Origin of the sequence: Pseudoalteromonas prydzensis (assembly GCF_001661495.1) — a bacterium.
Taxonomy (GTDB): Bacteria; Pseudomonadota; Gammaproteobacteria; order Enterobacterales; family Alteromonadaceae; genus Pseudoalteromonas; species Pseudoalteromonas prydzensis.
Genome location: NZ_BDDT01000003.1, coordinates 115,344 through 346,029, shown reverse-complemented (window position 1 = coordinate 346,029; position 230,686 = coordinate 115,344). Strand labels below are relative to the sequence as shown.

General features: G+C 40.8%; 206 protein-coding genes, 2 tRNA genes and 1 pseudogene (2 of these 209 only partly in view). 90 read left to right on the top strand and 119 right to left on the bottom strand.

Annotation, left to right across the window (positions count from 1 at the left end; genetic code table 11):
• On the top strand, window positions 1-55 hold the 3' portion of the coding sequence (locus tag A7968_RS08890; protein WP_193330427.1) for a TetR/AcrR family transcriptional regulator. 353 nt of this gene lie to the left of the window's left edge; only the last 55 of its 408 coding nucleotides appear in the window; its start codon lies beyond the left edge, outside the window; the stop codon is at window positions 53-55.
• Window positions 56-467: 412 nt separating this feature from the next.
• On the opposite strand, the gene A7968_RS08885 is transcribed toward A7968_RS08890, so the two are convergent.
• Both A7968_RS08885 and A7968_RS08880 read right to left on the bottom strand, forming a co-directional pair.
• Window positions 468-734 carry a hypothetical protein gene (locus A7968_RS08885; RefSeq protein ID WP_064666226.1) on the bottom strand — a complete coding sequence of 89 codons (267 nt, stop codon included), beginning with the start codon at window positions 732-734 and terminating at the stop codon, window positions 468-470.
• A gap of 59 nt (window positions 735-793) precedes the next feature.
• Complete coding sequence (locus A7968_RS08880; protein WP_064666225.1) at window positions 794-1,291, bottom strand: GNAT family N-acetyltransferase; 498 nt, start codon at window positions 1,289-1,291, stop codon at window positions 794-796.
• 85 nt (window positions 1,292-1,376) lie between these two features.
• On the opposite strand from A7968_RS08880, the gene A7968_RS08875 reads away from it, so the two are divergent.
• The gene (locus tag A7968_RS08875; protein WP_064666224.1) at window positions 1,377-1,586 is read left to right on the top strand and encodes a hypothetical protein; all 210 of its coding nucleotides are present in this window, start codon (window positions 1,377-1,379) and stop codon (window positions 1,584-1,586) included.
• Between the two features lie 330 nt (window positions 1,587-1,916).
• On the opposite strand, the gene A7968_RS08870 is transcribed toward A7968_RS08875, so the two are convergent.
• Complete coding sequence (locus tag A7968_RS08870) at window positions 1,917-2,180, bottom strand: Txe/YoeB family addiction module toxin (RefSeq protein WP_064666223.1); 264 nt, start codon at window positions 2,178-2,180, stop codon at window positions 1,917-1,919.
• Window positions 2,173-2,427 carry a type II toxin-antitoxin system Phd/YefM family antitoxin gene (locus A7968_RS08865; protein ID WP_064666222.1) on the bottom strand — a complete coding sequence of 85 codons (255 nt, stop codon included), beginning with the start codon at window positions 2,425-2,427 and terminating at the stop codon, window positions 2,173-2,175. Before A7968_RS08865 ends, A7968_RS08870 begins: the two co-directional genes overlap by 8 nt.
• A 329-nt stretch (window positions 2,428-2,756) precedes the next feature.
• On the opposite strand from A7968_RS08865, the gene A7968_RS23535 reads away from it, so the two are divergent.
• The gene (locus tag A7968_RS23535; RefSeq protein WP_244270405.1) at window positions 2,757-2,858 is read left to right on the top strand and encodes a group II intron maturase-specific domain-containing protein; all 102 of its coding nucleotides are present in this window, start codon (window positions 2,757-2,759) and stop codon (window positions 2,856-2,858) included.
• A gap of 273 nt (window positions 2,859-3,131) precedes the next feature.
• On the opposite strand, the gene A7968_RS08860 is transcribed toward A7968_RS23535, so the two are convergent.
• From A7968_RS08860 to A7968_RS08845, 5 genes and pseudogenes are all read right to left on the bottom strand, one after another.
• Window positions 3,132-3,569: a hypothetical protein gene (locus A7968_RS08860; protein ID WP_064666221.1), complete on the bottom strand. Its 438-nt coding sequence runs from the start codon at window positions 3,567-3,569 to the stop codon at window positions 3,132-3,134.
• A gap of 74 nt (window positions 3,570-3,643) precedes the next feature.
• Window positions 3,644-4,081 carry a hypothetical protein gene (locus tag A7968_RS08855; protein WP_157586695.1) on the bottom strand — a complete coding sequence of 146 codons (438 nt, stop codon included), beginning with the start codon at window positions 4,079-4,081 and terminating at the stop codon, window positions 3,644-3,646.
• A 231-nt stretch (window positions 4,082-4,312) separates the two neighbouring features.
• Window positions 4,313-4,414 (bottom strand): annotated as a pseudogene (locus tag A7968_RS23890) (transposase); the annotation flags it as partial.
• Window positions 4,415-4,674: 260 nt separating this feature from the next.
• Window positions 4,675-5,097, bottom strand: coding sequence for a hypothetical protein (locus A7968_RS08850; RefSeq protein ID WP_064666219.1), 423 nt, complete (start codon window positions 5,095-5,097; stop codon window positions 4,675-4,677).
• Complete coding sequence (locus A7968_RS08845) at window positions 5,090-5,464, bottom strand: hypothetical protein (RefSeq protein ID WP_064666218.1); 375 nt, start codon at window positions 5,462-5,464, stop codon at window positions 5,090-5,092. The genes A7968_RS08850 and A7968_RS08845 overlap by 8 nt, the downstream gene beginning before the upstream one ends.
• Before the next feature lie 380 nt (window positions 5,465-5,844).
• Between A7968_RS08845 and gloA the strand changes: the two genes are divergently transcribed.
• Complete coding sequence (gloA, locus tag A7968_RS08840; RefSeq protein ID WP_064666217.1) at window positions 5,845-6,372, top strand: lactoylglutathione lyase; 528 nt, start codon at window positions 5,845-5,847, stop codon at window positions 6,370-6,372.
• A gap of 73 nt (window positions 6,373-6,445) precedes the next feature.
• Here gloA and htpX read toward each other — a convergent pair whose 3' ends face one another.
• The 5 genes from htpX to bioB form a co-directional block, all read right to left on the bottom strand.
• The gene (gene htpX / locus A7968_RS08835; protein WP_064666216.1) at window positions 6,446-7,309 is read right to left on the bottom strand and encodes a protease HtpX; all 864 of its coding nucleotides are present in this window, start codon (window positions 7,307-7,309) and stop codon (window positions 6,446-6,448) included.
• Window positions 7,310-7,448: 139 nt separating this feature from the next.
• Window positions 7,449-8,132 carry a dethiobiotin synthase gene (bioD, locus tag A7968_RS08830; protein ID WP_064666215.1) on the bottom strand — a complete coding sequence of 228 codons (684 nt, stop codon included), beginning with the start codon at window positions 8,130-8,132 and terminating at the stop codon, window positions 7,449-7,451.
• Window positions 8,133-8,150: 18 nt separating this feature from the next.
• Window positions 8,151-8,969 carry a methyltransferase domain-containing protein gene (locus A7968_RS08825; RefSeq protein WP_064666214.1) on the bottom strand — a complete coding sequence of 273 codons (819 nt, stop codon included), beginning with the start codon at window positions 8,967-8,969 and terminating at the stop codon, window positions 8,151-8,153.
• Window positions 8,966-10,120 (bottom strand): aminotransferase class I/II-fold pyridoxal phosphate-dependent enzyme, encoded by a 1,155-nt coding sequence (locus A7968_RS08820; protein ID WP_064666213.1) that lies wholly within the window; start codon window positions 10,118-10,120, stop codon window positions 8,966-8,968. Before A7968_RS08820 ends, A7968_RS08825 begins: the two co-directional genes overlap by 4 nt.
• A 56-nt stretch (window positions 10,121-10,176) precedes the next feature.
• On the bottom strand, window positions 10,177-11,217 hold the full coding sequence (gene bioB / locus A7968_RS08815) for a biotin synthase BioB (RefSeq protein WP_064666212.1): 1,041 nt from the start codon (window positions 11,215-11,217) through the stop codon (window positions 10,177-10,179).
• Between the two features lie 95 nt (window positions 11,218-11,312).
• On the opposite strand from bioB, the gene bioA reads away from it, so the two are divergent.
• A complete protein-coding gene (bioA, locus tag A7968_RS08810; RefSeq protein ID WP_064666211.1) occupies window positions 11,313-12,602 on the top strand; it encodes an adenosylmethionine--8-amino-7-oxononanoate transaminase in 1,290 nt (429 codons plus the stop codon).
• Between the two features lie 53 nt (window positions 12,603-12,655).
• On the opposite strand, the gene A7968_RS08805 is transcribed toward bioA, so the two are convergent.
• Window positions 12,656-13,090 (bottom strand): AAA family ATPase, encoded by a 435-nt coding sequence (locus A7968_RS08805; protein ID WP_064666210.1) that lies wholly within the window; start codon window positions 13,088-13,090, stop codon window positions 12,656-12,658.
• A 287-nt stretch (window positions 13,091-13,377) separates the two neighbouring features.
• Here A7968_RS08805 and asnS point away from each other — a divergent pair, with 287 nt between their 5' ends.
• From asnS to A7968_RS08790, 3 genes are all read left to right on the top strand, one after another.
• A complete protein-coding gene (gene asnS / locus A7968_RS08800) occupies window positions 13,378-14,775 on the top strand; it encodes an asparagine--tRNA ligase (protein ID WP_064666209.1) in 1,398 nt (465 codons plus the stop codon).
• Window positions 14,776-14,922: 147 nt separating this feature from the next.
• On the top strand, window positions 14,923-16,464 hold the full coding sequence (locus A7968_RS08795; protein WP_064666208.1) for a methyl-accepting chemotaxis protein: 1,542 nt from the start codon (window positions 14,923-14,925) through the stop codon (window positions 16,462-16,464).
• Window positions 16,465-17,237: 773 nt separating this feature from the next.
• Window positions 17,238-18,119, top strand: a complete 882-nt coding sequence (locus tag A7968_RS08790; RefSeq protein ID WP_064666207.1) for a hypothetical protein — start codon at window positions 17,238-17,240, stop codon at window positions 18,117-18,119.
• A 409-nt stretch (window positions 18,120-18,528) separates the two neighbouring features.
• Here A7968_RS08790 and A7968_RS08785 read toward each other — a convergent pair whose 3' ends face one another.
• Window positions 18,529-19,533 carry a transposase gene (locus tag A7968_RS08785; RefSeq protein WP_193330426.1) on the bottom strand — a complete coding sequence of 335 codons (1,005 nt, stop codon included), beginning with the start codon at window positions 19,531-19,533 and terminating at the stop codon, window positions 18,529-18,531.
• Between the two features lie 194 nt (window positions 19,534-19,727).
• Here A7968_RS08785 and A7968_RS08780 point away from each other — a divergent pair, with 194 nt between their 5' ends.
• On the top strand, window positions 19,728-20,165 hold the full coding sequence (locus A7968_RS08780) for a DUF4265 domain-containing protein (protein WP_157586693.1): 438 nt from the start codon (window positions 19,728-19,730) through the stop codon (window positions 20,163-20,165).
• Window positions 20,166-20,425: 260 nt separating this feature from the next.
• Window positions 20,426-21,361, top strand: coding sequence for a substrate-binding domain-containing protein (locus A7968_RS08775; protein WP_084448113.1), 936 nt, complete (start codon window positions 20,426-20,428; stop codon window positions 21,359-21,361).
• Window positions 21,362-21,521: 160 nt separating this feature from the next.
• Here A7968_RS08775 and A7968_RS08770 read toward each other — a convergent pair whose 3' ends face one another.
• The 8 genes from A7968_RS08770 to A7968_RS08735 form a co-directional block, all read right to left on the bottom strand.
• Entirely contained in the window at window positions 21,522-21,944 is a 423-nt protein-coding gene (locus A7968_RS08770) for a DUF6559 family protein (RefSeq protein ID WP_064666203.1), read from the bottom strand.
• 476 nt (window positions 21,945-22,420) lie between these two features.
• Complete coding sequence (locus A7968_RS08765; protein WP_064666202.1) at window positions 22,421-23,182, bottom strand: SDR family oxidoreductase; 762 nt, start codon at window positions 23,180-23,182, stop codon at window positions 22,421-22,423.
• Window positions 23,183-23,185: 3 nt separating this feature from the next.
• Entirely contained in the window at window positions 23,186-24,076 is an 891-nt protein-coding gene (gene mmsB / locus A7968_RS08760; protein ID WP_064666201.1) for a 3-hydroxyisobutyrate dehydrogenase, read from the bottom strand.
• 4 nt (window positions 24,077-24,080) lie between these two features.
• The gene (locus tag A7968_RS08755) at window positions 24,081-25,226 is read right to left on the bottom strand and encodes an enoyl-CoA hydratase/isomerase family protein (protein ID WP_064666200.1); all 1,146 of its coding nucleotides are present in this window, start codon (window positions 25,224-25,226) and stop codon (window positions 24,081-24,083) included.
• Complete coding sequence (locus A7968_RS08750) at window positions 25,226-26,005, bottom strand: enoyl-CoA hydratase (protein WP_064666199.1); 780 nt, start codon at window positions 26,003-26,005, stop codon at window positions 25,226-25,228. The genes A7968_RS08755 and A7968_RS08750 overlap by 1 nt, the downstream gene beginning before the upstream one ends.
• Before the next feature lie 10 nt (window positions 26,006-26,015).
• A complete protein-coding gene (locus A7968_RS08745; protein WP_064666198.1) occupies window positions 26,016-27,173 on the bottom strand; it encodes an acyl-CoA dehydrogenase family protein in 1,158 nt (385 codons plus the stop codon).
• A gap of 112 nt (window positions 27,174-27,285) precedes the next feature.
• On the bottom strand, window positions 27,286-28,776 hold the full coding sequence (locus A7968_RS08740) for a CoA-acylating methylmalonate-semialdehyde dehydrogenase (RefSeq protein ID WP_064666197.1): 1,491 nt from the start codon (window positions 28,774-28,776) through the stop codon (window positions 27,286-27,288).
• Window positions 28,777-28,880: 104 nt separating this feature from the next.
• Complete coding sequence (locus tag A7968_RS08735) at window positions 28,881-30,062, bottom strand: thiolase family protein (protein ID WP_064666196.1); 1,182 nt, start codon at window positions 30,060-30,062, stop codon at window positions 28,881-28,883.
• 330 nt (window positions 30,063-30,392) lie between these two features.
• Between A7968_RS08735 and A7968_RS08730 the strand changes: the two genes are divergently transcribed.
• The 9 genes from A7968_RS08730 to A7968_RS08690 all read left to right on the top strand — a co-directional run bounded on the left by A7968_RS08730 (window position 30,393) and on the right by A7968_RS08690 (window position 40,037).
• The gene (locus A7968_RS08730; RefSeq protein ID WP_016709690.1) at window positions 30,393-30,827 is read left to right on the top strand and encodes a MerR family transcriptional regulator; all 435 of its coding nucleotides are present in this window, start codon (window positions 30,393-30,395) and stop codon (window positions 30,825-30,827) included.
• Window positions 30,828-30,887: 60 nt separating this feature from the next.
• Window positions 30,888-32,063 carry an isovaleryl-CoA dehydrogenase gene (locus A7968_RS08725; RefSeq protein ID WP_064666195.1) on the top strand — a complete coding sequence of 392 codons (1,176 nt, stop codon included), beginning with the start codon at window positions 30,888-30,890 and terminating at the stop codon, window positions 32,061-32,063.
• 11 nt (window positions 32,064-32,074) lie between these two features.
• Window positions 32,075-33,688 (top strand): carboxyl transferase domain-containing protein, encoded by a 1,614-nt coding sequence (locus A7968_RS08720; protein ID WP_064666194.1) that lies wholly within the window; start codon window positions 32,075-32,077, stop codon window positions 33,686-33,688.
• Between the two features lie 10 nt (window positions 33,689-33,698).
• Entirely contained in the window at window positions 33,699-34,469 is a 771-nt protein-coding gene (locus A7968_RS08715; RefSeq protein WP_064666193.1) for an enoyl-CoA hydratase/isomerase family protein, read from the top strand.
• A gap of 8 nt (window positions 34,470-34,477) precedes the next feature.
• A complete protein-coding gene (locus A7968_RS08710) occupies window positions 34,478-36,454 on the top strand; it encodes an acetyl/propionyl/methylcrotonyl-CoA carboxylase subunit alpha (protein WP_064666192.1) in 1,977 nt (658 codons plus the stop codon).
• Complete coding sequence (locus tag A7968_RS08705; protein ID WP_064666191.1) at window positions 36,447-37,361, top strand: hydroxymethylglutaryl-CoA lyase; 915 nt, start codon at window positions 36,447-36,449, stop codon at window positions 37,359-37,361. The genes A7968_RS08710 and A7968_RS08705 overlap by 8 nt, the downstream gene beginning before the upstream one ends.
• A 38-nt stretch (window positions 37,362-37,399) precedes the next feature.
• Window positions 37,400-38,098 carry a CoA transferase subunit A gene (locus tag A7968_RS08700; protein WP_064666190.1) on the top strand — a complete coding sequence of 233 codons (699 nt, stop codon included), beginning with the start codon at window positions 37,400-37,402 and terminating at the stop codon, window positions 38,096-38,098.
• A gap of 10 nt (window positions 38,099-38,108) precedes the next feature.
• Complete coding sequence (locus A7968_RS08695) at window positions 38,109-38,765, top strand: CoA transferase subunit B (RefSeq protein WP_064666189.1); 657 nt, start codon at window positions 38,109-38,111, stop codon at window positions 38,763-38,765.
• Window positions 38,766-39,131: 366 nt separating this feature from the next.
• A complete protein-coding gene (locus A7968_RS08690; RefSeq protein WP_064666188.1) occupies window positions 39,132-40,037 on the top strand; it encodes a LysR family transcriptional regulator in 906 nt (301 codons plus the stop codon).
• Between the two features lie 31 nt (window positions 40,038-40,068).
• On the opposite strand, the gene msrA is transcribed toward A7968_RS08690, so the two are convergent.
• Window positions 40,069-41,358: a peptide-methionine (S)-S-oxide reductase MsrA gene (gene msrA, locus A7968_RS08685; protein WP_064666187.1), complete on the bottom strand. Its 1,290-nt coding sequence runs from the start codon at window positions 41,356-41,358 to the stop codon at window positions 40,069-40,071.
• 172 nt (window positions 41,359-41,530) lie between these two features.
• On the opposite strand from msrA, the gene A7968_RS08680 reads away from it, so the two are divergent.
• From A7968_RS08680 to A7968_RS08655, 6 genes are all read left to right on the top strand, one after another.
• On the top strand, window positions 41,531-43,048 hold the full coding sequence (locus A7968_RS08680; protein WP_064666186.1) for a leucyl aminopeptidase: 1,518 nt from the start codon (window positions 41,531-41,533) through the stop codon (window positions 43,046-43,048).
• Between the two features lie 158 nt (window positions 43,049-43,206).
• Window positions 43,207-43,872: a 5-oxoprolinase subunit PxpB gene (gene pxpB / locus A7968_RS08675; RefSeq protein WP_064666185.1), complete on the top strand. Its 666-nt coding sequence runs from the start codon at window positions 43,207-43,209 to the stop codon at window positions 43,870-43,872.
• Window positions 43,869-44,798 carry a 5-oxoprolinase subunit C family protein gene (locus tag A7968_RS08670; protein ID WP_064666184.1) on the top strand — a complete coding sequence of 310 codons (930 nt, stop codon included), beginning with the start codon at window positions 43,869-43,871 and terminating at the stop codon, window positions 44,796-44,798. Before pxpB ends, A7968_RS08670 begins: the two co-directional genes overlap by 4 nt.
• A 126-nt stretch (window positions 44,799-44,924) precedes the next feature.
• Window positions 44,925-45,593 carry a pyroglutamyl-peptidase I gene (gene pcp / locus A7968_RS08665; protein ID WP_084448111.1) on the top strand — a complete coding sequence of 223 codons (669 nt, stop codon included), beginning with the start codon at window positions 44,925-44,927 and terminating at the stop codon, window positions 45,591-45,593.
• A 155-nt stretch (window positions 45,594-45,748) separates the two neighbouring features.
• Window positions 45,749-47,419 (top strand): asparagine synthase B, encoded by a 1,671-nt coding sequence (asnB, locus tag A7968_RS08660; RefSeq protein WP_064666183.1) that lies wholly within the window; start codon window positions 45,749-45,751, stop codon window positions 47,417-47,419.
• Complete coding sequence (locus A7968_RS08655; protein ID WP_064666182.1) at window positions 47,400-48,227, top strand: PhzF family phenazine biosynthesis protein; 828 nt, start codon at window positions 47,400-47,402, stop codon at window positions 48,225-48,227. The genes asnB and A7968_RS08655 overlap by 20 nt, the downstream gene beginning before the upstream one ends.
• A gap of 4 nt (window positions 48,228-48,231) precedes the next feature.
• Here the strand turns inward: A7968_RS08655 and egtD are convergent, their stop codons facing one another.
• Both egtD and egtB read right to left on the bottom strand, forming a co-directional pair.
• Window positions 48,232-49,206: an L-histidine N(alpha)-methyltransferase gene (gene egtD / locus A7968_RS08650; protein ID WP_064666181.1), complete on the bottom strand. Its 975-nt coding sequence runs from the start codon at window positions 49,204-49,206 to the stop codon at window positions 48,232-48,234.
• Window positions 49,203-50,387 carry an ergothioneine biosynthesis protein EgtB gene (gene egtB, locus A7968_RS08645; RefSeq protein WP_064666180.1) on the bottom strand — a complete coding sequence of 395 codons (1,185 nt, stop codon included), beginning with the start codon at window positions 50,385-50,387 and terminating at the stop codon, window positions 49,203-49,205. The genes egtD and egtB overlap by 4 nt, the downstream gene beginning before the upstream one ends.
• A gap of 349 nt (window positions 50,388-50,736) precedes the next feature.
• Between egtB and A7968_RS08640 the strand changes: the two genes are divergently transcribed.
• Window positions 50,737-52,311 (top strand): BCCT family transporter, encoded by a 1,575-nt coding sequence (locus tag A7968_RS08640; protein WP_064666179.1) that lies wholly within the window; start codon window positions 50,737-50,739, stop codon window positions 52,309-52,311.
• 48 nt (window positions 52,312-52,359) lie between these two features.
• Here A7968_RS08640 and A7968_RS08635 read toward each other — a convergent pair whose 3' ends face one another.
• The 8 genes from A7968_RS08635 to A7968_RS08600 all read right to left on the bottom strand — a co-directional run bounded on the left by A7968_RS08635 (window position 52,360) and on the right by A7968_RS08600 (window position 63,392).
• Entirely contained in the window at window positions 52,360-53,061 is a 702-nt protein-coding gene (locus A7968_RS08635; protein ID WP_064666178.1) for a 3'-5' exonuclease, read from the bottom strand.
• 1 nt (window position 53,062) lies between these two features.
• Window positions 53,063-54,961 carry a DUF294 nucleotidyltransferase-like domain-containing protein gene (locus A7968_RS08630; protein ID WP_064666177.1) on the bottom strand — a complete coding sequence of 633 codons (1,899 nt, stop codon included), beginning with the start codon at window positions 54,959-54,961 and terminating at the stop codon, window positions 53,063-53,065.
• A 90-nt stretch (window positions 54,962-55,051) separates the two neighbouring features.
• Window positions 55,052-58,126 (bottom strand): efflux RND transporter permease subunit, encoded by a 3,075-nt coding sequence (locus A7968_RS08625; RefSeq protein WP_064666176.1) that lies wholly within the window; start codon window positions 58,124-58,126, stop codon window positions 55,052-55,054.
• Window positions 58,127-58,131: 5 nt separating this feature from the next.
• Window positions 58,132-59,148 carry an efflux RND transporter periplasmic adaptor subunit gene (locus A7968_RS08620; RefSeq protein WP_064666175.1) on the bottom strand — a complete coding sequence of 339 codons (1,017 nt, stop codon included), beginning with the start codon at window positions 59,146-59,148 and terminating at the stop codon, window positions 58,132-58,134.
• 486 nt (window positions 59,149-59,634) lie between these two features.
• Window positions 59,635-59,955 carry a hypothetical protein gene (locus tag A7968_RS08615; RefSeq protein WP_064666174.1) on the bottom strand — a complete coding sequence of 107 codons (321 nt, stop codon included), beginning with the start codon at window positions 59,953-59,955 and terminating at the stop codon, window positions 59,635-59,637.
• 641 nt (window positions 59,956-60,596) lie between these two features.
• Window positions 60,597-61,805 (bottom strand): ABC transporter permease subunit, encoded by a 1,209-nt coding sequence (locus A7968_RS08610; RefSeq protein ID WP_064666173.1) that lies wholly within the window; start codon window positions 61,803-61,805, stop codon window positions 60,597-60,599.
• On the bottom strand, window positions 61,798-62,586 hold the full coding sequence (locus tag A7968_RS08605; protein ID WP_064666172.1) for an ABC transporter ATP-binding protein: 789 nt from the start codon (window positions 62,584-62,586) through the stop codon (window positions 61,798-61,800). Before A7968_RS08605 ends, A7968_RS08610 begins: the two co-directional genes overlap by 8 nt.
• Window positions 62,583-63,392, bottom strand: a complete 810-nt coding sequence (locus A7968_RS08600) for a DUF3025 domain-containing protein (protein ID WP_064666171.1) — start codon at window positions 63,390-63,392, stop codon at window positions 62,583-62,585. The genes A7968_RS08605 and A7968_RS08600 overlap by 4 nt, the downstream gene beginning before the upstream one ends.
• Before the next feature lie 108 nt (window positions 63,393-63,500).
• Between A7968_RS08600 and A7968_RS08595 the strand changes: the two genes are divergently transcribed.
• Window positions 63,501-65,126, top strand: coding sequence for a M28 family metallopeptidase (locus tag A7968_RS08595; protein WP_064666170.1), 1,626 nt, complete (start codon window positions 63,501-63,503; stop codon window positions 65,124-65,126).
• A gap of 69 nt (window positions 65,127-65,195) precedes the next feature.
• Window positions 65,196-66,368 carry a putative manganese transporter gene (locus A7968_RS08590; protein WP_064666169.1) on the top strand — a complete coding sequence of 391 codons (1,173 nt, stop codon included), beginning with the start codon at window positions 65,196-65,198 and terminating at the stop codon, window positions 66,366-66,368.
• A gap of 57 nt (window positions 66,369-66,425) precedes the next feature.
• On the opposite strand, the gene A7968_RS08585 is transcribed toward A7968_RS08590, so the two are convergent.
• From A7968_RS08585 to seqA, 6 genes are all read right to left on the bottom strand, one after another.
• Entirely contained in the window at window positions 66,426-68,018 is a 1,593-nt protein-coding gene (locus A7968_RS08585; protein WP_064666168.1) for a dihydrolipoyllysine-residue acetyltransferase, read from the bottom strand.
• An 8-nt stretch (window positions 68,019-68,026) separates the two neighbouring features.
• Window positions 68,027-69,004 (bottom strand): alpha-ketoacid dehydrogenase subunit beta, encoded by a 978-nt coding sequence (locus tag A7968_RS08580; protein WP_064666167.1) that lies wholly within the window; start codon window positions 69,002-69,004, stop codon window positions 68,027-68,029.
• A complete protein-coding gene (locus tag A7968_RS08575) occupies window positions 69,004-70,218 on the bottom strand; it encodes a thiamine pyrophosphate-dependent dehydrogenase E1 component subunit alpha (protein ID WP_064666166.1) in 1,215 nt (404 codons plus the stop codon). The genes A7968_RS08580 and A7968_RS08575 overlap by 1 nt, the downstream gene beginning before the upstream one ends.
• A gap of 260 nt (window positions 70,219-70,478) precedes the next feature.
• Window positions 70,479-71,531 (bottom strand): succinylglutamate desuccinylase, encoded by a 1,053-nt coding sequence (gene astE / locus A7968_RS08570; RefSeq protein WP_064666165.1) that lies wholly within the window; start codon window positions 71,529-71,531, stop codon window positions 70,479-70,481.
• 72 nt (window positions 71,532-71,603) lie between these two features.
• Window positions 71,604-73,241, bottom strand: a complete 1,638-nt coding sequence (pgm, locus tag A7968_RS08565; RefSeq protein WP_064666164.1) for a phosphoglucomutase (alpha-D-glucose-1,6-bisphosphate-dependent) — start codon at window positions 73,239-73,241, stop codon at window positions 71,604-71,606.
• A 10-nt stretch (window positions 73,242-73,251) separates the two neighbouring features.
• Complete coding sequence (seqA, locus tag A7968_RS08560) at window positions 73,252-73,836, bottom strand: replication initiation negative regulator SeqA (protein WP_064666163.1); 585 nt, start codon at window positions 73,834-73,836, stop codon at window positions 73,252-73,254.
• A 139-nt stretch (window positions 73,837-73,975) separates the two neighbouring features.
• On the opposite strand from seqA, the gene A7968_RS08555 reads away from it, so the two are divergent.
• From A7968_RS08555 to fur, 5 genes are all read left to right on the top strand, one after another.
• The gene (locus A7968_RS08555) at window positions 73,976-74,740 is read left to right on the top strand and encodes an alpha/beta fold hydrolase (protein ID WP_064666162.1); all 765 of its coding nucleotides are present in this window, start codon (window positions 73,976-73,978) and stop codon (window positions 74,738-74,740) included.
• A gap of 99 nt (window positions 74,741-74,839) precedes the next feature.
• On the top strand, window positions 74,840-75,061 hold the full coding sequence (locus A7968_RS08550) for a DUF2788 domain-containing protein (protein WP_064666161.1): 222 nt from the start codon (window positions 74,840-74,842) through the stop codon (window positions 75,059-75,061).
• A 2-nt stretch (window positions 75,062-75,063) separates the two neighbouring features.
• Window positions 75,064-75,342, top strand: a complete 279-nt coding sequence (ybfE, locus tag A7968_RS08545; RefSeq protein ID WP_016709654.1) for a LexA regulated protein — start codon at window positions 75,064-75,066, stop codon at window positions 75,340-75,342.
• Between the two features lie 14 nt (window positions 75,343-75,356).
• Complete coding sequence (gene fldA, locus A7968_RS08540; RefSeq protein WP_064666160.1) at window positions 75,357-75,884, top strand: flavodoxin FldA; 528 nt, start codon at window positions 75,357-75,359, stop codon at window positions 75,882-75,884.
• Window positions 75,885-76,070: 186 nt separating this feature from the next.
• Window positions 76,071-76,511, top strand: a complete 441-nt coding sequence (gene fur / locus A7968_RS08535) for a ferric iron uptake transcriptional regulator (protein ID WP_016709652.1) — start codon at window positions 76,071-76,073, stop codon at window positions 76,509-76,511.
• A 98-nt stretch (window positions 76,512-76,609) separates the two neighbouring features.
• Here fur and glnS read toward each other — a convergent pair whose 3' ends face one another.
• Window positions 76,610-78,271: a glutamine--tRNA ligase gene (gene glnS, locus A7968_RS08530; RefSeq protein ID WP_064666159.1), complete on the bottom strand. Its 1,662-nt coding sequence runs from the start codon at window positions 78,269-78,271 to the stop codon at window positions 76,610-76,612.
• Between the two features lie 230 nt (window positions 78,272-78,501).
• On the opposite strand from glnS, the gene A7968_RS08525 reads away from it, so the two are divergent.
• Window positions 78,502-79,572, top strand: a complete 1,071-nt coding sequence (locus A7968_RS08525) for a DUF3083 family protein (RefSeq protein ID WP_064666158.1) — start codon at window positions 78,502-78,504, stop codon at window positions 79,570-79,572.
• A gap of 35 nt (window positions 79,573-79,607) precedes the next feature.
• Here the strand turns inward: A7968_RS08525 and argA are convergent, their stop codons facing one another.
• The 9 genes from argA to sdhC all read right to left on the bottom strand — a co-directional run bounded on the left by argA (window position 79,608) and on the right by sdhC (window position 91,007).
• Entirely contained in the window at window positions 79,608-80,948 is a 1,341-nt protein-coding gene (gene argA / locus A7968_RS08520) for an amino-acid N-acetyltransferase (protein ID WP_064666157.1), read from the bottom strand.
• A 193-nt stretch (window positions 80,949-81,141) separates the two neighbouring features.
• Complete coding sequence (gene sucD, locus A7968_RS08515) at window positions 81,142-82,014, bottom strand: succinate--CoA ligase subunit alpha (protein ID WP_064666156.1); 873 nt, start codon at window positions 82,012-82,014, stop codon at window positions 81,142-81,144.
• Complete coding sequence (gene sucC, locus A7968_RS08510) at window positions 82,014-83,180, bottom strand: ADP-forming succinate--CoA ligase subunit beta (protein ID WP_016709647.1); 1,167 nt, start codon at window positions 83,178-83,180, stop codon at window positions 82,014-82,016. Before sucC ends, sucD begins: the two co-directional genes overlap by 1 nt.
• A gap of 178 nt (window positions 83,181-83,358) precedes the next feature.
• The gene (odhB, locus tag A7968_RS08505) at window positions 83,359-84,879 is read right to left on the bottom strand and encodes a 2-oxoglutarate dehydrogenase complex dihydrolipoyllysine-residue succinyltransferase (RefSeq protein WP_064666155.1); all 1,521 of its coding nucleotides are present in this window, start codon (window positions 84,877-84,879) and stop codon (window positions 83,359-83,361) included.
• Between the two features lie 3 nt (window positions 84,880-84,882).
• The gene (locus A7968_RS08500; protein ID WP_064666154.1) at window positions 84,883-87,705 is read right to left on the bottom strand and encodes a 2-oxoglutarate dehydrogenase E1 component; all 2,823 of its coding nucleotides are present in this window, start codon (window positions 87,703-87,705) and stop codon (window positions 84,883-84,885) included.
• An 86-nt stretch (window positions 87,706-87,791) separates the two neighbouring features.
• On the bottom strand, window positions 87,792-88,508 hold the full coding sequence (locus A7968_RS08495; RefSeq protein WP_064666153.1) for a succinate dehydrogenase iron-sulfur subunit: 717 nt from the start codon (window positions 88,506-88,508) through the stop codon (window positions 87,792-87,794).
• Window positions 88,509-88,518: 10 nt separating this feature from the next.
• Window positions 88,519-90,291, bottom strand: coding sequence for a succinate dehydrogenase flavoprotein subunit (sdhA, locus tag A7968_RS08490; protein WP_064666152.1), 1,773 nt, complete (start codon window positions 90,289-90,291; stop codon window positions 88,519-88,521).
• Window positions 90,292-90,639, bottom strand: coding sequence for a succinate dehydrogenase, hydrophobic membrane anchor protein (gene sdhD, locus A7968_RS08485; protein ID WP_064666151.1), 348 nt, complete (start codon window positions 90,637-90,639; stop codon window positions 90,292-90,294). It lies immediately after the preceding gene.
• Window positions 90,630-91,007 carry a succinate dehydrogenase, cytochrome b556 subunit gene (gene sdhC, locus A7968_RS08480; RefSeq protein WP_084448108.1) on the bottom strand — a complete coding sequence of 126 codons (378 nt, stop codon included), beginning with the start codon at window positions 91,005-91,007 and terminating at the stop codon, window positions 90,630-90,632. The genes sdhD and sdhC overlap by 10 nt, the downstream gene beginning before the upstream one ends.
• A gap of 408 nt (window positions 91,008-91,415) precedes the next feature.
• Between sdhC and A7968_RS08475 the strand changes: the two genes are divergently transcribed.
• The 3 genes from A7968_RS08475 to A7968_RS08465 all read left to right on the top strand — a co-directional run bounded on the left by A7968_RS08475 (window position 91,416) and on the right by A7968_RS08465 (window position 94,472).
• Window positions 91,416-92,702 (top strand): citrate synthase, encoded by a 1,287-nt coding sequence (locus A7968_RS08475; RefSeq protein WP_064666149.1) that lies wholly within the window; start codon window positions 91,416-91,418, stop codon window positions 92,700-92,702.
• Between the two features lie 128 nt (window positions 92,703-92,830).
• Window positions 92,831-94,045 (top strand): aminotransferase class V-fold PLP-dependent enzyme, encoded by a 1,215-nt coding sequence (locus A7968_RS08470; RefSeq protein ID WP_064666148.1) that lies wholly within the window; start codon window positions 92,831-92,833, stop codon window positions 94,043-94,045.
• 13 nt (window positions 94,046-94,058) lie between these two features.
• The gene (locus A7968_RS08465) at window positions 94,059-94,472 is read left to right on the top strand and encodes a SufE family protein (RefSeq protein ID WP_064666147.1); all 414 of its coding nucleotides are present in this window, start codon (window positions 94,059-94,061) and stop codon (window positions 94,470-94,472) included.
• On the opposite strand, the gene tcdA is transcribed toward A7968_RS08465, so the two are convergent.
• From tcdA to A7968_RS08430, 7 genes are read right to left on the bottom strand one after another with little or no spacing between them, the layout of a single operon-like run.
• Window positions 94,469-95,269, bottom strand: a complete 801-nt coding sequence (gene tcdA / locus A7968_RS08460) for a tRNA cyclic N6-threonylcarbamoyladenosine(37) synthase TcdA (protein WP_064666146.1) — start codon at window positions 95,267-95,269, stop codon at window positions 94,469-94,471. The two genes, A7968_RS08465 and tcdA, sit on opposite strands and share 4 nt — an antisense overlap.
• Window positions 95,270-95,941, bottom strand: coding sequence for a TIGR01621 family pseudouridine synthase (locus A7968_RS08455; RefSeq protein ID WP_064666145.1), 672 nt, complete (start codon window positions 95,939-95,941; stop codon window positions 95,270-95,272). It abuts the gene before it with no gap.
• Complete coding sequence (kdsB, locus tag A7968_RS08450; protein WP_064666144.1) at window positions 95,934-96,707, bottom strand: 3-deoxy-manno-octulosonate cytidylyltransferase; 774 nt, start codon at window positions 96,705-96,707, stop codon at window positions 95,934-95,936. Before kdsB ends, A7968_RS08455 begins: the two co-directional genes overlap by 8 nt.
• The gene (locus tag A7968_RS08445) at window positions 96,695-96,892 is read right to left on the bottom strand and encodes a Trm112 family protein (RefSeq protein WP_064666143.1); all 198 of its coding nucleotides are present in this window, start codon (window positions 96,890-96,892) and stop codon (window positions 96,695-96,697) included. Before A7968_RS08445 ends, kdsB begins: the two co-directional genes overlap by 13 nt.
• Window positions 96,882-97,862, bottom strand: coding sequence for a tetraacyldisaccharide 4'-kinase (gene lpxK / locus A7968_RS08440; protein ID WP_064666142.1), 981 nt, complete (start codon window positions 97,860-97,862; stop codon window positions 96,882-96,884). Before lpxK ends, A7968_RS08445 begins: the two co-directional genes overlap by 11 nt.
• Window positions 97,855-99,603, bottom strand: a complete 1,749-nt coding sequence (gene msbA / locus A7968_RS08435) for a lipid A export permease/ATP-binding protein MsbA (RefSeq protein WP_064666141.1) — start codon at window positions 99,601-99,603, stop codon at window positions 97,855-97,857. Before msbA ends, lpxK begins: the two co-directional genes overlap by 8 nt.
• A gap of 58 nt (window positions 99,604-99,661) precedes the next feature.
• Window positions 99,662-101,941, bottom strand: a complete 2,280-nt coding sequence (locus tag A7968_RS08430) for a DNA internalization-related competence protein ComEC/Rec2 (RefSeq protein WP_064666140.1) — start codon at window positions 101,939-101,941, stop codon at window positions 99,662-99,664.
• On the opposite strand from A7968_RS08430, the gene A7968_RS08425 reads away from it, so the two are divergent.
• Window positions 101,921-102,427, top strand: coding sequence for a DUF2062 domain-containing protein (locus A7968_RS08425; protein ID WP_064666139.1), 507 nt, complete (start codon window positions 101,921-101,923; stop codon window positions 102,425-102,427). The two genes, A7968_RS08430 and A7968_RS08425, sit on opposite strands and share 21 nt — an antisense overlap.
• Before the next feature lie 84 nt (window positions 102,428-102,511).
• Here the strand turns inward: A7968_RS08425 and A7968_RS08420 are convergent, their stop codons facing one another.
• The 21 genes from A7968_RS08420 to A7968_RS08325 all read right to left on the bottom strand — a co-directional run bounded on the left by A7968_RS08420 (window position 102,512) and on the right by A7968_RS08325 (window position 131,500).
• Window positions 102,512-104,251, bottom strand: a complete 1,740-nt coding sequence (locus A7968_RS08420) for a DUF3466 family protein (RefSeq protein WP_064666138.1) — start codon at window positions 104,249-104,251, stop codon at window positions 102,512-102,514.
• A gap of 11 nt (window positions 104,252-104,262) precedes the next feature.
• Window positions 104,263-106,182, bottom strand: coding sequence for an ATP-binding cassette ATPase Uup (gene uup / locus A7968_RS08415; RefSeq protein WP_064666137.1), 1,920 nt, complete (start codon window positions 106,180-106,182; stop codon window positions 104,263-104,265).
• Between the two features lie 15 nt (window positions 106,183-106,197).
• Window positions 106,198-106,434: a glutaredoxin family protein gene (locus A7968_RS08410; protein WP_064666136.1), complete on the bottom strand. Its 237-nt coding sequence runs from the start codon at window positions 106,432-106,434 to the stop codon at window positions 106,198-106,200.
• A complete protein-coding gene (gene rlmKL, locus A7968_RS08405; RefSeq protein WP_064666135.1) occupies window positions 106,427-108,544 on the bottom strand; it encodes a bifunctional 23S rRNA (guanine(2069)-N(7))-methyltransferase RlmK/23S rRNA (guanine(2445)-N(2))-methyltransferase RlmL in 2,118 nt (705 codons plus the stop codon). Before rlmKL ends, A7968_RS08410 begins: the two co-directional genes overlap by 8 nt.
• Before the next feature lie 90 nt (window positions 108,545-108,634).
• Entirely contained in the window at window positions 108,635-109,165 is a 531-nt protein-coding gene (locus A7968_RS08400; RefSeq protein WP_064666134.1) for a cell division protein ZapC domain-containing protein, read from the bottom strand.
• Window positions 109,166-109,286: 121 nt separating this feature from the next.
• A complete protein-coding gene (pyrD, locus tag A7968_RS08395; protein ID WP_064666133.1) occupies window positions 109,287-110,297 on the bottom strand; it encodes a quinone-dependent dihydroorotate dehydrogenase in 1,011 nt (336 codons plus the stop codon).
• Between the two features lie 114 nt (window positions 110,298-110,411).
• Window positions 110,412-115,253, bottom strand: coding sequence for an NAD-glutamate dehydrogenase (locus A7968_RS08390; RefSeq protein WP_064666132.1), 4,842 nt, complete (start codon window positions 115,251-115,253; stop codon window positions 110,412-110,414).
• A 210-nt stretch (window positions 115,254-115,463) separates the two neighbouring features.
• Window positions 115,464-117,788 (bottom strand): efflux RND transporter permease subunit, encoded by a 2,325-nt coding sequence (locus A7968_RS08385; RefSeq protein WP_064666131.1) that lies wholly within the window; start codon window positions 117,786-117,788, stop codon window positions 115,464-115,466.
• Window positions 117,788-118,789, bottom strand: coding sequence for a WD40/YVTN/BNR-like repeat-containing protein (locus A7968_RS08380; RefSeq protein ID WP_064666130.1), 1,002 nt, complete (start codon window positions 118,787-118,789; stop codon window positions 117,788-117,790). The genes A7968_RS08385 and A7968_RS08380 overlap by 1 nt, the downstream gene beginning before the upstream one ends.
• 132 nt (window positions 118,790-118,921) lie before the next feature.
• Window positions 118,922-120,286 carry a DUF1329 domain-containing protein gene (locus A7968_RS08375; RefSeq protein WP_064666129.1) on the bottom strand — a complete coding sequence of 455 codons (1,365 nt, stop codon included), beginning with the start codon at window positions 120,284-120,286 and terminating at the stop codon, window positions 118,922-118,924.
• Between the two features lie 10 nt (window positions 120,287-120,296).
• The gene (locus A7968_RS08370; protein ID WP_064666128.1) at window positions 120,297-122,399 is read right to left on the bottom strand and encodes a DUF1302 domain-containing protein; all 2,103 of its coding nucleotides are present in this window, start codon (window positions 122,397-122,399) and stop codon (window positions 120,297-120,299) included.
• Window positions 122,400-122,644: 245 nt separating this feature from the next.
• On the bottom strand, window positions 122,645-122,866 hold the full coding sequence (locus tag A7968_RS22875) for a DUF2835 domain-containing protein (protein WP_084448106.1): 222 nt from the start codon (window positions 122,864-122,866) through the stop codon (window positions 122,645-122,647).
• Window positions 122,867-122,869: 3 nt separating this feature from the next.
• Entirely contained in the window at window positions 122,870-125,464 is a 2,595-nt protein-coding gene (gene pepN / locus A7968_RS08365) for an aminopeptidase N (RefSeq protein WP_064666127.1), read from the bottom strand.
• 44 nt (window positions 125,465-125,508) lie between these two features.
• The gene (gene nhaC / locus A7968_RS08360) at window positions 125,509-126,972 is read right to left on the bottom strand and encodes a Na+/H+ antiporter NhaC (protein WP_192541006.1); all 1,464 of its coding nucleotides are present in this window, start codon (window positions 126,970-126,972) and stop codon (window positions 125,509-125,511) included.
• A gap of 161 nt (window positions 126,973-127,133) precedes the next feature.
• Window positions 127,134-129,173: a carboxy terminal-processing peptidase gene (gene prc, locus A7968_RS08355; protein ID WP_064666125.1), complete on the bottom strand. Its 2,040-nt coding sequence runs from the start codon at window positions 129,171-129,173 to the stop codon at window positions 127,134-127,136.
• A 28-nt stretch (window positions 129,174-129,201) separates the two neighbouring features.
• The gene (gene proQ, locus A7968_RS08350; protein WP_064666124.1) at window positions 129,202-129,852 is read right to left on the bottom strand and encodes an RNA chaperone ProQ; all 651 of its coding nucleotides are present in this window, start codon (window positions 129,850-129,852) and stop codon (window positions 129,202-129,204) included.
• 15 nt (window positions 129,853-129,867) lie between these two features.
• Entirely contained in the window at window positions 129,868-130,146 is a 279-nt protein-coding gene (locus tag A7968_RS08345; RefSeq protein ID WP_064666123.1) for a hypothetical protein, read from the bottom strand.
• Complete coding sequence (gene msrC, locus A7968_RS08340) at window positions 130,143-130,604, bottom strand: free L-methionine (R)-S-oxide reductase MsrC (RefSeq protein ID WP_064666122.1); 462 nt, start codon at window positions 130,602-130,604, stop codon at window positions 130,143-130,145. Before msrC ends, A7968_RS08345 begins: the two co-directional genes overlap by 4 nt.
• A gap of 125 nt (window positions 130,605-130,729) precedes the next feature.
• Complete coding sequence (locus A7968_RS08335; RefSeq protein ID WP_064666121.1) at window positions 130,730-131,125, bottom strand: hypothetical protein; 396 nt, start codon at window positions 131,123-131,125, stop codon at window positions 130,730-130,732.
• A 142-nt stretch (window positions 131,126-131,267) separates the two neighbouring features.
• Window positions 131,268-131,358, bottom strand: a tRNA-Ser gene (locus A7968_RS08330).
• Window positions 131,359-131,409: 51 nt separating this feature from the next.
• Window positions 131,410-131,500: transfer RNA gene (locus A7968_RS08325), tRNA-Ser, on the bottom strand.
• 252 nt (window positions 131,501-131,752) lie between these two features.
• Between A7968_RS08325 and A7968_RS08320 the strand changes: the two genes are divergently transcribed.
• The 6 genes from A7968_RS08320 to A7968_RS08295 are packed head-to-tail and all read left to right on the top strand — an operon-like array spanning window position 131,753 to window position 134,480.
• A complete protein-coding gene (locus A7968_RS08320) occupies window positions 131,753-132,418 on the top strand; it encodes a Bax inhibitor-1/YccA family protein (protein ID WP_064666120.1) in 666 nt (221 codons plus the stop codon).
• A gap of 55 nt (window positions 132,419-132,473) precedes the next feature.
• A complete protein-coding gene (gene tusD / locus A7968_RS08315; RefSeq protein ID WP_064666119.1) occupies window positions 132,474-132,827 on the top strand; it encodes a sulfurtransferase complex subunit TusD in 354 nt (117 codons plus the stop codon).
• Window positions 132,824-133,180, top strand: coding sequence for a sulfurtransferase complex subunit TusC (gene tusC, locus A7968_RS08310; RefSeq protein WP_064666333.1), 357 nt, complete (start codon window positions 132,824-132,826; stop codon window positions 133,178-133,180). The genes tusD and tusC overlap by 4 nt, the downstream gene beginning before the upstream one ends.
• Window positions 133,177-133,443, top strand: coding sequence for a DsrH/TusB family sulfur metabolism protein (locus A7968_RS08305; RefSeq protein ID WP_064666118.1), 267 nt, complete (start codon window positions 133,177-133,179; stop codon window positions 133,441-133,443). The genes tusC and A7968_RS08305 overlap by 4 nt, the downstream gene beginning before the upstream one ends.
• A gap of 3 nt (window positions 133,444-133,446) precedes the next feature.
• Window positions 133,447-133,776 (top strand): TusE/DsrC/DsvC family sulfur relay protein, encoded by a 330-nt coding sequence (locus A7968_RS08300; protein ID WP_064666117.1) that lies wholly within the window; start codon window positions 133,447-133,449, stop codon window positions 133,774-133,776.
• Between the two features lie 2 nt (window positions 133,777-133,778).
• Entirely contained in the window at window positions 133,779-134,480 is a 702-nt protein-coding gene (locus A7968_RS08295; protein WP_064666116.1) for a pseudouridine synthase, read from the top strand.
• Window positions 134,481-134,537: 57 nt separating this feature from the next.
• On the opposite strand, the gene A7968_RS08290 is transcribed toward A7968_RS08295, so the two are convergent.
• Window positions 134,538-135,812 (bottom strand): sensor domain-containing diguanylate cyclase, encoded by a 1,275-nt coding sequence (locus tag A7968_RS08290; protein WP_064666115.1) that lies wholly within the window; start codon window positions 135,810-135,812, stop codon window positions 134,538-134,540.
• 443 nt (window positions 135,813-136,255) lie between these two features.
• Between A7968_RS08290 and A7968_RS08285 the strand changes: the two genes are divergently transcribed.
• The 3 genes from A7968_RS08285 to A7968_RS08275 all read left to right on the top strand — a co-directional run bounded on the left by A7968_RS08285 (window position 136,256) and on the right by A7968_RS08275 (window position 138,444).
• On the top strand, window positions 136,256-136,822 hold the full coding sequence (locus A7968_RS08285) for a hypothetical protein (protein ID WP_064666114.1): 567 nt from the start codon (window positions 136,256-136,258) through the stop codon (window positions 136,820-136,822).
• 102 nt (window positions 136,823-136,924) lie between these two features.
• Entirely contained in the window at window positions 136,925-137,836 is a 912-nt protein-coding gene (locus tag A7968_RS08280; RefSeq protein ID WP_064666332.1) for a M14 family metallopeptidase, read from the top strand.
• 185 nt (window positions 137,837-138,021) lie between these two features.
• Window positions 138,022-138,444: a hypothetical protein gene (locus A7968_RS08275; RefSeq protein ID WP_064666113.1), complete on the top strand. Its 423-nt coding sequence runs from the start codon at window positions 138,022-138,024 to the stop codon at window positions 138,442-138,444.
• Here A7968_RS08275 and ccoG read toward each other — a convergent pair.
• Complete coding sequence (gene ccoG / locus A7968_RS08270; protein WP_064666112.1) at window positions 138,441-139,823, bottom strand: cytochrome c oxidase accessory protein CcoG; 1,383 nt, start codon at window positions 139,821-139,823, stop codon at window positions 138,441-138,443. The two genes, A7968_RS08275 and ccoG, sit on opposite strands and share 4 nt — an antisense overlap.
• A gap of 144 nt (window positions 139,824-139,967) precedes the next feature.
• Window positions 139,968-141,386 carry a sigma-54 interaction domain-containing protein gene (locus A7968_RS08265; RefSeq protein ID WP_064666111.1) on the bottom strand — a complete coding sequence of 473 codons (1,419 nt, stop codon included), beginning with the start codon at window positions 141,384-141,386 and terminating at the stop codon, window positions 139,968-139,970.
• 178 nt (window positions 141,387-141,564) lie between these two features.
• On the opposite strand from A7968_RS08265, the gene A7968_RS08260 reads away from it, so the two are divergent.
• Both A7968_RS08260 and A7968_RS08255 read left to right on the top strand, forming a co-directional pair.
• The gene (locus A7968_RS08260) at window positions 141,565-142,503 is read left to right on the top strand and encodes an ABC transporter ATP-binding protein (protein WP_064666110.1); all 939 of its coding nucleotides are present in this window, start codon (window positions 141,565-141,567) and stop codon (window positions 142,501-142,503) included.
• Complete coding sequence (locus tag A7968_RS08255; protein WP_064666109.1) at window positions 142,500-143,708, top strand: ABC transporter permease; 1,209 nt, start codon at window positions 142,500-142,502, stop codon at window positions 143,706-143,708. Before A7968_RS08260 ends, A7968_RS08255 begins: the two co-directional genes overlap by 4 nt.
• 66 nt (window positions 143,709-143,774) lie before the next feature.
• Here A7968_RS08255 and A7968_RS08250 read toward each other — a convergent pair whose 3' ends face one another.
• Window positions 143,775-144,323 (bottom strand): TIGR00645 family protein, encoded by a 549-nt coding sequence (locus A7968_RS08250; protein ID WP_064666108.1) that lies wholly within the window; start codon window positions 144,321-144,323, stop codon window positions 143,775-143,777.
• 217 nt (window positions 144,324-144,540) lie between these two features.
• Between A7968_RS08250 and A7968_RS08245 the strand changes: the two genes are divergently transcribed.
• Window positions 144,541-144,783, top strand: a complete 243-nt coding sequence (locus A7968_RS08245; protein WP_064666107.1) for a hypothetical protein — start codon at window positions 144,541-144,543, stop codon at window positions 144,781-144,783.
• 116 nt (window positions 144,784-144,899) lie between these two features.
• On the opposite strand, the gene topA is transcribed toward A7968_RS08245, so the two are convergent.
• Both topA and A7968_RS08235 read right to left on the bottom strand, forming a co-directional pair.
• Complete coding sequence (topA, locus tag A7968_RS08240; RefSeq protein ID WP_064666106.1) at window positions 144,900-147,602, bottom strand: type I DNA topoisomerase; 2,703 nt, start codon at window positions 147,600-147,602, stop codon at window positions 144,900-144,902.
• Window positions 147,603-147,861: 259 nt separating this feature from the next.
• Window positions 147,862-151,287 carry an Ig-like domain-containing protein gene (locus tag A7968_RS08235; RefSeq protein ID WP_064666105.1) on the bottom strand — a complete coding sequence of 1,142 codons (3,426 nt, stop codon included), beginning with the start codon at window positions 151,285-151,287 and terminating at the stop codon, window positions 147,862-147,864.
• Between the two features lie 205 nt (window positions 151,288-151,492).
• On the opposite strand from A7968_RS08235, the gene A7968_RS08230 reads away from it, so the two are divergent.
• Window positions 151,493-152,824 (top strand): dicarboxylate/amino acid:cation symporter, encoded by a 1,332-nt coding sequence (locus A7968_RS08230; protein ID WP_064666104.1) that lies wholly within the window; start codon window positions 151,493-151,495, stop codon window positions 152,822-152,824.
• An 87-nt stretch (window positions 152,825-152,911) separates the two neighbouring features.
• On the opposite strand, the gene sohB is transcribed toward A7968_RS08230, so the two are convergent.
• Window positions 152,912-153,928, bottom strand: coding sequence for a protease SohB (gene sohB, locus A7968_RS08225; protein WP_064666103.1), 1,017 nt, complete (start codon window positions 153,926-153,928; stop codon window positions 152,912-152,914).
• A 95-nt stretch (window positions 153,929-154,023) separates the two neighbouring features.
• Window positions 154,024-156,486 (bottom strand): VolA/Pla-1 family phospholipase, encoded by a 2,463-nt coding sequence (locus A7968_RS08220; protein WP_064666102.1) that lies wholly within the window; start codon window positions 156,484-156,486, stop codon window positions 154,024-154,026.
• 230 nt (window positions 156,487-156,716) lie between these two features.
• On the opposite strand from A7968_RS08220, the gene A7968_RS08215 reads away from it, so the two are divergent.
• Entirely contained in the window at window positions 156,717-157,460 is a 744-nt protein-coding gene (locus A7968_RS08215) for a YciK family oxidoreductase (RefSeq protein WP_064666101.1), read from the top strand.
• 296 nt (window positions 157,461-157,756) lie between these two features.
• Window positions 157,757-158,206 carry a hypothetical protein gene (locus A7968_RS08210; RefSeq protein WP_064666331.1) on the top strand — a complete coding sequence of 150 codons (450 nt, stop codon included), beginning with the start codon at window positions 157,757-157,759 and terminating at the stop codon, window positions 158,204-158,206.
• A 1-nt stretch (window position 158,207) separates the two neighbouring features.
• On the opposite strand, the gene icd is transcribed toward A7968_RS08210, so the two are convergent.
• Window positions 158,208-159,467 (bottom strand): NADP-dependent isocitrate dehydrogenase, encoded by a 1,260-nt coding sequence (gene icd / locus A7968_RS08205; protein WP_064666100.1) that lies wholly within the window; start codon window positions 159,465-159,467, stop codon window positions 158,208-158,210.
• 170 nt (window positions 159,468-159,637) lie between these two features.
• Between icd and A7968_RS08200 the strand changes: the two genes are divergently transcribed.
• The gene (locus tag A7968_RS08200) at window positions 159,638-160,450 is read left to right on the top strand and encodes a M61 family metallopeptidase (protein ID WP_064666099.1); all 813 of its coding nucleotides are present in this window, start codon (window positions 159,638-159,640) and stop codon (window positions 160,448-160,450) included.
• Here the strand turns inward: A7968_RS08200 and A7968_RS08195 are convergent.
• The 5 genes from A7968_RS08195 to A7968_RS08175 all read right to left on the bottom strand — a co-directional run bounded on the left by A7968_RS08195 (window position 160,439) and on the right by A7968_RS08175 (window position 169,393).
• Window positions 160,439-163,141 (bottom strand): 7TM diverse intracellular signaling domain-containing protein, encoded by a 2,703-nt coding sequence (locus A7968_RS08195; protein ID WP_064666098.1) that lies wholly within the window; start codon window positions 163,139-163,141, stop codon window positions 160,439-160,441. The two genes, A7968_RS08200 and A7968_RS08195, sit on opposite strands and share 12 nt — an antisense overlap.
• Window positions 163,142-163,171: 30 nt before the next feature.
• The gene (locus A7968_RS08190) at window positions 163,172-165,442 is read right to left on the bottom strand and encodes a TonB-dependent receptor (protein WP_064666097.1); all 2,271 of its coding nucleotides are present in this window, start codon (window positions 165,440-165,442) and stop codon (window positions 163,172-163,174) included.
• Between the two features lie 109 nt (window positions 165,443-165,551).
• Complete coding sequence (locus A7968_RS08185) at window positions 165,552-167,795, bottom strand: NAD(P)-binding protein (protein WP_064666096.1); 2,244 nt, start codon at window positions 167,793-167,795, stop codon at window positions 165,552-165,554.
• Window positions 167,796-167,805: 10 nt separating this feature from the next.
• A complete protein-coding gene (locus tag A7968_RS08180) occupies window positions 167,806-168,762 on the bottom strand; it encodes an acetoacetate decarboxylase family protein (protein WP_064666095.1) in 957 nt (318 codons plus the stop codon).
• A 49-nt stretch (window positions 168,763-168,811) separates the two neighbouring features.
• The gene (locus A7968_RS08175) at window positions 168,812-169,393 is read right to left on the bottom strand and encodes a dienelactone hydrolase family protein (protein ID WP_064666094.1); all 582 of its coding nucleotides are present in this window, start codon (window positions 169,391-169,393) and stop codon (window positions 168,812-168,814) included.
• 421 nt (window positions 169,394-169,814) lie between these two features.
• On the opposite strand from A7968_RS08175, the gene A7968_RS23315 reads away from it, so the two are divergent.
• On the top strand, window positions 169,815-169,982 hold the full coding sequence (locus A7968_RS23315; protein WP_167850818.1) for a hypothetical protein: 168 nt from the start codon (window positions 169,815-169,817) through the stop codon (window positions 169,980-169,982).
• A 127-nt stretch (window positions 169,983-170,109) separates the two neighbouring features.
• On the top strand, window positions 170,110-170,967 hold the full coding sequence (locus tag A7968_RS08170; protein ID WP_064666093.1) for a TIGR02285 family protein: 858 nt from the start codon (window positions 170,110-170,112) through the stop codon (window positions 170,965-170,967).
• A gap of 34 nt (window positions 170,968-171,001) precedes the next feature.
• Here the strand turns inward: A7968_RS08170 and A7968_RS08165 are convergent, their stop codons facing one another.
• From A7968_RS08165 to A7968_RS08150, 4 genes are all read right to left on the bottom strand, one after another.
• Window positions 171,002-171,580, bottom strand: coding sequence for a YceI family protein (locus tag A7968_RS08165; RefSeq protein ID WP_064666092.1), 579 nt, complete (start codon window positions 171,578-171,580; stop codon window positions 171,002-171,004).
• A 3-nt stretch (window positions 171,581-171,583) separates the two neighbouring features.
• The gene (locus A7968_RS08160) at window positions 171,584-172,138 is read right to left on the bottom strand and encodes a cytochrome b (RefSeq protein ID WP_064666091.1); all 555 of its coding nucleotides are present in this window, start codon (window positions 172,136-172,138) and stop codon (window positions 171,584-171,586) included.
• A 349-nt stretch (window positions 172,139-172,487) separates the two neighbouring features.
• The gene (locus tag A7968_RS08155; RefSeq protein WP_064666090.1) at window positions 172,488-172,994 is read right to left on the bottom strand and encodes a hypothetical protein; all 507 of its coding nucleotides are present in this window, start codon (window positions 172,992-172,994) and stop codon (window positions 172,488-172,490) included.
• A gap of 74 nt (window positions 172,995-173,068) precedes the next feature.
• A complete protein-coding gene (locus A7968_RS08150; protein WP_064666089.1) occupies window positions 173,069-173,575 on the bottom strand; it encodes a hypothetical protein in 507 nt (168 codons plus the stop codon).
• Between the two features lie 357 nt (window positions 173,576-173,932).
• Here A7968_RS08150 and A7968_RS23795 point away from each other — a divergent pair, with 357 nt between their 5' ends.
• Window positions 173,933-174,052: a group II intron maturase-specific domain-containing protein gene (locus A7968_RS23795; RefSeq protein WP_371850146.1), complete on the top strand. Its 120-nt coding sequence runs from the start codon at window positions 173,933-173,935 to the stop codon at window positions 174,050-174,052.
• Window positions 174,053-174,357: 305 nt separating this feature from the next.
• Here A7968_RS23795 and A7968_RS08145 read toward each other — a convergent pair whose 3' ends face one another.
• From A7968_RS08145 to rnm, 4 genes are all read right to left on the bottom strand, one after another.
• Window positions 174,358-174,669: a hypothetical protein gene (locus A7968_RS08145; RefSeq protein WP_157586689.1), complete on the bottom strand. Its 312-nt coding sequence runs from the start codon at window positions 174,667-174,669 to the stop codon at window positions 174,358-174,360.
• A gap of 331 nt (window positions 174,670-175,000) precedes the next feature.
• Window positions 175,001-175,828, bottom strand: a complete 828-nt coding sequence (locus A7968_RS08140; RefSeq protein WP_064666087.1) for a segregation and condensation protein A — start codon at window positions 175,826-175,828, stop codon at window positions 175,001-175,003.
• 9 nt (window positions 175,829-175,837) lie between these two features.
• A complete protein-coding gene (locus A7968_RS08135) occupies window positions 175,838-176,458 on the bottom strand; it encodes an L-threonylcarbamoyladenylate synthase (RefSeq protein ID WP_064666086.1) in 621 nt (206 codons plus the stop codon).
• Window positions 176,451-177,308 carry an RNase RNM gene (gene rnm / locus A7968_RS08130; RefSeq protein WP_064666085.1) on the bottom strand — a complete coding sequence of 286 codons (858 nt, stop codon included), beginning with the start codon at window positions 177,306-177,308 and terminating at the stop codon, window positions 176,451-176,453. Before rnm ends, A7968_RS08135 begins: the two co-directional genes overlap by 8 nt.
• A 425-nt stretch (window positions 177,309-177,733) precedes the next feature.
• Here rnm and A7968_RS08125 point away from each other — a divergent pair, with 425 nt between their 5' ends.
• From A7968_RS08125 to trpA, 6 genes are read left to right on the top strand one after another with little or no spacing between them, the layout of a single operon-like run.
• Window positions 177,734-179,302 (top strand): anthranilate synthase component 1, encoded by a 1,569-nt coding sequence (locus A7968_RS08125; protein WP_064666084.1) that lies wholly within the window; start codon window positions 177,734-177,736, stop codon window positions 179,300-179,302.
• A 1-nt stretch (window position 179,303) separates the two neighbouring features.
• Entirely contained in the window at window positions 179,304-179,921 is a 618-nt protein-coding gene (locus tag A7968_RS08120; RefSeq protein ID WP_064666083.1) for an aminodeoxychorismate/anthranilate synthase component II, read from the top strand.
• 53 nt (window positions 179,922-179,974) lie between these two features.
• The gene (trpD, locus tag A7968_RS08115) at window positions 179,975-181,003 is read left to right on the top strand and encodes an anthranilate phosphoribosyltransferase (RefSeq protein ID WP_167542970.1); all 1,029 of its coding nucleotides are present in this window, start codon (window positions 179,975-179,977) and stop codon (window positions 181,001-181,003) included.
• Window positions 180,996-182,360, top strand: coding sequence for a bifunctional indole-3-glycerol-phosphate synthase TrpC/phosphoribosylanthranilate isomerase TrpF (trpCF, locus tag A7968_RS08110; RefSeq protein WP_064666081.1), 1,365 nt, complete (start codon window positions 180,996-180,998; stop codon window positions 182,358-182,360). Before trpD ends, trpCF begins: the two co-directional genes overlap by 8 nt.
• 7 nt (window positions 182,361-182,367) lie before the next feature.
• Window positions 182,368-183,552, top strand: coding sequence for a tryptophan synthase subunit beta (trpB, locus tag A7968_RS08105; protein WP_064666330.1), 1,185 nt, complete (start codon window positions 182,368-182,370; stop codon window positions 183,550-183,552).
• The gene (gene trpA / locus A7968_RS08100) at window positions 183,549-184,379 is read left to right on the top strand and encodes a tryptophan synthase subunit alpha (RefSeq protein ID WP_064666080.1); all 831 of its coding nucleotides are present in this window, start codon (window positions 183,549-183,551) and stop codon (window positions 184,377-184,379) included. Before trpB ends, trpA begins: the two co-directional genes overlap by 4 nt.
• Before the next feature lie 36 nt (window positions 184,380-184,415).
• Here trpA and A7968_RS08095 read toward each other — a convergent pair whose 3' ends face one another.
• Both A7968_RS08095 and A7968_RS08090 read right to left on the bottom strand, forming a co-directional pair.
• A complete protein-coding gene (locus tag A7968_RS08095) occupies window positions 184,416-184,994 on the bottom strand; it encodes a type 1 glutamine amidotransferase domain-containing protein (RefSeq protein WP_064666079.1) in 579 nt (192 codons plus the stop codon).
• Window positions 184,995-185,132: 138 nt separating this feature from the next.
• Window positions 185,133-185,402, bottom strand: a complete 270-nt coding sequence (locus A7968_RS08090) for an HU family DNA-binding protein (protein WP_064666078.1) — start codon at window positions 185,400-185,402, stop codon at window positions 185,133-185,135.
• Window positions 185,403-185,576: 174 nt separating this feature from the next.
• Here A7968_RS08090 and A7968_RS08085 point away from each other — a divergent pair, with 174 nt between their 5' ends.
• Together A7968_RS08085 and A7968_RS08080 are read left to right on the top strand one after the other, a co-directional pair.
• Entirely contained in the window at window positions 185,577-186,170 is a 594-nt protein-coding gene (locus A7968_RS08085) for an inner membrane-spanning protein YciB (RefSeq protein WP_064666077.1), read from the top strand.
• A gap of 60 nt (window positions 186,171-186,230) precedes the next feature.
• Window positions 186,231-186,872: a CPBP family intramembrane glutamic endopeptidase gene (locus tag A7968_RS08080; RefSeq protein WP_064666076.1), complete on the top strand. Its 642-nt coding sequence runs from the start codon at window positions 186,231-186,233 to the stop codon at window positions 186,870-186,872.
• A gap of 74 nt (window positions 186,873-186,946) precedes the next feature.
• On the opposite strand, the gene A7968_RS08075 is transcribed toward A7968_RS08080, so the two are convergent.
• Window positions 186,947-188,371, bottom strand: a complete 1,425-nt coding sequence (locus A7968_RS08075) for a sodium-dependent transporter (protein WP_064666075.1) — start codon at window positions 188,369-188,371, stop codon at window positions 186,947-186,949.
• Between the two features lie 212 nt (window positions 188,372-188,583).
• On the opposite strand from A7968_RS08075, the gene A7968_RS08070 reads away from it, so the two are divergent.
• The 5 genes from A7968_RS08070 (at window position 188,584) to A7968_RS08050 (ending at window position 191,773) form a co-directional block, all read left to right on the top strand.
• A complete protein-coding gene (locus tag A7968_RS08070) occupies window positions 188,584-188,886 on the top strand; it encodes a YciI family protein (protein WP_064666074.1) in 303 nt (100 codons plus the stop codon).
• A gap of 217 nt (window positions 188,887-189,103) precedes the next feature.
• Window positions 189,104-189,367, top strand: a complete 264-nt coding sequence (locus A7968_RS08065) for a PepSY domain-containing protein (RefSeq protein ID WP_064666073.1) — start codon at window positions 189,104-189,106, stop codon at window positions 189,365-189,367.
• 3 nt (window positions 189,368-189,370) lie between these two features.
• On the top strand, window positions 189,371-190,045 hold the full coding sequence (locus A7968_RS08060) for a response regulator transcription factor (protein WP_016709350.1): 675 nt from the start codon (window positions 189,371-189,373) through the stop codon (window positions 190,043-190,045).
• Entirely contained in the window at window positions 190,039-191,376 is a 1,338-nt protein-coding gene (locus tag A7968_RS08055) for an ATP-binding protein (protein ID WP_064666072.1), read from the top strand. The genes A7968_RS08060 and A7968_RS08055 overlap by 7 nt, the downstream gene beginning before the upstream one ends.
• Entirely contained in the window at window positions 191,363-191,773 is a 411-nt protein-coding gene (locus A7968_RS08050; protein WP_064666071.1) for a hypothetical protein, read from the top strand. The genes A7968_RS08055 and A7968_RS08050 overlap by 14 nt, the downstream gene beginning before the upstream one ends.
• A 58-nt stretch (window positions 191,774-191,831) precedes the next feature.
• Here A7968_RS08050 and A7968_RS08045 read toward each other — a convergent pair whose 3' ends face one another.
• Entirely contained in the window at window positions 191,832-192,872 is a 1,041-nt protein-coding gene (locus A7968_RS08045; protein WP_064666070.1) for an AI-2E family transporter, read from the bottom strand.
• Window positions 192,873-193,002: 130 nt separating this feature from the next.
• On the opposite strand from A7968_RS08045, the gene A7968_RS08040 reads away from it, so the two are divergent.
• From A7968_RS08040 to A7968_RS08005, 8 genes are all read left to right on the top strand, one after another.
• A complete protein-coding gene (locus tag A7968_RS08040) occupies window positions 193,003-193,896 on the top strand; it encodes a TIGR01777 family oxidoreductase (RefSeq protein WP_064666069.1) in 894 nt (297 codons plus the stop codon).
• 118 nt (window positions 193,897-194,014) lie between these two features.
• A complete protein-coding gene (locus A7968_RS08035) occupies window positions 194,015-195,145 on the top strand; it encodes a GGDEF domain-containing protein (protein WP_064666068.1) in 1,131 nt (376 codons plus the stop codon).
• 268 nt (window positions 195,146-195,413) lie between these two features.
• Window positions 195,414-198,386 (top strand): TonB-dependent receptor, encoded by a 2,973-nt coding sequence (locus A7968_RS08030; RefSeq protein ID WP_064666067.1) that lies wholly within the window; start codon window positions 195,414-195,416, stop codon window positions 198,384-198,386.
• 94 nt (window positions 198,387-198,480) lie between these two features.
• Window positions 198,481-200,034, top strand: coding sequence for a tryptophan halogenase family protein (locus A7968_RS08025; RefSeq protein ID WP_064666066.1), 1,554 nt, complete (start codon window positions 198,481-198,483; stop codon window positions 200,032-200,034).
• On the top strand, window positions 200,031-201,521 hold the full coding sequence (locus A7968_RS08020; RefSeq protein ID WP_064666065.1) for a tryptophan halogenase family protein: 1,491 nt from the start codon (window positions 200,031-200,033) through the stop codon (window positions 201,519-201,521). Before A7968_RS08025 ends, A7968_RS08020 begins: the two co-directional genes overlap by 4 nt.
• A 358-nt stretch (window positions 201,522-201,879) precedes the next feature.
• Window positions 201,880-203,208 carry a GH1 family beta-glucosidase gene (locus A7968_RS08015; protein ID WP_064666064.1) on the top strand — a complete coding sequence of 443 codons (1,329 nt, stop codon included), beginning with the start codon at window positions 201,880-201,882 and terminating at the stop codon, window positions 203,206-203,208.
• Window positions 203,209-203,275: 67 nt separating this feature from the next.
• Complete coding sequence (locus A7968_RS08010) at window positions 203,276-204,802, top strand: MFS transporter (RefSeq protein ID WP_064666063.1); 1,527 nt, start codon at window positions 203,276-203,278, stop codon at window positions 204,800-204,802.
• Between the two features lie 68 nt (window positions 204,803-204,870).
• Window positions 204,871-205,872: a LacI family DNA-binding transcriptional regulator gene (locus A7968_RS08005; RefSeq protein WP_064666062.1), complete on the top strand. Its 1,002-nt coding sequence runs from the start codon at window positions 204,871-204,873 to the stop codon at window positions 205,870-205,872.
• A gap of 22 nt (window positions 205,873-205,894) precedes the next feature.
• Here A7968_RS08005 and A7968_RS08000 read toward each other — a convergent pair whose 3' ends face one another.
• A complete protein-coding gene (locus A7968_RS08000; RefSeq protein WP_064666061.1) occupies window positions 205,895-206,839 on the bottom strand; it encodes a LysR family transcriptional regulator in 945 nt (314 codons plus the stop codon).
• A 132-nt stretch (window positions 206,840-206,971) separates the two neighbouring features.
• Between A7968_RS08000 and A7968_RS07995 the strand changes: the two genes are divergently transcribed.
• On the top strand, window positions 206,972-207,919 hold the full coding sequence (locus tag A7968_RS07995; RefSeq protein WP_064666060.1) for a sodium-dependent bicarbonate transport family permease: 948 nt from the start codon (window positions 206,972-206,974) through the stop codon (window positions 207,917-207,919).
• A gap of 43 nt (window positions 207,920-207,962) precedes the next feature.
• Here the strand turns inward: A7968_RS07995 and A7968_RS07990 are convergent, their stop codons facing one another.
• From A7968_RS07990 to A7968_RS07980, 3 genes are all read right to left on the bottom strand, one after another.
• Window positions 207,963-210,878, bottom strand: a complete 2,916-nt coding sequence (locus tag A7968_RS07990; RefSeq protein ID WP_064666059.1) for a UvrD-helicase domain-containing protein — start codon at window positions 210,876-210,878, stop codon at window positions 207,963-207,965.
• An 82-nt stretch (window positions 210,879-210,960) separates the two neighbouring features.
• Complete coding sequence (locus A7968_RS07985; protein WP_064666058.1) at window positions 210,961-211,476, bottom strand: M23 family metallopeptidase; 516 nt, start codon at window positions 211,474-211,476, stop codon at window positions 210,961-210,963.
• A 47-nt stretch (window positions 211,477-211,523) separates the two neighbouring features.
• A complete protein-coding gene (locus A7968_RS07980) occupies window positions 211,524-212,441 on the bottom strand; it encodes a Gfo/Idh/MocA family protein (protein ID WP_084448104.1) in 918 nt (305 codons plus the stop codon).
• 304 nt (window positions 212,442-212,745) lie between these two features.
• On the opposite strand from A7968_RS07980, the gene A7968_RS07975 reads away from it, so the two are divergent.
• The gene (locus A7968_RS07975) at window positions 212,746-213,915 is read left to right on the top strand and encodes an MFS transporter (RefSeq protein ID WP_064666057.1); all 1,170 of its coding nucleotides are present in this window, start codon (window positions 212,746-212,748) and stop codon (window positions 213,913-213,915) included.
• Window positions 213,916-213,989: 74 nt separating this feature from the next.
• On the opposite strand, the gene A7968_RS07970 is transcribed toward A7968_RS07975, so the two are convergent.
• Window positions 213,990-214,397 carry a hypothetical protein gene (locus A7968_RS07970; protein ID WP_064666056.1) on the bottom strand — a complete coding sequence of 136 codons (408 nt, stop codon included), beginning with the start codon at window positions 214,395-214,397 and terminating at the stop codon, window positions 213,990-213,992.
• Between the two features lie 298 nt (window positions 214,398-214,695).
• On the opposite strand from A7968_RS07970, the gene A7968_RS07965 reads away from it, so the two are divergent.
• Together A7968_RS07965 and A7968_RS23115 are read left to right on the top strand one after the other, a co-directional pair.
• Window positions 214,696-215,484 (top strand): hypothetical protein, encoded by a 789-nt coding sequence (locus A7968_RS07965; RefSeq protein ID WP_064666055.1) that lies wholly within the window; start codon window positions 214,696-214,698, stop codon window positions 215,482-215,484.
• A 174-nt stretch (window positions 215,485-215,658) separates the two neighbouring features.
• The gene (locus tag A7968_RS23115) at window positions 215,659-215,835 is read left to right on the top strand and encodes a DUF6435 family protein (RefSeq protein WP_157586687.1); all 177 of its coding nucleotides are present in this window, start codon (window positions 215,659-215,661) and stop codon (window positions 215,833-215,835) included.
• Window positions 215,836-215,965: 130 nt separating this feature from the next.
• Here the strand turns inward: A7968_RS23115 and lepB are convergent, their stop codons facing one another.
• Window positions 215,966-216,613 (bottom strand): signal peptidase I, encoded by a 648-nt coding sequence (gene lepB, locus A7968_RS07960; protein WP_084448102.1) that lies wholly within the window; start codon window positions 216,611-216,613, stop codon window positions 215,966-215,968.
• A gap of 190 nt (window positions 216,614-216,803) precedes the next feature.
• On the opposite strand from lepB, the gene A7968_RS07955 reads away from it, so the two are divergent.
• Together A7968_RS07955 and A7968_RS07950 are read left to right on the top strand one after the other, a co-directional pair.
• Complete coding sequence (locus tag A7968_RS07955) at window positions 216,804-217,502, top strand: flagellar brake domain-containing protein (protein WP_064666053.1); 699 nt, start codon at window positions 216,804-216,806, stop codon at window positions 217,500-217,502.
• 13 nt (window positions 217,503-217,515) lie between these two features.
• Window positions 217,516-217,974 carry a GNAT family N-acetyltransferase gene (locus A7968_RS07950; protein ID WP_064666328.1) on the top strand — a complete coding sequence of 153 codons (459 nt, stop codon included), beginning with the start codon at window positions 217,516-217,518 and terminating at the stop codon, window positions 217,972-217,974.
• Window positions 217,975-218,051: 77 nt separating this feature from the next.
• On the opposite strand, the gene A7968_RS07945 is transcribed toward A7968_RS07950, so the two are convergent.
• From A7968_RS07945 to aceK, 4 genes are all read right to left on the bottom strand, one after another.
• A complete protein-coding gene (locus A7968_RS07945) occupies window positions 218,052-218,306 on the bottom strand; it encodes a DUF2999 family protein (protein ID WP_064666052.1) in 255 nt (84 codons plus the stop codon).
• Window positions 218,307-218,369: 63 nt separating this feature from the next.
• A complete protein-coding gene (locus A7968_RS07940) occupies window positions 218,370-219,332 on the bottom strand; it encodes a zinc-binding dehydrogenase (protein ID WP_064666051.1) in 963 nt (320 codons plus the stop codon).
• Between the two features lie 27 nt (window positions 219,333-219,359).
• Window positions 219,360-219,752, bottom strand: a complete 393-nt coding sequence (locus tag A7968_RS07935) for a hypothetical protein (protein WP_064666050.1) — start codon at window positions 219,750-219,752, stop codon at window positions 219,360-219,362.
• An 83-nt stretch (window positions 219,753-219,835) separates the two neighbouring features.
• Complete coding sequence (gene aceK, locus A7968_RS07930) at window positions 219,836-221,626, bottom strand: bifunctional isocitrate dehydrogenase kinase/phosphatase (protein WP_064666049.1); 1,791 nt, start codon at window positions 221,624-221,626, stop codon at window positions 219,836-219,838.
• A gap of 104 nt (window positions 221,627-221,730) precedes the next feature.
• Here aceK and A7968_RS07925 point away from each other — a divergent pair, with 104 nt between their 5' ends.
• Window positions 221,731-222,678, top strand: coding sequence for a LysR family transcriptional regulator (locus A7968_RS07925; protein WP_064666327.1), 948 nt, complete (start codon window positions 221,731-221,733; stop codon window positions 222,676-222,678).
• A 121-nt stretch (window positions 222,679-222,799) separates the two neighbouring features.
• On the opposite strand, the gene rluB is transcribed toward A7968_RS07925, so the two are convergent.
• The 3 genes from rluB to A7968_RS07910 form a co-directional block, all read right to left on the bottom strand.
• Window positions 222,800-223,669, bottom strand: a complete 870-nt coding sequence (gene rluB / locus A7968_RS07920; protein ID WP_064666048.1) for a 23S rRNA pseudouridine(2605) synthase RluB — start codon at window positions 223,667-223,669, stop codon at window positions 222,800-222,802.
• Window positions 223,666-224,268: an SMC-Scp complex subunit ScpB gene (gene scpB / locus A7968_RS07915; RefSeq protein ID WP_064666047.1), complete on the bottom strand. Its 603-nt coding sequence runs from the start codon at window positions 224,266-224,268 to the stop codon at window positions 223,666-223,668. Before scpB ends, rluB begins: the two co-directional genes overlap by 4 nt.
• 144 nt (window positions 224,269-224,412) lie before the next feature.
• Window positions 224,413-224,844, bottom strand: a complete 432-nt coding sequence (locus A7968_RS07910) for a hypothetical protein (protein WP_064666046.1) — start codon at window positions 224,842-224,844, stop codon at window positions 224,413-224,415.
• 248 nt (window positions 224,845-225,092) lie between these two features.
• On the opposite strand from A7968_RS07910, the gene xthA reads away from it, so the two are divergent.
• Genes xthA through rlmA form a run of 3 tightly spaced genes read left to right on the top strand, consistent with a single transcriptional unit; the run spans window position 225,093 to window position 227,381 of the window.
• Window positions 225,093-225,899: an exodeoxyribonuclease III gene (gene xthA / locus A7968_RS07905; RefSeq protein WP_064666045.1), complete on the top strand. Its 807-nt coding sequence runs from the start codon at window positions 225,093-225,095 to the stop codon at window positions 225,897-225,899.
• Between the two features lie 4 nt (window positions 225,900-225,903).
• Window positions 225,904-226,575: an energy-coupling factor ABC transporter permease gene (locus tag A7968_RS07900; RefSeq protein ID WP_227008912.1), complete on the top strand. Its 672-nt coding sequence runs from the start codon at window positions 225,904-225,906 to the stop codon at window positions 226,573-226,575.
• The gene (gene rlmA, locus A7968_RS07895) at window positions 226,572-227,381 is read left to right on the top strand and encodes a 23S rRNA (guanine(745)-N(1))-methyltransferase (protein ID WP_064666044.1); all 810 of its coding nucleotides are present in this window, start codon (window positions 226,572-226,574) and stop codon (window positions 227,379-227,381) included. The genes A7968_RS07900 and rlmA overlap by 4 nt, the downstream gene beginning before the upstream one ends.
• Here the strand turns inward: rlmA and yfbV are convergent.
• On the bottom strand, window positions 227,365-227,811 hold the full coding sequence (gene yfbV / locus A7968_RS07890) for a terminus macrodomain insulation protein YfbV (RefSeq protein WP_064666043.1): 447 nt from the start codon (window positions 227,809-227,811) through the stop codon (window positions 227,365-227,367). The genes rlmA and yfbV overlap by 17 nt on opposite strands.
• 325 nt (window positions 227,812-228,136) lie before the next feature.
• Between yfbV and A7968_RS07885 the strand changes: the two genes are divergently transcribed.
• Together A7968_RS07885 and pta are read left to right on the top strand one after the other, a co-directional pair.
• Window positions 228,137-229,351, top strand: a complete 1,215-nt coding sequence (locus A7968_RS07885; RefSeq protein WP_064666042.1) for an acetate kinase — start codon at window positions 228,137-228,139, stop codon at window positions 229,349-229,351.
• A gap of 2 nt (window positions 229,352-229,353) precedes the next feature.
• On the top strand, window positions 229,354-230,686 hold the 5' portion of the coding sequence (pta, locus tag A7968_RS07880) for a phosphate acetyltransferase (RefSeq protein WP_064666041.1). It continues 818 nt past the right edge of the window; 1,333 of the gene's 2,151 nt are visible here — the first part of the coding sequence; its start codon is at window positions 229,354-229,356; its stop codon lies beyond the right edge, outside the window.

Below are 230,686 nucleotides of genomic sequence, written 5' to 3'. Positions count from 1 at the left end.
ACCACAGCCTGACAAAATGTTACGGCTGTTGACCAACAAACTATCTATTCTTTAGGACAACTTATTTCACTCTGTGGGTTTCACTTTTAGCATTAAATTTAAAGTGAAACCTACCATCTGATTACATTAAAAGCGTAACTAAATGTGATAGCGCTTTTTTAATGGTTAAGTACCTTGTTTAATCCTGCTTAATAAACAAGGTACAGACAACACGACTAGTTAATAACCGTAATTATTAGCCGTGTAAATCAAACTCAGCTTCTAAACCCCCAACTAATTCACTGCCATTAATTGTTAAAAACACTGACTAGCTAACTTTGACTTATTAAGCTCATAATCCCCTTTGATAGTTTTAGTTAAAAAATACTGCTATGCAACGTTATCCAGATCTACACATAGTATGATGTGTTCTTTTTAATTGGTAAGTTAATCTGACTTCTTACTAACTTGTTCTTTAGTTCAGCATATTAGTTTATCGATGAATTATAGAAATCGAGTGCCTGCTTAACACTAACCACTGGGTTTTCCCAGTGCTCTAAACCATCATTAATTCTGCTATCCCAGATAATATCATTAGCATGTATGTTAAGACTATTCTTAAGGCCAGCAAAGGCACTTAACATTAATGGGTTTTCCGCGCCTCCGACTGTTATATAGAGCGACAGCGGTATGTTATCTTCTATAGTGAGGCTTCGTTGCGATAAGAATTGCTCAAACTCTTTTACAACTGTCATGTCGTCATACCAAGCAGCCGGACTAAATGCAAAATACCCGTTATGTAACAAAGTATGATTTAAAATTTATACAGCCAATGTTCACTCGCTACATGAGTGAATTTAAAACGGCGAAGTAGTTGCTGGCTTTGGCTATTTTCTGACGCCACTTTCGCCTGTAAATTAGTAATGCTCACATCATTGCCTAACTGCGCAACAACGGCTGTTATATTTGTTAGCATAAATGCTAATGCTTCAGACATAAACCCATCCCCCCAATAATCTACAGACAACTCAAACCCTAACCAAGCACTGCCCTCTGTAATATCATATAAACCAATGCAGCCAATCAAGGTCGACGTATTTAATAAGTACATTCCTAAGCGCAGCGTATTTCCTTCATACATGCCAGTAATATCATCTTGGATCAGTTGTTTTACGTCATTACGTGTAAGTGGCATTGCATAGTCATTATATTGCGCAACTAACGGCTCAGACAAAATAGCCCACAACGCGCTACAGTCCTTATGTTTAATTGGCTTTAATGTAATTCGGCTTAGTGCAAACTCATTGTTCATAAATAAAATTAAATTACGGCTTTAAAGCCCACTATTATTGCCTTAAGATACCGCGCATACAAGTTAATAACACAGCAATCAAATTATGAGCGATGAATTTAAAGTAATACAACCAACAACCACTGTTTATTGCCCTAAGCGTGGTGAAGGCTGGACTTTAACGGGCATAACGAGCATTGATGAGTTTACCTCAGTGATGTTTGATGGTGTACGTTACACATTGCCAGCAAGGGAAATTGTTGAGCAACTACTGCCAAACCAAGCTGCTAGACAAAAACAAGATATAGCAGAATAACTTATCAACAAACAAAAGGAATTAACATTGCGTTAGACAATGACTATTTAACGTCATTAAGAGATCTTAGCCTTTAAGTTAATCCTCATTTGCTTCTATTTCTCTGCTCTTTGTGCAAAAAGTATTTAATTGAATTGTTCACAAAGAGGTTAAGAGACGCTGCGCTTTAGAGTAAAACAAATTTACGCGGTTGGGGAATTACCTAATAGCCATAGTATGTGGTATGACTAGTGAACCGCCCATTTCACTTCCCGCTAATAGGAGGCATATGATGTGGGGTTGGAAAAGACATCCGGCTGCCCGATTAGTTGCCTGACGTTAAGATCTGTTTTAATAATGATAGCGGCACGAAATTATTGTGACAGCCTGATTATCTACTACATAAATAAGTCGATTGGTATCATCAATGCGGCGAGACCAAAAACCTGATAAATTTTCTTTTAGTGGCTCAGGTTTACCAATGCCCTCAAACGGAGAGCGCTTTACATCGTTGATAAGTTTATTGATACGTTTTAGCGTCTTCTTGTCTTGAGTTTGCCAATACAAGTAGTCAGTCCAAGCATCGTCAGTCCAAGACAGTAAACGACTACTCATCAATTAGCTCTCGTGCTGTTGTTTTGCCAGCACGATACTGCGCTATTGAACGATTTAAATGCTCTGCATTTTCAGGTGAACGAAGCAAGTGAACGGTCTCCATAAGGCTATTGTAATAATCTAAAGACATAACCACTGCATCCTCAGAATCACGGCGAGTAATTACTGTTGTATCAGCATCATTAACTACTCCGTCCAAAACAGCTTTAAGACCATTTCTGGCTTCAGTAAAAGATACAATTTTCATCAGAACCTCTACATGTATATTTGATGGAACAAGTATAGGCTTAGAAAATTAACATGTACAGCAAGTTGAACACGTCACATTTATATGGCAGCTAATAAGCCTGTAGAATAATTTGTTTTAAATTTATTTTTATTAGTGGTTTAGCCATGCCAATACTAAGCGCTAAGTTTCCCTCATTTACTTCTCATTCCCTTCTCTTTGTGCAAAAAATTTAGTGAATTATTCACAAAGAGGTTTAGAGACGCTGCGCTTTAGAGTAATAAAGATTCTAGACCCAGAAGTATTTACGCGGCTGGGGACACTACTACCGAATAGCCACGCTTATAACAGTGGATTTAGATCATTGGATCCGCCGTAGGATAAGAATGTGCTACTGGCGGCAATGGCGCTCTTTAGAAAGGTATAGCTCGCACCAAAAGTACGCAGTTTAATGAAACTGGGTGTCAGCGAACGGCTCGCCATAGCCTGCGGTATCACCAGGACCAAAAGTAGGCGCTTGGAAGCGAAGGCCCTTGTAGAAGCTCAAAACCAAAAGGCATTAACATTGCGCTAGGCAATGACTATTTAGCGTCACAAGGTTTAGTGTCATTGAAAGATATTTGGATCAATATTCATTACGGAGATGAACCGCCCATTGCACTTCCAGCTAATAAAAAGCGCATGATGGGTGGTTTTGAGGCTGGAGGAGACCTCCGGCTACCCGATTATATTACTTTTTTAGCCAAGCCTTGGTTGATTTTATGTTGCATATAAATAACATGAAAAATTGATGTAATAAAAGGATTTAACCAAAGGTTGTCGCCTTTATTAGAGCCCGCTATTAAATTAATACGATTACGAACCATGACAATCCAAGTTACATCGAAAGCACTAGATATAGCATGAATACCAATTGAGCTTTTTAGAATCGTAAGATCATGATAATTAGCTAAACCATAAATTAAACTAACTAATGAAATAACGAATAAAACAATGGTTGTTGTAATAAATAAGTTAGATATTTTAAGTTCGGTATGTTGATTGATTTGGCTTGTAAAACGATAGAGCTTATAAATTAAATACGAGCCTATAGTTAGCACACATAAAACCAGAGTCTTAGGTACAGAGTCTTTTTCAAATATATCCGAAAATCCTTTTTTCATTTATTCTCCAGAGCTGAAAGTAGACTGGGTCTATGTAGCAATATAACGAGTAAAAGTCCCGCAGTCTTTGTTTGTTAGGTTTCAGACAATGAGCTGACAGAAGAAACAATGCCATTTTTAATTGTAATTGAAACACCTGGGCATTTAGCATTACTCTCTTCGCAAGAATAATTCAGTTTTCTTTCTAAGAGATTTTTGTTGATGTCATTTACAAATGAAAGTTTACTCCCTCTCGTTAATCCAAAAGCAGCAAAAGCTAAGCACTCCGGATCCCCGACCCTAACTTCAGATTTTGCAGCTCTAATAGCTTGTTTTTTGGTTAGATACCCTAATGCAATTAGTCTATCCATATTTTGTGCCATGAACATATCTTTGTTTAACCACGTCATAGCGCACTCTTTATAAGTGCCTTCACTCTTTTTCAGATTCCAACCACTTTCATATGCACTCTCTGGTGTTACTGAACAAGCGCTCAGTAAAGTTAATACGCATAAAGATAATGTTTTTTTCATAGATTGATATTCCACCATACTTATTTGAAACCTAACGAGCCTATAGAATTACTCGTTTTTAATTTATTTTATTGATGCATTAACCATAGCTGAGTTCCTATTTTGATTCAATCGGTTACTTCGATTTTACGTAAAATATAAAAAGAGGATTTACTGTTGCTTTAATGGGCGTTTTGGAAGGTATGACAGGTGTTTAAGTGGCTTATTTGGAGAGGTAGCAGCTTACCTTTATTAATGCATCGTGTTTTGCAGCTTTTCTATATTATAAACTAAGCAATACAGTTACCATTGGGCATTCACTTTCGTTTGACCGCGTAAAGTTAATTTATTCAGCGAAATTGATCGGAATGAATTTATTTTGGCAAGATAAGTCAGGCTTGACTCCTTACCTAATGAAAGAGCCATAACAATTTACCGTGGGTGAATAATATCTATTAGATCACAGTAACCCTGTGGGTTCAAGGTTAAAAAACAATCAAGTGAAATGTGTAGAACCAGTTCCTAAAAAGAGTAATTCTACAACCTCAACGCTTAACATATGGGGATTTTAGGAGCGCTTTTCCAGCGAGTAAATTCCCACCATGATGTTTTTGTTATATTTTGGTGTCAACAAAGTACTCCTTTACTGGGCTAAAATAGATTAAAGCAACAACAGCACCGCTCATGAGCATCGAGAGATCATAAAGTAAATCCTCTAAGCCACTTGTAACAATTAACCCGCCCATAAAGTATGTTGGTAAAGCCAACACAAAGCTTGCGACATAAATATGCCTTGCCCAAGACTTGAAGAATAATAACCCTGCATAGGAGGCAACAACTGCCACAGCCACTAGAATACCTATTGGCAGCAGCAACATATCAGAAAAATATTGTTCAGGGCTGGCCATCTCAAGTTCAATTATGTAGTCATTAACAATGTCTACGTTTTGACTAGGAAACCAGAAACTTACAACCAAAGCTAAAATAGCAAAGATTACAGAGCTGAATAGAAAAAGTCGGAATTGGTTTTTACTCAAAATCAACCTCTACTGTTACAGACATGCCACACCCCGTACCGTAGCTAAAACTTAAATAATGCTGTTGTGAGCTTTTATTGTCTGTAACGAACCATACTTTAGTAACACCATCATCTTCATATGTACTTAATGTAGCGAAAAACGTTGGTTGTTCGAGATTGCTCACGAATAGTGAGACTGAATCAAAGCGTTGACCATCAATACTTTTTGGCAACTCTGCAATTACGTCGTATGCACCGCTATTCAGAGTAGTTTCTACCTTGAAAAGACTACCGTATTTTTTATTCCACTCTTGCGCTTCTGTATGAAAGCAAGTTGTTGAATTAGCAAAACAGCTAAAAAAACACAATGCAAAAATAGCTCTCAATGTTCAATCCCTAGAAAAATATAACAACTTTGCCTACGACATTTATCGCTTTACAAACCGACAAATGCACATATATTACATTGCATTTATCTTAGCCCTCAAATAAACACCTGTAAATAACTAGTTAACTTCGTCTCATTTTTATAAATGTAGCAATATCCCAAAAAAGTGAAGATCAGTAATATCGGACAAAACAAAATTACTGTATATACATATAGCACATATTAATTATGCCATTTTTCGCTTATAAAGCATTCGGCTCACTGCTTGGTAATTTAGCTCGATGGTTTTAATTTTTGCTGCTGTTGATTATGATGAGCGTATACCCTGCCTTTTTAAATCCATTAAGGTTTTTCCGTCATTTCACTAAGGATTATCTCATGTCTCGCTATAACGAATCTCCAGAGCAAGTTGCACAGGCCACCGAGGGCTATGTGATGCAGCAAACTATGTTGCGTATTAAAGATCCCAAACCGTCGCTGGCATTTTATCAAAACGTATTAGGTATGAAGTTGTTAGGAAAGTATGACTTTCCGGGTATGAAATTTACCCTGTACTTCTTAGGCTATGAGCAAGACTTGCCAGAAGGCGATGATAAAGAAAAAACCCAGTGGGTGTTTCGCCGCCCTGCTTTAATAGAGCTTACTCATAACTGGGGCACTGAAAGCGACGATAGCTTTGCGGGCTATGTTAGCGGTAATGAGGAACCAAAAGGCTTTGGTCATATTGGTATTAGCGTACCCGATGTATACGCGGCGTGTAAGCGCTTTGCAAAATACGATGTGGAGTTTGTGAAAAAACCAGATGATGGCTCAATGAAAGGCCTCGCCTTTATTAAAGACCCCGACGGTTACTGGATTGAAATACTCTCGCCGGAGGGCATTACTGAGATTATTCAATCGCAATAAAAACCATTAAAAATAAAAAAGCCTGCAAATGCAGGCTTTTTGTTTACAAGTACTGTGAAAAACTTGAATTTTTTTAACGACGTAGTGCGTCTATTCGTGCGTCAAGCGGTGGGTGAGATGAAAACAACTCAGCCATGCCTTTACCACTGGCAATACCAAAGGCCATCATTGAGCCTTCTAATTGCGATGGGTGGTTTTGCTTTAATCGCTCAAGGGCTGAACGCATTTTATCTGCGCCTACCAACTGAGCTGCGCCGTTATCGGCTGCAAATTCACGTTTTCGGCTGTAATGGGCAACCACTATGCTTGCCAATACACCAAATAATACTTGGAATAACATATCGAATAAGAAGTAAGTCCAGCTGCTGCCGCCCTCTTCTTCATCGCTATTGATAAAGTTATCTACAATGCCAGCCAGCACTTTCGCGGCAAAAATAACAAAAGTATTAACCACACCTTGAATAAGCGTTAGCGTTACCATGTCGCCATTAGCAACATGCGATACTTCGTGCGCCAGTACGGCTTCTGCTTGATCTTGGCTCATGTTATGTAATAAACCCGTACTTACCGCCACCAACGAATTATTTTTACTTGGGCCGGTTGCAAAGGCGTTCATTTCTGGGCTGTCGTAAATCGCCACTTCTGGCATGTTAATGCCAGCTTTTTTAGCTTGAGCAGCCACAGTGTTTACCAGCCATTGTTCGGTTTCGGTACGAGGTTGGGTGATCACTTGCGCACCGGTTGATTTTTTTGCGATCCATTTCGACATAAATAACGAAATAAACGATCCACCAAAACCAAATACAGTCGCAATTAGTAAAATTCCGCCAAGGCTACGATGGCTTAAGCCCAGCGCACTCATTATGATTGAAAGCACCACACCTAATACCAACATAACCGCGAGGTTAGTTAATAAAAACAAAAATACACGTTTCATACGAGTTCTCCAAAAATAACATTTATTGCTGAGCGATTTACTATGTTTGATCGGCTTTGAGCAATCACTGCGTTATGACACACTATGTCATAACGTCAGCGCTATTCTGTGACAAACTATGTCACAACACAAGGGTTATTTATGGATTTATTGATAATTTTTCAAGCAGGGTTTTATAAATTTGTAATTTAGGGGTTTGCTCTGTGTATGGGCTAATGGCAAGCAGTGGAAATGGTAAACGTGTTTTCAGTGAATCTAGGTTTGCTTGGTATTCATCCATAGTGGCATCAACTTGGTTAGCAATCCAGCCAATGCAATTAACACCCATACTTTGCATATGTGCTGCCGTGAGTAATGCATGATTTATACAGCCTAGTTTCATCCCGACCACTAATATTACTGGCAGTTGCTCTGCTTTTACCCAGTCGTATAAATACTCGTTATTATTAATAGGTAAAGCCCAACCACCCGCGCCTTCTGTAAGCAAGTAATCGGCGCCTTGTTGCTTAACATGTTGATAAGCCATGCTCAGCTTTTCTACTGTTATGTTTATACCCGCTTGCTCTGCAGCTATGTGGGGAGCTATTGGCGGCGCAAATGCAAATGGGTTAATTATGTCGTATTTAGCGCTGACTGTGGCACTTTCCATTAGCATTAGCGCATCGGCGTTTACGAGCTGCTCAAACGCCATTTCACACCCAGAGGCAATCGGCTTAAAACCTATTGCGCGCTTTTTATGTTGTGCGAGTAACTTTAACAGCAAACTGGTTACATGAGTTTTACCGGCGTCGGTATCGGTACCGGTAATAAAAAACTGGTTCATGGCATGGCCTTATTATTTTTACTGGGCTTTTTCTAATGATAACAATACTACATGGTAAGATACATGGGCTTTATTGTTTACAAGCGGATAGGCATCACAGACTTTTTTTAGTGCTGATTTAGTTAATAAACCACGACGACTTGTTGCATGATTTTGTGTGGTGGCACCAATGGCTTTAATCGATTTTATAGCCGCTAATGCACTGCTGTGTTGATCGGTATAAATGACTTTTTTTGAGGCGTTGATCTTAAACCCTGCCTTTTCGACCGATTGGTTTATATTATTATGGCTTGCAAACTGATTAATATGATTATGTGAATCAAGCGCTGCAAAGGCGGTTTTTATTTCGTTTAATGACCCTGCAACAACCGTACTAATATAGGCTTGCCCGCCTGGTTTTAATGCTTGGTAAAGCGAGTGCATTAAGATTTCAAAATTAGCAGACCACTGCAGCGCAAAATTACTAAATAGCACATCAATACTGTTAGCTTGCAGCGGTAAGTTATCCATATCGGCGCACAGTTTAGGGGTGTTTAAATTACTGCTTTTTAGCATGTTAAAACTTAAATCTATGGCAACAACTTGGCCAAATAATGCCTTTAAAGCCTGACTATTTACAAGCGGCCCTGCGCCTAGGTCAACACAGAGCTTTTTAGGGTTTGCACTAATAAGTTTAAATAAATCATTTGCCGCTTGTTTTTGCACATTGGCATGCTGGCTGTAACTATTTGCTGCTTTTGAAAAGTTATGCGCTGTGGTTTTTTTTAAAGCCTGAGTAGCTAAATACACTGTAGTGGGGCTAAGTGGCTTAGTTTTAATTGCCTGCGGGCTTATCATGAAATGACCTTTTGTAAACTACCAACGAGCTGTTTTATATCGTCATGGGTGTGGGCTGCACTTAAGGTAATACGCAAACGCGAGGTATTGTGTAAAACGGTTGGCGGGCGAATAGCCGTTAGCCAAATACCTTGCTGCTTTAATTGCTCACTGGCTTTTAACGTTTGCTCAGCGCAGCCTAAAACGATTGGCTGAATCGCGGTATTGGAGTCCATTAGTGCAATGTGCTGCTCTTTTGCTAAGCGTTTAAACAGCGCAATATTGGCGTTTAATTTAGCTCGCTTATCGTTAGCGTCTCTTATGCTTTTAATACGCGCCAAAGTATGAGAGGCAATAAACGGTGACATAGCGGTTGAATAAGTATAATCACGATTAAACTGCAGCATGTACTCTATAAAATGCTGCGAGCCTAATACGCACGCCCCGCTACTAGCAACCGCTTTACCAAAGGTGATCACTAAAATATCAGGCATACACGCTTCATTTATTAATGACTCACAACTACCCAGCCCGGTTTTACCCAGCACACCAAAACCATGAGCGTCGTCTATCATTAACCAGGCATTATGCTGTTTTGCTAAGGCGAATAGCGCTTTAATTGGCGCGATATCGCCATCCATCGAGAACACGCCCTCTGAAATGATTAGCTTATTGCGCGCTTTTGATTTCTCTAATCGTGAACGTAAATGGTTTATATCGTTATGGTTAAAGCGTATTAAAGCTGCGTTGGCGTGTAATGCACCATCAATTAAACTGGCATGGTTTAACTTATCTTGAAAAATAGCACTGTGTTGCGCCGTCGCTTTATCTTGAAACAACGCCTTAATAACACTGCTATTTGCGCTGAAGCCTGAATTAAACAGCATGCCAGCTTGATAACCCAAAGCACTACATAAAGCTTGCTCAAGCGCTTGCTGTGGTTGTTGATAACCCGTAACTAATGCTGAGCTGTGGCTACCTAACAATGGCGCGCTGGTTAACTCCACCGGTGAATCACCAAACCCTAAGTAATCGTTACTCGCAAAGTTAAGGTAGCTTTTATCATTAACCGTGATTGTGCGCGCCGTTGCGCTTTGTACTACATAGCGTTTACGCAGTAGCTGCTCTGCTTTGCGTTCATCTAAATGGGTGTTTATAAATTCAAATGACATAAATGCCTCTAACCTTCAACGCGATACTTTAAACCATTACCCTATTACTGAGCGCTTTAGGCTTCGTAAAACATCTCTGAGGTTGCTTTATCTGCTACCGCTGACGATAACGACGCTTCATAGGCTTCGTCTGAATAATCGTGGCGTTTTTCAGGGTTCATGCCTAATTTTTTAATCAACTTCATATCCGCATCGGCTTCTGGGTTTTCTGTGGTTAATAGTTTATCACCATAGAAAATTGAATTTGCACCGGCAAAAAAGCACATTGATTGCATTTGTTCATTCATCGCATTACGCCCTGCTGATAACCGTACATAACTGTGTGGCATCATAATACGCGCTGTGGCAATGGTACGAATAAACTCAAAGTGATCTAAATCGTCAACATTTTCCAGTGGCGTACCTTTTACTTTTACCAGCATATTAATTGGCACACTCTCTGGTTGTTGCGGTAGATTAGCTAGCTGCATTAATAAACCAAAACGATCGGCAGCTTGTTCACCCATACCAACAATACCGCCTGAGCACACTTTCATACCGGCATCGCGCACATTACCGATTGTATCAAGACGATCTTGAAACGTACGGGTAGTGATAATTTGCTCGTAATATTCTGGCGAGGTATCGAGGTTATGATTGTAATAATCAAGGCCGGCATCGCGCAGTACATGGGCTTTTTGATTATCCAGCATACCTAGTGTCATACAGGTTTCCAGGCCAAGCTCTTTCACTTCTTTCACCATTTGCGAAATATACGGCATGTCTCTGTCTTTAGGGTCCGACCATGCAGCCCCCATGCAAAAGCGAGTCGCGCCTTTTTGTTTTGCTAACCGCGCTTGTTCAACCACTTTTTCTACTTCTAGCAGACGTTCGCGTTCTAAATCAGTTTTATAGTGACCCGATTGCGGGCAATATTTACAGTCTTCTGGGCAGGCGCCTGTTTTAATTGACAGTAAAGTCGATATTTGCACTTCATTAGGATTAAAATTAGCACGATGTACCGACGCGGCCTTAAACAATAAATCGTTAAACGGCATTTCAAATAAGGCTTTTACTTGTTGATGTGTCCAATCGTGGCGAACAGCTGCAAACTCCATAACTCTCTCTTTTTATTTTTCATGACGGTGATATTGGCTTAGTCTACGACTTGCCGTAACATTGTCAACGAACTCAACCAGCATTAAGTTTACCAATGAATAAAAAACACACGATAGACCTTGATTTTGACCGCCAGCACATATGGCACCCTTATACATCGATGACCCAACCTTTGCCTGTGTACCCTGTTAGTCACACCCAAGATAATCGTATTTTCTTAGCCACGGGTGAAGTGCTCATAGATGGTATGGCTTCTTGGTGGAGCGCCATCCATGGTTATGGCCACCCGGTATTAAAAAATGCCGCGATCGAGCAAGTTGATAAAATGAGTCATGTGATGTTTGGCGGGCTAACCCACGCGCCTGCAGTAGAGCTGTGTAAAAAGCTCGTCGCAATCACACCAAGCAAATTACAAAAAGTGTTTTTAGCGGATAGCGGCTCAGTGTGTGTTGAAGTGGCGATAAAAATGGCGTTGCAGTACTGGCTCAGCCAAGGTATCACCAGCAAGCAAAAACTAATAACGCCGTTAAAAGGCTATCATGGCGATACCTTTGCAGCGATGAGTGTATGTGATCCTATCAACTCAATGCACTCACTATACCAAGGGTTTTTACCCGAGCATGTATTTGTGCCAGCGCCAGTAAGCCAATTTAGCCAAACCTTTGATCAGCAAGAAGCACAACGACTTACTGAGTATTTCGCACAGCATCATCAACACATAGCAGCGTTTATTATTGAACCAATCGTGCAAAATGCCGGTGGCATGAACTTTTATCACCCTGAGTATTTAAAAACCGTGCGTAAGTTATGCACAGAATATGACGTACTGTTAATTTGTGACGAAATAGCCACTGGATTTGGCCGTACTGGTAAGTTATTTGCTGTAGAACATGCAGATATAGAACCTGATATTTTATGTATTGGCAAAGCACTCACAGGTGGCATGATGACCTTATCAGCCACCTTAACCACAGATAAGATAGCCATTGGTATCAGCGAAGGTGAAGCCGGTGTATTAATGCATGGGCCAACCTTTATGGGTAACCCACTGGCCTGTGCAGTGGCTTGTGCAAGTATTGATTTATTAATTGAACAAGATTGGCAAGCGCAAATAACTCATTTAAACGATGCGCTGCAAGCATTACAGCGTTGCAGTGAGCTTGAGCAGGTTGTTGAGGTAAGAACACTTGGCGCAATTGGTGTGGTTGAACTAGATACTGTAATAGATGTTGCCAAGATCCAAGCTTTCTTCATCAGCCAAAATGTCTGGATCCGCCCATTTGGTAAGCTTATCTATTTAATGCCACCGTATATAAGCAGCGAGCAAGATATAACCATGTTGGCAAATGCGATTTATAACGCAATTGCAGGCAACCATTACTGAGCACCTCTAACTGATAAAGCCAGCACCCAAACTACAACCAGTTTGGGTGAGTGTTACCACTCAAACATGTAAGCCATTTTGCTGATCATTTTTAATGGAATATTATGACTATTACGCTTGGCGTAAAGGTGTTGCATTGATTTATCTTTCACTTCACCCACTATCACTTCTTTAACTTGGTAGCCCAGTGCAACCGCAGCTTGGCTATAAGCAATAAATTCCCATTTTTTGATGTTAGTATTATCAACAATAATAAGTGGGATTTCTTGCGCTAACGCATTTATAAAACGGGCTAAATTTAAATTGTGGTATTGCGACAGTTTGAACTTATCAAACTGATAGTCACCTTGTTCATTATAAAAATAATCATCGGTCGAACAAATTAAGTATTGGCTTGGATCGCCCGCTACCATTTCATCAGCTAGGTTTTGCGCATAATAAGACTTACCGCACCCTGGTAAACCACGTAAAATAAAGACTTGTTTCATAATACCTATATGTTTAGCAAGTTAGTTTAAATATCGTAATTTCACATAATGCCACAAAACCGGTTTTGATCGCAGTGAAAATCACCTTTAAATTATGATCTAAGTTGTTTTTTATCACGAAAAATTAAAGTGACGGGTTTTTAACGACAAAAAATCATAAAAATGCAAAAGAATAAGCAAAGAGTTACCTTTGAATGTTTTTTTATTTTACATTCAAAGGTAAGATACACCGTTCAAGTGCAATAGCGCACATATTAATGTAGGCAACTTATATCATTGGAGTGAAGATGAGCCACTTAGCGATTTCAGAGCTATTAAAAGGCAAGGTTGCGGTAGACAGCCAAGTAACAATTAAAGGCTGGATCCGTACACGCCGCGATTCAAAAGCAGGAATTTCATTTTTAGCCGTTCATGACGGTTCGTGTTTTGATCCTATTCAGGCGGTAGTACCTAATTCACTTAATAATTATGATGAAGTTACTAGCCTAACAGCCGGTTGCTCTGTGTCAGTTACCGGTGTTTTAGTACAATCAGCAGGCCAAGGTCAATCTTTCGAAATTCAAGCAAATAGCGTACAGGTACTTGGCTGGGTAGAAAACCCAGATTCATACCCAATGTCGGCAAAACGCCACAGCATTGAGTATTTACGTGAGCACGCTCACCTTCGCCCACGTACCAATATGATTGGTGCGGTAACACGCGTACGTAACTGTTTAGCGCAAGCTATTCACCGTTTCTACCATGAGCAAGGTTATTACTGGATCAGCACGCCTATCATCACTGCAAGTGACTGTGAAGGTGCGGGCGAAATGTTCCGCGTATCAACACTTGATATGCAAAACCTGCCGCGTACTGATAAAGGCGATGTTGATTACAGCGAAGATTTCTTCGGTAAAGAAGCATTCCTAACGGTATCAGGTCAGTTAAATGGTGAGACTTACGCCTCAGCAATGTCAAAAATTTATACCTTTGGCCCTACTTTCCGTGCAGAAAACTCAAATACTTCACGCCACTTGGCAGAGTTTTGGATGGTCGAGCCGGAAGTTGCTTTCGCCGATTTAGAAGATATCGCCAAATTGGCTGAAAACATGCTGAAGTATGTGTTCAAAGCGGTACTTGAAGAACGCCGTGACGATATGGAGTTTTTTGCGCAACGCGTTGAGAAAACAGCCATTACCCGTCTTGAAGAATTTGTTGAGAAAGACTTTGCACAAGTTGATTACACTGATGCAGTCGAAATTCTTAAAAGCTGTGGTAAGAAATTTGAATACGCCGTTGAATGGGGTGTTGACTTACAATCTGAGCACGAGCGTTACTTAGCAGAAGAGCACTTTAAAGCACCAGTAGTTATTAAAAACTACCCACGTGATATTAAAGCATTCTACATGCGCCAAAATGAAGACGGCAAAACCGTTGCTGCAATGGATGTTGTAGCACCAGGTATTGGTGAAATCATTGGTGGTTCACAACGTGAAGAACGCCTTGATGTACTTGATGCGCGCTTAGAAGAAATGGGCTTAAACAAAGAAGACTACAGCTGGTACCGTGATCTGCGTAAATACGGCACTGTACCACACTCAGGTTTTGGCCTAGGTTTTGAACGTTTAGTTGCCTATGTAACAGGTATGGGTAACGTGCGTGACGTAATCGCCTTCCCTCGTACTAAAGGCAGTGCAACTTACTAAAATTAGCGAATGCTAATTTGCTATAAAAGCCAACCTTAGGGTTGGCTTTTTTAATGGCAAACTTTTAACCATATAAGACCTTTTAGTAATTGATTTTGTCTGTTTTATATTCAAGACTAAAAATTACAATAAAAAAAGGCCAATGGCATGAATCTAAACTCACTGTTTTATATATTCTTCTATTTCACTATTGCGGCACTGTATTTTTTTGCACAGCTCACTTTACCAAGCCTAGTAATACTTACGGCATTAAGCGTATTAATGTTTTTTAGGGAAAAGCTTTTTGCTAAAAAAACTCACACAGAGCCAGACACTCAGTTACAAGCCGCTATTACACAAGTTGCAGATAACATAACAAAGGCAACATCAACCAATGCAATTGGCGCAGCAGAAGTGGCGTTTTATATTGATAGTTTAGCCAAAGAAATTGACGGCTGTTATAGCGAAAGTGAATCCGTAAGCCAAGCAACCCAAGCGTTATCTCACAATAGTAGCGAGCTGACTAATAACATAACCACAGTTAGCCAAGCCATGATACAAACATCACAAGCATCTACCTCTGCTGATCAACGCCTGCAGTTGGCCACAGAACAAATAGATTCATTATCAAGCTCAATCGACAAAGTGTCTAAACAACTCGATCTATTATTAAAAAGTGCCACTGATATTCAAAGTATTACCCAAGTTATTCAAACCATCGCAGAGCAAACCAACCTACTTGCATTAAATGCAGCCATTGAAGCGGCACGCGCAGGAGAACAAGGCAGAGGTTTTGCGGTGGTTGCCGATGAAGTACGTAATCTTGCCAATAAAACCAATCAAGCGACTAAACAAATTGCTGATATGTTGACTGAAATAAATGCTAATAGTATGCAAACAAATGACGATATGAAGCAAGTATCAACCCGCAGTGAGTCAGTAAAGCAACAACTAGAGAATGTCACTCAATCATTTTTAGCAATCAATCACGATATTAGTGAGTCATCTTCAACACTTGAGAACATGCAGCAAGCAGTCAGTGCTTTTCAAAATGCAACCACACAAATTAATACCTCAGTGGTTAGTATTAGCCACCTACTCGCCGAAGTGTCTACAAAAAGTACTTCAATCTCAGATCAAGCCTCTAATTTATCACTGGGATCAGAAACTATTTTTAGAGAGCTTAATAAAGTCGAACATAACGCATTCTTTAAACCTATTTTAGCCGCGGCACTTGAGGCCAGCTCTGCCATTTCAATTAAATTTACCGAGCTACTAGCAACATCACAACTGAGCGAAAAGCAGTTGTTTTCTCAAGATTACAGAGAAATACCTAATACAAACCCGACTAAATACAGTACCGACTACGACAGCTTAACCGATAAAGTTTTACCGCCAATTCAAGAACCGATCCTTGAAAATAAACAAATCCTGTTTGCCGGTGCAGTCGACAAAAAAGGCTACTTCCCTACCCACAATAAGCGCTACAGCCAGCCACTAACCGGCAACTACCAGCAAGATTTAGTAAACAACCGCACTAAACGTATTTTCAACGATGCCACCGGCAGCCGCTGTGGCAGCCATACCGAGAGCTTTTTATTACAAACCTACAAACGTGATACCGGTGAAATTTTACATGACTTATCGGTACCCATTTATGTAAATGGCAAACACTGGGGCGGTTTTAGAATTGGGTTTAAAAGTAGTTGAAATTAAGCTGTAAGCCTTAAGCGGTAAGCGGTAACAGCGTTAACAGCGTTAACAGCGTTAAACGTATCATCGTGGGTTGTGATTGAGAGCAACAAAACCCAAGCTTAAAAAATTAATAACAGCTTGGAGCGATTAGCGGTTATTGGGATTGGTTAAATATAAGTTAATTGAATGGTCAAACTGCTCTTCGCGCATATATTCATGAAAATGAGCGACACGCGCATATTGCTCTATTTAACTTACCTTTAAAGCTTTAAAAAACTTAGTGGTAGTAATGCGTTAGGTTATTTGTTAAAACTGTATAAATAAGCGTTCCGCCGGCAAAAATATCCGCGATGAGCGCACTAGTAAATGTTACATTTATCAAGGAAGCTAGGCTACATGGCAAAAATAAATCCTTTCAAACCAAATAGTCCGGTTCCTCCGGGTATGTTTGCCGGCCGGCTAGCCGAAATCGAAGCCCTCGAAATGGGCTTCATCAAACTAAGCACGGCAATAGTTCAAATTTTCTGATTACTGGTGAGAGAGGAATAGGTAAATCCTCTCTCATCGGTTATATAAAACCAACCGCACAAGGGCTTATCAAAAGCTCTGATTACGACAATTTCAACTTTATTGTTGTTAATACAGTCATATCCAATAAATCGACGCTTATTAGTTTTATCAAACTTCTTGAACGTAATCTAAAAAGAGAACTGGAAAAAATAGGTAAAGCTGAAAAAGTAAGAGCTTTTTTCAGTGATACGTGGTCATTTGTTCAAAGATTGAAAATCATGGACTCCGGTATTGACAAAGCCCAAGCAAGTGATGATTTAGATCTTATTATTGACGATTTTTCCTACTCTTTAGCAGAAACGTCAAAACGGATCACCAATCCCGAAAATGGCGAAATAGCAAAGGATGGAATCCTGATTGTTGTGGACGAAGCAGATAATGCATGTCCAGATTTGCATATTGGTTATTTCTTCAAAGTAGTAACAGAGCTCTTGCAGCAAAACGGTTGTGAAAACGTAATGTTTATTGTTGCAGGGTTACCAGATGTTGTTGAGAAACTAACAGTCTCGCATGAGTCATCAATGCGAGTTTTCACTCAGTTGGTCATCAAAGAGTTAAAGCCTGATGATCGAAAATATGTAGTGAATCGCGGCTTGGAAGTGTGTAATGAACATAATGATGAACAAACAACCATATCCACAGATGCTAGAAATATGATTTCAACCCTTTCTGAAGGATATCCTCATTTCATTCAGCAGTTCTCCTATTCAGCATTTGAAGCGAATACAGATGGAGAAATAAGTGAAGACGATGTAGGCACAGGTGCATTCAGGCAAGGTGGTGCACTAGATGCAATAGGCTCTAGATATTATCAGAGCTTATATAACGAACAAATAAAATCTGATGAGTATCGTGAAGTTCTTGAAATAATGGCAGAAAACATGAATTCGTGGATTAAAAAGAGTGATATCCGTGATAAATTTTCCGGCAACGACCATACGGTAAGCGATGCACTGAAAGCACTTACCACAAGAAAAATCATCCTTAAAAACCCATCAAAGCTCGGTGAGTATCGCCTTCAACATAAAGGATTCGCTCTCTGGATTAAGTTATTTGGCCGCAGAAAAAATGTAACAAGTCAAAGTACTCCGACGCAGTAAACTGCGCCGGTGTTGGAATCGTTAGATTTCTATGGCTCTATAACATAAGGAAAAATCTAAAGTGACAAATCGAATAATAGTTACATCGCAGGGACAAGTTACTAGTGGAGTAGATCAATTTACAAACGGCTTGACTACTTATCTAGGGGAGCTTGGCTTACCAACTAGTCAAGTTTTAGAAGTGATAAAAGAATGATAAAAGGACAGGCATGTTTTAATTATTGCCTAACATCAAAAATTCTTTGAAATTACTAATCCCCCAACATATATGCACTATCAAATTCACCATTTGATGATTATTAAAAATTTTACATTCTTGGATAGGATATTAAGCTGCAGAGCAAGGCTTGGCTAAATACGGTTACTTTTTTGATGAGGTTGTTTTTTCAATTAATTGACGAACTTAGTGCTAACCTACCCCTTTGTACCATTTGACATCGTTGGTTGCCGCGTGCAGCTTTAACCGTTGTTTACTGCCTGCGAAATTTGAGTACTGTTGCCTAAATCGCATTATTGATTCAAGCCATTGCGCTTCTTCTATATTTAAAGTGAGTAGCACTTTTGGCATAGCTTTCTTTATATGCCCTTTTTTCTTTGGATCTATGTGACGGCCACTCCAATCAACTAATTCAATGTAATCAATTAAGGCAAAAGGGATCGTGTTTTTGATGTGGTTACCACCAAATGGCTTTAGCTGTGATGGCTGACTTTCATGCTGAATATTATCTTTTTGTTTGAGGGGCTGATCTACTTTAGCTTTGTCCATAGTGAAAGCTCTGAAATGCGCTATACGCTCTTGAATTGAGGTAAAATCACTGTCTTCAAGCGTATCGGCTATGTTTGCTCTGATAGGATTCAAATCAACGTAGGCCATGCAACTGATCACTGCGGTTTCATCTAATAATGCTTGTGATTTATAGCGCCCTTCCCAGTATTTACCAGTGCAGCTATCTTCCTTATTGGCTTCGCGAGCAATGTATTCATTGAGGTTTTTCATATACCAGCTTATGTCATAGAGTCTTTCTCGCCATTTTGCGATAATCTCATTGAAAAAGAGGAAACTTACCTTATCTAATTCCTCTCCATTTAAGTAGCGATCAACCAAAACATGGCCCTTATAAAGCTGATACCAACGATTAATTACTTCATCATCAGACCAATCAAGTGCTTGGCGCCGGTTAACGTTCACAACAAGATGGTAGTGATTACTCATAATCGCGTAGGCTGCTATTTCTATGGCAAATACACTACTTAAAAACTTTATTCGCTCTACTAACCACTCCCGACGATGATCAAAGTTTTTACCTGTGTATTTATCGTCACCACACAAAAACGCTCGCCTAACGCATCGTGAGATTAAGTGATAATAAGGTGTGGACGCTAAATCAATCAGCTTTTTTCTTGCACGAGTCATACATATCAACTTTAGTTTATCTGTATATAAAAACAGTAGTTGATACTACGAATTTTGCAAAAAATACGTAAAGAAAAGTGCCTGTCCTATTTTGTTACTCTATTTTATTAATTTTGTTAGATGCTATAGTGTAAATTATTTAGCTAAAAAAGCCTTTAAGAGTGATTAGCAGCGTTGGTGAAAAAGGAAGTTCAGTGTCTACCGAAAAAGTAATGTTCGCTTTAGATATCGAAAATAGTTGGCCTCCAGTAAGTGCTGAAGGTGCTTGGTGTGAGCGAGTTAACGGCAACTATAAGCTAGTTAATACGCCTTTCTTTATCCCTGGTTTGGCATTTGGTGATATATTTACAGCTACTCCTGATGAAGTAAATGCACATATATTCGAATTCGAAATTATTAAAGAGTCAGGTCATTCTGTAATTTGGGTAATGAATAATAATGATATAGACACGACATTTTTCGTCGATATGCTCAAACGACTTGGCTGTAAGGTCGAAACTCTAAACCAGTTTTCTTTAATGTCTGTCGATGTACCACCAGAACTAGATCTCGATGCGCTAGACCCACTTTTAGACTTTTATGAAGAAGAAGGCTTAGAGTATGCATTTCCTGTCTGGAGGCATGATGAATAATTTCACCTAATCGGTTAACCTGAGGTCTCCTCCAGCCCCCATATCACCCATCATGCACTTTTTATTAACAGGAAGTGGAATGGGCGGTTTATCTCCCGTAATGAATATCGATCCAATTATCTCTCAACGCCACTCAATCTTGTTAAGCCAGTTTCTATAATTTTGTAAAATATATACCTATATTTTTATTCTTTTAGTTTTCATTTTACACTTTAAAATTTGTCGTTCTGCGCTACAGTTAACCTAAATTGCAATAGCAAATGCAGATCATGTACCGAAACTTTTTAATTGTCGCAAGCTTGTTTACCGCCTCCTGGAGTGCGGTATGCGAAGAACTACCACAACGCACACCAATTTTAATTGCAGGCTCAACTTCTGTAATACATATGCTTGAGCCATTAAAAGCGAGGTTTAATCAACAATCTACCACCATCATGCAATTACGAGGCATGGGTAGCGATCAAGGTATCAAAGCCATTGGTGAGAATTTGGTAGATATAGGTGCAGCCTCTCGCTATTTGACTAAATCTGAACAACAGCAATGGCCCTATTTAAAACAGATCGTTTTAGCCCAAGATGGTATGGTTTTTTTTACTAATACAGCAAATCCAATCACCAATATAAGTACCCAGCAATTAACCCATATCTATTCGGGGAAATATATTTTATGGAGTCAAATAAACGACGATATTGAACCGAAATCAACATTGGATGATCAAATCCAACTGTTCAGTAAAGGTGTCAAGCATGGCACATTTGATGTGTTTTTAGAGTTTTTAAAACTAGACTATATAAACGAGCCAGGCACTGATACCGTTAAATTTAAAGTGGCTGGTAACCGTGGGTTATTTTTACAGCAAGACGTATACATGTATGACGAATTCAATCAGGCGTTAGGCATAGTTCAACGTTTTCCCAATGCAATTGCCTATGATTCATTTGGTGCAATTACACAGTTCACTGATAAAAACTCGATAGATAAAATTAGGATCCTAAGTGTTGACGGTATCAAAGCTACAGAGCAAACAATCAAAAGTGGCGAGTATAGCTTTGTAAGACCTTTAGTATTAATTGTTAATACTCAATCTACGCAATCACTTGAAAAAGCAAAGTTATTAGTGGATTTTTTAAATACAACCTTTAGCCAAGATCTGCTAGAGAAACAAAAGTACGTGATGCTCGATTTTGATCTCTAAAACTTATATTTCTATAAGGTCACGATGCAAGCCTACATTTGGCGCGGTTTCGCTCTAGCGCTAAATCTATTTTTAATCAGCGAGTTAAGGCCGTAACAAGATAAGTGAAAAGAATATTTATTTTTTGGCTGAGTTAAAATAAATGTTTGTTAGGTGGCGATTAATCACCGCCCCCTCCACCATCTCCCCCACCGAAACCTCCTCCGCCATCTCCACCAAAATCTCCAGTTGAGAAACTAGAAGCTGAATTTGTTGATTCGACTAAAAGAGTAGAAAATGAAAAGTCGGATGCGCCGTTAAAAAGAGTGTCAGAAATTTCACTACGCATCGCAGCATAATCACAATTTTCACCTGCGTTATCATGGATCTCTTTAAACTCTTCTGGGGAGCAATACATTGCATATGCGTAGCAATTATCAGTGACAATAACAGCACCACTGTTACCTAATTTCTTACGCTTAATAGCATAATCTACTTGCACTTTTGAGTAATGTTGTTTGTAACCATAATGAGCTTTTAAGTCTTGAGGCAACTTTCTTGCATATTTTTTAATTTTTCGATTTTTAAAAAAACGTTGAAACATACCACTGTTCCTTCATGTCATTGAACGACGCACTTATCAGTTTACCCAGTGCAACGCTTTGTTTCTTCCATAATCGACTATAATTCGTGCGACTACCGCTTTAACTAGCGCGAAAATACATTTGTTTTATTAATAAACTGACACATTACTAGATATTCCAATGAATTTACCTTATCTATTAAATACGCCAATGTAAACAATTAGTTAGCTAAGCTTCAGATTTTATAAATGCGCAAATACACTAAAACGGTGGCAACAGTAAAATTTGGCAAACCACAACAACTGGTTATTTATAGTACAATGTAAATCTGAGACTTATTATAAGTAAACGCTGAATTAACCCTATTTTGGTAACTTAATTATTTTAAGGCAAGCTATTAACTAAGTTACTAACCTTTTCCTAGACTCTAAATTTTGAGCAAAAAAAAAGCACAGCCCATATGAGCTATGCTTTTTAATCAAAAATACGTGTTCGGTTATAGACGAATACCGCCGTCTATCTCAACCACGCGACCGGTGAAGAAGTCATTTTCGATAATGTACTGTGCAGTATGCGCAATTTCATCTGCCTCACCAAAGCGCCCTACTGGCGTGACTGCAAGCATACGCTGTTTGGCTTCTGGCTTCATGGCGTCAGTCATATTGGTACGAATAACGCCCGGTGCAATGGCACCAACACGAATACCAAAACGGCCAAGCTCTTTTGCCCAACCTGTGGTCATCGCAACCACACCCGCTTTAGAAGCAGCGTAGTTAGTTTGACCAATGTTACCCGCACGAGCCACACTCGACATATTAACTATCACGCCGCCTTTACCCGATTCAATCATATGGCACGCAGCTTCACGCCCCGCTAAAAACACGCCGGTTAAGTTTACATCAATCACTGACTTAAATTGATCTAGGGCCATTTTAGCAACCACTTTGCCTTCTTTGGCTTTGATAAACATACCATCGCGTAAAATACCGGCATTATTTATCAATACACCAATATGACCAAAATCTGTATTGATGGTATTAAAGGTATTTACCACCGCATCTTCGTCAGTGACATTGGCAACATAGGATTTTACAGTTACACCATGTTGTCTAAGCTCAGCAACGGCGGCATCTAATAAATCTTGTTGCATATCAATTAACGCGATATTAGCACCAAGCTCAGCCAATTTATGCGCCATTGCAAAGCCTAAGCCTTGCGCACCACCGGTGATCACCACGGTATTATTTTTAATTTCCACCTGTTACTCCTTCGAGAATAATTTAAATATGGCGCTAAAATCATCGCTGCCCGCACCTTGGTGTTGCAACATGGTATAAAGGTTTTTTGCCATAGAACCCATTGGGGTTGATGAATTACTTTGCTGCGCCGCTTCCATCGCAAGGCCTAAGTCTTTAGCCATTAAATCAACCATAAAACCTGGTTTGTAATTATTACTGGCAGGGGCTGTGTCCATTACGCCTGGGCAAGGATTGTAAAGCTCAAGGGTCCAGTTACGGCCTGAGCTTGCAGTCATAATATCGCTGAGCACTTTTGGATCTAAGCCATTGTTAATACCCATTTGTAGTGCTTCGCTGGTGCCTGCCATTAAAATGCTTAACAACATGTTATTACAAATTTTTGCTACTTGCCCTGCGCCAATATCGCCAGCATGAAAGATATTTTTACCCATATCAGCAAGTACTGGTTGAGCCTTAGCAAATTGCTCATCGCCACCACCGACAATAAAGGTCAATGTGCCAGCCGTTGCACCGGCAACGCCACCAGACACTGGCGCGTCAACAAAGGCAATACCGTGTTCACTAAGTTCAGCACCGACTTCGCGCGCCGATGCAGCATCAATCGTTGAGCAATCAATGACCAATGTGGTTTTAGCTAACACATGGACAAGACCGGTGTCACCTAAATAAAGCGACTTAACGTGCTTACTGGCAGGTAGCATGCTGATCAATACATCAACATCCGTTGCGCAATGTTTAGCATCATTCGCGGCGATCGCGCCATTATCAGCAAGTAGATTTACGACCGACTGGTTTAAATCAAATACTTTAACCTGATGGCCAGCCTTAACAAGGTTTGCCGCCATTGGCCCACCCATATTACCTAAACCAATAAAACCAATAGAAAGTGACATAACATTATCCTTGTGTAAGTTGTTTTAGTGGATGCGTGTCAGCAGTCCAACGCGGTGTGAAAAAGCTTTCTACCAGCTCATCAGGCAGCTCTGCTATTGATTTGAACTGCCAATTAGGCGCGCCGTCTTTATCAATTAACAACGCTCGCACACCTTCTTGAAATTCACCAACTTCGCCGCAGCGCACAGACATGCCTAGCTCCATTTGAAAACACTGACCTAAGCTCTTGCCTTTTGAATTAGCAAGCTGGCGCTCAACTAAGGCACAACTTAATGGACAGCCATGCTTCAATGATTTTTGTGCACGAGTAAGCCATGTATCGTCAGTTTCAAGGTTTAAAATGTAGGCAACTTTATCAGCTAACGCACTGAATTCACCCAAGCGCTGTATGGTCGCTAAATTCGCTTTTACATTGCCTTTAGGCATACGACCTGACGTATTATCTAATTCAGTCAATAGGTTAGATAACTTTTCGTGATTAAGAGCAGCGGTCTTTCCCCATTTTATTGCAACTAGCTGCGCAATTAAGGTGTCATATTTATCAGCTTTAACAAAATGATCAGCCAATGAAACAAACAAGGCATCGTCACAATTAATCGACGCTGCGGTTAACCCCAAAAATTCCCCAACGTGATCAGGCATTTTATGTAAAAAGTAGCTGCCGCCTACATCTGGGTATAAACCAATGGTAAGCTCGGGCATCGCAATACGTGATGTCTCAGTTACCACTCGGTGGCTAGCACCGGCCATTAAGCCTAAGCCACCGCCCATCACAATCCCGTTACCCCAAACCAGGATAGGTTTGTCGTAACAATGAATTAAATGATCAAGACGATACTCTTGGGTAAAAAAGTCTTCAATAAGATCAGCAGGCTCGCCACTTTTCATAGCGTTGTGCAGGCTTACTACATCACCACCGGCGCAAAATGCTTTCTCCCCTGCACCTTTAATAATGACCATTGCAATGTTGCTATCTTCAGCCCAAGCTAAAAGCTGCGGCTCTAATAGTTTGATCATTGCAAAATTGAGTGCGTTTAACGACTTTGGCGCATTAAGTGTAGCAAAACCAATTAATGAGCCGTTGGCAGCGGCCGCGGTTTCAAATACCACTGGCGCATCAGGCGAATTTAATTGTGTTAAGTCAACCATTAGCCGTTCACCCAGTTTGCTTTGCGTTTTTCTAAGAAAGCATTTACGCCTTCGCGCTGATCTTCTGTATCAAATAAACCAACAAACAATTCACGCTCAAGTGGTAAAGCATGTGCCATTGGCTGTGTACGGCCTTTTTGGATTAGCGATTTACAGGCAGATACTGCTACAGGGCTTTGCTCTGCCACTTGATTAGCCAGTTTAAGTGCCGCTGCAAAACTTTCACCTTGCGCCACAACTTCTTCAACTAAGCCTATTTGCAGCGCTTTATCGGCTTTTAAACGCTCGCCACATAAAATCATCCGTTTTGCCCAGCCTTCACCGACTAACCAAGCAAGATTTTGCGTGCCACCAGCACACGGTAGTAAGCCGACCTTTGCTTCAGGTAAAGCCATTTGTGCTTGCTCTTCAGCAATACGAATATCACAGGCAAGGGCAACTTCTAAGCCACCACCCATGGCATAGCCATTAATTGCAGCAATTGATACACCTCTAAACGCGGTTAACGCTTCAAAAGCTTCACCAAACACTTGTGACATAGTGGCGGCAACACCTTTATCACCATCAGCAAATACATTTAAGTCAGCACCAGCACTAAAAAACTTCTCGCCTTCACCGGTGAGCACTAACGCATAGATATTTTTATTGTCGTTAAGCTCATTCACAGTGTTTTTTAATGCAATTAACGTGTCTTTCGTCCAGGTATTCGCTGGCGGATTAGACATAGTTAATATCGCTACGTGACCTTCAATGGTTAAATCAATACTTGGGTTTGACATAACTGGCTCCTTATAAAATATCAGCGGCTGATTCGGCTAAAATACGACGTGCGATGATCACACGCATAATTTCGTTAGTGCCTTCTAAAATTTGGTGTACGCGTACATCACGCACGTGACGCTCAAGTGGGTATTCTTTAATGTAACCGTAACCACCATGAATTTGCAGCGCATCGTTACACACTGTAAAACCTACATCGGTTGCAAAACGTTTTGCCATGGCGCAATACGTGGTTTTTTCGCTGTCATTATTATCAAGTTTAAAAGCCGCTAAGCGCACCATTTGCCGTGCAGCAACAAGTTCGGTGTTCATATCGGCAATTTTAAATTGCAGCGCTTGAAAAGCAGCCAGTGGTTTACCAAACTGAGTACGCTCTTTTAAGTATTCACGAGCAGTTTCGAGTGCTGCTTGTGCCGTACCAATTGAGCAAGTAGCAATATTGATGCGCCCGCCATCAAGACCTTGCATGGCAAACTTAAAGCCTTCACCCTCAGCGCCTAGTAAGTTATGCGCCGGTATACGTACATCTGCAAAACTAATTAGTCGTGTTGGCTGGGCATTCCAGCCCATTTTCTCTTCTGCTTTACCATACTCAACGCCTTTAGCGTCAGCCGGTACAACAAACGCTGAAATACCCGCTGCGCCTTCACCGCCAGTGCGTGCCATAACGACTAATACTTCAGTTTCACCAGCACCTGAGATAAACATTTTTGAGCCGTTAATTACATACTCATCACCGTCACGCACAGCTTTGGTTTTTAGTGATGCAGCATCAGAGCCTGAACCAGGCTCGGTCAAACAATAAGACGCTAATAATTCACCCATCACTAATTGCTCGCAGTACTGCTGTTTAGTTTGCTCAGTACCAAAACTTGCAATCATCCAGGTCGCCATATTATGAATGGTCAACATTGCGGTGGTTGCAGTGCAGCCCATCGCCAATTGTTCAAAAATAATGCTCGAATCAAGGCGAGATAAGCCTAAACCGCCTGCTTCCTCAGGGGTGTATAAACCGCAAAAGCCAAGCTCACCGGCAGCTTTAATGGTATCTTTTGGAAAAATATGCTCTCGGTCCCATTTTGCTGCATGAGGGGCAAGCTCTGATTGCGCAAATTGGCGCGCCGTATCAGCAAAGGCTTGTTGATCTTCAGTTAAGTTAAAGTCCATTGGCGACCTCTTTATAAATATGTGTTGTCAAAAGATTAGTGAAGAGTAACGAAGGCTCAAATATGTGTGTGGAGTGCCTTCGTTACCCCTCTTTTTTATTATGGGAAACTAATTATTTAAGATTAATACTCATGTTTGGACCTGAGGCAATCTCGTCTTCAAACCAACGTGAAGTAATGGTTTTGGTCTCAGTGTAAAAACGAATACCTTGCTTACCATATGTATGCGTATCGCCATAGAATGAACCTTTCCAACCGGTGAACGAAAAGAATGGCAGTGGTACAGGAATTGGTACGTTAATACCCACTTGACCGACTTCAATCTCATGTTGGAACTTACGCGCAACCGCACCACTTGAGGTGAATAACGAGGTGCCATTACCAAATGGTGAATCATTAATAAGGGCAATTGCTTCATCTAGCGAATCAACAAACATACACGCCAGTACTGGACCAAAAATTTCTTCTTTGTATAAGTCCATCTCGGTCGTGACATCGCTAAACAGAGTTGGTCCAACCCAGTTACCTTGCTCATAACCTTCAACAGTAAAGTCAGAACCATCAATTAAGCAGGTTGCGCCTTGCGCTTTACCACTTTCAATTAATGATAAAATACGCGCTTTAGCTGCCGCTGAGGTTTGTGGGCCATAGGCTGCATCTTTGTCATCCCATACACCTGGACGAACATTAGCAAAACCGGCTTTAATATCTTCAACCCAATCTTTCGCTTGACCTACAAACACCGCCACTGAAATCCCCATACACCGCTGACCTGCCGCACCGACAGAAGCACCCACAAGGTTATTAACAACGTGTGAGCGACTAGCATCAGGCATGATCACCATGTGGTTTTTAGCACCAACACACGCTTGTACACGTTTTAAATTAGCTGTGCCTTTAGAGTAAATGTATTCACCTACGCCACATGAACCTACAAACGAAATTGCACGAACGGCTGGATCTTCTAATAAACGATCAACTTGTGGTTTAGTACCATGAACAACTTGTAATACACCTGCTGGGGCACCTGCTTCGATGAATAACTCAGCTAAACGCATTGGTGTAAGCGGATCTTGCTCTGATGGTTTTAAAATAAAGGTGTTACCACAGACAATCGCCAGTGGAAACATCCACAGTGGGATCATAGCAGGGAAGTTAAACGGCGTAATACCCGCACACACACCCAGAGGCTGCATGTATGAATAAGTATCGATTTTACGAGCCACGTTTTCCATGGTCTCACCCATCATTAATGAAGGGGCATTCGCTGCTTGTTCAACAACTTCAATACCACGCCATACGTCACCTTTAGCATCTTCGAATGTTTTACCTAACTCGTGGCAAATAATGGTGGCAAGTTCATCGTGATGCTCTTTTAACAGCGCTGCGTACTTCATCATGATACGCGCACGCTCAGTAATTGGTACGTCTTTCCAGGTTTTAAATGTCTCGCTTGCTGATGCAATTGCGGCATCCATTTCTGCGTCTGTTGTACAAGGTACTTGTGCAAGCACTTCTTGGTTTGCTGGATTAATAACGTCAATCAGTTGATCTGATGTTGATTGGATAAATTCGCCGTTGATCAGTAATGGTACTTGGTGCATAACGCACTCCTCCCCAGAGGGTAATTAATTAAGCCGCAGTAGTTATTGTTGAAAGAGCCTGCGGCTGTGAGAGTTTAAATTTAACTAATTTGTACAGTTCAACTTTAAATAGCTTCTACAGCTAATGCGACTGCTTCACCACCGCCAATACATAATGACGCCACGCCTTTTTTAAGGCCGCGGTTTTTCAATGCATGTATTAGGGTAACTAAAATACGTGCGCCGCTTGCTCCAATTGGATGACCTAGTGCACAGGCACCGCCATTAACGTTAACTTTGCTTTCATCAAGCTTTAACTCGTTGATAGCAAGCATAGTCACCATGGCAAAGGCTTCGTTAATTTCCCAAAGGTCAACGTCGTTCGTTGTCCAGCCTGCTTTTTCAAGTAAGCTATTCATAGCGCCTACCGGTGCAAGGGTAAATTCACTTGGTTTTTGTGAATGGGTGCTGTGAGCAACAATACGACACAGTGGTGTTAGCCCTTGCGCTTTTGCATGGGTTTCACTCATTAAAATAAGTGCGGCACCACCGTCTGAAATTGACGATGAATTAGCGGCGGTAATGGTGCCGTCACGTTTAAACGCAGCGCGCAGGCCTGGAATTTTTTCAGGACGGGCATTGCCCGGTTGTTCATCAATACTGATGGTAACATCGCCTTTACGGCCGCTGATTGTGTGCGGAGCAATCTCGCTTGTAAAACTGCCGTTTGCAATCGCCGCATTGGCTTTGCTTAATGAACCCAGTGCAAAGGTGTCCATTTGTTCACGGCCAATCCCGTATTCATCAGCGGTGTCTTGTGCAAAACAGCCCATCGCTTTGTTATCGTAAGCATCTTCTAGGCCATCACTCATCATGTGATCTTTTATTTCACCGTGGCCCATACGCATTCCGCCGCGGGCTTTAGGAATAAAATACGGTGAGTTAGTCATGCTTTCCATGCCACCGGCAACCGCGCTATTAATTGAACCCGCTTTAATTAAGTCGTGTGCAAGCATTGCTGCTTTCAAGCCAGAGCCACACACTTTATTAATGGTGGTGGCGCCGGTGCTGCGCGCAAGCCCTGCTTTTAACATCGCTTGACGTGCTGGCGCTTGACCTAAGCCTGCGGGTAGTACACAGCCCATGATCACTTCATCAATCGCGGTATCACTTAAACCAGTATCGGCTAAAGCACTGGCAATGGCGGTTGCACCTAACTCAGTGGCTGATGCATCACTAAGGGATCCCATAAAACCGCCCATCGGGGTACGTTTTGCTGCTACAATAACAACGGCTTCGGTAGTCATAAAAAGGCTCCATTTAATATCAGGTGTAATCACAACTGTTTGAGCTACACCTATTCATTTATAATTTGATTTGTCTATGAGCATACATAATATTTACGTTTACGCCAACGTAAATCTAAAATCAAGATTTTTGCGGCAAGTAAAACTGTAAACTTATCTTTATTTTTGCGTAGCCATTTGCAAACACTGGGGCTATAACACCTGTAAATACGGGTAAACATCCTGTTTTATATTAGAAATGCATTAGTCTAAAGTATAACTGCCATTATCCACTTTACCTTTACGTAAACTTCACTTATATTGGAGTTATTCGAATGAGGTAACTAGACTATGAATCAAGATAATCAAACAAACTTTGCAAGTTCAGCCGCTGAGCCTGCCAGCCACGAGCAAACCTTTAGCATCAGTGAATTAGCTAAAGAATTTGACATCACTACCCGCTCAATTCGCTTTTACGAAGATCAGGGCTTAATTTCACCTGAGCGTAATGGCCAAACCCGTATTTATTCAAAACGTGACAAAGTGCGTTTAAAGCTGATCTTACGTGGTAAGCGTTTAGGTTTTACCTTGGCTGAAACAGGCCGTTTGTTTGAACTGTATGACGCTGATAAATCGAGCGCAAAACAGTTAGTGACCATGCTTGACTTAATTTCTGAAAAAAAAGCCGATCTCAGTCAGCAAATGGATGACATTAAAGTTGTCTTGATGGAATTAGTAACCGCTGAGCGTCGTTGTCGCGATACCTTAAATCAATTAGATGAATAACCCAGTTTAAACAATTAATAAAAGACTATTCATTAACAGTCTCTCACACAGGAATGAATCATGAGCACTATTTCACTATATAAAGAAATGAACTTTGGCCTTGGCGAAACCGCAGATATGATCCGCGATCATGTTAATAGCTTTGCCAGCCAAGAGATTGCCCCTTTAGCAGAGAAAACCGACCTTGATAATGCGTTTCCTAATCAACTTTGGCCACAACTTGGCGAAATGGGTGTATTAGGTATGACCGTATCTGAAGAATTAGGTGGTGCAGGTTTAGGTTATTTAGAACATGTTATCGCGATGGAAGAAATTAGCCGTGCGAGTGCCTCTATTGGCTTAAGTTATGGTGCTCATTCAAACCTGTGTGTAAATCAAATTAATCGTAATGGCACACAAGCACAAAAAGAAAAATACTTACCCAAACTTATCAGTGGTGAACACATTGGTGCCCTTGCGATGAGTGAGCCAAACGCCGGCTCTGATGTTGTTTCTATGAAACTCAAAGCAGAGAAAAAAGGCGATAAGTACACTCTTAACGGTAACAAAATGTGGATCACCAATGGTCCAGATGCGCATACTTTAGTGATCTACGCAAAAACAGATTTAAATGCCGGCGCTAAAGGCATTACCGCGTTTATTGTTGAAAGCAACTTCCCTGGTTTCTCAACGGCGCAAAAACTCGACAAACTAGGGATGCGTGGTTCAAATACCTGTGAATTAGTGTTCGAAAACTGTGAAGTGCCAGCAGAAAACATTCTTGGTAACCTAAACGAAGGCGTAAAAGTGTTAATGAGCGGCCTTGATTACGAGCGCGTGGTACTCGCTGCGGGCCCGCTAGGTATTATGCAAGCCTGTATGGACATTGTGGTGCCATATATTCATGAGCGTAAGCAGTTTGACACGCCAATTGGCCAGTTCCAGCTCATTCAAGGCAAAGTTGCCGATATGTACACGCAAATGAATGCAGCGCGATCATACGTGTATACCGTAGCCAAAGCCTGTGACCGTGGTGAAACCACCCGTAAAGATGCCGCTGGCGCTATTTTATATGCAGCTGAGCTGGCGACTAAAATGGCACTGGATGCGATTCAAATTCTCGGTGGAAATGGTTATATCAACGAGTACGCTACGGGTCGTTTACTGCGTGACGCGAAGCTTTATGAAATTGGTGCCGGCACCTCGGAAATTCGCCGTATGCTCATTGGTCGTGAATTATTTACTGAAAGCCGTTAAGGATAAGCGCTATGACAATTTTGAAATCAAGCGTTAATCCTCACGATCCACAGTTTTTACAAAATCATAAAAACATGGCGACTTTAGTGGATGATTTACGTAATAAAGTAAACGAGATCAGCCAAGGCGGTGGCGCTGCGTTAATCGAACGCCATCAAAGCCGTGGCAAAATGTTCGTGCGTGAGCGCATTAGCACTTTGCTTGATGAAGGCTCACCATTTTTAGAAATTTCACAATTTGCTGCCTTTGGTGTGTACGAACAAGCAATTCCATGCGCCGGTGTAGTTGCCGGTATTGGCCGTGTTAAAGGCGTTGAATGTATGATCATCGCCAATGACGCGACTGTTAAAGGGGGCACATACTTCCCACTGACAGTTAAAAAGCATTTACGCGCGCAAGATATTGCCGAGCGATGCCACCTACCTTGTATTTATTTAGTTGATTCAGGTGGTGCCAACCTGCCTGAACAAGATGATGTGTTTCCAGACAAACTGCATTTCGGGCGTATTTTTTATAACCAAGCGCGTATGTCTGGTAAAGGTATTCCACAAATTGCCGTAGTTATGGGTTTATGTACCGCAGGTGGTGCATATGTTCCTGCAATGGCCGATGAAAGTATTATCGTTAAAGAGCAAGGCACAATCTTTTTAGCCGGCCCGCCACTTGTAAAAGCAGCAACCGGTGAAGAAGTCACCGCAGAAGAACTCGGTGGCGCTGACGTGCACTGTAAAACATCTGGTGTTGCTGATCACTATGCTGAAAACGATGCTCATGCATTATCTATTGCCCGCCAATGTATTGAACGAATTAATTATCAACGCCCTACTTCTCCTTTACTTAGCCAAGAGCCAGTAAAAGCACCGCGTTATGACATTAACGAATTATACGGCATTGTTGGTACTGATCTGAAAAAGCCATTTGATGTGCGTGAAGTCATAGCCCGTACCGTGGATGACTCTTCATTTGATGAGTTTAAACGTTACTTTGGCGATACCTTAGTGACAGGTTTTGCAAAAATTTATGGTCACCCTGTTGGCATCGTTGCCAATAACGGCATTTTATTTAGTGAATCAGCGCAAAAAGGCGCACACTTTATTCAACTATGTGCCCAGCGCAAAATTCCACTGGTGTTTTTACAAAATATCACCGGCTTTATGGTGGGTAAAAAGTACGAAGCAGAAGGTATTGCTAAACACGGCGCTAAAATGGTGATGGCAGTATCCTGTGCTGATGTGCCTAAGTTTACCGTTCTTATAGGCGGCTCTTATGGCGCCGGTAACTATGGTATGTGTGGCCGTGCGTTTGAACCAACCATGATGTGGATGTGGCCAAATGCCCGCATTTCAGTGATGGGTGGTGAGCAAGCCGCAGGCGTGATGGCGCAAGTAAAACAAGATGGTTTAGCCCGTAAAGGCCAAACTATGACTGACGAGCAAATCAGTGAGTTTAAACAGCCTATAATCGATCAGTACGAGCAACAAGGCCACCCTTATTATGCCAGTGCACGGCTTTGGGATGATGGCATCATCGACCCTGCTGATACACGCAACGTACTTGGCCTAGCACTGAGTGCTGCAGCCAATGCACCACAACGTGATTCACAATTCGGCGTCTTTAGAATGTAAGGAATTGACCATGTCAGTAACACTACAAATAACTAAATCAAATGTGGCTGTACTCGTTTTAAGTCGCCCTGAAAAACGCAATGCCTTTAACGAGCAAGTAATTCAAGAGCTGATCCAATGCATCGAACACGCTAATAGCTTAGACGTACGAGCACTGGTATTAAGAACAGAAGGCGATCATTTTTCTGCTGGCGCTGATCTTAATTGGATGAAATCCATGGCAAATAATGATTTCAGTGAAAACCTCGCTGATTCAAAGCAACTTGCCAAGCTGATGCATGTATTAGCCACGAGCCCGCTTCCTACAATTTGTGCCGTACAAGGTGCCGCTTTTGGTGGTGCACTTGGCTTGATCGCTTGTTGCGATATTGCAATTTGCCAAGACAACGCACAGTTTTGTTTAAGCGAAGTCAAATTAGGGCTGATCCCTGCGGTCATCAGCCCTTATGTGATCCGTGCAATTGGCGAACGCGCCGCGCGTCGTTACTTTTTAACCGCTGAAATTTTTGATGCTCATACGGCGAAACAACTTGGCCTTATTCATCAAGTTACTGGCAAGTTAGAGTGTGCAGTTGATCAACTACTTGAAACCTTACTAGATAATGGCCCTGTAGCGGTACGCGCTGCGAAACAGTTAATTAACGATGTGGCAGGCCATGATATTAACGGTCAAATTATTAATTTAACCGCCGAGCGAATTGCAGAAATTCGCGTATCAGAAGAAGGCCAAGAAGGCTTAACTGCCTTTTTTGAAAAGCGCCCACCAAATTGGCAGAAATAGGGGTCACCATGAGCACACAATCATTGAAAAAAATTCTTATTGCTAACCGTGGTGAAATTGCCTGTCGGGTAATGCGCACTGCCAAGCAAATGGGTTTAACAACGGTCGCTGTCTATTCAGACGCCGATAAACACGCACAACACGTAAAATTAGCCGACGAAGCCTACCATATTGGCGCAGCACCGAGTAAAGACTCCTACTTAGTTGCAGATAAAATTCTTAAAGTAGCACTGGCTGCAGGTGTTGATTGTATTCACCCAGGCTATGGCTTTTTATCTGAAAATAGTGAATTTGCCAAAGCCTGTGAACAACACAACATTGCTTTTATTGGTCCACCAGCGTCGAGCATTGAAGCCATGGGTTCAAAAACCCGTGCGAAAGAGATCATGGCAGCGGCCAATGTACCATTGGTGCCAGGTTATTACGGCGATAAACAAGATCCAGAGTTTTTACACGCTGAAGCTGAAAAAATTGGCTACCCTGTGCTTATCAAAGCAGCATTTGGTGGTGGCGGTAAAGGCATGCGTATTGTCGAGCATGCAAAAGACTTTATCAGTGCCCTACAAGGCGCTCAGCGTGAAGCAATTGCAGGCTTTGGTAATGACTTAGTGCTACTTGAACGCTATGTAAATAAACCGCGCCACGTTGAAGTACAAGTATTTGCTGATAACCATGGTAACTGCGTGTATTTAGGTGACCGTGATTGTTCGTTACAACGTCGTCATCAAAAAGTAATTGAAGAAGCACCAGCTCCAGGCTTAAGCGACGCGTTACGCAAAGAAATGGGCGAAGCTGCGGTTCGTTGTGCTTTAGCAATTAATTATCGCGGTGCTGGTACGGTGGAGTTTTTATTGTGTGGCGATGAGTTCTTCTTTATGGAAATGAACACGCGTTTACAGGTAGAGCACCCAGTAACTGAAATGGTTACCGGCGTTGACTTAGTTAATTGGCAAATAAATATTGCCGCAGGTCAACCGCTTCCACTTGCGCAAACTGATATTCAATTACACGGCCATAGTTTTGAAGCGCGTATTTATGCTGAAGATCCAAGTAATGACTTTATTCCTTGCTCTGGCACCATTAATAGCTTGTATATACCAGCTCAATCAGAATATGTACGTATTGATACCGGTGTAATGCAAGGGGATGAAATTAGCCCGTTTTACGATCCGATGATCGCAAAACTTATTGTTCACGATGAAAACCGTGAACAAGCCTTAGCCCGTTTAAGTACTGCACTTGAGCAATTTCATTTAGCCGGATTTAGCTGTAACGTGAGCTTTTTACATACACTTGCTAATCACCCTACGTTTAAACAAGGCGCGCCTGATACCCACTTTATCGAAGAACAAGGTGAAGCCTTGATTGAAGTGGATAAAAAGCACCGAGATTTTAGCCAAGTTATTGCTGCATTTAGCTATTTATCTTCGCTTAAGCAACACGATAAATACTCAGCTTGGGATAACTTAACCGGTTTTAAACTTAACAGTGCAACTACCATTACAGTTCCATTTGTTGAACAGCAGATCACGGCGACAGCAACCGCTGATGGTTATATTATTCACGTTAATGAAGTTGACTATACAACCTCTGGCAACCTTGAAAATAACCACTGTAGTGTATTTATAAATGGCGAGAAACACACATCTCATGTAGCTATGCATGATAACACCATCACAGTGATGTATAAGGCGCTACAAAGCCGTTTTGACATTATTGATAAGCATTATGTCAGCGAACACGAAAGTGATGCACTGCCACTTGCAGCTCCGCTCAATGGTACTGTTGTGAAGCATTTAGTGGATGTAGGTAGCCAAATCACTAAAGGTGATGCCGTGGTGATCATTGAAGCGATGAAAATGGAATACACTCTTACCGCCCCACATGATGGCGTGCTGCAAAGTTATTGTTTTGCTGAAGGCGAATTAGTAAGTCATGGTGCGCTGTTGGCAATAGTCACCGATGAGAGTGCAGCTGATGAGTAATTCAAATCAATTACCAAGCAATGTGCGTATTGTTGAAGTCGGTGCACGTGATGGTTTACAAAACGAAAGTGCTGTAAGTACTCAAAGTAAGGTTACACTTATCAATGCACTCGCCGCTGCGGGTATTAAAGATATTGAAGCTGGTGCCTTTGTATCACCTAAATGGGTGCCGCAAATGGCCGATTCTAGCGAAGTAATTAGCGCACTTGAATTACCTGATTGCAATCTCACTGCCCTCACCCCAAATTTAAAGGGTGCAGAAGCCGCGCATGCTGTAGGTATTAAAGAATTTGCTATATTTACTGCAGCCAGTGAATCGTTTTGCCAAAAGAATATCAACTGCTCGATTGATGAAAGTATTGCACGTTTTACGGACGTCTTAGCGTTTGCCAAAGCACATAACATTAGAGTACGCGGATATGTAAGCTGCGTATTAGGTTGTCCGTACGAAGGTGATATTGACCCTCAGGCAGTGCTGGCGGTAACAGAAAAGTTATTAGCACTTGGCTGTTATGAAATTAGCCTTGGCGACACAATTGGTGTGGGTACTGCCAAAAAGGTCGATCAGCTACTAGACTTACTTCTAACTCATATTGATAAGTCATTGTTAGCTGTTCACTTTCACGACACTTATGGGCAAGCGCTCACAAATATTTACACCGCTTTAAAGCGAGGTATAGCAACGGTTGACAGTGCAGTTGCAGGCCTTGGTGGCTGCCCTTATGCCAAGGGGGCGTCAGGAAATGTTGCCACTGAGGATGTGGTTTACTTACTACAAGGGCTTGGCATTGAGCATGGAATTGATTTAGAAAGACTGGCTAAGGCTGGTTGGGCTATTTGTAGTGCATTAAACAAACAACCTGTAAGCAAGGTTTCCCTTGCCCTTAAAAATCAAGCTGCTGTGTAATAACAGCAGTTTTAAACATAATTATAAGGAGTGGGCCCATGGCCGGTTTCGATAAAGTGGTTTCGAGTTATGAAGCTGCAATGGAAGGTTTAAAAGATGGCGATACTATTATCGCTGGTGGCTTTGGTTTATGCGGTATCCCAGAGGGATTAATTGGCGAAATCAAACGTAAACAAACTAAAGATCTCACTGTGGTTTCAAATAACTGTGGTGTTGATGACTTTGGTTTAGGGATTTTATTACACGACAAACAAATTAAAAAAATCATTGCTTCGTATGTTGGTGAGAATGCCCTTTTTGAACAACAATTATTAAGCGGTGAAATAGACGTTGTATTAACTCCACAAGGTACCTTAGCTGAAAAAATGCGCGCTGGCGGTGCTGGCATTCCTGCGTTTTATACTGCGACAGGCTACGGCACACCGGTTGCTGAGGGTAAAGAAGTTAAAGAGTTTGCTGGCCGCCCGTATATTTTAGAGGAATCAATCACTGGCGAGTTTGCCATTGTAAAAGCGTGGAAAGCCGACCGTTACGGTAATTTAGTGTTTCGACACACGGCAATGAACTTCAACCCAATGGCTGCAACTGCGGGTAAAATTACCGTTGCTGAAGTTGAAGAAATTGTTGAACCAGGCGAACTTGAGCCAAGCCAAATTCATACCCCAGGTATTTTTGTTAATCGCGTTATCAAAGGCAGCTTTGAAAAACGCATTGAACGCGTCACCACCAGCGATTAGGAGCAACATCATGGCATTATCACGTGAACAAGTCGCAATGCGTGTTGCGCAAGAATTACAAGACGGTTACTACGTAAATTTGGGTATTGGTATTCCTACCCTCGTTGCTAACTATGTACCTGATGGTATTGAAGTCATGCTACAGTCTGAAAATGGCTTATTAGGCATGGGACCATACCCTACTAAAGCTGAGCTTGACGCCGATATGATCAACGCGGGTAAAGAAACCGTGACAGCAGCCACAGGTGCAGCCATATTTAATAGTGCAGATAGTTTTGCAATGATCCGCGGAGGTCATGTAGACTTAACAGTCTTAGGTGCATTTGAAGTTGACCAGCACGGCAACATCGCATCGTGGATGATCCCAAAGAAGCTTATAAAAGGCATGGGCGGCGCGATGGACCTTGTCGCTGGCGCTAAGAATATAATAGTTACTATGACTCATGCCAGTAAGCATGGTGACTCAAAATTACTCGAAAGTTGCTCTTTACCGTTAACTGGTGTTAACTGTGTAAAGAAAATAGTAACGGATTTAGCCGTGTTAGAAGTTAAAGACGGCGCATTTCATCTGCTAGAGCGCGCTCCTGGCGTATCTGTGGATGAAATCATAAGTAAAACGGCAGGAAAATTGCTCGTTAATGGTGACGTGCCAGAGATGGTGTTTTAATTTACCTCTCACTCACCTTGTACCGACCTCATTCCCAGTGCCAATGGCGCTGAGTTACCCAAAATCCCTCGCAAGAGGGATTTTTTTTCGCCATTAAACTGCACCAAATTACAGCAAAACATTTTTTTGTGCCCCATAACTGTGATTTGTACTACAATTGGATAACTCAGCTAGTTGTTGTAGACAAAAAGTCAAAGCACCGATTAACCTGATAACTAATATCACACAAATTAAATAACCCTAAATTGGTTGTTTTTTAATTATAAATGCAGAAAATAGCTATGTTGCAAACTAATTTTGCTAATGTCTCGCAAGTTGGGATAGTTATTGCTTTACTAACGTTATTGAGAATTACTAACATCGATTATGCAAACACCTATTAGAGGATTACGTTCATTTTGTTTTGCGGCAAGAACGTTAAGCTTTAAAGAAGCCGCTAACTTACTTTACCTTACGCCATCAGCTGTTAGTCACCAAATCAAGCAGCTAGAAGAGCAGTTAGGTATTGAGCTATTCGAACGCCAAACTCGCTCTATCAATTTAACCGCGGCGGGTAAAAACTTTTATGATTCGGTGTCACCGCTGATCAAAGCGCTTGAAAAAACCATCACTGAATTTAGTCAGTTGCAAGAGAATGTCACTATCAGTATTACTTTACCTGAGTTTTTTGCCAGTGAACTATTGATGCCAAAACTCAGTGAGTGGACCACCGAGCACCCGAAAACCAATTTACAACTTAATACCATGAAAACGCGTAAAGAATTGGCTATAAACAGTGATCTATCGATTGTACTGTCGTCATCAAAACCCCTTGAGGGCGTGGTTCATGAGCTGTTTTCGTTACAATATTCTCCGGCCTGTAATAAAGAAAATTGGCAACAATGGCATGAAAATCCCCTTGAAGCGTTACAGCAAGTGCCACTGATTTTACATAAAGCCCGTCCTTGGGCATGGCACCAATGGGCTGAACATGTAGGCCTTGATGACTTTTCACCAAAACAAATTATCCAAATCGATAGTATGTTTGGTGTTGCCCGCGCAGCCCAACAAGGCATGGGGATCGCACTTATCCCCTTACCTATTAGTCAAACTTGGTTTGATGAAAGCTGGCTATTTAACTTCACCGAAGAACCATTAGTGACTAAAGACAAGTATTACTTAGTCCAACATGATCCGAGTGAGACCAACGCCTCACTTGAACTATTTATAAAGTGGTTACTAGATACTTTTAAACACTTAAGTGATATTCATAAAATAAAACCCAGTGCATGACTGGGTTTTGATTTTGGGTAAACAAGCCGTGTTAGCTTTGCTTACGAGCCACAAACTCTAAAACAGTTGCATTTATACAATAACGATCCTGCCCTTTAGGGCCTTCACCTGGAAACAAATGCCCTAAATGAATACCTGACGATTTTGATTTTATTTCAATCCGCTGCATGCCATAACTGTTGTCATCATGCAGTGTAACTGTGCCTTTCACTGGATGCGTAAATGACAACCAGCCAGTACCCGATTTAAATCTGTCACGCGTGTCAAATAAAGGGACTCCACTGAGTTTATCAATAAAAATACCGTCGGGCGTATTTTTAAATATATCGTATTGCTTACAAAATGGGCTATCTGTACTGGCATTAAATGCCACCGAGTAAGCCTCACTATCACCTAATTTAAAAGCTCCCAGTGCTTTATAAAATTCAGTTGCTGACACATACCCTTGACGACCATAAATCTCTTTGCCATTTTCTAAAAACAAGATAGTGGGAGTTGCCCACGTTGGTGTTTTAATCGTTAAGCCATCAAGTTGATCAGCCTTACGATAGGTTAACGCAATACTGCCTTTGTACTCATTGCTAACATCCTTTTTAAACTTCTCACAATATGGGCAATAATCACGTGAATCAATCACAACAATCTGTTTTCCAACTAATAATGCCGTGTTATCGACTGCATCTTCGGTAACTTTTTCAAATACCACGCCCGTTGAGTGATCCGGGCAATAGCCATTTGGATTCTTAACTAAATAATCTTGATGGTATTCCTCTGCTGGAAAAAACTCAGTCAGCGGTTTAACGATAGTTTGAATTTCTCCAAACCCAGCTGCGGTTAGTTTACTTTGATATTGCGCTCGTAATTTTTCAACCACTTCTGCTTGCTCTGTAGTAGTGGTTAAAATAATTGAACGATATTGAGTGCCGATATCATTACCTTGGCGATTTTTTTGGGTTGGATCATGACTTTCAAAATAATTTTTCAGTAATGTTGCGGCGCTTATAATATTACTATTGTAAGTGACTTGAACGACTTCAGCATAATTGTTCTCATCGAAGCGACGTGATTGTTTAGTTATGTTGCGGTAAGTTGCTTTGAACCCTTTACCATCTGCATAACCAGATTCTGCATCGATCACACCAGCTAGTGCTTCATAGCGTTTTTCAGCGCCCCAAAAGCAGCCAGAGCCAAGCACAATAGTTTCTAAATGCATGGTGGCTTGCACATCACGGTCTGTTTCATTTTCAAGCGACAGCGCATAACTGGCCACGCTGAACAAAACGCTGCAAGTGGCTAATTTAAGCCAATTCATTGATGTCATCATTCCCCTACCTCACTCTATTAATTGCTTCATTTTAGTAGACCTTAGAGCAGATACTATTATTTCATTCGTTTGTATTATTTTATCGCTCATTATCGCAGCTTTACCGAATTCGACTTAACCTGTGAACCTAAGTAAGGTAAAAAGGCTTTTATTTAATTTAGGTTTAACAATGAAGACGCTTTTCAATCTATCGGCACTCACACTTGCTGTAACAATCAGTACGCAAACCACAGCCGCAGAGTTTAGTTTTACAAATAAAATTGATGATAACGCCAACGCATTAGTACTGTTTTATGCCCAAGATGGCAGTAATAAGCGGTTCAAATCCCTTAATAAAACACTAAATAACCAATTACAGCGTGCCATTGACAGTAATGACTTTAGTGGCAAATACGCCAGTGTTGTTGAAGTATTAGCCCCGTATAACAGTGACTTTAACCGTGTGCTTATCGTGGGCACAGGCAAGCAAGATAAACTTGATAAAGCGTTAATGAGTAAATTAGGTGGCAATATTCACGCACAATTACTTGCTAATAAAACAGCGACTGCAACCATCGCTAGCGACGAGTTGGCTGGTGTAAATAGTAATAGCGTATTAGCGGCTAACTTTGCTCATGGTGCGAACTTGCGTGACCACCGCTTTGAAAAATACAAACAAACACCAAATACTGAAACAATCAGCTATAGCTTTGATGTCGATAACATCAAACAAACAAAGCGTGAATACACACAGCTTGAAAGTATTCAGGCAGGCGTATTTCTAGCTCGCGACCTTACCTCAGAAGTTGCCACTGAAATGACCCCAGTGGATTTTGCTAATGCAGCTAAAGAGCTGGAGTCTTTAGGTGTTGAAATCACTATTTTAGAGCCACAGCAATTAAAAGAACTCGGTATGGGCGCACTTGAAGCCGTAGGCCGTGGTAGCCAGCAAGGTGCTCGTTTAGTGGTTGCGCATTACAAAGGTTCAAACGACACACCTATCGCGCTAGTCGGTAAAGGGATCACCTTTGATTCAGGCGGCTACAGTTTAAAAACTGGCGCATCGATAGCGCGTATGAAGTCAGATATGGCAGGCGCCGCAGCCGTACTTGGTACAGTTAAAGCTATGGCATTAGCAAAAGCAGATAAAAATGTAGTGGCTGTAATGGGCATGGCTGCCAACATGGTGTCGCAGTTTGCAGTCGCACCTGGCGATGTGGTGCGCACCGCTGAAGGCTTGAGTGTTGAAATTGTTAACACCGATGCGGAAGGTCGTTTAGTGCTAAGCGATGCTATGTGGTATGCCAGAGAATATTTCAAGCCACAAGTAATGATTGATGTTGCAACCCTTACCGGCTCTAAAATTAAAGCTGTAGGCAATGATTATGCAGGTGTTTTTTCAGATGATGACGAACTAGTTCAGCAACTAACTTTAGCTGGTAAACAAGTTAATGAAAATTTATGGCGCTTACCTTTAGGCTATAAAGACACATTATCATCGGATATTGCGGATCTTAAAAATTTAGGTTCAAGTGGCCCTGGCGCAACAACTGCAGCCAGTTTTTTACAACATTTTGCCGGTGATACCCGTTGGGTTCATATCGATATCGCAGGTAATGCGTTAGCGAGCAAAGGTAAGGATGAAATCTCAGCCGGCGGGACTGGCTATGGTGTTCGTCTATTAAGTGAGTGGCTGCTGAGCAACTAAGCTGTGTTATTACGCATAAGCAGATAGGTTAAGCTTATGCGTAAGTCCCCAGAAAATAACTTGAGTATTAAAATCCAGCAATCTAATCGCATTGCTGTAAACATTTAATACTGAGTGTGCTAGGTTGGAATGATTAAGAATTAATAAAATAATCAGCCATGAACTCACAAGCCCCCGTATCGATTTCAATACTCAGTAGCAATAGCCTGTTTTTGGATGCAACACACTTAAGCGAAGACAGCTTAATGACTCAAAAAAGGATCTGGGCATTGGTGAGCCAATGTAAAGAAAGTAACGCCTTTCTTGATATTGTACCAGCAATGAACTCGCTCACCGTTTACTTGCTAAATACCCATGAACTGGCTAAATGGCAAACTACCTTAGCAACCTGGTGGGACGAAATTGACGCACAACAATATCAAGGTGCACATCATAAAATACTCACTCATTATGGCGGTGAATATGGTCCTGATGTGGACTTTGTTGCTGATGCGCATGGCCTTACGCCAAAACAAGTGATTGAAAAACACAGCAGTGCTCATTATCAAGTTCTGTTTTTAGGGTTTCAACCAGGCTTTGTTTACTTGCATGGTTTAACCACCCAATTGCATACGCCTCGTAGGGCAAACCCACGTACACACGTTGCCAAAGGCTCTGTTGCAATCGGTGCAGGTCAAACTGGTATCTACCCTGCTGACTCTCCCGGCGGTTGGCATATAATTGGCCATACTGATTTTAGTTTATTTAACTGCCACGCTAATCCTCCTAGTGTTATTCAACCTGGCGATACTCTGCAATTTGTTTGTCTGGAGTCAACATCATGATCACAGTACTAAAACCCGGTTTATTAATGACTATTCAAGATAGAGGCCGTACTGGCTTTCGTCACTTAGGTGTTGCCCAATCGGGGGCAATAGACAGCTACGCGATGACCATAGCAAATCGTTTGCTCGATAACGATGATAACGACGCCGTTATTGAAATAACATTAGGGTTGGCGAAACTGCAATTTAATTGCGATAGCAGCATTGCCCTTATTGGCACAGACATGCAAGCTAAACTGGACGATACATCGATTTACCCCGGTTGGACTTACACAGTTAAACAAGGTCAAACTCTGACATTTGCTACAGCTAGAAACGGCTTTAGAGCCTATTTAGCGGTTAAAGGTGGCATAAATTGTGAGCGTGTAATGAACTCGCGGGCGACCGATTTAGCCGCAGGATTTGGTGGTACAACCGGCGCTGCGCTAAAAGAAAACGATACTATCCCTATTACGCCATACTCAAAAAGTTGGCCAAAGCTGGGGGCAATATCGCCACCAAAACGTAGCCTAATTCGTCTGCATCCAAGTATTCATACCCAGCTACTGAGCCAATCTACGCTCGACGAATTCTGTGCAAAAAGTTGGCAAGTGACCCCACAAAGTAACCGTATGGGAGTCAGGTTGCAGGCACACACTAATCAATTAGCACATTCTCATTCATTGCCGTCATTAGCGGTAAACCCAGGCTCAATACAATTGCCACCAAGTGGTGAACCTATTGTTTTGCTTAATGATGGCCAAACGACCGGTGGCTACCCATTACTTGGCACCGTAATTAGTGCCGATCTTTATCATTTTGCGCAGCTAAAACCGGGTGACAGTATTAACTTCTGCTATGTCGATTTAGCAACCGCAAATGCTGCACAAGCCAAGCTAAATGCGCACTTGCAGCAACTGGCTATTGCACTTAAAAATAAACATTAATGGCTAGGTTGTGAGTTAAATAACCATAATTCATTTAAAAATGCAGTTAACATGCTATAAAGGCTCAAGTACAACCGCCTTCATTGTGTTGGCGGTTGATAGTGTTTTATCTATAGGTGATTTTAAATGACTAAACTGACATCAAGTATGCCCTGTGTGTTGATCATCGGTTTTGCGCCATTTGCAGGGGAGTCGATTAACCCTTCTTGGCAAGCTGTCAGCAAGTTGGACGACAATTTGATAGCGAAACATCGCGTTATCGCTTTAGAATTACCCTGCGAATTTAATCGTTCATTAGCGTTACTATACCAAGCGATAGAGCAGCACCACCCAGTCTTGGTATTGTGCGTTGGTCAAGCTGGTGGGCGCAGCGAAATTAGCATAGAACGTATCGCGATTAATATTGATGATGCCCGTATTAAAGACAATGCAGGTAACCAACCGATTGACACACCCGTTATCGAACATGCCCCTGCGGCTTATTTTACAAATCTACCAATTAAGCGCATGTTACTCGCATTACATCAAGCTGAGATCCCAGCAATCATATCCAATACCGCGGGGACCTATGTGTGTAATCACGTGATGTATGGACTGTTGCACCATATTAATCAGCACGAACCACATATCAAAGGTGGCTTCATTCATATTCCGTATTTACCCAGCCAAGTGGTGCACCATAATGGCGCAGCCAGTATGAGTGAAGACACTGTTATAAGTGCATTGAAAGTGATGATCAACGAAGCGATCAGTGCAAAACAGGATATAAAAGTAGCAGCGGGCACAACTCATTGATCAATTTGGTGCAAGCATGCTCGCAGTGGTGCATAAATTATTCTGAAAATATTGTAAAAGCTATGTGACTTAGTTAATTATTTCTGTTAAAACAAAGGTGAATAGTTAGGTATTTTAGGCCTAACTAACACACATGATAGGAATGAGGAGTTACTATGTGTTCAATTTTTGGTGTATTAGATATAAAGTCTGATCCCGCCCCATTGCGTACGCAAGCAATTGAAATGTCAAAATTATTACGTCACCGCGGGCCCGATTGGTCTGGCGTATATTCATCTGAAAAAGCGATTTTAGTGCATGAACGCTTAGCCATCGTTGGCGTTTCAAGCGGCGCACAACCTTTGTATAACCCAGAAAAAACCCATATTTTAGCGGTTAATGGCGAAATTTATAACCACAAAGAGTTAGCGGCTAATTTAGAGACTGATTTTACCTTTCAAACACAATCAGATTGTGAAGTTATCTTAGCGTTATACAAACAAAAAGGCCCTGAGTTTTTAGACGACCTAAACGGTATTTTTGCTTTTTGTTTATATGATGAAGAGCAAGATGCTTATTTAATTGGCCGTGACCATATTGGTATTATTCCACTTTATACTGGCCACGATGAGCATGGTAACTTTTATGTTGCCTCAGAATTAAAAGCATTATCGCCTATTTGTAAACACATTGAAGAATTCCCTCCAGGACATTTTTTATGGAGCAAAGATGGTGAGCTACGTCCTTATTACACACGTGATTGGCAAAGCTTTGATGCCGTAAAAGATAATGACGCAAAAGCGCAAGACGTCAAAGAAGCACTTGAAGCCGCCGTTAAACGTCAATTAATGTGTGACGTACCTTATGGCGTGTTGTTGTCAGGTGGTTTAGATTCATCGGTTATCTCAGCAATCACGCAACGATTTGCCGCTAAACGTATTGAAGATAATGACGAAAGTGATGCATGGTGGCCAAAACTGCATTCTTTCTCAGTCGGTCTTGAAGGTTCACCCGATTTAGCCGCAGCACAGAAAGTAGCTGATATGATTGGTACGGTTCATCACCCTATCCATTTTACAATTCAAGAAGGTATTGATGCACTGCGTGAGGTGATTTATCACATTGAAACCTACGATGTGACAACTATTCGTGCCTCAACACCAATGTACCTTATGGCGCGTCAAATTAAAGCTATGGGTATCAAAATGGTGCTCTCTGGTGAAGGTGCCGATGAGTTATTTGGCGGCTACTTGTATTTCCATAAAGCCCCTAATGCACAAGAATTCCATGAAGAGCTAAACCGTAAAGTGTCTAAACTGCACATGTTTGATTGCTTACGAGCGAATAAATCAATGGCAGCCTGGGGTGTTGAAGCCCGAGTGCCGTTCCTTGATAAAGAGTTTGTTGATGTGGCTATGCGCATTAACCCAGAAGGAAAAATGTGTGGCAACGGTAAAATTGAAAAACATATTTTACGTGAAGGCTTTGAAGGTTATTTACCAGATGAAGTACTTTGGCGTCAAAAAGAGCAGTTCTCTGATGGCGTTGGCTACAGCTGGATCGACACATTAAAAGAATACGTTGCTGAGCAAGTAAGTGACCAAGATTTAGAAAATGCAAAATTTAAGTATCCGATCAACACACCGGATTCTAAAGAGGCGTATTTTTATCGCAGCATTTTTGAATCGCACTTTCCAGGCGACGCGCCAGCGAAATGTGTACCGCATGGTAAATCAGTTGCCTGCTCTACCCCTGAAGCACTGTTATGGGATGCATCATTTCAAAATAATGCTGATCCATCAGGTCGCGCTGCTGGTATCCATAACGATGCCTATAAGCAAAAGTAATAATTTTACGCAATTATTACCTAGATACCTGCATAAAGCCCCGCGCTTTGTGCAGGTGTTTGCTGAACAAACTGTTTTTGATAATCCTCCCCACAATAAAGGCTCATCGGCACTGATCGTTATTTATAAATCTGGCTTAAGCCGTTTTATGATGCAGCGTATCGCAAACCATACTCATCACAGCGCCACTGTATTTTTGAAAGAAACTGAAATTAAAAGCCCTAGCTGCAGTATCCGTTGGTTCAACCAACACAATGAAATAAAGCGTTGTGGTCACGGTACCCTAGCAGCTGCTTTGTATTTAAAAAAATATCAAGGTAATTCACCTCGTCAATTTTATTCATTAACGGGTGAAATTTTTAAAATACAATCCAGTATTAATAACTTACAGCTTGAATTAACTGCCATAAACAGCGAAAAAATTGCCCCTGTGCACGCCATCGAAATGGCGATTAAAACGCCGTTCCTGCAAAGCTATGCAACAACCAGTAAACATGGGTATACCACTGTTTTAATTAATACTGAGCATCCACTTAAAGAACTTGATGTAAGAGTGACAGAATTAACAAACTACCCCAATGCTGTTATTGTTCTTCAACAAAATCCCCATAACGGCTGCTTCTCATTTCGATATTTTGCTCCTTACTATGGCATAGCAGAAGATCAGGCAACAGGATCTGCGTTAAGTGTGCTTGCGCCGCTTATTAAACAGCTAAACACAGAATATAAAGGCGCACTTTTTCAAGCATCCATAAACGGCGCTGTAATAAATTACCAATTAAAAAATCAGTGTGTGAGACTTTATTAACCTTTTAACAGGGGCGCAATAAACACAGTGCAAAATAATCATTATCATCACACCAAGTATGTTCTAACTTCAAGTTCGCCTGTTTTGCTAAAAGCTCGAACGCCGTTAATGTGTATTTATGAGAATTTTCGGTATGGATACTTTCGCCTTGTTTAAAATTCACTTCAACATTATTTATAAAAATGCGTTGCGTGCAGTTACTGACAAGATGCATTTCAATCCGGCTTTGTTGTTCATTAAAGCGAGATTGATGAGTGAAATTATCCAGTTCAAATGTCCCATTTAGCTCTTTATTAATGCGCAATAACATGTTTTTATTAAATGAAGCAGTGACTCCCGCCTTATCATCGTAAGCATTAAGCAGTACTTGGCGGTCCTTAACTAAATCTATACCAATTAAAACATAACCATTGATGCCACATAAACGGTGGAAGTTTTGCAAAATTTCAATGGCCTGAACGGGTGCAAAGTTACCCAGTGTAGAGCCAGGAAAATAAACTAGGTTTGTTTGATCTACCAAAGCAGATTTTTTTGCCAATTGCTTAACCATCTGACTGTGGGTGAAATCCCCCAACAGTGGCGAGATAACCAGTTCAGGAAAAAGCGGTGATAAGTGCGCTAAGGAATAATTAAGCATCTCTTTGGAGATTTCAAAAGGAACAAAGGTTTTTACATTGACTAAATGAGCAAGCAAATAAGCCACTTTTTTTCCAGAGCCACAACCAGGCTCGATGATCGAGATATCTTGTGGTAATAATTGAGCAATCGCATGAGAATGCTTATCTAAAATACTCAGCTCAGTCCGTGTGACATAATATTCACTAACGCCAGTGATTTGCTCAAATAACGCAGCCCCTCTATCATCATAGAAATATTTGCAAGGTAGCGACTTTTGTTGCTGTGTTAAGCCATTTAAAACATCATTTAAAAATTGCTGATCTAAAACGTTTTTATTTGCTACCGCTGTAAGGTGACTCATTCGCTATCCCTCGCAAGTCTTATACTACTTTGCATCCACGCTTGATGTGGATAATAAAAATTTCGATATGTGCTGCGTGAATGATTGTTTGGTGTAAATTGACAGCCACCACGCAGTACCATTTGATTACTCATAAACTTGCCATTGTATTCACCTGCGACACCACTGATAGGTTTGAAGCCGGGATAAGGCAAATAAGCACTGTTTGTCCACTGCCAGCCGCTATCACTTAGTTGTAGAAGTGTATCGGGTTGTTGAGCCGCGTATTCCCACTCGAACTCAGTTGGCAGCCTCGCATTTGCAAAATTTGCATAAGCATACGCTTCATAATAACTCACATGAGTGACAGCAGCGTTGAGATCCAACGGTTGTAAACCATTTAAAGTAAACTCAAACCATTCTTCGTTTATAAAATGCCAATATAGAGGCTGTGTTAGCTGCTCTTTTTGAATATAGTTCCAGCCATCACTTAACCAGTGGCTGGATTGTTGATAGCCCTGCTGATTTATAAATTCGAGGTATTCACCATTTGTCACCAATCGATTTGCTAAACTAAATGGGTGTATCAACACTTGGTGGTTTGGCCGCTCGTTATCATAAGAAAAGTGTGCGTCTAATGCTGCGCCTACAGTGATAATAGACTCTTTAAATTGCACAAATTCGATTGGGGCCTTGTTCGCAGTTGCTACTTTTGATTGATGATAAGCTGGGAACAATGGATTAAATGCAAAGTTATATTTAATATCCATTAACATCAGCTCTTGGTGTTGTTGCTCATGATTAATGCCAAGTTCAACAATCTCTTCTAAGCCATTATCACTTGTTAGCAATTCAGCCATTGCTTGGTCAACATAACGACGGTACTCAAGCACTGCGTTTAAGCTTGGTCGTGACAACGTCCCTCGATAAGCGCGGCTAAACTGCTCTCCAACACCATTATAGTAAGAGTTAAATAGCACCTTAAATTCGGCATTAAAAATACAGTAATTAGTAAGGTGCGGTATTAATAAGAAAGTTTCAAAGAACCATGTGGTGTGTGCCAGATGCCACTTCATTGGGCTGACATCTGGCATTGCTTGAAGCTGGCAATCTTCAACACTGAGGCTGCTAATTAATTGCTCTGAATCCCGCCTTACTTTCTTAAAGTAGAGCAAAAGCGCTTGAGTATCCTTTGCTATCATATTATCCCTCACAAACTAGCTGTATTAACTATAGTTTAAGTTTAGTTAAAAGGCATTTAAGTGACACTTAGATGAAATATTAATTAGAGTTGGATATTAAATTAGTGATTATTGCTTATTTTTCCTCATCATCATGACAGCACGAAAACGATCCTGTAAGCTATTCATTACCGTAATGGCTATAATTCAGCGGTTTACGAATAATCTAGGTTTACATTTTGACGATTACTTCTACACTTTAGCATAATACTAACTGCTATTTTTAGTTTGTCTACGAAGTAATAATCCTGTTCGGGATCGCTGCTCAAACCATTAAAACAAACGGAAATTTAACAAAAGAGGCTTATTCATGAGTGATAATCATGACAAATATAGTATTGATAATACGGACTATACGGTAGGCCAGGATAATATTCAGAAATGGGGATTTGATGTACATAATCCAGTTTTTGGTACCAGTGCTGGCTTAGTTTTAATTTTTTTAATCGCAGTGTTAATTAGTGATCCTGACTCAGCAAAAGCAATGCTAGATGGGATCAAATTCGACATCATTAATACATTTGATAGCTTTTTGATGTGGTCTGCTAATATTTTTTTATTATTCTGCATCGGTTTAATTTTCTCGCCTTACGGGAAAATTAGATTAGGTGGTGTAAGCGCGCGCCCTACTCATTCACGTCTTTCATGGATGGCAATGCTGTTTGCTGCGGGTATGGGTATAGGTTTAATGTTCTGGGGGGTTGCAGAGCCCGTCGCCTACTACACCGGTTGGTATGAAACGCCACTCAATGTCACACCTAATACGCCTGAAGCTGCAAAACTTGCCATGGGCGCGACCATGTTTCACTGGGGACTACACCCTTGGGCTATTTATGCCGTTGTTGCGTTGTCATTGGCCTTTTTTACATATAATAAAGGTTTACCGCTTTCTATCCGCTCTATTTTCTATCCCATTTTAGGTGACAGAACATGGGGTTGGCCAGGTCACGTCATTGATATTTTAGCAGTACTGGCGACGTTATTTGGTTTAGCAACTTCCCTCGGCTTAGGTGCGCAACAAGCCTCAGCGGGTATAGACCATGTATTTGGTATTGAATCCGGTGTTGGTTTACAAATTATAGTTATATCCGTCGTCACCTTATTAGCGATTATTTCGGTAGTACGCGGTATTGATGGCGGCGTAAAGCTACTCAGTAATATTAATATGTTGATTGCCTTTGCCTTGCTAATGTTCGTTTTATTAGTTGGCTTTGCAGCGTCTGTAGGCAACATTCCAACCACAGTAATGGGCTATATTGAAAACATTATTCCGTTAAGTAACCCGCATGGCCGCGAAGATGAAACCTGGATGCACGGTTGGACTGTGTTCTACTGGGCTTGGTGGATCTCTTGGTCTCCATTTGTTGGTATGTTTATCGCACGTGTATCTGAGGGGCGTACTATCCGTGAGTTTTTAATTGCGGTATTGCTTATTCCAACTATGGTCACGATACTGTGGATGTCAATTTATGGCGGTATTGCAATTGATCAAGTCATTAATGGGGTTGGTAAACTTGGTACCGAAGGATTAACGCAAGTACCACTGGCGATGTTTGAAATGTTTGATGAATTACCAATGGCTAAGTTACTGTCATTCACTGCGGTTGTTCTAGTATTGGTATTCTTTATTACCTCGTCAGATTCAGGGTCATTAGTTATTGATTCGATCACTGCTGGTGGTAAAGTTGATGCGCCAGTACCACAACGCATTTTTTGGGCGACGGTTGAAGGCGCCATAGCAGCAACACTACTTTGGGTAGGTGGAACGAAAGCGATGGAGGCACTGCAAGCCGGTGCCGTGTCCACAGGCTTACCATTCACGATTGTACTATTAATGATGTGTGTAAGCTTACTGTTAGGACTTAGAACCGAACCAAGAAGCTAAACACGGTTAACTAAAATCTAAAAACGCCGCTAAAATTAGCGGCGTTTTTTATATCCATAAATCTGCAAGCCGTGTGTCATCACGATAATGATATGCCAGCTGTGCTTGTAATAGCTCTGCAGTGGCCAAGGCATCGGTCAGTGCACTATGACTTTGATAAGCTGGCAGTGAATAACGTTTACGTGAGTCGCCCAATCTTACTGAATCAAGTTTCTTATTAAATAACCGGCCAATTAGCCCTTGTCTGGCTTGTAACGCGCGTTTCTCTAACTCAAGCGTATCAATCACTGCAAACTCAAGCCCCTCGCCTAGTCGAGCCTGTAAAGCCTGATATAAGAAATGACGCTCGATCGGCGCAAAGTGAACAACAATCACTTTTCCTGCCAATGCAGCTAATAAAGGCTCAATGATTTTTGAAAAATCAGGAGCATCAATCAATTCAGAATGGGTGATGCCATGAATAACAATTGATTCTTCATCGAGCTTTTGCTTGGGATTTACCAGCCAATGTTTACTGCCACTGCAGCTGATACGCCGAGTATTAAACGGCACTAATCCCGCACTGACAATATCATCATGATTAAAATTTAGACCGGTCGTCTCAAAATCTAAAGCCACTAACGGAACGTCACTAATCGCGGTATTACCATCAAAAATAGCATTACGGTAATAATGTTTTATACAGTCATTTTTGCTGCTGTTTTCTAGCTGCTTATAACGTTTTTGCCAATCAATCTGATTACCCGCCATATTATTTAATACCTGAATTAGCTGAGTATCTAAATTTAAGGAAGTTTTGTGCTTTGTCTAAAATAGCAAATGCTTCTTTTAGATTGCGCTGCTCAAAAGGCGATAATAAATGTGGTTCTAAATCATTATCCGGTTGCTCATCGAGTTGCTCTATTTGCCACGCTTGGTGACGAATACGCACCATCGCAATGTATTCAAGCGCATCTCTTAAATCTTGTGCTTTGCCTTCTGGCAGTAATTTAGCATCTATAATATCTTCTAAGCGCTCAAATGAATTTTGTTTACGTGACCCAACAGCCAAAGCATGTACCCTGATCACATCGGATAAGGGCGCTGTACCGCGTCGTTTAAGGTTCATTGAACGCTTATGTTGACCGTTATGTTCAAGCACAAAATCTTTAAAAAAGCCCAGTGGCGGTGTACGGTTGCGCGCGTTGGCAGCCATATTAGCTAAAAAGCGTTTATTGTTGCGCCCTTCTATGGCAATAAAGCGTTGCAGCTCTTGCGCCCACTTAAGTTTGCCGTATACGCCATCTAAATCAAAGAAAATAGCGCTATTGAGTAAAGCTTGTGGTTTCGGCTCTGCGATCCATTTAGCAAACTGCGCCTGCCATTGGTCTTTGGTCAATCGCCACTTTTTAAATGAAGCCATTATTTCACCAGCACAATAGGTATAGCCGCATTCAGCTAAGCCATCGCAAACAAAGTCAGCCAGTTTTTGAAAGTATTCATCATGCTTTTCTTCATCAAAACTGTTATCAAGAATAATGGCGTTATCTTGGTCAGTAACAATAAGCTGTTCATCACGGGCCATTGAGCCTAACGCAATAAAACAATACGGCACAGGTGGTGGGCCAAATTCTTCCTCAGCTAAACTTAGCAAACGCTGTTTAAAGGTGCGGCCAATCACAGCCATAGCGGTACCAATCATGTGTGAATTAGCGTCTTCATTTACCATACGTACAAATACGTTTGGTAATTGCCGTGCATAATATGCAAGATCTTCCACTGAAGGCTGCGATAAAATCCCCCGCACTAACAGTAAGCTGCTTTGCGATTCGTAACGTAAAATATCTGAAAGTGAGATCACACCAATAGGCTTTTTCTTAACAACAACAGGTAAGTGATGGATATTCTCTCGTAGCATCGCTAAAACAGCTTCAAAAATGTACGCGTTACTGTCTAGCAAAATTAAATCTTGCTGCATGATTGCTTGCGCGGTCATCGTGTAATCAAGGCCTGCGGCGATAACTTTACTGCGTAAATCTCTATCTGTAATGATGCCTACAACTTGACCATCATCATCTTCAGGATCGTCGCTAATTGGCTTATCAACATCGGTTACCAGTACCGATGATACCGACTCATCCGTCATCACTTGTGCTACGTGCTGTATGCTGGCATCTTTTGCCACAGTAACAACGTCGCGATGCAGTAGAGATTTTACTTTAGCCGTTGTTAAATCATTACTATCGGCTTGTTCAACAATTGCTTGATGCAGCCTTACCGTGCCGTTAGCTTCAAAATAGTCTGCAAATGCGTCAAATTTATCACAATATTTATTAAAGAATTCAACGTTAATACAATAAACTAAGGTATCTTCAAGGGCTTTTGCAGGGTAACGCACTTTGCGATTCATTAATAAACCCATTTGACCAAATATGCCGCCAACCGTTAATCGGTTGTACAGCTCACCATCACGTCGATACATTTCAACTGCACCACTGCGAATTATATATAAGTCATTTATATCATCGCCATAGAGAAGAATATTGGTTCCAGCTCGAAAGTAAGCAACTTCGATTTGGCAAGCTAGTTGGTTTAAAGCTTCTTCTGGTAGATCATCGAATGGGGCGTGCTCACACAGGAAGTGAGCGATATCAACATGTTCGGCTTGCATTAACATATCCGTTTTAAAGCGTTTTGTTGATTGTGGGCCTAATCGGCTATTTTTTCAAAGAAAAATAGCCGATCAGTGAAAGTTAAATAATTAGACTTGCGATAACTCTTGCTCTAACTGTTTGCTTTCATCGCCGCGCGGCGAGGTAAAACGCGCAAGACCTAAGTAAATAACCGGTGTTAAATACAAGGTAAATAATACCGCAAGTGATAAGCCACCAAACACCACCCAACCGATAGCGTTACGTGCTTCTGCCCCTGCGCCCGTTGATAATATGAGCGGCAACGCGCCAAGCAAGGTAGATACTAAGGTCATGGTGATCGGCCTTAACCGTACCAATGCCGCTTGCTCAACCGCTTTGCGCACCGTTAAACCTTGATCTCGTAATTGATCGGCAAATTCAACCAGTAAAATCGCATTTTTAGCAATTAAGCCTATTAGCATCACTAAGCCTATTTGCGAGTAAATATTAAGGGAAGTCCCCGTAAGATACAGCGCTAAGATTGCCGAAGTAATACCAAATGGAACGGTGACCATCACCACAATTGCACTGTTAACGTTTTCAAATTGTGCCGCCAACACTAAGAACACAATTAAAAATGCCAATATGTAGGTAATAAACACTTCATTAGAGGTTTCTTCAAACGTTAATGCTTCACCTTTGAATGCTAAGCTAATACCACTTGGCAAAGTTTGCTCTGCAATATCGCGTAGCTGTGAAACTAGCTCTGCAATGCTCATATCTTCAGGTAATTCCATATCCAATTCAATAGCACGACGCTGTGCATGGCGCTCAAGCTCTGCCGCAACCCCTTCTTCGCTAATAGTCGCAACACTACTCAAGGGTACGAGTCTGCCATTTGATGCACTAACATAGAGATTTGCTAAATCACTCGGATCGTTAATGGTTTGATTTTGTGCTTGCAACATAATAGGCACTGATTGATCACCAATATTGAGATCAGCAATATCATCGCCGTTGATTGCAGCACGCAATGTCACTGATATATCACTCAGTAAAACACCTAATTCATCAGCGCGGCGTCTATCTATATTAACCCGTAACTGCGGTTGAGATGGTTGATATGAAATTCGAACATTATCAATGGCCGGAATTTGCTGCTCAACTTGGGCGGCAAATAGCTGTGCGGCTTTATAGATTTGCAGGTAATCTTGCCCTAATAACGCCAGCTCAATCCCACCACCTTGGCCACGTAAATTTAAACTATTTGAACCATTTGGGTAGCCTGCTGCACCGGGCACATTGCCCAATGGAGTACGGATTTTATTGATGATCTCTTGCTGGGTAAAATGGCGTTCGTCCCAATGCTTTAATGGCACGGTGATAAACACGATATTAGGATCCCATTGCCCTACTACAGTATAAATGGATTCTATCTCACCGCTTTCTACGTACGGCAATAAAATGTCTTCCATTTGCATTGCTTGGCGATCCATAAAATTTAAGCCAACGCCATCTGGTCCACGGGCAAAGATACGAATTTTTCCGCGATCTTCTGATGGCAGTAACTCATTGTCTAAATTGACATACAAAGCACCCGACCCCGCTGCAACCAATACGCACGCTGCAAACGTTAGCCATGCGTGATCAAGCACCCAATGAATGGTTTTAGTATAAAGATTAGCAAGCCAATGGCCTATTTTTGCAAATGGGTGTTTGCCACCTTGCTTAAGTTTTAGTTTAGAGGTTAATGCAGGAACCAAAGACAGCGCGACAAAACTTGAGATGATCACCGCGCCCGCAAGTACTCCACCAAACTCTCTAAATAGCCGCCCTGCGGTTGAAGGTAAAAATGCAATCGGAACAAACACAGCCGCTAAAACGGCGGTTGTGGCAACCACCGCAAAAAATACTTCTCGGGTGCCCACCACGGCAGCTGCGCGTCGGCCAAGGCCTAAACCACGTTGCCGTTGGATGTTTTCACTGACCACAATCGCATCATCAACAATTAAACCAGTGGCAAGCACTAATGCCAATAACGTAAGTATATTGATTGAAAAGCCCAACGCCCAGATCAAGGCTAATGAGCCAATCAAGGCAACAGGAATTGCAAATGCAGGCACTAGAGTTGCCCGCCATGAGCCAATAAATATCCACAACGTAATGATCACTAATAATACAGTCAGTACTAACGAAGAGATCACTTCATCAACTGAGCTTCTAATAAACTGTGCATCATCCGATGTCAGGGTAAATTCAAGCTCAGGAAAACGTGTTTGCATTTTCGCTAATAAACTTAACACTTCATCGGATATCTCAATGGTATTTGATTGCGCTTGACGGATAACTTCCATGCCAATCACAGGTTGGCCATTTAAACGCACCATAGAGCGTGGATCTGCGGGGCCAAAATACACCGCTGCAATATCGCCAATCCGCGTGCCATCACGAATGATAATATCTGCTACTTGCTCTGCTGTGACCGATGTTGCATCTGCGCGGACAATAATTTGTTGATCCGCTGACTTTAAACTCCCTGCAGGAACATCAAAGGGAGCTTGGCGCAGTACTTGGGCTACATCAGGAACAGTTAAATTAAAACTGGTTAATTTAAGGGGATCTAATCGTACCCGTAATACTCGTTTGCGGTCGCCATTTAAGCGTACATCGGCAACCCCTGGAATGGTTAAAAACTGCGGGGCTAAATCAACCTCAACTAATTCTGTTAAAGCCTCAAGCGCTAATGACTCACTGGAAACGGTTAACGATACGACGGCTTCAGCATCGTTATCCGCTTTGATTATAGACACCCGCTCAACTTCTTCGGGTAAATCACGTTGCACGCGCGCTACGGATTCGCGGGTTTCATTTGCGGCATCATCAAGATCAACACCAGCACGAAACTCAACCACAATACGTGCGCTACCTTCTTCACTTTGTGCACGAATAGTTTTAACACCACTGACTCGTGCAACCGCACCTTCAAGTTTACTGGTTACCTCGGTATCAACCGTCTCAGGTGAACCACCGGGAAAAGAAGCCGATACCGTGATCCTAGGCGTATCAACATCGGGCAGTTCACGTACTTCAACTCCCGCAATGGCTGCAATACCTGCGATGATAATTAGTAAGTTAAGGACGACTATCAATACTGGGCGGCGAATTGCCATTGACGGCAAGTCTTGCATCATAGGTGATTGCATCCTTGCTACTCCTGTACGTTTGCAAGTGGCTGCACAAACTCAAGTGCTTGCGCTGGACGAAGTCGTTGCACGCCTTCAACCACTAAAATATCGTCTTCAAGTAAAGGTCCAGAAACCAATAAACGACCCGCTAAACGTTGTTGAATTTTCACATCAACACGGGTGGCTTTTTGCTCAACACTTTTCCAGACGTACGGGCCCGTCGCGCCCCACAGTAATGCCGCTTCCGGCACTGCCGCATAACGTTCACCTTGAATTTCTATATGCACTCTAAAACTCATACCAGGTAAAAATTGTGCGTTTTTATTCTCTAATTTTGCTTTGACCCGCAGCGTACGCGTTTGAGGATCGATTCGTGAATCAAGATAAGCAACTTTAGCATTAACAGCGGTGCTGCCTTGCCATGGAATAACCCGAACATTTCCGCTGTTTCTGAGCATACTAATTGCTGATTCTGGCGCGTTAAAATTGATATACAAAGCACGGGTATCATCAATACTGGCGATGGCCGTTTGTGTGGTGATACGGTCACCAACTTCCACATCAGTCAACCCCATAGTGCCACTAAACGGTGCGCGGACTTGGCGATCTTGTAGTTCAGTTTCAGCTTTAGTGACTGCGACTTTTGCCAACTCGTACACGGTTTTAGCATCGTCCAAGTCACTTTGCGGTACCGCTCCTTTAGCATGACTTTGCTGTAAACGAGTTTGAATACGCTCGCTATCAGCAAGCTTTATTTTCGCTTCGTTTAATGCCGCTGTTTGTCTACGTGAATCAAGTTCGAGTAACACCGCTCCTGCAACAACTTGATCACCGGGTTTAAAATGTACCGCTGTCACCTTATCACCTACTGCAGGGTAGAGGATCACAGAACGTATAGCTTCAGCATTACCAACGGCTTGCACTTGTTCTTTGGCATGTTCCATCGCAACGTGTTCTACAAGTACGTTGGTAGCCAATGCCGAAGGTACAACCGCAGCGCAGCAAAAATAAACACAGGTTATAAGCACGCGAAATTTCAAAAGATCACCTAATTAATTATTATTTCCATTATGATACGCAGTGTATCAGTCTTTTGATCAATAAAAAGTCTAGTTCGATTAACTAGCAAAACAATACGTTGAAATGACTTAGAACTTTCAGATCCGAGTAACAGGACGTAAACAAGCCTGACCGTCACAGATGTGCCTAAACTAAGCGCTAAATTTCCCTCATTTACTTCTCTTTGTGCAAAAAAATTTAGTGAATTATTCACAAAGAGGTTAAGAGACGCTGCGCTTTAGAGGAAGATAAGCAAATACTGTCAAAAGTAGGGCTTAGAAGCGAAGACCCTTCTCGAAGCTCAAAAACAAAAGGAATTAACATTGCACTAGGCAATGACTATTTAGCGTCATTGAGAGATATTGGATCAATATTCATTACGGAAGGTGAACCGCCCATTGCACTTCCTGTTGATAAAAAGCGCAGATGGATGTTGTGAGGTCTGGAGAAGACCTCCAGCTGCCCAATTATGTATTGTTTACACTACAATCTATTGTTGCGTTAATCTTTGGTGGATAGACAGAACCAAACTGACTATGCGAGCCATAAGTACCCATTTCATATTTTTTAACATGTACGTCACTAGATTTGCATAAATCTTTTCCTTTGAGCTCTACCAACTCTAACATATCTGTTTCATTAAGATCTGTATGACCAAGAACCTCAATTGAATACGTTCCATCAGAGTTTTTGCTTACATCGCTATACTGGACTACTACACCTTTATAAGTTTTCATTCCAACGCAACCAGTGATTATTAATACGAGTAAAGGTAGGTATTTTTTCATGCTTATCCTTAAATGCATAACGAGCCTGTAGAATAACCCGTTTTTAATTTATTTTTATTGATGCATTAACCATAGCCGAGTTGCTATTTTGATTCAATCAGTTACTTCGATTTTACGTAAAATATAAAAAGCGGATTTAGTGCTGTTCTAATTGCCGTTTTGGGAGGTATTACAGGTGTTTGAGTGGCTTATTTGAGGTGATAAGGGCTTACTCTAATTAATGCATCGTGTTTTACGCATGCAGATATTAGCATTCAAGTTAATCCTCATTTTCTTCTCTTTCTCTTCTCTTTGTGCAAAAGATCTTTAAATGAATTATTCACAAAGAGGTTAAGAGGCGCAGCACTTTAGAGGAAGATAAGCAAATACTGCTCTAATAACATAAGGATTATCGCATAGCCCGCCCCTTTGTGTTGCCATTGAGTATTCATTTTCGTTTTCCGCGCAAGATCAATTTATTCATACCTTTGTTAACTGTATTAAGCAAGGCTGCTACCTCGTTCGCGCTATTTTATTTGTCGCCACATCTGAACCACAGTATAGGTAACTTACAACGATATTTCTCATGCTTGTTAAAATAAAAATGGCGGATATGCCGCCATTTTAAATTAGTTAGTTTTGAGTGTGCTATTTAAATCAGCTTACCTAAACAGTACTGCTTCTTTATTAAACCATTTAACGCAAAATGCCAGTAATGCACCGGCAACAATCACTGTGGCTAAGAAGATCAAACCTAGCAAGGTGTAATCAATGGTGCCTTTAATAATTTCTTTTATTGCAAGTGCCACATTAGTAACGGGAATAAACGCTGTTTTGGCATTCAGCTCTACGTTAGGTAATAGTGCAACGATAATGGGAAAGATAACCCCCATGCTCAACGGTGTCATGTAGTTTTGTGCTTCTTTAAAGGTACGTGCATAAATAGAAATGGCTAAAGCAAGTGATGAGAATATTGCTGCAACAGGAAGTAAGATAATAAAGATTAACGCAAGATCTAACACTCGTAACGAGCTAAACGCAGTTTTAACAACAGCTAAGTCAACAAAAGTGATCGCTATACTGATCCAAATCCCCATACTCAGTACTGTGATTGTGGTGGTCGCGATTGATGCTGCAAGTAAGGTAATAAACTTACCTAATACCAGTTGTGTACGGGTGATCGGTGTGAGTAATAGCGTTTCTAACGTACCGCGTTCTTTTTCACCAGCACCTAAATCGATTGCTGGGTAAGTTGCGCCCATTAGCACCAATGGAATAAGCAAATAAGGAATAAAGCCCCCTATTTTCTCGCCTAAATTCTCTCGTTTATCAGCAGTATCAACTTTAACAACCTTTATTGGTGCAATGATTGCCTGCTGTTGTTGCTCATTAATACCGTAACTAAGTAGCTTTTCGGTTCGCAAATTATTGCCAAATTCTTCAGCTAATTCTTTGACTCGGTCAAATAAAAAGTTAATTGCTTTAGAATCGTTGTAAACCACTTGCCACTGACTTTGCTGCGCTTCATCTAGGGTTTGTTTAGCATCCGAAGGCAAGTAAATTCCCATATCTATGATGCCTGCTTTTACTGCCTCCTCAAGCTCTGCAACAGTGGTAAAAGTTTGCTCGCCTTTATAGAGTTCAAAACTTTTATGGTAAAACACTTTATCGGTAAACGACTGTGCATACTGGCCATTAATAATGGCATAGGTATTTACTTTTTGCTCGGCTTCAAGTGCTGCTTGAGAGCTTATAAATGCCATAACAGCGAATAACAGAGGAAAGATAGCAACTGGCAATGCAACAATAAAAATCAAGGTCTTTTTATCACGCAATAACTCTTTTATTTCCTTTTTAAATACTTCAAACATCATTTTTCTCCGTTAGAATGTTCATAAATGCTTGATTCAATTCGTCGCTCTTGCCTACTTTTTTAAATTCCTCAAGACTGCCATCAAAACAACTTATGCCTTCGTTGATCACTGCAACGCGGTCACATAATAAGGCCACTTCATCTAAATGATGGGTTGAAAAGATAACCGGCGTACCTTGCGCTTTTAATCCTTTGATAAAGTTGATCACCGTTTGTGTGGTCATGATATCAAGCCCTGTGGTTGGCTCATCAAGCACAACCACTGCCGGATGATGCACTACGGCACGGGCAATATTGGCTTTTTGTTTCATCCCGGTTGATAGGTTTTCTGCGCGCTTGTCAATAAAGCTATGCATATCGAGTAAATCAAATAGCTCCTCGCAGCGCGATTTTATCGCCGTTTTGCTCATACCGTGCAGTTTAGCAAAATATTCAATGTTCTCTTTTACTGTTAAACGGCCATATAGCCCTGTACTACCCGATAAAAAGCCAATAGATTTGCGGCCAAATAATGGCTTTTTAATAATGTCTTCACCCGCAATGTGAATACTGCCAGCATCTGGCTTTAGGGCTGTGGAGATCATTCTTAAAGTCGTGGTTTTACCTGCACCATTTGGCCCGAGTAAACCCAATACTTCACCTTTATTACAATGAAAATTGACATCTCGCACTGAGTGAAAAAAATCTTTATCTTCTCTAGGATCGATTTTATCTTGTTTATTTTTTTTATGATCTTTGGTCAGCTTAAACTTCTTTTTAAGCCCTGATACTTCTATCATATTCGTGTCCTTCGTTTCGGTCTAAAGTAATCCGTATTACTATAGAATTCGGGGTTATTATTGTCATACCAGCCCGGTACACCTAATAAGGGTAACGGTGAAAGCTGGCTGTTGTCCCTTAAACAGTTATCATGCTTAATCATCTCATAAAGAGTTTGATCAATATACTGGTACTGCTGTGCTAAATCTTTACAAAATATGTCACTCGGTACTTTTACAAATAACGCTTTACCCGTTAAACCAATATAGGGTTTTGTTAGCATTTCATAATTAGCATGGCCAAACATAAATGGCGCAATGGTTTTGCCCCATGAAGCTCTGTGGGTAATAAAAGCGTCTTGCCATTGGTGATTTTTAAGTAGCTGTGGCCAAATATCATCACACACCGCAAGTACCACCCCACATTCATCAAATAAGGTCAGTGCATTACGGTGTTTAGAGCGTTGCTTTGTGCCGTGCAAGGTGATCTCTTCAACATGACGTTGGTTGATTAATGCTTTGGTTTTAGGAAATAAACACCAGCTCAAGCCACCAAATAGGTCATGCCAATTTTGTTGACGCGTAGGTACTTGACCGGTGTCAAAAATGATTTGCTCATAATAGCGTTCTTCTTCAGTGAAACAGGCATCGTCAACGAAACTAATGACTTGTTGATTAGCGTTTTTAGCATCAAGAAAGCTTGAAAACCATGCACACGCTGGCCAGTCAGTTAAACTGTTCAAAGAAAATAATCTATTTAAGTGGTTAAATGCGCCATTTTCTAAGCTGGCGCTATGCCATTGTTCGTGAGGAGTAAAACGCTTCATGAGTATCTTTAGCTTTACAGTAATTTTAGGGGGAGTTTACCGCAAAAACTGGTTCTATTTAATAGAAGTTCTTATACTCTGCCCACTTAAAACAAAAAAAGAGCGACTATGAAACGTTATTTTTCTCTTACACTCCTTGCAACTGCGGTACTTGCAGGATGTGCAACAACAAGTCTTACCTCTGATGATGTTAGCAAAGGTTATGATTCAATAAATGCCGAACAACTCGCTGAGCATGTAAAAGTGCTGGCATCGGATGAGTTTGGTGGCCGCGCGCCTTCTTCTAAAGGTGAAGAGCTGACACTGGCCTACCTGACAACTGAATTTAAAAAACTGGGTTTTGAGCCAGGCAACGGCGATAGCTTTTTACAAGAAGTGCCGTTGGTTTCGCTAGAAGCTGATTCAGATATGGTGCTTAATATTGGTGGTAAAGCGTACCAATATAAAACAGACATGGTAATGGGCAGCAGCCGTATTAGTGAACAACAAAGCATTAAAGATTCTGAGTTGGTGTTTGTTGGTTATGGTGTCAATGCACCCGAATACAACTGGAACGATTACGAAGGCTTAGATGTTAAGGGTAAAACGGTCGTTATGTTGGTTAACGATCCTGGTTTTGCAACTAAAGATCCTGCGTTATTTACTGGCGATGCAATGACCTACTACGGTCGCTGGACATATAAATACGAAGAAGCGAGCCGTCAAGGTGCAGCAGGTGCCATTATTATTCATGAGACAGCGCCTGCGTCATACCCTTGGTCTGTTGTAGAAAATTCATGGAGTGGCGAGCAGTTTGGTTTTCAAAAAGAAAACAATAATATGGACAGAGTTGCAGTTGAAGGTTGGGTAACCACAGACGTTGCCAAAGAGCTTTTCACTAAAGCCGGTTTGGACTTTGATACCGCAAAAGCCAATGCTTCGAAAGGAGCCTACCATGTTGATATGGGCGATTTAACAGCGTCAGTTGCGGTTAAAAACACCATTAAAAAGTCTATTTCGTATAATTTCATCGCCACTTTACCAGGTAGCGAGAAAGCCGATGAGCATATTATTTATTCAGCGCACTGGGATCATTTAGGCACTGATAAAAACCGTAAAGGCGATCAAATATACAATGGTGCTCATGATAACGCGACAGGCACCGCTGGGTTAATCGAAGTTGCCGAAGCCTTTGCAAGTTTACCTAAGCACCCCAGCCGTTCGATGACCTTTTTAGCTGTAACAGCTGAGGAGCAAGGCTTATTAGGGTCTAAATATTATGCTGCAAACCCGGTGATCCCAGCAAATAAAACAGTTGCGAATATCAATATGGACAGCCTAAATTTATTAGGCAAAGTTAAAGACATTAGTGTTGTTGGTCTTGGTAAATCTGAAATGGACACGCTATTAGAAGCTGCAGCTAAAGCACAAGGGCGCACTGTATCAGGCGATCCTAAGCCGTCATCTGGAGGCTACTACCGCTCTGATCACTTTGCGTTTGCCAATATGGGCATTCCAGCTATGTATGCAGGTGGTGGCACCGAAGCGCTCGATGAAGACACGGCTAATTATCGTAAACGCATGAGCTTAGTGCTACGTGGTTGTTACCATCAGCCATGCGATAGATACCGTGATGAGTGGGATTTATCCGGCGCTGTGCAAGACTTACAATTGTTTTACCAAGTAGGTTTTGACATTTCTGAGCAAGCTCAGTGGCCTAAATGGAACGAAAATTCTGAATTTCAAAGAAAATAACGCAAATGATATTGATTTTCATTTGATTTAATTTTAAAGTGCAACTTATATTATTTTTAGGTTGCACTTATGCCCCCTCTTACACTCACCAAATTTAGTTTTGCAATTTCTTCGCAAGTTATTCTTAGTAATAAGCGACTTTTACTACCGATATTGCTACTACTGTGTTTAGCTTATCCACCGATAAGATCGCTCACATTAACCGCAATGAGCGATGCATTTTTTCAAGTCAGTGTATTTGTCGCTGCGACTTTGTTTCTTTACTACTGTGCAATTGATCGTTTACCACAATTAGAATTGGGTACTTTAAGTCAAAAATCACCACTATTGGAAGTAAGCTTTGCCTCACTGCTCGGTGCACTGCCCGGCTGTGGTGGTGCGATTATTGTAGTGACACAATTTACCAAAGGACAAGCCAGCTTTGGCTCTGTGGTGGCAGTGTTAACAGCGACAATGGGAGATGCTGCATTTTTATTATTAGCGACCAAACCACTTGAAGGACTACTTATCATGCTTATTGGCCTAAGTGTCGGTGTCATTAGTGGCAGCGTAGTAAATGCTTTCCATAACGCTGATCACCTTCGACCTGCAAAAAACAACTACACAGATGACTGCTATAACCGCCCAAGTAAAGCGCTGATAATGAGTAAATCTATTTGGCAAGTTGTGTTGATCCCGAGCGTGATTATTGCGGTGCTGATAGCGATTAATACTGATTTCAGTAGCTTCGATGCTGTGCTGGCAGACGCCATTACAGTGTTTGGCGCTTGTATGGCATTTATCGCTGTCGCAACGTGGGCATTATCATCTAAAGGGCAAAGCTACCAAGACGTTGCCTCTGAGGAAGAGACCATTACGCCGCCTTCAAAGCTCTATAAAGTTTTGCAAGATACCCATTTTGTCACAGCTTGGGTGGTTGCATCTTTTATGTTGTTTGAGATCTTAATTACTTTTGCTGGAGTGGATTTAAAAGCCTGGTTTGTCCATTATGCGTATTTAGCCCCTTTAATTGCGGTGTTGATTGGGTTTTTACCTGGCTGTGGTCCGCAAATAGTGGTCACCACACTTTATATTCAAGGGATCATACCTTTTAGCGCCTTAGCTGCTAATGCGATATCGAATGATGGTGATGCATTATTCCCGGCGATAGCGATGGCACCGCGTGCTGCATTGGTCGCGACTATTTATTCAGCTGTGCCGGCAATACTTGTAGGTTATGGCTTGTATTTCTATGGCATTTAAATTTGTGACCATAAAAAACCAGCACTAGGCTGGTTTTAAAATAGGTAACGTTTAAAGTTAACTCATTGCCATCATCATTTTGGCTGGGTTCTCTAAATACGACTTCCACAAGTTATTAAAACGTGCAATCGTGCCGCCATCAATCACGCGATGATCACCAGACCAACTGACTTGCATAATAGCTTTACTCACAACCTGACCTTGCTCATCAAAGCGTGGTAAATGCTGTAACTTACCTAAGGCAACAATTGCCACTTCTGGCTTATTAATAATTGGCGTTGCTATGGTGCCGCCAATTGCGCCAATATTAGAAATACTAATAGTACCGGCTTTTAAGTCATCCGGTGTTACGCGCCCTTCTCTTGCAGCATCCGTTAGTCGCGTTACTTCATTAGCAACATCAACAATACTTTTTAACTGGCATTGTTTGATGTTAGGCACTAATAAGCCAATTTTTGAATCGACTGCCATGCCAATATTGTGATCGGCAAAATAGGTAAGCTCAGTACAGTCATCATTCACTTTTGAATTTAATACTGGGAACTCTTTCATCGCAAGCGATAAGGCCTTGATGAAGAACGGCATCATGGTTAACTTAACACCTTGTTGCTTATACTGCTCTTTCAATTCAGTACGCAGTGTAATAAGTGCGGTTAAATCAATTTCGTCACAAAATGTAAAATGTGGAATTGTACTAACTGAGGCAATCATTTGCTTAGCCATCGCAGCTTTAATACCTTTAATTGGCTCAACCCGTGTATTACTTGTAGCGCAAGTTTTAGTATTTGCGTCATCAGAATTAACTTGCAATGGCGATGTATCAATGCTGTTTGGTACTTCACCTTTTACAAAGCGTTCAATGTCTTCTTTATAGATACGACCATTTTTACCACTACCTGGCACTGTGGTTAAGTCAACATCCAGTTCTCGCGCTTTGCGTCGAACCGCTGGTGAAGCCACTGCTTTTTGATTTACTTGTTTTGCCTGCTGAGCCGTGCCTGAAGTTGCACAAGCTGCTTGCTCACTCACTACACTTTTAGGTTCTACGGCTTTTGTTTGTGCTTTAACAAGGGCATCACTGACATCAACTTTTGCTGAATTAGTACCTGCAATCGACATTTGAAAAAGCGGGCTGTGTACTTGAGCCACCTCCCCTTTTGCATAATAAAGCTTGACCACAGTGCCTGTATATTTGGCGGGAATTTGCACCAAGGCTTTATCTGTCATTACATCACAAACAGCCTGATCTTCTTCAATCACATCGCCTTCACTGACTAGCCATTCAACAATTTCACACTCGACAATGCCTTCACCGATATCTGGTAAAATAAAGTCTTCGAGTTGCTCTGTACTGTTGGTAGTTGCAGTTTCACTAGGGGCTGCTTGTTGTTCTGACTCAGCGCTCGCCTCACCTGCCACATCCATTGCAAAAAGCGGCGCATGGACTAAGGCAATATCACCTTTAGCATAATAGAGTTTGGTGATCACCCCATCATGTACTGCTGGAATTTGCACTAGCGCTTTATCAGTCATTACATCACAAATAGGTTGATCTTCAGTAACCTTGTCACCTTCCGCAACCAGCCATTCAACCACTTCGCATTCAACAATGCCTTCACCGATATCCGGTAAAATAAAATCTTTTGCCATGATAACTCCTAAAATTCGACCGATTGCTTGATTGCAGCGAGTACTTTTAATGCATCCGGTACATATTCTTTTTCAAGTGCTAATGGATACGGAGTATCTAAGCCGCAGACGCGTAAAATAGGTGATTCTAAATGCAAAAAGCATTGTTGCTGAATTGTCGCTGCAATTTCTGCACCAAAACCATTTGTAATTGGCGCTTCATGACTAACAATTAAACGGCCAGTTTTAGTTACAGACTTGGCAACCGTTTCCATATCCCAAGGTAAAATACTGCGTAAGTCAATCACTTCACAACTGATACCTTGCTCACTGGCACGTTTTGCAGCATCTTCGATGATTTCCATCTGCGCGCCCCACGCCAGTAGTGTCACATCGGTACCTTCACTAACAACTTCGGCTTTACCCAGTTCAATACTGTAATCTTCTTCAGGAACTTCACCGGTAGAAGCACGGTATAAACGTTTCGGCTCAAAGAAGATAACTGGGTTATCATCTTTAATCGATGCACGTAACAGGCCTTTAGCTTGGTACGGGTTACGTGGCACTACAATTTTAAGTCCTGGGGTGTGCGCAAAATAGGCTTCAGGTGATTGTGAATGATATAAACCACCAGCAATACCGCCACCGTAAGGAGTACGAATAGTCAAGTTACCCACATTAAATTCATTACCGCTACGATAACGAAACTTAGCTGATTCATTCACTATTTGGTCAAACGCAGGAAAAATATAATCAGCAAATTGAATTTCAGCAAGTGCTGGTGCGCCAAACGCAGCTAAGCCATTGGCAAAGCCCATAATACCTTGCTCAGTAAGTGGCGTATTAAACACTCGATGCTGGCCGTATTTTTCTTGTAAGCCTGATGTGGCACGAAATACCCCACCAAAAAAGCCAACATCTTCGCCAAAAATACACGCTTGCGGGTGTTCGGCCATGGTGATATCAAGGGCTGAATTAATTGCATGTAACATGTTCATTTTAGCCATTACTTAATTCTCCCTGCTGTGATTGGGTAAGCATCTGGGTGTTGCTTGATGTGGGTTTTTAATTGCTCATACTGACGTTGCAGTGAAGGAATTGGCGTATCGTAGACATCAGATATCAATTCTTCTAATGCTGGTTTTGCAATCACTTCCGCGCGTTTTAAGGCGGCTAAAATATCTTCACGAATTGTTTCTTTCGCTTTAACGTCTTCTTCTTCATTTAGCCAGTTTTGTTTCACTAACCATTTACGAAAACGCTCAATTGGGCATGCTTGGTAATTCGCTTCTTCATCTTTAGAGCGATAACCACTTGGATCATCTGAGGTTGAATGCGCGCCTAAACGATACGCTATCGATTCAATCAGAATTGGTTCGCCAGTAGTTGTAGCGATTTCCCGTGCTTTTTTGGTTGCTGCATAAACAGCCAATGCATCAGCACCATCGACACGAATTGTTTTAATACCGTAGCCAACTCCGCGACAAGCAATACCGTCTCCTTTAAACTGTTCATCCGCAGGCGTTGAAATCGCATAACCGTTATTACGGGCAAAAAAGATAACCGGAGACTTATGTACCGCAGCCATATTTAAACCCGCATGAAAATCACCTTCCGATGCCGCACCTTCACCAAAATAACAAATGGTGATGTTATCAATGGCCGAATTTAGCTCACCTGTTTTGGCGTCAATATGCTTAATTTTTTGACCGTAGGCATAGCCTGTCGCTTGCGGAATTTGCGTACCAAGCGGAGAAGAAATAGTCATATAATTAAGTGCTGCACTGCCATAATGAATTGGCATCTGGCGGCCTTTACCAAGATCAAGCTCATTTGAAAACATTTGATTCATAAACTGATCAAGAGTGAATCCACGATAATGCAGTGCTGCTTGCTCACGGTATTGCGCCATGATCATATCATCTTGATCAAGGGCTGCCGCTGATGCAGTTACCGCAGCTTCTTCACCCAAACATTGCATATAAAAGCTGACACGGCCTTGACGTTGAGCGGCTTGCATACGCTCATCAAGCGCACGAATAAACCGCATTGTTTCATATAATCGCAGCGCTGTGCTTTCGTCAATATCAGGGGCTGTTGCACCGTCTTGGATATCGCCATCCTCGTTTAAAATACTCAAGGTCGGAATATTCAGGGCATGACCATCAATAAATTCTAGATCGTGACTGATATTCAGCGATACGTTATTTGGATTACTCATAACCTACCTTCTTTTGTTGTCAACACAGTGCAAATCGCTTGTTATTATTGGATGAATTCTGCTGGTTAAAGTTTGCAGAAATAACACTGTATTTAAATTAAATCTGTCGACACTTTACGTTAACGTAAGGTGTTATTCAACTAATCATAGACGAAACAAATTGAATTGGCGAGAGAGGGACTGGAAAGTTAACTATACAAAAATATAAAACATATACAATCATATAGTTAACAACTTAGGCGGAATTTTTTAACGCTAATTTAAATAATATTATCTGTTAATTGCAGTGGAATGACAGTTAATAAGGCTCGCTGACCTAACGCAACATCGGCATTAGGAAATATAATTGCCTCTCCTTCTACATCGGCGTAGTAACACGTTTCGCCATCCGTTGCGAGTAACTCACCCTTGCTAAAACCCGTAAAATTCTCTGCATCATCAGAAAAAGGAAAAGAAAAATTTTGCGCTGTGCGATTAATTGAGCGATGCACGGCGAACAACTCAAAGTCATTTGCATTAAATTCCTTATATGAAACTTCTTTTTGGCTAATTAATGCAGTTAGCGTGTCGCGCGTTTTAGCAAAGCGGCTCATGTCATTTTCACCAAATGGCTTTACTTGACCCAGCTCCACGGTAAACGAGTCGGCATCATGGACGAATGATGAATAATAGCTAAATGTTGTTGCCGCTGATTTCATCATCAGCACTGTATTTACACCACAACTCAATAAAAATTGCAGTTGTGACTTTTTCCATGGCTTGCCGTGTAAAAATGGATAAACAGCAAACTTGTCATTTTTAGAGCCACGAATGGCAGTGTGTAAATCATAATGACAACGTGCACGGTTTGCCCCACCACGGGTAAAAAAGTCGCTTACATAGTCTTCTAATTTTTTAGCGCGACGACGTTCATCGTTCATTGCAATGCCGTCTACGCTATGGTGACCGTTAAACAAGCGATTAAGGTTTTCTGTGACAAATCGTTTGCCGATATTAATCGACTGCGGATTGCCAAAAATAAACAGTACACGCTGCGCCAACTGTAATTGACCAAGCAAAACTTGCTTAATTAATTGATCGCAAATTTCAATAGGTGCGGTTTCATTACCATGGATGGCACTCGAGAGTACAATATCTTTGCTGCTGTGCACCTGCGGTTGAAACTCTATAACGCCAGTATCATGAACATTCACTTGTGTACCATTCGCTAACATAAACTCACTGGCATCTAAGTGCCATTCGTTAGCACGACTGAGTGTTAGAAAGTCACCCGTTTTTTTTAACTCATTGATATAATTTGTTGTGGCTGACATTGAATCGCCTTTTGTGTGGAGTAAATACAAAAACGGCTGATCAAGTCAGCCGTTTCTTTAACACGTTAATGATTAGCTGATCACTGCATCAACTAATTTTTTAGCTTCTTTTTCAAGTAACGCTAAATGCTCTTCACCTTTGAATGACTCAAGGTAGATTTTATAGATATCTTCAGTACCTGATGGACGGGCAGCAAACCAGCCATTTTCGGTGACTACTTTTAGGCCACCAATCGCAGCGTTGTTACCTGGTGCATGAGTAAGCTTTTGTAAAATAGGCTCTCCAGCTAAGGTATCAGCCGTAACATCTTTAGCACTAAGCGCTTTTAGGCGGTCTTTTTGTGCCGTGCTTGCTGGTGCATCGATACGTTTATATAAAGGCGCACCAAACTCTTGTTCGAGCTCTTTATAAAGTGCTGATGGGGTTTTCCCTGTAACAGCTAAAATTTCGGCGGCTAATAAGCCCATAATAAAGCCGTCTTTATCGGTATTCCAAACCGTTCCGTCAAAACGCAAGAATGATGCCCCTGCACTTTCTTCACCACCAAACGCAAGTGTGCCTGCGCTTAAACCATCAACAAACCATTTAAAGCCAACCGGTACTTCTTGCACTTGACGATTATTACGGGCGACCACTCGGTCGATCATCGCACTTGATACCAGCGTTTTGCCAATCTGTACATCTTTAGACCAATTACGATGATTTAATAAGTAATCAATCGCAACCGCTAAAAAGTGATTCGGGTTCATTAAACCATCGGGTGTAACAATACCATGGCGGTCATAATCAGGGTCGTTACCTATGCTAATATCAAAATCATCTTTTAGGGCAATGAGATTTGCCATTGCATAAGGAGAGGAGCAATCCATGCGGATTTTACCGTCTTTATCAAGCGGCATAAATGCAAAACGCGGATCAACTTGATCATTTACGACCGTTAAGTCTAAATTGAATTTCTTCGCAATAACAGGCCAAAAATTAATTCCTGAGCCACCCAGTGGATCAATACCAATTTTAATATTTGCTTTACTAATAGCCGCAACATCAACCACGTTGATTAAGTCTTCAATGTATGGGGTCATTAAATCTTGGTATTTAATAAAACCAGAACGCGATGCTTTAGCAAATGGAAACAACTCAACTTCAACTAAATCTTCAAGGAGTAATTGATTTGCTCTGTCTTCTATCCATTTCGTTACATCTGTATCAGCTGGGCCGCCATTAGGGGGATTATATTTAAAACCGCCGTCTTCTGGTGGATTATGTGAAGGGGTTACAACAATGCCGTCCGCTAATTCATGCGGATGTAATTTGTTATGGCAAACAACAGCATGGCTAATAACAGGAGTCGGTGTAAAATCATCATTTTCTTGAGTGATCACCTGCACTTCATTTGCAACTAATACTTCAATCGCTGAGTTAAAAGCAGCTTCACTTAATGCGTGGGTATCTTTACCTAAATAAAGCGGGCCAAAAATATTATTTTGCTTACGGTAGTCACAAATTGCTTGAGTAATGGCGAGAATATGTGATTCATTGAATTTCACATCATAAGAACAACCTCTATGCCCTGAGGTACCAAAGGCAACACAATGTTCAGGATTTTGTTCTAAATCTGGCTCATTTAAGTAATAAGCAGACACTAATTTTGGTACATTTACTAAATCTGATTGTGTTGCAGGTTTCCCTGCGCCGGAATGAATCGCCATTACACTTCCTTTATAAGTAGTCTCGAATTTTTTCTGCTTGTTCAGCACTATAACCTAAGCCAAGCGCCACTTCATGCAACATCATTTTCTTACGGGTAGTATTTGAATTAGTCATTACCCAGTATTCACTGTCGGTGATATTTTTTGGATTCATACTACTACCACTGTTGACGAGCGCTTCTTTACTAGTCGCAAAGTAGACACGATCGCGTCCTTGCACATCCAGTACTGCTGAAAAATCAGTTTTATGTGTTCTGTGTAAAGCAGAGAGGATAAACAAAAAGCGGCCAACGACCCCTTTTTGCATCGCTAACTCTTCTTTATTTAGAATATTAAAAACGTTCGCATGTTGATGTGTCAATTGTGTGACTGGCGCTGGCTTTTTATCTTCAACAAGTGGTGTTGTTTTAGATGACGGCCCATCATCTTCGCTTACTGGCATCTCAACAAGCGCAGGGTTTTCTGGTACGACTAAATCATTTTCGTCGTGAATATTTAACAAACGACGTAAAATAGTTGAAGCGCTTTCGCCTATACTTTGTGTATTACTTGCAATGTATTGATATAACTCGTCGTCTATGTCAATTTTTTTCATGTTATTCCTGTCGTTACGGGTCACATTTTTTTTTCCTACCTGATTATACCCAAAGCTGATTTAATTCTCTATGTTTTGCAATTTGTTATTTCACTAGGCAAACTAGGCGCACTTTTTAGAGATATTTTTGGGAACTCTGATGCTGTTAAATTACAAACAACTAGGCCAAGGGCCAGATGTAATTTTGATCCATGGTTTATTTGGTTCATTGGAAAATTTAAATGTTATCGCTAACGCATTAGCTGAAAATTTTACAGTGACCAACATTGACCTTCGTAACCATGGCCGTTCACCACACAGCGAAGAAATGGATTACCCGGTTATGGCACACGATGTGCTAACGTTAATGGCGCATTTAAATATAAATAAAGCACATTTAGTCGGTCATTCAATGGGTGGCAAAGTTGCTATGCAAATTGCGCATTTAAGCCCTGAATTAATTAACAAACTGGTTGTTTTAGACATAGCGCCAGTGGCTTATAAAAGTCGTCATGATGATATTATTGCTGCGTTAAAACTCGTTGAACAGCACGCAGTTAATGACCGTAAACAGGCTGACCAATTGATGCAACAGCTGATCCCTGAACTAGGTGTTCGTCAGTTTTTATTAAAAAGTTATGCTAAAAATGACCAAGGCCAATTGCAATGGCGCTTCAATTTAGCCACTTTGAGTAAAAAATATAGTAATATCCTAACAAATATTAAAGCAAATGATTCTTGTTTATGCGATACTTTATTTATCAAAGGGAACGATTCTGACTATATATTGCCTGAATACCGCGATGCGATCATGGCGCAATTTAGTAATGCAAAAGCAAAAATTATTCATGGTGCTGGTCACTGGTTACATGCGCAGAAACCACAAGCCGTGAATAAGTCTATCAATGATTTTTTAATGGCTTAACAAAGCAAAATTTAATCATGTATTTTTGACTAAGCGCACTAAATAATTGCGATTTTATATGCTATAGTACGCGCCGTTTAATTTAAAGGTTATACGTTGATGGTCAGTCAGTTAATTAACGAATTTGATACCCTTGGGTTGTATTTTGGCTTAGCCGGTGTGTTCTTTTTTATTGGTATGGCTATTCAAGACGTACTTAAAAGAGGTAATGTACCTAAGTTTGGCCGCTATATTGTATGGCTTGTACTATTTTTAGGGTGTTCTGGTTTTATCGCTAAAGGACTTATCCAAGTGTTTTGGCAAGGTGCGGGTGTGGGTTAACCATGGCTAAGTCTGAAACAGATAGAACAACGCTCGATTTATTTGAATACGAAAAGCGCCCCGGCAGACCAAAAACGAATCCCCTTCCGAGGGAGGTTCAGTTAAAGGTAAATAAACGTAATCAAATAAAAAGAGATAAGGCACGTGGTTTAAAACGTGTCGAATTTAAAGTTTCATCGCAGTTGTATCAAGCGTTAAGCGATATGGCCGATGCACAAAATATTAGCCGTAGTGCGCTGATTGAAACTATTTTACAAGAAAGATTGGCTATTGATAGATAAAAGGTTTTAAATCCATGGCAAGTGTAGGTATTTTTTTCGGAAGTGACACAGGTAACACAGAGCACGTAGCTAAAATGATCCAAAAAGAATTGGGTAAAAAGCTTGTTGCTGTACACGATATTGCTAAAAGCTCTAAAGAAGAGATCGCTGAATTTGATTTGATCTTATTTGGTATCCCTACTTGGTATTATGGTGAAGCGCAATGTGATTGGGATGATTTTTTCCCTGAATTAGAAGAAATTGATTTTGATGGTAGACTAGTTGCTATCTTCGGCTGTGGCGATCAAGAAGACTATGCTGAATACTTCCTTGATGCGATGGGTATGATCAATGATATCGTAACTGAGCGTGGCGCCATAGTTGTTGGTCATTGGCCAACTGAAGGGTATGATTTCGAAGCCTCAAAAGGCATGGCTGATGACAACCACTTTGTTGGTTTAGGCATCGATGAAGACCGTCAACCAGAACTGACTGAACAACGTGTTAAAGCATGGTCTGCACAAGTGTATGAAGAAATGTGTTTAAGTGAGCTTGCTGATTAAATGCACTTTATTACTAGAAGTTGTATAAAATAGTGATGTTTTTTTTATGATTTCACTTTTTATAACTAATTCTAGCAATTGATCTTTGCACTTAATGACTAGGCGCGTTATTCTTATCGTTGCTAATGTGTCGTGTACATCTTTGTAAGGTGTCTAGTATAACCAAATATAATTGAGACAGATTTAATGACTGATCATAACTTGGAATTAAAAAAAGCCGGCTTAAAAGTAACTTTGCCGCGTATTAAAATTTTAGAGATTTTACAATCTCCAGATAACCAACACATCAGCGCTGAAGATGTTTATAAAATTCTTTTGGACCTAGGTGAAGAGATTGGCCTTGCCACTGTATACCGCGTACTTAACCAATTTGATGATGCTGGTATTGTTAGCCGTCATCATTTTGAAGGCGGAAAATCTGTGTTTGAACTTTCAGGTAGCACTCACCACGATCACCTCGTTTGTTTAAAGTGCGGTAAAGTGATCGAATTTGAAGATGATATCATTGAAAATCGTCAGCTAGAAATTTCAAAAGAAAATGGTATCAAACTGACTAATCACTCTCTTTACTTATATGGTGAGTGTACTGATACTGCTGCATGTAAAGCGTTTGCTGATAGCCAATAATTTTTTTAGTAGTTAAAAATTAAAAAACCTGCATTAGGCAGGTTTTTTTGTGTCTGTTGCTTTTATCCCTTAACTTTTACAGTTAAGGGATAAACTGACTATTGCTGAGTTTTAGTCCATGAGTCCCGTAAACCAACTGTTTGGTTAAATACAAGCTGTTCAGACTTAGTGTCTCGGCTAAAATAACCAGTACGTTCAAACTGAAAACCTTGCGCCGGTGCTGCATTAGCAAGTGCAGGCTCAAGTTTCGCGTTGCTTAGTACAACCAATGAATCTGGATTTAACGTTGACGAAAAATCTTCTGCGGCAGCAGGGTTTGGCACGTTAAATAGACGATCATATAACCGTACCTCAGCAGTAATTGACTCACTTGCCGAAACCCAATGGATAACGCCCTTCACTTTTCGGCCGTCACTTGGATTTTTGCCCAAAGTCTCTGGATCATAACTACAGAAGATAGTAGTGATCTCACCATTTTCGTCTTTTTCAACACGCTCCGCTTTAATAACGTAGGCGCCACGTAAGCGTACTTCTTTATCAAGTACTAAACGTTTAAACTTATTATTAGCTTCTTCTTTGAAATCTTCACGCTCTATATAAATTTCACGGGTGAACGGTACATCACGACGACCCATGCTTTCATCATTCGGGTGATTGGCAACCGATAATGTTTCAACAGTCTGGGCATCATAGTTTTCAATGATCACTTTAACTGGATCAAGCACAGCCATTGCACGTGGAGCATGTTCGTTTAAGTCTTCACGGATACACGCTTCAAGCATGCCCATTTCAACCATGTTTTCTTGTTTAGTTACACCGATACGAGAACAAAATTCGCGGATAGATGCTGGTGTGTAACCACGACGACGTAAGCCGGCAATCGTTGGCATACGTGGATCATCCCAGCCTTCAACATGCCCATTAACCACTAAGTCATTTAACTTACGCTTAGACATAATTGTGTATTCAAGATTTAAGCGTGAAAACTCAATTTGTTGTGGGTGACATTCAAGGCTGATGTTATCTAATACCCAGTCATATAAACGACGGTTATCTTGAAACTCAAGCGTACACAATGAATGAGTAATGCCTTCCAGCGCATCTGAGATACAGTGCGTAAAGTCATACATTGGGTAGATACACCATTTATCACCGGTTTGATGATGGTGTGCAAATCGAACACGATAAATAATAGGATCACGCAGTACCATAAATGAGCTGGCCATATCTATTTTAGCGCGAAGTACACACTCGCCTTCTTTAAATTCACCTGCACGCATTTTTTCAAATAACGCTAAGTTTTCTGAAGGACTAGTATCACGAGTTGGACTATTCTTACCAGGCTCTTTTAATGTGCCACGATATTCCCGGGCTTGATCTGCCGATAAAAAGCACACATAGGCTAAGCCTTTATTGATAAGCTCTACCGCATAGCCATACAAAGTATCAAAATAATTTGACGAATACTTTATTTCACCATCCCAGTTAAAACCTAACCACTGAACATCTTCTTTGATTGAATTAACGTAGTTAATATCTTCTTTTTCAGGGTTAGTATCATCAAAACGTAGATTACATTTACCACTGTAGTCTTGCGCTATACCAAAATTTAAACAAATAGATTTAGCGTGACCGATATGTAAAAAACCATTTGGCTCAGGTGGAAAACGCGTATGTGTAGACGCATGTTTACCTGATGCTAAGTCTTCATCAATACGGGTTCTTATAAAGTTACTTGGGCGATTCTCAATTTCCGCCATAGGAATACAATCCTCACAATAGTGCATGGTGACAAAACTAAGCCATTATTACAAAAACAAACCTTAACATACAGCAATAGATGCCAGTTTATTAAAGATATTAATTTATTATACTCAAGTGCAAAATTTAACTTGCTCATATACATAAAAACTCTGTGTTAACGCAATAAAACATTCATAGAATCCACTTATAGTGCCAACCAATGTACTTTAGTAAATAAGGGAAGATAATGGCATCAAGTAACCAACATCGCGTTTATATCGCAAGTAATGCACGAGCAAATCACTACTTACTGGTAGAATTTAAACCAAGTGATGAGTTTTACTTGCAATTTAATGATTATATTAATTGTTATAACCGTATAGCCCGTGAACTTTTCTCATTTTGTGATGAATATGAGCTTCATAATGTGCAGATTTTGGCAAATGATAAATTACCCGTGGTTCGCTATCATGATGAGCCCTACTGTTTGCAAACACCAAAGCAAATGCTATTTTTTTACAACCCTAAATACCATGAAAGCCACACCCTTTATGCTGACAGTAATAATCGATGCGACAAAATCCGCTTTTTATTTTTAGCAACTGGGGATGATTTACGCAGTAATGCCGCACATTTTCATAGCCGAGTACAAAAAGCAATTTCATCGCTGCAAGAACATTTACTCAGTGGCGAAGCACAGCTGAAAATTCGTGATCATCAACATTTAACCTATGATTTATTTGCTAAGGCAAAAGGTAATAAAGAAAGTTACGGCTATAAATTACGCAGTATCTACCCACGTTATCAATCACGTCATTGTCAGTTGCCTGAGCAATATAACGATATGACCTATGTAACGTTTTCTATCCCTGTAACGCGAGAAATAAAAACCCAGTTCCAAGCGATGCTCAATGATAAACACTACGATAAATTCTATTGTTATTTATTTGATGCGTTTCAACGTGCTTGTATCAATCGAGATATTACGCGTGGTGCGATGATCGCGGATGGTAGTCGACCTATCGTTCGAAACAGCATGATAGACAAAGTAGCTAGCAACAGTGAACTTCATAAACTGACATTTAACTGTGATGATCAAGCTGTGCAAATGGAGTATGCTTGGCAAGGTGACAAACTTGTCGATATGGTTCATTTTGTCATTGCTGCAGGCAAAATAGATGAACATGATATGGGATTTGGTAAGTTCATGAATAACGTTCACAGCGCTATCAATGAAGTGACTGATGAGTTAGCTTTCAACCCAACCCGCCAAGAACTATTGGTGCGTTTCTTCCAGCACATAAACTATCAATACTAAAGCAATGAAAGGTGACACTCAGTGTCACCTTTAGATTAACGATTTTTTGTTAATTTAGTTAAATCTAAGCGTAACACTTTTGAGCGTCGTTCATAATTGTAGAGCGCTTTTTTCTTCGCGGGTAAATCATCCACAGTGGCAGACTCGAAACTTTGCTCTAAAAACCAATGGATGCTGCGTGTTGTCAAAGCAAATAAGGCACTGTAACCAACACTTTTAGCTTTATTAATAATAAAGCGTAATAAATAACTTCCTCTATCAGCATCGCGATATTGTGGGTGCACAGCCAAGCTCGCAAACTCCCCAACTTGCTCTTCTTCATATGGATACAGGGCTGCACAGGCGATGATCAACCCATCACGCTCTATCACTGTGAATTGTTCAATTTCTATTTCTAATTGCTCTCTTGAGCGGCGCACTAAATAACCTTGCTCTTCAAGCGGTCTAAGTAAATTAATAATACCAGTAATGTCAGAAATTGTTGCGCTGCGCAGTTGCTCAGAACTTTGTGGCGCAATTTGAGTGCCAATCCCATCTAAAGAAAATAGCTCTTGTAGTAAGGCGCCATCTTCTTTATAGCTAACTAAATGACAGCGATGCACACCGCCACGACAAGCATCAATAGCGGCTTGTAAGAAAACGGGCGCACTTGAGCATGAAGAAGCATGCGTTTTATAATGCGTTAATAGTCGCTCTGCTTCATTTGGCATGAGCTCTGCAATGGCTTCGCCATTTTCATCTAAAATACCGGCATCTTGACTAAAACCTAGCATTTTATCTGCTTTTAATTTAAGCGCGACTTGCGTAGCTATTTCTTCGGCCGTTAAGTTAAAACTTTCACCCGTTACCGATGCAGCGATGGGCCCTAATAATACAATGCTGTTGTTATTTAGCTGATGACGGATGCCATCCACGTCGATACGTCTAACGCGGCCTGAATGATGGTAGTCAATCCCCTCGTCTACTCCTAACGGTTGAGCAATAACAAAGTTGCCACTGACCACATTTAAAAATGAGCCGGACATAGGGGTACTGCTCAATGACGTGGACAAACGCGCAGTTATATCAAACTGCATAGCACCGGCAACTTTTTTTATGACATCAAATGTCGCGTTGTCAGTAACTCTAATAGCATTATGAAAGTGACTAGTTATGCCAACATCATCTAAGGCAGCATTAAATTGTGGCCGCGCACCAAAGACTAAAACTATCTTTATACCAAGACTCGTTAGCAAAGCAACATCGTTAATAATACTGCGACAACCTGGTTGGTCAATCGCTTCACCACCAAGCATTACAACGAAGGTTTTACCTCTATGGGCATTAACATAAGGAGTAGACTGGCGAAAACCGTCTACCAACTCTGTGGTACGCACGTCATTATTACCTTTTAGAATTCGAATATTTTTAAGAAATACGAATGAACAATGCACCAGTTTAAAGAATTTAAATTCACAAATAAAGCATTATTATTCGCACCTGTAAATAAAATACTAAATTGCCATACTAGGAAATTGAGAAACAAAAAAGGCCCGCATTAGCGAGCCTTTTTAAAAAGAAAAGAACTGCTTACCAGCCTGTTTTCTCTTTAAGTGCTTTACCGATATCAGCAAGTGAGCGTACAGTTTTTACGCCCGCAGCTTCTAATGCAGCAAATTTCTCATCAGCAGTACCTTTACCACCGGCGATGATTGCGCCAGCGTGACCCATACGCTTACCTTCTGGTGCAGTAACACCAGCAATGTAAGAAACAACAGGCTTAGTAACGTTTGCTTTGATGTACTCTGCAGCTTCTTCTTCTGCAGTACCACCGATTTCACCAATCATTACGATTGCTTCAGTTTGTGGATCTTTTTCGAACATTTCTAGCACGTCGATAAAGTTAGTACCAGGAATTGGATCACCACCAATACCAACACACGTAGACTGACCAAAACCAGCATCAGTAGTTTGTTTAACTGCTTCGTACGTTAAAGTACCAGAGCGTGAAACAATACCTACTTTACCAGGCTTGTGGATGTGACCAGGCATGATACCAATCTTAGTCTCACCAGGAGTGATAACACCTGGACAGTTAGGACCGATCATGCGAGTACCTGTTTGATCTAGCTTAACTTTAACGTCAACCATATCAAGCGTCGGGATACCTTCAGTAATACAAACAATTAGCTCGATGCCAGCATCGATAGCTTCTAAAATTGCATCTTTACAAAAAGGTGCTGGTACGTAGATAACTGATGCAGTTGCGCCAGTTGCTTCTACCGCATCACGTACTGTGTTAAATACTGGAAGACCAAGGTGCATTTGACCGCCTTTACCTGGGCTTACACCACCAACCATTTGTGTACCGTACTCAAGCGCTTGCTCTGAGTGGAAAGTACCTTGGCCACCGGTGAAACCTTGACAGATAACTTTTGTATCTTTATTGATTAATACAGACATTATTTGCCCTCCGCAGCAGCAACAACTTTTTCAGCCGCGTCTGTTAGTGATTCAGCAGCAATGATATCTAGACCAGAGTTCTTAAGAACTTCACGACCTAGTTCAGCGTTAGTACCTTCTAAACGTACAACTACAGGTACGTTTACGCCAACTTCTTTAACTGCACCGATGATGCCTTCAGCGATCATGTCACAACGAACGATACCACCAAAGATGTTAACTAAAACAGCTTTAACGTTGTCATCAGAAAGAATGATTTTGAATGCTTCAGATACACGCTCTTTAGTCGCGCCACCACCAACATCTAGGAAGTTAGCTGGCTTACCGCCGTGTAGGTTTACGATGTCCATAGTACCCATCGCAAGGCCTGCACCGTTAACCATACAACCAACGTTGCCGTCTAATGCAACGTAGTTAAGTTCAAAGCTTGCTGCATGTGCTTCACGTGCATCTTCTTGAGATGGATCGTGGAAATCACGCATTTTAGGTTGACGGTAAAGTGCATTGCCATCGATACCGATTTTGCCGTCAAGACAGTGAAGGTTACCTTCGTCTGTGATCACAAGCGGGTTGATTTCAAGTAGTGCGAAATCGAAATCAGTGAACATTTGACCAAGACCCATGAAGATCTTAACAAACTGTTTCATTTGCGTTGGGTTAAGACCCAATTTGAAACCTAGTTCACGTGCTTGGTAAGCTTGTGGACCAACTAATGGATCGATCTCAGCTTTGTGGATAAGCTCTGGTGTTTCTTCAGCAACAGTTTCAATTTCAACACCGCCTTCAGTAGACGCCATGAAAACAACTTTGCGAGATGCACGGTCAACAACTGCACCTAAGTACAATTCGTTGGCGATATCAGTACAGCTTTCTACTAAAATTTTAGCAACTGGCTGACCATTTTCGTCTGTTTGGTAAGTAACTAGGTTTTTACCTAACCAGTTAGCTGCAAACGCTTTAACTTCGTCGATAGTTTTAACTAGCTTTACACCGCCAGCTTTACCACGTCCACCTGCGTGAACCTGAGTTTTAACAACCCACATATCACCGCCGATTTTCTCAGCAGCTGCTGCAGCTTCTTCAGGTGTATCGCACGCGAAACCTTGAGAAACTGGTAAACCATATTCGGCAAAAAGTTGTTTTGCCTGATACTCATGCAAATTCATGATGCTTTATCCAATTTTTTATACTAAAAGAGCTGACTATTTCGATTAACAGACAGCTATCCCAAATTGCGCAACTAGTATAGATCCCAAGGCTTAACATGAAAACCCCAGTTAGACTAATAGACGCAAAAAAAAAAGCTGTGAATATGACTCACAGCTTAGATTTTATACAACTAGATTAAACATCTAGTAATAAGCGAGTTGGATCTTCAAGTAACTCTTTAATTGTTACTAAGAAGCCAACAGATTCTTTACCATCGATTTGGCGATGGTCATAAGATAGTGCCAAATACATCATTGGCAGAATTTCAACTTTACCATTCACCGCCATTGGACGATCTTGGATTTTATGCATACCCAAAATAGATGACTGCGGTAAGTTGATGATAGGTGTTGATAACAATGAACCGAACACACCACCATTAGTGATAGTGAAGTTACCACCGGTCATATCGTCAAGGGTAAGCTTACCGTCACGACCTTTAAGTGCTAATTCACGAATACCTTTTTCGATTTCAGCAACAGATAACTTATCGCAATCTTTTAATACTGGCGTCACTAGGCCGCGTGGCGTAGAAACGGCAATGCTGATATCAAAATAGTTGTGGTATACGATATCATCGCCATCAATTGAAGCATTTACATCAGGGAAGCGTTTTAGCGCTTCAGTTACTGCCTTCACGTAGAAAGACATGAAACCTAAACGAATACCGTGACGTTTCTCGAACACTTCTTGATACTGCTTACGAAGATCCATGATTGGCTTCATGTTAACTTCGTTGAATGTCGTTAACATTGCAGTAGAGTTTTTCGCTTCAAGAAGGCGATTAGCAATGGTTTTACGTAAACGCGTCATTGGTACGCGTTTTTGTGTACGGTCACCCATTGGTGCCGCGGGTGCTGCTTCAGCTTTTGCCGCAGGAGCTGGCGACTTCAAGAATTGATCAACATCTTCTTTTGTCACACGACCATTTTTGCCAGAGCCTTTAATTTTAGACGCATCTAGGCCTTTCTCAGCAATTAAACGGCGAACGGATGGTGTTAACACATCTGAACTGTCGCTAGAAGAATCCGCAGCAGGTGCTGCTTCTTCTTTTGCAGCTGGCGCTGATGCTGGTTTGCCACCGGCTTGTACTTTACCGATCACTTGATCACCTAGTACAGTCTCACCTTCTGCGTGAATAATCTCACCCATGATACCGTCTTCTTGAGCAACAACTTCAAGAACAACTTTATCAGTTTCGATATCAACCAAGTTTTGATCACGTGTTACCGCGTCACCTGGTTGCACATGCCAAGTAGCTACTGTCGCGTCTGCGACTGATTCTGGAAGTACAGGTACTTTAATGTCCACTTCTTTACCTTCTGATGCTGGTGCTGATGGCGCCTCTGGCGCATTTTCTTGTTTAGCAGAAGCCGGTGCAGCTTCGCTCTTAGCGTCTTCACTTGGCGCTGCTGCATCAGCATCGCCAATAATACCGATCACTTGATCACCAAGTACGGTTGCACCTTCTTCTTGTGAAATTTCAGTGATCACACCGTCATTGGGTGCAACAACTTCTAAAACAACTTTATCTGTTTCGATGTCAACTAAGTTCTGATCACGGCTTACTTTGTCGCCAACACTTACATGCCATGTAGCAACGGAAGCATCAGCAACCGACTCAGGAAGAACAGGAACTTTAATTTCTGTGCTCATTGCTTATCCTTTATTTTCAATAGTAAGCGCGTCTGCGACTAGCGCTTGTTGTTCTTTAGTATGCACTGACATGTAACCACATGCTGGAGAAGCTGATGCTTTACGACCTGCATATTTAAGCTTAGCACCTTGCGGAATTGCTTCTACAAAATGGTGTTGTGAACAATACCAAGCACCTTGGTTTTGTGGCTCTTCTTGACACCAAACAAAATCTTTTACATGTTGATAACGAGCCATAATGGCTTCCATCTCATCATGTGGGAACGGGTATAGTTGCTCAACACGCACAATAGCGATGTTGTTAAGTTCAAGTTTACGACGCTCTTGTAGTAATTCGTAGTACACTTTACCACTACAGAAAATCACACGTTCAACACTTGCTGCATCAATATCATCGATTTCGTCGATCATATTATGGAACACACCTTCCGATAACTCTTCAAGTGTTGATGTCGCAAGTGGATGACGTAATAACGATTTAGGTGTCATAACTATCAGTGGACGACGTAGTGGTCTAACTGATTGACGACGCAGCATGGCGTATACTTGAGCTGGTGTTGAAGGCACACATACTTGCATATTGTGATCAGCACATAACTGTAAGAAACGCTCTAAACGTGCCGAACTGTGCTCTGGACCTTGGCCTTCATAACCATGTGGCAATAAAATTGTAAGACCACATAGACGGCCCCACTTTTGCTCACCTGAACTTAAGAATTGGTCAAATACAACTTGAGCACCATTAGCGAAATCACCAAATTGTGCTTCCCACAATACCAGTGATGTAGGCTCTGCTGTTGCATAACCATATTCAAACGCAACAACGGCTTCTTCAGATAAAACTGAATCAAATACTTGGAATGTACCTTGATCTTCACTGATGTGCTCTAGTGGTGTATACGTTGCACCATCAGTTTGGCTATGAACTACAGCATGACGATGGAAGAATGTACCACGGCCAGAGTCTTGTCCAGTTAAGCGAATATCAGTACCTTCTGAGGCGATTGTCGCATAAGCCAATGTTTCTGCCATACCCCAATCAAGCGGTTTTTCACCGGCGGCCATTAACTTACGATCGTCGTAAATCTTTTTAACGCGTGACTGCGCTTTATATTGCTCAGGGTAGCTTGCTACTTTTTCACCGAGCTCTTTGAGCTTTTCGACTGACACACTGGCATCATAATCAACACTCCACTCATGGCCTACATATTTAGCCCAATCAGATGAGTGTGATGTTTCTGGTTGAATTTCTTCAACAACACAATGACCATCGTCTAGGCCATTACGGTAATCGTCAGCAAGCGCTTTAATTTCATCTTCAGTAAACGACCCTTCTGCCATTAATTGATCTGCGTAGATCAAACGCGGCACTGGGTGTTTTTTGATTTTTTGGTACATGATCGGTTGAGTCGCATTTGGCTCATCCGCTTCGTTATGGCCATGACGGCGATAACATACTAAATCAATAACCACATCACGCTTAAATTGATTTCTGAAATCAAGGGCGATTTGCGTAACAAATGCAACTGCTTCAGGATCATCAGAGTTAACGTGGAAAATAGGCGATTGCACCATTTTTGCGATGTCAGTACAGTAATCTGTTGAACGAACATCGTCTTTCTTGCTTGTAGTAAAACCAACTTGGTTGTTCACTACAATGCGAATACTACCACCGCAACTAAACGCATTGGTTTGCGATAAGTTAAAGGTTTCTTGAACAACACCCTGACCAGCAACTGCTGAGTCACCGTGAATAGTGATTGGCAGTGCTTTAATACCTGTGCTGTCACCCAAACGGTCTAAACGTGCGCGAACTGAGCCCATAACTACAGGGTTTACAATCTCAAGATGCGACGGGTTAAAGGCAAGTGCCATATGAACTTTGCCGCCTTTAGTAGCAAAATCCGAAGAGTAACCCATGTGGTATTTAACGTCACCTGAGCTTAATGTTTCTTTGTGTTTACCAGCAAACTCATCAAATAATTCAGATGGATTTTTACCAAGTACATTGACAAGTACATTTAAGCGACCACGGTGAGCCATACCAATTACCGCTTCTTGTTGACCACTTTCGCCAGCACGGTGAATAAGCTCTTTGAGCATTGGCACTAACGCATCACCACCTTCCAGTGAGAAACGTTTCGCACCTGGGAACTTCGCCCCTAAATACTTTTCAAGACCATCGGCTGCGGTTAATCCCTTGAGGATACGTAGCTTTTCTTCTTTACTGAATGTTGGTCGTGATTGCACTGACTCTAAACGTTGTTGTAACCAACGTTTTTCTTCCGTTGATGTGATGTGCATATATTCAGCACCCACAGAACCACAATATGTGGTCATAAGCGCTTGATATAACTCACCTAAAGGCATGGTATCGCGGCCTACGGCAAACGATCCCACGTTAAATTCACGGTCAAAATCAGCTTTAGATAATTCATGGTATTCAAGTTCTAAGTCTCGAACACGTTCACGTTGCCAAATGCCTAATGGATCTAAATTCGCATTTTGGTGACCACGGAAACGGAAAGCATTAATAAGCTGCAGTACTTTGACCTGTTTAGGATCGCCGCTACCGCTGCCCTCTGCTACCACTACTTCTCTATGCTTGTTTTTCGCAAGCGCCGCAAACTGTGCACGAACTTCTGAATGCTTAACTTCAACATCCACACCATCAACTTTTGGTAATTGTTCGAACACTTCTCGCCATTCTTCTGGCACAGAAGTCGCATTGTCTAAATACGCTTCATAAAGCTCTTCTATATAAGCAACGTTTCCGCCGTTTAAATGTGAAGATTCTAGCCATGCCTTCATCACACCTTCGTGCATTTATAAGCCCTTTTCTTTAGCGCAGAAATTAATTGTTATAACAAGATGGCTAATTCGCATTAGCCATCTTACATTTACCAATATTGTTAAACCGAACGGTTTATTAACATTGATTTGATTTGTCCGATTGCCTTAGTTGGATTAAGACCTTTAGGACAAACGCTAACACAGTTCATGATACTGTGACAACGGAACACGCTGAATGCATCGTCTAAGTCAGCTAAACGCTCTTCAGTTGCTGTATCTCGGCTATCAGCCAAGAAACGGTAAGCATGAAGAAGACCAGCAGGACCGATGAACTTGTCTGGATTCCACCAGAACGAAGGACACGATGTTGAACAACATGCACATAGAATACACTCATACAAGCCATCTAATTTATCACGTTCTTCAATTGATTGAAGACGCTCACCTGCAGCAGGTGTATCGTTAATTAGATATGGTTTTACTTTTTCGTATTGAGTGTAGAACTGACTCATGTCAATAACAAGGTCACGAACCACAGGTAAACCTGGTAATGGGCGAATTACGATTTTACCTTTGCCACCTTTTTGTAGCGTTGATAAAGGAGTAATACATGCTAAACCATTTTTACCATTCATGTTAACACCGTCAGAGCCACATACACCTTCACGGCATGAGCGACGAAATGATAACGTTGGATCTTGCTCTTTTAATAATAAAAGTGCATCCAATACCATCATGTCGTGGCCTTCTTCCGTTTGCAAAGTATATTCTTGCATACGTGGGGCGTTATCAACATCTGGATTGTAACGATAAACAGAAAATTGTACTTGTGCCATCGTCTCGCTCCTAGTAGGTACGTGCTTTAGGTGGAAATGCTTCGCGCAGTTTAGGCGCATAGTTTACATCACGCTTGCTCATTTCATCCGTTACCGGATTGAAAACTGAGTGACATAACCAGTTTTCGTCATCACGATCTGGGAAGTCAAAGCGAGAGTGTGCACCACGGCTTTCTGTACGGAAGTTTGCAGCAACTGCTGTTGAGTATGCTGTTTCCATCATGTTATCTAACTCTAGACATTCGATACGTGCAGTGTTGAAGTCTGATGATTTATCATCAAGACGTGCATGCTGCAGACGTTCACGAATTTCTTTAAGCTCTTTAAGGCCAGCAGCCATTGACTCACCTTCACGGAATACCGAGAAGTTAAGTTGCATACATTGCTGTAGGTCTTTCTTGATTTGTACTGGATCTTCGCCTTGGCCCGCCGTTGAATTTTCCCAACGATTGAAACGAGCTAGCGCAGCTTCTAAATCTGAATCTGAAGCATCTTTAGACACTTCAACATCATTTAAGTAAGTACCAAGGAAGTTACCCGCTGCGCGACCAAATACAACTAAATCAAGTAATGAGTTACCACCTAGGCGGTTTGCACCGTGCACTGACACACAGGCAATCTCACCAACAGCAAATAAACCTTCAACTACTTTTTCGTTGCCGTTAGCATCGATTTGTAGCGCTTGGCCATTTACGTTTGTCGGTACACCACCCATCATATAGTGACAAGTAGGGATTACTGGAATTGGTTCTTTTGCAGGATCAACGTGAGCAAATGTTTTAGCAAGGTCACATACACCTGGTAGACGTAGGTTAAGCGTTTCTTCACCTAAGTGATCAAGCTTAAGCTTAATGTGTGGACCCCAAGGACCATCACAACCACGACCTTCACGGATTTCTGTCATCATTGAACGGGCAACAACATCGCGTGACGCTAAGTCTTTCGCATTCGGTGCATAACGTTCCATGAAGCGTTCGCCATCTTTATTTAAAAGATAACCACCTTCACCACGACAACCTTCCGTTACTAGCGTACCTGCACCGGCAATACCCGTTGGGTGGAACTGCCACATTTCCATATCTTGCATAGAAATGCCTGCACGTGTTGCCATACCAACACCGTCGCCAGTGTTAATATGTGCATTAGTGGTTGAAGCGAAGATACGACCCGCACCACCCGTTGCTAGTACCACTGCTTTTGATTTGAAATAAACAACTTCGCCTGTTTCAATATCGATAGCAGTACAACCTACTACATTACCATCATCGTTTTTAACTAAATCTAATGCATACCACTCAGAGAATACATTGGTTTTGTTTTTAACGTTTTGCTGATAAAGAAGGTGTAATAACGCATGACCTGTACGGTCAGCTGCAGCAGCTGTACGAGCTGCTTGCTCGCCACCAAAGTTTTTCGATTGACCACCGAAAGGACGTTGGTAAACACGGCCATTTTCAAAACGAGAAAACGGTAGACCCATGTTTTCTAATTCAGTAATTGCTTCTGGGCCAGTTTTACACATATATTCGATAGCGTCTTGGTCACCGATGAAATCGGAACCTTTAACCGTATCGTACATGTGCCATTCCCAGTTATCTTCATGTGAGTTACCCAGCGCAACCGTAATACCACCTTGTGCAGACACAGTGTGTGAACGGGTTGGGAAAACTTTAGAGATAAGTGCACAGGTTTTACCTGATTCAGTGATTGCAAGTGCCGCGCGCATACCCGCACCACCTGCGCCAATCACCACGGCATCAAATTCACGAACAGAATATTTCACTTAAACACCCCATAGAACGATTAGACCAATTGCTACGTATGCAGCGGCCATTAGGTTTAAAATAAAACCTAAAACAGCACGCAATTTTGCGCATTTAACGTAGTCAGTCAGTACTTGCCAAAGGCCAATACGGGTATGAACCATAATGCAAACAAGGGTAATTAGTGTGAACCCTTTCATTGCTAGGTTTGAAAACAGGCCTTGCCATGCTTCGAAAGTGACTTCTGGTGTACATAAGAAGTAGCCAATAATAAAAATCGCATATGCGGTAATTACTAGTGCCGTGGTACGTAACGAAACATAATCTTGTATGCCGTCACGTTTTAGAGTTGCTTGATTTAAAACCATATCCACACCCCTGCTAATACAGAAGCCACAACGCCGAGTGCCATTGCAATTTTAGCGCTGAGGTTACCTGATTCAAGTTCTTCCCAATGTCCCATATCCATAATGATATGACGAATACCACCGATAAGGTGATATGCCAATACAGAAATGGTGCCCCAAGCAATAAATTTGGCAATGAATCCGCTAAACAGACCCTTGACGAATTCAAAACCTTCAGCTGAAGAAAGAGACTCTGACCAAGCCCAAATGACAAACGTTAAAGCAAAAAATAATGCAACACCGGTGACGCGGTGAAAAATTGATGCTTTAGCCGCTGCCGGCATAGATATAGTTGTTAGATCTAGATTTACAGGTCTTTGCTTTTTCACAGTTACTTGCCCATCTTGCCCACTAGGAGCTCATCTACTTGTTTTTCTTAACCCACCAGAAAACGATTTTCTGATGGAACTATCTAAGCAAAGCTCTTTTTAGCAACAAAGTTCACATTTATGCAAAATTAGCTGCAAAAATTACATTTACCTACAGACAATACGGTATAAAACCTTCGATAGTATATATAGCCAAAGGTCTTTTTACAATTCTTGTTTAGTTAGAGATGTTTGCGAATTAGCCAATGGTATAATATTTAATCCCGTCAGAATATTTATTATACATTTGTGCATAATGTTTATAAAAATTGACTTTAACCCCCTCTTTCACGTTAAAATGAAAAGAATGTGCTTAAACAGATTCAGAACATAACAATCAGAGTTGTTATCTTAATAGGAGATAAATAGATGGCGGATAAGAAAGCCACAGTCCATATTGATGGTCTAGATCCAATCGAACTTCCAATTTACCAAGGTACTGCAGGTCAAGATGTAATTGACGTACGTACATTAGGTGCTCACGGACACTTTACCTATGATCCAGGCTTTATGTCGACTGGCTCTTGCGAATCTTCAATCACTTACATTGATGGCGGCAAAGGTATTTTACTGCATCGCGGTTACCCAATTGAGCAGTTGGCAGAAGACTCAGATTACGTTGAGTTATGCTACTTACTATTAAATGGTGAATTACCTACGAAAGAACAATATGCTGATTTTGCTCAACAAGTTACGCATAACACTATGCTTGATGAAAAAATTGCAAACTTTTTCCAAGGCTTCCGTTTCGACGCTCACCCTATGGCAATGCTATGTGGTGTAGTAGGTGCATTATCGTCTTTTTACCATGAAGACCTTGATATCACTGATGCAACACAGCGTAAAACCAGTGCAATTAAACTTGTTGCTAAGTTACCAACTATCGCAGCAATGGCATATAAATATAACGTAGGTCAACCATTTGTTTACCCACGTAATGATTTAAGCTACGCAGAAAACTTCTTACACATGATGTTCTCTGTTCCGGCCGAAGAATACAAAGTGAACCCAGTTACAGCAAAAGCAATGGATAAAATCTTTATGCTACACGCTGATCACGAACAAAATGCATCAACGTCTACTGTACGTTTAGCTGGTTCTTCAGGTGCAAACCCATATGCATGTATTGCAGCGGGTATCGCGTCACTATGGGGCCCTGCGCACGGCGGCGCTAACGAAGCATGTTTAAACATGTTAGAAGAAATTGGTTCAGTTGACCGCATTGATGAATACGTTGCTAAAGCAAAAGATAAAGCGGATCCGTTCCGTCTTATGGGCTTTGGTCACCGTGTTTACAAAAACTTCGACCCACGCGCAACCGTAATGCGTCAAACGTGTCACGAAGTGTTAGCTGAACTTAACATTCAAGATCCATTGCTTGATATCGCGATGAAGCTTGAGCAAATTGCGCTTGAAGACCCATACTTTGTTGAAAAGAAACTTTACCCTAACGTAGATTTCTACTCAGGTATTATCTTAAAAGCAATCGGTATTCCGACTAGCATGTTCACTGTGATCTTCGCAATGGCGCGTACTGTAGGTTGGATCACGCACTGGGATGAGATGCTTTCTCAACCTGGTCATAAGATCAGCCGTCCACGTCAGCTTTATACTGGTCACACTCACCGTGACTACGTAGCAACTGACAAGCGTTAAGCGTTATTTAATGCTAAAAAGGCCGCATGTGCGGCCTTTTTTGTGTCCAGCCCTTGAGAAAAATCATAAAGTGATTACAATTCTCGCTCATTTTAAATTTGGCTTGTTATGTTAGAAGTTGAAACGTTATGTTTGATATAGAAAAAATCCGTGCAGACTTCCCAGCTTTGGCGCAACTTATCAACGAACAACCGCTGGTTTACCTTGATTCAGCAGCAACTACACAAAAACCACTATCAGTGATCGCAGCGACTGAGCAATTTTATGCCCGTAACAATGCCAATGTACATCGTGGCCGCCATACACTCAGTGAGCAAGCCACCCATGCCTATGAGCAGGCAAGAGCCACTGTAGCTGAATTTTTTAATATTGCCATCAATGAGTTAGTCTGGACCAAGGGAGCAACCGAAGCTGTAAACCTTGTTGCTAACGGCCTAACTGAACAACTAAATAGCAATTCTGTTATTATTATTTCTCCCTTAGAACATCACGCTAATATTGTGCCTTGGCAGCAACTTGCAAAACGTACTGGGGCAACACTGCTCGCTTTGCCTTTACAGCAAGATGGCCGCTTTAATACACAGCAATGTGTTAAATTTATTGAGCTACATAAGCCAAATGTACTTGCAATTACCCATGCATCAAACGCATTAGGTAATCTCACCCCACTTGAAGCGATTTTACACGCAGCAAAACAGCAAAATACCCTTACCCTTATTGACGGCGCACAGGCAGCTTTACATTTACAACCTGATTTACAACAATTGGATTGCGATTTTTATGTTTTTTCGGCGCATAAAATGCTCGGTCCAACGGGTCTCGGCGGTTTATATGGACGTTATGAGCAATTAAATAGTCTTAGTGTGTATCAAACCGGTGGAGAAATGATTGAATCCGTAACTTTAACAGAAACAATTTTTCGTCAAGCACCGGCAAAGTTTGAATCTGGCACACCAAATATCGCTGCGGTGATTGCTTTTGCCCACGCAATTGAGTATTTGAAAGCATTAGATACGACTAATGTATATGCTCATGAACAAGCAATTTTCAATTATGCCGCAAAAAAACTGCAATCCATCGATGGGATCACCATTTATAGCGACCTAAAAAGCAATATTGGCACCTTAAGTTTTAATTACAAGGATGAACATCCTTACGATATTGCCACTTTGTTGGATGGTTTTGGCATCGCAGTGCGCAGTGGCCATCATTGTGCACAACCACTGATGCAGCATTTAGGAATTAATGGCAGTGTTCGTGCTAGCTTCGCATTCTATAATAACCACCAAGACGTTGATTTATTCATCGCAGCCTTGCAAGAGTGCATCGCGTTATTAGACTAAATTCGGATAAGACATGATTAAAACGTTTAAAGAAATAGCACAGTCCTTAGACAATGCGTCTGCTTGGCAACAAAAATACCGAGAAATAATGCTGTTAGGCAAACAATTACCAGCTATGCCTGAAGTATTAAAAACCGATGACGCCCTTGTTCCTGGCTGTGAAAGTAAAGTGTGGATGTATTTGGACTTTGACCTAGAAGAGAATACCTTGGTCATTGTTGGCGACTCTGATACCCGTATCGTAAAAGGCTTACTAGCCATTGTGTTAGCCTTATATAATGGTCTAACACCAGAGCAAGTGATAAACACCAATGCCTTTGCAGAATTTCAACGGTTAGGACTTATTCAGCATTTGAGCCCATCCCGCGGTAATGGTATCAAGGCCATGGTTGAGCGTATTCAAACCATGGCCCAGCAAAAAAGCTAACTTTTCACGTTCCGAGCGCAGCGGTCTAAATATTTACGTACCGCTTTAGCTGCTACAAAAAAGCCAAAGCTGCCCGTGATCATAGTCACTGAGCCAAAACCATTATTACAATCCATATTCATACTACCATCAGCATTTTGTTTTGCATGACAGACACTGCCATCTGAGCCAGGATAAACCAGCTGCTCTGTAGAATACACACAGTCGATATTAAATTTACGTTTGGGATTGCTACTAAAATTGTACTGTTTGCGCAGAATATAGCGCACTTTCGCAAGTAAAGGATCTTGGGTAGATTTTGCCACATCGCCAAAAGTAATTTGGCTTGGATCGGTTTGCCCACCGGCGCCACCGGTGGTGATCACTGGTATTTTATTGCGTTTACAATGTGCTATTAATGCCGCTTTTTCTTTTACTGCATCAATACAATCAATCACATAATCAAAATTTTGAATATGTTCAGCAATATTATCCAGGGTAATAAAATCGTCGATGATCGTTATTTCACATGTTGGATTGATAAGCTCGCAACGAGTTTTCATCGCCTCAACTTTCGCTTCACCCACCGTGCCGGTTAGGGCATGAATTTGCCTATTAACGTTCGTTGCACAAATATCATCAAGGTCAATAAGCGTAAGCTTTCCTACTCCCGTTCTTGCTAATGCTTCGGCGGCCCAAGAGCCAACACCACCGATGCCAATGACACAAAAGTGTGCATTTTGCAGCCATGCAAATTGTTGTTGTCCATATAAGCGTTTTATACCACCAAAACGAATATCGGTTACCGAGTCTGTCATTTACCAATCCAATTGCCATGGCTGTTGCCATGTGTGAAAATTTTCGTGTTCAATTAATTGTCCAAACAGTGTTGTACAATCAGGTTTACACACATACAGGTGCTGTTGATTTTGCCACTCAAAGCTAAGTGCATAGGCATGCAAATAGGTACGTTCTGCAGAGCCTCCACCATAAAGTGAATCACCTAAAATAGGCGCCGCTAAACTTTTTAAAGCAACCCGTAATTGATGGGTTTTCCCCGAATAGGGCTTTAAAATGAAGCCACGTAAGTTAGCCGCAATACTGAGCGAATAAAAACGGGTGATCGCCGGGTTTTGAAGACTTTTTAATAGTTTGAAGCTACTACGGCGAGATTTAGCCATATCACCTTTTACCCAGCCTTGCTTTTTCTTTGGCTTACTATCAGATAAAGCCAAATAAAACTTATCAACCTGATGTGCTGTGAATAAACGTGTAAACTCAGCGGCTGCAACACTGCTACGCGCTAAGATAATCAAACCAGACGTCACTTTATCTAAGCGGTGCACCGCATAGAGTTTTTCATTTAGCTGTTGCTCAGCAAGTACCACAAAACCTGGGCCATCTTCGCTGTGAAAATTTAGGCCTGCTGGCTTTTCTAAGATATAAAAATCTTCATGCTGAGCATGCACAGTTAATGTGGGCTTATTCACTCGCAGCTTTACTTTCTAAGTAACTTACGACACGCGCTAAATCTTCCGGTGTATCAACCCCAGCATGAGGCGCAATCTGCGCTTGCTCAATTTTAATTTGATGACCATGGTAAAGTACGCGTAACTGCTCTAATGATTCTAGTTGCTCAAGCGGCGAAGGTGCTAATTTAATGTATTGCTTAATAAACCCTGCTCTATAAGCATAAATACCCACATGACGTTGGTAGTTCGCGGTATTTAGCTGATGGTTATTTGCGGCATCCATCATGTTACTGCGATCAAAAGGAATGCTAGCACGAGAAAAATACAAAGCATTTTTATTGATATCGCTAACCACTTTTACAGCATTAGGGTTGAGTACTTCTGCGATGTCATCAATGGCAACACTTAAAGTCGCCATTGGCGCAGACGAATCTGCAAGCAATGCAGCAACTTGCGCTACATTTTCTGAAGCTAACAACGGCTCATCGCCTTGTACGTTAACAACAATTGTATCATCAGCTAATGCCAGTAACTCCATCACTTGGGCAAGGCGTTCAGTGCCCGACTGATGGTCTTCACTGGTCATTAATACATCTTTAGTGAATAAACTTACCGCATCGAACACTTTTTGATGATCGGTTGCAATAACCACTTTACTTGCCCCCGCTGCCATTGCTTTTTCGTACACGTGTTGGATCATCGGTTTGCCACAAATATCCGCTAATGGCTTACCCGGTAATCGGCTAGACGCGTAACGCGCGGGAATTACAACTACGAATTCCACGTTTCAATCTCTTGCTGTGATAACTCACGTGCTTCGTTTTCAAGTAGCACTGGGATATCATCGCGAATTGGGTAAGCAAGCTTTGCAGCCGTGCTGATCAGTTCATTATTTTCTTTGTCTAAACGTAATTTGCCTTTACATACAGGACAGGCAATTATTTCAAGTAACTTTGTATCAAAGGCCATCGAGGATCCCTTTTTCTTTTAGTAATAAATTTAATTTTGTAACCACCGCTGCAGAGGGCTCTGCATCAACAGGTAAAAAATACCACGTTGGTTTTGCAAATGATTGGCATTTTACCGCATCTTTTTCTGTCATAAACACTATTTCATCATTAAATTGTGCAAAATCTGTAGCACTGTAAGCATAGTGATCACGATAATGATGGCAACTTAATAGAGATATACCCTGCTCTCGTAGGCTATTCTCAAAACGTTGTGGGTTTCCTATTGCGCTAACAGCATGTCCTTCAAGTAAAGGAGTTTGCGCAGTAACTGCGTTGGCAACAGTCAATAGCGCTGCACTTTTCAGTTGATAGTTGAAAGGGTTATCCCCGCCATTTTCAATCACTAAATCAACTGATTTTAAACGTGCCTGAGTTTCTCGAAGTGGCCCCGCTGGCATAATAAAACCATTACCGAAACGTCGTTGACTATCGACAATGCAGCACTCAATGGCTCTGGCCATTTTATAATGTTGCATACCATCATCAGAAACTATGACATCAAGTGAGTGCTCGGCAAGTAACTGCTTAATATTCGCTTCTCGGTTTGGCCCAACGACTACAGGACATCCTAGTCTACGCTGTATTAACACCGGTTCATCACCTGCACTCGCCGGGCTGGTCGTTGCTGTAACGCTTAGTGGATAACATTCACTATGACCACCATAACCGCGACTGATCACCCCTACTTTTAAGTTTTGCTGTTGTAGGTAACTAACCAGCCAGATCACAAAAGGTGTTTTACCATTACCGCCAACACTAATATTACCAACCACAATAACAGGTACTGGGCTAATGTAAGCTTTAAATAAGCCGATTTTATATGCCGCGCGGCGAAGCGTGCTTAGCAACCAAAACAGTAAACTCAATGGCAGCAGTAAAATAGTGAGTAAACTGATACCTTGATACCAGCTTTGTTCTATTTTACTCACCTTGTTCACCAAATTGCATTTTGCATAAAGCAGAATAGGTACCGTCTTTTTCCAGTAATGATTTATGGTCGCCGCTTTCAATTACCTGACCGTTATCAATGACATAAATTCGATCACTATTTTCAATCGTCGATAAACGGTGCGCAATGACAATCGAGGTCTTATTTTGCATTAAATTTTCTAGCGCTTGCTGTATCAGTTTTTCAGACTCAGTATCCAATGCCGATGTTGCTTCATCTAAAATCAAAATTGGCGCATCTTTGAGAATTGCCCGTGCAATAGCAATACGCTGGCGCTGGCCGCCTGATAGCATCACCCCATTTTCACCGACCATGGTATCTAAACCATCGGGTAAATCTTTAACAAACTCCCAAACGTGTGCTTGCTTGGCAACATTGAGTAACTCGTCTTCGCTTAATTCTCGACTAATGCCATAACTTATATTGTTAGCTATAGTGTCATTAAAAAGCACAACCTGTTGTGATACCAAGGCAAATTGCTTACGTAAATCAGTCAACTTATAATCACTGAGCGCAATACCATCAAGCAAAATTTCACTCGGTGGGTGTAAGTCATAATAGCGCGGTAATAAGTTCGAAATAGTTGATTTACCAGATCCTGAACGTCCCACTAAGGCAATGCTCTCACCCGCTTTAATGGTTAGTGATAAATCCTTTAATACCGCTTCATCTTTAGTAGGGTAGCTAAACGTCACGTGTTTTACTTCGATGTGCCCTTGCACTTTGTCAACAGACACAGTACCTGTATCTTTTTCAACTTCTTCATCAAGTACTAAAAACACGCTCTGTGCGGCTGAAATACCGCGTTGTAAGTCACTGTTAACATTAGCAAGCTGTTTAAGCGGGCGTAATAGCATCATCATTGATGATATCAATACCACAAAATCACCTGAACTGATGGTATCAATCATTGATGGCATAGCAACCACCCACAAAATCACCGCCATGGCACTGGCCGCTAAAATTTGAATAACAGAGACACTAATAGCTTTAGTGGCATCCATTTTTATCCGTTGTTGACGGTTATGGTTATTAATTTTCGCAAACTGAGTGATTTCTTGTTGTTGACCACCAAAACCATGAATAACTTTGTGACCACTGAGCATCTGCTCTGAGCTGCGAGTTACTTGTCCCATCGCTGATTGGATATTTTTAGAAATATTACGAAATCGTTTTGAAACAACAGAGACAATCACTGCCACTAATGGAATGATAACTAAGAAAATTAATGACAACTTCCAGCTGGTATAAAACATTACTCCTAATAAAAACACCACAAAAGCACCTTCACGCACAACGATTAGCATTGCTTTAGTGATTGCTTGTTGAACTTGTTCGGTATCGAAAGTAATTTTTGAGATCAAATCGCCCGTTGAATTTTGATCATGAAATGACACGGGTAAATGTAGGATGTGTTCAAACAATTGCTGTCGCAATGAACGCACAACTTGAGAGCCAACATAACTTAAGCAATAAGACGACATATAATTAAAAATACCACGGCCTATCACTAATGCGATGACGACTAATGGTGCATATTTTAGCACATCAGCATTGCGCTGATTTAAGCCCTCATCAATAAATGGTTTCATTAATTGGATAAATAAAGCATCCATCGCAGAGTAACCAATCATGCCGACCACTGCTAAAATAGCAACGCTTTTATAATCACCCACATACGTCAATAAACGCTTATAAATTTGTGATGTAGTTTGATCCATAACACTCTCTTATTCATAGTCTGTGGCTATTGTAGCCTCCAGTAGCACAAAACTAAACTCAATCTTTTAGAAACCAATAACTTTCATCATCACGAGCAAGATTAATCGTGTATTGATCTGCATAAAAAGCAATATTTACCTGACCATGTGCGGCCGTGGTGTATTGCATTACATTATGATCAGCAAAACGTGTGATAACCCGTGGATGCGGTAATTGCCACTGCCCCTTATAAGCAGTTGAATGAATAACAAGCTCCGGAGCAACAGCGCGAATAAACGCATCACTTGATGACGTATTACTACCATGGTGCGGGCTGAGCAACACAGTACTTTTGAGTACGCTTTGCTGCGCTATTAATTGGCTTTCTCTTTTTGCTGAAATATCACCGGGGAGTAATACACTAAAATGGCCATCACTAATGTGTACCACACAGGAATTATCGTTATCAGTTTTTAAGTCCTCTGCGGACTCACTTACGGTTAACGTTAAATCATAAAAATCATAGCGGCCTGCTTTACAACCGTGCTCAGGCCCATTCGGTTGTAATAAGCGAAAAGTATGTCGATAACCATGATGTAACCAATCTGTCAGCCCGCCAGCATGATCGTTATCCATATGACTGATCAGCGTTAGTTCAACTTCAACCCCCATACTGGTTATATACGGGACTAAGGTGCTGTTGATCCGCGTGAATGTATTAAAATATACAGGACCTAAATCATAAATAAAGCCTTTACCGTGGCGGCTAACCAACACCATAGTGCCGTGCCCTACATCAAATACATCTAGTTGCCATAGCGGTTTTGGCTGTAAGTATTGATCGAGAAAGGTTAGTGCAATTGGTAAACACGCCATTACTCGCCACGATGAAAAACACATAATACCAATTGCGATATAACTACTAATAAGCCATTGCATGCTAAATTTTGTTGTATCCAACCAACGATACTCACCAGGTACCAATAGTAGACTCTGATACGCATGCTGTAATAAATAATCAAACACAGTGATTAAAACAGTAACATCAAACAATAAACTCAATACTGACAGCAATACCAAACTTGGCATAATAATAAAACCAAGTATTGGGATCGCAACTAAATTGACCACTAAACCAATCACACTAATACCATTAAAATAATAAAGAGATAACGGTAATAAGCCTATAAACAGCGCTACCTGTAAGATAACAAGTGTTTGTATCAATGACATAACGCCAACTTTGGCAATAGCTATCACACTGAACACCCAAAAAATGATGACCACCGCCGTAAATGAAAAGTAAAGTCCAGGGTTAAGTAAACTAAATGGCTCAATAAGTAGTACACACACCAATGCAAACAAAATACTGCGCCATCTGAGCGCTTGTTTAGCGTAGTAGTAAATAAGTAAATAGCAGCCTAACATGATCAATGCGCGAGTTGCTGACACGACAAAGCCACTTAAATACACATAGCTAAAAGCCAGTATGAAACCGCCAACGCTATACATAAGCGATAAGTTCAACTGCTGTCCTAGTGGTTTAACTACAAAGTTGAGGCCAGTTAAAACAGCCCGCGTTATAAAAAAACCAATACTAAACATTAAACCAATATGTAGTCCTGAGATTGCTAATAAGTGGCTAATACCAAATTGCTGTAATTGTTGCTTTTGATCATAACTCATTATGCTGCGGTCACCTGTTAACAACGGATAGTACAACCAATTCAAGGCGCTGCTCTGATAAGTATTTTTAATAAATTGTCGATATGACTTGATCACATGCGTGTTTTTGCTTTTAGATATTTCAATATAACTGCCAATTTGCTTGCCTTTATAAAAGATCCGTTCACTAAATGCATAACGCTCTTTATCAAACACAGCATAGTTTTTTTGGCTGCGATATTTACTTAAATACAGCCAAGTTAAAATATCATCGCCAACCTCAAGTAGTTGATCGCTTTTTAAGGTGATCAACGCCAAAGGCGGTTTAATTATAGATTGGCTTTGTTGGTTAATCTTATTCAGCTGCACTTTTAAATAATAATGATCGCGCTGAGAAATAATCTCAACAACAGTGATGTGGCTATAATGTGGTTGATTTTCATGCAAAACAGCAGGTGAAATTGTATAGAAGCTAGAAAAATGGAACCAAACACAGCAAATTCCACAAATAAAACCTAACAATACACTGTAAAACGGCTTAAAATAAGCGCTCGCGATTAATAGAGATATAGCGAAAACTGTAAATACAAGGGTCTGATAATAAAAAACGGTTATAATACAACCAACAACAAACCCAACACTTAACCAAACAGATGTAAATGGTTGCTTTAAATGGCTAAGAAAACGATCCAACGGTTTTTACCCGATCACAATAAAGTTAAACATCATAAATCTTTAAAAATTTTTGGTCGTTTACTCCACGATGCCAATTTATGGCATTTAAATCGCCGCTCAGCACGGGGAGCTTTCTCCGTCGGTTTATTTTTCGCTTTCATCCCTGTTCCTTTTCAAATGGTGCTTGCTGCAGCACTGGCTATACCGCTGAGAGTTAATTTACCTATTTCAGTCGCCGTTGTATGGATCACTAATCCACTCACCATGCCGCCAATTTTTTATTGCTCTTATCTAATTGGCACTATTGCACTTGGCCAGCCTGAGCAGCATTTTGCTTTTGAACCGAGTTGGCAATGGTTTATCGAAAGCTTAACCACCATTGGCCCTGCATTTTTAGTTGGCTCACTGATCTGCGCGACTCTTGCCTCTGTCATTGGCTATTTTGGTGTTGATTTATTATGGCGTCGCTCAGTGCGTAAAGCTTGGTTAAATCGCCACAAATAACAATCGTTCCTAATTTAGTAAAAGTATAGACAAAAAAAACCCTGCTGAGTAAAGCAGGGTTTTTTATTTATTTTATTAATTAGTTTACTTATTACGAAACGCGCGACGTAAACCAACTAATGGTAATAATAACAGTGTATACCAAGGGAAACTAGCTGACTGACGTTCATAAGTATCTGTTTCAGGATCTGTACAGCTCTCAACTTCGCCATCAATTGGCGTTAATTTTACTGGTACGGCGATACTTTCGTATTCGATTTCGCCGTTAATATCTCGTACTACACCACCTAAAGAATCCGTTTTTTCAACTGTTTTGGTCGCAACACCAAAGATTTCATTGTTGTTGTTGATTACTTTTGCTTCTGAGACGACGTATTTATAACGGGTCTCACCATCGGCTTCGTAACACGGTAATAAATCATTGACGTTAGTGATTGTGTCTTCACCAATCTTATATAAGAAGCCTTCACGACGTCGTGAGCCAACATTAAATACATCGGTTTCACCTTCACCTACGATATAACCATTATCATTAATATCATTGGCGATTGACGCTGAGCTATTAAAGAAATCCGTTGGGAATACACTGCTATTGCTTGCTATATCATGGTAGAAAAACTTAAGTCGGTCTTCGCCTTCTATACGCTTAATACCGTAACCTACAATCACATCATTATTACTAATTGCCAGTGCTTTACCACCAGTCCAATCATCTTCTTGGTTAAGCATTTCAACAATTTTACCGTCTTTATAATAAACCGGTAAAGTACGAATTGTCGAAGAGCGATTGTTATCACGAATATCAGAAGAGCCGGCCACAATACCATTACTATTCACTGCAAGTGCATTACTTGTAAACGCAAAGTTATCATCGTCTTCGGGTGTTAACCCTAAACCTAATAACTCAGTATTGGTAATATTTAAGTTGCTGTCTAAACTCCATTTAACAGCGCGGGTATCAAATAAACGCGATGAAGTACTTCTTTGTAAACCTTCAATACACACAGATATGGGCTGGTCTTCACCATCGCAATTATCATCGATATTTTCTTGTCGATCAGCTGGGATACCCGTTGAAACTTGACCTACCACAATATAACCTGAATTTGTTTTTACAATATCATTGGCCATACTTAATCCACCGAATTCATCAAATTCGGGGACTAGCGGAACACTTAAGCCATCAGGAGAGACAATAATACCCCGAGAAATAAAATCGCGAACAAAACGAGTTTCTTCTTCAGTTTCACCATCTGGGGTAAAAACGGTTTTCTCATAGGGTGCACTGCCCCAACCGACTGCAATGCCGTCTTCTGCTACTGCATTATAAAAATTACTTACCGAGCGCGTTAAGCCATCATAATCTACTGATGCAATGTCAAACAGTACTTGCTCTTGGGCTTCGCCATTTAAAACATTGTAACCAATGATATTTGCCAGTTTTTGATATTCAGGGTTCGTTGCTTGCGCTGTTAGAAAACTCAGCATAAAACTGTGCGCGTCAGGATTGGTAGCCGCTGCATTATTGTTTTCAATATCATCTAGCGTAAAGGTAATTTGCTTATCAATTAACTCGAAATAGTCTTCTTGCTGATCGTAGGCCCTTTCGATTAAGCTATCTGTAAAATCGATATAACTTACATCAATAGGTAAATTGTAAATACCGTTAGCAAGACCAAGAATATGGCCACTTTCGCTGACATCTTTAACATAGTTATGCTTAGCGCCATCCAATGTACTCAGCTCGGTTAACTGATACGTTGCGCTAAGTGCCGATGTACTCATAGTAGCTAAAATACTAGCAGCGAGTAATTTATATTTCATTTTAGTCCTTACTACTGATTCTTTAAATCTTCAAGTTCTTCCCAGCGCTCCAAAGCGGCTTCAAGGTCAGACTCAAGTTGTGCTAAATGGTTCAATTCTTTGCTGGTTACACTGGCATCTTGTTTAAAGAAATCAGCATCATTAACCACAACTTGTTGCGCTTCTAGCGCTTGTTCAAGTTGCTCCAGCTTACTGGGTAATTGTTCTAATTCAAGTTTTAATTTGTAAGAGAGTTTATTCGCTTTATTCTCTGTTTTAGCAACTGGCGTTGGGGCGACTGTAATTTCTTTTTTAGCGGGTGTGCTTAGCTGTTTTTTTTGCTCTTGCGCCAAATAATTTACATACGCTTCGTAGTCACTATAACCACCCACAATATCGGTGATCACACCATTTCCTTCAAACGCCCAGACACTGGTACAAGTATTATCAATAAACTCTCGGTCATGGCTAACAATCAGCACAGTGCCTTGATATTGGTTAATAATATCTTCTAACAATTCTAGTGTCTCAATGTCCAAATCATTAGTTGGCTCATCCAGCACTAAAATATTTGACGGTTTAAGGAATAGCTTTGCAAGTAGTAAACGGTTCTTTTCACCACCTGATAATGCTTTAACTGGTGTACGCGCTCTCGCAGGCGGGAATAAAAAGTCTTGCAAATAACCCAGCACATGACGTGAACGACCATTCATCATCACTTCTTGCTTACCTTCTGCTACGTTATCTTGCACTGTCGCTTCTTCGTCTAACTTTTGACGGTACTGATCAAAATAAGCAAATTCAAGGTTAACGCCTTGTTTAACAACACCAGCATCTGCTGCAATATCACCAAACAGTAATTTCAATAAGGTTGTTTTACCAATCCCATTTGGACCCACTAAACCAATGCGATCACCACGCATAACGATGGTTGAGAAATCCTGAGCAATCACTTTGTCTTTATTAAATGCATGATTTAAGTGCTTAGCTTCAAATACTAATTTGCCAGAACGATCGGCAGTTTCTATATTGAAGTCAGTTTTACCCACTTGGTCAACACGTTGCTTACGTTCATTACGTAACTGTTTTAGTTCACGTACACGACCTTCATTACGTGTTCTACGTGCTTTAACACCTTGACGTATCCATGCTTCTTCTTCAGCTAAACGCTTATCAAATAACGCATTTTGTGTTTCTTCAACTTTTAAATCATGGGCTTTTTGCTCTAAATAAGTAGCATAATCACCTGGGTATGAAATTAACTTACCACGGTCTAAATCTAAAATACGGGTAGCCACAGCACGGATAAATGCACGGTCATGAGAAATAAATACAATGCCGCCTTTAAATTCTTTTAAAAACTGCTCAAGCCACATGACACTTTCCATGTCTAGGTGGTTAGTTGGTTCATCAAGTAGTAATAAATCAGGCTCGCTAACAAGCGCACGGGCAAGGGCAACTTTTCGTAACCAACCACCAGACAGTGACTCAAGTTTTGCTTCCGGAGAAAGCTCCAAACGGGTTAACACCAGTTGAATACGACTATCAAAGCGCCAACCATCTGCCGCTTCAAGCTGATTTGATAAGCGCTCTAATTTATTTAATAACTGATCTGTACACTCTGTTTGTAACTGTGTACTAACATGATGATAATCAATAAGTAAGTTTGCTATTTCAGGCATACCTTGAGCAACATAATCAAATACCGAGCCGCTGGCACCTTTGGGTGGATCTTGCTCAAGGCGCGATATTTTAATGCTGCCTAACTGATTTATATCGCCATCATCTAAAATAACTTGGCCATCGAGTACTTTTAATAAGGTTGATTTACCTGCACCGTTACGGCCAACCACACACACCCGTTCACCGGTTTCAATAACAGCATCGGCATTATCAAGTAACGGATGCGTGCCATACGCCAGTTGTGCTTTAGAAATTCTAATTAAATCCATATTCTCTGTTTACTCTTATTCTGTTTGCGTAAAAAACTGCCGCACATCTTGCGCAGTAAAAGGCCAAAATAATTGCAGGCCTTGTTCGCTTTTTAAAACCGGGATACTGGTTTGATATTCTGCTATAAGCGCTTCATCACTCATAATATCAACTAACTGTAATGAATCATCACCTAACAATGGCGTGATCAAACACTGTGCTTGTTCACAAAGGTGACAGCCATCAGTATGATATAAAACCCAACTAGCCATGTGTGATCAACCAGCTATTATGTATTTTTTTGTTGCGTTTAAAATCTGGTGAAATAGTTTTATCAGAAATATTAACGGCTTTTAAACCTAAACCAATCAACCCCACTTCATCCATGGTAAAACCGCGCATATTATTTGAGAAAATCAATGTGCCTGATGGACTGAGGATTTTTTTCACCCAAGTTAGTAGTTTGATATGATCATTTTGTACATCAAATGCGTCTTTCATACGTTTTGAGTTTGAAAACGTAGGTGGATCTAAAAAGATCAAATCATATTGGCTAGTGGCATGTTCAAGCCACTTCAAACAATCGGCTTGCTCAAAACGATAACGAGTATTACTGATATTATTCAGCTCAAAATTATCTTGCCCCCACTTTAAGTAGGTTTTTGATAAATCAACTGTGGTTATCGCTTTAGCGCCGCCTAAAGCTGCATGCACAGAGGCTGTACCTGTGTAAGCAAATAAGTTTAAGAACCGCTTATCTTTGGCGTTTTCTTGAATATAGCGACGCGCAAGGCGATGATCTAAAAACAACCCAGTGTCTAAGTAATCAAATAAGTTTACTTTAAATTTTGCACCAAACTCTTCAACTACTTGGGTACGATTTTGTTTAGCCATTGGTGTATATTGCTCTTCACCTTTTTGCTTTTTGCGAACTTTTACAGCAATATTTCCCGGCGCAATATTAAGTTGTTGTGCTGTTAATGAAATCACGTCTTGTAAACGTTTATGAGCTGTTGTGTCGTCAATTTCTTTCGGCGCAGCGTATTCAAAAATAACCGCAGAATCACCATAGACATCCACTGCAACATTGTATTCAGGAATATCAGCGTCATAAACACGATAAGCTTGAATATCATTTTGCTTAAGCCAATTTTTTAAGCCTTGTTTATTTTTCTTTACGCGATTGGCAAATGACATCGAGCCTTCAAAGTTCAAAGCGGGTTTATCTTCTGAACTTTGGCTTACTTGTTTATCATCTAACTGATATAAATTCAGCACGACATCAAGCGGACCATTTTTAAACTTATAGCGCTTGAGTTTTACCAGCTTTAATAATTTAAACAGGCTCTCATCCATGCCTAACAGCGCAAGTTTCCAGTTATTAAAATGTTTTTTAAAGCCAGTGCCTAACGCACTGTGTAAACTGACCAACTCCGCCATAGAACCAATACGCTCACCATAAGGCAAGTTTGAAATAACCACGCCCGGCAGTTTTGCGACCGAGGTAAGCTTAGTTGCATCGCTTTGTTTAAACTTGATCACATCACCCAAATCTGCTCTACGAGCATTATCAACCGCTTTGCTTAATACATTGGCATCATTGTCATGACCGATAAGCCACAACTTTGGATCGGTGATTTGCGCCGTTAACTGCTCTTTTAATTCTTTATACTTGGCGACTCTGAAACTTGGTAGGCGCTCAAATGCAAAACCCTCGCGAAATAAACCAGGAGCTTCATTACGTGCCATACCGGCGGCTTCAATTAAAATAGTACCGGCACCACAACATGGGTCGAATAATGGCTGCTGGACATTTTCAAGCCAACCACTGCGTTTGATAAGCGCCGCAGCTAAATGTTCTTTAATAGGTGCTTTACCTTGGCCTTCACGGTAGCCACGCTCAGATAAACGCGGGCCTGAATAATCAATATACATGGCAACGCCTTGACGCGATAAACGTGCAACAACACGTACATTAGCATCTTGTTTATCTACATTTGGGCGTTGTTCATATAAATCATTAAAATAATCAACAATGGCATCTTTGATGACTAAACCAGAAAATTGCGTATTTTTAAGCGCATCATTGGTGCCATTAAAGTCAACCGCAAATGTTTGGCTCGGTCCAAACCATTCTTGCCAAGGTTGCAAGCGAGCAAATTTATATAGGCTGTCTTTATCATTTACGCCCTCTTTCTCTTCGATCAACATAAGTACACGAGTTGCAAAGCGGCTCATTAAACACACTTTTTGTGCTAATGTAGTGTCACCTTCAAAGCGTACTGAACCCACTGTTTGCTTGGTCACCGTGGCGCCAATGTCAGTAAGTTCTTCAACCAATAAATTTTCGATTCCGATAGAAGTAAGTGCGATAAAATGCAAAGTAATAACCCTTGATAGCTAATTGCGCAGGATTATAACATAGGTTGGCAGACAAACACGCGATAAAGGCAGGAACTACAAAAAATATGCTTAAGCTGTTTTACTATTTTGAGCGTGATTATAGATTGGATGAACGCGATTATTAAGGACGCGGATGGCCTCGAATTGATTCAAGCTTAAGTTTTCATCTAACTGGAAGTGTTCGGCTAAACTAATACACAAAGAGGCGTCTTTGCAGTGCTCGATTATCAAAAATTCACCTGCTTGCAGTCGACTTTGTAGTTTAATTACCGCTTCGACACTTGGCTCACTGCCAGTATAAGGGTCAAAGAACCAACTTTTTGCCAACATCGGTTTTAAGTAAAACTTTGCAGCAGTAGCGTTGAGTGCTATTTGACACAGTTGCGCAGCTTTCCACACATTAAAACCATCAAGGTATTGATACACTTGCTGATAAAAAGCAGCGTCTGCTAAACTAAAGTTAGGGTCTGCAAGGACTGAATCGGTAAGTTGGCGGAGTTTATAAGGCGTGCACAGTTGCATATCTTGATCTAAATCGATCAACAAGCGATTTCGTACTGGACAAGCAATCCATTTCCATTGTTTTGATGCTTGTAACATGCGCTGTCTATGCTCCCTATAAATTAATCTTATGAATAGCGAATTATAGCGGCTTTTGACCAATTAATAAACATTTCTTTAGAACATTTATTGAATGATCAAAAGCTTAAATAACTGATCCTTATAAGCCTTGGAGGATCGTTTTTACCAATTGCGGACCTTTGTATATAAATCCTGTGTATACCTGTACAAGATCAGCACCTGCTGAAAACTTTTCTTTCGCGCTGGCTGCATCATCAATACCGCCAACACCTATGATTGGTAATTTCCCTGCTGTTAGGCGCTTTAACTCTTGTACGACGTGGGTTGAGCGCTCACGGACCGGTTGGCCTGACAAACCACCTGCTTCATTTGCATACTGCTGACCTTGCACTGCTGCACGCTCTAGTGTTGTGTTTGTTGCGATCACACCATCGATCTTATTGTTGATCAACGACTCACTAACTTGACCAATTTGTACTTCATCAAGATCAGGAGCGATCTTTACCAGCATAGGTACTTGCTTATTATGCTTAGCGATTAAATCTAATTGTTCGTTTTTTAAGCTTTGTAATAAGTCATCTAATGCAGCGCCATATTGTAGATCTCTAAGTCCAGGTGTATTTGGCGAGGAGATATTAACCGTAATGTAAGATGCATGCTCGAACACTTTGCGCATACAGTGGATATAATCGTCCTTACCCTGTTCATTCGGGGTATCTTTGTTTTTACCAATATTGATACCAAGAATACCATCGTATTTAGCAGCTTTAACGTTATTGATTAAATTATCAACCCCTTTATTGTTAAAGCCCATACGATTAATAATCGCATTAGATTCTGGCAGACGGAAAATACGCGGTTTCTCATTACCAGCTTGTGGCCGAGGTGTCACTGTGCCCACTTCAATAAAACCAAAACCCATTTTTGCAAACGCATCGATGCATTCAGCATTTTTATCAAGCCCAGCGGCTAAACCAACTGGATTTTTAAATTGTAAGCCTAAAAACTCTACGGGGCGATCTGCCACTGATTGCGACCATGCTGCACTGAATGGCGTATTATTAAAACGGCGTAAGTTATGCAGTGCAAATTCATGGGCCCATTCCGCATCACGGGTGAACATAAAACGGCGAGCTAGATCGTAAAACATGAAATAATCCTCTATATAAAAAAATACCCCAGACTAGGCTGGGGTATTGTATAACAATTTTAGTGATTAACTCATTATTTTCAGTTGAGAAAATAGTGTTGCACTAGTAATCGTTTATTTTGTTGACGTATCACAGTTATGACTCAGTAACATCAGCTCACGAAGCGCGACTGAGAACTTAGCAAAATCATGGCTTTGTGATGTTTTAAACTCAGCCAGCATTTGCTTCCAACGTTGTAGTAATAAATCTTGGCTATCCATCCACTGATCGATTTGACCATCAACATCTTTATCATCACCACTGAAGTTGTTTAACACCACTTCTGATAAAGTACGTTGTTGCCAATCAAGTTCTTCACGATAAGATGCGCGCGCCAATGCTTGCCAATGGTTTGCTACCGGTTGGTTAGTAATTTGATCTAAGAACCAATGTAATCCCATCCGCGCACCCAGTTTAAAGTAGGTGTTTGATACCATATCAATACTATGGCCAGAATTTGCAGCTACTTCCGCAAGATCCATTACTGAGAACAAGCTAGATAGCGACACAATGCGTGTTGCCAATTCTGCTGGAACTGCACTATCAATGAGTTTTTCAGCAGCTTTATCTAAACGTTCACTTTCTTTTTCAACCATGTAGCTCGTTAAGTTAGCACTTAAGTCAGCAAACGTTGGCGCGAAGAAAGCAATTGTTTGCTCAATATTCTGTGATTTATTACGGTGACGTAAGAACCAACGCGTTGCACGGCGTACCGTACGACGTAATTGATACAGCATTTCAGTTTGTACTGCAGCTGGGATCTTATTATCCAGCGCGACAATCGCTGACCACGTATCACGCATTTGGAATACTTCACTTGCAACCGAGTAACATAGTGCAACTTCAGCTTCATTAGCACCCGTTTCTTCATGCATACGTACCATGAAGTTAAGGCCCATATCGTTAACGATATTGTTAGCAAGTTTAGTTGCAATGATCTCTTTACGCAGTGGGTGATTATCCATCGCTGCATTAAATTTTTCACGCAGTGGTAATGGGAAAGATTTTACTAACAGCTGACGATAATACGGGTTTTCTGTAATCTCGTCTGTCACTAATGATTCTTTTAATACCATTTTCGCATAAGAAACAAGTACTGATAGCTCTGGACGAGTTAAATCTTTACCTGCTGCCGCGCGCTCGGCTAACTCTTCATCACTTGGAATAAATTCAATCGCACGGTTTAACTTGCCTTCTTTTTCAAGCGCATGAATAAAGCGTACTTTTTCTTTTAATGTTGATGAGCCTTTTGATTGTGTAATAGACAGTGTATGCGTTTGACGATAACAGTCTTTCAATACCAATTGCGCAACTTCATCAGTCATTGAGTACAGTAATTCATCACGTTGTTTACGGGTTAAATCACCAGCGGTTACTAAGCCGTTAAGTAAAATTTTGATATTTACTTCGTTATCAGAGCAGGCAACACCACCCACGTTATCAATAAAGTCAGTGTTGACACGACCGCCTTTCGCTGCAAATTCAATACGACCTAATTGCGTCGCACCTAAGTTACCACCTTCGCCAAATACTTTTGCACCTAGCTCACGGCCATTAATGCGCAGCGCATCATTAGCGCGATCGCCTACATCGGCATCGCTTTCTTTGCTGCTCTTAATGTATGTACCGATACCACCGTTCCAAAGTAAATCAAACTCCATCATCAAGCAGGCTTTGATCAATTCATTTGGTGTCATGCTGGCTTTTTTAGTGCCCAACATTTTTTTCATTTCAGATGTTAAGGTGATTGATTTGGCTGCACGTGAGAACACCCCACCGCCCGCTGAAATTAAGTCTTTGTTATAATCTTCCCACGATGAACGAGGTAGGTTAAACAAGCGCTCACGCTCTGGGTATGACGCCGCAGAATCTGGTGTCGGATCGATGAAAATATGTAAGTGGTTAAATGCTACTTGTAAGCGAATATGTTTAGATAACAACATGCCGTTACCAAATACATCCCCTGCCATGTCACCAATTGCAACTACGGTAAAGTCGGTTGTTTGCGTATCAATATCCATTTCACGGAAATGACGTTTAACTGACTCCCAACCACCTTTCGCTGTAATACCCATCTTCTTATGGTCATAACCGACGGAACCACCTGATGCAAACGCATCACCTAGCCAGAAGTTATATTCATTAGCAATGCCATTAGCAATATCTGAGAAGGTCGCTGTTCCCTTATCAGCTGCAACCACTAGGTAGGCATCATCTTCATCATGGCGCGTTACGTCAGTTGGTGGAACAATTTCACCTTGAATGATGTTATCCGTGATGTCTAATAAACCGCGAATAAAGATTTTGTAACACTCTTGGCCTTCTTTGAAAAAGGCATCACGATCTGTAGGTAATTGTTTACAAACAAAGCCACCTTTAGAACCAACCGGCACGATCACTGTATTTTTAACTTGTTGTGCTTTAACTAAGCCCAATACTTCTGTACGGAAATCTTCACGACGGTCAGACCAACGCAAACCACCACGCGCTACTTTACCGCCACGTAAGTGAACACCTTCTACACGTGGAGAATAAACAAAGATTTCAAATGCCGGTAATGGCAATGGCATGTCTGGGATCAAACTCGGGTTAACTTTAAATGACACATAGGACTTAAATTGACCTGTGGCATCTTTTTGGAAATAGTTAGTGCGCAGCGTAGCAATGATCATATCTACGTATAAACGAATAATACGGTCATCATCTAAGTTCGCTACGTTTTCAAGTTCTACATAGATTTGCGCAATTAGCTTATCCAGTGTTTTCACACTTGCAGGGCTTTTCACTGAGAACTTTTTAGCAAATAGATTAACAATTTGCGTACCAATATGTGGGTAGTTTGCTAACGTGCTTTCAATATAACTTTGCGAGAAAGTAACGCCAACTTGACGCATATATTTAGCGTAGGCACGTAAAATAGACGCTTCACGCCCAGTTAAGCCTCCCATTAACACTAAACGGTTAAAGCCATCGTTTTCTAAGCGGTTGCTCCATACACTAGTCAGTGCGGCACGAAAACGTGCTGATACTTTATCGAAGTCAGCAATGCCTTTACTATCAAGTAGCATAGAGAAATCCATGATCCAGTTAATACTACCATCACTGGTTTTAACTGAATAAGGCGTTTCACCAATTACACGTAAGCCAAAGTTTTCAAGCATTGGCATAACATCAGATAAGTGAATTGGCTCGTCTTTATGGAATAAGCTCAAACGAACAATATTGCTATTGGCTTCTTCTTGCGGACGGTAAAACAACATTTCCAGTTTGTTATCGTCATTAAGTAATTCAAGCTTTTCAATATCAACAACGGCTGCACTTGGTAGCACTTCGTCTTTATACGAACGAGCAAACGCATTGCAATACTTACGGTTAAGTTCATTACCGCGTGCTTCACCTGCTGATTCTAACAAGGCTGATTGTAATTTATCTTCCCAAGTACGAGCTGCTTCTACTAAATTATTTTCGATGTCTTTCACGTTATATTCTATATTGTTGTCAGTCACACGCACGGTATAGTGAGTACGCGCCAGTGTGGACTCAGAGAAGAAAGTAGTAAATTCGACTTTGTCGTCAGAATTAAATGCATTACCTAAAATAGACTGCGTTTCACGACGTAAGGCAGTGTTATAGCGCTCACGAGGTACATACACCATACAAGAAAAGAAACGGCCATAAGCATCTTTACGCACAAATAAACGGCACATGTCGCGCTCTTGTACTTGTAGTACACCCATCGCGACTTCAAGCAATTCACTTTCACGCGCTTGCACTAACTCGTCACGCGGATAAGTCTCAAGAATATTTAATACGGCTTTGTAAGCATGCGTCCCTTTGGCAAAATCACACATTTCCATAATGCGGTTAATTTTGCTTTTTAGCACAGGTACATCTGCGGCACTGTTATTGTAAAAGCTTGATGAGAATAAGCCGATAAAACGGTCTTCGCCAATGACGTTTCCTTCATCATCGAAGCGCTTGATACCAACATAATCAATGTAAGCTGGGCGATGTACGCGTGATAACGAATTGGTTTTGGTCAAGATCAGTAGATTACTGCTGCGCGCTTCTTGGCGAGCAAACTCAGGTAATTCAGACAGCAGACGAGAATGCTCTTCGGTAGAGTTTTTCATCAAACCTAAGCTGCCCTCAATTTTACCTTTAAGTTGGTAATCACCTTGTACTGGCGATAAATCGTATTGACGATAACCCATTAAGGTAAAGTTATCTTTGACTAACCAATCTAAGAATTCAACCGTTTCAGCCACTTCACTGGCATTGTTGTTGTGGTTACGCTTTGGTAATTCTTTACTAACCGCAATCAACTTTTTGCGAATTGGTTGCCAATCTTCTACCGCAGTAGAGACATCACTGAGCACTGACTCAAGTTCTTTTTTGAACGAGTCGATGACTGAGGAATCTGTTTGACGATCAATTTCAATAAAAAACACCGTTTTAGTCGAGCTCGACTCTTGTTCCGCTTTTAAATTAGAAACGGCTGAGATTTTGGCGTTTTTATCGCGTTGAATTTTAAGTGGACTGTGTAGTAGCAAGTGAGAAGCGATGTTTTCACGGCTCATGGCCATGCGCACCGAATCAACTAGAAATGGCATATCTTTAGCGATAATTTCTACGATTGTGTGCGATGACTGCCAGCCATCTTTTGCTACTTCAGGATTGAAAACGCGGACCACCGCATCATCAGAGGTATTTTTTTCTAGCGAGTTCCATAGGCTAAGTGCAGCGCCATATAAGTCACTATCATTGCGATGTGCCAAATCTTCTTTAGACATATTGCTGTACAAGGATTTGGCGAATTTCTCAACGAGTAACACATTATCAGCGTGAACTTTTTTCTGGATCAGCTTACAGACATTATCTAAGATAACCGAGGCTTGCCCTTCATTTCGTGTCATTACATGTTCCTTAAATCTATACCACCTACTTAGATGGAAAATTTGTACAGCAATTTATTGTGTGGAGTCAGGCAAATTCTAACCCTTTTAAAATTAATAAACAGCCCTTTCGATGAAAACATTTTAAGCATTTCAGCTATTTGGTCATCTATTCACAAATTATAGATATAAATGGCCCATACGGGCCATTTAGGAGCAAAATTATTCACATTATTTTTTCTGGTCAGTCCAGAGCAAACTACCAATTGCTGGTAAAAGTAACACTGCACCGAGCATATTCACCAAAAACATGAAGGTTAACAGTATTCCCATGTCTACTTGAAACTTCAGATCAGAGAAAATCCAGGTACTGACACCGATAGCCAAAGTAATACCAGTAAATAATACTGCACTACCGCGCTCAATAAGTGCATTGCGATACGCCACTGGTAATGCCACTCCTTGCTTCAATTGCCCCATCATAGATGACAAAATATAAATCCCGTAATCAACACCAATCCCCACGCCTAATGCAATCACTGGCAGGGTTGATACCGTCAAACCAATTTCCAGTTGTACCATCAACGCTTGCGCCAAGGTTGACACTATGTACAAAGGTAACACCACGGCAATAGTTGCTTTAACGCTCTTAAAGCTAATTAAGCATAAGATGATCACCGCACCATAAACATAGAGCATCATGGGTAATTGCGCTGCTGAGACTGACTCATTGGTTGCAGCCATTACGCCCACAGGCCCAGATGCCAATTTAAACTGTAGTGTGTCGGTTTGTTCCTCAAGGGCAAATTGCTTCACACTGGCAATGATATGCTCAATGGTTTGTGCCTTATGATCTTCTAAAAAGATTATCACTGGCATCACTGAGCAGTCACCGTTGAGTAAACCTGTGCTGGTTTCTACTCTGGCCGTTGATTGCACTAAACTTGCCGTATTACGTGGTAAGCTTTGCCACTTCAAATTACCTTCGTTATAGCCTGCATTAACTGATTGGGCAACAGAGCTCAAAGTCACAGCTGACTGAACCCCTTTAAGGTTTTCAACCTTATATTGAAAACGACTTATCCGTTCCATTACATCGTGCTCAGTACAGGCTGCGGGATACGCTTCAACAATCACTTTCAGAATATCTGATGAAATCGTGTACTTGTCCGATATTAAAAACGTATCTTGGTTATAACGCGCATCTTGATGCAATGACGGCGCACCAGCATGTAAATCACCAATATGCATTTTGCTGGCTTGCCAATACCCCAATGCAAATAGCACTGCGGTGCTAGCTATAATGATTTTAGCCCATTTAGGATCTGTGGTTTTCACGAGTAAATCACGCATAGCATCGAGCATATTAGGCTTGTTACTATTGCCTGATTGAATATGGACTGTGTTGTCAAAACGCATATAAGATGCCCACACAGGTAATAATACTAAGTTAGTGAAGATAATAACCGCAACACCTAAACTTGCCGTAATTGCCAGCTCACGAATAATACCAATATCAATGGTTAATAAGGTTAAAAAGCCAACCGTATCCGATAACAAAGCAATCCCACCTGGAATTAACAGAGCTCTGAAGCTTGCTTGACAACAGCTGCGAGTATCACTGCCTTGCTCTGCGACCTTTTTACCAATTGCATTAATCATTTGTACGCCATGACTGACGCCAATAGCAAATACCAAAAATGGCACTAAAATTGACATTGGATCTAAGCCAAACCCTAAGCTTGATAATAACCCCAACTGCCAGACCACAGCGATAATAGAACAAGTAATAGGTAAGATCGTGAGCTTCAAACTGCCACAAAATAACCACACCATGACGAAAGTAAAGGCAATTGCTATAGCAAAAAATAGCACAACGCCTTTCGCGCCTTCGGCAATATCACCAGCCATTTTCGCAAAACCAATGATATGAATACTGACTTTATCCGTACTTAATGGCGCTCTGATCTCACTTTCTAGCTTTTCTGCAAACGCTAAAGTATCCAGCTTTTCTTGTGTTTGTGGATCAGTTTCCATTAACTGCGCAGTGACCATTGCACATGAGTAATCTGACGCTATCATGCGGCCAACAACTTTGGCTTTCTCAATATTTTCTTTGACCACAGCCAAACCTCGTTGGTCAGCGGTAAAATTGGCAGGAATAATTGGTCCTCCCGCAAAGCCATCTTCAACAACTTCAACAAAACGTGCGCTTGGGGCAAAAATAGAATTCACTAAAGGACGGTTTACCCCTGGTATAAAATACAGTTGGTCGTGAACGGCTTTTAATTGCGTAAAAAATTCTGGATTGAAAATATCACCGCTATCATCACACACCGAGATCAAGATACTGTTTGCGCCACCAAATTGTTTTTCATGTTTTAAATACACTTTCATGTAATCATGATTAAGTGGAATATTTTTATTAAATGACGCATCCAGTTGGATTTGAGTGGCCTTAAAGCCTAAAAAACACGTTATAACAATAAAGCTCATCACCATCAGTAAGCGATGACGAAAAACAACTTTTTCTAAAAATTCTACGATCGCATGCATTATCTAGCCATCCCCTTCACTTTAATGCCATTTTCTGAAGCCATAATCAATTGCTTGTCGAAAATAACAGCATCCAAAATTGCTTTACCATCCGCTAACTGCTCAACTGTTAATTGGTCATTTATGTAATGAAAAATGACCCCACTGTTGGCAAGCAACAGCCAATGGTTTTCAGCGGCTTTAATGATACTGTTTACGGTGGCTGTTTTATTATTATCTATTTGTTGCCACTGTCCGTCTGGATGACGGCTAAAAATATTGCCGCGTAATCCCGCTACAATTTCCTCGCCACGTTCGTCACTGGCATAAGCAAAAAAAGACCCCATATAAATTTCTTCATCGCGTTGCCAGGTTTTACCGTCATCAGTACTGTGAGCAAGTAAGCCCATTTCACCAACCAGCATAAGTTTGTTGCCGGTTGCAACTATGCGATTAAAATGCGGCAGTATTGAGGCTGTTTCAGCTTCATAGGCATCTGGATCAGAGCCTTTTAAGTCATTTAAGTATTCTTGATCTTCTGTAAATAATAATGAATCTAGAAAACGTTTTTGCCAGTTTTCTCCACCATCTGTGGTTTCATAAAACATACCATAAGCGCCAACGGCAAAGCCGTGTTGCTCAGTGGTAAATAAAATATCTAAACAAGGTTTATCTAGTTGTGTGTTTACTTGTTGTAATTGCCAGTTAGCACCACCGTCTGTCGTGTTGATGATAGTTGCATCATGGCCACACGCCCAACCACGCTCACTGCCATTAAACGTAACCGCAGTTAATAATACCTGGGTTGGCACACTTGCTTGTTGCCAGTCTTTTGCATCAACACTTGTAATAACAGTGCCGTGCTTCCCTACAGCGACCAATTGCTTTCCTGTGTACTCAATATCAGTTAACAGCGTTTTATCTGCTTTTATTGCAGTAATAGCCGCAAGTGGTTCAGACGCTATTGATTGAGTTGAAAGGCTTGCAGCAACCGCAAGGCCTGCATAGAGCATGTACTTCATATATTTAAATCGCCTTGAAAGAGTGTGTTTGTCGGTATATAACGAGCAATTGGGGGGACCCAGTACGTGTCAGAGTGACAAACGCGATTTGGAACAAAAAAGCACCTGGTTCATGCCAGGTGCTTGAGTATATTAACGACCTTCGCGGCGCAGTGCGCTTGAGGTAAATTCATTATCGTTAAACGATTGTGAGAAATCGTACATTTTCTCTTGGTTATCTAAACCAATAGCAAGATAACGACGTGAGTTCAAATCATGGTACACATCAAGCGTGCTCCAGTTCGTCAGCGCATCATAATAGTTAATTGTATGCGCCATAGCGACACGGTACATTTGATCACGATTATCATAAATATCGGTTACTTGAACTTGCCAGCTATCTTCATCTATATAAAACACGCGTTTTTTATAGATGTGGCGTGTATCGCCTTTAAGATTAGCTTCCACCACCCAAACACGGTGCTTTTCATAGCGCACATGTTCAGGGTTGATATGTCCAGCCAACAAAATATCATCATACTGAAGCTTGTCGCTATGCAGTTTGTAGCTGTTATATGGAATATAAAGCTCTTGTTTGCCTTTTAACGTCCAAGTGTAACGATTTGGTGAACCATTAAACATGTCAAAATCATCTGTAGTACGTAGACTATCAGCCGCCGTTCCTGGTGCATCATACGCTACATTTGGCGCACGACGAACACGACGTTGCCCTGTATTGTAAGTCCATGCTTGGCGAGGTGTTAAAATTTGATCCATGGTTTCATGGACAAGTAATGCAGTCCCAGCTAAACGTGCTGGCTCTGTTACTTTTTGTTTAAATTTAAACAAAATATTAGATTCTTGCAGCTCTGCTGGCGTTGCCTTTGGATCTGAGTACTTCACTAATAATTGCTCATCAAAGCCAACCATGTTGTATGAGCCAGATGCAGTAGGTGCCGCTTGACCGCCAAAACGCTGAATAGACAATCCACGATACCGCAGTAAGTGGTTCCAAATCGCTTCTAAGCCAGTTTTAGGAATTGGGAACGGAATACCAATAGCGGTATTTTTGATGCCATTGCCCTCTTCAATGAGTTCAGCTGTAGGCGCGTATTGTTGAGTTGCATCATAAACAAACTGCGGATTTGAAGCACTACGATGAGTGGTATAGATGTTCATTTTAAACGTGTCAGGGTACGCTTCAAACAGCGCAACTTGGCCAGGGCTCAAGTTTGCTTTGTATTTTTCAACATTTGATTTATCAATGGTGAAAAGCACTTTATCACTGCCATATGGGTCAGGATGATGCATACCCGGCGAATAGCCTGCTGGCGGTGTTTTAATACCGCCAGTCCATGCTGGAATTGATCCATCAGCATTGGCTGCTTTTTCAGCACCTACAGGCGTTAAATCTGCGCCTAACCGTGCCACTTCTTCACTGGTCATTTTAGCAACTACCGCGGTTGTAGAGAATAAACTACATAGCGTCAGTGCAATGAGGGTAGGTTTTTTTATCATGATGATACCCTTAAATTGAATATTTAATATTAAAAGAAACAAAATCGCGATCAGAGAATGTATTCGTTTGACCACCACCCCAGAATGAGTTGTAACTGAAGTCAAACGACCACGCGTTTTGATAGTTAAAGTTTGCTGTTACACCTAATGACTTACGATCTTCAATAAACAAGAACATAGGATCCGGTGTAATACCATTAACATCGTGAGAAAAAACAAATCGCGGTGAGAAGTTAACACCTTTAAAGAAGTTAAAATAATCACCTTTGGCAATTAAACGGTAACCCCATGCCGATGCTGTTGGAAACGGATTGGTCTCAGGACCATTTGATAACCCTAAGTGAAGCGTCGAATAGTCATCCGTACCAGGACCTGTAATAACACCACTGCGACCAGTACCCGAGACATTTAAGCGTAATTCATCGTATTCCGGTAAATCATTGATCCGTACACCGCCTACTTCACCGACCACAGCCCAGCTATCAGCACCAAGAGAGGGGCCAAATAAATGTGTCGCAGTAAATTGTAGCTGTGCAGTATTACGTTCAATATAACCTTGTGCAGTTTCACCTGGACCTACAACGCTGATTGCATCGCCCTTACTCATTTGTGAAATACCCGCAAAATCAGGGCGAATACCTGCAACAGCTAACTGCTCTGGCATACCTGCATAAAGTAATTCAACGTCATCAATTTGCAGCGGCTCATCTTCACGAAATGCAAATTCACCAGCAAACGCAGTCTCACCGATTGAAGTGTTAAAACTAACGCCATATAACTTAATATCTTCAGGGTAGACTAACTTACCTTGCGTAAATGCGTTTAGTTGAGTGACATTATCTTCGGTGATCTGTGTATCCGGCGAGAGGATCATAGCCAAATCTTCTGCAATCGCCTCAGAAGTAAAGTTAGAAACTTGACCAGAAATTAGCGGGCGACGGCTATGATAATTAATGTGGTATAACGCCACTTCAGTATCATTTAATTCGGGTAAAAACATCCCAAAACGTAAACCGTATTGGCCGCCATTTTTAGGCTCAGTCTTACCTGCACTTCCTTTACCTTTAAGTGCAACTTTGGTTGGATAAGCTAAATACATATTGGCAAGTAATGCTTGCCCTTCTGCACTAGTTGGATCAATACCTTGTGCGGCTGCCGCTGCGCCGAATGTAGCTTGTAGATTGTTTAAGCTTTGCGTTAAAAATTCCAAATCAATATCAGGGTTTGAGGTAAAACCTAGCTGAATATTTTGTTGATAACCGTTTTCAGATGCAAAGTCATTGGTTGAAAAATAACTACCTGCTGCCGGTAGGCGTGTTTCATGCCAATCATACTGATAAAACGCTTCAAGATTGATGTTGTCAGTGATCCCTAATGATGCCCATAGCATACCTACAGGAATAAAAGCTTCTTTTAACTCTGCTCCAGGGGCTTTTAATCGGTCTATATCAACTGGGTTAACATTTATACCATGGGAAATAAGGGTACTTTCACCCCAGTTCACCACTTGTTGACCTAAACGCACTGATAACGGATTCTTACCATCGTTTAAATCAAAATCAGCCCAAACAAAGGCGTCAAGTAAGCGGATATCAGCGCACACTTGCTTTTTAGTATCCGGATCATCACATGGATCAACCCCACCGCCTGATACTGGGTTAACGTAAGCACGATCGCCATCCATTAACTCAAAATCATAAAAATACATAAAGCGAGTAAACAAACCGTAGTTATCTTTATTGATAGATAAATCGTGTGTGCCTTTTAATAGTTTCGAAAACGATTCACCACTATCAAAATTTAAATCCCCTGCATCGCCATTATTTGAGTATGCACCGGGTTGTGCCCACACGTCTTGCGCTGTATAGATTGGGTTTAACGATGGATCATAGCCAGTCCAGTTAAAAGCGGGGTTATTACTTTTACCAATCAAAGAAAAGTCGCGGTCTTCTACGCGAATACTTTGACCATAAGAAAAGTTTGAATCAAACGTGACATCAAAGTCACCAACTTCAAAGTTAGCAGCCTGTGTTACACCCGTTGATAGACCTAATGTTGCAGCAGCTAGGCCTAAAAATATTTTGTTTTTAACAAAAAGCGATCTTCTTATCATTGTGTGTTCCCCCTGTCGCGGGTAATTTTGTGATCAAGTTATTGTTTTTAGTGTAGTCGTAACGATAGAAGCGAAATAAAGAAATTACAAATAGAACGCGTTCAATCCGTCATAATTTTTCAGTTTAGTTGGCGTTTACGTAATGGTAAGACGTCCTACCAGATAATTTATACACGTAAATTAACAATAGGACAAATTGAATTAACAAAAAAACAATAATATAAGTATTTATTTTAAAAATTATTTTAGGCGACTTGTTCCAAACTTAAGAATTTATGCTCAGGGGTAAGCAAAAGTCGAAACCGCCCTCTCACTCCTAAAGAAGAAATAAAAGGACGTAAATGACTTGCGGCAAAACGTACTTTTTTGCCGCCATCTTCCGTTACTTGTACCGAAGTGTATTTACCTTCGTAATAATCCATACACTGTTTGTAGGTAAGATTAAGTAGAAAATAATATTCAACCATGATTTATTGTAATGCTTTATCCACTTTTTCAAATAAATCATCGCTCAAGTTATCCAGCTCTGCAAGGCGTTGCAACTGAGCTTTCATTGCCGCTGAACGTACTTCATCATAACGACGCCATGACATAAACGGCGTAAGCATACGAGACGCATTTTGTGGATTAATGGCGTTTAACTTGACCAATAAATCACCTAACAGCTGATAACCTGCACCGTTTTTACTATGAAACTGTGCGGTATTAAAATGGCTAAAACTACCGACTAACGCCCTAACTCGGTTTGGGTTTGAAAAGTCAAAACAAGGGTGTTCATATAATTTTTTGATATTATCGATGGCGTTTTCGCCCCCTTGCATTGCTTGTAATGCAAACCATTTATCCATCACCAGCACATCATGGCGCCATTGACTGTCAAATTGACTTAATAACTCAATAGCCAATGGACTATCAGCTTTGACAACGGCACTAAGTGCCGCTAAAGCGTTCGTCATATTGTGAGAATTTGCGGCACTGACCAATAATTGATTATTATCCAGTTCATCGGCTTTTGCTAAATAGTGTAAACACAGACCCTTTAATGCCCGCACTGCGACAGCATCAGCACTAACAGAGCCATCATCGATTAAACTTTGGTAACAAGCCGTGAATTCGCCCTGCAGTTGCTCAGCAATTTGTAGTTCAAACTGCTGAGTGACAGCCACAATCTCATCCACTGGGATCACTGCAAATTCGGCAGCCAATGTGTCAAAGCTTGGTAATTTTAACAACTCTGAAATAAGTGCTAAATCACCTTCTCTTTCAATTAGTAAACTGCGCAGCGCATTGATAATCTTGTCATCGAGCTGGTTGTTAGCAGGGTTTTCAATCGCAGTTTTAACAGCGCTAATGAATAACTGCTGCTGGGCATCCCAACGTGAAAAATCGCTGCGCGCAAAACGCATTATATGTAATAAATCAGCCTCTGTGGTTTGTTGTTTGACAATGCATGGCGCTGAGAAATCTTCTAACAATACGGCAACGGGTCTTTCTGTTAAGCCATCAAAACTAAAACGTTGCTGTTTGTTGGTCACATTAAGCACATGGTCAACACGGTTGCCTGCAAAACTCAATGGCACAGAGCGTCCTTGCGCATCAAGCAGCTCAATAGCAAATGGGATGTGTAAAGGCACATTATCAGGTTGATTGACTGGTGCAAGCTGCTCTATGTTGAGTGAAAAAACGCCCTGCTGAGCATCATAATTTTGCTCAACAATTAAACGTGGTGTCCCAGCTTGGCTGTACCAGCGCTTAAATTGCGTTAAATCAATACCAGAGGCATCATTCATAGCTGCAACAAAATCATCGCAGGTAACTGCTTGTCCATCATGACGCTGAAAATAAAGGGTCATACCTTGTTGAAATTTATCTTCCCCCAATAGCGTGTGCATCATACGAATCACTTCAGCACCTTTGTCATAGACAGTCACTGTATAGAAGTTATTCATCTCTATCACTTGCTCTGGACGAATTGGGTGCGCCATCGGGCCTGCGTCTTCACTAAATTGATGAGTACGCATTACTTTAACCGCATCAATACGATTAAGGGCACGGGAACCTAAATCACTGCTAAACTCTTGATCGCGAAAAACCGTTAAGCCTTCTTTTAACGACAGTTGAAACCAATCACGACAGGTCACTCGGTTTCCTGTCCAGTTATGAAAATATTCATGGCCAACGATTGACTCTATAGTGTGATAATCTTTATCTGTTGCGGTCTCTTGATTCGCTAAAACGCATTTAGAATTAAAGATATTTAGCCCTTTATTTTCCATCGCGCCCATATTGAAAAAATCCACAGCAACTATCATGTAAATATCTAAATCATACTCAAGATCAAAACGCTGCTCATCCCACTGCATTGATTTTTTAAGTGATGCCATGGCGTGAGGGGTTTTCGGTAAATTGCCTTTATCAACAAATAAGGCTAATTCAATATTGCGACCACTTTTTGTTACAAAGCTATCTTCAAGTACATCAAAATCCCCTGCAACTAAAGCAAATAAATAACTTGGCTTTTTAAATGGATCTTGCCATTTAGCAAAATGACGCCCATTGTCTAATTTACCTTGCGCTAATTTATTACCATTTGATAATAAATGAGTAAATTGCTCGTCAGCAATAATAGTCACATCAAAACTGGCAAGTACGTCTGGGCGGTCAAGGTAATAAGTTATTTTTCTAAAACCTTGTGCCTCACATTGTGTACAATATGCACCGCCAGATAAATATAATCCCTCAAGTGAAGTATTTGTTTTTGGCGCAATTTCATTCACGATAGTGACTTGGCAGTGAGCTGGTAAATTATGGATGATCAGCTGCTCATCAGCTAACGTATAATCGCTATAAACTGAGCCATCAACAGCAATTGAAATTAACGTTAAATCAATCCCATCAAGCGCTAAATCAGTCGCATCTGCAACTGCTTTTTTAACGGCCATCACACTGGTGACTTTAGTATTTAATGGAGAAAGATCAAAAGTTAAATCAACATGGTCAATAACAAACGGTGGAGCTTGGTAGTCTTTAAGATACTGTGCTTGAGGTTTTTTTGATGCAGTCATGGAAAACTCCAAAAATGGCTCCCCGACAGCGGGGAGCAAATAATTTATGCCTGTTGTTTAGGCTTAATACGTAAGATTTTAATGCCGAGGTAAGCATACACAACAGCTAACAATGGATTGATAAGGTTAAAAAATGCATACAGCGCATAATCAAAAGGATTGATCAGCAACACACTTTGCATGTACGCACCACAGGTGTTCCATGGGATCAGCGGACTGGTGATCGTGCCACCATCTTCTAATGTTCTTGATAAGTTTACTGGCTTTAAACCGCGTTTTTCATATTCTTCTTTAAACATACGCCCTGGCACCACGATAGCGATATACTGATCAGCTGCAATCACGTTGGTGCCAATACAGGTCGCGATCGTTGCGGTGATCAATGAGCCTGTGCTTTTTGCAATTTTAAGGATACTTTTTACAAAAATATCAAGCAAGCCGGTTTTTTCCATAATGGCGCCAAACATCAAGGCAGTCATGATCAACCAAGTGGTTGTAAGCATACCTGACATGCCACCGCCACTGAGTAATGAATTCATTTTTTCATCACCTGTTGCGATAGTAAAACCATCAAAAAAAGTCGTCCAAACTAACTTAAAGTAACCAACAATTTCACCTTTAGAGCCATCTATTTGCGATGCAATTAAGTCTGACTGAAATAGCATAGCCCAAACCGCACCAATTACAGCACCTATTGAAATTGCAGGGAATGCAGGCATTTTTTTAATCGCTAATACTAATAAAACTAATAGCGGCACCAACATTTCAAATCCGATATTAAAATTTTGCTGTAAAATGGCTGTGATCTCATCAATACGACCAGCTTCACTGGAAGCCGTAGCGTTAAAGCCCATAAACACAAAGATGATCAAAGCAATGACAAAGCTTGGCACCGTAGTCCACAACATATGGTGGATATGTTCAAATAGATCAGCACCTACAACCGCTGGGGCTAAGTTTGTTGTTTCAGACAATGGACTAAGCTTGTCACCAAAGTAAGCGCCGGATATAACAGCACCTGCAGTCACTGTTTGCTCTAAACCAAGGCCTGTGGCAACCCCTAATAACGCAACACCTATTGTTGCCGCAGTGGTCCAAGAACTACCAATACTCATTGCCACGATGCCACAAATTAAGCAACTTGCGGCATAAAACCAACTAGGGTTGATGACTTGCAAGCCATAATAAATCAGCGTTGGCACTGTGCCTGAAAGCAGCCAAGTACCGATTAGCGCCCCAACCATTAACAAAATTAATATCGCGCCCAATGATAAAGTGATCCCTTCAATCATTGCTTGCTCTAATTTTTTCCAAGTGTAGCCATTTTTCAGGCCAATCAATGCGGCTGTAAAGGTTGCAAACAGTAAAGCTATTTGGTTTGGTCCGGATGATGAGCTATCACCAAATAGGTAGACTGCAGCACCAAGTAAGCAGATCAGCACAGTAATGGGGATCAGGGCATCAAAAAAGCTGGCCTGTGGGATAGGTTTTTCTTCTAGTGACTTCAAAATAGAGGCTCCTACACGTATTTATATACGCGTTTAATTATTATTTTTAGCACGAACGCAACTTATTTATCTGCGTTTAATCGGTGATTATAGCAATACCAATAGTTTTAGGCAGTAAAAAAGGCGCAAAAGCGCCTTTTAAATTAACCGGGAAAATCGCCCTATTTCTTAGCTACACGACCAAATTTAATATAGTCTTGCGTAATTAATGCGGCTTCTTCTAAAAATGGGTCTAAATCGTCTAAAACGTCAGGAACGTCATCCAAGTTCTCAACCGGCTTTTCACCTAAACGAACCAGTCTTTCGTTAGTACGTGCTAAAGCACGCGCTTCACCTTCGTCTTTTTCTTTAATACGCTGGGCTTCAACTAATGAAATCGTTTTACGATCTTTCTCTTCTTTATAGCGTTTAATATCTTCAAATACATAGTTGAACTCTGGCTCAGACTTAATACGTTCATCATGGGCTTTGCTTAAGTAAGCTATTGCTGCATGTAAGTCATCAACTGAATTATATTTTGCACGAATAATGCTATCCCATGGTAAGGCATTATCTTCTTGGCTTTCTCCCCACTCTGCTGGGTCAATTGCTGATGGGAATGAAATGTCTGGGATCACGCCTTTATGCTGGGTACTACCACCATTAATACGATAGAACTTTGCAATGGTGTATTGCACACTGCCAAGTGGATTATCGTATAAATCGTAAGCGCGGCCTAAACCTTTATGCTGTTGCACTGTGCCTTTACCAAATGTTTGCTCACCGATAACAACCGCACGACCATAATCTTGCATGGCGGCTGCAAAAATCTCAGACGCAGACGCACTATAACGATCAACTAATACTGTTAATGGGCCATCGTAAAAAGTGACACCATCACGGTCTTTTTGCTCTTCAATGCGGTTATTCAAAGTGTGTATTTGTACAACTGGGCCTTGATCAAAAAACAAGCCTGATAATTGTGTTGCTTCATATAACGAGCCACCGCCATTTTGGCGTAAATCGATAATGATGCCATCTACCTTAGCTTCTTTTAACTTAGCAAGTTCAACTTTCACATCTTTAGAAAGGTTATTATAAAAACCTGGGATTTCAATGACCCCAATCTTACTGGTTAAATCAGAATATTGTGCTTCAAACACTTCCGATTTTGCAGCACGGTCTTCTAAACGAATCTTATCGCGAATAATTTCAACAACTTTTGGAGCACCATGGTCGTCAACACCTTTCAAGTATTGTAAACGTACTTTAGTGCCTTTCGGGCCTTTAATTAAATCGACAACGTCATCTAGACGCCAGCCAATTACATCAACAAATTCTTCTTTATCTTGAGCAACACCAATAATGCGGTCATCCGCTTTAATTTGCTCAGACTTATCAGCAGGGCCACCGGGAACCAAACTGCGAATAACAGTATAGTCTTCATCATAGCTAAGTACGGCACCAATACCTTCTAATTCAAGATCCATGTCCATCTTAAACTGTTCAGCACGCCGTGGTGATAAGTACGAAGTATGTGCTTCAATGCTACGCGCAAATGAATTCATTACGATTTGAAATGCATCTTCACTGTTAGTTTGCACTAAACGACGTTGTGCATTGTGATAACGCTTTGTCAGTACTTTTTTAATACCAGCCCAATCTTTGCCAGTCATCTTTAAACGTAATGCATCATACTTAACACGTTCGCGCCAAAGCTCATCAAGCTCGGCTTGCGTTTTTGCCCAATCAGCATCTTCACGATCAAAGTAATACTCGTCAGCCTCGTCAAACGTCATTTCGTTTTCGAGTAAACTTAACGAATACTCATAACGCTCAAAACGGCGTTTCATACTTAGGTTGAAAATATCAAAGGTAAAATCAAGTTTACCTGTGGTCAGGGCATTATCAAATTGGTTGCGGTATTGCTCAAATGAAGCAATATCCGCAGCCAAAAAGACGGTTTTATTAAAATCAAGGGATTCGATATAACGGTCGTACACTTTACTTGAAAGTGCGTCATCAAAACGAATTGGTTTGTAATGTGCACGAGTAAATAAGTTCGTCACCCGCTTGCTAGCCGTACTATGCTGACTTTCTTGTGTAAGGACTGGCAAGTCTTTTGCCGTAACAACATCAGCGACATCAGCAACATCTGATGCAAATAATAAACCCGAATACAGGGCCGCAACTAACGGAATGAGCTTAAACTTCTGACTCATACACAACTCCTTAATTTATATACAGCTTTTAGATAATGTACAGGCTGTCTGCTTTCGTTTTAACTTGCATGCCCGTTACCAACTCAACGTGAACATCATCTTTATTCACTTCAGTGATTACGGCATTAACAAGGGCTTGGCCAAGTTTAACTTTAACTTTGTTATTAACCTTGACCTCACTTGCTGGTAAAGGTTCAATTTTTCCTGAACGTTTAGCCGGTGCAGCTTTCGCTGGTGCAGTGTTAACCTTAGCGTTTTTATCAGCTGGTTTGCTGAATTGGCCAGGTTTCTTTTTGTAAGATTTTGTGTCTGAATCATTACGTGGGCGCTGCGCTTTTTTACGCTTAGCCATTTTTGCACGACTTTCTTCAAGGGCTTTTTGAGCATGATCAATATGTTCTTGCTCAACTTTAGCACCGTGATTACCGTCTAAATCAATACGAAACTCAGACTTAGTCACCGCTTCTAAATAACGCCAATTAGACGTGTATTTTCTAAGCGCTTGGCGAACCTGCGTTTTACTAACTTTTTCAGACCCTTCAATTCGCTCAGCGATATCTTTAAAGATACCGACTTTCAGCGGCTTGATGCCGTCTTTTTGTTTAAAACATTGCGGGAATTCTTGATATAAAAATTCCAACACTTCATTAATATCTTTTAGCTTGTTTGTGGTTTCCATTTTAGAACCTATGTTTCACATCTTTTCATCAAGGGACGAATCGACGTAGTGTGTTACCCAGTCGACCAGCTCTTCAAAGTCGGCTTCAATTACAGCCATATCACCTCGAAGGTGTTCCCAAATACCATTAATTATTTCATCAATTAATTCACATTCCGTGTCATCAGGAAGGCGATCCCAAGCAATATGAATTAAATCATTGAGCGTTTCCGCTACATGTTCTTCATCCCCTTCCCAATCACCCACATCGGTGATGGCAAACAGATAATCCTGTACATTTACTAAGTCTTTCATGCAATTGTTGCCTCAAAACACGCTACGAGTGCTTCTAAACCTAGCTTATCATCCGCATCAAACCGAGCAATACTTGGACTGTCTATATCTAATACAGCAAATACTTCACCATTTTTATGGATCGGTATAACTATCTCAGAGTTAGACGCTGCATCACAGGCAATATGTCCTGCAAATGCATGTACATCTTCAACAAGTTGAGTTTGTGCAGTTGCAGCAGCAGTCCCACAGACCCCTTTTCCTAGTGGAATACGGATACATGCAGGGTTGCCTTGAAACGGACCAAGCACTAATTCAGTCGGTGAGTCTATTAAATAAAACCCAGCCCAATTGACATCATCTAGTGACGTAAATAACAGTGCACTGATATTCGCCATATTGGCAATAATATTAGGCTCACCAGTAATTAGCGATTCAGTTTGTTTAACTAATGACTGGTAAAATTCTTGCTTTTGCATACCAAACTACTTCTTATCAAACATACAGTAGCTAAAGGTACTCTTTGTCGCCAATAATTGAAACCTTTTCAAAGCAAAAAAAAACAATTTGCCCTAAATTTCAGCAAGCTTGGTTAATAATTCTGCTATTGAGGAGATTGTTGTTTTACAGCACCTTGTCTTAGACCATATAAAAATAACCCAGCTGCAAGGGCTGACATTGCAGTGTTAATTAAAAATACCATACCGCCTGTGGCGCTAAGTAAATAACTAAATATTGCCCCGCCGAGTAAACCCAATGTCAGTACACCTGAGTAATTTACTTTTGCGTACTTGTACATTAATAAGTAACCCGGGACGACAAAGGCAGCCATCGTCAAGCCAACAATATGGGCGTTGGCTATCGCACTCATTAATAAATTGAAGAAAGTCGTTATTGGTTCGCCACTTAGCGTAAGTGCATAATAAATACCAAGCACAGTGCCAATGATCACAGGTGACAACAAAGATAAACCCACACTTTTCGCAAGCCGATGTTTCATAATACGTCCTTAAAATCAGGCTAAGAGTAAGTTCTAAGGATGCATGATGTTTAACAACATCGAAATAGAGACTATGGTCGTAATTTACAAACTATGCATTTTAGATACAAAAAAGCCCGCTTAATAAGCGGGCTTTTATAGATGGTGGAGAGATAGGGATTTGAACCCTAGAGGGGCTACAAACCCCTGCCGGTTTTCAAGACCGGTGCATTCGGCCACTCTGCCATCTCTCCGAAATTTTGTAAGTCACGAGTAAGAGTGCACTCATAACTGTTGTAATTAGGTGGTGGAGAGATAGGGATTTGAACCCTAGAGGGGCTATAAACCCCTGCCGGTTTTCAAGACCGGTGCATTCGACCACTCTGCCATCTCTCCGCACGGCCTGCATAATAGAGAAGGCAGTGGTCTTTGTGAAGCTTTTTTTTCAAAAAAATGCTTAAGTGCTTAAAAAACAATTAATTTGTACACTCTTAACGCAGTGAAGTGTAAAAACCATACAAAATTGAACTTTTCTTTTTAATTATTGGTCTATTGAACTACAAAGGTTTGCCCAAATATAGAAGTCTTGGTAATCTAACTTCAGTTTAATTATCAGAACTTACAATAGGTTTCTAAAGGAGCTCTAAAATGGCATTTAATCAATCGTACAATACCGCTAGACCGGTTATGTCGACCATTGAAACAAACAAGGTATTAAAAAATACCTATTTCTTATTGGCTATGACATTAGCATTTAGTGCTGTGACGGCTGGTATTTCAATGGCATTACAACTTCCTTATTTTATGGGGTTAGTTTTCACACTTATTTCTTTCGGCCTATTATTTGTGGTAAATAAGAAAGCTGACAGTGCATCAGGTGTTGCATGGGTATTCGCTTTCACCGGCTTAATGGGCGCAGGCCTCGGTCCACTATTAAACCATTATGCAGCTATGCCGAATGGCCCTATGCTTATTATGCAAGCGTTAGGTTCTACTGCACTAATATTTTTAGGCTTATCTGCTTACGCTCTTAATACTAAAAAAGACTTCTCATTTATGGGTGGTTTTTTAACCGTAGGTCTTATCGTAGTGATCATCGCCAGTATCGTGAATATCTTCATTGGCAGTTCACTAATGTTTATGGTGCTTAACGCTGCGGTTGTTTTAATTATGTCTGGTCTTATCTTATTTGATACTAGCCGCATCATTAATGGTGGTGAAACTAACTACATTCGTGCAACTGTTTCTCTATATTTAAGCGTTTATAACTTATTTACTTCATTACTTGCCCTACTTGGCGCAAATAATGACTAATTAAATAGTTCTGTTAAAATAGCCCCTCTTTAGGGGCTTTTTTATTGGAAAAATTTTGGCACGATTTGTACTTTCACTGCACAGCGCACCATCCGATCATGACGCCACACAGCGGTTAATTAAATTTGCTGATGCTTGTTTAAGCTCAGGTCATCAAATTGATGCAATATTCTTGTATCAACACGGTGTATTTCATGCCAGTAAGCAACTAAATCTGGCATCCGATGAATTACCTATCAATTCACTTTGGCAGCAATTATATGATCAAGGGGTTAGCTTAATGTTATGTGTTACTGCCGCCGAGAAACGCGGTTTAGACATAAATAATACTGGTGTATTCTCTGTTGCAGGTCTAGCTGAATTTGCCATGCTCGCAAGTGATGCCGACAAATGGGTGCAATTCAAATGATTAATGTACTTGTTTTAAGTCAACATAGTCCTTTTGATGATTTATATATTCGTGACGCGCTAGATATGACCTTAATTTTTGCGGCAGTAGAGCAAAATATCAGCTGGTTATTCACAGGCCCTGCTGTGCTTGCCTTAAAAAAACAGCAACAGCCTGAACATATTGGCTTAAAAAACTATTTTAAAAGCATAAAAACATTGGAAATTTATGATGTTGAAAACATCTATGTCTGTGAAAAATCATTGCTTGAATATGGCCTTGATAAAAATAACCTGCTAGTACCAGTAAAAGCGCTAAATTATCAGCAACAACATCACCTTATTAGCCAACAACAACAAATAGTGACCCTATGAGTACTTTGCATATATTCTCTAAGCCACTTAGCTATTACAATACTGATCAACTGGTTAATCTTATTCAACCAAGTGATCAAGTGCTATTACTAAGCGACGCCTGCTTTGCAACGACGCAATTTAGGCAACTTGCAAGGCAACTATTAATTCTTGCCGATGACGCAAAAGTGCGCGATATAGCTATAAATAAACCAGATCTTGCGCTTAGTTATGATGACTTCGTCGCGCTGACTTTATCGACTTCTCACTCAATCACGTGGTAACCCATGCTTGAACTTAACAATCAGCTTATTGACACCGATAAACAAGGCTATCTACTCGATCATACCTTATGGTGTGAAGAATTAGCACCTATTATAGCCGCACAAGAAAACATTGAATTAACCAGCCAACACTGGGAAGTGATCCATTTTGTGCGTAACTTCTATTTAGAGTACAACACCAGTCCTGCGATAAGAATGTTAGTAAAAGCAATGGCAAAAGCGTTAGGTGAAGATAAAGGCAACAGTATCTACCTTTATAAACTGTTTCCAAAAGGCCCTGCTAAGCAAGCTACTAAAATTGCCGGTTTACCAAAACCAGCACGGTGTATCTAAGCATGACTATAACTAAAAGCAATGAACCTAAAAGAAATACACCGAAAAGCAATACAACGAAACGTCGTAACAGTGGCCGTAGTTATAATCGCAGTGGGGTAACCACTAAAAAAATCAATAGCGCAGTAAAGCGTGAAATAAAGCCAGCAATTGCGGCAAGTGAACGTAAAGTAGTGCTATTCAATAAGCCTTTTGATGTGCTGTGTCAGTTCACTGATGAGCAAAACCGTCAAACCTTGGCTGACTTTATAGCCATCAAAGATATCTATGCTGCTGGGCGATTAGACCGAGACAGTGAAGGTCTTTTATTACTGACTAATTGTGGCAAGTTACAAAACACCTTAACTGCGCCAAATAAAAAAACCAGTAAGACTTACTGGGTGCAGGTGGAAGGTGAGCCTTCAGATGAAGCCATTAAACGTCTATGCCAAGGTGTTGAACTTAAAGATGGGCTTACCCTACCCGCTGACGTGAAGCGTATTGCTGAGCCAACTTTATGGCCGCGCAATCCTGCGGTAAGAGAGCGAAAAAATATTCCTACCAGCTGGCTAAGTATTACTCTCACAGAGGGAAGAAATCGACAAGTAAGACGTATGACCGCCCACATCAACCACCCTACTTTGCGTTTGATTCGCTATCGTATCGGTGACTATACTTTAAAAGGAATAGCCAGTGGTGAGTATAAAGTCATCGATGGTGAATAATAAGCTGAAGGTAATAACATTAATCGTTTAACGGCCACTTGTTGACCACCTCTGGTATTACTCTTTACTAACGACAATCGTATTCCGGCCTTTACCTTTTGCTTGGTACAAGGCCTTATCAGCAGCATCAACAAAAATAAGCTGTTCTTCAGCTTTGGGCCTGTTGAGCGTTTTAATTCCCATACTTAAGGTAATATAGCCAAGTTCAGCATATTCATGTTTAATAGCTAATTGAGTAATTGCTTGTTGGATCTGTAATGCGGTATTGAACGCCTGCTTTGCGTTAGTGCTAGGCATTAAGACAACAAATTCCTCACCGCCAAAACGAGCAACAAAATCCTTTTCGTGATTCATCGTCGCCGCAATACATTGGGCAATTTGATATAAGCATTCATCGCCTTTAATATGGCCGTAGTTGTCGTTGTATTGTTTAAAATAATCGATATCAAGCAAAATCATCGATAGAGGTTTTAATTGTTGTTGCATTAATTCAAGTTGATTATGGAGCGTTTCATCAAAGCAACGGCGATTCGCAATCTGAGTTAATGAATCTAAAAATGCCATATCACGAAGAATATCTTCAGCCGCTAAGCGCTGGGTAGCATCTTTGAAAATGGCTAAAAACTCATTACCTATGATAGTCCCGGATATTTCCATAGTAATTTGCTCACCATTTTTACAACTCACTTGGTAGTCTTGTGGCTCTATATCAGTATTGTTAATACGCGCATCAATCAGCGCCTGTTGCCATCGCTGTTGCACCTGCTCACGGTACTGAGGATCTGGATAAGCGTGTAACCACCACGCAGTCAACGTTGGGGTATCGTCAAGATCATAACCAAAAACATCAATAAAACGCTGATTCAAGCGAATTATATTACCTGTAAGTGTACAGACATTACACAATGGAATGGGGACGTGTGCAAATAAATTAGTATATTTACTTATTTCTAATGATGTCGACTCTGTTGTCCTATGCTCATTACTTTTCATGCCAAACTGTCCGTGTTTTTTTGTTGCCATAGACAAAGCAAATGACCATTCTCGCCACCATTGTCTTAGCAGAAGTAACAGCAAACATTGATCCGCGTTTACTATCTGTTCAAGGCAGGTAAGGTTACTAAGTAGATCATCAAAATCCTGATAGAAGATGCTTTGTCGCAAAGGGCTTTGCTGAATAGTTTCAAATAGGCAATATGCATCCAGCCGTAAAGAACTCGTCATTTGATTGCTCATGACCTCTAACTGCTCATCATTATATAGTGTGTAACGCTGCCAAAAATCAACGAAATGTTGCTTGTATGAAGAATGATCGGTGACTAGTTTAACCATTTAATTCATGCCCGAGAATGAGATAAAGGTAATTCACGTGAAGGAATTTCAAATAGCAAAGTGACAGAAACCAACAGCGTGAAAATTAACAAAGAACAACGTTTACAGTGAGTATCATTGCGAGGTGTAAACATAATACAACTTTAAAATACTTTTTTTAAACGGTTATATCCAGTTATTTATGTTATTAACTATAGCGTTCCTGAGGCAATTACCCACGTAAAAGTTTAATAACTCATAATAATGTCTTACTAACGACCTAGTCATATTAAATTATTAAAGAATTATGTAAACTTGCCGTTATCTGTAATGAATGACATATAATTTTCAGGCAAATTAATAGTCCATTATCGCAATGGGTTGTTTTGAACAAAGGCAAACAACTAGGTGTTAAGCTTGCCTATCTATGAACAAATTACCGCTTTAATGGATTGAGGTGTTACATGAATATTTCGAAGGAAGAGCTAAATTATATATTGGACTTATATCAAACTGATGCTCCGACCCAGTTAAACTCTGCACATACCCTGACTTTGCACAGTGAGATCCCCGTGGGTATAGCCCATTTATTTAATCATGCTAAGTTAACCCTGCTAGCTGAAATTGCCCATTATCAACTGTGGTTTCCACTTCAACTAAAAGTGAATGAAACGGGCACTATTACTCCCTATTTAAGCGCCCCTGAAGTGATTGATACCCAAGGCGTAAAACGTTGTTGGCGTTGGGACAATCTCGAAATTAAAAACCAAGACTTTAAAATAGAATCAATCTCAAGTACCGGATTATTTTTAAAGCCGCTGTCAAAAAAACAACTGAGAACTACTCCCCAACAGTTAAAATTTATTTTACCAAATAAGAAAAAAATCAGCATAGAGATTGAACCGGTTCGAGTTAGTGAACAGGGCGTTGGAGCTAAAATTACACAGATTCACCATGGAAGAGAGCAACTCAGAGCCTATTTATTTGCGGCCCATAAGCGCAAACATGCAAATTTATATGAGTACATTTAAAAATTATAATAGCCATGATAGCGTATGTTTTTCTACCCAGTGGTTGCAGCTAAGTTAGCACAACGATAAGCTTAAGCCTTTGTGAAAAAATATGAAGGTTTTATGAGCGAAAGTAACTACCCAATTGGCACTCAAGGCAGTCCTTGGAATGCTAAAGATAAACAACAATGGCTTGATAAACAAAAAATTAAACGGTGCTATCAATCTCAAGTAGTCACCTTAGTTAACGAGCTTAGTGAGCAGTTTGATGTTGAGCAATACGGTGCGCTTGCTGTTGATCCACAACGTTACCCTCTTTATGTTATCAAATCTAAACATTGGCAAGAAACTAAGCCCACAGTCCTAGTAACTGGTGGCGTTCATGGCTATGAAACAAGTGGCGTGCATGGCGCATTACGTTTTGCAAAAACAAAAGCCGCACATTATGCTGAGCATTTTAACGTGATTGTTGCTCCATGTATTAGTCCATGGGGTTATGAAACGATTAATCGCTGGGATCCAGCTGCTATAGATCCAAATCGCTCTTTTCATGCTGATAGCCCTGCCCCGGAATCTGCAACGCTGATTCAGTATATGAACGACCATGATATAAAACCACATGTTCATATTGACTTGCATGAGACAACCGATTCCGATAACAGTGAGTTTCGTCCAGCTTTAGCTGCCCGTGATGGTAAAACCAATACAAACTGGAATATTCCTGATGGTTTTTACCTTGTAGCTGATAGCACTAAACCAATGCCTGAGTTTCAAAAAGCTATCATTGATAGCGTTGCTAAAGTAACGCACATTGCCCCAAGTGATGAGAATAACCAATTAATCGATGTGCCACTCGAGCAATTAGGGGTGATCACTTATGCAGCAAGAGAGCTTGGTTTATGCATGGGCTTTACTGATGCACCGTATGTCACCACAACAGAAGTATACCCTGATAGCCCAACAGCAACTGATGAAGAATGTATTTTAGCGCAAGTTGCAGCCATTACAGGCGCCTTAGATCATTTACTAGCCTAGTCACTGATAATTAATCAACTGTGGGTCTGCATTAACTACCATCAGCCCACAACAGCATATTCAAGTTAAAATTTACCTGTACAACAAATAATCAATGCAAACTTATAAAATACTGCTAAAAAACTAGACTTTACGCTTTAATTGTATAAAATTCGCGCTCTTAAATTTTCTTACAAGGAAGCGCGTTGAAATTTATCAATAAATATGGCCAAGTTAGTTTACATTCTGAACAAAATATCATCATCGCTGATTTCTGCGGTAATCTAAATGCCAGTTTAGCGACTGCATTTGCTAATGGTTTATCTACGCAAGTAGCACAGTTTGCAAATAAACCATGGGGATACATTAGTCATTCTCAGACACTTTTAGCAGCAACCCCACAGGCAGAACAACAACTGACGTCATTAACATCCGCCATGGCTCGCAATGGCTGTGTTGCCAGTGCCTATATTTTTGATTCATCGATCGTAATCAATCAAATGCAACGCATTCTCGATAATGCGGGGCTAGATATGGATATTCGCCCGTGTCTTTTTAACAGCTTAGCCCAAGCTAAAGCATTTGTTAGTAACACGATGACCGAGAAAGCGATGCAATTACTCGTTTAATTACGATAAAATACACTACTGATTGTGCTTGAAACTCGACTGTCTTCTTGTGCAGTTATAACAAAATCTAACTGATTAACCTTATTAGGCAAATCATAGCCATCTGCAACGACCGTTACTGGAATGCGCTTCATTTGCCCTGCAGCAACGGGGGTTAATTCAGGACTTTGTAGCGTAGCGGCATCAAGTCCATTTATTGCAACTCGATAATGTACTAATTGTTGAGTTTTGTTGATAATCGTCAAAGTATAAGGGTTCTCTACTAATCCTTCAAAATTTACCCGATATAACGCGTTACGGTCACGCAACACTGATACCTCAATTGGTGTTCTTTGTAATAACCAGGTCAACATTGAAACCATTAAAAGGACAGTCAGCGAACCGTAGCCTATCAGTTTTAATCTAAACGGATTCGTTTTTCCTCCCGCCATTTGGTTTTCGCTGGCGTACTTAATAAGGCCCTTTTGATAACCAAATTTTTCCATTGTATCGTCGCAAGCATCAATACATAAACCACAGTTAATACATTCATATTGTAGGCCGTTGCGTATATCAATCCCCGCAGGACACACTTCAACACATAAATTACAATCGACGCAATCGCCAAGCCCTAATGCTTGATGATCTGCTTTGCGTTTGCGTGGGCCGCGCTGTTCACCTCTGGTAGCGTCATAGGTCACGAGTAAAGTATCTTTATCAAACATCACCGCCTGAAAGCGAGAGTATGGACAAGCAACCGTGCACATTTTCTCCCTCAAAAATCCAGCATTTCCATACGTACAAAAAGCAAACAAAAATACCCAAAAACTGGTGATCCCAGACCACTGCAACGTAAGCATATCTGTGTACAAGGATTTTGCTGGTATAAAGTACGCCATAAATGATGTGGCAGTGAATAAAGAAATAAGTAACCAGGCGCTATGCTTGATTATTTTCTTCTGCCATTTTGATAATGTCCAGCCAGATTTATCTAACTTGATACGCTGATTACGTGTGCCTTCTACTCGTTGCTCCACCCACGAAAACATCAGCATCCAAATAGTTTGCGGGCAAGTATATCCGCACCATACTCGGCCAAGCCAGTTCGTCACAAAAAACAATGCAAAGGCGCCTAACATAAATAGCAATGCCAAGATCATGAAATCCTGTGGCAACAAGGTCAGCCCAAAAATTGTAAACTGTTGACTTGCAACATCCAGTAGCACCGCTTGTTTGCCATGGTATGGGATCCAGGGAATAGCGATAAATGTAAGCATCAATATCCAGCCAAGATTGCGCCGAATACGTTGAAAAAACCCTTTTTGCTCACGAATATAAATTGGCCCTTCGTAGTTATAGGGCTTAATGATCATGTCTTCTTCTTTAATATCAAATTTCATAATTACGAGTACTTAATGTGACGGTTAAATACTCTTTTGCAACTTTCAGACCAAACTGAAAGATAAAATAACTATATGAATATTAAGTAATTAAAATAAAATATTGAAATCAACTACGCGATATATAACGGAAATCGCGATATATCACGACCTCTTGCTAATTCCTAGTTTACGCATTTTTGAGCGTAATGTGCTTTCCGGCATGCCTAACTTAACTGCAGCGCCTTGGCTGCCAGAAATTTGCCAGTTTGACAGCGCTAACACCGCTAGAATATGTAACCTTTGTACCTCATCTAAATTCAGATCTGTATTACTAATCAAAGCTGCCCCACTGCGCAGTGGTTGACTTAGCTGTAATACCGACTGCTTAGACAAGATCGCTTCACGCTCTAGAACATTCTGTAATTCGCGAATATTACCCGGCCAGTCATAGGCTTGTAGCTGTGTTATGGCTTTTTTGCTCAGTCCTTTTAGCTGCTTACCGAGGCGTTTATTTAGCTGTGCAATTAAGTTACTACATAATAAGGGGATATCTTCTTTACGCTGTTTTAAGGGGGGTACTGTGATTGGAAAAACATTTAACCGATAATATAAGTCAATTCTAAAACGACCTGATTGCACCATCTCCCACAAGTCACGATTAGTGGCTGCAATCACCCGAATATTAACTTTGCGGGTCACGCTACTCCCTACCCGTTCAAATTCATGTTCTTGTAGTACCCGCAGTAATTTACTTTGTGCCTCGAGTGGCAACTCGCCAATTTCATCTAAAAACAATGTGCCATTATTAGCTAATTCAAATCGCCCTTTACGGTGTTCGTTGGCGCCAGTAAAGGCCCCTTTCTCATGACCAAAAAGCTCAGATTCCAATAAACTTGCGGTAAATGCCGCACAGTTAACTTTGATAAACGATTGCTTACTGCGTGTGCTTAAACGATGTAAGTTACGTGCAACAAGCTCTTTACCCGTACCATTCTCGCCTAAGATCAATACGGTACTGTCGGTCGGACTAACCAGTTTAATTTGCTCTAGCATTGTGTGAAAAATATGACTTTTACCAACTAAACCAGACTCTTGCCAATCCTCATTAAGCTCAGCAATAAGATAGTTATTTTGCTCTTGTAACTGATCACTAAGCAAATTTACTTGCGCTAACGCATCTCGCAGGGCTTGCTCTGTTTGCTGCTGTTTAGATACATCGCGGAATATCGCGACAGCGCCAATTAACTGTTGATCTTTATATACTGGGGTTGAAGTATACTCCACAGCAAAATGGCTGCCATCTTTACGCCAAAACACTTCCCCTTTAACTTGGCGATGTTTGCCATCAAACATAGTGCAATATATTTGGCATTCGTCAGCCGGGTATGGTCGACCATCTGCGTGACTGTGATGATGGTACTGATGAATTTTTTTACCTAATAGCTCATCTGCTCGCCAACCAGTCATCCGCTCTGCTGCTGGGTTTACAAATACTGCATTACCACTTAAATCAAAACCATAAATACCTTCCCCCACTGCATTAAGCAATAAGCTTGGATCGTCTAAAAACTGTTTTATCATTACACTAGACCAAATTCGCGAAATATCACGATCATTATGCCTTGATATTGAGCCGCTGTGAAACGCTGAATTTACTACCTTGGGCTAGCATTGGTTGTATACATCTTTACTTACAATATAAGTGGTTACATAAATAGCTTTTAACTATTAAGATAAGAAAAAACAATGTAGGGAACACATGTCTTTAATCATTAATAATCTTGTGAAACGCCACCAAAACGTTGTGGCCGTGAATAAACTCTCTTTTGAGGTGCAAGCGGGAGAAATTTTTGCTCTGCTTGGCCCCAATGGTGCGGGTAAATCATCGTTAGTCAAAATGCTTGTTGGCTTTTCCAGCCCAAACAGCGGCTCCATTGAACTGACTGATGATGGACACACTTATAAGTCAATCCCAGCTCACTTACTTGGATATTTACCAGAGGATCGTGGCCTCTACCCAGAAAAAACACTAAAACAAAATCTACAATTTTTTGCTGCATTACACGGCGTAAAAGATAGCGAATTTACGCAGCGATGTGCCTATTGGTTAGGCAAGTTTAATTTAACTGAGCGCTTAAACGATCCTCTAAAATCACTCTCAAAAGGGAATCAGCAAAAAATCCAATTGATCACGGCTATTTTACATAAGCCTAAATGGGTGATTTTGGATGAGCCTTTTTCTGGTCTAGATCCAATTAACCAAGAATTAGTTGTTGAGTTTTTAGCCCAATTAAGAAAACAAGGAATGACCGTTATTTTAAGCGCCCACCAAATGGCCATGGTAGAAAAACTCGCTGATCGGGTATTGCTGTTAAACCAAGGTGAAAGTGTATTATATGGCAAACTAAGTGACATACTCGCAAATGCACAGAGTAAAATCATTCACGTCGCTTTTAAAGAAGCGCTGACGTCGCAAACCATTAGCCAGCTGAATGAAACGTATTGCGTAGAGCACATACAAGATCATCAATTAGCCATTACATTGACAGAGCAGCAATCGCTTAATCAATTGCTCTCTCAGTTACTAACTATTGGCGAAGTGTGTGAGTTTAAAAATCAAGCTCAATCACTGCATGCAATTTATTTACACGCGGTTGCCGAGCATAACGCGCAACGAGTGCAAGGGACAACACTATGAGTAAATCAGCATTAACTCAACAACAGTTATGGACTGTTGCTAAATGGGAATTCTTACACTTTTTCAAACTTAAACAAGAGATCATTTCAAAGTTGATCATGCTCGCCATTGCTGGGGTTATTTATCTGTTTGCCACTGCGAGCAATCAGTTAGAAGACAGCTATCATTTAGCAAGTAATCAGCCGTTTAGCATAAAAACAGAGCCGACAGCAACGCAATTTAAATTTACCAAACACGATGACTTGACCGCCATCATTGCAAATTTAGCTGAAGATACTGAGTATGACGGCGTGCTTGAATTTGACCAAGCAACACATACTTATACCTTAATAACCGCGGTGAAATCTGCATGGCAAACGTCATTGCAATCGCTCCTCACAGCACAATTGCAACAAACTCAATTTGATAGTTTAGGCTTAAGCGAGCAACAGCTGCTAGGGTTAACTAAAAATATTGCAATTGAGCATAAAGTACTTGATGAGCTTTTGAAAAATCAAGCTGATCGCAGTCAGACATACACCGCATTTGGGGTATTGATATTACTCTTTGTTGCAATGTTTGGCGTATTTGGTCAGCTGTTTGTAAGTATAACTGGCGAAAAACAAAACCGTGTCACCGAGCAATTGCTGGCGACTATGACGGCGCAAACATGGATCGATGGAAAGTTACTGGGGCAAATATTGCTTGCAGTCAAAACCATGCTTAGCACGCTATTGTCGATTGTATTATCTATGCTGTTTTTTACTGTGGTGATTAAACAACAAGCGCTTGATTTACATTTTGTGAATTGGTCATTGCTGCCTTGGTTTTTTGCCTTTGCGATTGCTGGACTTAGCATCTGCGCCGCATTTATGGCCGCTGTTGCAGCTGGAATTGATGACCCTAACCACAGCAGTAAAAGCGCTTTAATGATGCTTCCGCTAGCTCCGATTGCTATTGCTTTTTTTGTTATAGAATCACCAAATAGTATTTTAACTATTGCACTTAGCTACTTGCCTATTACTGCATTTGCCGTAATGCCGGTACGCATGTCGGTAGTTGAACTTTCATTTTGGCAACCGCTGCTATCACTATTATTAAGCATCATTTGCTTTTATTACTTACGTATTTTTGCCGCGCGCACTTTTAAAATGGGTATGAATATGTATGCAAAAGAGCCGAGCCTAAAAGTGATGTGGCAAAGTATATTTAATTCTAAGGCCTGATAATTAATCGGCTCACCTACGTTTTAACAATTTAAACAAGCAGCGAGCCTTTGTCTCGCTGCCTTTTTAATGGTTGTGTGTTTTACTATTAATAAAATCAGTCAAGGCAAACATCACGCCTGAAATAACAAAAGTAACGTGGATAATCACCTTCCACAATAACTCATCACTGCTGTGACTAGTTGAACTAATAAATACTTTTAATAGCTCTACCGCTGAAATAGCGACAATCGCACTAATCAATTTCATTTTTAGGCCAGAAAAACCTACCTTCCCCATCCATGCTGGGCGATCTTCATGATTCCCTATATTGAGCTTAGAAACGAAATTTTCATAGCCACTAAAAATAATGATCAACAATAAGCCTGCCAGTAATGCGGTATCAACGAGGGTTAATATTCCTACTAATAACTGCTCATTAGTGGCATTAAATGTATTAACTGCCATATGAAACAGGTATTTAAAAAATTTTAACAGTAGCAGTACGATGGCAACAAGCAAGCCAATAAAAAAAGGGGCAAGTAACCATCGGGCCCGAAAAATACAGCTTTCAACAAATTGTTCTAATTTAGATGCAGTACGCGGCTTAATTTCTGGTGGTTGGCTGTGAGACATATTTGTTCCTAAAATAGTTAGTCCACTAAGATAGCATTTTATAAAATGACTACCCTAGTTAAATTACATTATATTTGTCTTTACGATAAAAATATTTCGTTATCTTTTATTGTCATTTCGTTTAAAAATCCACTTACCAACAGCGTCTTGCTTGATTGGAACACTCTTGTTTTTAACTATAAAAAACAATTGTCACTACTTTTTTAGGAATGAACGAATGAAAAAAGCATTGCTAACACTTATCGTCGCACCTCTGTTTGCTGTTTATACAACATTTGCAGTTGCAGATGATGCTGTTGACGCTTCAGCCGAAACAATTAAAGAATACACAGAAATGTGTCTAAACTGGGCTAAAGACGACGACATCAGCAATGAAGAGCTTAAGCCATACGTTTTAAAATGCGTTAATGATGAGCTTGAGTCTGAAGGCTACAAAAAGGTCACTGACGTAAATATTTAATCTCAAAATTGCCATTGCGAAATTTTGATATAAAAAAACCGGGATGACACAAGGGTGTGCATTCCGGTTTTTTTTGACTTGAAAAACCACAAATAACCTAGGTATTTGCGGTTAGCTTACTCAGCGTCTTTTTTGGCTTTAGTTGCTTTTTTAGGCGTTGCTTTTTTGTCCGCTGCTTTCTTTTTAGGTGCAGCTTTCTTCTTCGCCTCTTCAACCCACTTTCCTGCATTATAATGTGCAGTCCAACCAGTTGCCTTACCGTCAACCTCAGTCATTACATATTGTTCTTTATTCTTACGACTATAACGAACAATTGCTAAGTTACCATCAGGATCTTTTACTGGTGCATCCGCAAGGTAATAAAACTTAGGTGAAATCCGATCTCTAAAACGTTGTAACTCTTCCACTTTAGGGGCGCGAGTTTCGCGTGATTTAGGGAAAGTATTCGCTGCTAAGAAAATACCAGCAGCACCGTCACGTAGCACAAAGTATGCATCCGATTTTTCACATTCAAGTTCAGGTAACTGGACTGGATCTTCTTTTGGCGGCGCAGCTTCACCATTACGTAGTAATTTACGAGTGTTCTTACATTCATCATTACTACAGCCAAAATATTTACCAAAACGACCTGACTTAAGCTGCATATCTGATGAACACTTATCACATTCAATGATAGGGCCATCATAACCTTTGATTTTAAACGTGCCCTGCTCAACTACATAACCCTTACAAGCAGGGTTGTTACCACAGACATGTAATTTGCGAGTTTCGTCTATAAGGTACGAATCCATTGCCGTTTCACATATTGGGCAACGCTTCATTTGCATTAATGTTTCGGTTTCAACATCTTCCACATCAGCTGCAACTGCTTCGTCACCTGACACTAAATTCATGGTTGTAGTACAACGTTCTTTAGGCGGTAAGTTATAACCCGTACACCCTAAGAATACCCCCGTTGAGGCAGTGCGAATACCCATTTTTCTACCACAAGTTGGGCAGTCAATGTCGGTTTCAACCATTTCATTTTTACGCATCCCCCCTTCTTCTTCTTCGCCACTGGCTAAAGTCAATTGCGTAGAAAAATCAGCGTAAAATTTATCAAGTACTTGAGTCCAGACTCGCTCGCCTTCAGCGATGTCATCTAAGCGACCTTCCATTTTTGCAGTAAAGTCAAAGTTCATCAGATCAGTAAAGTTCTCAACTAATCTATCCGTAACAATCTCACCCATTTTTTCTGCAAAGAACCGGCGGTTTTCAACGCGCACATAACCACGATCTTGAATCGTTGAGATAATTGACGCATACGTAGATGGACGGCCAATACCTCGTTTTTCAAGCTCTTTAACTAAACTCGCTTCACTAAAGCGCGCCGGCGGCTTAGTAAAGTGCTGTTTAGGGTCAAGCTCAACAAGGCTTAATATCTCGCCTTCTGTTATTGCTGGCAAAGATTGGTCTTCTTCATTCTTCTTACGCACTGCAGGTTGTACTCGAGTCCAACCATCAAAACGTAACACACGCCCTTTCGCTTTGAGCTGAAAATCAGCGGCATTCACAGTTAAGGTTGTTAAATCATATTCCGCAGCAACCATCTGACAGGCAACAAATTGGCGCCAAATTAGCTCATAAAGTTTTTTCGCATCAGGGTCTACGCCATCTAAATGACCAGACAATACCGTAACACTTGAAGGACGAATTGCTTCATGCGCCTCTTGTGCATTTCCTTTTGAACTATAATTAACAGGCTCTTTCGGTAAATACTTATCGCCGTATTGCTCGTTTACATAATCACGACACATAGCCACCGCATCTTTCGACAAATTCGTCGAGTCAGTACGCATATAAGTGATGTAACCGGCTTCATACAAACGTTGTGCTAACATCATGGTCTTTTTAACACCATAGCCTAAGCGAGTACTGGCAGCTTGTTGCATAGTTGAAGTAATAAGTGGCGCACTAGGGCGACTTTTACTTGGCTTTTCTTCTACACTGACAACTTTATATTCAGCCTTTTCTAGTACTGCAGTTGCAGCCATAGCTTGGGCTTGGTTAACTGGTTTAAAGGCTTTATCGCCTTGTTTAACGACTTCTAAACGAAGGTTAGATTCAGAATTTTTGACATCCGCATGAATATCCCAGAATTCCTCAGGGATAAATGCTTTGATCTCGCGCTCACGCTCCACCAATAAACGTACTGCAACAGACTGTACGCGTCCAGCCGATAAACCGCGGGCAACTTTAGCCCATAATAATGGCGACACCATAAAACCAACCACACGGTCTAAAAAGCGACGAGTCTGCTGGGCATAGACCATGTCGGTATTTAGCTCTCCAGGTGCTTCAAAGGCAGCCTGAATGGCATTTTTAGTGATCTCGTTAAATACTACGCGTTTATATTTTTCTGGCTCGCCACCAATGATCTCTTGCAGGTGCCAAGCTATTGCTTCCCCTTCTCTATCCAAATCCGTTGCGAGATAGATTTGGTCAGCATTTTCAGCAAGCTTTTGTAATTCTTGAACAACTTTTTCTTTACCTGGTAATACTTCGTAATGTGGCTGCCAACCTTGCTCTGGATCAATCCCCATTCGAGCAACTAGATTAGTATAATCACGCTGTTTTTTGTACGCGGCCTTTTCTTCTGGTGCCATTTTTCGCACTTCTGCAGGTGTTTTTACAGCAGCCGTTTTGGTTTTGCCTGAACCGGAGGTAGGAAGATCTCGTACATGCCCAATAGAGGACTTGACGATAAAATCGTTTCCTAAATATTTATTAATTGTTTTAGCCTTAGCAGGAGACTCTACAATTACTAGCGATTTGCCCATAGTTGCCTATTTCTAACCAAGTATTTTAAATGTGTTTTGCCCATTTACGGGCGCGAATATTTATAGGTATATCTACAAACACCAATTGTTACAAGCTTTTAATACAAACTTTTCTGTTTTTAATGATTAATTAAACAATTATTGCCGTTAATTTAGACAAAACGATGTTTTTCGGTATTTGCAGTGGAATATATAGAATAGCAACAAAAATGCCAACCTTAAGGTTGGCATTTATTAATTTATACTGGTTCGCTTAAAATTAACCAGCGTCTTTAATTGCCAGTTGTGCGACCGTTTCAACTTCTCTAGGTGTAGTGAAGCTCACTGATAAAAAGCCACTTTGACTTTTATTTGGTTCAGTCTCACGACTGATCGAAAGTGGAATTGAATGTGCTGCTGTTGCTGCACTTTCCAGCATTGCAAATCCATCTATACCACTGTATTTACCATTATCTGAACTAATTGAAACAGCTGTACCTGAAGGTATTGGATTGTTATACCGATCAGAGTAATACAATGCAAAAGATAATGCCTCAAGTTCGTTACCGTCAACTGCTGAAGGACTCAGATCAATGGTACCCAAATCACAGTAGTTTGTATCATCTGTAGGATCTAATGCGACAACTAAACTAGTAGCTGAATTTCCAGCCTCTGCATAAATCGAGCTACAACTTTGAATGTCCAATGCCAACTGAACAGCATTAGCTGTCAATATAGTATTTCCATTACCATCCAAAATTGGTGCACCTGTGTTATCAACTTCAAATTCATTTAATGAACTTGCAAATTGATTTTCCAACTCTGATTTTGTAACGACAAAGCGGCTATATACTGTGCTTCCTGACATGACAATGACAAATGAATCACGAACATCAATTAAATCTTTCGTACATAAGCTTGCAAACGAAGCTCCTGGTGCAGGTGTGGTTGCATCTTCTGTACACAACAATCCATTGTACTTGCCATCAGCTAAGGTATGCATAGCATTTTGGTCAATATCAAAGCTTTCCTCTAAATGCGCGCCATTTGTATTCGTTGGGCTACATGGATTGCTTGCATCCCCCTCATTACAAAAACGAGCACCTTTAACTGTTTGCGCGTTAATAGGGTCATAGATACCAGCGAGGCCGTCGTAAATACCATTTTCGTTATGATCGACAAACGCTTCTGGTAAATCATAGCCGCTGTAGTATTCATTGGTATCGAATCGGCCATTACCATTAATATCAATAAACGACTCTTGCCCTTTCGCAGTTGCAAGTACAGTTACTCGACCACCTAATGGCACACCTAGCGGGCTCTGCCTATTATTTAAAATCCCAGCTAAACAAGGCGCTGCTGTACTTCCCATATATAAATCGCAATTTATCGCGTTAGTTTTTGGGTTTATAGAGCTAACTTCATTCCCCCACTTCGATTGCGAAAATGGTTTAGGATTTTGACTTCTCCACTGCGCACTACATTTTCCATCAAGAGTACGACATTCTAATTGCGGGTTAAATTGTTCACCATCTAGCGTGCCAACAGCTCCACCTTCTGTTGTTAAGTAGACTGCAGTACCATCAGGCACAGGATTATTAAAATGATCCGCCAAATACACTGAAATCTCATTTAAAACACCAACATAATCTAGCGCTTCAATATTAATAACATCAGCAGCAGCAGTAAAACTATTACCATCGGGCAGACCAGAACTAATAGATACTAAATCAGAGACTGAGATAACTTGATTGTCTAGCGCAACTAACGACATCTCACCTTGTGGACACGATGCCGTTTTATCACGTACTGCAGGATCTTTTTGACATTCAAGGTAAACATCCTGCCAACATGTAATATCATCGGCTTGGTTTTCAGGTATTTGTTCATCCGGAATAAAGCAAGCTTGCACTCGCACAGCAGCTGGAACAAAACCGGCATTTATTTGTACTCGTGCTAAACCGTCTGCATCCGTGAAAACGCGGTCATGGGATAAACTAATACCGCCATTTTCTGCACTTAAGCGAAAATCGATTCGTTTACTTGGCACTACTTTGCCAATTTTATCTTTTAGTTTAAATGTTATTTCAGAGGTTTCTGAGCGTGACTGACCACCCGTGCTCTTCAGTGCTATAACTGATTCTGTCGCATCAACAAATTCTATGGATTCTATTGCCGCACTTGAAACTGGGATATTGACTGTTTTTACAACTGGCGCTCCACCAGTTAGTACTGTTGCAGTTATCGTATCTCCTTGTGCAGCGCTACAGCCATTTGTACGATACGTAGCCGTTGCTACACCACTTATACTCGTAGTACTGGTATCCATGACAGATAACTCATTCTGAACACAGCCAGAGGTAAATTCTACATCGAGATTTGAAACAACCAAGTTGCCTTCTGAGTCGAAAATTTTAACCGTGATTACAGTCGTAGCACCTGCTGCCAGTGGAATAAACTCATCTGCTATAATGTTGCCATCAGCATCAAGTTTATTATATAAGCCATTATTAATAGTAACGGTTAGATCAGCAGTCGCAATTTCAAACGCTTTTTTATTGTCAGCTGATTTAGCCGTTGCAGTAATTTCACCGGCACCACTGTTGGCGCCTGGTTGTAGTTTTAATAAAGCAAAACCAAAGTTATCAGTTAACGCTTTTCCAGATTCTGGTAACAAACTGCCTAGATCAGTGGTTGCTTCGCTAATAATACCTGCAAAACCGTCACCTGAACTTGTATCTGTTACTTTAACTAAAACATCTATCAATTCTTCTGATGAAAACTGGTTTACTTCAACACAACCAGACGTAAGATAAGTTGACTCTAAGGATACTGAGCTTCGGTTAGTATCCCAACCGTCATTACAGCCTTTCAAAAGTTTAACATCTACACTTGCAACAGCAGTAGCAATTGACGCGTCATCGCCACTGGAAATGAAGCCAAGCACCTTAGTTACCGCATCACTATTTTCAGGCTGATAACTCGCTATAACTTGCCCAGCCCCTTTTAACGTACCGCTGCTGAGTGTAACTTTAGCAATACCATTTTCATTAGTCAGCGCAGTGCCTAATTCAGGGGTTATCTTACCGGTAAAGTTCGCTGTAAAACTTATCAGCTGTCCAGCAAGTGGAACGCCACTTTCTGTAAGCGTTGCGGTTACCACCCCTTTATTATTTTTACTCACTGGGTTTACTTCTGTAAAAGCAGCTCCAGACTGATCCAGTATTTGTAAATTAAGGGCATAAGTTCCAACGACACTGGTATCTCCGCCATCTCCAGCTGAGGTAAATGCAAAGGTAGCTGAATAAGATTGCTCTTCCCCAGTAAAGGTTGCTGTGACTTGACCTGCCCCTGCAGTGGTGCCAGCAAAGAGTTGAATACGTGCTAGACCATCACTGTCTGTCAAGGCGGAACCAGAAGAAGGGTTTAGTGAACCGATATTATCGACTAATGTAAACGCAACCCGCTGATTAGCAACAGCCGCGCCATTTTTCATCACCTTAGCTCTGAGTTCCAGCGGCGTTTCATTTGCTACCTGATTTGCTTGTTCACCGGTACTAACAGAAAAACCTTGAACGGTAATAGTGTATTCTGCATTCTCTTCACCACCAACCGTTCCACCTTCTTTTTGAAGTGTTCCACCGCCACCACACGCCGTGATCAAAAAACTTAACATTACGACACTGAGCCATCGCATTAAAGGCATTGCCCTCTCCCTAGCGTTTGTTATTAATTATTTAAATATAAAATTTACCCAATATTAACCTATATCAAGCTTTAAAATCACAACTTTTATTACTTTTTTATGGTTTTTTTTGAGCGATATTTTTTTTCATATTTATCATTTTTTTCTGTATAAAAATCTACATGCTGGTAGGCTATGGCAAATTTATAAAAAATAGATTGTTACTATGTCAAAAATCCGTTCAATGAGTTTAACCACCCGTATCATGATTGGTATGTTTTTGGGTGTTGCTGTAGGTTTTATTTTCCAAGCAATATTAGCTGGCGAAGACGATTATCTAATCCCACTTGGATTATTCTCTTTGCCAATTAAGAGCTTTTTTGTTGATGGTTTATTTCATATTGGTGGACAAATATTTATCGCCAGTTTGAAAATGCTAGTTGTGCCATTAGTATTTGTCTCACTTGTTTGTGGTACCTGTAGTTTAAGTGACCCGAAAAAATTAGGCCGATTAGGCGGAAAATCAATCGGCCTGTACCTTATAACTACTGCTATTGCGATCACAGTGGCAATTACCTTGGCATTATTAGTGAATCCCGGTGAAGGCATTAATTTACCTTCTGACGCTACTTATAGCGCAAAAGAAGCACCAACCCTTGCGCAAGTTATCATTGGCATGTTCCCAACCAATCCGATTGATGCGATGGCCAGTGGTAACATGCTACAGGTTATTGTTTTTGCATTGCTGTTTGGTATTGCCATGGCACTTAGTGGCAGCGCAGGTAAACGAGTCGCGGCCGTTTTTGAAGATTTAAATACCGTTATCTTAAAATTAGTTACCCTATTAATGAACGTAGCACCTTATGGGGTGTTCTGTTTAATGGCGAAACTATTTACCACCATTGAGCTGAACTTAATCGTCAGCTTAGCTAAATACTTTGGTGTGGTGATGGCGGCGCTTGCTATTCATGCGTTTGTTAACTACACCATTTTATTAAAGCTATTAACAGGCTTAAACCCAATCATATTTTTAAAGAAAATGAAGCACGCATGCCTGTTTGGTTTTAGTACTTCCAGTTCAAGTGCGACTATGCCTATCACCTTAGAAACCGCCACCAAAAAATTAGGCGCAAAGAACTCAGTTGCTTCATTCACAATACCACTGGGTGCAACCATCAACATGGATGGCACGGCAATTATGCAAGGTGTTGCAACGGTGTTTATAGCGCAAGTATTCAGTGTTGACTTAACCATTTCCGATTACTTAATGGTCATTCTAACCGCAACGCTCGCCTCTGTCGGCACCGCAGGTGTGCCAGGTGTAGGCTTGATCATGCTTGCCATGGTACTTAATCAAGTAGGCTTACCTGTAGAAGGGATTGCAATCATCATCGGTGTTGACAGATTACTCGATATGACGCGTACCGCAGTGAATGTAACAGGCGACTGTATGGTAACCTGCGTAGTGGCTAAATCTGAAGGTCAATTGGATGAGGACGTATTTAACGACCCTGATGCAGCCAAAGATTTAGAGGATTATCATAAATCCACTGACTAAGCATTTTGTGTAACCGTCAGCAATAAAAAACCCGCAAAATAGCGGGTTTTTTATTATCTAAACAGCGTTAATTAAAGTACGGTCAAACTATGGGTTTAAGCCTTTAAAACGAGAAACTAACGATATACCCGTTTTATTAACTGTGTTACTCAGGCCAATAGCAAACTTATCACTGAGGCTCTTTTTAATTTTATAATGTACTTTATAAATTTGTCGCTCATTTTGATGACTGAGTAAGGTATCATCACTGGTTTGAATTTTATCAACCAGACCTTTATCCATTGCTTGAGTTGCAAACCAATGCTCGCCTGTTGCAACTAAATTAATATCTAGGCTAGGACGTTGGCTGCTGACAAACTGTTTGAATAAATCATGGGTTTGTTCTATTTCATCTTTAAATTTTTCTCGCGCTTTATCGGTATTTTCACCGAATAGCGTTAACGTGCGTTTAAACTCTCCAGCGGTTATCTGTTCAAAATCAACATCATTTTTCTTGAGAATTTTATTAAAGTTTGGAATTTGCGCTATCACACCAATTGAGCCAACAATAGCAAACGGTGCGGCAACTATTTCATCGGCCACACAGGCCATCATATAGCCACCACTGGCTGCTACTTTGTCTATTGAAACGCAAAGGTGAATACCTTTATCTTTCAAGCGTTGCAGCTGAGATGCAGCTAAACCATAACCATGCACAACACCGCCACCACTTTCTAATCTAACCAGTACTTTGTCTTGTTTAGGATCAGCAATTGAGATGATCGCGGTAATTTCTTCGCGCAAGCTGTCGACTTCATGTGCATCCATACTGCCATTAAAATCAATGACATATAAACGTGGTTTCGACTCTTCATCAGTGATTTTTTTAGCCTCATTCTTTTGTGCTTTATGGTGCGCTTTTAATGCTTTTTTAGATAACGTACTTTCAATAAAGTTATTTTTTAAATCATCGAGTTGCTCTGAGAGATCATCAATCTCAATTTCACCTTTTTTACTTTTAGGCTTTACCGCTGCAGCAACACTTATCAAGATGATTGCAGCAATGGCAATCACAAAAGTCGCGGTTTTAGCTAAAAACAAGCCGTACTCATATAAAAATTCCAATTGTATTCTCCATATAAAAATTTCACCTAATTTACCATTCAAACAAAAAAAAGCCACTTTTCAGTGGCTTTTCATCTTTTTAGTACACGATGAAATTAGTCAGTGACAATCTCTGTGTTATTGATTGATAACGCAAGGCCACGTGTTGCTAAATAACTGGCAATTTGTAATTGCATTTCAGTTGTCGCTGCGGCGCTATCTTCTACCGTTGAGCCTGCAGCTTCATTTGGTGCAGGTGTGAGTACTGAACTGTGATGTCCTTTAGTAAATTTCACTAGGTAACTCATGCCCTCACCCGTTGGCGCTTGCGATTGGGTTACTGTTGTTAAGCCCATTAAATTAGCTAATGGCAATGAACCCGCAAGTGGGTTATTCACTGTTGTTGGCGGAATAACTTGATCTGGTTTATTACCAGCGCCGTCACCAACCACCACATTCATATAAACAGGCGTGCCAAGTGCTTGTACCGTTGCGGCATAATTTGTTGGATCGCCACTATCAAGTGCCGTTTGTGCAGCAAATGAGAATTGCGTCATTACACCCTGAATGTTAGCAATTTTCGCGCTTTCACCTGCAACAGTCAAAGCAGCAATATATTCAGGGTAAGCACACGTTACATAAGCTTGTTGATTAGCAATAACAGCACCACAGTTAGATACGGCATCCGTTTCAAGGAAAGTTGCAAATTCAGCTGATTCAGCAGTGCCTGCGGCTAATAATACAGAGCCTTGCACAAATGGCCCGAAAGAAGCAGACTCAAGTAAGAAGCTGGCAATCCCGCCGCCGCCACTTGCTAAAGCGACGGTATTGACTTTAAATAGGCCATCAACTTGTTCATCTAATGGATTATTAGCTTGGGCAATAAAAGCAGGTGCGACAACTGAACCCAAAGAATGACCAATGAATGATACATCTTGACTATTTAAAGACGTGTCATTGGTCAGATTCAAACCTAAACGAAGACCAAGTAAATCAGCTGCTGACTGTCTTAAATTATCACGGGCAACTAATAACGATTGTAAATTCATATACGCAAGGACAGAACCCGTTGATGCGTTAAAGTCATCTACACCGTCGTTATCTACATCAATACCACGCTCACCATGCACTGGATGGTCAATGGCAACCGTTGCAAAACCTTGAATCGCTAAACTCGCCGTTAACGCCAGCATATCTTCTTTTTTAGAGGTTATACCGTGTTGCATAATCACAATAGGCCAACCACCCGCAGGCATTTCAATGGCAGGCAAGCCTAATTGCCCACGTACATCATTGATCACAGGTAAAATTGGCTTAGTCACTTGCACCGGCACATCATTTAGGCTCTGTGTTTTAGGGAGCGAATTGTATTTTGTTAAATGCCTTGTTGTATCTAATCCAAAATCACGTAATTGGCCACCACTTAATGCCTGACATGTCGCATCATTAATACTAACTGGTTCAGTTGGGAAGTCTTCGCCCTTCGCAGCCTTATAACCTAATACTGCCACAGCGTTATCACACATACCCTGCCAGTAAGTAGCCGCTAAATCAGAGATTTCCTTGCCAGTCGGTTGCGATAAATACATAGGTAAGGTCACACTACCTTTTTGATACTGCACACCATTAAATGCTGGTGAAAGCCCTGTTATACCTTGAGAAGCGAACACTTGCGTTACCGTTAACATTTGTTGTTCAGGAATTTGTACTACAGGTTTCGGCAATGCTGGATTTTCTAAACTTGCCGCTAGCAGCTTTTTAATATTAGCCAATACCGGGCCTACCGATTGAATCGTCATTGCTGCTGAGAAAATAATTTCATCTTTGGCAATTGCTCCACCTGATGTAATTACATTTTCGTAACTATTGATCACACCTTGCAGAGCTAGTTGCGACTCAGTAATTAATGGCGCTTCTTGTTTAACCAAACCATAAGTGGCAGATGGTTCGATAGAACGCCCTGCAGAATCTTTTAAGTTAGTGGTTAATACATTTATGTAAGAACTACCGGCTTTAAACGGCTTTAATGGAATGATTGCAACGGCATCACCACTGGCTTTGGTTATAAAGTCAACGCCAAAAGTAAGTTCGCCTAGCAATTTACATGCAATTCCAGCTGGAACTTGCGAACACTCTGCATCGGTTAAACTTGCGCCCATCACCACTTCAAAAATGCGCACAGCGCCTGGTGCTGCAGCTGAGGCTTGATCTAAACTCAACTTAGGTTGTGGCGTAGTCGCTGAACTGACATCCACAGGAAAGGTTAAATCAATCTTATAAGGGACTTGGCTTGACCAGCCATCTAGTGCCCCTAATGCTAATGATGGGTTCGCATAGGCTGCTCGTGGCACAGACGTGCCACTGGCATCTAACTCACCTGGTATGTTAATAGTGCCATCTTTTGTGCCGCTCATTAATAAATCATTTGGCACTGAGATCACCCCATTTGCTGGGTCAAATTTCACCGTAGCAGCAGGAATAACCGGTGGTGTGTCGTTTTTAACATCTTCTAACGTTTCACCGCCGCCACAACCAGCTAGAGCAGCTGTAATTGCAAGTGAGAGTAGCATTTTTTTCATGTTGTTTGCTCCGCACGTAATCTTTTTTTTATGTGTGTGTTTAATTAAATTCTTTTAAGTTATAGCGTAATATTTGGTTAAAATATTGTAATTAGATTATTAATAAGACATTAGACCAGTTAAAGTTAACGTAAAGTTTCAAATTTCGCCACCTTATTTTGCAATAAATTCGATAACTTGGTGTTTTGCTATGTTAAAATCAATGAAATTGATTCTTTTGGACCTTTATTATGCAAACTTATAAAGCGGCTGAAAATGCCCTACAAGACAAAGTTATCCTGATCACTGGTGCGGGTGATGGCATTGGCCGCGTCGCGGCAATAACGTATGCAAAACATGGCGCAACCGTTATTTTACTTGGTAAAACCACCAGCAAACTCGAAGCCGTTTATGATGAAATAGTTGCTGCTGGCGGTCCAAAACCGGCAATTGTACCTATGGATATAAAAGGTGCCAGTAAACAAAATTTTCGTGATTTAGGCGCAACCATCGAACAACAGTTTGGCAAGCTCGATGGTTTACTTAATAACGCGGCTATTATTGGTTCATTAGGTCCACTTGAGCATTTTTGTTCTTCTACGTTTGATAACATCATGAAAGTGAATGTGACTGCTCAGGCGATGATCACAAAGTATCTGTTTCCTGTATTACGTAAATCGCCATCAGCGTCAATTATCTTTACTTCTTCAGGCGTTGGTCGCCAAGGCCGTGAATTTTGGGGAGCCTATGCCATTTCCAAATTTGCTGTCGAAGGGATGATGCAAACATGGGCATGTGAAGTTGGTAAAACAAATATTCGCATCAATTGTATCAACCCAGGTGCAACACATACGGCAATGCGTGCCAGTGTCTACCCGGGTGAAGATCGAGATAAGCTAGCGTGCCCTGAAGATTTAATGCCAACTTATTTATACTTAATGAGTGACGATTCTATAGATGTGAATGGTCAATCATTAGATGCACAAACAAAATAAGCAAACTTTTAAATTAAAGTCGCTCTATAACAACCAGCCAGTCTGTAAATACTGACAGGCTGGTTGTTATACCCTCCCCCAACAACAGACTTAATTTAGCACTTGAAAATAGCCTTACTCGTCTCGCATCGTTTAACTACATCAGCAAAAATCCCCTTCAGTAGTTACTGCCTATATTATTATTGATTAGATCAATATCAGTTATTGAAAACAACAATTTCATAAATAGTGAACTTAGCACTAAAGTAAACCCATACCCAATGAGTTAACCACTACAATTAAGAGACAACATTATGATGCAAACTACAGCAAGCTTTACCCAACAAGACGGATTATTCATCGATGGTCATTTACACACCTTCATTGAACAACAGCTTTGTCAGCAAATTACACTTGATTGTGCTGATGTTTATCAAGCATTAGCAACATTAGTGGATGAGTTTGGCTGTCAATGCCGTAAAAACAAGCATTTTGAAAACGACAGTTTAGATGCTCAAACGTTGCTACATGCTTATCAAGTTGAGCAAAATCACCCGCATTGTCATGTTGATGCACAAACCACAACGGCTGTATTAGATGAGTATTGCTGCCAGGTTCCTGCAATTATTGTAGTTGCTTTAATGGATACTTTAAGTGGAACACCAAGCGATGAACATGGCGCAAAGGCAATTTACCAACGTGCTGCTGCGTTGACTAATCGACCTTGTACATACAGTGCAGCGCTTAAAAACGCCAACGCAGCGTAAATCATGAATTGCCTAAACGCTCGATTATCCTTTGTGTGAAATCACTACAACTGAGGATAGTCGAGTTTTGTTGTTCTTGTTGCAAATCAAACGTCACTTCACCTGCATTTAATGTCTGGGTTAAGGCATTTTCAATCGCCTGTGCAGCTTCATGCCAATCCATAAAGCGCAGCATCATTACCGCACTTAGAATACTACTTGTGGGGTTTGCACTATTTTCTCCTGCGATTCGGGCAAATGTGCCATGGGTAGGTTCAAAAAAGGCCACTTCGTTGTTCAAATTAGCCGCTGGCATAATACCAATGCCGCCTACTTGTGCAGTCAACATATCCGCTAAGTAATCACCATTTTGATTAGTGGTTACGACCACATCGAATTGTTCAGGGGTCATTAGTGCTTGCTGTAGCATGTTATCGGCAATCACTTCTTTGATAATAAGTGGGGCTTGGCTATCTCGGGGAATTTCTAACCAGCGCCCATTTCTGTGTGCTTGCGCGGCAAATTCTCGTTCTGCCAAAGCAAATCCCCAACGCTTAAATGCACCGTCTGTAAATTTAAGTACATTACCTTTATGGACTAAGGTAACTGAGCTGCTATTTTGCGCCATAGCATAGTGCAGCGCATAACGTACTAAACGTTCAGAGCCTTCTTTAGAAATATTTTTAATGCCAATCCCACATTGTTGATCAAATCTCAGCCGAGTGACTCCCATCTCTTGGCATAAAAAGTCCAGCATTTTTTCAGCTTCTACACTGCCTGCTTGCCATTCAATGCCTGAATAGACGTCTTCTGAGCTATCGCGAATAACCACAATATTGGTATTTTCAGGGTGTTTTAATGGCGAAGGCAGTGCAGAGTAACCCTTGATCGGGCGCATATTGACGAATAAATCCATTTCATGGCGTAAGGCAACATTCAATGAGCGAAAACCACCACCGAGTGGAGTCGTTAGCGGCCCTTTGATTGCTATTTTAAATTGCCGTACGGCATGGATCGTTTCTTGAGGAAACCAATCTCCGTCATACAACTGCGCCGCTTTTTCACCATTAAACACTTCCATCCAATGAATTTGACGCTGTCCTTGGTAACATAATTGCACGGCATGATTAACGACGTTCCGCATGCATGGGGAAATATCTTGCCCTACACCATCACCATCAATATAAGCGATGATGGGTTGCGCGGGTATATGCCAAATACCTTTGTTATCAATACGTATTTGCTCACCCTGAGGTGGAATTTCAATATGTTGATAACTCATACTATTGCCATGCTTTTTGTTATAGAGTGTTGATATAACAATTAAACCATGCTTAGGAGCTAATGTCGTGGTTTTAGCCGTTATACTTATTATTCAACAATAAAATAATGAATGTCGGCTGCACTTTGTTTGGTCTTCTCTTACTCACTTAAAGCGTCACACGGTAAACTATGAAACTATTATATTCGATTTTATTTGCGTTGTGTTTTAATTGCGCAGCCCAAGTTAGTACGCAGATTCAGCCACATGGATTAACGGGACTTTCGGACAACCAACAACAACGGATAGTAAAATGGTTAAATTCCAGTGTAGAGAAAACACAGGCAAGCTTAGGGCCACTACCACATGCATTGTTGCCTATTTATTTACACCCTCGTTATATTACCTTTGAGCCGGTGCCTTGGGGTAGCGTAAAAAGAGGCGATCCTGATGGTATAGAATTACATTTTGACCGCTTCGCTAGTTTACGCCAGCTAAATGATGATTGGACTCTGTACCATGAGCTTGCTCATTTATACTTACCGTTATTGCCCTATTCAGCTTTTTGGCTAAGTGAAGGGTTTGCTACCTATATGCAAAATAGAATAATGCATGATAACAAGGTAATAAATAGTGGACAATTTATCCAACGACTTAGTGCTGGACTTGAACGTGGCCGCAATCAAACACGTAAAATGTCACAACCACTGAGTGAGTTATCCGCAGACATGTGGCAACACGGTGCGCAACAACGAGTGTATTGGAGTGGCGCTGCGTTTTTTATTGAAGCAGAATTAGCATTACAGCAACAAGGCAGCAGTTTAGCGCAATTAATAAAACGTTATCGCAATTGTTGTTATAGTAAAACCGCTTCAGCGAAAGAGCTCATTTCCACATTTGATAAACTCTCGCAAAGTGCGATTTTTACCACCTTGTATGCTCGATATTATCAACGTACAGACTTTGTACAATTAAGCCGCGAACAACTAAAATCATTGCGTTGAGTGAAGCAGTATATCGTCGATTTCAGTAAGTACGTTAGACACTAACTGGCTATCGAGAATAACCCTGTCTGCTTTCAATGCTTTATCTAACTTAAGTGCATGTTGATACAAGGTATCGCAATCAAACATACCTGCAGTTCCCTTCAACATATGCACACTTTGTGAAAAGCCGTCGATATCACCTTCAGTGTATTGCCGACTCAGTGTATTTCGCTGCGCTTTTAAACCGTTGATGTATACTTGCTTGAGTGCTGCAAATTCATGTTCAGGAAGGTTCACTTCCTCATGCATTTCAATATCTAAATAGCTGGCGATTTTTTGACTAAACTCACTGCGGTCAATCGGTTTGCCGATATGGTCAATAAAACCCTGTTTTAAGTAACGCTCTATTTCGTGTTTCATGGTGTTAGCCGTTAACGCAACAATCGGTGTCGTTATACCCGTTGCCTGCATAATATGTATCGCTTGTTCACCGTCCATTATCGGCATTTGGATATCTAATAATATTAAATCAAATTGGTGATCTAAAGTCGCTTGTACTGCATCTTGACCGTTCTCAACTGCTGTAACGGTTAACCCCATCCGCTCTAAAATACGCTTAATAAGCTCACGGTTTTCTGGATGATCCTCAGCAACCAGTACTTCACCAACTAAGTTTCGTTGGCACAGGCTTGGTAACTCTTTTACGCTGCTCTGGCATATTTCTTCAAAACTGGTTATCCAACGAACTCGCTCAGGTGTATACAATGCCATACTAAGACTAAATTCACTGCCACTACCAACATGAGAATGGACAGTGATATCACCATCCAACTTTTCAGCTAAACTTTTTGAAATATTTAAGCCAAGCCCAGTGCCACCATATTGACGAGAAATAGACGAATCAGCCTGATAAAATGGCGTGAACAAATCAGCTTGTTCCGCATCTGTCATACCAATACCGGTGTCTTTAACTTTAATAACCAACTGCTCTTTGCTACAACTCACCACTAATTGAATATGGCCTACCGTGGTAAATTTTAGGGCATTGGCTGTTAAATTTAGTAATATCTGCCGTAATCGTATTGGATCTGAGACTATCCAATCAGGCAAAGGAAATTGATAATCAACTTTAAATTTAAGGCCTTTATCACGTATTTGCTTACCCAATAACGACTCAATATTGGCTATGGTGGCAAATAAGTCGGTCTCAACTAAATCGATCTCAAGACGATTAGCTTCAATTTTTGACATATCCAATATGTCATTAATTAAGCCCAGTACATGACGACTATTTTGTAAAATAACCCGTATACCATGATTTCGTTCGTGGGGTTTAATATCCCCTAAAATAATACCATCTGCGTAACCAATAATTGAGGTCATGGGGGTGCGAATCTCATGGCTCATATTCGCTAAAAAGCGGCTTTTAGCCTCACTGGCATCTCGCAGCTCTTCAGCTAGTTGTTGTAACTCTTGGGTACGAAGTTGAACTTTTTGCTCGAGGTTTTTTGTCAGCTCAACATTCTCATCGTGTAAGATACTAAATTTATTTGCCACCGCAAAAGCCAATAACATAGCATCGAGAGCAGTTCCAATTAGGCCGAGCAAATATAAATCAATTGCGATTTGTGGTAACACACCTAAATTAGTGAGGTTTCCCACCATGTTAGGAATAGCCATTGCAAGGTAAGCAAATACAAAAAAACGTGCCGGCTTAAAGCCACTCATCCAACTGCGTATGCCAATGTAAAGCCCTAGGCATAAAGTCGCGCCGGTGACTATGGTTGCCCAAATAAAACCAAAGCCCGGCCATATTATCGCAAAAGGAACCCCTGCTGTTGATATCGCAGCCAATATAAAGGATGCATTTGATAATCGCGGAAAGCTTTCTTTGAGTTTGAGTAGGCTATTGAAAAATAGAATATTAGTCAGCGGTATGAGAACAAAGCCAACCCAATGCAAGTGCGAACTGTAAAAACCAAATATTTGATCAGGAATATGGAAAAACTGGCTCCAGGCAAATACCCAACATGCTGTGAACAACGCATAATATAGATGCGTAACATCACGGGCACCAAAGTAAATTAATAGATTATACAAACCAAGCGCAATGCCTACCCCAAAGCACAACATCATCACCATATTCTCGATGGTGATCTGTGAAAAATAGGCGTTATAAGGCTTTAAAACCAGTTTTGGCGGGGTATAAAAATAGTCGCTTTCATACTTAGTGATCATAAAATAACGCTTGCCGGAGGTAAGCGTTATTTTGTTACCATAATGAAAGGCAAATTCATTTTTCTCGATACCGCCAGTCAAATAGCGAGCGAAGGCCATGGTAGGATCAGTCATATCATAGACGCGCGTTTCGATACGCGACACTAAAGTGTTGTATGGGAACAACACTAATTCATCTAACTGAGTTTGATTTTCCAGCTCCACAACCAACCAATAACTGCCACCAAAATACGTGGTTGTGGATTGCGGTTGTTTATTGTCAAGCCAGCTTTTTATTTGCGAACTAGAACGCGGAAAACCATCGTTACTGGTGGCAAGTAATGTACCAACTTGGAACAAATTAATGTCTTGCTGTTGCTCAGTATATACAAATACATCAGAGGTAGTTATAGCGCGCGCTTCATAAGTATAAGTTGTTAATAAGCCAATAAAAATGACACTCCACAAACTGTATACTAGCTTTAACAACATAGAATAGACCTTCGTTTTATAAGCAAGCTATTAAAATTGATAACTAACATCCAGACCATAACGACGGCCTTCCCCTTTGAAGTCTTCTAGCATGCCAAGAAACGAGCTTAAATCAAATTTTAAATTGCTGTACTCAGTGTCGAATAAGTTTTTGCCCCAAAATACAAAGCTCAAATTATCCAATTGATAACGAATATTACCATTGACTAAACTGTAACCGTCTTGCATGGCATACGGGTTTTGGTTTTGATCAAAATAATACTCTGACTGATAATCAACTAATAATTGTGTTGTTAAAGGGTTACCTGCGAGCTCTAAGCGATATTCAACGCCCGCACTGACATTCCACTTTGAGGTAAATGGTAAACGGTTGTCAGTTAAACTATTACCTAAGGGGTCTACAAATTCTTCAAATTCCGCATGAGGGATATAGCCCAGTGCAAAACGCATCGACAAAGCATCCGTAGCCTGATAATCAATTTCTGCCTCAAGGCCATAAATCACTGAGTCACCGACATTTTCTAGTAGTTGCACGGGGGGCTTTTGCACTGATTCAGAGGGCTGATTCATAAATACTTGCTGATCATTATAATCATAATAAAAAGCAGCCCAATTAAACCGTACCCCTTGCTCTGGCCACCATGACTTGCTACCTACCTCATGAGCATTCAAGCGTTCTTTACCATAGTCAGCTAATTCAGCTTGTTCAGGCGATGATAAAAAGCCGCCGTTATAGCCACCACTTTTGGCGCCATTCGCAAAGCGATAGTAGCCATGGGTTGTATCGCTTAGCTGATAGTTCACTGCAAATTGACCAGAAAAACCGTTGTCGGACTGCTGCCCTTGCACATGATAAAATGGCACTAATACGCCCGCTAAATCCGCGCTATCGACTACCACATTTAACTGTGCGACTGAATCATAATCAAGTGACTCGTAGGAATAACGTAAGCCGACACTTATCGACCAATCGGAGTCTAGCTGATAATCTAACTGGCTAAAAGCAGCCATATTTTGCGTATCAATTTGATTATCGTAAAAAAAGGTCGCAGTGAGATCTGGGGCGAGGATCCCCCTAAAATCGCGGAGAATATCATTAATATTATTTTGCTTAATTGACTCATCCGCGTAGTACAGGCCACTGGTTAAAGTATGTTCATCCCATTGTGTTTGTAGGCGAAGCTCTTGACTAAATAAGTGAGTATCAAGCCCTAAATTCCCTTCACATAAACGCGCTGGTGAGCCATCACAATTAAACGCATGTGTACGTTCTAGTTGGTTATAACTACTAATTGCAACCACTTCATTACGCTCATTGAGTTGCCAATTAATATGCGCGCTTAATCCTTTGCCGTCAGTTTTATGAGGTGAATCATTATTGACCTTAACGGTATAAAAATCGTCACTGGCATCATTAAAGCCAAAGTTATCGAAACAATTTGTCGAACCCGCTTGGCTTGGGCTGCATAGCTCACCTGTTAAAGGATCCGCAACTATACCAATATTTCCTACTGGCTGAACAATTCCCTGCCAATCTTCTATGTGGCCTTGTAACAATAATTGTACACCATCAAACTCACTCAATAATGATAACCGGGCATTCGTTTGCTCCATACCCGCAGTTGGCGACTGGCTAAATACATTGTTTGTTGAGTAATCATAATCTTGACGATTAATAGCAATACGAAATGCTGTCTTATCACTCAATTGATTGTTATACATAGCATCAATGTTAAATGCGTTGTTATTTGCTATACCCGCTGTTAAATACCCCGACTCGTTAAATTCAGGGCGCTTAGTCCGAATTAAGATAGCCCCCCCCGTTGCATTACGACCAAATAAAGTACCTTGCGGACCTCGTAAAATATCAACCTGTTCAATATCAAAAAAGTTCACAATTTGATTGCTTGCGGATCCTACAGCAACATCATCAATATAAATGGCCACAGGTGACGTATTCGCCGTGTTATAATCAACAAGACCAACACCACGGATATTAACTGCAGGCGGTGTGCCTTCTGCTGCATTTTGGCTAATTTTTAAATTTGGCGCAAATACTGACAGTTCTGTTGAATCTTTGTAATGCTGATTTTTTAGGGTTTCCCCTTTCACCTGACTAATTGCAATACTAACATCTTCAATTGCTTGCGCCCGCTTTTGGGCATACACCTCAATCACTTCAAGGCTACTTTTGGCGACAGCCAATTCGTCATTTTGTGCTTGCACAGCAGCAGACAAAACCAGACTCGATGAGCACAGTATCACTATACTATTTGAAAAAGCTGAAATGTGGCTTTTCATAAAACAATAAACCTTTATACCGAACATATGTAAACATACTGTAATTATTTGTGATTATAGACTAATTTATTGATTAAAGTCGCCTAAATACCTAATTCTGAGAGTTGTTTTATCGCGATTGAAACGCATCCTCACCACTGATCTGCGCCGGGTGCCCGCACAGTGTTCGTGCTGTTTGCATACCAGCCATAACGGCAGCTTCTACACAGCCGGCATTAACGCCTGTTTTTATCCAATCCCCGGTGATCAATAAATTACTAAACACAGTACCATCCGTTGCTAAACGGTATTGGCTTGAGCCTGTAACTGACAACACATAACGCTCACTTGGATCAACATTCACTCGCCAATACTGCTGATCTAACCGCGCTTGCTCAGTTGCATTGCTGGCATATAAAACCGACCAGTCAAAATCATTATTGTTATAAGCTGATGGCCATAGCGGCTGCAAATTTGTGGTTACTAATTGGCTTAAATTCGCTTTCACTTGTGCTTTAGCCCGAGCCGGGAAGCTATGATCAGTTTGCGGCGGGTATGCTTGGCAGGGAAATGCGCTACAAAAATAAGCTATATTTTGTGGCGTGTCATTTACAGGCCATTGCTCTTTCTCAACTAAATTTTGCATTGCAGCCCAGGTATCAAATGGTTCACTAAAACCACTCAAAATAGGGCCTTCTTCACTTGCTGGCATATATTGCCAGCCCAGTTGCTGATCTGTTTTAGTCAACCAAAGCTGGCTGGCCTGAGTTGCAACTGACAGTACATTTTTTGCTTGTGCAGCAAAGTTTGCGTCGATCGCCAAAAGTTGCGGGCAAACATGCTCCAGTGATGCAACCGAAACACCCAGTATCAGTCGGTCAAAGTCCTCATTAACCTGCAGTGTTTTAGTCGGAAGTTCTGCACCAAAATGCGCTTTATAGCGCGCTGGCCAGTCACTCCAAAATGATTCTAAATTTATATTATTTTGCTGTAATAATTCAGCTTGTACTGAGTCTATTTGTTGATAAAGTGGCTCGCTTGGCCAACAAGGCAGATTTTTTACATTCACTAATGGCTGATATTCTTGCGGTGTATTTAAGCTTACTTGTTGTTGAAATAGCACTGTTTCTACACAATGTTTGCCAGTACTATCAACGCCAGGGGTGAGCTGCTGCAATTGGTGGAAAAACTCAAACTTCACGCCTCGTTGTTTTAACAATTCATACAGCGGTGCAAAAATCACATCACCCATTCCCGCCTGCATTTTCCACATTACACCGCCGCGATAGCACAATGCGATTCTAAGCATAGCAATTGCAGCTACTCCGGCTTCTACATTTGGCTTATTAAAATCGCCTTGCGGGTAGGCAAAAACTAAATCATAGAATCCTCGCACAGGGGCAGAATCCACACTGTATTGTTTATTTGCGCCATTTTTTAATAACCACTGGCGAAAGTCGTATTTATTAATTACGGCAAAGCCATCACGGTAAACTTTATCCTTGATCAGACCAACTAGCATTGCGATTGCCAGATCAGCGCAAATATAAATTCGTCTAAGCTCCGCATTATCATCTAGCAACTCTATGATCTCTTCACTAAGCCAGCGCTTTAATTTTCTGACGATATACCAAATCACTAAGCTATCTTTTTTTTCTGATAAATGCGGCTGCAATGTATTGTTGCTTTGCACAAACTGATTAAGCTTATCGACCAGTAGACTGGGGGTAGAAGTGATTTCTTGATTGAGATTTTGTATATCGTTGGTAAACGTTTGCCATGCAGAACTGCTATCAGCAACCAGTGCGCTAACTTGCTGATAAAAATGCTGTAATAAATACTTATCACGCGGCTTTTTTGTGGTTAATTGCGTGCTTTTAGTGCGTCCGGTGGCCGCTAACTCACATTGCGGGATCCACTCTTTTAACCACGCAAGGGTCATTTTTACAAAATCCCAGACGGTAATATCTAAACTGCCATTAGCAGGGTTGCCCGGTAAGAGTGGAAAATTAATAGGCCAAGTTTGCCATTGTTCATCAATGTGCTCTTGCAAAGCTATAAAACTATGAGGTTTGAACGCTTGTTGCCAAGTGCTCAGTGCACTCGTCGACGGGCGTTGTAATTTATCATACACAGTTTCAATGGTTTTAAAACTATTAACATAGGCACCAAACCAGACATGTAACCCATGCTCTTCAATACGTTGTCCCATTGCCTTATTGCGGCCACTGGCACCTTTGCCTCCTAAACGCCAACCTTGCTGATAAACCGTTATTTGCCGTTGCTGCTGCCAATTAGCTTGCTCAGTTAGGTATAACGCAGCGGTCATTGCTGCTACACCACCACCAATAATGGCTATTTTTTCTTGTTCCATACTGATGCCTTTACGTTGGGAGTATTTGTGTTGCGTGAAGTTGATCAAAATCCATTTTGATATAAAACGGCAGATGAACAGCTTGCGATCCTAGCTGTAGGCCAAACATTTGCGCTAGAGGGAAGCTATCTACTTGCTGCAAATGTAACTGATAATCACCACTGAGAAGCTTAAACTGATGGATTTTTTTTATTTCTGAAGGGGAATGTAATACAGCTTGATAAACAGCTTTATCTCCTTGACCATCAGGAAATTGTTTGAATAATATTTGATCCATTTGAGGATTTACAAAGCCACTTAATAACTGTTTTAGCAATGACAAATCTATTCCAAGATGATCGCCTGCGAATAAATTGGCAACCTGCTCACCAAAATCCTCTAGGGCAGATAATAGACCGCCGGTTTGCGTAGCTGTATTTTTCGTAACAGTAAACAATTGCTGTGATTGTAATTTTGAGCTGGGTGAAAAGTGCTTAAAACAATCAAGCGATACTGAGAAATCAGTGAGCATCTCAACTGAGCTGGGCATCTGGTAATCACATAAATATTTGTTGTATCCCCATGTTTCTCGCCCATTGATTAATGCATAAATATTATTGACGCAAATAAACGCCGGGTACCAATAGAGATGAGTGATATCTTCATCAGTGCCCTGCTTTTCAACTTGTGCAATCGGCAACCAAATAATTATATCGGTTTCTTGCATCCAACCCTGCTCACTAAAAGGAGGAGTTAATGAGGCTATTTTTTCTATATCCGTGAACGTCAACAATGCGTACTCACCGATCCCTTTAAAATACAACTCATCTGTTGCGGCAAGATTAAGTGTCGAATCGATATAATTTTGAACTTTGAGCGGGTCAATTTTTGCAAAAAACCCGTACATGTTTGCATTGCTCATGCGACAAGGCGGTTTAGCTACAGGGTTAGATAAAAAGTGACTATAAAGCAGGTGTTGTGATGCCATAATTTATAATTATTTTATAAGCTTAAAAAGTAATTATAGTCGTGTTTTATTACAAAGTAGAAAATTCAGTGGTTAATTGATTATTTTTTTCGGCAATTAAGTATTCGCTATATTGCTGATAAGCAACACTATCGAAACAGTTTGATAGTGGGTTCATAAAGCCATGACCGTGATCGACTAGCTGACATGTCACATTTGCTTGCTGAGCTAGACTAGTCGCAATAGCTAATACATCAAAGTGCGCTTCTTGCTTTGCAAAAATAAATTCGCATTCCATAGTTGCAACCACATCTAAATGGTGACGGACTTGACTCGGATAAAAAGCGACTAATTTTTTTATGTGCGGATTTTTTACTGCTGCTTGACTTCGCCACGCGGCAGCTCCACCGGCACTAAAACCAATTAACGTAGTCGGTTTTGCAACACGAGAGAGGATAATATTAAGTTTTTTAAGATAATGATCGTGCCCACATTTAGCCATAAAGGCATAGTATTGTTGTTGCTCATCTTTTACAGCCTGCAATTGACCCTGATAGGGATCGACCACAATACTCGTGCCGTGCAATTGTCGTGCGAAATGGGTTAGATGCGCAGTTCTGCCAAAAATATCACTCACGATTATATATTGCATAGTTACTTCTTATTATTTGTGGGTTAAGGCGAGTAATACAGAAACATAGCTACTCTCGACACTTTACCTAAATAAAATACAATAGTTAAAACCACATGACTAGCAATAAATTTAAAAATAACGCTTGCCTAAATAAAAGTACTGGGGTAAAGTCGCTTCTTGGTCCTAAAAAAGCCTCGCGGTTAACCTCTTTACCCTGATCCAGTAAGCCCCGCAAAACGTATATTATAGAGCTAAGTTATTGTACGGCGAGAACCCCAATTCAGACTACGGCATATTTTTTTAATAGTCGCATAAATGTCATAAAGATCGTCAACACTGTAATGAAGCTAAACACAACACGGTCTATCTAATTGTGCTTTGAAAGCTAATAAAGAAATTAGCGCACATTAAAGATAACAAGAAAAAAGTGAGTTTTATTATGTCTTATAGTTACAACGGATCTATGATCCAAATAGCACATCCAGTGCAATCAATTTCAGTAAATAAACAACGTGTTATTTTTTCTGATACGCAAGGTTTAAAAAATGCCTTGTTCACTAAAGCAAGTGACGCACGTCAGTTTGTTAAATGGTTAAAAGCCAACTAAGCAATCGTGTTTTACATTATTGCAATTAAATGACGCCAGCAAATGCTGGCGTTTTGCTTTTTATGCCCCCCTTTAAATTACAACTGCTACACTTAACCATATTATTCATTTATCTGTGGTTGAATTAATGCAGTTTGCTTTTCTTTTTGCGTTTTCATTATTGTTAATTGGCGCTCCCGTGCACGCTAAAACAATCAATTGGGTCGTCGCTGACTTTGCCCCTTACTATATTTTTAACGATCAATATGCAGGCACCGGTCGTGATGAAAGTGTGATCACATTGCTTGAGCAACAACTTCCTGCTTATACATTCAAACGTACTATTTTACCATCGAGTCGAACCATTCAAGAGCTTACCAACCCTAATTACACTTACTGCATGTTGTCTCTTTACCAAAGTCCACATCGAAAGCAACACATCTACTTTAGCGAGCAAACCTCCACGGTTGGCCTATCGCCTTCTGTTGCTATTCATAAAGAGCTTGCGCAGCGGCTAAAACTTGATATTAATAAGCCCGTATCATTACAAGCCCTACTGAGTAAATATCAACTCGCGTTAGGTATTTCTATGAGCCGCTCATATGGAGATGCAATTGATTCGGTCATTAATAATAGTGCCGATGCGTCGATTATTATTCGCCCCGGGCGAGATACCTTAGCCAGCTTGACTTACATGCTGAAGAAAAAACGCATTGATATTTTATTAGGCTACCCAAGTGAGCATTATTATTTAGCAAAATCGATGAGCTTTGATGATGAACTAATGCAATTGCCGCTCACAGAAGCACCTGAGCTTAGTTATGGCTATATTGGATGTACTAACAATGAACAGGGTATTGAACAGGTCAATGTATTAAATGCAGCGCTGGAGCAGGTAAAACAACAACCAGCTTATAGAGAAGTGTTATTACGTTGGCTGCCCGATAATCTTAAACCCTTGCTTGAGCAACGCCTACAAATAAACAAAAACGCCTCAACTAAGTGAGGCGTTTTTAATCTACTGTGATTTATAAAGTATGTTACTTACGAACACCTTCAATATATAAACCAATATCGACATGTGTTGATGCTGGGCCTAAGTTGTAATCAATACCAAAGTCAGCCAATTTCAAGCTAGTTTCGCCTTCAAAACCAACACGGTATCCACCCCATGGATCTTTACCTTCACCAATTTTATCAATTTCAAAGGTAATTGTTTTTGTAACGCCGTGTAGAGTAAACTCACCTGTCACGTCAGCTTCATCGCCATCTTCATCAAATTTAATTGAGGTACTTTTAAATGTCGCTGTTGGAAACTTATCTACATTCAAGAAGTCACCACCGCGTAAGTGCTTATCACGCTCAGCGTGGTTTGAATCAATACTTTTAGTATCAATGTTCACCATGATCTGGGATGCATTCGGGTTGGCTGAATCATAACTAAAACTACCATCAAAGGTATTAAAACGGCCATGTAACCAGCTGTAGCCTAAATGCTTAATTTTAAAATTTACAAATGCGTGGGCACCTTGAGTGTCAATAACATAGTCCGCAGCTTGTACAGCTGTTGTACCAAACATGGTTGCTGCAACGGCAGCTGATAAAAGTAATTTTTTCATTTATTAATCATCCTTTTGTGGTTTGATCATTCTAATTAAGGTTTTATCTTTATCGATAAAATGATGTTTTAACGCCCCAAGTGCATGCAATACCACAAGTCCTATTAAGCTACACGCCACATAGTAGTGAATTTTACCTGCAATATCTGCTTGATTAGCTACTGAAAAATCAATTGCGGGAATACTAAACAACGTAAACACCTCAATCGAACGACCATCAGCAGTAGAAATCAAATACCCTGAAATCACTATGATACAAAGCAACACATATAAAAGTAGATGTGCTGTATGAGCCACTTTATTTAACACAGGGCTACTGTTTGATAAAGGTTCCGGTTGGGTGCCTAATGCACGCCAAGCAAAGCGAAATAGTAATAACGCCACCAGCGTAATTCCGACACTTTTGTGCAAATCTAAAGAACCTTTATACCAACTATCATAGTATGTGAGTTCAACCATGTATAAACCAAGGCCAAACAAACCAATTACCATTGCAGCCATTAACCAATGTAATGCAATTGCAACAACACCATACGAAGATTTTGTGTTTTTAAACATGTTTACTGACTCCGCTATCCAATAACACCAGCATAGCCCGTCTCTAGATAAAAGAAAATAGCGATAAACAAACAAGTTGTGTGCGCATATGCACAGTAAAATGACAAGATTGTATTTGTGCGGAGAGTGTGGGTTGGCTTATCTCGTATAAAAGTGCCAATCGGTGAGTTTGCATTTTCTTGTAAAGAGTGCGAGTTTGCGAGTCATGGTAATTGTGCATACAATTGAGGACAATTAAAAAGGACAACTATAATTTTTCAAAAAATGGGCCAGCCCTGTTTTGTTGTTTACATGTTTGCCATAAGTGACTTACCTAGCAGCCGCATCGGCAGGTTAAGGCTCATATGTGTTAAGTTTTAAACCACAAACGCTTTTTATGTTTACGATAATACCAGACAGAGTAAATTACAAAAAATATACCGACTAATAGCACTACTATTGAAGCACGTTTAATAGTCGCTATTTCGCTTTCGTAAGCGTAGATCTTTTTACCATTAATTACGATTTCATATACTGGATAATAAGTAAACTTATGCATCATTGGTTTTTGCGGCTGCGAATGGTCAGCTAAAACTTCAACAATATATTCTGTTGTTAATGAATTATAGAGTTCTTCTGCTAATGTTCGTCCAAAACCATTATGAACAAATGCTTCTTTATTTTTTAATTTGAAACGTACATCTCTGCCATTTTTACTTGCTCGTTTTACCCACTCAATCTGACCAGCAGATTTAGTTAATTCCGATTTTTTTGGGATAGATGTTAAAAACTGTTCTCCAAAGAAATAAGTGACTATTAAAAAGATCCCTGCAATAAATGCAATGAGCGGTAAGAATTTATTTCGAAATGTGCCCATATGCTTAATGAGACCTAACGCTCAAATTACCCGCACCGCTGTTTGGCGTAGGATGAATTAGCTTGTTAATTGTATTACTTTTTAGGTGTTTTATCACAATGTACTTTTATCCACTTTTCAGTAGCTTTTTTATTCGTCGATATACTTGCAAGCGCAAACAAACGTTTGCTTGTATCATCAAAGACTACATCATAAAACCAAATCCCACCATAAGCAGCTTCAAAACCTTTGTACTTGTTATATGTCATATTCTCAGGAGTAATGCAGTCAATTAAACTAACAACTGTGGGCGTAAAAATATCATCAAACCGCTTTTGAAATTCACTGGCAGTTTGAATTTCTTCAGTTCTCATTTTTACTTTACCATCCGCAGTAACATATTTCTCTTCGTAGCTAATGTTCAGTGGAAAGAGCACATACTTTTCAAAAATAGACACATCGTGCTTTTTGATGCCAGCTTTTAATACTGGCAGAATTGGCGTCAGTTTTTCGTTTGCCAAATCTCTATCAAACAATTCAACGGCATTGGCCACGCCGCTTAAAAAGATCAAGAATACAACTATAAAGGTAGATAGTTTCATGGGCACCTAACGAGCCTCTAGAGTAACCCGTTTTTTATTGATTCATTAACCATAGCCGAGTTCCTATTTTGATTCAATTAGTTACTTCGATTTTACGTAAAATATATAAAGGGGTTTGCTGTTGCTTTAATTGGCGTTTTGGAGGGTATGACAGGTCTTTGAATGGCTTATTTGGTGAGGTAGCAGCTATCTATATTAATGCATCGTGTTTTCATGTATCAATATTAGCCTTCAAGTTCATCCTCATTTACTTCTCATTCTCTGCTCTTTGTGCAAAAGATCTTTAATTGAATTATTCACAAAGAGGTTAAGAGGCGCTGCGCTTTAGAGTACTACAGATTCTAGACCCAAAAGTATTTGCGCGGCTGGGGACACTACTACCCAATAACCAACGCTTATCAGCTAACGGTGGATTTAGAACATTGGATCCGACGTAGGATAAGAGTGTGCTACTGGTGCCATTGGCGCTATTTATAAGGAATAGCACGCACCAAAGTTCGCAGTTTAATGAAATTGGGGGTCAGTGAGCAACTAGCCATCGCCTTCGGTATCACCAGTACCAAAAGTAGGCGCTTGGAAGCGAAGGCCCTTGTAGAAGCTCAAAAACAAAAGGAATTAACATTGCATTAGGCAATGACTATCTAGCGTCATTGAGAGATATTTGGATCAATATTCATTTCGGGAGATGAACCGCCCATTGCACTTCCTATCAATAAAAAGCGCATGATGGGTGGTGTGGGGGCTGGAGATTAGAGACCTCCGGCTACCCGATTAGCAGTACATTACACTACTTCAATGTTACTACCCTTAAACCATAGGCAATCGTTGTCCAAGTCTATTTCGTTAGATAACTCATCAAATGGATCCAAACTTAAAAAAACCATAGAACTACTTACAATTAGCTTGCATTGACTAATGTACCTAGCTGAAAAATCTTCGTAAAGAGAATATTCCGTGAGTTTACAAATTTTAAATGAAGAGATTATTCCATTGTTTGAAATAAGCTTGATTTCAGCGAAATTATTTAATGTTTCCCAATCATATCCGATGGTGATTTGAGAGAGCATTTTATCTCTGAAATAGGATGAATCCACGAAGCTTTCCTTTTGCTGCAAACGCTGCCATAAACGGCAGAAAATAGCTGGCTATACTTAGCAACGAAGGAGCACAGCCAGCTGTTTTGTGTCCTTGATTTTATGGCCTTGTTATGTTTTCTTATACACATAGAACCTAAATATCATTGCTTGAGACAACGCAGCCAGAGCAAACAATACAGAATCCTGACTTTGAATAAAGTACAAAATTAGGCTTACTAAGATACTAACTGCCACATAAACCTTGAAGGAAGCATTTGCATATCGACAAATTACCCAATGAACAGGAAAGCCGACACATATCCACCCGATCAACGATACGACTAAATCACTAATTATTATCAACTAAACCTATATATATTTGCGTGGCAGGCTCTACTTGCAGGCAACTGATCAAGCCTTCTTTAATAAGCTCTAACATGGCGATAAAGCTAACGACTACGCCGCTGCGCCCTTCATCTAAGGTGAATAACTCAGTAAATGGCAGTTGTGTGCCTGCTTTAGAGAGCTTAGCTAAAATTAGGCTCATGCGCTCTCGGGTTGAAAGTGCCTCAGCGGTAATCTGATGATGCTCAAAAGTTTTGGCTCTGGCCATGACATCACTGAGCGCTAAAAGTAAGTCTTTTAATTCTACATCCGGTAAAAATTGACTCGGCTCTTCTTGCTCGCCCATTAAAGCATGAGCGGTAAATATTTCTCGACCAACACGCGGAATGTCATCTAAATTTTCAGCGGCTTTTTTAAATTGTTCATATTCTTGTAAACGGCGTATAAGTTCAGCACGTGGATCTTCTTCTTCCTCAAGCTCTTCGTGTTTAGGTAATAGCAAACGCGATTTTATTTGTGCTAACAGCGCCGCCATCACTAAATATTCACCAGCCAGCTCTAACTGAAACTCACTCATCATTTCAACATAGCGAACATACTGCTCAGTGATACTAAAAATTGACAGTTCTAAAATATCAAGTTTATGTTTTTTAATTAAATACAGTAAAAGATCCAGCGGACCTTCAAAGGTTTCTAAAATAATTTCAAGAGCATCGGGCGGGATATATAAGTCTTCTGGTGCATCTATGACTTCTTTGCCATGCAAAAAAGCCAGCGGCAGCTTTTGCTGCGCTGGCTGTTGAGTCACGTTATCAGTGGGTAACTGCGTCATCGCGAGGTGTTATTCAAACGGTGCCGTATCACCACAGCCTACTCGCAGAACTTCAACAGTATCTTCTGATAAATCAATCACTGTGGTTGCTTGCTCCGCTAAATAACCACCATGAATAATCAAATCAACAAGCGGTCCTATGCGATCGCGTATTTCATCAGGGTCCGACTCTGTAAATTGTTCACCAGGTAAAATAAGCGAACATGACATTAGAGGCTCGCCCAATTCGGCTAAAATCGCACAGGTGATCGGGTGTTCAATGACACGAATACCAATGGTTTTCTTTTTATCATTTAATAATCGTTTAGGCACTTCTTTAGTACCTTTAAAAATAAACGTGTATGGCCCTGGTGTATTGTTTTTAATAAGCCTAAACAACTGATTATCTACCCGTGCATACGTCGATAACTCAGATAAATCGCGACAAACCAAGGTAAAGTTATGGTGTTTTTCAATGCCACGAATACGTTCAATACGTTCTTTCGCTTGCTTATTACCCAAGTTACAACCTATTGCATACCCAGAATCAGTTGGGTATACCACCACGCCACCTTGCTTAATAATATCCACGGCTTGTTTAATTAATCGTGGTTGTGGATTATCCGGATGAATATGAAAAAAATCACTCATGTGCGTCTCCTTCTTGCCCTTCCCAAGTTTGCCAAACACCTTGGCAATCTTTTGGCAAATATAAGTTTTTTCCTAATTCTAGCCAACTAGTAGGAAAATGAAAATCAGATCCTTGCGAACACAGTAAATCATACTCGCGGCTTAATTCGCCTAAAAACTGTCGCTCACTCGGTGCTTGTTGCGGCTGCGCAACTTCCATTGCGTCCCCTCCCGCACTTTTAAACTGAGTCAATAATTTACGTAACCATTTATTCGACATTTGATAACGACCAGGATGTGCTAACACAGCAACGCCTCCGGCGGCATGAATAGCAGCAATGGCCGTTTGCATGTCGCACCAATCACTTGGTACATACCCTGTTTTTGCGCGCCCTAGGTATTTTTTAAACACCCCAGGTATAGTCGTTGCAACGCCACGAGCGATTAGTGCACGAGCATAATGTGCACGGGTTATTTGCGCATCTTCTGCAAGCGCTTGCGCTTGTTGGTAGATACCCTCAAAACCATTTTTCTCTAACCGACGACCAATTTCGATTGCTCTATCTGCTCTTTTTTGTTGCTGTATAGTCAACAAATTAATTAATGTTGCTTCATCAATATCGACATTCAATGCCACAATGTGGATCTCAAAGCTCTCCCATTTGGTGGAAATTTCAACCCCGTTGATCAATTTCAGTGGTAAGGCTTGGCTTTGAATATAAGCATGAGCAGGTTTGATGGCAGCAGTGGTATCGTGATCGGTGATCGCAAATACATCGATATTTTTTTCAACTGCGCGCAATAATAACTGCTCTACAGTTAGTTGTCCGTCAGAATGTGTAGTGTGGCTATGTAAATCGTATTTTATCAAAAGAGAAGACTGCTCATATTAAATGTGCGAAAGTTGTTATTAAGTATAACAAAATTTTTAAATAAATTGTTTTAAATAAATACTTGACACTAATGCCGTTGATACGGTTTACTGTAGCTACTTAAGACACATAAAGAACAAAAACAATGATCAATTCAATCCAAAACACTATCTGGTGGTGGCACTCGTAAATTATCGGGTGACGAATTGTCGTGTCTAACACATTCTAAACCCGCTTATTGCGGGTTTTTTTATATTTAAATTTTGGGGTAACAAACATGAATAACGTAGCAACTATTACACATCACTGGTGGTGGCGCCTGGTATAGCGGGACGGTAATGGTCTATCTTAATTTTATTAAGTATCGTTATTCAAACCCCGCACAGCGTAGCTTGCGGGGTTTATTTTTTTGAGGGAATGAGGTTTGATTTTTAGTCATATTACAACAACGCCAGGTGAAGTCACCAGCATCACCGAAGTGCGAGAATATATCCACAGCCCATTAGCTTTGTATGGGTTACTCGATAAAGACAATTCACTGTTATTAGAGTCCGCTGAAATTGACTCTAAAGACAGTGTAAAAAGTTTAATTTTGGTCGATTGCGCGCTCAAGATCACCTGTAAAGGTAAAACAGTCACTGTGACTTCACAATCGAACAATGGCCAACAATTACTCCCCTATTTAATAACTAAACTCGACAATTGTCATACGCAGTTAAACGGGCAAACCTTAAGTATTGAGTATCAAGGCACCGACAGTAATATTGACGAAGCGTCTAAATTAGTTGCCGATAACGCATTTAGTGCGCTGCGCTGCTGTATCAACAATATAAGCAGTACCACCGAAAATCCGTTCTCATTATTTTTAGGTGGCGTATTTGCCTATGACATGGTGGCTAACTTTGAGCAGCTAACTGAAGTGCCTGATGGTGAAAACAGTTGCCCTGACTATGTATTCTACTTAGCTGAAACCTTAGTTGTTATTGACCATCAAGCCAAAACCACAGAGTTGATTGGCAATGTATTTAATGGTCCTGACGTCCATGCAAATTGCTTTGAAGTGGGCAAAAAACTAGAGCGTTTAAATGCATTATGCGACCAAGCCGATGACTTTAGTGCCCAGCTAAATCCGGGCAGCAACGAAGTAACTGTTGATATTAGCGATGACGACTATTGTCAGCAGGTCAATACGCTGAAAAAACACATTGTTGACGGTGATATTTTTCAGGTCGTACCGTCACGGACATTTTCTTTAGCCTGTGCAAATCCCTTACATGCTTATAGCCAACTCAAAAAACAAAATCCAAGCCCGTATATGTTTTATATGCGTGATAGCGAATTTGCATTGTTTGGCGCTTCACCAGAATCAGCATTAAAGTTTTGTGCGCACACTCAGCAGGTCGAAGTGTATCCAATCGCTGGTACTCGTGCACGCGGCAAATTTGCCAATGGACAAATCAATCCCGACTTAGATAGCCGTATTGAACTTGAATTACGGAACGATCAAAAAGAACGCGCTGAACACTTAATGTTAGTCGATTTAGCCCGTAATGATGTGGCACGCATTAGTGTACCTGGTACTCGTCACGCCAAAGAGTTATTAAAAGTAGACCGTTATTCGCAAGTGATGCATTTAGTGTCACGGGTTGTGGGCACTTTAAAGCCTGAACTAGACGCCCTACACGCTTACCAAGCTTGCATGAATATGGGCACCTTAGTTGGCGCCCCGAAAGTCAGCGCTGCTGAACTGGTTCGTCAAACCGAAGGGAAACGCCGTGGCAGTTATGGTGGCGCTGTTGGCTACTTAACCGGTGATGGAGCGATGGATAGCTGTATTGTTATACGCTCGGCCTTTGTTAAAAATAACATCGCTTATGTGCAAGCAGGTGCCGGTGTGGTGTATGACTCAGATCCACAATCTGAAGCAAATGAAACCCGCGCAAAAGCACAAGCGGTGATCACAGCGATTCAATCGACTTATCAAGGACACTAACATGAGCCAATTAATCAACAAACTAAGCGACGTAAAAATCTACTTTTTAGATAACTTTGATTCATTTAGTTATAACTTAGTCGATGAACTTTCTATGTTGGGCAGCGATTTAGTGGTATATCGTAACAATATAGATGCACAGGTAATTTTTGACAAAATGTGCAGCGAGACTAAACCTGTTATTTTAGTACTTTCACCAGGTCCTGGCACGCCCACAGCAGCGGGTTGTTTAATGGCATTGATTGAATTATGTAAAGGCCGTTTCCCGATGCTCGGGATATGTTTAGGTCAACAAGCGCTGACACAAAGCTATGGAGGCATTATCGGTCATGCTGGTGAAACCGTTCATGGTAAGTCATCAATCATCGAATTGAGTGAGCATCCTGTTTTTGCAGGAATGGGACAACGTATGCCAGTAGCCCGCTATCATTCCCTAATGGCGACAAAAGTACCAGCAAGTGTCGCCGTGATAGCTCATTATGAAACAATCCCGATGGCTATTTATCATCACGATGATAAAGCCCTTGGCTACCAATTTCATCCTGAATCTATTTTGACGCCAAATGGCGCCGCGCTACTTCAACAGAGTATGCAATTTTTAGCCAATGCACAGCAGTAGAGGATCGTATGTCAGCAAACCAACAATCAGCCAGTGAGGCGAGCATTGGCTCAATGATTGAAGTGTTACTAACGCAATCATCATTAAGCTTTAATCAAAGCCAGCAATTATTTGATGCCATCATGCAAGGCAATGTGAACGAAATTGAGCTTACCGCCATTTTAGTTGCACTAAAAATAAAAGGTGAAGTAAGTGATGAAATCGCTGGCGCCGCCGCGTCCATGCGCGCCAACGCAGTGCCTTTTAAAACCACAGCAAGTAATTTAGCGGATAGCTGTGGCACTGGGGGGGATGGCTCAAATACTATAAATATTAGCACCACGGCAGCAATCGTTGCTGCAGCGTGCGGTATTAATATGGTTAAACATGGGAATCGCAGTGTATCAAGTAACTCGGGCTCTGCCGATTTACTCAAAGCGCTGGGTATTAATATCAATATGACACCTGAAGAAGCCGTTGCATGTTTAGAGCAAACTGGCTTCACTTTCTTGTTTGCCCCCCATTATCACAGCGGTGTTCGTCACGCCATGGGGGTACGTACCACTTTAAAAACCCGCACCATCTTTAATATATTAGGACCACTGGCAAACCCTGCGGCACCTGATGTACAACTTTTGGGGGTATATGACGAGAGTTTATGCCTAGCAATGGCACAAACCTTAAAAACGTTAGGTACACCGCGTGCTATGGTTGTACATGGCTCAGGCACAGATGAAATCGCCTTGCACGGTAAAACCACGGTTGCAGAGCTAAATAATGGTGAAATCAGCCAATACACACTAACCCCTGCGGATTTTGGTCTTGCAAACTATTCACTTGAACAATTAGCCGGTGAAGGTCCAGAATATAACGCCGAGGCAAGTCGCGCAATTTTAGCGGGTAACGGCACAGACGCACACAATGCAGCCATCATTGTAAATGTTGCCGCGTTACTTTATTTAACCAATAAAGCGGATGATTTTAAAAGCGCCGCTCTGCACGTTAAAACCGTATTACAAACTGGCCGCGCATTAAGCACACTGAACGCCATAGTTGAGCAAAGTAATAAAGCAGTCGCAAATTCAGAGGTAACTAATGGCTAATGTATTAGACAAAATAGTCGCAGACAAAAAAATAGAGCTCGAAGCGCGTAAAGCCAAACGCCCGCTTGAAAGCTTTAAACATCAAGCAGTAGCTACAAGTCGTGATTTTTATAAGGCCCTTGCAGCGCCTGGCACGCAGTTTATTCTGGAATGCAAAAAAGCCTCACCGTCAAAGGGTCTTATTCGTGAGCCGTTTGATTTAGCTGAGATCACCAGCGTGTATAAAAACTACGCCAGCTGTATCAGTGTGCTCACTGATGAAAAATATTTTCAAGGCAGTTTTGATTACTTAGAATTTGTCCGCAGCCAAGTTGAACAGCCATTGATCTGTAAAGACTTCTTTATTGATGAATACCAAATTTATATGGCGCGTATTTATGGTGGTGATGCCATTTTATTAATGTTGTCAGTTCTTGATGACGAGCAGTATCAACAACTTGCAGCTGTAGCGCAGAGCTTAAATATGGCTATTCTGACTGAGGTAAGTAATGTGCAAGAAGTGCATAGAGCACTTGCCCTTGATGCCCAGATCATCGGTATTAATAACCGTGATTTACGTGATTTAAGTACCAACTTAGCGACCACCGAACAACTACGTAAGCTTATTCCTGACGATAAAGTGGTTATTTCCGAATCCGGTATTTACACCCATCAAGATGTGAAACGCCTTGCGCCTCTATGTAATGGTTTTTTGATCGGCAGCTCGCTGATGGCTGAGCGTGATTTAGAACGCGCTTGTCGTCGTGTGATCTTAGGGGAAAACAAAGTTTGTGGTTTAACCCGCAGTGAAGATGCCATGAATGCTTATAACAGTGGTGCTGTATTTGGTGGGCTCATTTTTGCACCTAAATCACCTCGTTATGTTGATTTAGATTGCGCTTTGCAAATTACCCAAAGTGCCCCACTTGCTTTCGTTGGGGTATTTGTCAATGCCAGCATTAAAGACGTTGTAGAGCACGCGCAGAGCTTAAAACTTGCCGCTGTACAATTACATGGTCAAGAAGACCAAACCTATATTAACCAATTGCGTCCTTTGCTACCAAGTAGCTGTCAGATTTGGAAAGCGCAAGCTGTTAAAGACAGTCTACCGACACCGCTTGCTGGAGTTGATCGCCATCTATACGACACCCACAGCGATACACAAGCAGGTGGCACAGGGAAAACCTTTGATTGGTCAATTTTAGAACATGCCAGCAGCCCATTTATGCTCGCTGGTGGCTTAAATGCCGACAACATTCAAGGTGCATTATACCAAGGCGCTCATGGTCTTGACCTAAATTCTGGGGTTGAGCAAAGTGCCGGTAAAAAATGCCAAAACAAATTAAACGATGCGTTTATCAGCATCCGTAAATATTGAGGTTCTTATGAATAATCCAGCTTACTTCGGCGAATTTGGCGGCATGTTTGTCCCTGAATTGCTAGTACCTGCACTAAAACAACTAGAAAACGAGTTTAACAAATCACAAACAGATGCTGCATTTCAAGCTGAGTTTGAACAGTTACTTAATGAATATGCAGGGCGCCCTACGCCACTGACATTAACCCGTAACTTAATAAAAAACCCAAAAGTAAAATTATATTTAAAACGTGAAGATCTATTACACGGCGGTGCCCATAAAACCAATCAAGTGTTAGGCCAAGCACTGCTAACAAAACGCATGGGCAAAAAAGAGGTTATTGCTGAAACAGGCGCAGGCCAACACGGTGTTGCCACGGCACTTGCCTGCGCATTATTGGGTTTAAAATGCCGGATTTATATGGGCGCTAAAGATGTAGAACGTCAGCAACCAAACGTATTCAGAATGAAATTAATGGGCGCGACCGTTATTCCTGTTACCGCAGGCTCTGGCACACTGAAAGATGCCGTCAACGAAGCGCTACGGGATTGGTCTGCAAATTACAAAGAAGCGCATTACTTACTTGGCACAGCGGCAGGCCCACACCCATTCCCAACTATGGTTCGTGAGTTCCAAAAAATGATTGGTGAAGAAGCAAAGCAGCAAGTATTAAAAGCGGAAGGTCGCCTACCTGATGCGGTGCTTGCGTGCGTGGGTGGTGGCTCTAACGCCATTGGTATGTTTACTGATTTTATTGATGAGCCAAGTGTTAAACTGATTGGTGTAGAGCCTGCTGGCAAAGGTCTTGATACCCATGAGCATGGTGCAACCATCTGTAAGGGCACAAAAGGTATCTTACACGGTACTTATACTTACATTATGCAAAATGATGATGGCCAAATCGAAGAGTCTTACTCAGTTTCCGCAGGGCTTGATTACCCAGCGGTCGGCCCACAACATGCCTTTTTGCATGAAACGGGTCGCGCTCAGTATGTGGGTATTACCGATACCGAGGCACTAGAAGCATTTCAATTATTGGCTAAAAATGAAGGTATTATCCCTGCGCTTGAATCAAGCCATGCCCTTGCCTACGCATTAAAATATGCAGAGCAACAAACGGAAGACACCATCTTAGTGGTGAATTTAAGTGGCCGCGGCGACAAAGACTTAGCACACGTAATGGATGTACTTTCAAAAGGAGATCAACTATGAGCCAGCCAGCCCCGCTAAAAACAGATCGCTACGGGAAAATGTTCGCCGCATTAAGCGAACAAAATCAAGGTTCTTTTGTGCCTTTCGTCACCATTGGCGACCCCAACAAAGAGCTCAGTGTTGAAATCATCAAAAGCTTAATTGATGGCGGCGCAGATGCCTTAGAGCTTGGTATTCCATTTTCAGATCCAATTGCAGATGGCCCAGTTATTCAAGCGGCCAACATTCGCGCTCTTGAGGTTAATATTAACACCCAAGACTGCTTTGATATTATCAAGCAAGTACGTGAATATAATGCTGATATTCCAATTGGTTTATTGCTGTATTCAAACTTGGTGTTTAAACGTGGCCTAGAAACTTTTTACAAAGATGCCAAAGCGGCGGGGGTTGATTCAATTTTAGTAGCAGACGTGCCGCTACATGAATCTAAAATGTTTCGAAAAGCTGCAATGAACAATGGCATCGATCCTATTTTTATTGCAACTCCTAACGCACCTGATGACACCTTACGTGAATGCGCCTCTTATGGACGTGGTTATACTTATCTATTATCTCGCGCGGGTGTCACAGGCACTGAAACAAAAGCACAAATGCCCGCCTCCTCGATTGTAACTAAGTTAAAAGAGTATCACAGCGCACCGGCGTTACTTGGCTTTGGTATTTCTACACCAGAAGATGTTAAAGCCGCACTAGCAGCGGGCGCAGCGGGCGCCATTTCAGGATCTGCTGTGGTTAAAATCATTGAAACTAATCTTGATAACCCACAAGTGATGTTGAATGGATTAAAAGAATTTGTAGCCGCTATGAAGGCAGCTACAAATCTCTAAGCATAACTTAAGGGCGCTCACAGCGCCCTTTTTAGACTAATGTGCTTGGTGTTTACCTTCAATAATTTCTTCTATAAATTTACGATTAAACGCAGCTAGATCCGCAGGGCTCCTGCTCGTAACTAAACCTCTATCAACACTCACCTCTTTGTCGACCCAATTAGCACCGGCATTGATCAAGTCAGTTTTAATACTTGGGAAAGAGGTTACTGTGCGATCTCGCAATTTATTAATTTCTGCTAATAACCATGGTCCATGACAAATTGCTGCGACGGGTTTGTTTTTGTCTGCGCCAAAAAAGCCATCAACAAATGCCTTTGCATCTTTGTCAATCCGCAAACTATCTGGGTTAAATAAACCGCCGGGTAACAGCAACGCATCATAATCATCACTATTTGCCTCACTTGCGAGTTTATCCACGGCCACCTTATCGCCCCATACATCTTCATCCCAACCTGTAATTTCACCTTCTTTGATTGAAATAACCTCAACAGTTGCGCCAGCATCTAATAAAGCATTTCGCGGTGAAAACAGCTCACTTTGCTCAAAGCCGTCAGTTGCTAGAATGGCTATTTTTTTGCCTTTAAGTTGGCTACCCGTTTGTAATCTAGACATGATATCTCCTTATTTTATTAAGCTTAAGGATATAAAAGCAGACACCATGCCAAATATAAAGCATTGAAATTAAAGGGGGGTATAGTGAGAAAATGACAAGCACTCTGTAATTGAGTAACAAAGTGCGAAGATTCTACATCATAAGGCGTCTTTCAGTGCCTTAGCCGCTTTAAACACTGGCTTATTGGCTCCTTCTATTTCAATCGCTGCGCCAGTTTGTGGGTTGCGCCCTGTGCGTGCGGGGTAATAACTCAAGGCAAATGTACCAAAACCATTAATTTGTACTTGGTCGCCTTCAGACAATGATTTTGTAATAACAGCTAACATGCTTGTCAAAGCGGCGTGTGAATCTTTCTTAGTTAATTCGCTGTGCGCCGACATAGCACTGATAAGGTCTGCTTTATTCATAAAATGCTCCTAAAAAACTCACTGACTCGATGGCGATTCAGTGGATTTTGGTAATGATTGAATACAAAAGCACGCAGGCTAAGGGTTAGTAACCACTAAGTCAACCTTGTAAATAACACAATAAATTGATACAACCTGTGCAATTATTTTTTGCAATCACATTTTGAGCAGTATATGCATGCATTAATCGAGTTTATCCCACTAGTTTTATTTTTTGCGGTCTTTAAATTAGTTGATATTTACTGGGCAACAGCACTTTTGATGGGCACCACGCTTATTCAAGTTGCGTATTCTTATTTTACAACGGCTAAAGTACCAGCGCGGCAGTGGGTGTTTTTTGCCATCGCGGTCATTTTAGGCACGTTAACACTCGTTTTTCATGATGAGCAGTTTGTAAAATGGAAGGCCACAATTATTTATGCGCTGCTGTCTTTAACGCTATTATTCAGCCGCTACTTTATAGGCAAGAATCTCGTCAAGCAAGCACTGAGTTCGGTGTTAAATAATGCCACAGAGACAGAGCAAGCCAATAGCGTACCTGAACCACTGTGGGACAAACTCAACTTACTATGGGCTGCAATTACAGCCGCAATTGCAGCACTCAATATTTATATTGCTTATAATTTCTCTCTTGATTTTTGGGTAAACTTTAAAGTATTTGGGCTGATGGCTATTACCTTTGTCAGTATTTTTGCCTCTATCATCATGTTGTATAAATATATACCTGATGAAGACGAGGCTAAAGCCGACGAGAGCAAGCCCTCATAATGTCATAAATCTGTCGTCTTAGCTTGATAGGCTATTATACAAAATCACGCTGAGACGACCTTGAACGCCAATCAATACCGCTGGTTTGAATTCACACTGATATTTGTTTGCTTGCCTTTGCTAGGTTTTTACCTTCGCGCTCACCTAGCTAATTGGTTGATCCCCGCACTCATTGTATTAATGAGTGTTTGCTCCATGCTACTACTTGGCGATCCGCACTTTAAACGCTTTAGACTCACCAGCTTTGGTGAATTTTCTGCGGTGAAACGTCGATTATTTAGCTTCTTTTTTATTGGCGCACTATTCTCTGGGGTATTTTACGGCATCATCAACCAAGGTAATTGGTTTTTGCTACCGCGTAATTCCTTCCATGACTGGCTTATGTTGCTGCTCTTGTATCCGCTATTATCAGTGCTGCCGCAAGAGTTAATATTTCGAACCTACTTTTTTCACCGCTATAAACGCATCATGCCAAAAAAGAGTATTCGTATCGTGATCAGTGCAACTGTATTTGCATTAGCGCATATTGTTTATGCTAACTGGGTCGCCGTTTTACTGGCCTTTATTGGTGGCTTATTGTTTTCATTCACCTATGCACAAAGCCGTTCTACCTTTGTGTGTGTTATTGAACATAGCCTATGGGGATTGTGGATGTTTACTTTGGGAATTGGCCAGTACTTGGACTCTGGCGCAATGACATAAGAGAATAGCTTTAGGCAATAAAAAACCGTGCTGATCAGGATCGGCACGGTTTTTATTCGTAGTGAATAACTGGCTTAAAAGCCGAAAATACTCATCGCAAAAAACTTAGTCGCTACGGTATTTACAAAAATCAGTAACAAAATCACCGGAATGAAAGTTGACAGTGAAAAATTAACGTACTTTTCAGTAAAGCTACCCGCATAACCTGGGCAACCTTGACTTAGCTCTTCACTCAAACGTACTTTTTTCCAGCGATACATTACAAACAAACACACCATTAAACCATTTAGCGGTAGTATCGTGTCGTAAAAAACATCATAAACAATATCAAATAAACTTTTCGAACCACCACCATAATTAGTGAATGACGTTAAGCTCTCGACCATACCAAATGACATTGTACATAATACAGTCAACAGGCCAATGCTGCCAGTTAAAATCAATAATGCCATTTTACGACTGATGCCCTTGCGATCACTTAACGTTGCTGTTGGCACTTCAACAATCGATACCAACGAGGTGATAGCGGCAAAAAACACTAACAAGAAGAATATAAATGCCACAATTGAAGCACCTATGTATCCAATATCAGTTTGTAACGCGAGTAAAATTTTTGGCAAGAACTCAAAAATCATCGATACAGAAGAATCTGATAACTTAGTTGGATCAGTCTCTGGGTTAAAACTAAATATCGCTGGCAACACCATTAAGCCGGCAATAAACGCCACCAATGAATCCGTCAGTGCTACCATCTTAGCACTGCCCACAATGTCATCTTTTTTCGAGATATAGGATGCGTAGGTCATCAGAATCCCCATCCCTAATGATAGCGAGAAAAACGCTTGCGCTAATGCACCGTTCAATACACTGGCATTCATTTTGGTAAAGTCAGGAATAATGTAATACTTCACACCCGCCATCGCATTATCTAAGGTCAATACATAAACCACCAATGCAATCAATAACACAAACAATGCGGGCATTAAAAACTTAGCAGCTTTTTCAATACCTTGTTTAACACCACCCACTAAAATTAAGTTAACTATAATCGCCACAGCCGCCATATAACCAAATACGCTAGAGCTGTTAATAAACACCCCAAAGCTTTTCGGATCAGCCAACACATCTAAGTTACCAACAGCAACTTGACTCAAATAACCAAAAATCCATACCGTTATTACCATATAGAAAACAGCTATCATAAACGGCGTTAATACGGCTAAAAATCCAGCAAAACTCCATTTTTTATCATTACCTGATAATAATTTATACGAGCCAAGTGGATCTTTTTGCGCTTGGCGACCCATCGCCATTTCGGCCATCATGACTGGTAAACAAATAAACACCACAAATAACGCATAAACGAGTAAAAATGCACCGCCGCCATTTTTTGTAGCTGAGACAGGAAAGCCAACCAAATTACCAATACCTACCGCTGAACCAGCCGCCGCTAATATGAATCCGAGGCGGGAGCTAAAATGCTCACGAGTATCGCTCATTTAAAAACCTTATTATTATTTTGTATCATTTTAGCGACTCTACCAGTGTTACAGTAAGCTTTTCAAGCAGATTCAGTTTAAAAATAGTTTAGTGCTGTAAACCCGCTTATTGATTGACCAGAAAGCGAAAACTAATCGTAATTTATTCGCCAATTAAATTTGCTGTGCTAGTATCAGAGCAATTTCATACTATTAATCTTAGAGAATACGCTATGTTGTATATGATTTACTCAACTGATGTTGAAAATAGTTTAGAACACAGAAAAGCTGCCCGCCCTGCTCATTTAGAACGCTTACAAGCATTAGATGAACAAGGTCGATTATTTACAGCAGGCCCGTTACCAGCAATTGATAGTACAGACCCAGGTGAGGCTGGCTTTACTGGTTCTTTGGTAATTGCTGAATTTGACTCATTAGAAGCCGCACGTGAATGGGCGGCTGCAGATCCATATGTAAGCGGTGGCGTTTATGATAACTCAGTAGTAAAACCATTTAAAAAAGTGTTCCCTAGCTAAATAATGCCAACAACCAGATAGAATTTTAGTCTTTATTTGAGCAAGGTATTAATTCAATTGCTATAAACACTTTACGCCTAAGCACAATAATTCAGTGTTTGTTCACGGGTTGTTAATTAAAATCCATTGCATTGAATCATAGAATTTAGTGGTTTTACTTGAATTTTAGCTACTTGGTTCATTAAACTATTCAGGTCTGGTTTAGGAGTTTCCCATCATGCGTACTGTGTTAGCTCTCAGCATCGCCTTCATTGTGCTATTTTTGAGTGTATTTTCGACTAATAGCCAAGCTGCATCTCAAGGCAATAAAACTGAGATCAATAAAAAACAAGCTGTGGAGCTTGCTAAAAAAATCGAAGATGGTAAAACTCTTAAAATTACCGTACTTAACGATATTTATACCGTAAGAATTTTAAAATCGGACGGCCATGTCGTCGACGTTCATGTCAATAAAAAGACCGGCGAAGTGAAAAAGGATTAATAAATGCGAATTTTAGTAATTGAAGATGATTTACACTTAGCAGATAACTTGCGTAATGCGCTAGAAAAAGAACGCTACAGTGTTGACCTTTGTCATGATGGCGAAGCGGGTTTATTCCACATCACTGAGTACCCTCTTGATATGGCTGTGGTAGATTTAGGTTTACCTAAGATAGACGGGATTGAGCTTATTAATAAAGCCCGAGCCCAAGGTATTACCATTCCAATCCTTATTTTAACAGCCCGTGACCGTTGGCAAGATAAGGTTGAAGGGCTTGATGCGGGTGCTGATGACTATTTGACAAAACCATTTCATGTTGAAGAGTTAATCGCTCGTTGTAACGCGCTTATTCGCCGCAGTGCAGGTAAAGCTAATCCAGAAATGACGGCTGGTCCGATCAAAATTCACACCCGCTCACAGCAAGTGTGGGTTGATGATAGAGAACTAAGCTTGACCGCCTACGAATACAAAGTACTTGAGTATTTAATGGTGAATCCGCAAAAAGTGATCTCAAAATCTGAGTTAACTGAGCATATCTACGATCAAGATTTTGATTTAGATTCAAACGTGATCGAAGTATTCGTATTGCGCTTACGTAAAAAACTCGACCCTGATGGCACACTTAACCCTGTAGAAACATTACGCGGACGTGGTTACAGGCTCAAAAGTCAGTGGTAGCATCGCAAATACCGTTAAAAGTAAGGCAAGGATTTATCCTTGTCTTTGTTTTATTAGTCGCCTTACCCATTTTGTTTTTCTCGATTGGCAAGGCGTACTATGCTTCATTAGTAGAAGCCACCGAAAAAACCCTCGAAGCCCATTTATATTCATTAATTTCAGAAGTCGATTTCACTGAGCGCGGTATAATTATGCCAAGCACTATTTTAGCGCCAGAGCTAAATCGCCTAAATTCTGATACCTATGCAATGATTTACCGTGACGATCAACCTGTTTGGCACTCAGAATCGGCGGTCAATGTAAACTTTGTGCCAGACGAAATAGAAACCAAGGCCGGGGCTGCTGATTTTCGCCGTGTCGAATATAAAAATAATGTGTATTGGCAATTAAGTCTCACTGTTATTTTAAATAATATTGACCAATCCGAACACGCCCGCTTTATTTTGTTAAAACGCAATGATGCCCTACTTCGGTTAATGGACGGCTTTAAACAGACCTTAGTAAACTGGATGTATGTCATGGGTGTTGCCATAGCAGCATTAATGGCAATCGGTTTTGTGTGGAGTGCGAGGCCATTACAACGCCTTGATAAAGAAATAAAAGCCATTGAATCCGGCGATATTCAAGAAATTAAAGGGCTCTACCCTGTCGAGCTACAAACAATAAAAGCCGATTTAAATTTATTGCTCGAAACTCAACAACGCCAAAAAGAGCGTTATCGCGCCTCACTCAGTGATTTAGCTCATGCCTTAAAAACGCCCCTAGCGGTACTTAAATCAAGTCCCTTGGCTAATGATGCCGACGCTCAAGAGCAGCTTGATCGGATCAATGTGATGATCGAGCATCAATTAAAGCGTGCAGCAAGCGGTGCGTCCGATACCTGGAAAAAGCAAACAGTCATTAAACCTGTGCTCGATTCAATTCTCAATGCGATGGGCAAGGTATATCGAGATAAAGACATTATTTTCACCTGCGATGTCACTGATAAAAATTATTTTTTAGGAGATAAAACCGATCTCCTAGAACTACTTGGCAACTTAATTGATAATGCCTGTAAAGCTTGTCGCTCACAGGTCGATATACAGGTACTCCAAAAACGCACCCTCACTATTACAATTAGTGACGATGGTCCAGGTGTTCCCGTTGATAAGCGCGAGTCTCTACTCACCCGCGGAACTCGTTTAGATACCTACGAGAGTGGTCACGGCGTGGGAATGGCAATCGTGTCAGACTTGGTAAAGTCGTATCACGGCACCCTCACTATTTTAGATGCTGACACACTCGGCGGCGCGAAATTTATTTTAGAGTTTAATTATCATGATAAAAAATAAGCGACTATCAATAAGCTGTACACTGCTTATACTGCTCAGTGCGCCAATACAAGCAGATGAGCAATGCAATTTAGCGGCTCAAGCAACTCCTGATGAAGCTAAAAGCTATCTGCAATGTTTAGATAAGCAAATAGAAAGTTTAACGCGCATCCAGCAAACTTGGGTAAATAAGATCACTTTAGATTTAAACAAGATTGAAGAAGAAACTGGTAACACGCAATTGTTACCGATTTTCAAGCGCAGCATAACAAGTCAAAATAAGTATTTAGAAGATAGCTGTAAGTGGCGTTATTTACAAAAGGTACCTAACGGTACCCAAGCTGCAATTGTCTATAAACGTTGCGAAATACGTATTTTAGAGCAGCACATAGAGGTTTTAAGACAACCTATAAAGTAATTATTAATAAAAAGCCGCGTAAAAATAACGTGGCTTTTTATTATTGCCAACTAAAATGCTAGCTCTTTTTTTCTTCTAGGTTTTCACCATTACCTAATAAAGTTGCCAGCCAACGTCCTTCTTCACTGGTTTCAAGGGCTATTTTAACAATCATAGTCAACGGCACTGATAACAACATACCTACCGTGCCCATCAGCCAGCCCCAAAAAATTAATGATAAAAATACCACTAAGGTTGATAGCCCTAAGCCTTTGCCCATGTATCTAGGCTCAACAATATTGCCCATCACAGTATTGATCGTTAAATAACCAAGGCCCACCATACTCGCTACAAACGGCCCTTGCGTGATCAGCGCCAGCAATACCGCAGGGACAGCGGCAATGATAGAGCCAATATTAGGAATATAATTAAACATAAAGGCCATCACAGCCCATAATACGAAGTAATCAACATCTAACAGCCATAGCAAGATCCCAGCAAGCACGCCAGTGCCTAAACTGACCACAGTTTTAATTGCTAGGTAAGAGTTAATTGACTCTAAAAAACGGTCAATTTGTTGCATTTTACGGTCAGGATCATCCAATGCCATGTGTATTTTATGGCTGAGCATTGGCCCTTCAAACAACATAAACACCACAGTCAAAATAATTAAAAATAAATTGGCCATAACGCCACCTAAACCGGTGAGCATTCCAGTTGCCACATCAATGATCTTACCAGGATCAAACATTGCTATTATTTGTTCTTTATTGATCAAGATGTTGTATTTTGCTGCCGTATCCACGAGCAAAATAAACTGTTCTTTAAGTTGGGCTTTATATTGCGGTAACTGCTGCGAAAAGTCAGTTAATGATTGCCCTACTAAACCCGCTAAACTAACACCAATGCCAACCACCATCAGCATTACCAACATAATAGCCAACCCTTTTGGGATTTTATAGCGGCCAAAAAAGCTTAATAATGGATTGCAAATAATGGCAATAAACGTTGCCAATACAAATGGAATAACGATCACACTAGCTGACTTTACACCTGCCAATACAATAACTAACGCTGCAAAAATAACTAAACTTCGGTTTACCCCAGTTAAACTAGCCAAACTACGATCCTTGAAAATATAAATTGCAATTAGTGTATGTGAAAAGTAACGAGAATGAAATCATTGTAAAGTGATCAAACCCGTCTTGTGTACGTATAATAACTATAAATTAATTAACTGAGTTAACACTATGCATATCTTCATTACTGGCGGCACCGGTTTTATAGGCAGTCATTTATGCCCGCGTTTGCTTGAAAATCATCAATTAACAGTGTTAACACGCAATCTAAATAAAGCAACGCAATTACTCGGTGCAAACATTCTAGCCGTAGACTCTATAGAAAACGTTGATTTTAACAGTGTTGATTGCGTGATTAATCTTGCTGGCGAGCCTATTGTGAATAAACGTTGGAGCGACAAACAAAAGCAACGCCTACTTGATAGCCGCATTCTGCTAACTCAGCAAATAGTTACAGCAATCCAACACTGCCAAACACCGCCTCATACGTTTATCTCTGGCAGTGCCATTGGTTTTTATGGACGTCAAGATAATACCCTGATTGATGAAAGCTTTACCGCTATAAACCCGGAATTTAGCCATCAGCTGTGTGATGCGTGGGAGCAAGCTGCACTTGCAGCACAATCAGTTAACACCCGCGTTTGTACACTGCGTACCGGGATCGTATTAGCTAAACACGCTGGTGCACTGGCGAAAATGTTGCCTCCATTTAAATTAGGCTTAGGTGGGCCAATTGGCACTGCAGAGCAAGGCATGTCGTGGATCCATATTGATGACATGGTTGAGCTTATTTTATTTGTGTTAGATAATAATAACCTTAGCGGGGCAATTAACGCTACAGCACCTAACCCGGTAAACAATAAAGAATTCAGCCGCCAATTAGGCAAAGCTCTCACCCGCCCTGCTGTTATTCCTATGCCTAGTTTTGTTCTGAAGTTAGTGATGGGTGAAATGGCTGATTTATTACTTTATGGACAATTTGTTGTGCCTAACAAAGTACTGGCACAGCAATTTAGCTTTAACTACCCTACACTACCAAAAGCACTTGAAAATTTATTAAGGTAAGTGCTTTTATTAGTCCCTTTTTATTATCTTGCTATTAACCAAATAGTACATAATAATTAAGAACATTATAAAAGGTATCATAAGGGCAATTAGGTTTGGCGCGCAGGAAGTACCACACATGATGCATTTACCCACTATCATCATAATCTCCATACTACTTAATTCCATCATTAGCTCATTTTTGATGTCTTTGTATGTGCTCAAAAAACAAAAAACCTATTTGTATTGGTGCTGCTCTTGTTTTATTTTTGTACTAGCGCAGATCACAGCTGCGCTACGAGCATTTATTGATTTAGATTTTGTATCACACTACTTAGCAGATCTATTCATCATCGCCACGCCTTTGGCGGCAATCCTCGGTATCCATGCATATAATAACACTGAGAGAACAAAATTCTCTGCATGCCTTGGAGTGTTACTGGCATCGGGAGTAATTTTACTGCCTATTTATAGTTCTTCTTTTGGGCAGCTTTATACCACAACATTAATTGCCTGCTGCTTTTGTTATGCCGCTTATGCATTAAAAACGTTGCACCTGGGCCGTATTACCCACTTTTTAGTGTTACAAATTTGTTTTGTTGTGCATGCGATATTGATGTTTTGCCAAGCCGCCCTATTACTTTCTGCGCCAACATCAGTGGTAGATACTCAACAGGCTCTGGCAGTAATCTTAATTAGCCATATTGTGCTCTCCACGTGCACCGCGTTAGTCTGGCCTGTTTTAATGTTCTTAGAATCAGAGCAAGTGTTGACTGATTTAGCAAATTTGGACCCCCTTACCGGGCTCCTTAATCGACGCGCATTTTTAAACCTCAGTGCGACACATTTAGAGCAAGCCAACGGTTGTCAAAAAGAATTATGTGCGCTAATGATTGATATTGATTTTTTCAAAAAAGTGAATGATCAATTTGGCCATGATACAGGTGATGAGGCATTAAAATGGGTTGCTAAACAAATTCAAGCACAGTTACGTGAGCACGATATTATTGCCCGTATCGGCGGTGAAGAATTTGCGATTTTACTACCTAATACTTCTGAAAAAAATGCTCATGCTTTATCAGAGCGGATCAGGCTTGCTATTAAAAACCAACCGTTTATCTATAGGCAGCAGAGTATTTCTTTGTCACTTAGCATTGGCGTAATTAAACGCTCGAAAGATAGTAATATCAATGACTTACTTGCACAAGCAGATAAAGGGTTATATCAAGCTAAACATAATGGTCGCAACCAAGTCGTGGTCGCGATTTAACACTCATATCGTGCCATAGCACGTAAGCCTATTTTAATCGTACGCTGTAGCCATGCGACTAGATAAAAATATTTAGATACATTTTAGCCACAACTTTATTCCAATTAATTAAACTCATTTGTTGACGTAACATAAAAATTCCACTAGCCTTCTCTGGAAGCGCTACCACAAATACCCACAACCATTTCTGGAAGCGCTTCCACACACGATAATACCGCTATCAATTAAAGCGGTTAATAATAATGATAACAGTACGAGGGGAAACCTAATGTCGAGTCATATTTTTAAAAGAACAAAGTTAGCAACCAGCTTATCTTTGATTTTAGGTGCAGCAACCACGCTATCAGCCTATGCGGCTGAAGTTGAGAAACAAGAAGAACTTGAAGTTATTCAAGTCACTGGTTTTAAAGGTAGTATTAAAGAGTCAACACAACTGAAACGTTACTCATCAGGCGTTGTTGATGCCATCTCGTCTGAAGACATTGGAAAGTTCCCTGATACTAACCTCGCAGAATCTTTGCAACGTATCACCGGTGTTTCGATTGATCGTAGCAACGGTGAAGGCTCTAAAGTAACCGTTCGTGGTTTTGGCCCTGATTATAATATGGTGACGCTAAACGGTCGTACTATGCCTGCGGCATCTCTTCCTGCGGGCGGCGGCGCACCAAACTCTCGCGCCTATGACTTTGCTAACCTTGCTTCTGAAAGTGTTAAATCAGTCGAAGTATATAAAACAGGTAAAGCCAGCATTGCATCAGGTGGTATTGGCGCAACAATCAATATCAATACTGCTCGCCCTCTTGATAACCCAGGCCTAGTGGCTAATATTGGTGTAAAAGCACAGCATGATACGACCAACCGTGTTGGTGATGATGTTACACCTGAAATTTCAGGCATATTTAGTTGGACGGATGAAGACGCCAAATTTGGCGCATCACTTACCGCCAGTATGCAACAACGTGACAGCTCAGCAACGGGCGCATTTGTTGGCGAATGGCGAACCACTGAGTACGACGGTACAATTCCACAAGCGGCGGATGATATTGTGCTAGAAAACGCCCCTGCAATGGGCCAATATTATTCAATGCCATCTGATTTACGTTACACCATTGCTGATCGTGAACGTACTCGAACCAATGCACAACTCACCTTGCAATACAGCCCTGTAGACTCACTCACCGCAACGCTTGATTATACTTATTCTCAACAAGAATTATTTGAAGCACGTGCAGAACAATCTATTTGGATGGATAACTACAAAACTCATTTAATCTTTGATGATAACGACGTTAAAACGCCAATTTATTATCAAGAAGAACGCCGTGATTTATCGACTCGCGATTTGGGTTTAGCATTACAAGAACAAAACCAAGTAAATGAAAATAACTCAATTGGTTTAAATCTTGAATACTACTTTAACGACCAACTTCGCTTCATGTTTGATGCCCATAGCTCAAAAGCTACCAGCAAACCAGATGCACCTTATGGCAGCTGGATAAATGCCGGTTTAGGTGCAAATGTGGTTGCAGCGCAACAAGTTGATTTCAGCAGAGATCTGCCATCTATGGTGATTGATTTTGATGATTGCAGTCGCGAAAACTTAAACTGCACAGGTGCTCTGGAGCAAGCTGATGTAGGTACTTCGATCTTAGATGCAAACTTTGCCAGCCAAGAATCAACCGTTGATGAGTTTCGTCTGCACGGTAACTATGTAATGGATAACGGCAGCATAGATTTCGGTATTGAATCACGATCTATGGAAAGCCAGTCTCTACAATCGCTTACGCGTAATACTATGGGGAACTGGGGGATTGAAAACCCTGGTGAACTGCCTGACGGATACCTAGATCCCACTAATTTCTTAGCTGAATTTGATGATTACGATACCAGCGGCTCGTTTGATCAAGGTTTCACTGGGAGCGCTTCACAAATTGGTTATTGGGCAGCTGAGCAATATGGTTTTAATTTTGCTGCGGATGGCGCATTCGCAACCAATCGCACAATAAAAGAAGACATCAAAGCAGCCTTTGTGCAGTACAACTACAGTAACGAATTAAGTGGTATGCCATTTAATTTAGTTATTGGCGCCCGTTACGAGACAACCGACATAACTTCAACTGCAAATATCGACTTACCTAATGCCGTCGCATGGGAAGGTAATAACGATTTCAATGTGCGTTATGGTACAGATAAAGATGATTATTCATTAAGTTCAAGCTATAACCACTTTTTACCGAGCTTAGATTTTGATATTAACGTGGTTGAAGACGTCACGCTGCGTGCTTCTTACAGCACAACGATTGCCCGCCCTACTTATGACAATTTAAGTTCTGCGGCAACGGTAGGTGTACCAACAGGACCAACAATTATTCCTGGTACCACCAATGCACCTGCTGCAACGGGTAACCCTGGGCTTGTGCCACTGGAATCTGATAACTTTGATGTTTCCGCAGAATGGTACTTTACTGATGTAAGCTATGTGTCAGTCGGCTACTTTAATAAGAAAGTGGATAACTTTATTGGCTTAACACCCATGACACAAAACTACTATGGTTTACGTGATGCATCTGCGGGCCCGCGCGCCGAAGCAGCTAAAGCAGAGCTTGAAGCAAGAGGCTTAGCATTTACCGATGCAAACTTATTCCAAATGGTTGCTGCAATGGAGAATGGTGTTGCTTTTGACTCAATGAGCTACGACGAGTTTGAAGCAGCCTATGATGTGTTACCTAATGCTGATGATCCACTTATGGACTTTACAGCGCAGGTACCCACTAATAATAAAGATGCAAAAATCGATGGCTACGAGCTTGCAGTACAGCACTTCTTTGGTGAAAGTGGTTTTGGTCTCCAAGCTAACTACACTATTGTAAATGGTGATATTGACTTTAATGTGGCTGCGGATCCAACAACTACTCAATTTGCCCTTGTAGGTTTGAGTGATACAGCTAACTTCATTGCGATGTACGAAAACGATAAGTTTCAAGCGCGTATTGCTTATAACTGGCGTGATAAGTTCTTAAATAGTGCCGCACGTTATGTAAATGAGCCGAGCTTCACTGAAGAGTATTATCAAATTGACTTTAATATTGCCTACAACTTCAATGAAAAAATGTCATTCTTCGTTGAAGGGCTTAATATAACTGAGCAAAACATGCGTCAGCATGGCCGTTACCAAGCGCAATTATGGAACTTGGAGCAAAATGGTGCGCGTTATAACATAGGCATGCGCTATAACTTTTAAGTAATGGTATTTTTAACTCACCATCTTAATGAGTATTAAGCCGCTACCTGTTAGCGGCTTTTGTCGTTTAAATTAGACAACAGAAGAGCACACAATGAATAAAAAAATACAACACATTGTGGTACTAGGTGGCGGTGCTGCAGGTTGGCTAAGTGCAGGCTTGCTTAGTGCTGAGCATCCAGATAAACAGATTACTCTGATTGAATCCGCCAATATTGCTATTTCGGGTGTCGGTGAAGGTACTTGGCCATCAATGCGTAATACGTTAAAGCGTATAGGTATTAAAGAAATCGATTTTCTCAAGCACTGCGATGCCTCATTCAAACAAGGCTCAAAATTTATAAACTGGCGCAATTTAAACCCAGGTGAAAATTACTATCACCCTTTTATGACGCCGCAAGGTTATTTAGAAACCAACCTACATGCTTATTGGCAACAACATGCTGCAGCCCAAAAGTACGCAGACGCCTTAAATATGCAAAGCTTTATTTGCCAAGCGGGTCTTGCTCCAAAACAAGTCACCACACCAGAGTACGCTGCGGTGACTAATTATGGTTACCATCTCGACGCGGGCAAATTTGCGAGCTTCTTAAAAGAACATTGCGAAAACCAACTGGGTGTATGCCATATTGTCGACGATGTAGTGGCTGTTAATAATGATGACCAAGGCTATATTCGCTCATTAACAACTAAACAGCACGGTGATATAACGGGGGACTTATTTATTGATTGTTCCGGTGCACGTGGGCGCTTAATTGCTGAACATTATAATTCGGCGTTTATAAATCAAGAGCGTACCTTGTTTAATAACAGTGCAATTGCCGCACACCTGCCCTATACCAATGAACAACAAGAGATTGCCAGCGCAACACTGTCAACAGCGCAGCCGCATGGCTGGATCTGGGATATCGGGCTGCCTAGCCGCCGTGGTATTGGCTATACCTACTGTGATAAATACTGTGATGAGCATACAGCGGTTGCTCTTTTAAAAAGCTATGCGGCACAATCCGTGGGCGCAGAACTTGCCGAACAGTTGCATACTCGCAAACTGAATTTCACCCCAGGGTATAGAAAACAGTTTTGGATAAAAAATTGTATTGCCATTGGCATGTCGCAAGGATTTATAGAGCCGCTGGAAGCTTCCGCGCTTGCCATGGTGGAATTATCGCTGACAATGCTAAGTGAACAAATGCCGCAAGAGCGCAACCATATGACCCTATTAGCAACGCGATTCAATCAACGCTTTAGTTATCGCTGGCAACGGGTTATCGACTTTTTAAAATTACATTATATCTTAAGTGAGCGTGATGACAGCCAATACTGGCTGGATATAAAAACCGCAGCGAGCACCCCTCCTCGTTTAGCAGAGCTAATTAAAATTTGGCAATATCAACCACCGAGTCGTTTTGACTTTATTGAAAATGAAGAGGTCTTCCCTTCGGCAAGTTACCAATATGTACTGTATGGTATGGGTTTTGATACCCAAACTAATAAAGCCAAAAATACCTTTAACAACCCTGAAATTGGACACTATTTTTATCAACAAAACCGTAAAAAAATAGCGCAATATTTACAGGCTTTACCAACAAATCGTGCATTATTAAAACAGCTCTTCGAGCAAACACCTGATCAAAAGGCTCACCTATGAAATCCAATAACACTATTCAAAACGTGATAATAGCAGGCGGTGGCACAGCCGGTTGGATGGCCGCTGCTGCTCTAAGTAAATTAGTTGGTAAAAATATTAATGTCACCTTGATTGAGTCTGACGAAATTGCGACGGTCGGCGTTGGTGAAGCGACAATTCCGCCCATTCGCACCTTTCATAAATTACTCGGTATTAATGAGCAAGAATTTATGCAAGCCACGCAAGCAAGTTTTAAATTAGGCATTAGTTTTGAAAACTGGGGGCAAACAAATACACAGTACATTCACTCATTCGGCATGACAGGTAAAGAGTGCTGGGCGGGTGAATTTCATCACTTTTGGCTGCACAGTTTGTCATTAGGATTAGAGTCTGAATTTGGCCAATACTGTTATGAACTGCAAGCGGCGAAACAGAACAAGTTTGCCTTTAATCAACAAAACCCGATTAACTATGCATTTCACATGGATGCCAGTCGTTATGCATTATTTTTACGTGAGTTTGCAGAAAACTTAGGGGTTACTCGCCTCGAAGGTAAAATTACCAGCGTCAATAAATGCCCAGACTCAGGCTCAATTAACAGCTTAACACTGGCTGACAACAACACGATTGAGGGGGATTTCTTTATTGACTGCACTGGCTTTCGCGGCCTACTGATTGAGCAAGCGCTGCATACAGGTTACGAAGACTGGTCTCATTTACTGCCCTGCGATAGTGCTATTGCGGTGCAAACAACAGCCATTGATGAGGATATAAAACCCTACACCCGCGCCATAGCCCATGAGGCAGGCTGGCAATGGCAAATACCGTTACAACAGCGGGTTGGTAATGGCTTGGTCTATTGCAGTCGCTATTTAGCGGATGAGCAAGCAAAGCAGTTACTGCTTGAAAACATTCAAGGTGACACTTTGACCGAACCAAAAATCATCAAGTTTAAAACAGGTCGCAGGCGTAAAGGTTGGAATAAAAACTGCCTTGCCCTAGGGCTTGCCAGTGGCTTTGTCGAGCCGCTTGAATCAACCAGTATTCACCTGATCATGTCAGGTATTATTCGCTTTATGCGGCTATTTCCATTTAATGGCATCACTGAGCAAGCAGTCAATGAATATAACAAACAGCTAAAAAGTGAAATCGAAAATATTCGTGACTTTATTGTGTTGCATTACAAAGTGACTGAGCGCACTGATAGTGAATTTTGGCGGCACTGTAAGAGTATGGACGTACCGGAAACCCTAGCGCATAAAATTAGCTTATTTAAACGCACAGGACGGGTGTTTTTAGATGATGGCGATATATTTAGGGTCGACTCATGGGTACAAGTGATGCTAGGCCAAGGTATTAAGCCTGAGCAGTATCACTTAATAGCCAGTTTAATGACTGATGAAGAATTAACCCGTTTTTTAACAAGTATTAAGAAACAGATCAGCCAACGCGTTGCAGCACTGCCATCTCATCAAGCGTTTTTGCAACAATACTGCCCAACCATTTAAGGCATAAAAAAAGCCCTTTAAATAATTAAAGGGCTTTGGACAACACAACAAAATATCTACTTAACCTGTCTGAAGCCGTCATTAGTTTATGCGTATGCTTGCTCATCGCATCAATGGGACTAAATCGATATGCCACTTTTGCTATGAACAATAAAAAGTATTTATTGTTATCTAAATTTAACTATTGACCTGCTAAGAAATAGCCTCTAACCTTAATATGGAAGCGCTTCCTGAAATAACATTAAATACCATGCTAGAGCATTAATCAAATTAAATATGGAAGCGCTTTCACATTTATTGCATTTTTACTATAAAAACGTATTTACAAACTGTATAAGCAAGCAGAGGTTTTCTATTAATGAAACAATTATCTTTACCCGCTAACTCACCGCTACTTAGCAACGAGTTTACTTTTGGTGTTGCAACAGCATCATTTCAAATTGAAGGTGGTGCAGATAGCCGACTACCGTGTATTTGGGATACATTTTGCGCCACCTCAGGTAAGATTGCCGATAATTCAAACGGTTTAGTTGCTTGTGATCACTATAACAACTGGGCAGACGATATTGAATTAATAGCCTCTTTAGGTGTTGATGCTTATCGTTTATCGGTATCTTGGCCGCGCGTGATCAAAGCCGATGGCAGCTTAAACCCAGTTGGTGTTAAGTTTTATACAGATATTTTAGATGAACTTGCACGTCGCGACATCAAAGCTTTTGTAACCCTTTACCACTGGGATTTACCGCAACATTTAGAAGATAAAGGCGGCTGGCTTAATCGTGATACTGCTTTTGAATACGCTAACTATGTAGATTTAATCAGCCAAGCTTTTGCTGCACGCGTTTATTCTTATGCAACACTAAACGAACCATTTTGTAGTTCTTATTTAGGCTATGAAATTGGTGTTCATGCACCCGGTAAAGTGGGCCGTGAATTTGGCCGCAAAGCAGCCCATCACTTATTGCTGGGCCATGGTTTAGCAATGCAAAAACTTGCTAAAAACAGCCCCAACGCGCTAAATGGGATAGTGCTAAACTTTACTCCTTGCTACCCAGTTAGCCAAAGTGAAGCTGACTTAAAAGCCACTGCTTTTGCAGATGATTATATAAATCAATGGTATATGCGCCCTGTAATGGAAGGTAAATACCCTGATATTATCGAACAATTACCAATTGAACAGCGTCCTGATATTCACCCAGGTGATATGGAGATCATCGCACAGCCTTTAGACTACCTTGGTGTTAACTTTTATACTCGCCTTCATTATCAAGCAAGTGAGCATGACTTTTACGACGAGCGCCCTCATCAAGGTCCACTAACTGATATTGGTTGGGAAATATACCCGCAAGCTTTAACCGAATTGTTAGTCTCGTTAAACGAAAAGTATACTCTGCCACCAATTTATATTACTGAAAATGGTGCAGCCATGAAGGATACAATCGATAATGGCGAAGTAAATGATGTAGATCGTATTAGCTATTATCAGCAACATTTAACAGCGCTACACAATGCAACTTTACAAGGTGTACGCGTCGACGGCTATTTTGCTTGGAGCTTAATGGACAACTTTGAATGGGCTGAAGGCTACTTGAAGCGCTTTGGTATTGTATATGTTGATTACCATACCCAACAACGTACAGTGAAAGCCAGTGGTCATGCATACAGTAACTTGATCACAAGCCGGTAATTTATGCTAGCCGATGTTTAAAATAAAATCGGCTAGTCACTTAAAACAACGATAAGAAACACACACAGTGAATAAAATACCTTTATATGAAAAAGTCGGCTATGCCATGGGCGATGCTGGCGCTAATTTAGTTTGGCGTGGTGCCCTTGCCTACCTTGCCGTGTTTTATACCGACACCTTTGGCATATCTGCAGCAGCAGCAGCCATGCTATTTTTGGTTGTACGCCTCTCAGATGGTGTTACCGATATTATTATGGGCATGATTGCAGATAGAACGCATACTCGGTTTGGAAAATTTAGACCATGGATCCTTTGGTCTGCGCCCTTTTTAGGTTTGTTTATGGTGCTGTGTTTTACCACGCCTAATTTTAATGAAACTAATAAATTAATTTACGCCTACGTCACTTATATTGGTTTAACGCTTGCCTATACAGTCAGTAATGTACCCTATTCGGCCTTAATGGGGGTCATGAGCCCAGATCATACCGAGCGAACTAAGCTATCTAGTTTTCGTTTTGCTGGGGCCTTTGCAGGCGGATTAATGGTTATGGGGTTTTTACCCGAATTAGTGGCTTACTTTGGTGCTGGTGATAATGCCAAAGGCTATCAATTAACTATGTATTTATTTGCCGCAGTATTGATAGCCCTTATGGTAATCACTTTTGTATCCACAAAAGAGCGTGTAGTTCCCCATGCATCTAACCAGGGAAGTTTAAAATCAGAGCTCAAAGATTTAACTAAAAACCTACCGTTTATTATTTTACCGCTGCTCGCAACCACCTTATTTTTTTACTATCGTGATATCTACAGTGGCATATTTTTCGCTGTAATTATGGCGGCAATGACTTTCGTTATTAAAAAACTACTCAACAAAGATCAATCGAATTTAACAGGCTCGCAGCGCGACATGGTTGATTTATTAACCAATAAACCGTGGCTTATCCTGCTTGGCATTGGCTTTTTAACCATGATGTTTAATGGTATTAAATATGGTGTTATTGCCTATTACTTTAAGTACCAAGTGGCTGATGAGCTTATGGCTGGGCAATATTTTGTCGCGTTGTTAATCGTCTCTATTTTTGGCGCCCTTGCTACCGGTAAATTGGCCGAGATGATTGGCAAACGTAATTTATTTGTTCTATCGCTGGTATTAAGCGGTTTATTAACGACCGCATTCTATTGGGTGCCAAGTGATAATATTGTCGCGATATTTACCTTTGGTTGCGCAGCGGAGTTTTTTGCCGCAATGATGCCTACGCTGTTTTTTAGTATGTTAGGTGACTCTGCTGATTATTCTGAATGGAAAAACAAACGCCGTGCCACTGGCTTAATTTACTCTGCAGGTACCTTTGTACAAAAAACCGGTGGTGGTTTTGCAGGTGCTCTAGTACTGGTTGTGTTAGCTGGTTACGGCTATAACGGTATGGACGAAGCAACTATCAAGCAATCATTACCCGGCATGCAACTATTAATGAGTTGGATACCTGCTGCATTTGCCTTCTTAGGGGCAATTTTGATGCTAATATACCCACTTACTTCGCAAATGACGCAAAAAATTACAGAAGACTTGGCAATTAGACGCAGTAATGTGTAAATTACAAGTTATATTCAAAACTGCTTATAAAAAGTATTATAAAACAGCGCATTAACGTTAGGAAATCAATGGCTACAATTTATCAGGTATCAGAGCTTGCAGGTGTATCCTTGTCGACTGTGTCCAGAGTTCTGAACAATAATGATTACGTGAGTAAAAAAACTAAAAAGAAAGTAATGGAAGCAATGCAACAGCTTGGTTATCAACCAAGCTCTATTGCCCGCTCACTTGCTTCAAGTAGAACCAGTAGTGTGGGTATTTTAGTTTCAGAATTAGATGGCCCATTTTTCGGCCAAATGATGTCAGCGATTGAAGAGCAGCTTCGCGCTGCAGGCAAGCACGTTATTATAACCCCAGGACACAGTGATGAAAGCAAGGAAAAAAATGGCTTTGAATTTTTAATTAGCCGCAATTGCGATGCCATTATTGCCCATGTTGAAGCAGTCTCAAACGAGTACTTAATTGAACTGAGTAAAGGTAAAACCCCCATCTACTTAATGAGCCGCTATGTTGAAGAAATTAAAGATAACTGCATAAGTCTAGACAACGTAATGGGTGGTTACTTAGCAACTAAAACCATGATCACCCGAGGCCATAAAAATATTGCATATATTGCAGGCCCACAATTTAAAATAGATGCATCTGATCGACTCAAAGGCCATAAACAAGCCCTTCAAGAATTTGATATCGAGTTTGATGAAAACTTATTTTACATTGGCGACTTTAAAGAAACCGGCGGCAATGATGGCTTAAAATCGTTCATTGATAACAAAGCTTCCTTTACCGCACTGGTGTGCGCTAATGATGAAATGGCCTCTGGAGCTATGAAGTATGCTCGAGAGCACGGCTTTGATCTGCCCAGTGATCTTGCCATAATAGGCTACGATAATGTCATATTTACCAATTATTTATATCCTACGCTTACCACTATCAATAACCCAGTACCAGAGATGGGCAAAATGGCTGCAAACTTAGTGCTTAAAGATATTTATAAGCACACTGGCATTACCATTAGCCATATATTCCAGCCAAATTTAATTTTGCGCGACTCAACCCCCACACTTAAATAATTGTAGAAAAAATAATTTCTACTCAGTTTAGCTCAAGTTGGTTCAGCTCGTTGCGCACCCAACGAGCATCTAAATAGCGCGCTAAGTTAAGCTCTGCAAATTGTAAAAAGCTACGTGCAGCATGAGATAAGTGCCGATCGGTACGGATCACAAAATACCAATGACTGGCTAAGTGAGTATCGCTAACAGTGAGTACTTTAAATCCCTGCTCCCCTTTAGGCAGCACATGACGAGAAAGTACTCCAATGCCCATTCCAGATGATACTGCAACCCGAATCGCCTCATTACTGGCCATCTGTACGCTGTCACTTAGCACTAAGCCTCGTCCTTGTAATTCGCTTTCAAATAACATCCGCGTTGCTGAGCCGGGCTCTCTTAATAAAAATCGGTAATGGGTCAGTTCAGCTAATGTTACCGCAGAGGCTGCTGCAAGTGGGTGTTCGCTAGGCACGATGAACTCAAGCGGGTTTTGTAAAAAGCGCGCTGCTTTTGCATGCTCTAAAGATGGTGGGTGGCTAAATACATAAATATCGTCTTCTCCACGTTCAAAACGCGCTAAAACTTCCGCCCTATTACCAATTTCTAGGGGCAGCTCAACATGTGGGTGCAAATTACTGTACGGGCCAAGTAGTTTAGGCAAAATGTATTGCGCAGTATTGACCATGGCAATTTTACAACGGCCGCGCTCTCCTCCCCTGAGCTGGGCTAAAAAGTCTTTGTAATCATTAAACTGACCAAATACTTGCTGGCAGGTTTTAAATAATTCTAGCCCTGCTTCGGTCACCGTTAACTTTTGTTGTTGCATTAAGATTAAAGGTTCGCCAACTGACTCTTGTAAGCGCTTAATTTGCAACGATACCGTAGGCTGAGTTAAATGCAGCGCTCTTGCGGTCTTACTAATAGACCCCGTTGTTACCACACTCATAAATACTTCAAGTAGCCGAAAAGATATATGTCTTAGATCCATGCCTAACTCACTAAAGAAAAATTAATCAACAACCCATTGATAATAACCTATACATAACTATCAATCATTTTATTATTTACTATGCAATATTTTCACTACAATAGCGCCACTTCAAATACAAAGGGGAAAAGTGTGCCAGATATTGTTGTGATGTTTTTTGTTTTAGGCTTAGTTGCTGGGATATTGCGATCTGATTTAAAAATACCGCAAGCGACCTACGAAACGCTCAGTTTGTTGTTAATGCTAACAATTGGTTTAAAAGGCGGCATGGTTTTACATGGTAATCTGAGTTGGCAGTTGCTACCAGAAATGGGCACCGTAATGTTGTTGGGCGCGTTTATTCCGTTAATGCTTTATCCTGTTTTAAAATACTTAGTAAAACTCTCCGTCGCCAATAGCGCAAGTATTGCAGCGCACTACGGCTCGGTAAGTGCAGGGACATTTGCCGTTGCATTAGCGTATGCAGAATCGTCTCAGCTGCGCGTTGGTGCAGAGGTCACACTTTATTTAGTGATGCTAGAATTACCGGCAATCATTGTAGGGTTATTACTTTACAGACGCCTTAATAGAGAAAATAACAACACAGGCACGCTTTCATTAAAAACACTCTGGCATGAGACGCTAACCAATAAAAGCATCATTCTGTTAGTCGGTGGCGTTATTATCGGCATGCTTTACGGCACACAACAAGGCAGCCAAGTCACCAACCTACTGACTAGCAGCTTTAAAGTCGTACTGGCGTTATTTTTACTGGAAATGGGATTAACGGCAGCCAAAACACTGCGCCCTCTTCCTTGGCATCACTGGCGGGTTGCATTATTTGCTTTAGTCACACCGCTGTTGTTAGGAATGATTGGAGTCACTGTCGGCACAGCCTTACAGCTCGAGCTTGGATCTGTAGTGGTGCTAGCAAGCTTAGTAGCCAGTGCCTCCTATATAGCCGCCCCTGCTGCTATTAAAGCTGCCATCCCAAAAGCGGATATAGGCTTAGCAATGCTTAGCTCACTTGGTATTACCTTCGCATTTAACGTCACGGTAGGGATTGGTTTATATCACCAATTGGCAGTTGCAATGCAATAAATTACTTAATAATCATTTTAAGGGGCTCATACAAAGAGCCCGCTTAAACCTGCTCTGGCCATTTAATTGCTGTAGTGTCTTTACCATTTTTACAGCTGAGTGGATCATTACCTTTAAAATTTTTGCACCCCCAAAACTGCCCTTTTTTGCTATTACGCAATACCATTTCAGCGCCACATTTATCACACAGAGGCTGCATGTGATTACACGACTCATTAACGCACAATTTAAATCCAGCATGGCGGCTGCGGGTCATTGGGCTTTGGCATTGCTGACAAGGCTTCTCTTTATGTTCGCAACGGGGAAATAACGAACAACTGAAAAATAGCCCAAAGCGCCCCGTTTGCTCTTTTAATACCCCGGTATCGCAGCGCATACAATTAATTTCACTGCTATGCGTTTGCGCTATGTCAGTGTTAAATTCATTAAGCTCTACATCATATTCGGCTATTAGCTCTGTTACAAAACTGCTTGCATTAGCCATATCTGCAATTATGTAGGCCCGCTTTTTAGCGCGGCTCAGTGCGACGTAAAATAACCGTCGCTCCTCAGCAAATGGAAAACTTTCTTGCTCAGGCAGTAATGCATCAATAATGGCGGGCGTTACTTTTTCACAGGGGAAACCATGTTTCCCTTTTTGCAAGCCGATGATCACCACATATTCAGCCTCTTTGCCTTTGGCTGCATGAAAGGTCTGCGACTGAATTTTTAACAGCGGATATTTCGCTTGCATGGCGTTAATATCTGTATGGGTTGGCAGTTGAAACCAAAAACGTGCCAAAAAATACACCGTCGTGGGTTTACACACTGTGCCGCTAATTGCATTAAGCACATCATCTATCGCGCCATTAGCAAGCTCAGGTAGCTCGCTGTGATAATGATTTAAAGTAGTCGGCGCTTTGCCGCGTCTTAATATTGATACCGCAGGCTGCGTTACTTGAGTTAAAGACGTGATGGTTTTATTAAGTTGCGCAGGATTTTTACTAATAAATGCTGAAGCAACCTCGGCTATTTTATTATTGAAACGAAAAGTAGTGTCCAATTGCGCTTCGGTGGTAAAACCAAAATACGTTTTAAACTCAGTGGTTAACTTTATATCCGCACCACTAAAGCGGTAAATAGCTTGCCAATCATCACCCACAGCAAATACCGAACACCCTTTACGGCTATCACGCAGGGCTTTAACTAATCGCGCTCTAGAGTGTGAAATATCCTGAAACTCATCAACCATAATATAGCGCCAAGGAGAGACAAATTGGCCTGACTCAACATAGCCAATTGCTTTGCTGATCATATCTTCAAAATCAATTTCACCGCACTGTTGCAAGTAAGCGTTGTAGTTAAATATAATTGGTTTTAATAGCGCCAACGCTTGCGTTGTTTGCTTGGCATCAAGGGATCGTTTAATAACATCAACTTCATCGGCATCAGTTAAATAAGCCGCCTTATATAAACTAAGCAATTGACTAAATAACGCAGCTAATACGGTGATCCTGCCAGTTTCTTTTAAGCTTTCGAGCAGTGATTCTACGGGCAATATCTGCGTTTGTATGTTCGCACTTAAAAGCGCTTGTTCAAGTTCACTTAACAACTTGCCTTGTTTATGTTGCCCATAAGTCAAAGCTATACAGTGAGTGTTATTACTGGCATGAGTGGTATTTTTCCAATCAATTGCGCCATGGTATTGCGCTTTATCAATGTAAGGCGCCGTATTGCCAGCTTCATCAATGCCGTAATATTCAATGTAAATGTCGTACTCAGGTAAGTAAAAATCAGGCTTATATTGGCTGCGTTCAATGGTTTTTACGGCAATTTTATAAGGCGCTTCGTAGTGATAATCTATACCGTGATAAAACAGCCAATTAGCAATATATAACTCACCAAAGCTTTTTACCTTGTCGCCCTTTAGACTACGGATATCGTTATCGTTTAAATAACTGTAGTAATCACCTAAGGTTTTAAAATCAAACTCATTTTTTTCGACGTAATAATATTTACTAAAATAATCCAGCACTAGAGTGCGATAACGCTCGTTGTTATCAATCAGTGACTCAAAACATTGTTGCACCCATTTAGCTTTTGCTTGTTCATCTTGGGCAAGCACACTCATGCTGGGTTTGCCATGTTCAACTTTAGCAATAATCGCAAGACCAATGCTGTGAAAGGTTGCAGCCTTTATTTTATCACTGGCGAGTTTATTTTTAATCCTTTCATCAATTTCATCAGCTGCTTTTCGGCCATAAGCTAACAATAAAATATCACTGTATTGTGCTTGCTGACTTGTGACTAAATAACCTGCTCGGCCAATCATTACACTGGTTTTGCCGGTACCCGCCCCAGCTAACAATAAGTTGTTGTCGTCATCAATAATACACGCTTGCCTTTGACTGAGTGTTAAAGGATTAGTCTCGACCGCATCAAAAAAACGGGCATGTAATTTAAGTTGTTTAGTAAGGTAGCGCTGTTGTAGGTGGATGGTGAGTTGTTCATGCCAATTAGCATATTGTTCAAGTAAGGTTATTTTATTAGCAACTAAGTGAAGTGCTGGGCTTTGTTTTATCCAAGGTAACCAGCGTTTATATTCTGCAAGTGCAGCTTGCTTTAAACTGGCCACATGAGATTGACGTAAATATCGCAACTCAACAAACTGCGATATTTTAGTCAATACTGCATTAAGTTTAGTCATATTTGCGTGTAGCCAATGTTGCTCACAGTTCGTTTTAATTCGTCGGTGAGTGCCATATGCTCGCATCAAAAATGTATAGTTTTGCTCAGCTGTGGCAAAGCGAATAGTTTGCCCGAAAACCCCATAAGAGAAAGATAATGGCGCCAACAATTCATGCCAACCGATAGTAGTAATTGAATTAGCTTGTCGAATAACAAGCGTATGCTGATCAAACGCTAAGCGTGCTTTGCTCGCAAACACCCGACCAAACAGGCTAACTGGAATAGAATTCATTACTGCTGAATTCCTTAATAAAATTAATTACCTGTATTTTAAAGCAAGCAACTCAATAAATCTGAAAATAACGCTATTTATTTTACAACCCGCGCAATTTTTCATGGGGATTTAAAAAAAACATCTTTTTCCAGCCTTGGCTTTGTGTGGTCATTAACCATGGGTATGGCAATAAAGATAAAATAGAGTAATGTACATGAGGTTGCTTACCGGCTGCATTCCCCGTGTTTCCTAAGCTACCAATCACCTCATTACTAAACACTATGCTACCGGCATGAACAGAGTAACTTTCTAAATGGGCAAAATAATGAAACCGCCATTTAGGGCCAAGTACAGCCACTACTTTCCCACCACGGTTAAGTTCACCCGCGTAAACAACAATGCCAGTGACGGATGACACAACCGGTGTGTGTTTTTTACCAAAAATATCGATGCCTTTATGCACACCTGATTTACCCCAAGGGCCGTACCAAAAGGTATTGTGATGCCAATCATTTGCTGTAGCACCTTTGACTGGGATCACTATTTTTTCAGGTATGAGTAGCCCAATAGTCAGTACTATAATCAGTGTAAATCCTAAGTATTTCATTACTTTCATAACAGCTTCCTTGTAATCGTTTCAGAGTAAAATAGCTTACTAGTGTTTTATACGCGTGTAACCAGCCACTCACACAGCTCATGCGTTAAGCTATCTTTTTTAAGCTGTAATTGATCAACTTGCTGTGCTTTAACGGCTCTTAACCATGCCTCTAGCATTGACTCAAAACCCCGTTTATAAAGCGTTGCTTGCCAATCGTTTGGCATTGCGCCCTGCTGCATTCCATTAACCATAATGGTCATATTAGTTAGTGATTCAATCCGCCACTTTTCATTCAAACCGGTTATTTCAACAACTTCCTCATTGCAGCCACTTAATCTATCCATAGCACCTTGAAATAACCGCCCCTCAAACTCAAAGCTAATATGTATGGCTGCCAATAAGCCTTGTGGATCTAATTGTGAAAACACCTGTAACTGGTTAAGTTGATCAAAACGCTCTACATTTGCAAAATGGCATAAACTATCAACCACATGAATGAAGTCATCAAAAATAAAGGTGCGCGGCTGTGCTGGTAAATTTAAGCGGTTTTTTTGCCATTTAAGATGGCGTATTTGTGGCTTTGCAATATCGGCCATACTTGGTAAAAAGCGGCGATTAAAGCCTAAAAATAATGGCGTATTCTGTTTAGTCGCCAACTCAATAAGCTCACTCACTTCACTAAAGCTATACGCTAGTGGCTTATCTACAAACGTGGCAATTTTTTGTTCAAGCGCTTGCTTCGCAAATGTAAAGTGCGACTCGGTATTCGTGTGGATCATCACCCCATCTGGTTTGCACGCCAGTACTTGCTGGTAATCTGTAAAATATTTTTCGACTCGATACTGCTTTGCCAATTGCGTTAATGTTGTGAGGTTTCGTGTACAAAAAATAGGATCGATCTGCGCATGTTGCGTGGCAATAGGTAAATAGGCTTTTTGTGCTATATCACCAAGTCCTACTAAAGCAATTTTCAGCTGACTCATTTTCTGCTGTCCTTACTAGATAAAGAAAACCAAAATACAGCATATCAAGTTATTATTTAGATTGATAAAACAACTACAAATTTTAAACAATTTAGCTAAGAAAATGATACTAAAAAGACGTAAATAGCCGGTTATTTTACCTAACAGATCGTTCTAAATAAAATGTTGGGTAAATATGCAAATATAACTTTACTTGTGCTCAAAATCGGATTAAATTCGCCGCAAAATTAACCAACCAAAAATAATTGCCAGCCATTAAAACACCTCCAAGCAATTATTTATGCCCTTTTAATCGGATATTTTAATGGTTGAACACGCTGGCGATCATAAACCAAATAACCCACTTGCTCCTGTCATTGGCTTGTCTTTTTTTGCTATCGCATCAGGCTTTTTAATGAGCCTAATACCACTGTCATTGAGCGCCTTTGAGCTTGATAATGAACTTGCCTCTTGGCTGGCCAGTGTGTTTTATCTTGGCTTATTAATGGGTGCTTTTTTTATTGAGCGTATTGTTGCCAAAATAGGCCACCGTCATGCATTTCTTGCATTTTTGGGGTTATTAATTTTCAGCGTTGCAGCACAGCTAATTTTACCTAAAGCCAGTGTGTGGCTTTTAGCTCGCTTTGTGGCAGGTATTGCCGTGGCCGGCGTATTTGTGGTTGTTGAATCTTGGTTACTAATGACCGACACAGCCAAAGCGCGGGCAAAACGATTAGGCCTGTATATGACATCCCTATATGGCGGCAGTGCAGTTGGTCAACTGGCTATTGATCCGCTTGGCACCAGTGGCGCAGTCCCTTATTTGTTTGTCATTGCTCTATTATTTTTAGCCATGTTAGCACCGCTGTTGATTAAATCTGGGCAACCGCAGAGTCAACACTCGCAAAAGTTACAATTAACTGAGTTAAAAAAGCTCAGTCGCCCAGCAATTTTAGGCTGCTTAGTGTCAGGATTAGTACTTGGCCCAATTTACGGTTTAATGCCGGTGTATATTGCAGCCCAAAGTGAGCAAGCCGCTTTTACTGGCACCTTGATGGCGGTGATTATTTTAGGCGGCATGGTAGTACAACCGCTGGTGAGTTATTTATCAACACGAATGGCAAAAAGCTTATTAATGGCACTATTTTGTTTATTTGGCGCGATGGGCGTTGTTGGCATTATGCACGCAGTGCACTTCAACGTATTAATGGCCAGTTATTTTATTCTAGGGGCTGCAAGCTTTGCACTTTACCCGATTGCCATCACCTTAGCGTGTGATGCATTGCCAATTGAAAAAATCGTCTCAGCAACGGAAATCATGTTACTGAGTTACAGCTTTGGCTCGGTCTTTGGGCCGTTGCTTGCTGCCAATTTATTTGCTTCAGCTAACGGTATTATGTTGTATTTAGGCGGCTGTTTATTCACCACCTGTATTTATATGCTGCTCAAAAGTCTTAAAGGCATTTCCACGGACAATACCCCAGTGGCTGGATAATCCAAAAACAAAAACCCCATACTGATATACCCAGTATGGGGTTTTCTAAAATACTTTGCTTTTATAACAACTATCTATAAAGAAAGGTTTTCTTTAGCACGCGACAAGTTATGAGAAACCATTGCGCTCTCTGCTATTTGTGTTGCTTCATAGAAGTCAGAAAGACCAGCCGCATCATTGTTTGCCATCATACGAGAAACACCGCGGTTGCTTAAGGCAAATGAAGTTAGCTCACGAACTTTCATTCTTGGCCCATCACTTTGCTTTAACAATGCAATTGCTTTTGTACATACTGCTTCAGCTTGCTCGTAATTTTTTGACTTCACATTGAGTGCACAGCTATTAAATGACTCTTCTAATTGCAACGGAGCAGTCTCTTGCTCGATAACCATTAATTTGTAATCACTCTGATCAGCCATAACAGCCGCTGAGCAAGTAAATAATGAGCAAAGAGCAATGGTTTTGATAAGTGTACGTTTCATGATTATATTCCTATTTGGTGATTTACCTAAGTTGTGTCGTATTTATTGCCGACAATTAAACTTTAGTGCGTTGGGGCAATCTCGACAAACGATAAAAATAAACCTAATAGGTGAATAAAATTAACTCATAGACTTTAGTCTAATACCATTTAGTGAGTAATTAATATGAATATGACTGACATCAGTTAATATTTTCAAAGTGGCGTTTTTGTTACCAAATTGATAACTTGTGAATTTACATATACACTCACCTGTGCCTAACTCTTGTGCACTTTAATGTACTTATTCGGAAGTGATCATGCTGCCAAAATTCTTAGCTATTACATTGTCGGTGTTAATATTGTTCAACCTGACAGCCTGTGGTTCTGGCTCTACAAGTAATAAACCTGAGCAATCAACACAACCTGATACGACTCCTGTCGATAATAGTGCAATCGCTGATTACCGGGTGATTATTTATGGTAACAGCCACAGTGCGCAATTAGGCGTAATGCTTAAAACACTTGTCACTAGTCAGCTGCCAAACAGTACAATAGAAACAGTAACAATAAGTGGTCGATTTTTAGATGAGATTGTCGCCGTGACTGGAAATTTAGAACAATTACAGCAAAACAGTTGGAGCCACGCTATATTTCAAGGACAAAAATATTCCCAATCAGGAACCGTTGATTACCCTACAGATGCAACCCGGCGTTTAATCGCCACTGCCAAGGCAAACAATATCATGCCTATTTTATTCCCTGAGCACCCGCAACGTGGCAATCCTGCTGAAGCTGATCGTGTCTATAATTTACATCAATCGATTAGCCAACAAGAGTTCAGTTGTGTTGCACCTGTAGGTCTGGTTTGGAATCGTGTATTAGCCGCAATGCCAACAGCTAAGTTGTACAATGCTGATGGAAATCATGCCTCTTATGTAGGTAATATGCTGACCGCCATGACCTTTTATGAAGTTATCACTGGTGAATTAGCCGATGCAATCCCCTTTACTTCGGCTCTTGAATTAGAGCAACAACAACACGCTCTGTTTGGGCAAATTGTTACTCAAGTACTCGCTGAACATCCCGCTTGTCCTACCCCGGAATAAACACTAGTTTGAAAAGTACAGAGCAAAATGAGTTAAAGTAATACATATTTACTTCTTAGCTTTGTATTATTTGCCAGGTAAGTAATGATGTTTTATTTATTGCAGCCTATACTAATCGATTAGTGTGCATGTTACATATTAGCTTACATACATTTAAAAATACAAGTGACAATAATGTTTTCATTTTTTAAAAAAGACCCACTGAAACAACTTAATAAACAATACAGTGCCAAACTTGAACAAGCCATGATCTCACAACGAAATGGCGATATTAAAGGCTACTCACAACTCACCTTTGAAGCAGAGCAAATACTCGATAAAATTAAAGTCATTGAAAGTAAAATATCTTAAATACAGAACCTTATCAGTGTCACTTGTTTTTGATAACAACACGTCATTGCGGTGCTGTTATCAAGCATGCACAATAGAAAACTTTAAAACAATAAAGTAAATATGCCTGCATGTATTTCTACTTTAGTAATCAAAGTGCTTTTAAAACCCGATCTTTACGGGGTAAATAATAATCATCGTAATCAAGGGACACGATAACCCGCTTTGCTCTACCAAGTAATTCAGCTCTGGGGACTAAACCAATTACTCTAGAGTCAGCGCTATTATCACGGTTATCGCCCATTGCTAGATACATGTTTTCAGGAATGATAACAGGTGCAAAATTTTGCATTGCAGAGCGCTGTTTAGACAATTTAACTGCGTGCTTTATACCATGAAGATTCTCTATCTCTACGCGATTTATAGCGGTTTCACTCACTGGATCATAATTTAATTTTTCACCATTGATCACTAACTGATTATCGACCAAAGCTACGCTGTCACCGGGTACACCTACAACCCGTTTTATCAACCGATTTTGCGCTGCAACAGAATCAAATACAATAATATCGCCTGCTTGCGGCTCTGCAAGTTTCAACAATGAAATTTTCGTAAACGGCACGCGTAAATCGTAGGCCATTTTATCGGTAAAAATGCGGTCCCCTTCGACAATCGTTGGCTTCATTGAGCCTGTAGGCACTTCATACCAGTCGGCTACTGCGCTTCTAAACACACACATAAGCGAAATAAATACGATTAGGGAGCGGTTATTTTTCCATATTTTATACAGGTATTTCATTGTATTGATCCATTTAATTTAGTAGTTCTAGATAGACAAAAACCTAAGCAATCCGTTCAGTTAACTTTGTAACAAAGTATGTCTTTGTGCTACTTAAAATAAACAGTTAATACCACTCGTTTGTCGTAGTGATTTTTAATCTATTTTAAAGGATACTATTTGGAAACAAATAATAATTACTACAAAATATATGGAAATTACGCAAGCCAAAGCAACACTCGATAGCAAAGCCAAATTTTGTTTAGACCTCTTACCAGGCAAAATAATTGATATTCAATTTACTAACCCATTAACAGTCAGGTTTAAATTAACCTTAATTGGCTATGAGGCAGGAAAATACTTAATTTTAAAGTACCCTCCTCAAGCAAAAAACAATCAATATAGCGATGTATTAAAAGAAGGTAATGGCGCGATAGTACGTTACATTGTTGAAGGTGAACGAGGTGAATGTGTGGCATTTTCAACCACCATTTTGGCCATTGCCGTTCGACCGGAAAAATTAATCTACCTAACTTACCCTAAACAGATTGAAAGCCGGCAACTGCGTGAAGTAAGCAGATTACAAACCCACATTCCAGCCAAAATTAGTATTAACAAAGATCAAAATTATGATAGCGAAAACCTACTGCAAGGAATAATAATTGATATTTCTACCACTGGCTGTCGCTTTACCGTACATGTTAACTCGGGGTTCTTAGCTCTTAAAAAACGCCAAGTATTCGTTCACTTATTATCCCCTATCGACAACGAGTCTGTAGTGATCAGCGCTCATGTGCGTAATAACCAAATGCAGGGTAACCGCTTAAATGTAGGAATTGAATTTGCAGAGTCAGAGCAGCAAAAAATGCATAACTTACTGGCCGCATATGCAATTGATATTGGCCAATGAGTCCCCGATTAATATGAAGTTAATTTATCCTATAGAGAATCATCTAGTAACAATGATGGATTGGTTTTCTAGTGAACAAGAACTAAGCAATTGGTCGGGTCCAAATTTCAGGTATCCATTTAATTTATATTCGTTTACTGAAGATCTCAACATGAGTTCGCTAAGTTCATTTGTGCTTATATCAAATGAGTCCGAATTTTTAGCATTTGGGAAATTTTATCAGCGTTTAGATAAATGCCACTTAGGTCGATTGGTAGTGAATCCTCAGTTTCGCGGTAAAGGGATAGCAGCAATACTTATGTCTCATTTATGTGAGCGAGGACGACAAGAGTTAAAACTAAAAGAGTATTCCTTGTTTGTTTTAGCACATAATGAAAGTGCTATAAAATCGTATCAGAAATTTGGTTTCTCATTTGCTAACTATCCCGATGAAATACCATTAGCCAATTGCGTATACATGGTTAAATCATAATTTCAGATTTACCACTTAAATTAGCTGCCAGCTCTACTTCTACTACAAACCAGAACTGACAGCTTACAAATCAACGCTTATTGATTTTTATACTGCTGTTTGGCTTTTTCAAGCTCGCCATCAGTGATACCTAAAGATGCTGCGGCTTCTTTAATTAACTGTGGCTGAGTCATTACCAAGCCCATTAACGCTTGCAGCTTCTCTGGTGGAATACCAAGTTGCTGTACGAGGGCCATTGCCATCATTGGGTTTTGTGTAAACGCTTGAAAAAGCTCATGCACTTTTTCGTCGCTAACGTTATGTTCTTTCAGTGTTGCTATAATTGGGTTCATGTTCTTGCCTTACATCGCTTTTTTAGTTACCTACTGTTATATGGGCAAACATCGATTTTTAAACTACTCGACCAATAATACGACTTTCCCAGCATTTTCGTTGCGCTCTAATATTTCATGCGCCTGCATAGCTTGTTGCCACGGTAACGTTTTATAAATATTAAAATCAAAGCGTTGATTGGCAATATCATCATAAAACATGGCGACAAATTCATCACGCAGTTGGCGCTTGAATGCTTGGCTGCGGTTACGCAGTGTTGAAGCATGAAAGGAAATACGCTTTTGTAATAAACGCGCAAAGTCCACTTCTGCAAAACGGCCATCTAAAAATGCTAACATTATGATTTGACAATCCATTGCGGCAATTTCAGCATTTTTATTTAAATAACGCCCAGCAACAGGATCAACAATGACATTGGCTGTTAACTGATGATGTTGCATATATTCGACAAAATCTGTGGTTTTATAATTAATAACGTGATCAGCACCGAGTTCTTTAGCATGTTGGCATTTTTCATCACTGCCAGCGGTGATCACCACCGTTGCACCAACACGTTTAGCCATTTGAATAGCCGCACCGCCTACGCCACTGGCACCGGCGTGAATAAGTGCTGTTTGCCCTTGCTGCAAATTGCCAAGCTGAAATAGTGCGCCAAAGGCAGTTAAATAGACTTCACTAATTGCCGCACCTTGCGCCATAGTGAGACTCTCGGGTAACGGCATCAGTTGGCTTGCATCAACAGCCACATATTCGCTATACGCACCGCCTGAACACAAGGTAAACACCGCTTGATTAAGCCAGTCATTATCTACCTCAGCCCCAAGCGCTACCACAGTTCCTGCGCACTCTAACCCTAAAATTGGGCTATCGCCTTTAGGTGCAGGGTACTTACCTTGGCGCTGCATGCAATCGGCACGATTAACTCCTACCGCCGCCACTTTCACTAACACTTCATGAGGCTGTAATTGTGGTTTGTCTGTTTCGCTTAGGCTCAATTGCTGGTCGTGATGAGATATAAATTGCATTGTCGCTCCTTGGTTGGTTGACTAAATTTAATCGATTTTACGCCATACTTCGGCTTCAACTAACTTACCATTTTCAGTTAAAGAATGATGCCACAAATTGCCCTCAATTTTGTAATCAAAGGCCATGGTTTTACCAAGTAATGAAGGGATATTGCCATACGCAAATGTTTCAACAAACTGTTGGTTTTTAAGTGTGTATTTGCCGCCACCAGCATAATGAAATTCACCATTTTTTTGCGTAATGTAGTTAAAGTGATTGGCGGTAATTAATTTAATTGACGTAAGCTCAGGTGCTTTGGCTGCAACAAAGCCACCATCAACAGCATATTTCCCTTCTACAAACTCCCAACTACCTAACAATGGATTAGCCGATGCAAGCGGTGAGGCAAGTAATAAGCTAGTTAAAATCAGTGTTTTCATGAAATATCCTGTTCTGTCTTTTTATAGTGTTTTATCAATTGTACCTGTTACTTTATTAAACACGTATCAGACTTGTGGCTAATTTATCCAAATCGCCAACTTTGTTTGTAAGGATAAACATCATAAATGTAGCCTGCATTAATTTGCGTTTGGCATTGCTGCCAAAACTCAGGACTGAATAAGTCGTTATGCTGCTCACAAAAATAGTTAAATGCGCGCTGATCCGCACTAAAAAACACCTTAAATTGACTCGGGAATACGTCATTTTCAGCAACATCGAAATAGCTTTCATTACTGAGTTCATCAAAGCTATTTTCACTACTGGGTAATTGCCTAAACTGACACTGGGTGAGCGGGCAAATTTCATCATAGTCATAAAAGACCACGCGCCCCCAGCGGGTGACGCCAAAATTTTTCATCAACATATCGCCGGGGAAAATATTCGCCCCCGCTAAGTCTTTAATTGCTTGACCATAATCATGCATTACCTTGCTCAGTTGGTTATCATCACACTGATTAATATATAAATTAAGCGGGGTCATTTTACGCTCCACATACACATGCTTAAGCACTAATGCTTTGTTAGCAATCGACATACAACTGGGAATATTAGCGTGCATTTGTGTTAAAAGTTCATCGCTAAAGCGGCTTAAATCAAACGCCAAATAGCGGAACTCATGAGTGTCGACCAAACGCCCTACTCTGTCGGCTTGTTTAACAAAGTCATACTTCGCCATCACCTGTGCTTTGGTGGCTGTTTTTGGCGCATTAAACTTATCTTTTATCACTTTATAGACATAATCAGAGCCTGGTGTGGTAAATACCAGCATCACCATACCAGGCGTACCTGGGGCGGTAATATACTTATCTTCAATTGGGCTATTTTTTGTAGTATCTACCTTGTAGCGATAGAACTCGGTTTTGGCATGCTTAATAAAGCCAATAGCGTTAAATAATTCAAAGCGTTGTTTATGAGGCATCAGTACAGATAAGTAATCAACATACCGCGCAGGTTGATCGGTATCAACCATAAAGTAAGTACGAGCAAAACCAAATAATAAACTGAGTTGATCCGCTCCCATCATTACAGCGTCTAACTTTAAGCCTTCATCAGTATTTAAAATAGCGATCGCAAAAGGCATATTATCGCCGTTTTTAGCAATGCAGCGACCAATCAGATAACAAGCTTTATTTCTAAAAAACAGCGAATTAGCGTATTCAATATACCCGTCATTCAAATTCATTAATTCATACACTTGGCGGCACTGCTGCTTCGCACCTAACTTGAGCGTAGCTTGTAAATTATCAATATCTTTCACTAGATTGGTAAATTTAACTCGAAAAGCTTGGCGGTAAATAAGTTGCTGCACCGCGTGTGTAAAGCCATTTTGTAAGGAAATGCGGCTTACTAAATTATCGAAAGGCCTTGGCTTTGCCCGATATTTGGCTTTGAGTACAAATAAATGCACAGTACGAATTTTTTTATCGTCCCAAATCGAGCCAAAAGTCGAATTAAAGAAAGTGTGCGCAATCGGCTGGTTTTCGTGCTCAGCAACCATCTGCCCATAAATGTGTTTTGCTCGTTGCCAAAGTAGCGGCTCGTGAAGCTCTTGAAAAGCAATGATCCGCACGGCTTCACTGACACTTTTAACTTGTCGTTCGTAGACTTGTAATCGCTCACGCATTGCTGATTGCACGCCTTGCCATTGCTGTTGCTCAAAGCGACTTTGCGCACCTAAAGTGATATTTAAAAATTCTGCGAACATGGCTTCAAAACCTGCAAATACCGCACGTGCTAATTTAGTCGCAATCACTTGCTGTAGCGCGTTTTCTGGCTCATTTAATAACGGGTTTTGCGGCTCTAATTCAGGCATATTTTTATCACTTATGGCGACTATTTATCATTATAGGTTTACACACCTTAGCAAGCAGGCTTTAATTTAGATAATTAATACAGCGAATGAATAAGATTGATCAAATGAATATACGCAATGTCGATCTCAACCTGCTTGTGTACTTAAATGTACTCATAGATGAGCAAAATGTCTCTAAAGCAGCAAATAAACTAGCACTCACTCAACCTGCTATGAGTAACGCTTTAAAGCGATTACGTGATTTATTTGACGATCCTCTTCTCGTTCGCGCCGCAGGCTCAATGACCCCAACCGCAAAAGCACTGAGTTTAAAGCCTGAAATTGAAGCGTTATTAAAAATGGCGGAGGCAATTACTCAACCCAGTGACATTTTCGACCCTAGCACTGCGCACGTGACTTTTCGCATCATGGCCAACGATTATTTAGAATCAACCTTAGTCGCCCCTTTTATTACTGCGCAACTTAACAAACACCCTGGGCTTAATTTTGATGTACTCAGCCCAAGTGATGTTAGCCTACAAGATATGGAAAAAGGCACTATTGATTTAGCTATCAATCGCTTTAATGGTTTGCCTCGCTCGTTTCATCAAGCCAGTGTATGGCGCGACAATTACTGTTGCTTAATGCACCCGGCAAACCCTTATTTAAAAAAACCGGACTTGGAACAATATTTAGCGAGTGAACATATTTGGGTTAATCGAGCAGGCTGGGGAGCAGAAGCGGCGGTGACCAATAAATCAGGCAGCCAAAAACTAGGTTGGGTAGATGAGGCGCTATGGCAACTTGAACAAACTCGCCATATTCGGGTGTTTACTCGCCACTATATGGTCGCCAGCCTGCTGTGCCAATCACCGCAATTAATCGCAACACTGCCACGGCGACAAGCCAAATTGCTAACCGAGCACACTGAGCTGGTTATTAGCCCAGTGCCATTTCAAATTGTACCGATAGAAGTAAAAATGCTCTGGAGCCCATTACTTCACCACGCCAGCCCCCATCAATGGTTACGTCGCGAATTATTAGCCTTTGCGCAAACTATTGCTGACAGGTAAGCTGTTAAACACGACTAAATATGATTTAAATAGCCATAAAAAAATCCGTAATTAGTAAAACTAAATACGGATCATTGACGCTGCGCTTGTCATTAGCGGCTTACTTTACGTATAACAAATATTAACGACGTTTAGTTTGTTTAACGCGGTTATTATGTTTTTTAACAGCTTTGCGAATTTGGTTAATTTTAGCGCGCTTATCTTTGCGCTTTTCAGGCATTACTGACAACTTAGTTTGTGTTTCACGGCCTAACTTTACTGTTTTACGCAAGTAGTTAACTGTCTCTAGTTCAAGCTCAGCCCAACCACCTTGTGGAAGGCGTTTATCAAGCTCTAACTTGCCGTAACGAATACGAATAAGACGTGATACTTCTACATCTTGAGATTGCCATAAACGACGTACTTCACGGTTTCGTCCTTCAGTTAACGTGACGTTATACCAACGGTTAATACCTTCGCCACCCAGTGGTTTTATATTTAGGAACTTAGCCATACCATCTTCAAGCTCAACGCCTTTGGTTAAGTTTTTGATGGTTTCTGCTGTGACTTCACCAAATACACGAGCTGAATATTCACGCTCAACTTCATAGCTTGGGTGCATTAAACGATTGGCAAGTTCACCATCATTGGTGAACAACATTAAACCGGCAGTATTTATATCTAAACGACCGACTGCAATCCAACGTTCGCCATCAACGCGCGGCAAGCGATCGAATACCGTTCTACGTCCTTCAGGATCTTTACGCGTACATAACTCGCCTTCAGGTTTGTTATACATAATGACACGGCAAATACGTTCTGCTTTTTCTTCAATTTTAACGGTATGGCCGTCAACTCGGATCAAATCTGTTTCTTCAACACGATCGCCCAATTTTGCTACTTTACCATTTACACTGACACGATTTGCATCAATGTATTTTTCCATCTCGCGACGCGAACCAACGCCCGCTCTTGCTAAGACTTTTTGTAACTTTTCACCTTGTATACTCATTCGGATAGTTCTCTCACAGAAGGATCACTCAATAACTGGTCTATTTTACTTTGCTGCTGTTTTGGCAGTGGCGGTAAATTATCTAAACCTGTTAACGAAAAATAATCTAAAAATTGTTTTGTTGTCGCATATAAAGCAGGCCGTCCCGGCACTTCTTTATGACCTACAACATGTATCCACTCGCGTTCGAGCAGACTTTTAATAATACCAGAGCCAACAGTTACGCCACGTACTTGCTCAATTTCACCTCGGGTGATTGGCTGTCGATACGCAATAAGTGATAACGTCTCTAATAAGGCACGAGAATATTTAGGTGCGCGTTCTTGCCAAAGGTTATTTAACCAAGGCGCTAAACTCGCACACGCTTGAAATCGAAAGCCACTCCCCACTTCAACTAACCGAATACCTCGGGTTTGATAATGGATTTGGATTTGTTCAATTGCGAGGTTAATGCGCGTCATCGACACACTCAAGTCACTTAATACCGTTTCTTTTAAGTGCCGCTTACTGAGGGGTTTTCCAGCAACAAAAATAGCCGCTTCAATGATCTCAACAAGTTGTTCATCACTAATTCGTTTTGTAGCCGATTTTGTCACCATAGACACCAAGACGCTGAGGTATATTCAACGCGTTATTATGACAGAACTATGCAACGGTTGGAAAAGTTATTATTCAAAAATACAATATTAGCGGCTATTAACAGCCACTAATATTGTATTACGCATTAGCACAACCTATTTGAATCAAATAGTTGTGCCTTTATAACGTTTAACAAACTCAGTAACCACTTCACCATTGCATTGCAAAGAGTTTAGGTCTGTAATCTTTGCTTTCACCGGTGCCAAACCTTGTTGCAATGCCGTCATGCACAATTGCGTTTCTGTTTGACTGTTTTTAGCAAACACTTCTATTACTTTTTGTTGGTGAATTTTATCATCGCGCTTTTTAGCAATATGGCGAATATCTTCGCCATTACATAAAATGCTTTTTGACTGACGTGATAAGTAGACACCATGTTGCGCAGCGACTTTACGCGCAGCAGTAAATCCTTGGTTAGCGCTAATTGAGCACAGTTTAGATTCAATTTTCTGGTCTGCATTAAAGTATTGTGCTGCACTTGCAGTATTAGAAAATGCAGCCGTAGCCGCAAACAATGCTAATAATTGTAGTTTCATGATTTACCTTGGGTGGAGTGATAATGTGAGCATTTTTTGCGCATTATATAGACCAACAAACACAAATCAACTGGATTATATATTTAATATTTTATTTAAAATCGCATTAACAATATTTAATCACAACTCACAATCTGTTCATCATTTGAGCAGTTTATTTTTAATGAATAAGCACATGTACCAGATCTTATTTGATGATAGAATTTGCCATAATCTGCGAAAAGCTAATTCTAATTTAAGGTCTAGCCATGAAAGTAATTTCATTTAACATTAATGGGCTGCGAGCTCGCCTGCATCAACTACAAGCTATTATTGATAAACATCAGCCTGATATCATCGGTTTACAAGAAATAAAAGTACACGATGAAGCTTTTCCACTCGAAGATGTGCAAAAAATGGGTTATCACGTGTATTTTCATGGTCAAAAAGCCCATTACGGTGTGGCTATGTTATGCAAAAATGAACCTAAATCTGTAGTTAAAGGGTTTGCAACTGATACTGAAGAATCGCAAAAGCGGATGATCAGTGTCACTGTCAGCCAAGAAAATGGCCGTGATTTAACGGTGATGAATGGCTATTTCCCACAAGGTGATAACATCGCCCATGAGACTAAGTTCCCGTATAAGCGCCAGTTTTACCGCGATTTAATGACCCATTTAGACACCCATCATAATAATGATGAAGATGTGATTGTGATGGGCGACATCAATATCTCTGCGACCGATCTTGATATTGGTATTGGTGAAGTAAACCGTAAGCGCTGGTTAAAAACCGGTAAATGTTCGTTCCAACCAGAAGAGCGTGAATGGCTTGCAACCTTACTTAACTGGGGCTTTAAAGATACATTTCGCGAACTTCACCCAGACACAATAGAGCAATACTCATGGTTCGATTATCGTTCAAAAGGTTTTGATGATAACCGTGGTCTGCGTATTGACGTTGTCTTAGCCACACCAGCATTGGCTGCGCGCTGTATTGATGCTGGTATTGATTATGAGCTGCGTGGTATCGAAAAACCATCTGATCACGCTCCAATTTGGTCAACATTTAGCTAGTTGTATGCATGAGTTAATTACAGCCCCGATAATAAGCAGCAATTTGCAAGCAGTTGCTTGGCTTGTTGCCGGCTGTATTTTTTTGCTCAGTATTAATCAACGTCAATATCAACTGCTATTTGCAACACCCGCTAGACAAACCGGCGTGTTCGCGTGCGCCTTAGTGTTTATGCTGCTGTGGCGCATTAAAGCGGGCATATTACCAGGCCTTGAATTGCACATTCTTGGTGTTACCGCCATCACACTTATTCTGGGTTGGCGCTTTGCATTACTAAGCGCTTCGCTTGCCAGCTTGCTATTGGCCGCCTTTAACCAAATTAGTATTACGCAGTTACCAATACAGTTATTGCTGAGTGCTTACTTGCCGACTTTAGTAAGTTATGGCCTATTTATACTGTGTTACAGCCTGTTACCACGGCATTTTTTCATCTATATTTTTGTCTGTGCGTTTATTTGTGCCGCTTTAATTGCCTGTTTTAAAATTATTACTGTGAGTGGCTTTTATTATGCGACGGGCAATTACAATTGGTTTGAATTAAGTGAAAATTACCTCTACTTATGTGCCATCATTTGGTTTCCAGAAGCGATGCTCAATGGTATGGCCATCACTTTATTGATCACCTATCGCCCACATTGGGTGAAAACTTTTTACGATAAGGATTACCTAGACTCATGAGTCTTGATTATCAATGCCCGCTTTGCCAACAATCACTAACATTACAGGTTAATGTACTCAAATGTAGTAATAATCATAGCTTTGATAGGGCCAAAGAAGGGTATGTAAATTTATTGCCAGTACAACAAAAAAACTCTAAACAACCCGGCGATAACCTTGATATGGTGCAAGCAAGACGTGCATTTTTAACAACGGGGCATTATCAGTTTTTACAAACAGCCATTGCTGAGCGCGTAGCAACGCACTCTCCACAGTGTGTTATCGATTTAGGGTGTGGCGAAGGTTTTTACACCCAAGCGATAGCTAATGCGTGCGATGCGAAGGTTTATGGGGTAGACATTTCTAAGTCAGCCATTAAATACGCCGCAAAACGATACGATAATTGTAATTTTAGCGTAGCGTCAATAAGCCAAGCGCCGTTTAATGATGAAATGGCCGATGTGTTAGTAAGTATTTTTGCACCGCTATTTGATGCAGAATTAGCGCGTTTAGCTAAACCGGATAGCAAGCTTATTGTAGCAAGCCCCGGCCCTTGGCATTTAAAAGAGCTAAAGCAATACATCTACCGTGATGTTAATGCACATACAGCCATTAATGTACCGAGTGGATTTGAGCTAATAGAGCAAACATTGTTAGAGCAACAAATAAGCGTGCCATTTAATGATGTGAAAAACCTGATAACCATGACCCCATTTGCCTGGAAGTTTCGCCCAGAGCATTGGCAACTGTTAGAGCAACAAGGCGAGCAAGTTGTCACCTTGTCATTTTATGTGAGTCAATTTACCCGTCTTACAGATTCTCTTTAGTAAAAGCACGGTCCATTTTATCAAACATATCATTGAGTAAATGGGCCAACTCTGCATATTTAGGTTTGTCTTTAGGGGTGTGTCCTTGGTAGCCGTTAGCAACCATTTTACTGTGCAGCTCTTTATACCAGTGCTCCATTGCTGGCTCAAGCGGCGTATCTGCACGCTTGCCTAACCACAGCAAACCTTGCAACGGTAACGATAAAAAAAACAATGCAATGGCGATTGCTTGGGGTAAAAAACTGCTGCCTAAATAATTAATTTGCATGAATAAAGTGAGCATTGCCAAAATTGGCATGACGGTAATTGCCAACTCAGTGGCTTTAATCACTCTAAACTCCGTGAAAATAGGCGCAAGCTCTTTACGCATCGGCCATTTTTTAGCGTATTCACGACCAGTTTGAACTTGTGACATCACACTTTTTTGCATCATGACTCCTAGGTGTCGCTGGTGTATTTATAAATGTTAGCCTAATGAGTGTATCACATTGATGGCAACATTCTTGTGTAAAATCCCTTCCACCTTTTCGTCCAAAACATGTTTTTGATCACGGTTTAAACTTACCTTAAATAAATTAATCAGGTAAAATAAACGCACATTTAGTCAACTAGACTTTAGTATAGCCATTGGCTATATCCATAGCAATTTATCGACCATTAACATGGTAACTTTAGTCATTCTAGTTCGATTCTTAGTTATATAACAACTAAGCTTAATGTGCACTTACCGATATTGTCAAAAATGGGATCCTGATATGTCTGCGCAACCTTCATCGCCACACCACGTGCTTGTTCTTAATTGTGGAAGTTCAAGTTTAAAATTCGCTATTTTAGATGCTACCAGCTCTGAAGAAATTATTTCAGGCTTGGCTGAGCGCTTAGGATCATCATCGCCATCTATTAAATACAAATACTTAGGCAAAAAATACCTACTTGAATTGACAGCCAATCAAGCACACAAAGAAGCAATCGACACACTGGTTAAACTTATTAATGAGCAGAATTTAGCAAGTAACCTCATCGCGGTGGGTCATCGTGTAGTGCATGGTGGTGAGCACTTTACTAAATCAATGTTGATTGATGATGCGGTTATCAAAGGCATTACCCAAGCGGCAACACTTGCCCCATTACATGGGCATGCAAATTTGTTAGGCATTGCTGCAGCACAAGCCGCCTTTAAAGGATTACCGCAAGTCGCTGTGTTTGACACTGCATTTCATCAAACCATGGAGAAGGTTGCCTATTTATATGCTCTACCTTATAAGCTCTACACAGACTACGGTGTTAGACGCTATGGCTTCCATGGTACCAGCCATTATTATGTAGCAAGTCAAACAGCCGAACTCCTGGATCAACCGATAGAGCAAAGTAACTTTATCAGCGCCCACTTAGGCAATGGTTGTTCAGTCTGCGCGATTAAAAATGGCAAAAGTGTCGATACCAGCATGGGCCTAACGCCGCTGGAAGGTTTGATGATGGGTACCCGCAGCGGTGATATCGACCCTGGGTTATTTAACTTTTTAACCACGCAACTAAATTATGACGCCCAACAAATTGACGATTTATTAAATAAACAAAGCGGCTTACTTGGTATTAGTGAATTGTCAAACGACTGCCGTACTATCGAGGAAGCAGCTGTAGCTGGCAATGAAAAAGCCATTTTAGCACTTGAAATGTTTTGTTATCGCTTAGCGAAACAAGTGGCCGCCTTTATGGTGCCATTGCAGCGCCTTGATGCATTAATTTTTACCGGTGGTATTGGCGAAAACTCCGATATTATTCGTGACAAAGTGATTACTCAACTTGCCTACCTTGGCCTTGATTGTGATAACGGCGCAAACCTTGCAGCCCGCTTTGGCACGCAAGGTGTGATAAGTTCACAACACGCCTCAACAAAAGCGGTGGTCATGCCAACCAACGAAGAATGGGTGATCGCCCGTGATGCCGCCGCAATTGCACAGGAGCTATAACAATGGCACGTCGAATTATGCTAGTTCCAATCTCAACGGGGGTTGGTTTAACTTCAGTATCAGTTGGTTTAGTGCGCGCGCTTGAGCAGAAAACCGTTAAAGTTAACTTTTTCAAACCGATTGCACAACCTCGCTCTGGGGAAACTGGGCCGGAAAAATCAACTCAAATTGTTACGCAAGGATCGGCTATTACCCCTCCCGTGCCTTTTGCTCTTGATTACGCAGAGCAAATGATTGGTGATGGTAAAGGTGATGACTTACTTGAAGAAATAGTCGAGCGCTTTGAAAATGCCATTGGTGATGATGTCGTCGCTATTATAGAAGGCATGGTGCCTACCCGTCGCCAACCTTATGCTGGGCGAGTAAACCGTGAAATCGCGCAAACGCTTGGGGCTGATATTGTATTTGTACTCACTCCCGGCAATGACAGCAATGACCAAATTGAAGACAGATTAGAAATTGCCGCCGGATATTATGGCAGTGTTGATCATGCTCGCGTATTAGGCTGCATTTTTAATAAAGTAAATGCCCCACTGGATGATGAAGGCAGAGCCCGCGCTGACTTGGTTGAATCACACGAGCCGGATGCGCTTGAAAACGAGCTGAACCGTTTAGCGTCACTGCCCATTTTTAGAAAACACCCCTTTATGTTATTAGGCTCGATCCCATGGAATTTTGAGCTGGTGGCACCGCGGGTGAAAGATCTATCAGCCTATTTAAAAGCGCAAATACTCAACGAAGGTGATATGGCGCATCGACGACTGCGTAGTGTCACATTTTGTGCTCGCACTGTGTCTAACATCCTGAGCCATTTTACGCCAGGTGTACTGCTTGTCACGCCAGGTGATCGCTCTGATGTACTAGTTGCAGCCTGTTTGTCAGCTATGAACGGCACTAAAATTGGCGCAATTTTATTAACTGGTGGCTTTAAACCAGAGCCACGGATCATGACTTTATGCGAACAGGCCATGGCCACTGGCTTGCCAATTTTAAGTACCGATGCGGATACATGGCGTACCTCGTTATTGTTACATAACTTTAATATGGAAGTACCCTGTGACGATGTCCAACGTATTGATAAAGTTAAGCATCATAATGCCAGCCATATTGATTCTGATTGGTTAGATACCCTTGCTAAAAGCGTTGGTAAAACCCGGAAAATGTCGCCGCCTGCGTTTCGCTATCTACTTACAGATAAAGCCCGTCAAGCGGCAAAAACGATTGTACTGCCTGAAGGCAATGAACCTCGCACCATTAAAGCCGCGGCTATTTGTGGTCAACGTGGTATTGCAAAAACCATTTTATTAGGCGATCGCGAAGAAATTGAACGTATCG

Coding starts and splice junctions, on each gene's coding strand:
- A7968_RS08715 (WP_064666193.1), top strand. CDS start 33,699: ATGTCAGTAACACTACAAATAACTAAATCAAATGTGGCTGTACTCGTT.
- A7968_RS08000 (WP_064666061.1), bottom strand. CDS start 206,839: ATGGATCTAAGACATATATCTTTTCGGCTACTTGAAGTATTTATGAGT.
- sdhD (WP_064666151.1), bottom strand. CDS start 90,639: ATGGTTTTAAATCAAGCAACTCTAAAACGTGACGGCATACAAGATTAT.
- A7968_RS08610 (WP_064666173.1), bottom strand. CDS start 61,805: ATGTTTGAAGTATTTAAAAAGGAAATAAAAGAGTTATTGCGTGATAAA.
- A7968_RS08320 (WP_064666120.1), top strand. CDS start 131,753: ATGGCATTTAATCAATCGTACAATACCGCTAGACCGGTTATGTCGACC.
- A7968_RS08260 (WP_064666110.1), top strand. CDS start 141,565: ATGTCTTTAATCATTAATAATCTTGTGAAACGCCACCAAAACGTTGTG.
- A7968_RS08285 (WP_064666114.1), top strand. CDS start 136,256: ATGAATATTTCGAAGGAAGAGCTAAATTATATATTGGACTTATATCAA.
- tcdA (WP_064666146.1), bottom strand. CDS start 95,269: ATGACAGACTCGGTAACCGATATTCGTTTTGGTGGTATAAAACGCTTA.
- A7968_RS08335 (WP_064666121.1), bottom strand. CDS start 131,125: ATGAAACATCGGCTTGCGAAAAGTGTGGGTTTATCTTTGTTGTCACCT.
- A7968_RS08555 (WP_064666162.1), top strand. CDS start 73,976: ATGCTGTTAAATTACAAACAACTAGGCCAAGGGCCAGATGTAATTTTG.
- A7968_RS08140 (WP_064666087.1), bottom strand. CDS start 175,828: ATGACGCAGTTACCCACTGATAACGTGACTCAACAGCCAGCGCAGCAA.
- gloA (WP_064666217.1), top strand. CDS start 5,845: ATGTCTCGCTATAACGAATCTCCAGAGCAAGTTGCACAGGCCACCGAG.
- egtD (WP_064666181.1), bottom strand. CDS start 49,206: ATGAGTCACCTTACAGCGGTAGCAAATAAAAACGTTTTAGATCAGCAA.
- A7968_RS07970 (WP_064666056.1), bottom strand. CDS start 214,397: ATGAAACGTACACTTATCAAAACCATTGCTCTTTGCTCATTATTTACT.
- A7968_RS08020 (WP_064666065.1), top strand. CDS start 200,031: ATGAAATCCAATAACACTATTCAAAACGTGATAATAGCAGGCGGTGGC.
- A7968_RS08295 (WP_064666116.1), top strand. CDS start 133,779: ATGACTATAACTAAAAGCAATGAACCTAAAAGAAATACACCGAAAAGC.
- A7968_RS07975 (WP_064666057.1), top strand. CDS start 212,746: ATGGTTGAACACGCTGGCGATCATAAACCAAATAACCCACTTGCTCCT.
- glnS (WP_064666159.1), bottom strand. CDS start 78,271: ATGGCGGAAATTGAGAATCGCCCAAGTAACTTTATAAGAACCCGTATT.
- msrC (WP_064666122.1), bottom strand. CDS start 130,604: ATGCAAAAGCAAGAATTTTACCAGTCATTAGTTAAACAAACTGAATCG.
- A7968_RS08190 (WP_064666097.1), bottom strand. CDS start 165,442: ATGAAAAGCCACATTTCAGCTTTTTCAAATAGTATAGTGATACTGTGC.
- icd (WP_064666100.1), bottom strand. CDS start 159,467: ATGAGTTATCAACATATTGAAATTCCACCTCAGGGTGAGCAAATACGT.
- A7968_RS08305 (WP_064666118.1), top strand. CDS start 133,177: ATGAGTACTTTGCATATATTCTCTAAGCCACTTAGCTATTACAATACT.
- A7968_RS07885 (WP_064666042.1), top strand. CDS start 228,137: ATGTCTGCGCAACCTTCATCGCCACACCACGTGCTTGTTCTTAATTGT.
- A7968_RS08655 (WP_064666182.1), top strand. CDS start 47,400: ATGCCTATAAGCAAAAGTAATAATTTTACGCAATTATTACCTAGATAC.
- A7968_RS08740 (WP_064666197.1), bottom strand. CDS start 28,776: ATGCACCAAGTACCATTACTGATCAACGGCGAATTTATCCAATCAACA.
- A7968_RS08255 (WP_064666109.1), top strand. CDS start 142,500: ATGAGTAAATCAGCATTAACTCAACAACAGTTATGGACTGTTGCTAAA.
- A7968_RS08200 (WP_064666099.1), top strand. CDS start 159,638: ATGAAACTATTATATTCGATTTTATTTGCGTTGTGTTTTAATTGCGCA.
- bioD (WP_064666215.1), bottom strand. CDS start 8,132: ATGAACCAGTTTTTTATTACCGGTACCGATACCGACGCCGGTAAAACT.
- ccoG (WP_064666112.1), bottom strand. CDS start 139,823: ATGAAATTTGATATTAAAGAAGAAGACATGATCATTAAGCCCTATAAC.
- A7968_RS08575 (WP_064666166.1), bottom strand. CDS start 70,218: ATGAGTAATCCAAATAACGTATCGCTGAATATCAGTCACGATCTAGAA.
- rluB (WP_064666048.1), bottom strand. CDS start 223,669: ATGAGTATACAAGGTGAAAAGTTACAAAAAGTCTTAGCAAGAGCGGGC.
- sucD (WP_064666156.1), bottom strand. CDS start 82,014: ATGTCTGTATTAATCAATAAAGATACAAAAGTTATCTGTCAAGGTTTC.
- A7968_RS08755 (WP_064666200.1), bottom strand. CDS start 25,226: ATGGTTGACTTAACACAATTAAATTCGCCTGATGCGCCAGTGGTATTT.
- A7968_RS08250 (WP_064666108.1), bottom strand. CDS start 144,323: ATGTCTCACAGCCAACCACCAGAAATTAAGCCGCGTACTGCATCTAAA.
- pgm (WP_064666164.1), bottom strand. CDS start 73,241: ATGGCGATTCATTCCGGCGCAGGGAAACCTGCAACACAATCAGATTTA.
- A7968_RS08680 (WP_064666186.1), top strand. CDS start 41,531: ATGAAGACGCTTTTCAATCTATCGGCACTCACACTTGCTGTAACAATC.
- A7968_RS08135 (WP_064666086.1), bottom strand. CDS start 176,458: ATGAGTGATTTTTTTCATATTCATCCGGATAATCCACAACCACGATTA.
- A7968_RS08220 (WP_064666102.1), bottom strand. CDS start 156,486: ATGAAAAAAATGCTACTCTCACTTGCAATTACAGCTGCTCTAGCTGGT.
- A7968_RS08710 (WP_064666192.1), top strand. CDS start 34,478: ATGAGCACACAATCATTGAAAAAAATTCTTATTGCTAACCGTGGTGAA.
- A7968_RS08445 (WP_064666143.1), bottom strand. CDS start 96,892: ATGGCCTTTGATACAAAGTTACTTGAAATAATTGCCTGTCCTGTATGT.
- fldA (WP_064666160.1), top strand. CDS start 75,357: ATGGCAAGTGTAGGTATTTTTTTCGGAAGTGACACAGGTAACACAGAG.
- A7968_RS08420 (WP_064666138.1), bottom strand. CDS start 104,251: ATGAAATATAAATTACTCGCTGCTAGTATTTTAGCTACTATGAGTACA.
- pepN (WP_064666127.1), bottom strand. CDS start 125,464: ATGACTGCATCAAAAAAACCTCAAGCACAGTATCTTAAAGACTACCAA.
- A7968_RS08265 (WP_064666111.1), bottom strand. CDS start 141,386: ATGATAAAACAGTTTTTAGACGATCCAAGCTTATTGCTTAATGCAGTG.
- A7968_RS08390 (WP_064666132.1), bottom strand. CDS start 115,253: ATGACACGAAATGAAGGGCAAGCCTCGGTTATCTTAGATAATGTCTGT.
- A7968_RS08860 (WP_064666221.1), bottom strand. CDS start 3,569: ATGAAAAAAGGATTTTCGGATATATTTGAAAAAGACTCTGTACCTAAG.
- A7968_RS08040 (WP_064666069.1), top strand. CDS start 193,003: ATGCATATCTTCATTACTGGCGGCACCGGTTTTATAGGCAGTCATTTA.
- pcp (WP_084448111.1), top strand. CDS start 44,925: ATGACTAAACTGACATCAAGTATGCCCTGTGTGTTGATCATCGGTTTT.
- A7968_RS08820 (WP_064666213.1), bottom strand. CDS start 10,120: ATGTCATTTGAATTTATAAACACCCATTTAGATGAACGCAAAGCAGAG.
- A7968_RS08050 (WP_064666071.1), top strand. CDS start 191,363: ATGATAAAAAATAAGCGACTATCAATAAGCTGTACACTGCTTATACTG.
- A7968_RS08370 (WP_064666128.1), bottom strand. CDS start 122,399: ATGATAAGAAGATCGCTTTTTGTTAAAAACAAAATATTTTTAGGCCTA.
- A7968_RS08870 (WP_064666223.1), bottom strand. CDS start 2,180: ATGAGTAGTCGTTTACTGTCTTGGACTGACGATGCTTGGACTGACTAC.
- A7968_RS08635 (WP_064666178.1), bottom strand. CDS start 53,061: ATGGCGGGTAATCAGATTGATTGGCAAAAACGTTATAAGCAGCTAGAA.
- A7968_RS08605 (WP_064666172.1), bottom strand. CDS start 62,586: ATGATAGAAGTATCAGGGCTTAAAAAGAAGTTTAAGCTGACCAAAGAT.
- A7968_RS07945 (WP_064666052.1), bottom strand. CDS start 218,306: ATGAACCCAATTATAGCAACACTGAAAGAACATAACGTTAGCGACGAA.
- xthA (WP_064666045.1), top strand. CDS start 225,093: ATGAAAGTAATTTCATTTAACATTAATGGGCTGCGAGCTCGCCTGCAT.
- A7968_RS08790 (WP_064666207.1), top strand. CDS start 17,238: ATGGACTCCGGTATTGACAAAGCCCAAGCAAGTGATGATTTAGATCTT.
- A7968_RS08035 (WP_064666068.1), top strand. CDS start 194,015: ATGATGCATTTACCCACTATCATCATAATCTCCATACTACTTAATTCC.
- A7968_RS08525 (WP_064666158.1), top strand. CDS start 78,502: ATGGCATCAAGTAACCAACATCGCGTTTATATCGCAAGTAATGCACGA.
- A7968_RS08400 (WP_064666134.1), bottom strand. CDS start 109,165: ATGTTACAAGCATCAAAACAATGGAAATGGATTGCTTGTCCAGTACGA.
- fur (WP_016709652.1), top strand. CDS start 76,071: ATGACTGATCATAACTTGGAATTAAAAAAAGCCGGCTTAAAAGTAACT.
- A7968_RS08160 (WP_064666091.1), bottom strand. CDS start 172,138: ATGTTTAAAAACACAAAATCTTCGTATGGTGTTGTTGCAATTGCATTA.
- asnB (WP_064666183.1), top strand. CDS start 45,749: ATGTGTTCAATTTTTGGTGTATTAGATATAAAGTCTGATCCCGCCCCA.
- msbA (WP_064666141.1), bottom strand. CDS start 99,603: ATGGATCAAACTACATCACAAATTTATAAGCGTTTATTGACGTATGTG.
- A7968_RS08180 (WP_064666095.1), bottom strand. CDS start 168,762: ATGGCATCACAACACCTGCTTTATAGTCACTTTTTATCTAACCCTGTA.
- A7968_RS07900 (WP_227008912.1), top strand. CDS start 225,904: ATGCATGAGTTAATTACAGCCCCGATAATAAGCAGCAATTTGCAAGCA.
- A7968_RS08120 (WP_064666083.1), top strand. CDS start 179,304: ATGAGCCAATTAATCAACAAACTAAGCGACGTAAAAATCTACTTTTTA.
- A7968_RS08550 (WP_064666161.1), top strand. CDS start 74,840: ATGGTCAGTCAGTTAATTAACGAATTTGATACCCTTGGGTTGTATTTT.
- bioB (WP_064666212.1), bottom strand. CDS start 11,217: ATGGAGTTTGCAGCTGTTCGCCACGATTGGACACATCAACAAGTAAAA.
- A7968_RS08705 (WP_064666191.1), top strand. CDS start 36,447: ATGAGTAATTCAAATCAATTACCAAGCAATGTGCGTATTGTTGAAGTC.
- A7968_RS08245 (WP_064666107.1), top strand. CDS start 144,541: ATGAAAAAAGCATTGCTAACACTTATCGTCGCACCTCTGTTTGCTGTT.
- A7968_RS08215 (WP_064666101.1), top strand. CDS start 156,717: ATGCAAACTTATAAAGCGGCTGAAAATGCCCTACAAGACAAAGTTATC.
- pyrD (WP_064666133.1), bottom strand. CDS start 110,297: ATGTTTTACGATCTAGCTCGCCGTTTTATGTTCACCCGTGATGCGGAA.
- A7968_RS08195 (WP_064666098.1), bottom strand. CDS start 163,141: ATGTTGTTAAAGCTAGTATACAGTTTGTGGAGTGTCATTTTTATTGGC.
- A7968_RS08690 (WP_064666188.1), top strand. CDS start 39,132: ATGCAAACACCTATTAGAGGATTACGTTCATTTTGTTTTGCGGCAAGA.
- A7968_RS08095 (WP_064666079.1), bottom strand. CDS start 184,994: ATGTCTAGATTACAAACGGGTAGCCAACTTAAAGGCAAAAAAATAGCC.
- A7968_RS07925 (WP_064666327.1), top strand. CDS start 221,731: ATGAATATACGCAATGTCGATCTCAACCTGCTTGTGTACTTAAATGTA.
- A7968_RS08070 (WP_064666074.1), top strand. CDS start 188,584: ATGTTGTATATGATTTACTCAACTGATGTTGAAAATAGTTTAGAACAC.
- A7968_RS08085 (WP_064666077.1), top strand. CDS start 185,577: ATGCATGCATTAATCGAGTTTATCCCACTAGTTTTATTTTTTGCGGTC.
- A7968_RS08065 (WP_064666073.1), top strand. CDS start 189,104: ATGCGTACTGTGTTAGCTCTCAGCATCGCCTTCATTGTGCTATTTTTG.
- A7968_RS07985 (WP_064666058.1), bottom strand. CDS start 211,476: ATGAAAGTAATGAAATACTTAGGATTTACACTGATTATAGTACTGACT.
- mmsB (WP_064666201.1), bottom strand. CDS start 24,076: ATGTCACTTTCTATTGGTTTTATTGGTTTAGGTAATATGGGTGGGCCA.
- A7968_RS08075 (WP_064666075.1), bottom strand. CDS start 188,371: ATGAGCGATACTCGTGAGCATTTTAGCTCCCGCCTCGGATTCATATTA.
- A7968_RS08630 (WP_064666177.1), bottom strand. CDS start 54,961: ATGCAAGCCGAACATGTTGATATCGCTCACTTCCTGTGTGAGCACGCC.
- A7968_RS08475 (WP_064666149.1), top strand. CDS start 91,416: ATGGCGGATAAGAAAGCCACAGTCCATATTGATGGTCTAGATCCAATC.
- A7968_RS08670 (WP_064666184.1), top strand. CDS start 43,869: ATGATCACAGTACTAAAACCCGGTTTATTAATGACTATTCAAGATAGA.
- trpA (WP_064666080.1), top strand. CDS start 183,549: ATGAGCCAGCCAGCCCCGCTAAAAACAGATCGCTACGGGAAAATGTTC.
- A7968_RS07910 (WP_064666046.1), bottom strand. CDS start 224,844: ATGAAACTACAATTATTAGCATTGTTTGCGGCTACGGCTGCATTTTCT.
- A7968_RS08060 (WP_016709350.1), top strand. CDS start 189,371: ATGCGAATTTTAGTAATTGAAGATGATTTACACTTAGCAGATAACTTG.
- lepB (WP_084448102.1), bottom strand. CDS start 216,613: ATGAAATACCTGTATAAAATATGGAAAAATAACCGCTCCCTAATCGTA.
- A7968_RS08695 (WP_064666189.1), top strand. CDS start 38,109: ATGGCATTATCACGTGAACAAGTCGCAATGCGTGTTGCGCAAGAATTA.
- A7968_RS08745 (WP_064666198.1), bottom strand. CDS start 27,173: ATGGACTTTAACTTAACTGAAGATCAACAAGCCTTTGCTGATACGGCG.
- A7968_RS08795 (WP_064666208.1), top strand. CDS start 14,923: ATGAATCTAAACTCACTGTTTTATATATTCTTCTATTTCACTATTGCG.
- uup (WP_064666137.1), bottom strand. CDS start 106,182: ATGGATTTAATTAGAATTTCTAAAGCACAACTGGCGTATGGCACGCAT.
- A7968_RS08730 (WP_016709690.1), top strand. CDS start 30,393: ATGAATCAAGATAATCAAACAAACTTTGCAAGTTCAGCCGCTGAGCCT.
- A7968_RS08210 (WP_064666331.1), top strand. CDS start 157,757: ATGCAAACTACAGCAAGCTTTACCCAACAAGACGGATTATTCATCGAT.
- A7968_RS08170 (WP_064666093.1), top strand. CDS start 170,110: ATGCAGTTTGCTTTTCTTTTTGCGTTTTCATTATTGTTAATTGGCGCT.
- prc (WP_064666125.1), bottom strand. CDS start 129,173: ATGAGTCAGAAGTTTAAGCTCATTCCGTTAGTTGCGGCCCTGTATTCG.
- A7968_RS08175 (WP_064666094.1), bottom strand. CDS start 169,393: ATGCAATATATAATCGTGAGTGATATTTTTGGCAGAACTGCGCATCTA.
- A7968_RS08375 (WP_064666129.1), bottom strand. CDS start 120,286: ATGATAAAAAAACCTACCCTCATTGCACTGACGCTATGTAGTTTATTC.
- A7968_RS08720 (WP_064666194.1), top strand. CDS start 32,075: ATGACAATTTTGAAATCAAGCGTTAATCCTCACGATCCACAGTTTTTA.
- topA (WP_064666106.1), bottom strand. CDS start 147,602: ATGGGCAAATCGCTAGTAATTGTAGAGTCTCCTGCTAAGGCTAAAACA.
- A7968_RS08625 (WP_064666176.1), bottom strand. CDS start 58,126: ATGCAATCACCTATGATGCAAGACTTGCCGTCAATGGCAATTCGCCGC.
- A7968_RS08750 (WP_064666199.1), bottom strand. CDS start 26,005: ATGTCAAACCCAAGTATTGATTTAACCATTGAAGGTCACGTAGCGATA.
- A7968_RS07940 (WP_064666051.1), bottom strand. CDS start 219,332: ATGCAATTTATATCTCATCACGACCAGCAATTGAGCCTAAGCGAAACA.
- A7968_RS08770 (WP_064666203.1), bottom strand. CDS start 21,944: ATGTTTCAACGTTTTTTTAAAAATCGAAAAATTAAAAAATATGCAAGA.
- A7968_RS08615 (WP_064666174.1), bottom strand. CDS start 59,955: ATGAAAAAATACCTACCTTTACTCGTATTAATAATCACTGGTTGCGTT.
- A7968_RS07965 (WP_064666055.1), top strand. CDS start 214,696: ATGCTGCCAAAATTCTTAGCTATTACATTGTCGGTGTTAATATTGTTC.
- A7968_RS08300 (WP_064666117.1), top strand. CDS start 133,447: ATGCTTGAACTTAACAATCAGCTTATTGACACCGATAAACAAGGCTAT.
- trpCF (WP_064666081.1), top strand. CDS start 180,996: ATGGCTAATGTATTAGACAAAATAGTCGCAGACAAAAAAATAGAGCTC.
- A7968_RS08735 (WP_064666196.1), bottom strand. CDS start 30,062: ATGACTACCGAAGCCGTTGTTATTGTAGCAGCAAAACGTACCCCGATG.
- proQ (WP_064666124.1), bottom strand. CDS start 129,852: ATGGAAACCACAAACAAGCTAAAAGATATTAATGAAGTGTTGGAATTT.
- trpB (WP_064666330.1), top strand. CDS start 182,368: ATGAATAATCCAGCTTACTTCGGCGAATTTGGCGGCATGTTTGTCCCT.
- A7968_RS08585 (WP_064666168.1), bottom strand. CDS start 68,018: ATGGCAAAAGATTTTATTTTACCGGATATCGGTGAAGGCATTGTTGAA.
- odhB (WP_064666155.1), bottom strand. CDS start 84,879: ATGAGCACAGAAATTAAAGTTCCTGTTCTTCCTGAGTCGGTTGCTGAT.
- A7968_RS08005 (WP_064666062.1), top strand. CDS start 204,871: ATGGCTACAATTTATCAGGTATCAGAGCTTGCAGGTGTATCCTTGTCG.
- A7968_RS07955 (WP_064666053.1), top strand. CDS start 216,804: ATGGAAATTACGCAAGCCAAAGCAACACTCGATAGCAAAGCCAAATTT.
- sucC (WP_016709647.1), bottom strand. CDS start 83,180: ATGAATTTGCATGAGTATCAGGCAAAACAACTTTTTGCCGAATATGGT.
- A7968_RS23315 (WP_167850818.1), top strand. CDS start 169,815: ATGTCTTATAGTTACAACGGATCTATGATCCAAATAGCACATCCAGTG.
- A7968_RS08385 (WP_064666131.1), bottom strand. CDS start 117,788: ATGCATGCGATCGTAGAATTTTTAGAAAAAGTTGTTTTTCGTCATCGC.
- A7968_RS08865 (WP_064666222.1), bottom strand. CDS start 2,427: ATGAAAATTGTATCTTTTACTGAAGCCAGAAATGGTCTTAAAGCTGTT.
- asnS (WP_064666209.1), top strand. CDS start 13,378: ATGAGCCACTTAGCGATTTCAGAGCTATTAAAAGGCAAGGTTGCGGTA.
- A7968_RS08785 (WP_193330426.1), bottom strand. CDS start 19,533: ATGACTCGTGCAAGAAAAAAGCTGATTGATTTAGCGTCCACACCTTAT.
- A7968_RS08640 (WP_064666179.1), top strand. CDS start 50,737: ATGAGTGATAATCATGACAAATATAGTATTGATAATACGGACTATACG.
- yfbV (WP_064666043.1), bottom strand. CDS start 227,811: ATGCAAAAAAGTGTGATGTCACAAGTTCAAACTGGTCGTGAATACGCT.
- A7968_RS22875 (WP_084448106.1), bottom strand. CDS start 122,866: ATGGTTGAATATTATTTTCTACTTAATCTTACCTACAAACAGTGTATG.
- A7968_RS08875 (WP_064666224.1), top strand. CDS start 1,377: ATGAGCGATGAATTTAAAGTAATACAACCAACAACCACTGTTTATTGC.
- A7968_RS08380 (WP_064666130.1), bottom strand. CDS start 118,789: ATGAAGTACATGCTCTATGCAGGCCTTGCGGTTGCTGCAAGCCTTTCA.
- A7968_RS08805 (WP_064666210.1), bottom strand. CDS start 13,090: ATGAAACAAGTCTTTATTTTACGTGGTTTACCAGGGTGCGGTAAGTCT.
- A7968_RS08150 (WP_064666089.1), bottom strand. CDS start 173,575: ATGAAACTATCTACCTTTATAGTTGTATTCTTGATCTTTTTAAGCGGC.
- A7968_RS08090 (WP_064666078.1), bottom strand. CDS start 185,402: ATGAATAAAGCAGACCTTATCAGTGCTATGTCGGCGCACAGCGAATTA.
- A7968_RS08230 (WP_064666104.1), top strand. CDS start 151,493: ATGTCAAAAATCCGTTCAATGAGTTTAACCACCCGTATCATGATTGGT.
- A7968_RS08500 (WP_064666154.1), bottom strand. CDS start 87,705: ATGCACGAAGGTGTGATGAAGGCATGGCTAGAATCTTCACATTTAAAC.
- rlmA (WP_064666044.1), top strand. CDS start 226,572: ATGAGTCTTGATTATCAATGCCCGCTTTGCCAACAATCACTAACATTA.
- A7968_RS08825 (WP_064666214.1), bottom strand. CDS start 8,969: ATGATAAGCCCGCAGGCAATTAAAACTAAGCCACTTAGCCCCACTACA.
- A7968_RS08595 (WP_064666170.1), top strand. CDS start 63,501: ATGAAACGTTATTTTTCTCTTACACTCCTTGCAACTGCGGTACTTGCA.
- A7968_RS08345 (WP_064666123.1), bottom strand. CDS start 130,146: ATGAAAGACTTAGTAAATGTACAGGATTATCTGTTTGCCATCACCGAT.
- bioA (WP_064666211.1), top strand. CDS start 11,313: ATGAATAAAAAACACACGATAGACCTTGATTTTGACCGCCAGCACATA.
- pxpB (WP_064666185.1), top strand. CDS start 43,207: ATGAACTCACAAGCCCCCGTATCGATTTCAATACTCAGTAGCAATAGC.
- A7968_RS08025 (WP_064666066.1), top strand. CDS start 198,481: ATGAATAAAAAAATACAACACATTGTGGTACTAGGTGGCGGTGCTGCA.
- seqA (WP_064666163.1), bottom strand. CDS start 73,836: ATGAAAAAAATTGACATAGACGACGAGTTATATCAATACATTGCAAGT.
- htpX (WP_064666216.1), bottom strand. CDS start 7,309: ATGAAACGTGTATTTTTGTTTTTATTAACTAACCTCGCGGTTATGTTG.
- scpB (WP_064666047.1), bottom strand. CDS start 224,268: ATGGTGACAAAATCGGCTACAAAACGAATTAGTGATGAACAACTTGTT.
- A7968_RS08470 (WP_064666148.1), top strand. CDS start 92,831: ATGTTTGATATAGAAAAAATCCGTGCAGACTTCCCAGCTTTGGCGCAA.
- msrA (WP_064666187.1), bottom strand. CDS start 41,358: ATGACATCAATGAATTGGCTTAAATTAGCCACTTGCAGCGTTTTGTTC.
- A7968_RS08235 (WP_064666105.1), bottom strand. CDS start 151,287: ATGCCTTTAATGCGATGGCTCAGTGTCGTAATGTTAAGTTTTTTGATC.
- A7968_RS08775 (WP_084448113.1), top strand. CDS start 20,426: ATGCAGATCATGTACCGAAACTTTTTAATTGTCGCAAGCTTGTTTACC.
- A7968_RS08185 (WP_064666096.1), bottom strand. CDS start 167,795: ATGGAACAAGAAAAAATAGCCATTATTGGTGGTGGTGTAGCAGCAATG.
- A7968_RS08580 (WP_064666167.1), bottom strand. CDS start 69,004: ATGGCTAAAATGAACATGTTACATGCAATTAATTCAGCCCTTGATATC.
- A7968_RS08410 (WP_064666136.1), bottom strand. CDS start 106,434: ATGGCTAGTTGGGTTTTATATCATACTGATGGCTGTCACCTTTGTGAA.
- A7968_RS08855 (WP_157586695.1), bottom strand. CDS start 4,081: ATGAAAAAAACATTATCTTTATGCGTATTAACTTTACTGAGCGCTTGT.
- A7968_RS08700 (WP_064666190.1), top strand. CDS start 37,400: ATGGCCGGTTTCGATAAAGTGGTTTCGAGTTATGAAGCTGCAATGGAA.
- A7968_RS08880 (WP_064666225.1), bottom strand. CDS start 1,291: ATGAACAATGAGTTTGCACTAAGCCGAATTACATTAAAGCCAATTAAA.
- A7968_RS08280 (WP_064666332.1), top strand. CDS start 136,925: ATGAGCGAAAGTAACTACCCAATTGGCACTCAAGGCAGTCCTTGGAAT.
- A7968_RS07950 (WP_064666328.1), top strand. CDS start 217,516: ATGAAGTTAATTTATCCTATAGAGAATCATCTAGTAACAATGATGGAT.
- A7968_RS08495 (WP_064666153.1), bottom strand. CDS start 88,508: ATGGCACAAGTACAATTTTCTGTTTATCGTTACAATCCAGATGTTGAT.
- astE (WP_064666165.1), bottom strand. CDS start 71,531: ATGTCAGCCACAACAAATTATATCAATGAGTTAAAAAAAACGGGTGAC.
- ybfE (WP_016709654.1), top strand. CDS start 75,064: ATGGCTAAGTCTGAAACAGATAGAACAACGCTCGATTTATTTGAATAC.
- A7968_RS08155 (WP_064666090.1), bottom strand. CDS start 172,994: ATGGGCACATTTCGAAATAAATTCTTACCGCTCATTGCATTTATTGCA.
- aceK (WP_064666049.1), bottom strand. CDS start 221,626: ATGCCTGAATTAGAGCCGCAAAACCCGTTATTAAATGAGCCAGAAAAC.
- A7968_RS08290 (WP_064666115.1), bottom strand. CDS start 135,812: ATGGTTAAACTAGTCACCGATCATTCTTCATACAAGCAACATTTCGTT.
- A7968_RS08885 (WP_064666226.1), bottom strand. CDS start 734: ATGACAGTTGTAAAAGAGTTTGAGCAATTCTTATCGCAACGAAGCCTC.
- tusC (WP_064666333.1), top strand. CDS start 132,824: ATGATTAATGTACTTGTTTTAAGTCAACATAGTCCTTTTGATGATTTA.
- A7968_RS08725 (WP_064666195.1), top strand. CDS start 30,888: ATGAGCACTATTTCACTATATAAAGAAATGAACTTTGGCCTTGGCGAA.
- A7968_RS08465 (WP_064666147.1), top strand. CDS start 94,059: ATGATTAAAACGTTTAAAGAAATAGCACAGTCCTTAGACAATGCGTCT.
- A7968_RS08030 (WP_064666067.1), top strand. CDS start 195,414: ATGTCGAGTCATATTTTTAAAAGAACAAAGTTAGCAACCAGCTTATCT.
- A7968_RS08600 (WP_064666171.1), bottom strand. CDS start 63,392: ATGAAGCGTTTTACTCCTCACGAACAATGGCATAGCGCCAGCTTAGAA.
- A7968_RS23115 (WP_157586687.1), top strand. CDS start 215,659: ATGTTTTCATTTTTTAAAAAAGACCCACTGAAACAACTTAATAAACAA.
- A7968_RS08590 (WP_064666169.1), top strand. CDS start 65,196: ATGCCCCCTCTTACACTCACCAAATTTAGTTTTGCAATTTCTTCGCAA.
- A7968_RS07935 (WP_064666050.1), bottom strand. CDS start 219,752: ATGAAAACACTGATTTTAACTAGCTTATTACTTGCCTCACCGCTTGCA.
- A7968_RS08015 (WP_064666064.1), top strand. CDS start 201,880: ATGAAACAATTATCTTTACCCGCTAACTCACCGCTACTTAGCAACGAG.
- A7968_RS08165 (WP_064666092.1), bottom strand. CDS start 171,580: ATGAAAAAATTACTTTTATCAGCTGCCGTTGCAGCAACCATGTTTGGT.
- A7968_RS08425 (WP_064666139.1), top strand. CDS start 101,921: ATGGCTAAGAAAACGATCCAACGGTTTTTACCCGATCACAATAAAGTT.
- A7968_RS07980 (WP_084448104.1), bottom strand. CDS start 212,441: ATGAGTCAGCTGAAAATTGCTTTAGTAGGACTTGGTGATATAGCACAA.
- egtB (WP_064666180.1), bottom strand. CDS start 50,387: ATGATAGCAAAGGATACTCAAGCGCTTTTGCTCTACTTTAAGAAAGTA.
- trpD (WP_167542970.1), top strand. CDS start 179,975: ATGATTGAAGTGTTACTAACGCAATCATCATTAAGCTTTAATCAAAGC.
- A7968_RS07990 (WP_064666059.1), bottom strand. CDS start 210,878: ATGAATTCTATTCCAGTTAGCCTGTTTGGTCGGGTGTTTGCGAGCAAA.